This is a genomic window from Muricauda sp. MAR_2010_75 (assembly GCF_000745185.1).
Classification (GTDB): Bacteria; Bacteroidota; Bacteroidia; order Flavobacteriales; family Flavobacteriaceae; genus Flagellimonas.
This window is the reverse complement of the sequence record NZ_JQNJ01000001.1, coordinates 1,286,545-1,517,230: the sequence shown is the minus strand read 5'-3', so window position 1 is coordinate 1,517,230 and position 230,686 is coordinate 1,286,545. Positions and strand designations below refer to the sequence as shown.

The following is a 230,686-nucleotide window of genomic DNA, read 5'->3' as shown; positions in this document are numbered from 1 at the left end:
GCACCGCAGAGGTAAAAAAGGTCTCGGCTCTGTTCAAAAGGCAAGGTACTATCGGCACCTATGGGATAGATATCATTGGAATTGAACACGGCTATACTTTTTGGCTTCATCTGTGCCGTGAATTTTTTGCGATTTTTTACAAACAGATTACTGTCTATGGGAGAATATTTCATATGAATAATTTGGTTGGCCCAAATGTAGGTAATTGTGTTCCCCAAGACAAATTCATACCTTCCCTGTTCAAAGAAAAATACATGCAGCTCAACCTAAGCATTCCCGCCCTATTGTTCCCTGCCATTTCCCTTACCATGTTGGCCTATAATGCCCGTTATTTGGCTATTGCAGCTCTTATTCGGCAGTTGCACAAACAGTTTGAGGAAACCTCGGCGCAGCCTTTAAAAGAACAAATTCATCAGCTACGCAAACGGTTGGGAATCATTAAGAACATGCAGGCCACGGCCATCATCAGTTTTTTGTTGGCCGCCATTACCATGTTTCTCATTTATGTGGAACTGGATATTTGGGCCAATGTCATTTTTGGAATCAGTTTGGTGTTCTTGGTCATCTCATTGGTCCTTTCACTTTTGGAAGTGCAGCTCTCCACCAAGGCCTTGGGCATACAACTTAAAAATATGGAAAAATGAAATCCCCAAAAATTGTTGACCTAACCCAAACAGAACTAGTGGGCCTTCGCATACAGACCTCGACCGCAAAAAATGAAACCCGCTCGTTATGGGAGCGTTTTCAAAAAATGTTGATCACGTTAAAAGTTTCCAAGGAGATTGAAAAGTATTCTGTTCAAGTTTTTGATATGGATACCACAACTTCGAAAATGAATCCCCATACTGAATTTGAAAAATGGGCGGCCATTGCATCCAAACATTTTTCCGAAGTCCCCGAAGCCATGGAAACCATAACCGTTTCAGGAAAATATGCAGTTTTTATGCATAAGGGCCTACCAAGCAATTTTCCAAAAACTGCTGCTTTTATTTTTGGGGAATGGATGCCAAAATCAGGGTTCAGTGTTGACCAAAGACCCCATTTTGAAATTATGCCTGTTGGATATAGCCCTTTCGACAGCACTGCCGAAGAGGAAGTTTGGGTCCCCATAAAATAAAGCAATTTTCGGGTCAATTTTTTCATGGGATTTGTGTAGTTTGGCCTAGTAAATTCCAATACATCAACCAGTTACCATTCACACATTTGAAACCGCAGCAATTATGAAATCTGACCGCAAAAACCGAATCAAATCCATTGACATGCTACGTGGTGTTGTCATGGTCATCATGGCACTAGACCATGTTCGTGATTATTTTCATGCCGATGCCTATCTGTTCGACCCAGCAGATATTTCGCAAACCAACGTTCCCTTGTTTTGGACTCGTTTTGTGACGCATTTTTGCGCTCCAGTCTTTGTTTTTCTTGCTGGAACCTCTGCTTTTTTTGTGGGTCAACGGCTGGATAAAAAATCATTGTCCGTTTGGCTGCTGAAACGTGGACTTTGGTTGGTAATAGCCGAACTAACGGTGATAAAATTGGCTTGGATGTTTAAGTTGGATTATTCCACCATACTCCTGCAGGTGATCTGGGTGTTGGGCATCAGCATGATTTTCTTGGCCGGATTTATACACCTCCCCAAAAAGTTGATGATCGGGCTTGCTTTGGTAGTGATTTTTGGTCATAATCTATTGGACCCAATTGCGCCTACAGATTCGGTTGCCTCAGGTTTTTGGACTTTTTTGCATGTGTTTAATATTGTGGATATGGGCAGCTTTCAAGTTTTTGTTGGGTATCCCATAATTCCATGGATTTTTGTGATGCCCTTGGGGTATTATTTTGGAGAATTGTACAAACCTACGTATGATTCAAAACTCAGAATAAAAAGGTTATTCCAATTGGGGTTGGGATTGACCGTACTGTTTTTTGTCATCAGAACCCTGAACATATATGGTGATCCGTATGCATGGGCCCAACAGAATTCTCTTGGCATGACCATTGCTTCGTACTTTAACGTCACTAAATATCCTCCATCGTTGCTCTATCTGTTGATTACTTTGGGACCCTCCTTAATTTTCCTCGCCATGGTGGAAAATGTGCAAAATCGATGGGCCGAAAAATTAGTGATCATTGGTCGCGTTCCCATGTTTTTTTACATTGTTCATATCTATGTTATCCATGCGTTGGCCGTTGTCGCTGCCATTGCAACCGGATTTAGCTTCTCAGATATGGTCATCGACTTATGGGTAACACTTCAACCGCAACTTAGGGGCTACGGTTTTGGATTGTGGGTGGTCTACCTCATTTGGATTTTGCTGACCTCGGCACTGTTCCCTCTTTGCAAATGGTACAATACCTACAAAACCGCAAACCGGCAAAAGTGGTGGTTGAGTTATCTCTAGTTAATATCCCTTCTTATTAATTTGCAAATTGCATCAGGCCCCGTCAATTGAAATGGCCAATACACTAGTGCAGCTCGGGTGTTCATAAAGTTTTGTTTCTATCATAAACGGATTCCTTAATTTTAAGGGCTGTGATAAAGTGTTTGTTCGCCATGAAAAAGACGGTCAAGGAAATTGATTATTTTAAGAACATCCGGGAAATACGGGAGTGTGATTTTGGTGTGTTCTATTTTTTTGATGGATTGGTTATTTCCGAAATCAAAGAAGGGGTGGTCTTCAACTGGACCATGGCCAAAAAAATTATCAATATTGCCTATGAAATCCTTGGTAAGGACAACCCTATCGCTTACATTTCCAACCGAATTCACAACTACTCTGTAATCCCAACAGATTGGCTGAAATTCTACAAGAACAGGCACCAACTCGAATTTTACTCTGTTGTTGCCTACAACAAAGGCGGGTTGTCCAGCATTGTGCTGGAAAAAATGTTCTTCAAGGACAACATTCGGCAATTCTCCGATCTTGAGAATGCCATTAAGTGGAGTCTATCAAAAATTGATGAGAAAAAAGCAGGGTTAACGCCCTATGTGGAATAGCGCATCCCCTTGGTTTACCACGGCTTGATGGTTAACGCAGATGACGTGTCCATCATAAGGTGCCTTTACTTTTTTGTTCTTTTTGGTAAATGTATCCGTGGTCAGTCCCAAAACCTGACCTTTGTTCACAGCCTCGCCGTTGCCCACTTGCGGAATAAACATTCCAGCTCGTGGTGCCCGAATCCAACGAGTGGATTCCAGATGAATAGATGGTTCTTGCTTTACCTTTTTTCCTTTTGATACCATCCCCAAAAATTGAAACACATTTTCCACCCCACGCATCCCTATGGCTATGGCATTTTCATCAAAGCGCATACTCTCCCCTGACTCATAGACCATGGTAGGAATTCCCATTTTATACGTGGCCTTCCGAAAAGAACCAGTTATCAATTTCGAGGCAAAATAAAATGGGGCATTGAATGCTTTGGCCAAGGCTTCACTTTGGGCATCTCCTGAGGTATACCTTGCCTGTGGATGATTGTGCCGTTGGCTTCCTCCCGTATGCAGGTCTATGCCAAAATCGACTTGGGGTAAAATCTGTTCGGTGTAGGTATGGGCAATCCGACTGGCCAATGATCCTGTCTTCCGCCCCGGAAAACTCCGGTTTACATCCTTCCCGTCTGGCACATCCCTAGAAAAATGGATAAATCCGAATATGTTTAGAATCGGTACTACAATCACGGCTCCCTTTTTTATGGCGAATTTGTTTTCTTGAAGCATCCTTCGTAAAGTCTCCACACCATTGATCTCATCGCCATGCAATCCCGCTTGGACCAAAACGGTTGGCCCCGCCCTTTTGCCATTGAATACATGCACGGGAATATCTATCAAAGTACCGGTTGGAAGTCGCGCAATGTTCAATTGCAACAGTTTATTTTCTCCCGGAGCAATGGTTTCACCATTTATGGTCAGCGTCTTATTTTCGTTTTCTGCGCCCATTCTTTTCTACAAACTGAATAATATGTTTGGCAACATTTACATTGGTTGCAGCTTCAATTCCTTTTAAACCCGGTGAAGCATTGACCTCTATCAGCAAAGGTCCTTTTTTGGAGCGGATAAGGTCCACCCCAGCCACTCCAAGCCCCAAGTGCTTGGTGGCATTTATTGCGATGAATTTCTCTTTTGGAGTCAATTTTACCGCTTCTGTCTCCGCACCGCGATGTACATTGGACCTGAAGTCATCCATATGGCTGGTCCGCTTCATGCTGGCCACCACTTTGTTGCCCACCACAATAATCCGAAGGTCCTCGCCATGGGCCTCTTCAATATATTCCTGTAGCAGAATACTGGTGTTCATATTGTATAAGGTATCGATAATGGATTTTGCCGATTTCTTGCTCTCGGCCAACATCACCCCTTTGCCTTGGGTACCTTCCTGTAATTTTATGATGACCGGTCCTCCTCCCAAAAGTTTGATCTGGTCTTCAACATTATGGGGATTGATGGAAAACACGGTTTCCGGTATGGGAATTCCCTTTCTGGCCATAATCTGCAACGTCCGAACTTTATTCCGAGCCCGGGTAATTCCCAATGACCTGGCCGTACTAAAGATATGGTTCATCTCAAATTGCTTGACAATGGCTGCGCCATGTCTTGTGACCGTAGTGCCAATTCGAGGAATAATGGCATCAAACTCATCGGTGATGTCTTCATCATCCAAATAAATTTGGGGCTTGTCCGCACCCAACTTTACAGAGCATTTTGTGTGGTCGATCATTTCAATATAATGCCCCGCCTCCTGTGCTTCTTGAGCTATCCTTCTTGTGGAATGTACATTGAGGCTTACGGATAAAATGGCAATGTCCATGGCATTAGGTTGGTTAAAATCTTCTGTAATATCGGTCAAAAATCCTAGAATAGATTCCTTCCCTACTAATTTTGAAATGAATAGTCTCCGCAAATCAATGTAACAAAACCTTTTCATTGATTTAATTTCGCACAAGCTTAAAATCAGTCTAAATAACTGGTTTTACGATGTTGAAAGCTTGTTAAAAACTTAACCGTACCGTAAATTTGTCAGAAAACCAGCACTAATGAGTGGATTGATAAAATCTTCAATTGCCCGCAAAGTGGTAATGGCGCTTTCGGGTCTTTTTTTGGTTGTTTTTCTCACACAACATTTTACCATTAATATTACTTCGGTCATAGATCCGGAAACTTTTAACTCTTGGTCCCATTTTATGGGATACAACCCTTTGGTACAATTTGTACTGCAGCCTATTTTGATTGCGGGCGTAATCATCCATTTTGTAATGGGTTTTGCGCTTGAAATTCAGAACAAAAAAGCCAGGGGAGGCAGTTATGTAAAGTACAAGGGCAGTGCCAATGCACCTTGGGTTTCCCGAAACATGATCTATTCCGGATTGGTGGTGCTTGCTTTCTTGGTATTGCACTTCTACGATTTCTGGGTACATGAGATGGCCTACAAATACATTGAGGTTTCCCCGGAAGATCCCACCCGATACTACCACGAAACCGTAGAAAAGTTTGAGCCGTTCTGGAGAACCATTCTTTACGTAGTGGCTTTTGTATTGTTGGCTCTTCACCTATGGCATGGGTTTGCTTCCTCGTTCCAAAGTATGGGATGGAACAACAAATACACGCCTGCCGTAAAGACATTCACTAAAATATTTTCGGTGGTCATTCCTTTGGGCTTTGCATTCATCGCCCTGTATCACCACTTTAACCCAATAACACATTAAGTATGGGCATATTGGATTCAAAAGTTCCATCTGGGCCACTGGCCGATAAATGGACCAAACATAAAAATGACATAAATCTTGTTAACCCTGCAAACAAAAGGAACATCGATATTATTGTTGTGGGAACAGGATTGGCAGGCGGTGCTGCCGCTGCAACTCTGGCCGAGTTGGGGTACAACGTAAAGACTTTCTGCTACCAGGATTCTCCACGTAGGGCGCACTCCATTGCTGCCCAAGGAGGTATCAATGCAGCCAAGAATTATCAAGGGGATGGTGACAGTAACTATCGTCTGTTCTACGATACCATAAAAGGAGGTGACTACCGCTCGCGTGAAGCCAATGTATACCGCTTGGCCGAAGTATCTGGAAATATCATTGACCAATGTGTGGCTCAAGGCGTTCCTTTTGCTCGAGAATATGGGGGCATGTTGGACAACCGTTCCTTCGGTGGGGTTTTGGTTTCAAGAACCTTCTACGCCAAAGGGCAGACCGGACAGCAATTGTTGTTGGGGGCCTACGCCGCTATGAACCGACAAATCAATCGAGGTAAGATTCAATCGTTTACCCGTCATGAAATGATGGATTTGGTTCTGGTGGATGGCAAAGCTCGTGGAATTATAGCCCGTGATTTGGTAACTGGTGAAATTGAACGACATAGTGGTCATGCTGTTGTGTTGGCCACAGGAGGTTATGGAAATGTGTTCTTCCTCTCCACAAATGCCATGGGAAGCAATGTAATGGCCGCTTGGCGGGCGCACCGTAAGGGGGCCTTCTTTGCTAACCCTTGTTTTACGCAAATCCACCCAACATGTATTCCCGTGTCCGGTGAGCATCAATCAAAATTGACTTTGATGTCCGAATCCCTTCGGAATGATGGACGTATTTGGGTACCAAAGAAAATGGAAGATGCCGTTGCCATTCGGGAAGGCAAATTGAAGCCAACAGAGATTGCCGAAGAAGATAGAGATTACTATTTGGAGCGAAGATACCCAGCGTTTGGTAACCTAGTGCCTCGTGATGTGGCCTCAAGAGCTGCCAAGGAACGTTGCGATGCCGGATTTGGGGTAAACAAAACAGGTGAAGCTGTTTATTTGGATTTCGCATCGGCGATTAAGCGATATGGAAAAGAAAAAGCCTTGACCTCCGGTATTAAAAATCCAGACGAAGCTACCATTATAAAATTGGGTGAAGAAGTTATCGAGGCTAAATACGGCAACCTCTTCCAGATGTATGAAAAAATTGTAGATCAAAATCCATATAAAACCCCAATGATGATCTATCCTGCGGTACATTATACCATGGGAGGTCTTTGGGTGGATTATAACCTGCAAACTACTATCCCCGGATGTTATGCGGCTGGTGAAGCCAACTTTAGCGACCATGGGGCCAACCGTTTGGGTGCTTCGGCCTTGATGCAAGGTCTGGCTGATGGTTACTTTGTACTACCGTACACTATCGGGGATTATTTGTCCCATGATATCCGTACCGGAAAAATCCCGACGGATTCCGAAGCATTTGATGAAGCTGAAAAGCAAGTCTGTGAACGCATGGAGAAACTGATGTCCGGCACCGGAATCCACTCCGTGGATTACTATCACAAAAAGTTGGGCAAGATCATGTGGAACAAGTGCGGTATGGCCCGAAATGCAAAAGAGCTTGAAGAAGCCATCAAGGAAATTGCAGCGCTTCGTAAAGATTTCTGGGAAAATGTAAAAGTTCCGGGAACCATCGATTCCAAAAATCAAGAATTGGAAAAAGCGGGACGCGTGGCCGACTTCTTGGAACTGGGTGAACTGTTCGCCAAAGATGCTTTGCACCGAAACGAATCGTGTGGGGGTCACTTCCGCGAAGAGTACCAGACCGAGGAAGGGGAGGCACTCCGAGATGACAAGAACTTTAAATATGTGGCCGCTTGGGAATACAAGGGCGAGCCCAAAGATGCCAAGTTGCACAAAGAGGATTTGGTGTATGAGAATATTGAATTAAAAACAAGGAGTTATAAATAGTTAAAAGTTGATGGTTGATGGAAAACCCATCAACGAACAACAAACAACGAACAACTACATAACTATGAAATTATATCTAAAAATATGGCGTCAAAAAGACGCATCTTCACCAGGTAAAATAGTTGATTATACCCTTGACGGTGTAGAAGGTGATATGTCTTTCTTGGAAATGCTGGATATCCTAAATGAAGAGTTGGTTTCCAAAGGAGAAGAGCCCGTGGAATTTGACCATGACTGTAGAGAGGGTATCTGCGGGACCTGTTCCTTGCAAATCAACGGAGAACCGCACGGCCCAGACCGATTGGTAACTACCTGCCAATTGCACATGCGTAAATTCAATGACGGCGATACGATTGTCATTGAGCCATTTAAAGCCAAGGCATTCCCGGTCATCAAAGATTTAATCGTGGACCGAAGCGCTTTTGAGAGAATTCAACAAGCTGGCGGTTATATTTCTGTGAACACTTCCGGAAACACTGTGGATGCCAATGCCATTCCCATTAACAAACACGACGCGGACGAAGCTATGGACGCCGCTACCTGCATTGGTTGTGGGGCTTGTGTAGCCGCTTGTAAAAACGCCAGTGCCATGTTGTTCACCTCAGCCAAAGTTTCGCAGTTTGCGTTGTTGCCACAAGGTAGAATTGAGGCGGTGGAGCGCGTTCAAAATATGGTCCGTCAAATGGACTTGGAAGGTTTTGGAAATTGTACCAACACCGGTGCTTGCGAAGTGGAGTGTCCTAAAGGCATTTCATTGACCAACATTGCCCGAATGAATCGTGAATATCTATCTGCTTCGTTGAAGGGATAGACACCATAACATTTCAATATATAAAACCCAAATTCCAATTGGAATTTGGGTTTTTTGTTGCTTTGGATATTGTCAGGTCGAGCGCAGTCGAGACCTCATTGCGCTTCAACTACGCTCAGCGCCCAAAAAAGCATTAGTGTAAATTCGTGATATTCGTGTCAAACAATCTTGTTGTCCACTAATAGATTCTTCGCTTTGCTCAGAATGATATTCTAACAGTTTACTTTTCATTGAAAACCTTCGTATATTCCCATATGCCCAAAAAATACAAGAAAGAGCGCATCCAAGTCCCTCGGTTCAATGAGGAGAGTGGATTTTATACCACCCCTGAGCGCTCCAAGATCATGGGCAAGATCCGGGGGAAGAACACCAAACCCGAATTGGCTTTTAGGAAAGCACTTTGGCAAGCTGGATATCGGTATCGTATCGATTACAAGAAACTCATTGGGAAGCCGGACATCGCCCTGAAAAAATATAAGACCGTGATCTTTATTGATGGAGAGTTCTGGCATGGGTACAATTGGGAGGAACGAAAGCACAAAATCAAAAGCAACCGCGAATTCTGGATCCCTAAAATTGAACGTAACATCCAGCGGGACGAGGAGGTGAACGAAGCATTGGAAAAAATGGGCTATACCGTGTTTCGATTTTGGGAAACCGAAGTGAAAAAAGATTTGGAACGTTGCTTGCAAAAAGTACTGAAAGTATTAAAAGAACATCAGGCCGATGATTGAACCAACATCTAAACTGCCACAGGTAGGCACAACCATTTTTACAACCATTAATCAACTGGCCCGTGCCCATAATGCCATAAATCTATCCCAGGGATTTCCCAATTTTGATCCAGACCCAGAGCTTCTTGAGTTGGTAAGTGAGGCTTTTAAAAAAGGGCATAATCAATATGCCCCCATGCAAGGGGTGCTTTCCCTTCGGGAAGCCATATCTGAGAAAATTGAGCGTTTGTATGGCCACTATTATCACCCCGAATCTGAAATCACCATTACAGCCGGGGCAACTCAGGCTATTTTTACCACCATTGCTGCTTTTATTCGGCCAGAAGATGAGGTCATCGTCATAGAACCCGCCTTTGATTGCTACGAACCGGCCATTTCCCTTTTTGGAGCCAAAAGTATTCCGTTGCCACTAGAGGGAAACGATTTTAAGATGAATTGGAGTGCCTTCAGGTCAACGATAAGCCCAAAGACCAAAATGGTCATCATCAACACGCCGCATAATCCTACGGGCACCATTTGGTCTGAAAATGATATGCTCCAGCTTCAAGAAATTTTAAGGGATACCAATATCATCTTATTGAGCGATGAGGTGTATGAGCATATCGTTTTTGATGGAGAGCTGCATGAGAGCGTGGCTAAATATCCAGATTTGGCGGCTCGAAGTGTCATCTGCTCTTCGTTTGGAAAAACATTTCATGCCACGGGTTGGAAAGTGGGGTATTGCGTGGCCCCAAAACCCTTGATGCTGGAATTCCAAAAAGTACATCAGTTCAATGTGTTTTCAGTGAACCATGCGATGCAGATTGCATTAGCTGAATATTTAAAAAATCCACAGCATTACGTAAACCTCGGTGGTTTTTATCAGGAGAAAAGGGATGTCTTTTTAAATACGATAAAAGGCTCCCGATTCAAAATGGTTCCTTCGGCTGGCACGTATTTTCAATTATTGGATTATTCGGATATCACGAACGAAAAAGATACAGTCTTTGCGGAACGATTGATAAAGGAGCATAAGCTTGCGAGCATTCCGGTCTCTGTATTTTGCAAAGCAGATTATGACAAGAAATTCCTGCGGTTTTGCTTTGCGAAGACCAACGACGTTTTGGAAAAAGCTTCGGAAATCTTGAATTCAATTTGAGTATTGAATGGCTACAGTTGCTTTTTCACAATCCTGAAAACCTGAAGCACATCGTCTAAGGGCAACTCAAAATCCTGGAACTCCGGAGAGGTGTTCAAATTATGGCATAGTAGCACAGTTTTTTCCTTGGAATACCCTGTAAGCTGCTTACAGATGATTCGGTCCTTGCAGACCAAGATATAAGATTTGTCCCAAAGGGTTTCATCATCCTTTGTAAAGGATTCCTTCTTAAGGCCCAATCCCAAGACAAATGCTTTGTTGGGAATGGCATTGAGGCTGTCATCATTCATGGAATCACCGGAAACCTCAAAAATGCGATGGGGTTCCTTCGCTAAAAAATCAATTACAAATGCAGATTGAAAGGGTATCCTACCCTGCTGCTTTTCCAAGCTTTCAATATATTTTTTATGCCATTCTACCATCACCAAGGGTGCCATCACCAAATATTTTCCATGATCCAAAGGATAAAAAACACTGCCATGTTTGGTAAAGGGTTGCTTCTTGGTATAGGATTCGCCCAAATCGTTCACCTCTTGCAGATAGAGTTCCGCAATGGTCATATCAAAAAAATTGGCAATCTTGGTGAGATTTTTAATGGGAATGTTAGCGTTCTTGCGCTCGTAAAGCTGAATGGTACGGAGGCTGACCCCAATTTCTTTACCCAATTTAGATTGGCTGATATTTTTTTTACGCCTTAACTGTTTAATTATATACATATATTCAGTATATTGTGTAATATTGTTACGCAATATGCACTAGCCGCAGCGATTCCGCCACTTTTCTGTAATTGGGTTACAAGCCAAATATAGAAAATAGGATGAGACCCCAGTAAAATAATTAGTAATCCTCTAAACTATTGAGATGGGATCTATTAAAAATCTAGGGTTGGTCATCAAAAGTGATGATATCTTTTCAAAAGAAGATTACGGCAAACCAATCAGTGAACGGCTTTCCGAAACTTTGCGACGAAATGTATCCAAAGACGATTATGCCAACATTGCTATTCGCTGCAGCATTAGCTTTTCAACCATTCGCGATGTGGTGTACCGAACCAACAGCCTTACCAAGGCCAATGCACAGGCTATTTCGTTATTGATTCATGCCGCTTTTGAAAACTCTATTGCCTACAAGTTGCGTTCGGAAGGTGATATTTTATTTTTGGAAAGCTTTTTAAAGGTCTAACCGAAGAAGCCAGTCCGTCTGTTTGTCTGTGCCAATATAGTAAGGGTGCTCCCCAAACTTTTGGAAGCCATGCCTTTGGTAAAAACGAATGGCCTTGGGGTTGTGTTCCCACACCCCCAACCATAAGTATTCTTTGTTGTGTTTTTTACCAAGATCCAAAATTTCATTGAGCATTTTGGCCCCCACCTTTTTCCCTTGGTATTCCTGTTTCACATAAATCCGCTCCAACTCCACAGCATTTTTGTCATGGACATCGGTTTGGGCGGCACCAATATTCAACTTAAAGTATCCTACCAAGGTTTCACCATCAAACACAAAATAGAAAATGGAATTGGGGTTCTTCAGTTCTTTTTCCAAACTTTCAGGACTGAACGCCTTTTGAATGTAGTCTTGGAAATCATCGGGATTATTATCCTTTTCAAAAGCAGCTGCAAAAGTATCTTTGGATATTTTCACCAACTCATCCAAATCAGAAGTTTGACACTCCCTAAAATTGAGGCCCATGATTACTTTTCCTCAAATTTATTCCAAAAAAAAGAGCCTAACAAAGTGTCGGCTCTAAGATTTTCAGGGGGAATATATGTTGGTCTAAAGCATAAAAAGCTTCTTAATCAATAACATAAATCCTGTGAAGAAATCGTTTCGGTACACTTGAACATTTTCGTCCATTGTGGTGTGGTTTAATTTGGCTGCCATGGTATAGTTTTATTAGGTGTTAATTTGGGTAAAAAATTCGATATAACCAAATATAAACTCGATGATCGGTAATTTAAAACTAATGTTGTGTAATGGTTTTATTTTGTTGTAAAAAAACGGTTGGTATTTGCTAAATCTTCATTTCGGGGATTTCTCCATCCACAACCAAGCTTCCTTCAGTGGCTTTCCGAATCTCTTCCACAGGTACTCCTGGTGCTCGTTCGAGAAGTTTAAAACCTTTGGAAGTCACTTCCAAAACGGCTAGGTTTGTCACTATCTTTTTTACACAGCCTACACCAGTTAGTGGAAGCGTACACCGTTTTAGCAATTTGGACTCCCCCGCTCTATTGGTATGCATCATGGCCACGATTATGTTCTCTGCGGATGCCACTAAATCCATAGCTCCTCCCATTCCCTTGACCATTTTGCCGGGAATCTTCCAATTGGCAATATCCCCATTTTCTGCCACTTCCATTGCCCCTAAAATGGTAAGGTCCACATGTTGTCCGCGAATCATGGAAAAGCTCAAGGCCGAGTCAAAAAAAGAAGCTCCCGGTAAGGTGGTGATGGTCTGTTTTCCGGCATTGATGATATCCGCATCTTCTTCCCCTTCAAAAGGAAAAGGCCCCATACCAAGCACCCCATTTTCACTTTGAAACTCCACACTAATATCATCACGAACAAAATTGGCCACCAAAGTTGGAATGCCAATGCCCAAATTGACGTAGTATCCATCCTTGACCTCTTTTGCAATCCGTTTTGCGATTCCGTTTTTATCCAGCATAACTATGATCTTTGTCTAACGGTTCGTTGTTCAATTCGTTTCTCGTATTTCTCCCCCTGAAAAATGCGCTGCACAAATATGCCGGGGATATGGATCTCATTCGGATCCAGACTTCCGGCAGGAAGGAGTTCCTCCACCTCAGCCACCGTAATCTTGGCGGCGCCGCACATACAGGGGTTAAAATTGCGAGCTGTTCCCTTGAAAATCAGATTCCCTGCCTCATCCCCTTTCCAGGCCTTCACAAAGGAGAAGTCAGCCTTGAAAGCTGGTTCCAGTACATACATTTTACCATCAAACTCTCGGGTTTCTTTTCCTTCGGCCACCTCGGTGCCATAGCCCGCCGGCGTATAAAAGGCAGGGAAACCAGCTTGGGCCGCCCTACATTTTTCAGCCAAGGTGCCTTGGGGAGTCAGTTCCACTTCCAGTTCACCACTCAACATTTGGCGTTCAAATTCATCGTTCTCACCCACGTAGGAGGATACCATTTTTTTAATCTGATGTTTTTGCAAAAGCAGGCCGAGGCCAAAATCGTCCACTCCTGCATTATTTGAGATACAGGTGATGTCCTTGATTCCCAATCTGACCAATTCCGAAATGGCGTTTTCAGGGATTCCGCAAAGGCCAAATCCACCCAGCATGAAGGTCATTCCATCGGCAACGCCTTCCAAGGCCTCTGATACATCTGAAACTGTTTTGTTAATCATATAGTGCTTTTTTCCTATTGTTTGAAAATACGATTAAAATAAAAAAGCCCCAAGACATTTTGTGCTTGGGGCTGCTATTTTTTAGGTTATAAGTAGTTAAAAATCGATGTCTTCCAAATCATCCTCCGTATCCAGGTCATCTTCCTCTTCTTGGGTTTGTTTGGAGCAATCTATATTGATGGTCATTTCTTCTGGCTCTTCAAAGGCATCTTTGGAAACGCCCAGTTCTTCATTGGCATAGTTCTTTTTCATATACAAGGCCCAAATTGGCAACGCCATGGATGCGCCTTGACCGTAGGTGAGGTTTGAAAAGTGAATGGACCGCTCCTCGCCCCCTACCCAAACTCCGGTCACCAAATTGGGCACCATTCCCATGAACCAACCGTCACTTTGGTTTTGGGTGGTTCCTGTCTTTCCAGCTATGGGGTTGGTAAGCTCATATGGATATCCAGTGATGATTTCTTTATACACAGTTTGTTCTTTAGCGAAGGTGTGTCTAAGCCTTCCCCCTGAACCGTACTGGGTGACTCCTTCCATGAGATTGACCATGGCATAGGCGACGTCTTTGCTCAAGACATCTTTGGTTTCTGGGGTGTACTCGTAGAGTACGGTTCCATTTTTATCCTCAATTCGGGTTACCATCACGGGTTTCACATATACGCCTTGGTTGGCAAAAGTACCATAGGCCCCTACCATTTCGTAGACATTGAAGTCATGGGTTCCCAAAGCAATGGACGGCACTTCAGGGATGTTTTTGTTTAGTCCCATGCTCTTGGCAATGGAAACCACAGATCCCGGCCCTACTTTGTCTATTAGCTGGGCGGTAATGGTATTCACCGAGTTGGCCAACGCTTTCTTTAGGGTAAGATTTTCCCCAGAGTATTTTCCATCGGAATTTTTAGGACACCACGCTTCCATATTGCCATGTTTGCCTGGTTCAATACAGTATTGGTTGTCTGGAAGGGTGTAGCAAGGTGAATAGCGTAATTGATCAATGGCTGCCGCATAAACAAAAGGCTTAAAAGTTGAACCTGCCTGCCGTGCCCCTTGGTAAACTTGATCATATTGAAAATGTTTATAATCAATTCCCCCGACCCATGCTTTTACGTGCCCTGTTTGAGGCTCCATGGACATCATGGCCGTTCGCAAGAAGGTCTTGTAATAGCGTATGGAATCCATTGGGGTCATTATAGTATCCTTTTCAAAGGAATCACTATCCCAATCAAAGACGGTCATTTCTGTCTTTTTGTGGAAAGTTGCTTGTATATCCTTCTCGGACATACCCTCCCGCTTTAGGTAACGCCATCTTGGGGATGCTTTCATGGCCCTATCCATAATGGTATCTACGGCTCCTTTTGACAAGTCCAAAAATGGCGTTGTTGGATTACGTTCTGGGGTGTTCTGGTGAAAGAATTCCGCCTGAAGATTTTTCATGTGTTCCTGCACGGCTTCTTCAGCGTTGCGCTGCATTCTGGAATCGACAGTGGTGTAGACTTTCAAACCATCCAGATAGATGTTCCATTTTTCGCCATCTGGCTTTGGATTTTCATTTACCCAACCGTTCAACCAGCGCTGAAGATACATCCTAAAATAGGTGGCCAATCCTTCCCGGTGCGATTCTGGGTTGAAATTGATGTTCATTTTTAGAGCCTGCAAAGAATCTTTTTCCTCCTCAGTGATATAATCATACTTGGCCATTTGACCCAAAACAGTGTTTCTTCGGCTAAGCACGAGTTCTTCACGCCGAATGGGATTATACAGGGATGAGTTCTTCAACATCCCTACCAAAACGGCTGACTCCTCCGTTCTTAGTTCATAGGGTTCTTTTCCAAAATAAATCCTGGAAGCGGAACGGATACCGTCAGCCGCATAACCAAAATCATAGATGTTAAGGTACATGGCTATGATTTCCTCTTTGGTATAGTTTCGTTCCAAACGCGTGGCAATGACCCATTCCTTTATTTTTTGGGTAACAGCTTCCATAAGGTTTCTGGAACGCACCCCAACAAAAAGTTGACGGGAAAGTTGTTGTGAAATGGTACTTGCCCCTCCTTTGGTCCCCAAAAATAGAATTGCCCGCAAAGTACCGCGTGCATCTATGCCAGAATGATCGTAATACCTAGCATCTTCCGTAGCAACAAGGGCATCGACCAAATTTTGTGGTAAGGTGTCGTAATCAACCCAGGTTCTGTTGTCATCCAAATAGAGTTTCCCCAAAGTTTCACCATCTGAGGAAATAAACTCCGTGGCCAAGTTGGTCTCGGGGTTTTCCAAACGTTCAAAGGTTGGCATTTCTCCAAATGCTCCCCATGATGCCAATAGAAAAATGAACATGACCACCAAAACGCCGGACCCAAAAAGTATCCAGAACCACTTAATAAATTTAAAATATCCCTGCTGCTGTTTCTTTTGAGCCTTCTTTGCCATTGCTTTTATTGGGTACTTTTTTCTATTTGCAAACCAACATCTGTAATGCCGTCCAGAATATGAACGCCTTCCACACTGCCATTCTTGCGCATGGCATGGGAAATATTCATCTTATATACGCCAGAATCTGGAAAAACGACGTTTTCCCGGAACCAAAGTTTGTTCTCCTTAACACTTCCAAGGCCCTTTCCCAACCATTGGCCCGAAGGTTCGGTCATTCTGTACTCCAATGTATCTTTTATAGTATTGCCACTTGGAGATTCCAATTCCGTAATCAAAAAAAGATTGCTGAAGGGGAAGGTATCATCGTTTCGTATGTTGATGAACAAGTTGTGGGGAGTGATGGAATCCATCCCAGAAAACTCAAAGTGGACTACCTTGTCCACTTCCCATTTCCCATCTTTCAAAGGTTCATATTCTGAAAAGACCATCTTGTCATTGCAGGACCAGAACAGAGCCAATATTAGGAGGGAAAGTAGGCTATTTTGCATTTGATGATGCTTTAGATTTAGGCTTTCTGCGCTTCTTGTTATTTCTTCGTTTCTTTTTCTTGGGCCTATCAAATCGGGTGAGGCTATCCTGACCCACTACATTTTCAAAGGCCATTTTTTCATCGCTTACATTGTCCTCGGCATATTCTTCAAGACTGGCAATCTTTTCATTTTTCTTGTTGAGCTCCAAAATCTCAAGCACTTGTTCCTTGTGCAGAGCATGCCATGTGGCGGGATCATCTTTATAGGAAAACCAAAGTGTCTCTTTAAAAATATCCGCTTTTTGGCAAAAGGCCAATCCTTTTTTGGTCAACAATTTGCTGTCTTGTGGAGGGAAATCTTTCAATGCCTCCAAATACATGTCCAGTTCATAGTTGAGGCAACATTTGAGCTTACCGCACTGACCTGCCAATTTCTGCGGATTCAATGCCAATTGTTGATATCTTGCGGAGGCTGTACTCACCGATCTAAAGTCGGTTAACCAGGTGGAGCAACACAATTCCCTTCCGCAGGAGCCAATGCCCCCTAACCGCTGCGCTTCTTGACGATAGCCTATCTGTCGCATTTCAATACGGATCCCAAAGGCTTTGGCCATGTCTTTGATCAACTGCCTAAAGTCCACGCGATCTTCTGCGGTGTAGTAAAATGTGGCTTTGGAACCATCACCCTGAAATTCCACATCGCTAAGTTTCATTTCAAGTCGGAGAGAGATGGCTATTTCCCGGGAACGCTTCTTAATTTCCTCTTCTCTATCCCGGCATTTTTGCCAAACATCAATGTCACGCTGTGTGGCCTTTCTGTAAATCTTTGGAATGGAATTGTCGTCCGGCGCTACTTTTTTTCGTTTCATCTGCACCCGAACCAACTCTCCTGTGAGGGTTACCATGCCCACATCGTGACCGGATTTTGCCTGGGTGGCCACAACATCGCCTATGGACAAGGGAAGATTGTCCACATTTCTGTAAAATTCCTTTCTACTATTCTTGAAACGTACCTCAACGCAATCAAAGGGTTTTTGACCGTTGGGCAACGACATATTGGAAAGCCAATCGAAGACCGTTAGCTTGTTACAACCATCAGTGCCGCAAGTCCCATTGTTCTTGCAACCACGCGGTTGTCCATCCTTGCCGGTTGAACAACTGCTACACGCCATATTTAATATCTTGATTTAAGGAAGTATAGGATAACATCCTTAAATAGGGTTCATAAAAATTACTAATTGTAAATATAGTATAATTTATGGGGGTATTGAAATGCTATTTCTTGTATTTCAAAACCGGGGAACGCCCTTTTTTAAAAATCTTGTTGCTGACCACCTTTCCCTTGCGCAACTTTTTTTGTTCTTCATAGGGCAGTGCATGGATTTCCTTACATTCCACAGAGCAGCAATTGTCCATAGCAGCGGCACATTCATCACACTGGATAAACAACAAATGGCATGCTTCATTGGCACAGTTGACATGGGTGTCGCAAGGTTTTCCGCATTGATGGCAGTGGGCGATGACATCTTCTGAAATACGCTCTCCTCGCCTGTGGTCAAAAACAAAGTTTTTCCCCAAAAACTTGTTCTCTAGCTTCTTGTCCTGTACTTGGCGGGTATATTCTATGATGCCCCCTTCCAATTGGTATACATTTTTAAACCCTTTGTGCTTGTAGTAGGCGCTTGCCTTTTCACAACGGATTCCACCGGTACAGTACATGACCAATTTTTTATCCTCTTTGTGTTCGGCCAAATCTTGCTCAATAACGTCCAATGAATCCCGGAAGGTGTCCACATCTGGAGTAATGGCATTTTTAAAATGGCCTATCTCGCTTTCGTAATGGTTTCTCATGTCTACCAACACGGTATCAGGATCTTCAATCAGTTCGTTGAACTGTTCGGCCCCTACATGGATACCTTTGTTGGTGACATCAAAGGTGTGGTCATTGAGGCCATCGGCCACAATTTTATCACGAACTTTAACCTTCAATTTCAAGAAGGATTTATTGTCCTGCTCTATGGCGATGTTCAACCGAACATTTTCCAAAAAGGAGATACTGTCCAAATGGGCCTTAAAATCCGTGAAGTTTTCGGCTGGTACTGAGAGTTGTGCGTTGATTCCTTCATGGGCCACATAAATTCGACCCAAAACCTCCATTTGGTCCCAAGCAATAAAAAGATGATTTCTCAGAATCTGGGGGTTTCCAATGTGTGCATATTTATAGAAAGAGATGGTAAGCCGATCTTTTCCGGCTTCCTCAATAAGCTTTTCCCTTTCCTTTGCACTTAATGTATTGTACAGTTGCATGCTATACCAATAGTTAAGATTAAAGAATGGTTTATTGTAAAATCTGGTGCAAAGATAAAAATTCCTGATAGGTAAAAAGAAAAAGGGCCTCTATTAACTAGAAGCCCTTTAAAACCACCTTAAACTTTTTCACAGCTATATTTTCTCCCCTACCTTGATCGAGCTGAAGTCAGCTCTATGGATATTGAGTTAGTACCCCTTAGATTCAATTCGTACAAAAAGGTTGCGTGGCTTTTGTCGTATGTGGAAAGAAATGGTAATTTAGCCTTCCTAATATCGAGAACCATGAGCAACGAAAAAGAAGCAAAATTAAAAGCCCTCAAACTAACGCTGGATAAACTGGATAAGACCTACGGTAAAGGTGCCGTCATGAAAATGGGCGATAGTGTAGTGGAAGATGTTGAGGCAATACCTTCTGGATCGTTGGGATTGGACATTGCCCTTGGTGTGGGTGGATACCCTCGTGGACGGGTCATTGAAATTTATGGTCCAGAGTCATCCGGTAAGACCACATTGACCTTGCATGCCATTGCCGAGGCACAAAAAGCAGGGGGTATTGCTGCCTTTATTGATGCAGAACACGCTTTTGACCGTTTCTACGCCAAAAAATTGGGCGTGGATATTGATAACCTCATCATATCTCAGCCAGACCACGGTGAACAGGCCTTGGAGATTACAGAGAACTTGATTCGCTCTGGAGCCATTGACATTGTTATTGTGGATTCTGTTGCTGCCCTTACGCCAAAAAGTGAGATCGAAGGCGAAATGGGAGATTCCAAAATGGGTCTCCATGCACGTTTAATGTCGCAGGCCCTCAGAAAATTGACCTCAACCATCAGTAAGACCAAGTGTACCGTAATTTTCATTAACCAATTGCGTGAAAAAATAGGGGTGATGTTCGGCAATCCCGAAACCACTACGGGTGGAAACGCCCTTAAATTTTATGCGTCTGTTCGGTTAGATATCAGAAGGTCAACTCAAATTAAAGACACTGAAGGTGATGTGCAAGGAAACAAGACGCGCGTAAAGGTGGTGAAGAACAAAGTTGCGCCTCCGTTCAGAACAGCAGAATTTGATATAATGTATGGCGAGGGAATCTCTAAAATTGGGGAAATCCTGGACTTGGGCGTTGCCTATGAGATTGTAAAGAAAAGTGGTTCGTGGTTCAGTTATGGAGACACCAAGCTGGGGCAGGGAAGAGACGCCGTAAAAGCATTGTTAATGGACAATCCTGAACTTTCCGAAGAATTGGAAGGCAAGATCAAAGAAGCCATTTCCGCAGTTAAAGCATAAGTTGGCCCTATTTTTTTGGGGTTTAACTTTTGCTTGTGAAAATCCTACGCAACCCTTGTCTATACTGCTCATCTAGGGATAAAAAAGGATTTTTATGGTAAGAAAATTGTTGATGCCCTTGATTTTTCTAGTGGCAGCTTTATGGCTCAGTTCATGTGAACTGGATGATGACACCCCAAATTTTTACTTTACTTCATTGGATGTTGTGGATGTTGATATGCCCGAATCCTTTGAGCTCAACGAAATCTACGACATAGATGTCACCTACAGAAGGATGGATGGTTGTACCTATTTTGAAGGCTTCGATGTTGTAAAAACAGGAGAGACCGATCGTGAAGTGGTTGTGGTTGGATCCAGATTAACAGATGAGGACCTAGCGTGCACCCAAGCGGTTGAAGAAGTTGTTGCAACCATGCAGTTCCATGTAATCTTTACTGGGGAATATCATTTTAGGTTTTATGCTGGGGAAAATGAAAATGATGAACCTATCTACTTGGAATATGATGTTCCTGTGGTAGGCGAGGCAAGTACAAACTAAACACATCAATACTCCAAAATTGACCAACATTTGGATCTTGAAGAGCTGATACATAAATGTAAAAAAGGAGAACGGCAGGCACAAGCTGAACTATACCGGAAATATTCCGGTATTCTTTTCGGTATGTGTCTCAAGTATTCCAAAAATAAAACTGAGGCGGAGGACAATCTCCATGACAGTTTTATGACCATTTTCAGCAAGATAGACCAATATGGCTTTCAAGGTTCCTTTGAGGGTTGGATCAAGCGGATTACCGTAAATACCGTACTGCAGAAGTACCGAAAAGAACAGCACCTCAATGTAGTTTCAGAAAATATTGGTGAAGAAACTGATGTGGATGCCGAGGGGACGGACATAAGCCTGTCCACCCTTTTGGGATATATTCAAGAGTTGCCGAACAAGTATAGACTTACCTTCAACCTTTATGTGTTGGACGGGTATAGTCACAAGGAGATAAGTGAGATGTTGGGGACATCCACGGGAACCTCAAAGTCGAATCTGGCCCGTGCCAAAATGATCTTGAGGGAAAAAATAGAAAAGGAAAAAATAAACATTGCTTAAAGAGCTTAACGATGGGGAAAAAGAATTTAGAGCAATTGTTCAGGGAGACCTTTGAAGGGTTTCAGGAAGTTCCAGATGATAAGGTCTGGGATTCCATTGAGGCTTCCTTGAACAAGAAGAAACAGAAAAAACGCTTGGTTCCACTTTGGTGGCGACTGGGTGGAGTAGCCGCGGTATTGGCTGTTTTGTTGTACATCATCAATCCCTTTGAAAATGCACAACAACAAAACGAAATCATTGTCACCGATGCGGAGACCAATGTAGAGCAAGAACAGACCAACCAAGAAAATCAAGCTGTTGACCCTTCTTCCATTACAAATGGCACAGAAAGCTTGGTTGAAACATCTTCTGAAACAGAGGGAAGGGAAAACCAAGATGAGCAGGGTTCCATCAACTCCAACCAAAGTCTTAACTCCAATCAACAACAAGTGGCCAACAACGATGTGATGGAAAAAAGCGGGATCAAAAAACAAGATGCTATTTCTCCTTCTCAAAACACAGAAGGGGCAGCAATTGTGGCCATGTCTGATAACAAAATGGAAGAGAAATCCATCGAATCCGATAAGCGGAAAGAAAATCTTGCAAATGCCATTTCCAATAACAACCAGGGGATTGCCAATGAAGATTCCCTTGACAAAGCAGCTCAGAGCGAAGCATTTCAAAAAGTGATGGAGCAGCAAAAAGAAGAGGCTGTGGCCACAAATGAAGAAAAAGAAGAGGATAACGGTGGCAAGTCCATTTTTGATGCCATTAAGGAGCAGGAAGAGGAAGAAATCATCACGGACAATGTTTCTTCTGGCAAATGGTCGGTTGGTCCATCGGTGGCTCCGGTATATACAAGTGCCTCCGGAAAAGGTTCACCAATCCACTCAGATTTTGCCTCGAACTCCAAATCAGGAAACCTGAATTTAAGCTACGGTCTTTCGGTGGCTTATGAAATTGGAAAAAAGCTGAAGATACGCTCAGGAGTGCACCGGGTAAATTATGGTTACGACACCAATGATGTGCTATTTTCTTCCTCGGCAAGATCTGGGTCCAGTGATAAATTGGCCAATATCAATTATAGTCAAAAGGCTGAGACACTCGTTGTACAAAGTAAGAACAGTCTCCCAAGCAACATTCCTACCGATGCGTTCTTAGAGCTCTCCTCCAATGAAATTCCCGTTTTGGATGGAAAAATGGTGCAGCAATTGGGCTATATAGAAGTACCGGTAGAACTGAACTATGCGCTCATTGACAGAAAATTCGGTGTTGACCTCATCGGAGGAATGAGTTCTCTTTTCCTTGTGGACAATTCCGTTTTGGTAGAGTCTGAAGGTTTAGTGACCGAGGTGGGCGAGGCCACCAATGCTAACGATGTAAACTTTAGTGCCAATTTTGGAATGGGACTCAATTACGACTTCTCTCCCAAAGTACAGCTTAGTGTAGAGCCGGTTTTTAAATATCAAATGAATACATTTTCTAAAACTGCAGGTGAATTTCAACCCTTTTCCATTGGAATATATAGCGGTGTAAGTTTTAAGTTTTAGGAACTAAAGATGTTGGTTAGGAAGATTGCCCCTTTAGGCAATCAGATTAGCGCCCTGTTCTATTGACGGGGCGTTATCTTTTTAAAGGCGTAATGCCCAAACACCAAGTTAAGTGTGCTATTTTAAAAATTTAGTACTTTGCCTTTCAATAGTAAACCCAATTATTTGAAAAACAATCAGTTCGAGGATATTCTCATTTACTTCTCAAAATCATTGTTGGGAAAAGAAGACGAGGGTGAAATATTATGGGACCTTGCCAAAAACTGCATTTCAAAATTGGGTTTTGTGGATTGCGTGATCTACCTCATTGACCATGACAACAACCTACTCATCCAAAAAGCGGCCTATGGCCCTAAAAACCCAAAGGACCAAACGCTGTATAAACCTGTTGAAATTTCTATCGGGGAAGGAATAACCGGCCATGTAGCAAAAACCGGTGTGGCGGAAATTGTAAATGACACTTCCACAGACTCAAGATACATAGAGGATGATGAGGTACGGCTCTCGGAAATCTGTGTGCCCATCATCTATGAAAGCACTATTTATGGTGTTATCGATTGTGAGCACCCCAACACCAATTTTTTTAACTCCCATCACTTGAAAATGCTTTCGGCCATTGCATCTATCTCTGCCATAAAAATAAAAAGCGTACGGGCCACAAAAGCGCTGTTGGATGAACAAAGCAGACTCTACACCATAAAGGAAGAAATGTTGGAGTTGAAGCTTAAAGCCCTGAACTCACAAATGAACCCACATTTTGTGTTCAACGCGCTGAACGCCATTCAATATTTTGTTGCTTCTGAGGACAAAAGGGTGGCCTTGGACTACTTGTCCACCTTCAGCAAACTTATACGGTTTTATTTGAAGCAAATAGAGCATGATACCGTTGTGCTGGCTGATGAAATAGAAATGCTGCATGGATATCTTAAGCTCCAAAAACTTCGGTACGATGGTTCCTTTGAATATGCCATCCATACAGAACCTAGCCCAGAACAGATGACCGATGCCGTTATTCCTTCCTTTATAATCCAGACCCTCTTTGAGAACATTATAGAGAAGGCCATGTCAAACATTGAAAAAGGACATGTTTTTAATGTAACGTTCACCGTTTCGGAAAACAACGTTGCTTTAAAGGTTCTCCATCAGTGTCCAAGTACTGGATTACACATTGCCAACCAACCCGAATATAGGGAGGGAATTTTAAAGTGGCAGGATCATGTGCGTCTTCTGAATACCGTGAAGGACTACCATATATCCAGTGATGTTTCCATTACGGATAACAATGAACAATATGAGAGCATTATCTCCATAAAACTGCCCAACCTTAACCCGTAAGCTCATTTAGGATCACCTCCCTTACCTCCTCTCGAAGCGTTGATTTTTCTTCCTCGCCAAGAATTCCCGTTTCAATAAAACGATGCACTTTGGCCCGTATCCTTCCAGGTCCCCCACTCAAAAAAGTAAATGAAAATCGTTTTTTGTTGTCATGAAAAGTAATGGGCACTACGGGAATCTTATGGGCAATGGCCATTTTAAAGGCCCCGTCTTTGAACTCATCCAAAACAACGTGCTCTTCGGGTACACCACCTTCAGGAAATATGCAAATGCTCAACCCTTGGTTCAACCTTCGTTGGGCCCGCCGGTATACTCCGGTTCTGCTTTTAATATTATCCCTATCCACCATAATACAAACCCGTTTGTAGAAAAATCCGAAAATGGGAATTTTTACCAGTTCTTTTTTTCCCACAAACACAAAAGGGTTCTTGCTCACCAGAAGCATCAGCATAATATCCAACATACTGGCATGGTTGGCCACCAACATATAGCTTTTGCCTTTTTCCATGTGTTGTTCCCTTTCAATTTTTGGAAAACACCCCATACCGTACAAAATGAGTCTGGCCCAAAAATTCCTTGCCAACCAGAAAAATTGGGGGTAGGTATGCTCCGAAAGGGTCAGCAACAACAAAATGGGAAAAAACAAAAAAATGGGAACTGCAACCAAAATATAGAACCACACCCTATACAATACATACCCTACATTTCTGATTGCTACGCGCATACTCCAAAAGTAGAATTTTTGAATATCTTTATAAGACTAACCATTTAAAACTTAGAATATGGGTATTTTGTATGCGTTATTGATTGGCGCTCTTGCTGGATGGCTTGCGGGCAAAATTATGAAAGGGGGCGGTTTTGGCCTTCTTTTGAATATTATTTTAGGAATTGTTGGGGGCGTTGTGGGCAATTGGCTCTTTGGTGCGCTTGGCATCCATATTGGATCAGGGGTTATTGGCCACCTCATTACTGGGGTCATTGGTGCCGTGGTAATTCTTTTTATTGCTGGCCTCTTTAAAAAATGAGTTTGATAAAAATCCAATTATAAGCGGCCAAGGCCGCTTTTTTTATATGCCCGGGATGCGTACTTTTACGGGCAAAAATAAAGCATGGCCCGAATTCTGACCGGAATCCAAAGTACAGGAACACCCCACTTGGGAAATATTTTGGGAGCAATTAAACCTGCCATTGAAATGGCGCAAGACCCCAAAAACGATTCGTTTCTTTTTATTGCGGATATGCATTCGCTCACACAGATTAAAGATGGGGAGTTATTGCGAAACAATACGTACGCCATTGCTTCCGCATGGCTGGCCTTTGGATTGGATATCGACAAAACTGTTTTTTACCGCCAGAGCGATGTTCCACAAACCGCTGAGCTGGCTTGGTACCTCAGTTGCTTTTTCCCTTACCAACGTTTGACCTTGGCCCACTCTTTTAAGGACAAGGCAGACCGGTTGGAAGATGTCAATGCCGGATTGTTCACCTACCCCATGCTCATGGCCGCAGATATTTTGCTGTACGATGCGGATATTGTTCCCGTAGGGAAAGATCAGTTGCAACACTTGGAAATGACCCGCGATGTGGCCGCCCGTTTCCATAATCAAATGGGGGAAACCTTTGTAATGCCCGAGGCCAAAGTGCATGAACAGACCATGTATGTTCCCGGAACCGATGGTGAGAAAATGAGCAAGAGCCGGGGTAACCTCATCAACTTGTTCCAACCCGATAAAAAATTGCGCAAACAGATTATGGGCATTGTTACGGACAGTACACCCATGGAGGAACCCAAAGACCCAAGCACCGACAATGTGTTTGCCTTATATAAATTACTGGCTTCCCAAGAGCAGATTGAAGAAATGAGCGCCAACTACTTGGCTGGGAATTACGGATACGGCCACGCCAAACAGGCGTTGTACGAGCTTATTTTGGAAAAATACGAGGAGCCCCGCGAAAAATTTGATTATTACATGAACCACCTCAACGAAGTGGATGAGGCCCTTGCCGTTGGTGCTGAAAAAGCCAAAAAAGTGGCCAATGGTGTTTTGGAACGTGTGCGGGAGAAGTTGGGGTATTAATTGCTCATTGTTTATTGTTCATTGTTCATTGTTCATTGTTTAAATCGCTTCAAATAGTTTGCCGGGCAATGGACGGATCACACCCTTCATTTCCATGCCCAACAATGTGGAAGAGGTTTTAAAAATGGGCAAATTACACGCCAAAGCCACGGTGTCCAGTAGTTGTTTTCCGTTCAATTGCAGGTAGGAGTAGATTGACTGTTCTGTTTCATCCAACTCGATGAACAGCTGCTTTTGCACCGAAGATTCCTCCTTTTTTTCCTCCAAATCCCATCCCAAAAGATACACCAGCTCTGCTGCCGAGGTCAATAGATGGGCTTTTTGCCGTTTTATCAGGTCATTACACCCCTTGCTGAACTTATCCGAGTATCTCCCCGGTACGGCAAACACTTCTCTATTATACCCATTGGCTAAATCTGCGGTGACCAAGCTGCCTCCTTTTTCTGCAGATTCCACTACCAAGGTTGCCTCACTCATTCCAGCTATAATCCGATTGCGTTTTAGGAAGTTCTCCCGATCAGGGTTGCTGGAACTCCAAAACTCGGAGATGAAACCTCCCTTTTGTTCCATCTTGGGAATGAATTTTTTGTGAGTCTTTGGATAGATTTGATTCAAGCCATGGGCCAAGCAGGCAATGGTTTGTAATCCATGATCCATAGCCGCTTTTTGAATTGCGATATCCACCCCATAGGCAAATCCACTTACAATAATGGGGTCCAGTGGGGCAATCTCCTCAATAAAGGCTTCGCAAAAGGAAGAACCATAGTTGGTAATGTTCCGGGTACCCACCACACTGATGATTCTTTTTTGGTTCAAATTGATGTTTCCTCGCTGAAACAATAAAATTGGGGCATCCTTACAATGCTTCAGGAAGGCCGGATAGTCGTCATTCATAAAATAGGACAGGGCGATGTCTTCTTTGCATATAAATTGATATTCCGCTTCGGCCTCATCCAAATAGGCCGTATCAAAAAGACCATTCAAAGTGAATGTCCCAATCCCTTCAATTTTTAGCAGGTGTTGCTTTTTTTCCTCAAAAACAGCAATTGGACTGCCACAATGCGCAATTAATTTTTTGGCAGTAACATCGCCAATATTTGGGATGGCCTGCAAGCGCAGCGCCGCAATAATTTCAGGTTCAGTCATTTGATTTGGGCGTCAAAGTTGTCCACAAAATACAGATTTTCAAATGTTAATAAAAAGTTATCCTGCTTATTTTGTGCTCTTGCTTTTTTTATAATATTTGTGGCTATGCGGATTGACTCCTACATCGAAAAACTCCTGTTTGAATACAACTGTGTCGTGGTCCCCGGTTTTGGGGCTTTTTTGGCGCATGGAAAATCCGCTGAAATCAATACGGCCACCAACACCCTGATTCCTCCATCCAAGTTAATTTCCTTCAATGCCCAATTGTCCAAAAATGATGGGCTATTGGTATCGCATATTGCAAAGGAAAAAAAGTTGGGATATGAGGAACTGCTTCAAGAAGTGGAAAATGTTGCTGAGGAATGGAACAAAAAATTGCATCAAGGCGAGAACTTGGAACTTTTTGGAGTTGGGAGGCTTTGGCTCAATCGTGAACAACGCATTCAATTTGAGCCCGAGAACAGAATCAATTATTTGACTTCGTCATTTGGACTATCCTCATTTTCGGCAACGCCCATTCAACGTGAAGTATTGAAGGAAGAGGTTGAGGAATTGGAAGAAAAGATTCCGTTCATCATCACTCCGGAAAAACGCGAGGAGACTTCGTTTAGACCATGGTTAAAATATGCTGCCATTTTCCTTTTGGCCATTTCTTTGGGTGTAACTTCATACCGAACTTACGGTGATCTTCAACAAAAAGAGGTGGCCGCACAACAAGATGCCCAACAAGAGGTGTCCCGATTGATTCAGGAAGCCACTTTCTTTGAAAGTGCCCCTTTGGAGCTTCCGGCCATCAACATCAATGTCAGTAAAAAACAATTGGGCAAACACCATGTTATTGCGGGTGCTTACCGAATGGAAGAAAATGCTGAAAAACGGGTGAATCAACTCAAGGAAAAAGGGTATAGTGCTTTTTATTTGGGCGTCAACAAATACGGACTTCACCAAGTGGCCTATGATAGTTTTGAGGACCCCAAAGATGCATTGGTTTTCTTGAGAAAGGTAAAAGCCACAGAATCACGCGATGCGTGGTTGCTTTCCGAGAAATAAGCCTTCTTTTCTTTAAAACGATTCCCTACTTCAATATCTTTGCGCAAAATCACATGGTATGCGCGCTAAAACTCCCAATGAATCACGCACGGTAATGACCGATTTGGTATTGCCCAGCGAGACCAACCCCTTGAACAATCTTTTTGGAGGGGAACTCTTGGCCCGAATGGACCGGGCTGCCAGTATTTCGGCCCGTAGACATAGCCGAAGGATTACGGTAACCGCTTCAGTGAACCATGTGGCCTTTAATCGCGCTGTACCACTGGGAAGTGTGGTGACCGTGGAAGCGGCTGTTTCACGCGCGTTTAAAACCTCCATGGAAATTTTTATTGATGTTTGGATCGAGGATCGTTTTACTGGAGAGCGAACCAAGGCCAATGAGGCCATTTACACCTTTGTGGCGGTAGATGATACCGGAAAACCCACCGAAGTCCCTCCTTTGGAGCCTGAGACCGATTTGGAAAAGGAACGTTATGCCGCTGCATTACGGCGCAAGCAATTGAGTTTGGTACTTGCCGGGAAAATGAGGCCTTCCGATGCCACGGAGCTTAAGGCATTATTTACTTCATAAATTTTAAAAATCGAAATTGTTGGGGTCGGGGCCAAATCGTTTGCCACGATCCAAGCTGTCCAATAGTTTCACATCTTCCACACTGAGTTCAAAATCGAAAAGGTCGGCGTTGGCAATAATGCGGTTTTTATTGGACGATTTTGGAATAGTGACCACTCCTTTTTGAAGGTCCCATCGCAAAACAATTTGTGCAATGGTCTTGTTATACTTGGCCGCTAAATCCTTCATGATGTCCAAGTCGAAAATATTGCCCTGCATGAGCGGGGACCAGGCTTCGTATTGAATCCCTTTTTCTGTACAAAAATCAATAAGGTCTTGTTGCACCAAGTACGGATGGAATTCCATCTGGTTCACCATTGGCACAATTTCGGCCAAGGTCAATAAGTCTTCCAAATGATGCTGTAAAAAGTTGCTGACGCCAATGGCGCGAATCCTTTTTTCTTTATACAATTTCTCTAATGCCTTCCAGGTTTCTTTAGAAAACTCTTCCTTGGGCCAATGTATCAGGTACAGGTCGAGATAATCGGTGCCTAAACGCTTAAGGCTTTCATCAAAAGCCTTTAACGTATTCTCATAGCCTTGTTCCGAATTCCAAACCTTGGACACCAAAAAAACATCCTCTCGGTCCACATCGCTTTCTTTGATGCCGGTACCTACACCGTTTTCATTATGGTAAAATGAGGCGGTATCAATGTGCCGATATCCATGGTTCAGGGCATCCTTTACCGCGTTGATGACCTCACGTCCATCTTCAGATAAATAAACCCCTAACCCCAAATAGGGCATCTGGACCCCGTTGTGCAATTCAAACGTTCCTTGTAGGTTGGTAATTTTCTTCATGTGTTACAATTGATATATCCAATCCTCCGGATTGAGTCGATTGGAATCTTGATACAAATAAAATTTCAATTTTGTGCTGCCATCAGACCGATTGGTATAAATATCGCCCAACACCTCCTTTGCGGCCACTTTATCCCCCTTCTTTACATATAAGGTAGATAGATTATAGTAGGTGCTGATATAATTTCCGTGTTTTACGGTTACGCCCTTGCTTCCTCCGGGAACGGAGATTATGGCTATGACCTCTCCCTCAAAAATAGCCCTGGCTTTACTGCCCTTGTCGGTGGTAATGGTAACACCGTTATTTTGATGTTTGATGCCCGGATAAAGCTTGTCGGCATATATGCCATAGCCTTGACTTTTTATGCCCTTTTCCACTGGCCAAATAAGTCTTCCTTTATTGGCTGAAAAGTTATCCGCCACCAATTTGGCCTCCGGGGTCAAGGCAAACCTTGCGCTACTGGCATTGCTATTCCCAGAACTTTTGTTGGAACTGGCTATGGCGCTTCGTATCAAGCGCTCGATCTCTCTTTCAATCCTGCGGGCCTCCTTTTGTTTTTCGGCTATGGCGGCGGTATATTTTGCTTCGTTCTGCCGAATACTTCTCAAAAGGTCCCGTTGTGATTCCACTTCCTTTGAAAGTTCTTCCTTGGCCTTGGTGTTTTCAGCCACAAGTTGGTCTTTTTGTTTACGCTGCTCAACCAAATCCTTATTTAATTGAGCAAGCTCTTCGGTTTTTTTGATGATGCCCTCTCCCTGTTTCTTTCTATGTTTGGCATATTGTTGCATGTATTGCAACCGCTTAAACGCTTGGAAGAAATTTTCAGCAGACAACAAGAACATCAGCCTATTGCTCTGGGATTTATTCTGATAGGTTTTTTGAATAAGGTTGGCATAATCCTCTTTCAAAATTTTTAGGTCTTCCCGAAGTTTGCTGATGTTTCTGATATTGACATTGATTTGTCGGTTCAGCAGATTGGATTGTTGATTGGTGACGCGAATCAGCTCTTGACGGACATTGATTTTATTGTCCAGCGCCTCCATTTGATCCAAAATGGTACCTTTTTCCTTGCGTTCGGCAAAGAGCAGTCTATTTATTTCCTTGATTTCTTCCTGTAACCGTTCCCGTTTTGCCTCAAGTGCCTTTTGTTCGCTGGTCTGAGCGTATCCAGAAAATGAAATAAAAAATGTAAAAATCAGATAGTAAAGACAATATGGGATTTTATTTCTCATATTACTTTAATGTAATTTTGTCAAACCCCTTAGGTACTCTGTAGGGAAAACTCATGGATTTGTTCAATTCCAAGTTGCGAAAACTGAGGTCAATGGTTGTTAGCTCTCCTTTGTCCTCTGCCAAAATCTTAATTTCATTTGGAAGTACGTTCCCAGAAATATTCTGATAAGTATATTTTGCTTGAAGTTGTCGCAGACTATCGGGTTGTGAAATTTGTTGGGCGGCAATCTTAAAATTTTTGGGTTCCACTTGAAATAGAATTTTGAACAAATCCCTGGCCTTTTTGGGTTTTAGTTGGTAGTTGCCTTCGGCCACCGATGAGGTGAACCTTTCCTTTCTTAGATCAAGAACTGCATTCCCTAAGAGTAAGTTTTGAACCTTTTCAAAATCGAGATCGGTTCCCAAAACATGGCTCAAATAACTAAAGTCGCCATCAAAATATTCATTTTGAAGCTTGTTATAAAACGATACTTTGTTTGGTGTGATATGCGCCTTTACCATTCCCAACGGAGCACTCATCCAAATCACCTTGTCTTTTTCCATCCGAAAACTGACATTTACCCCTTGGCTTTCATCCCCGTTCGCATAGTCAATCTTAATGCGGCCACTCAAGGTTTTGAAATTGGGTTGGTTGGTATAGTGATTGTCAATAATGTTTTTGGCAGACATACGGGAATCCACTTCTCCGCCAGTAACCGTTTTTGTGCTCTTACATGCACCAAGTATGAGCACTGACATAATCATCAATGCCCACAACCGATACTTTCCTAAACGTCTCAACACAATCTTCATAATCCCGGTTTAATCTTGTTCAAATATTCATTTGCCTTGGATGTATTTCCAATACTTGTGTATGCTTTGGCCAATTCATTGTATATTTTGTTGGCCAATTGATCATCGTCCAAAAGGTAATCCAACCCGCTTTCCAAAACCTCAATGGCCTTGTTTGCGTTTGAGGTATTGTTCAGCGCTGCTCCATAGGCATAATAAAAATAGGGTTGCAGTGGATAGGAATCCAATGCCTCTTTAGAAACAGTCAATGCTTGCCCAAAGTCCTGTCCAGACAAAAGTTGTTCTATCTGTGAGCGATATTGGGACGTAGGGTCATCTGTTTCTTTTGGCCTGTTTGCAGTTGCTATTACTTTTTCTTCCTTTTTAACTTGAAGGGAATCATTGATTTTTGAGGTCAACTCTTCTGTGAACTTGGAGCTGCCCAACCCTTCCAAGACCTTAAGGGCATCTGCGTATTTTCTCATTCTAAAATAGCCCAAGGCGAGGTTTTGTTGCAACTTCTGATTGGAAAATGGGATATCCTGCTTAACCGATGCCAACGGGCTTCCTTCTTTTTCCAGTACATGGAGTAGGTTGTCTAAATACCAAAAATCGGTTGGTTCTGCGTTGAGGGCCTTAACGGCATATTCTTGGGCTAATATATGTTGTTGATCCAATGAATAGGCTTTGGCCAATTCATAATCCACTACACTGTTGGATGGGTCCAATTGCTTGCACTTCAACAATAAATCAATGGCCCGATCATAGTTTTGAATGCCTTTTTGCTTTAGGGCCTCAAAAAAGTTTTCTTGAAATTCATCGGTATATTCTTCAAGATACACCTCTGCGCTTTCTTGATCTTCTTGGGCAAAGAAAGTTCTCCATGTCAGCACGGACACAGTCAAACATAGCCAAAGAAGAAATTTTCCTTTCATACCATCTCAAACATCATACATCAAAAAACAGTCCATTATTCCAAAACGGAATAATCCCCAATGCTAATAGTTTCAAAATTACCATTAAAAACAACATGATTGCCAATCATGGCATTATCCAAATTGGCATTGTAAATTTTGCTGTTACTCTGAATTAGACTGTTTTTAATGGTTGAATTCTCTAAAACTGTATTTGCCCCCACCGAAACATAGGGCCCAACAGTTGTGTTTTTGATGACCACATTATCCCCAATAAAACAAGGCTCAATAATATTGGCATTCTCTTGTTTCACAGAAGAAGAAATCAAATTTTCGCCATCTTTTTCCAAAAAATTCAGCATTCTTTGGTTGGTCTCTACCGTTACAGTCTTATTTCCACAGTCCATCCATTCATCCACTTTGCCAGGAACAAATTTCATGCCCTTTTCCATCATGCGCTTTATGCCATCATTAATCTGATATTCCCCTCCATGGGTGATCTCATTGTCCAAGACATGTTGCAGTTCATTTTTAAGAATGCCAACATCTTTAAAATAGTAGATGCCTATCACGGCCAAATCTGAAACAAATTCCTTTGGTTTTTCCACGAGTTCCACAATCTGGTTCTGTTCGCTTAATTTTACCACACCGTACGCTTCCGGATTATCTACTTGCTTCACCCAAATAACACTATCTGCGCTCTTGTCCAAATCAAAATCAGCTCGAATCAATGTGTCGGCATAAGCAATTACCGCCGGTCCGCTCAAAGACTCTTTGGCGCTCATAATGGCATGTCCTGTCCCCAAAGGTTGGTCTTGCCTGTATATAGAGCCCTTTGCTCCAAGTTCCTCTGCCAATTGCATTAAACTTTCCACAACATCATCTCCAAAAAAAGCTGGGTCACCTAGAATAAAGGCGACTTCCTCTATGGGTTCTCCCAAAACTTTGGCAATGTCACTTACCAATCTGTGAACAATGGGCTTACCAGCAACCGGGATCAATGGTTTTGGAACGGTTAGGGTGTGTGGTCGTAATCGGGAGCCTCTTCCCGCCATGGGGACGATTATTTTCATGTGTTCTTTTTAGTATAACGTAGTAAGTGTTTGTTTTTATTGTGTTCCGGTACTGCCAAATCCTCCGGCGCCCCTATCGGTTTCTGAAAGGGATTCCACTTCCTCCCATTCGGCCCGCTCGTGTTTGGCTATGACCATTTGGGCAATGCGCTCACCGTTTTCAACAGTAAATTCCTCGGATGAAAGGTTCACTAGAATCACACCTACCTCTCCGCGATAGTCTGCATCAATGGTGCCAGGTGCATTGAGGACCGAGATTCCCTTTTTTGCGGCAAGACCACTACGTGGTCTAATCTGCGCCTCATACCCCACTGGAAGCTCCATATAGATTCCCGTGGGAACAATGGCCCTTTCCAAGGGTTTTAATACAATGGGTGAATCAATATTCGCCCTAAGGTCCATGCCTGCAGAGGCCAATGTCTCGTAATGGGGCAGTTTATGCCTAGACTTGTTGATGATTTTAATCTTCACGCTTTAAAAATATGCTTCTTAAATTAGCTCCTTCCATTCTGTAAACCAATCCCAAAAATAACAAAAGAAGTAGGCTGCCCGCTATTAAATTTCTATTAAAAACGTAGAAGGATAGTGCTGAAAAGAGAATTGAAACGGAAAGGTAAAAGGTTATCTTCCGCATATTGTAGGGTACCGGGTAATATCTTCTTCCGAAGAAATAGGACAAGAGCATCATACTACCATAAGCGGCCAATGTGGCCAGGGCGGAAGCCATATACCCAATCTTGGGAATTAGCCCAACATTGATAACAAGGGTAATCAGCGCCCCAATGGATGAAATATAGGCCCCAAATTTGGTTTGATCGGTTACTTTGTACCAAACAGACAGGTTATGATAAATGCCAAGGCAAAAACTTCCTAAAAGAATAATAGGGACAACCTCAAGTGCTTCCCAATAAATAGGGTTCCGAATTAAAAGTTTGCCCAAAAGATCGATGTAGGCCACAACGACCAAAAGGATAATGCTGCCCAAAATCACAAAATAATTGGTAATCTGTGCATAGGTTTTTTGTGGTTTTTCAGTTTTGGCATGACTAAAGAAGAAGGGTTCAACACCCATCCGAAAGGCTGTTCCAAATAACGTCATGAACAGTGCCAATTTGTAGCAGGCCCCATACTTTCCTACTTCTGCCTCAGCAGTGTCCGGTGGTAATATCTCAGTCAGTAAAATCTTATCCAACACTTCATTTACGGTAAATGCTATTCCAGCAACCATTACAGGTCCAGCGTATTTCATCATCTGTTTCCAAAGAATGGAGTCGAACAGATAGGGAACCTTAAAATAGCTGGGGAGCAAAATCAACAGGGTAATGCCGCTGGCGATAACATTTGAAATCAACACATAATGAATTTCCCAGTTTTCCTTATACATGGCATGAAAGAATCCGGACTGGTTTTCTAGGACCATTTTGGGCAAAACAAGCAGGAAAAAGATATTGAAGGCCAAATTTATGGCTACATTGATGGTTTTTAGCACCGCATATTTCATGGGTTTTTCCTGTGCCCTCAACAAGGCAAAGGGAACAATGACCAAGGCATCCAAAACCAAGATAAACGTGGTGAACTTGATGTAATCCACATTGATATTGGTCACTTGGGACAACCATTGTTTTACGGACAATGCAATGATCAAAAACAAAAGGGACGAGGCCAAAAGGGAAATCAACGAAGTGGATATTATCTTTTTTTTGTCCTCGGATTTATGATAGAACCTAAAAAAAGCAGTTTCCATACCATAGGCCAAAAAAACATTGAAGATGGCGATCCATGCATAAATGTTGGTATACTGTCCATAACCTGCCGCGTTTTCAAAAACTGAGGTATACAGCGGTAGCAGAAAAAAGGAAATGACCCTCGGCAACACCGTGGCCAGTCCATAAATAAAAGTCTGTTTAAAAAGCCTTTTTAGTGGATTCAATAGGTGTGTTCTCTTTAATAACCTTTACTAAGTGACCACAAGTTACATAAAACGCTTTAGTCCAAATACAATAAAAGATTGGAAGACAAAAAAAGCCGCTTAATAAGCGGCTTTATATATTTGATATTTTAGTAACTCTAGTTGTTCAATGCCTCGGCACCACCAACAATCTCAAGAATTTCATTAGTGATGGCTGCTTGACGGGCTTTGTTGTACGTCAATTTTAATTCATCCCTGAGTTCAGCCGCGTTGTCCGTTGCTTTGTGCATGGCGGTCATACGGGCACCGTGCTCGCTGGCAAATGAATCCCGGATAGCTTTGAACAATTGGGTCTTCAATGATTTCGGAATCAATTGCTCTACAATCTCTGCCTTTGAAGGCTCAAAAATGTAATCGGAAACACTGGAACCATTTTCCTCAGAAATGGCAATGGGCAAGAACTGCTCGGTCATCACAATTTGAGTGGCAGCGTTTTTGAACTTGTTGTATACCAAATCGATTCGGTCATACTTACCTTCGGTGAATTGGTCCATCAAAAACTGGCCAATCTCGGCTACATTGTCAAAGGTTAAATCATCAAAAACACTGCTATGATTGGCTATGATGGTATGCTTTTTACGAAGGATATCGTTGGCTTTCTTTCCAATGGTCACAAAATCCACCTGCTTTCCAGCGTAGGTTTGAGCTACCAAAGTTCGGCTCTGTTTAATGATGTTGGAATTAAATGCTCCACACAAACCTCGATTGGAGGTTATGGCCACAACCAATACTTTATTTGCGGGTCTATTGTCCGTAAATGCACTACCGGCATCCCCATCCAAACTAGCACTTAGTCCTTGCAACAACTCAGTAAGTTTGTCAGAATAAGGGCGCATGGCCGTGATGGCATCTTGGGCCTTCTTCAACTTGGCAGCAGAAACCATTTTCATGGCACTGGTAATCTGCATCGTTGAAGAGATGGATGTAATCCTATTCCGTATTTCCTTTAGGTTCGCCATATTTTTCTAGTATCTAGATATTAGTATTGAGGTTTGAGCGATTTGCTACAGTCATCTCAATACTTTGTACTGAATACTCAATACTAACTTCTATATTTCCCTGACAGATCTTTACAAACAGCGGTCAATGTATCGGTAACCTCATCGGTCAATTTTCCAGCCTTTAAGCTATCCAATACGTCTCTGTGTTTTGCGTTCAAGAACTCCAAGTAATCTCTTTCAAACTCTTTTACCTTATCCACAGGAACATCACGCAACAAGTTCTTGGAACCTGCAAAGATGATGGCCACCTGGTCTTCAACGGTGAACGGATCGTTCTGACCTTGTTTCAAGATTTCCACGTTTCTACGTCCTTTTTCAATGACATTCAAGGTAGCGGCATCCAAATCGGAACCGAACTTGGCAAAAGCTTCCAATTCACGGAACTGGGCTTGGTCCAATTTCAAGGTACCGGCCACTTTCTTCATAGATTTTATCTGCGCGGAACCACCCACACGGGATACGGAGATACCCACGTTAATCGCAGGACGAACCCCTTGGTTGAACAAATCTTGCTCCAAGAATATCTGACCATCGGTAATGGAAATTACGTTGGTTGGGATATACGCTGATACGTCACCTGCTTGAGTTTCAATAATAGGCAATGCTGTCAATGAACCTCCCCCTTTTACCATTGGTTTCAACACCTCTGGAAGGTCGTTCATGTTTTTTGCAATCTCATCATCCCCAATCACTTTTGCAGCACGCTCCAACAATCTTGAGTGCAGGTAGAAAACGTCACCAGGGTAAGCTTCACGTCCTGGAGGTCTACGCAACAACAAGGATACTTCACGATAGGCAACCGCTTGTTTTGACAAATCATCATAGATGATCAAAGCAGGACGACCTGTATCCCTGAAGTACTCCCCAATCGCTGCACCAGCAAAAGGCGCATATACCTGCATAGGAGCAGGGTCAGATGCGTTGGCCGCCACGATAGTGGTGTACGCCAAAGCTCCCCTGTCTTCCAACGTCTTGGCAATGGCAGCAACCGTAGATGCTTTCTGACCAACGGCTACGTAAATACAGTAAACGGGTTCACCCGCATCGTAAAATTCTTTCTGGTTCAAGATGGTATCGATACAAACGGTGGTTTTACCTGTTTGTTTATCACCAATAACCAACTCCCGTTGTCCACGACCTACTGGAATCATGGCGTCTATCGCCTTGATACCGGTCTGCAAAGGTTCGTTTACAGGTTGTCTAAAAATTACACCAGGAGCTTTGCGCTCCAAGGGCATTTCATAGGTTTCGCCAGCGATAGGTCCTTTGCCATCGATAGGGTTACCCAAGGTATCCACCACACGGCCAACAATTCCTTCACCCACTTTAATGGATGCGATACGTTGTGTTCTTTTTACGGTAGCTCCTTCCACAATTTCCTTGGTTGGACCCAACAAAACCACACCTACGTTATCTTCCTCAAGGTTAAGAACGATACCTTCCATGCCACCATCAAACTCCACAAGCTCCCCGTACTGGGCATTGGAAAGTCCGTAAACACGGGCAATACCATCCCCCACTTGCAATACGGTACCTACTTCATCCAAAGAAGCGGTAGCCTCAAAACCTGATAACTGTTTTTTCAAAATTGCTGATACCTCAGCGGCTTTTACTCCTGCCATTTTTATAGACTATTTGTAAATTCTCTTTTTAAACTGTTCAATTTGTTTGCGATGCTGGCATCATACTGTAAATCGCCAACGCGCAATACAAATCCACCAATAATGCTTTCGTCAATCTTGTTCTCTATAGTAACCTTGTTTCCGGTGATTTTGTTCACTTCGGCCAATATTTTCTTTTCCAAATCAGCGGTCAAAGGGACAGCTGTGGTTACGAAGGCCACATCTTCACCTTTTAATTTTTCATGAAGAATGATGTATTTAAAGGCCACTTCCTGCAATATGGCTATACGCTTGTTGCTTACCAATGTAGCGATAAGTCCCTTTGTGATCTCGGAGGAGTCCTTGAAAATTTCAAGCAATGCATTTTTCTTTACCACATTATTTACAATGGGACTCTCCAAAAGTTTTTCCAACTCGCTACTTTCAGAAATTGTCACTGAAATATCCCGCATATCTTTTTCCACGGCTTCCGCCGCTTTCTTTTCGATAGCGAAATCCAAGGTTGCTTTTGCGTAGCGTATGGCTGCCCTGTTTTGGTTCATATTCTTTAGGTTATTGGGTTAATGGTGAAAGGCTAATGTTGAAACTATGCTACAACCACGCCTTAGCAAACCAATACCTTTTGTTTTAGTTCAATTTGATGTCGCCCAACATATCATCCACCAACTTCTGTTGTTTCTTCTTGTCGGACAATTCTTCTTTGATGACTTTTTCCGCGATTTCCAAAGAAAGGTTGGCCACTTGTGCCTTTATCTCCGAAACGGCAGCTTTCTTTTCACTTTCGATGGTGGCTTGGGCCTGCTTGATCATTTTATTACCTTCAACTTTGGCCTGCTCCTTGGCTTCGGAAACAATACTTTCTTTGATTTCACGGGCTTCCTTCAACAACGCATCGCGCTCCGCTCTGGCCTCTTTCAACAATTTTTCGCTATCGGCAGTAACATTCTGCATTTCCTTTTTGGCAGCATCGGCGGCATCCAAAGCATTTTTAATGCCTTCTTCCCGATCATTAACCGCCTTAAGGATAGGTTTCCATGCAAATTTGTACAACAGGAACAACAACAATCCGAACAACACGGTTTGCCAAAAAAACAGTCCCAACGAAAACTCTTCCAATAACTTTTCCATATCTATGCTTTATTCTTGTACTTTTTAAACTATTAATGAAGCAAAAGTTGCAACCAACCGTTACAACTTTTGCTCTGGGTTTTTTGATTACACTGCAAAAAGAGCAGCAAAACCAATACCTTCAATCAACGCTGCTGCAATCAACATCGCTGTTTGGATTTTTCCGTAAGCTTCAGGCTGACGAGCGATGGCTTCCATTGCGGAACCACCAATTTTACCGATACCGATACCTGCACCGATTACAACCAAACCTGCACCTACCATTACTGGAACTTCCATATCTATCTAGTTTAAAAATTAAAAATTCAACTTACTTGATTCCTGCTTCCCTTCGACTACGCTCAGGGAACAGCGGGAACGACATATCCTATAGATGCACCAACTCTGGGTCATCTTCATGACCTTCTGCATGATGGTCCTCGGAGGCAAATCCGAAGTACAACGCACTCAACATGGTGAAAATATAGGCTTGTAGCAAGGCTACCAATACTTCTATCAATGAAATGGCAAAGGCCAGTCCAAAGGACAATGGGCTTCCGATCCAACTTTTAAAAATGAACATCAACCCGATCAAGCTCATCAATACAATGTGGCCTGCCTGCATGTTTGCGTACAAACGGATGAGCAGTGAGAATGGCTTGATGAACAATCCCAAAATCTCAATAGGAACAAGAATAATATACAAAGGTATCTTGGCGTACCAAGGCATGGAGTCGCCAAGTGGATTGAACTGGTGCATCCAGTAATCCTTTGTTCCAGTGAAGTTGGTCAATAAAAAGGTCATCAAGGCCAATGCAAAGGTAATGGCGATGTTTCCTGTAACGTTAATCCCTAGTGGGGTTAGGCCGAACATGTTCAAGAACCATATAAAGAAGAAGATGGTCAACAGGTACGGCATGTATTTTTTGTATTTCTTTTCACCGATATTGGGTCTGGCAATATCGTCCCTAACATATAATATAATAGGTTCAAAAAAGCGACCCGCCCCAGTTGGAATACCGTTGTTCTTGGCATAGGATTTGGCCAAACTGGTGAACAACCACAACATCAGCAAACCTGTAACAATAATCATTACCACATTTTTGGTGATGGAAAAGTCCAACGGTTTTACGTTGGTAGGATGGTGCTCTTCATCATAATTGATGGTGCCCTCGGCATCGGTTTTGTAAATTTTTCCGTGGTACAGCTTGTAATAGTTGCCGTCCACTTCGGCCACGGTTTCCCCGTGATGGAATTTTGAGGAGGAGAAAACCTTTAATCCGTCATCTATTAAAATTACGGGCAAAGGAAAACCAACATATTTGTGCTCACCGTTTTCCGCTGTGTAGGAGAATAAGGAAAAGTCGTGAGAATCCTTAAGGTGATGGGAAATGTACTCCTTAATTTCAGTCTTTAGGTCCTTGCCGTGTTCTTCAGTTTCGTGTTCCTGTTCTTTGGCAAAACTGAACTGGGCCAACAATAGTGTTCCGACAAGAATTAATCTCGTAAAAAAAGTCTTTCGCATTTCGCTCAAAATATCGGTCTCTCAAAATCGGTGCAAATGTAAGCCATTCTTCTAAAAAGAAAAAAGCTTTCAAACTTTTATTTTTGAGGATTTTGAGTCGCCTAATCTTCAGAGGATTCCTCCAAAATTTTAAGCATTCTGGAGGCATAAAAAGTCTCCAAAAAAAGGGCGATGGCGTACGGGACAAAAAAAGCAGCGAATTCTTGGCCAGACATGTCCCCATCACTAATGTAAGTGGGGTAGAAAAAGATGAAGAAAAACACAAACTTCACCAAACTTCCGGCCATGAACAAAAACCCAATTTGGTTCTTCAAGCGTTCCCTAAAACGGAATAGCAATCCAAAAATGATCACGGCCAAAATGGCATTGATCACATAGGAGCGCACAATTAAATTACCATAAAGTGGAAGTCCCTTCCTGGACAAGACAAACAAATGCCCTGCAAAAGCAAGAATCAACAACAGCAGAAGAAGGAGAAGAAACTGGGCGAACAGGTTGCGTTTTAACATCAATATTTAATACGTTTTAACTGTTGCAAAACTAGCCAAATAGAAATTGCCACTCCCAATAAAGTGGCAATTACCGTAAAAATATTCTTTTCGTTTTGATATTCGGCGTCCAACCATTTTCCGCCTTGGACGGACAAATAAATAATGGCCCCCATTTCAAAGCCTATGCCTGTTAGGATCGCCGCATTTCTGAAGGTGTTCTTTTTTTTAGGAGGCTTTTGCTGGCTCATTGCTTTTGGTAGACTCCAATTTTGGCGCCGGTGAAGACGACGAAGTGGTTGGGGTTGCGCCCTTGCCCATGGTACAGGCCGCATTAAAGGTAGCTCCCGGCTCTACCGCCAATTTGGCCACAGTTACCGTGCCTTCAATAATGGCAGAGGCTTTCAAGGAAAGCAAGTCCTTTACGTTGAGCTCTCCATTAAATTTTCCTTCGATATCGGCATTTACACATTCCACCTTTCCGTTGATGTAGCCATCTTTTCCAATGACCACTTTACCAGATGTTTTTACATTGCCTTCCAGTTTGCCGTCGATTCTAAAATCGGCCTCGGAAGTAATGTCTCCTTTTATCTTCGTGTTCTTTTCAATTCTGTTGGGTTGTCCGCCAAGTTCATTCATAGGTCTGGGTTTTTTGTTGTCAGAAAACATTGTGTTCTAGGGTTTTGGGGTTAAAATATGTTCTTTGTATGATTCTAAATTCTTGTGGACTTGAACAATTTTATAGTTCTCCGATAAAACTACAAAATTCTCATCTTTAATACGGTAGTCCCTATTGTTTTTAATAAGCTCTGCAAAGCCCAAGGCAAAATCCTTAGATCGAAATCCATGCACCACCACAAATTCATCTTCCAAATTATAGATGTCCTTGGAAACAACATTTTTATAGTTAAGCTCTTTAATGGCGTCTTCCAATCGCTTCTTTAAGATTAACGCTTTTTCGTCGTCCCTTATTTTAAATGGGAAGACCACCTTCCAGTTCGAGGTTCCTGTAGAACCCGTTTCTGGTGAGAAATCCTTGTTTTCCAACTTGGGCAATTGCTCTTCTACAATTTGCTCCGCTTTTTTCCCTTCGGGATTGTTGGGATAAGTAAGGGCCACGTAGTTCAAAGCTTCCTTAAACTGTTCAAACCCTTGTAGGCGACCAATGGCATTGGCTTTCAGCATTTCAAACTTGGGCACAATGGGGTCACCGGTAAATTTGTTGATATATTCCTCAGAAAACGTAATGACCCTAAGGTACTCCTGCTGTTCGTATAATTTGAACAATGCCGCATATCGTGCATCAGGGCTATCGGTATTTCCTGCCAAAACTGCTTGTGGATTTAAAAGAATTTCCGCGTAACGGGTATCTGGATGGTTGTTGATGATATCCTGTTTCATGTTCTGCGCCAAAGGACTACCACTTTCCTCATAAATCTTGTACAGATTATATTTTGAGGGAAGAATCAAACGCTCCTCAGGATTGGAAGCCAAAACCCTTTCCAATTTGGCAGCTGCCAAAAGGTTGTCCTTAAATTTTTCTTTATAGATCAATCCCAATTGATAGTTGGCAAAGTTCCGCTCCGTCCATAGACTATCAATCACGGATGCATCCGTAGGGATTTGACCCAAATAGTACTCCACCGAATATTTTTGGTCTTCGGTGAGGTTTTGAGTCGATGGGTCATTTCCCGCCACTTGGTCACCAGTTGCCTCTGACACCAATGTCCTGGATTTGTTGCTCCATCGCCAATCATCTTCCAAGGTACGGTCGCCCCATCGGGTTCTAAAGTCATTTTTACCATATCCCAAACTGGTGATGTTATAGAAATAAAACTTGCCCTGATTTTCTTTGCCTCCCTTACTGTTGGCAAATGTGGCAAAACCAGCCGCTGCTTGCTGCTGTTTTTTGGCTTCCTCTTCCTCGGCCTTGCGCTTTAATTCTGCAATGTAATCCTCAAAATAGGCCTTTCGTTCCGCTTCGGGCATCTGGTAAACGGTAATGACGCTATCGGTGTACTGGACAATGTCCTCATATTTGATGACATCTTCCAGATTGTCCAATTTCTTTTTTATGTCCCGGTGTTTTCTGGTGTTTTCGGCAAGATTGGTCAAGGTGCTGTCATAATAGGCCCCTGCCGTTTTGTATTCATCCTCATCAAAATAATAATCGGCCAAGCTTTGATAATTCAGGGCATTCAGTTTCCGTTCGTTCTGGGTTGCTCTGAGCGATTTGTTATAATAGGCCAAGGCCAAACTATCTTCCTCGTTGGCTAGATGGAACTGCGCCACTTCACGATAAATCTTATCCAAAAATGGTCGGTTTTCCCGATTTTCCTCCAAATCGGTCAGATATTCCAATAGTTCCTCCTCGTTGGCATCGGTAATCTCTGTATTCCGAATTTTCTGCAAGTGGGCATTGATCATGTAGACCCGTGGCGATTTTCGATTAAGGTCGATGACTTTATCAAAAGCATAATTAGCACTGTCTTTATGCCCCAATTGGTTGAACAATTGTCCAATGATGAAGAGGTATCTTCCTTTTTCAGGATTTTTCTTGGTGTAGGCCTGGGCGATCTTTAATTTTTGAATGGCGGTATCCGGTGCATTTAGGTTGATGTAGCACTGAGCCAAAACGGCATTCGCATCTGCATATTCCTGATCTTTTAGCGATTCATATTTGAACAAACGCTTCAGGTTCTTGATGGCCACTTCAGGGTTGTCCAAACGCATATTGGTTTTTTCACGCCAAATGGTGGCCTCGTTCAGTTTATCGCTCTCCACATATTTTCTAAGGATATAATTGAAGGATTCCAATGCAGGAATATAGCGTTGGTCAAAGTAACGTGCCTTTCCCAACAGGAGAAAAGCTTCATCGGTTTGAGGATTCCGTTCCTCATCCTTAATGTCCATACTGTGCTTTTGGATGGCCTTGGTGGCCTTTTCCTCAGCAATAATAAAGTTGGGGTTGTTATCCTCAGAATCGAGCTTCACCTCATCGGTCACTTCCAAGCGCTCCACGGGTAGGATTTCCCAGTAATCGTCCCTATAACTATTGTTGAGTTCTTCCCTGCCCTGTTCAAAAGCAATGTTACCATTGTACAAAGTATTGTACTTGGTATTCAGTGCATGCCAGTTCCGGTTGATGAACTTGTCCTTTTTGGTAGAGCAAGAATTAAAGAGCAGCCCTCCCAGAACCATGGTGACGATAAGTGTATTACGAAGCTTCAAAATTATCGATAATCGTGTGTAACCTTAACTGAAAAAAACACAGATTATTATAAGCCTCATCGATAAAATACAAGTTTTTTTATTTGCCTGATAATTGGGGAACCCACATTTTAATCACCAGGAGTTGGGGCCCTGATATTCCAGTTGTGCCCGGTTGTATTTGGTTTTGTAAGCCACGGGCGATAATCCCGCGTATTTTTTAAACACAGTACGGAACGCCTTTTGGTCCGCATAGCCAACCTGATACATTATCTCGTTCACATTTTGTTGGGTGGTTTCCAGACTGCGTTTGGCCGCTTCTATCTTCACCCGTTGAATGTATTCCAATGGGGTGTTCTGGGTGGCTTTTTTAAATCGCCGAACAAAATTTCTATTGCTGATCGCAAATTTTTGGGCCAACTCCTCCACCGATATTTTGTCGTTCACGTTGTCCTCGATAAAAGTTTGCGCTGCCTTGATGGCCGTGTCGTCATGTTCCTTTTGGCCTTGAAAAATCACGAACTGGTTTTGGTCTTCGCGATCTATTTCAATTTCAAAAAATTTGGAAATGTAAATCGCCACTTCGCGGCCACAGTATTTTTCAATAAGGTGGATCATGAGGTTCAAAAAAGAATACGCACCACCGCTGGTGTAAATACCGTCTTCCTCGGTGACAATTTTGTTGGAGACCAGATTCACCTGGGGGTACATCCGTTTGAACAACTCCATGGCCGCCCAATGGGTAGAGCACTGTCTGCCGTCCACCAGACCTGTGCGGGCCAGCACAAAAGCACCCAAACACATACTGGCCACCTCTGCATTGTTTCGGTTTCTTTGACTAATAATCCAATCCACGTAGGGTTGATTCAATTTTAGTTCCTCGATCAACTTGTCCGTACGTAAAGCTGGAATCAGGATAAGATCTGTCTTCTCTACTTCAACAATGGTTTTATCACAATGAATGCTGAACAGTCCATTGTACAAGGATTGGTCGCCATCCAAGCCCACCAAATGAATGTCAAAAAAGTCATCGTTTCTCACCCCTGTGCTCTGTAAAAAACGATTGGCGGCCGACAAAATCTTGAACGGACCCACCACACTGCTTAAAATAGCATTACCCTTGGGCACCAAAATACTTACATGTTTCATAACCATGGATTTACATGTACTAAATGTAGTGGATATCCGTGGCAGAAACAACCCTTTAAAGTGTCGTATTTGCCCTTAGGGCTGTGTTGTAAGCTTTTGTAGTTTCGTCTTAATTCCCGGATATTGAAAAATTCAACCCACAACCCGTAACCGAAATAAGTTTATTCATTAATCAAAAAAACAAGAACAACATGAGCACACAAGAAGTTGCAGAAAAACTGGTCGCCCTATGCCGAGAGGGCAAACACGCAGAAGCCTACGAACTATATGCGAAAGATGCCGTTAGCTTGGAAATGCCCGGAATGCCCAATGAAGTAACCGAAGGCTTGGACAACATTTTACAAGGTTTCAAACAATGGATGGACGGTATCCAAGAAACCCATGGCGGTACCGTAGGTGATCCTGTTGTTGCGGGCAATCATTTTGCGGTGGCCATGACCAGCGATGTTACCTTTAAGGATGGCAACCGGATGAACATGGAGGAAGTTGCCCTCTACCAAGTGCAGGATGGAAAAATCAAAAAGGTGTCGTTCCATTACGATACTTCGGCCATGTGCTAACAGGATTCAAAAAACGATCATGTCTGGAGGCTGTCTAAAAAGCTAGTTATCTGTCAGGTTGAGCGCAGTCGAAACCCATTGATTACCAACATGCTTTAGGTTCTCGACTGCGCTCGAACTGGCAAATTCAAACTTTTGTTGCTTTTTAGACAGCCTCTTTTTATCCCCCAAAAAAAGCTTCCAATTCCTTTAAGGTCTCGGTTGAAGTTTTGATATCCTTCACGATTTCTCCCTTGTTAAGCACCACAATGCGCTCACAAACTTCGGTGACATGAATTAAATCATGGCTGGAAACCAATACGGTAACACCCTCTTTGGCAGCCAAATCCTTAATGATGGCTTTTAATCGTATTTGGGTTGTTGGGTCCAAATTGGCAAAAGGTTCATCCAAGATCACCACTTCAGGGCTCCCAATAAAACTGGCCACGATGCCCACTTTTTTTTGATTTCCTTTGGAAAGATCTCTGAGGTATTTTTTCTGGCCCAAAATCTCGCCGTGGAAAAAATCTTCGTAATTGGACAAAAGCGCATCCACATCGGCTTTGTTCCTACCTCTTAATTCCCCGATGAAGTAGAAATACTCCTCAGGAGTAAGATACCCTATCAAAAAAGTCTCATCAATAAATGCAGAAGTAAACGGTTTCCACGCTTCACTTTGGTCCACTTGTACCCCATTATTTATGATGTGCCCCGTAGTGGGTTGAATCAAATCCAACAACAAACTGAATAAGGTGGTCTTTCCCGCACCATTATTGCCTACCAGCCCAAAGCTTTGCGCTTTGGGAATCTCCAAATGATCAATATTCAGAACTGTTTGCGTATAGGTTTTGGTTAAATTTTCCGCTGTAATCATACTATTTTTGTTTGTAGGCCAATAAAGTTTTGTATTTCTCTTTTTTGTAAATGCCTTCTATTATTTTAAAGGCTTTGTTTTTAAACACAAAGCCGAGTAATCCAACTAAGGCCACACAGAGGTATCCAACCAGTGGACTGACCAAAAGATGGCCCGCAGCATAAATGATAATGGGCAAAACCATTTTAGGCAAAGTCAAGAGTAGTGTCTTTGCATTGAAAGCCTGTTTGTCCCCAAAGGCTTTTTTATTTGACGTGAGGTCTATGGGCGTTTTCACATAGGCACCGCCCCAAAGCACCAAATAACTGTTGATGCCAATATTATAAATGGCCCCAACCAATACGGCGGCGTAGGCTTCCCATCCAAAGTAGATATAGAAGGAAGCTAAAATGGTGGAGATTATCGTAGCAATGATTACCAAATACCATTTTGAGGTGAGGTATTCTTTATATTGAATGTTCTGACTCATCATCAATGGATAATAGCTGCTGTCCCAACTGGGCACATACTGCCCAAAGCTGAAAAGGAATCCCCCAGTGACAAAAATCCCGGCGAAGATGCTCCAAAACGGACCTTCATAAACTTCAAGGGCACCAGTAAAAAAGAGCAGTCCATAAAAAATAAAAAAGAAGCCTGCAATTACTGCCGTTCTGGATCTCTTGTTACGTTTGATGAGTTTGATGTCGTTCTTTAAGAAAGTGCCCAGGTTCCCAAAACGGTTCAACCAATCAAGATTTTCTGTTTTGGCCTCAGCTTGTTTGGTAGCCAGACCACCATCCAAATACATGTGCTTTTTAAAATAGGAATAGGCCAAAAAATAGAGCCCAATCATTAAGAGCCATGGTACTATTGCCGTCCAGGGTACATCAAAGAATACGTCAAAAATAGGCTGGGTGAATAGTGTAATATCAAACCACTGATAATATTGTGAAATACCGGCCATCAAAAACAGTCCCGCTAGAACATAAAAGACACTGTCTTTGTTGTTGACCATAACATTGATGAAGTTGTTGACGAAAATTAGGGCCATAAAGCCCAGATGCCATCCTATTACCGAGACAACGGAATAGCCTTCCATGAGCAAAACCACACTAAAGGGCACAAAGAAAAATGCGTGCATAATGTTAAAAAAGGAAACCACCGTTTTCCCAAGGGAGTAGTTTACCACTTTGCTTTTTTTAATGGGCAAATACAGCAATGGTTTTATATTGGTCACAGGCATTTTTTGGAGCATGTACCGTAGCACAAGATCAAAGGCCAAATAGTAAATCATGTATTGGTTCACGATTCGCAATGGATCACCAATTCCGGCTTTCTTTATCATAAAATAGGAGCCAAAGCCCATCCCCAGAAAAACAAGGATAAAATAGAGCGCCCCAATTCCCATTAAGATTTTGATCCAAATCTCGGTCTTAAAAGATGCCGCCCTAAAAAAAGATTTCCATTGAAGGCCAAGGAAACGTTTGAACATGGTTGGTAGTTTTCTTGTTAGTGTGCAAAGTATGCTATTTGTTACAATGCTCATCCTTTTTGTAAAAATGAGGGAAAAAATAAGGGTAATCCTTAGTTTTGCAGCAAAATTGTATTCATGAGCGATTCCCATGCGTTAAAAATCTCCGCCGTAGATCGATTGACTCCAAATGCGGTGGCACTTACCTTTGATGTTCCCAACGAGTTTGCGGACACTTACAAGTTTAAGGCTGGCCAGTACATTACCATAAAACACCCATTGAACGGGAATGAACTCCGGAGGGCCTATTCCATTTCCTCAGCTCCTTCTTCTGGACAGTTGACCGTGGGCATAAAGAAAATGCCGGGTGGTACATTTTCGGTTTTTGCCAATGAAAACCTTAAAGCTGGAGATGTCTTGGAGGTGATGCGTCCTGAAGGACGTTTTGTTTTTGACAAAACTTCGGACAAAAAGAGTGTGGCTGCTTTTGCCGCGGGAAGTGGCATTACTCCGATAATGAGTATTGCCGAAACTGTTTTGGAAAGCAATCCCGAAAATACCTTTGTGTTGGTTTTTGGGAACCAAAACCCCGAAGAAACCATGTATTTTCAGAAAATACAGGCACTTAAAGAGAAATATTCCGAACGGTTTTTTGTGCAATATGTCTACAGCAGGGCACATGAGGAGGATGCCCTTTTTGGACGAATTGAGCGTTCCACTGTAAACTTTGTCATCAAAAACAAATTCAAAGAGACCCCATTTGATGCCTTTTATCTCTGTGGCCCTGAAGAAATGATCCATGCTGTGTCAGACACCCTCAAGGAAAATGGTGTCTCCGGGGATAAAATCCATTTTGAACTCTTCACCAGTTCTGATGAGGAAGATGAAATGGCCGAAAACTTGGAAGGAAAAACCAAGGTCGAGGTAATTTTGGATGATGAAACCTTCTCTTTGGTAATGGACCGAAAACGAGTGGTGCTCGATGCGGTGCTCGATGAGGACATAGACGCACCTTATTCTTGTCAAGGTGGTGTTTGCAGTACTTGCATTGCCCGTGTCAAGGAAGGAAAGGCCGAGATGGCCAAAAATCAAATCTTGACCGATGGTGAAGTGGCCGAAGGGCTGATCCTAACCTGTCAGGCGCACCCGTTGACCCCAACTTTAAAAGTAGATTATGATGATGTTTAGTCTTTAGAAGCCAGTAGTTTTTCAATAGCCCTGCTACCGTGTTCGTAACCTATGGAAAAGGCATTTTCTATACCTTTTTTATCCAATACGCCGATTTTATCGAGCTCTTTGGGTTCTATATGCAAGTGACATTGCCCCAACTTTCCTTTGTTGGAAGCATAAATCATGAGATTGGTTACCCTACCCGCCAATTGTAGCGAGTTCCGAAGGTCGGTTTTTTGCACTTTGGCCGCAATGGAAACGTTGCTTCCAATGAGAAAATCCACTTTATCCTCCAGATATTCCTTTGGAAAGTTGTTCATAATCCCGCCATCTGCATAGAGAATCCCTTCAATCTCTACGGGACTGAAAACGGGTGTCAATGCAGCAGAGGCCAATAAAGGCAGAATCAATTCACCTTGGTTGAAGACCTTTTCCTCCCCACTCAACAAATCCGTGGCCACCACATACAAGGGTTTGCTCAAACTTTCGAAAGAGTTATTAGGAAAATAGCCTTTAAAAATGCTGAAATAACGCTCCGTATCAATAAAACCTGGTTTGTTGATGGCAAAAAAACTGTACTGGAACAAGGGTGTCTTTCGGAAGAAGTCCAGCATACTCTCCACCGAGTTTCCATTGGCATACAGGGCGCCTACCAAAGCACCTACACTGGAACCAGACACCATTTGGGCCTCCAAGTCGTGCTCTCGCATGGCCTTGATCAAACCAATATGGGCCATTCCACGAACACCCCCACCCGAAAGCACCAGACCAATGGATTTATCTTCAAACATTTTTGATTGGCAAAACAATGATGCACAAAGGTATAGCATTGCGTTGTGGATGGCATTGTCCTGCATCATGATTTCGATTAAAAAATCATTATTTCTATAGCCTGATTTGATTTAATAAATGACAGATTTACCGACTAGGCAGTCGGTACAATTCAAAAATGGCCCTTGTTGCTGTCTTTTGTCGAATTCATTCAAAGCTTAATCGAGGAACTGTAAACATCTCATTTTCAAAACCGACTGACGGGTCTGAATGTTAAAATGGGAGCTACGCCCCAAAATCTGTAATTTAAATAGGTGTGTTCCGACCAAAATCAATAGTAATAATTGTTGTATGTTTAGGATAAACATCGAATAATTGCACCGAAAGCCAATTAATGATACCGCTATTTTAGTGTTCGCAAATTCTGCGAACCGGGATAGCCATATCAAAAAAATCGGGGTCGATACTTCACTTTTTAATGCTTTAAATGCACACACCCTTAAAATTGTGAAGGCCGCAAGTTTGCCCTATTTTCATTTCACGGAACGGGAACAATACGGTGAAACTTTTGGAGAGCGTTTTGCCCATGCCATTCAATCTGTTTTTGATGAAGGCTTTGCCAACATCATCGCCATTGGAAATGACAGTCCGCAATTGAAGACGCAACATCTTTTGGAAACCCATCAACAACTTCAAAATGGTAAAACGGTTTTAGGCCCGGCAGTGGATGGTGGATTTTATTTGTTGGGGCTGCATGTTTCCAACTTTCATCAAGATTCTTTTAAGTTGCTTCCCTGGCAAGAAACTATATTGTTCAATGCCACGCAGCATTATTTTGAATCATTGGGGTGCACGGTTTCTTCATTAAACCGATTGATCGACATTGATTCGGCCAGTGACATCAAGCGTCTATCCAACCACATCACAACTTTGGTTGACGGTTGGCTCTCGCTTTTTTCCAAATTGATACATCAGACGATAGCTTTTCTTGAAGTTGGTAAGACGACCCAGAAAAATATATTCCTTTTCATCCCCTTTAATAAGGGTTCGCCTGTTTTGTTTACCTAATAACCCTGCCAAGTGCGGGTACTTGGCCCTCCTTTTTTATTCTATAATTCCGACATGAAATTCCCTTACTGGCTCATGTCGATAATCCACTAAAAAACAGAACATGGCAAACTCATATTACGACCCAGCTGACTTAAGAAAATTTGGTTCCATAACAGAATGGAGTGAAGAACTCGGCAACAAATTTTTTGACTATTATGGTAAGGTTTTCGAAGAAGGTGCACTAAGTGCTCGGGAGAAATCATTGATTGCGCTTGCGGTGGCCCATGTAGTGAAGTGCCCTTATTGTATTGATGCTTACACTAAAGATGGCCTCCAACGGGGCATTACCAAAGAGGAAATGATGGAAGCCGTACACGCCGGTGCCGCCATTGAGGGTGGTGCCACGCTGGTGCACGGTGTGCAGATGATGAACAAATACAACAAACTCTCCATGTAATAACTGGAGATCGCTTCGCTGTCAGATGTTAGAAGGTTTTCAAAACACTTTTAGAACTTAAAAATGGGACAAAGCATATTATCAGATATGAAAAAGGCGGCCAAAAAGTCGCTAAAAGCTCGGGAAAATGAACTCGCCAATACCAATAGGCAGTTGGAAATCCTGAACGGTGAGCTGTTTGCAAATGGAGAGCTCCCCTACTTCAAGGATAAGATTGCGAAAACGGGACAATTTCCATTAAAACCAAAGACATTGGAAATCCTGCAGATCAATGTGGGGTATATGTGCAACCAAGTCTGCGAACACTGCCATGTGGATGCTGGTCCAGACCGAAAGGAAATCATGACCCGGGAGACCATGGAACAGTGTTTGGAGGTCATTCGGAATACGGGAGCCCACACCTTGGACCTTACAGGTGGCGCTCCAGAAATGAATCCCAACTTTCGGTGGTTTGTGGAAGAAGCAGCCAAAGCGGGTATTCAGGATTTTATTGTGCGTTCCAATTTGACCATCATCCGTGCCAACAAAAAATACCACGACCTACCCGAATTCTTTAAAAAGCATAATGTGCACGTGGTTTCGTCCATGCCGCATTACACTCGGGGCAAAACGGACAAGCAACGTGGCGATGGGGTTTTTGATAAATCCATACAAGCCTTGCAAGATTTGAACGCGGTGGGGTATGGAAGGCCTGATAGCAGCTTGCGGTTGGATTTGGTCTATAATCCCTCTGGGGCCTTTTTGCCGGGCGACCAAGCAGCCATGGAGCACGACTTTAAAAAAGCGTTGAAGGAAGATTTCAATATTGAATTCCATAATCTGTTTGCGATTACCAATCTGCCCATTTCGCGCTTTTTGGATTATTTAATTGCTTCGGACAATTATGAGGATTATATGTATGCGCTGGTGGAGGCCTATAACCCTACCGCAGTAGAAAATGTGATGTGTACCAATACCATTTCCGTAAGTTGGGATGGCTGGTTGTATGATTGCGACTTTAACCAAATGCTTGACCTAAAGGTGGCCAGCAAGGTAAAACACATCAAAGATTACAACGAAGACCTGTTGAATGACAGGGAGATTGTGATTTCACAACATTGTTATGGGTGTACTGCAGGAGCAGGTAGTAGTTGCCAAGGGACGGTGGCTTAATATAGGAAAGAGTTTTACCGCTAATTCTACTTGTACAATTTACATTCAATTTCAGGACCCCTTGGGATAACCAAAAGCGAGTGTACGCCACGTTGTAGCATATCTTCGCAAAACTTTTCCGCATTCTCCAGCACTTGGAATGGTTGTAATTTTTCGGTATCTGTTTCAAAGAACACCAAGTTGCAGTGCTCATCATCATAAAAGTCAAAGCCATAGTCCACAAATATCTTGTCCCGCATTCTTTCTCTTTTTCTAATAGTTGAAGCCAGTTTTGGGTCAATCTTATCGAGGAATGCATCGGGTGTGCGTCTTGCCAGATATTCCGGAGAGAATTCAGTATTGGTTACGGGCTTATCAAATTTAGCGTCGATAAAAGCCAAACAATCGTCTTTACTGTTCAATGCATCAATAGTTGTGTTATTGATTACCGGTACAGTATCGTAATTTGCGGCCAATTGACTTGGCTTATTGGCGAAGTACAGGGCCACAAAGGAATCAAGGCTCTTGGCCACTTTTTCCTTCTCATAATCGGTTCCCTCACCTATGATATACACGGGGAAATTTTCCTTTTCCTCGTCAAGATAAACCCCCAATACCGTTGGACCACATTCATCATGTAATGTCTCTGAAATTAATGGAACAAAGTTTGTTCTGAAATGCTCTTGCACCTCATCAGAACACCCCCCGTAGAATAACTCAGCCAAATCCTCTTCAGGATTGTCTGGGTATTCCTCAATATCCACCTCATCTGGAGAAATGGTGTAGTACTCAAATGTAATTGGTTCAACATAAGGTGCATCACCTAAAATTCTGATTTTCAGAGGAGACATTTTTTTATAACGTTCACTGTTTTGAAAAAAGGCTTCAATTGGTTTTGGGTATTTGCCTTGCTCACTCATTTTACGGTTTTTTGTAATTGTTTACTTGTGACAAAGTACCCCAACCGTACCTCTATCTCGAAGAAAATTGATCAATACCCTATTTCATCTAGCCAGTCCATCATCCGATCTGATAAAACTTCTATAGTCGTTTCATCTTACTTGTTTATTTGATGGTCAAAAATACCCTCTTGACCGACCCACAAGTCGGTTTGCGTTTTGGGATTTTTGTGTTTTATCGGTTTTTGAACACTTCACCGATTTTTCAGGGAAGTACATCTTGAATTCTTTGGGTTGACCCATTTCCGTAGAATCTTTGTCACAGACCAAACAGTCTAAACCCAAATCTTATGGAAATGACCCTTAAACGAAGGGAGACCATGCACCGCTTATGTGGTAAAGGTCTCGAAATCTTCAACGAAAAAGGCTATTACAACACCAGTTTGGATGATATCCTCCAAGAATTGTCCCTATCTAAAGGTGCTTTTTACCATCACTTTAAATCCAAGGAAGACTACTTTATCAATATTGTGCAGAACCTTATTGTGCAAAAAGTCTACGCGCTTTTAATAGAGCCGTTGGACACCGATGAGAATCCGCTCCCCGTAATTGTGGAAAGTTTGGAAAACGCCTTGGAGCCCGGCAAAAAAAATGAAATGGCCTATGGCTTTATGCTAAACGATTTCTTGACTGAGTTCAATAAGCGTAATGAAGAAATATCGGGTTACCTAAAAAATATCCTGAGTGTTTGGGAAGTAAACTTGGTTGCTGTGTTGAAACGGGGGAAAGTGGATGGCCATATTGCCCGCCATGTGGATTGTGAGGGGGCTGCCACTTATATCATCGCCTCATACTTGGGTATGCGTTCCTTGATGACCGATAGCTCCAATCGCCAATTGAAATACCAGTACATTCAACAGTTAAAGCAATACTTCAAGTCGATTTCGGCAACCCTTGCTCTTGCTTAGCCTTCCAAAATTTTGGTAAGCTTTTCCAAGACTTGTTGGGGTTGAATGGTTTTCATGGCTGATTCGTATCCTGAAGGCACTTTATTCCCATAAATTGAAGTTGGAATCAGTGGGTATTTTTCCCGATCAGCCAATACCGCGTTTTCATCGGGTTGATGAAAAGGATAAAATCCGGCATACGGATGGGTAACGCCCCATAAGGTCACCACCGGAATGCCATAATTGGCCGCCAAATGGGCATTACCGCTGTCCATGGAAAGCATCACGTCCAAATTGGAAATCAGTTGCAGTTCTTCAGAAAGATTGAGCTTTCCGGCCATGCACAAGGCATTTTCATACTTCTTTGATAACTCCTTCAACACTTCTACTTCCTTGGCTCCGCCGCCAAATAGCAGTATTTTATACTTGTCGGTATCATTTAGGGTCTTGATTACCTCTTCCATAGATTCCAGCGGATACATTTTACCTTCGTGGGCCGCAAAAGGGGCAATCCCTATCCATTTTTTGGTGTCTTGCTGCACCAAGCCCAACACTTTTTCTGAAAGTTGCTCTCGATCTAAGGGTATGGCATTGGACAAATTAATGGGAAAACCGAGTTTGGCAAACACATCGGCATAACGTTGATGGGTGGTTTTAAGTTGCTTGAAAATTTTGTTCTTGGAGCGGGTAAGTGCCTTTTTTTCCTTGCGCCCCTTATCAATCTGAACAAAAGGAGTCCCATCAAGGGCAAAATACTTTTTCAGCACCCTGCTGCGAAGCACATTGTGGAGGTCGGCCACCGCATCAAATTGCATGGGTTTCAACTCCTTTTTGTAGAGCCGCCATAATCCCATAAGACCCTTGTGCCTCTTCTTTACATCTGCCTCAATTACATCTGCCCTTTCCAAGCCCTCAAAGATGGGGCTGAAATGCTTTTTGGTGAGCACTGTAAGTTGTACGTCGGGATATTTTTTGAGCAAAGTGCCCAGAATGGGAACAGTCATGGCCACATCACCCATTGCGGACAAGCGGATGATAAGGATTTGGGTGTATTTACCCTTTTTGTCCACGAAGTACGGGATTAAGTTCGTCGTCGTTGTACATTTTCATCTGTTTGTAGACTTTCATGTACTTGTTCCCCGCCTCAATATCCGTCAACAATTGGTCTATGGCTGTGGAAAGGTCCTTTCTTTGCTCCAAAAGCACCGATAGCTTCTCACTACATTTTTTAATATGCTCTGGCGAGGCATCGGTACGGTTCACCTCCTCTTGCATGTGGTAAATTTTCAAGGCCAAAATAGAGAGTCGGTCTATGGCCCACGCTGGGCTTTCGGTATTGATGGTAGCGTTGTCCTTGACCTCAACGGCTTTGTATTTATCCAAAAAATAGCCGTCAATATACTCCACCAAATCCGTACGGTCTTGATTGCTGGCATCGATTTTTCGTTTCAGGTCCAAAGCAGCTACCGGGTCAATATCCGGGTCGCGGATAATGTCCTCATAATGCCATTGAACGGTATCAATCCAATTTTTACGGTACAGCAAATGCTCCACTTTATCCTTTGGATACGGGTTGGAAAATTCTTGGTATACATCGTCCTTAATGTGATAGGTGTCTATACTTTCCTGAAATATGTTGAAGGCAAATTCGCTGAACATTGCTATACGTTTTGGGCAAAGATATTGCTTTATGATTTATCGATTGATCTGTATGATAAAAAGCAAGAGGGGAACTGCAATGCATAGCCCCAAGAACAATTCTTGCAACTTTGTTCTTTTAATGCCCTCCAAATAATTGGCCATAAAAACAGCAGCTGGGAAAAAAGTGAACAGAAGAGGAGAAGCACCCGCGGGACTGAAAAGGGCCAGTGCCACGCCAAGGATAAAAATAAATAGCACGATTCGCAACAACACCAACTTTCCTCCCCCCATGTTGCGGACCCTCACAAAAACAATTATCATGAGCAATAGCATCAACAACATATAGATCATTGTTTTTATATTGATGACCTGATTCAACGTTTCTGTCTTAAGCAATCCTATTGAAAATATATAGTGTTCGGCAAAAAAATTCGTTGCCCCTGTAAGCCTAAGTGTGGCAAACGTTATCATAAAAACCGTGGCAATTCCCAGAAAAGGCACCAACCAGTTTTTAAAGTTTTTCCTGTCATACACATTGATGACCGCAAAAACCAATAATAAAAAGACAAGTGACCAATCGTAAAAAAGGCTGGCTATGCCAATTAAAAAGGAAGCATCAAAAATCTTGTGTTTTACAAATCTGATGGATTTAACGGCCAACAATCGCCAAAAGGCCAAAAGCAGAAAAATGTTGGTAAAAATGACATTTTTGTTGAACAAAGTTTCGGAGAAGGCCACCAACAAGAGCACAAAAAACAGCATGGCGTAGGAGTTGAAATCGGTCACCTTCTCTGTCCGTACAATTTGGTTGATAATAAACAAAGCCAAAAGCAAGACTGCAAAAGCCAACAGTTCAAGAAGTATGAATTGGGTTACAACTTGTGCTCCGAAACCAAAAAAAGCGTTGATGGAATAGAAAAGAAACAAAAAAACGCCAAGGACAATGTAATTTATGGGTTTTGTTTTTCCGAAAAAGCTTGAAATCATCCTTTCTTTTGCTACTTTTGTAAAGTAAATATAGCCAAGATGAGCAAGTTTTTTTACGGTATAGAAGACTTATTTGTAAACTACCTTTTTGCCCCCTACGATTTTTTCCGTTTTATGGAAAGCTGGTGGGCCTCCAACACCCTAAATTGGATTTTCTTTGTCATTGGTTTGGTGGCATCTGTATACTGGATGAACCAATTGAAAATTTTCAATGACAATGGTGAAGAGGACAAGAGCATCAGCTCCCACTCTTATCTATAGGTCAAACCCGAGATCCTTTCTGTAGTACATCCCATCAAAATGTAGCTTTTCCATATTTTGATAGGATTTTTGCAGGGCTTCCCTAAAGTCTTTTCCAAAGGAAGTGACGGCTATGACCCGACCTCCATTGGTCACTACTTTTCCATTTGAAAGTTTTGTTCCTGCATGGAACACCAGGGAGTCCTCAATGTTTTCGGCACCAGTGATTTCCTTTCCTTTTTCATAGGCCTCTGGGTAGCCCCCTGAAACAGCCATCACGGTAGTTGCCGCCCTTTCATCAATTTCAAGGTTGATTTGGTCCAGCGTACCATTCGCCATCGCAAGAAGCACCTCGACCAAATCACTTTTCAGGCGTGGTATGACTACTTCTGTTTCCGGATCGCCCATACGAACATTGTATTCGATCACTTTAGGGTTGTCCCCAACTTTTATCAACCCGATAAAGATAAAGCCAACATAGGGAAGCTTATCTTTTTTAAGGCCTTCTACCGTTGGCTTTACAATCTGACGTTCTATCTTGTCCATAAAGCTGGAATCGGCAAATGGAACGGGGGAAATGGCCCCCATGCCCCCAGTATTGAGTCCGGTATCTCCCTCACCAATCCGTTTGTAGTCCTTTGCGGTGGGAAGGATTTTGTAGTTGGTGCCGTCTGTAAGCACAAAACAGCTCAATTCAATACCATCCAAAAACTCTTCAATGACCACTGTGGTACTGGCATTCCCGAATTTTGAATCGACCAGCATGGATTTTAATTCGGACTTGGCCTCTTCCAAATCCTGAAGAATCAGCACCCCTTTTCCAGCGGCCAATCCATCCGCTTTGAGTACATAGGGTGGATTTAAGGACTCCAAAAAGGCATAGCCTTCTTCCAAGGTTTTGGCTGTAAAACTTTCATAGGCGGCTGTAGGAATATTGTGCCGCATCATGAACTCTTTGGCAAATTCTTTACTACCTTCTAAAGCGGCGGCGGCTTTCTGTGGGCCAATAACTGGAATATACTTGAGTTCGGCATCATTCAGGAAAAAATCATGAACTCCATTAACCAAAGGGTCTTCAGGTCCTATAACTACTAAATCAATATTTTCCTTGAGTACCAGTTGCTTGATAGCGGGAAAATCATTGACCCCCACCTCAACATTTGTGGCAATTTGTGAAGTTCCTGCATTGCCTGGGGCTACAAACAGATTTTTTGTTTTAGGGCTTTGTGAGATTTTAAGGGCTATGGCATGTTCGCGACCGCCAGAACCCAGGACCAAAATGTTCATGAATAAAAATTTTGGCAAAAATACACTGTTTGGATGCCCCTTTAAAATGAAAATTACTTTTTATTTCGGGCAGAGAAATCGCGGTGTTCTGTTTTTTCGAGCTCTTCCTTGGTTAGTCCTTTAAAAAACTCAAATGTTTTTCGCATTCCCTCTTCGCGTCCAACTTTAGGTTCCCAGCCTAAAATTTCCCTTGCCTTAGTAATGTCTGGCTGACGTTGCATGGGGTCATCTTTTGGTAATGGCTTATACACAATTTTTTGGTCCGTTCCTGTAAGCTTGATAATCTCTTCGGCAAAATCTTTAATGGTGATTTCATTCGGGTTACCAATGTTCACCGGAAGAGTATAATCGCTCATCAACAAACGGTAGATGCCTTCAATTTCATCATCCACAAAACAGAAAGAACGGGTTTGTGAACCATCTCCAAACACGGTCAAGTCCTCACCACGAAGTGCCTGTCCCATAAAAGCGGGAATCACACGACCATCATTCAGCCGCATTCGGGGTCCATAGGTATTGAATATCCGAACAATCCGTGTATCTAGTCCATGGAATCGGTGGTAGGCCATGGTTATGGATTCTTGAAAGCGTTTGGCTTCGTCATACACCCCTCTTGGCCCAATGGTATTTACATTACCGTAGTACTCCTCTGTTTGCGGGTGTACTAGAGGGTCTCCATATATTTCGGAAGTGGAGGCGATCATAAAACGGGCATTCTTTTCTTTGGCCAAGCCCAATAAATTATGAGTTCCCAAAGCGCCCACTTTAAGCGTTTGAATTGGAATTTTAAGATAATCGATAGGACTAGCCGGCGAAGCAAAATGAAGGATATAATCCAGTACCCCCGGAACATGGACAAAATTCGTTACATCGTGATGGTAGAACGTAAATCGTTCCAATGGGAACAAGTGCTCTATGTTTTTTAGGTCTCCGGTGATAAGGTTATCCATTGCAATGACATGATGTCCTTCTGCAATGAACCTGTCACAAAGGTGGGAGCCCAAAAAACCAGCTGCCCCGGTGATAAGGATTCTTTTCATTTATTTTTGATATAAATTGTTGTCTTCAAGCAAAACAAACATAGGCCATATAGATCCAGACCGAAAACTTTTCTGGTCAACCTACACTATATTCTCGACTCAATACGCTTTTTCCTCTCCCTTGAACACATTGAAAACAGTCTGGAGCATTATTTTAAGGTCCAAAAAAATGGACCAGTTCTCGATATAGAAAATATCGAATTTAATTCGGTTTTGAATATCCGAGTCGGTCTCAATTTCCCCTCTGTAGCCTCTAATTTGTGCCAATCCGGTTATGCCGGGCTTTACAAAATGACGAACCATATATTTGTCCACACTTGCAGCATATTCACTGGTGTGCTTTACCATATGGGGTCTGGGGCCCACCACCGACATGGTGCCGAACAGCACATTATAGAATTGAGGAAGCTCATCTATACTGGTACTTCTTAGGAATCTTCCTATTTTGGTGATTCGCATGTCGTTTTTTGTGGCCTGTATGTCGTCTGCATTTTTGTTGGGAGCCATGGAGCGAAATTTATAACAATAGAATTCCCTGTTGTCAATGCCGTTTCTGGTCTGTCTAAAAAACACTGGTCCCTTGGATTCAAGCGTGATCAGTATGGCCAAAATAGGGGTTAACCAAGACAATAATCCAACTATTACAGTCAAGGAAAAGACAACATCAAAGCTTCGTTTAATGAATGCGTTTATGGGATTGTCCATAGGGATATCCCTTAAAGAAAGTACAGGGATATAGTCATAATATTCAAATTTGAGCTTTTTGGCAAAGATGTTTTTGTTGTCTGGAATGAATTTGAGGGTTTTTAAATTGTTATCGGCAAAGTTGATGAACTGGGTAAGTTCATCATTTTTAAGCTCTGAAACGGAACAATAAATCTCATCAATATTATTTTTCAGAATAAATGAAAAGCATTCTTCAATGACGAACCGATCTTTTTTAGGACAAAACTGTTTCTTAAACTCATAACCATATTCGTCTCGATTTTTAAAGACATTTATTAGTTGGTCTGTTTTCCTGTTCTTTCCTATGACTACCACTCTTCTAATATTACCCTTGAATTTTTCCCTATACTCCATCATTACAACATAGGTTATGAACTTAATCCCGGATATTGCCACCAAAGCAATAAAGAAATATTGGGCCAACGCAAAGCGGCTCATATAGGGTTGCTTAAAAAAGCCGATGAAGGCGTATAAAAGAAAAAAGAAAAAAATGAACTGGGTAAAAATCTTTCTTAGTAAAAAAGGAACTTTGGTGAACCTATGGATTTTATAAAAATCATTTTTTAAGGACAATACAACCCAGCACAGTGTAATATATGCATGGAACAAAATAGGTTCGTTTATGTTTATAGGGAGAAAGTAAACAAAAAGGTTAATCACCAACACATCTATTATCAAAGACATCGGCTTGATTAAATCAGAATACTTGGTGAACCTAAAAAACATTGTGGATTAAAATAGAAATAGTGTTGCGATCAAAAGTATTAAAATTTAACACGCTCCCTTAAGACCAATAGAATAAATTTGGTGTTACCGACCAAATATCTTTTCCACATTCTTTGGGGTTCTTGAAGAAATCTATAAAACCATTCAAGGCCTGTTTTCTGCATCCAAACCGGTGCTCTTTTAACTTTTCCAGCCACTACGTCAAAGCTTCCCCCAACGCCCATGATCAAGTTTACATTAACCAATAAATCGCGATGCTCATATAAGAATTTTTCCTTTTTTGGTGAACTGATAGCAACAAATAAAAGTTGAGCCCCACTTTGTGAAATCTGTTCTGCTATTTGTTCCTCTTCATTCTTTTTAAAATATCCATTCCTATATCCTGCAATTATTCCTTGTCCGTATTCTTTGGCATACCTTTCTACAACAGTTTTCACTATGTCTTCAGTGGCTCCTAAGAAAAATATCTTATAGTTGTTTTTACTGGACAACTTTACCAAACTTTCCATTAAATCAATTCCTGCAACTCTTTCTTTCAAAGGTGTTCCCAATAGTTTGGATGCCCATACAACCGCCTGTCCATCGGCATTAATCAAATGGCTGTTAACAACACTTTCCTTAAGTAAAGCATCGCTCTGCATGGCCACAACTTTTCCTGCATTCACAACAACATGGTGTAATTGCTCTCCTTGTTCTATGGCATTATTTATAACCTCTAAGGTTTCTGCCATGGTAAGGTTATCAATCGGAATACCGAGAAATTGTATTCTATTCACTAAAATGTTTTATAGTTATGTTCTTTGTACGTTTCCTTAAGAAACTTTTCCATTTGTTTTAGAGAGTAAGATGAGAAAGCCTTGGGATGACCAATAATTACAAAATTATCAGTATCGGTTGTATTAATTTTATAGGTCTTAAAAGCCTTTTTTATTAAAAAAGCCTTTAATCCATCCATGGAAACCACACTATGGCTATGACTTATAAGAAGTTTAAAAACATTCTTTTTGGCCATAGGAATTGCGCTCCCATCTCCAAATGCCAAATGCCTCTTTTGTTTTAGGAGCTTAACCAAAATAAATCTCCAAAAGAAAATAGGTGACACTCTATATGAGCTTATGGGTATCTCCACAAATTCCCCATTATCATCTTCCTCAGTGACATCATTGGAAAACCTGTAAAACGTTTTGAATTCGGGAACAGAAGAAAAATCAAATCTTTGGTTTTCAGAAAGATAATACCCTTTAGGATAAACGGAACTGTCAATAAGCACCCCATTGTTTTTGAGGGCCTCTTTGATATGATGAAACGGTTGCGCACTCCAACCTCCGGCACGATAGGCTTTTGGAGGTTTCCCGGTTATCTTTTTCAATATCTTAGTATATCTGGTTACAATATCGTGTACCTCATTTTTGCTAAAGTCATATAATCGGTACCTTGTGGTATTATGTTTCCATTTGGTGCCATCAAAACAGGAGTCCTCCCAATGCGGATGAATATGAAGCTCGATCCCATGTCCTTGCGCTGATAATTTTTGTATTTGACCAACAATTTTGTCATAGTCTTTTCTTAAGATTGGATGCTCTCCCATTTGTTTTTCCAAGGCCAACAAATATCCCGAATCAACGAAGCAAACAAATTTGATGTTAAGAGGGTCTGCAATCTTTAACAATTTCTCTGTGGGCTCAATGATGCACTTGTCTACACTGCCACTTTTTGGTCCAAAAAATAGTTCATAATCCAAAGTGATATAGATGTTCATTCTTTTTCCAATCTTTTTGGATTGACTCCACACAAAAACAATGTTGCAAAAACAGCAAAGAACTCAATTCCTTTTATCCTTACCAGCATTGACTCTGTAACATTGGCCAATATGAACGCAAAAAATATGAGTGAGAACAGATAATCTCTCCTGTACATGGACAATAACAATAAAAAACCCAATGAGCAGACATATACAAATCCCCCTATGGCGCCATTTCGGCTCAATAGCTCTAAAAACTGATTGTGTGCATTCAAATCGTTTCTGGCTGCTTCATCAAAACCAAAGTCGATATATTTTTGGTTCCTCATCTCTTCTATTTTTGCAAAACCAACTCCCATAAAAGGATTTTCCTTAAATATCTGATAGGAGGCGTCCCAACGCTCAAAACGTTTGTCGTCCACAATGGCTTCTTTGGTAAACAAGCGTTGTTTTAAATAACTGCTACCTATTTTATTGAAGACGACCAAACACAATATCAAGCCCAATAAAATAAATATGGATTGAAATCTATATTTTGCAATTCTCATCAGCAAAAAATACCCAACAAGTACCAATAACATAAGCAAAGCCACCCTGCTGGCCAATTGGAACAAACCTATTAGCAAAAATAGTATAGTTGCATATCTAAGGTAAGGTCTGTCTCCTTTGTGATGGATTAAAAATATTATTGCAGTCACGATAAAAACGCCTAGGTATGTTGGGTGAATATCTGCTATATTGGTAAATCGATGATTAACATGTCTCCATCGAAAGAAATAGTGTAAGGGTTCATTTCTGGTTACCATTTCATAAATCACATTGCCATAACAAATAATTAAAGTGGCCAGAGACCCCCAAACAAGGGCCATAAAGATTTGTTTCCTTCTTTCGCTGTACTTGTCCTTTTCGCCCATTATTACAAATGGAACCAAAATAAAGGACCAATACCTTTCCAAATATTTAAATCCCTCCCATAATTCAGCACCATAAAATGAGCCAAATACAGCCAAAATGAAGAAGGAAAATACCGGCCATGATTTCCAAAAATTTGAAATGTCCCAGGATTTATAATCAAAAATTAGCGAAGCAAGTCCCAATAAAACAAAGATGCCAAGAAAAATATTGTTCAATCGCATGAACATTGGCAATGTAAATACGGTCAAATAAAGTGCCCAAAATCTAAGTTCCAATACTTTTTTCAAATCTTATAATTGTTAATGAGCATAAAAGGCAAAAGAGCGAGATAATAAACTATTTGTCGTCCCCGGTTAATATTTGTCTTCCATTTAAAATCGGGGCTGATGTGGATCTTCTTTTCACTTTTCATTCGGTTACCCCCGATTATATGTGGCACTTCCAAGAACTCCGGTAAAGTTACCTTTTTCTCTTCCCCCAAAAAAACATGTTTGTTAATCCTTTCGAGTTCCATTCTGGGGTTGTCCACAAAATCTTCATATTTGACCTTAACTACCTTTCGATCCATCCAACACACCAATTGTCCAAAAAAATTGATTAGCCCATAGTACAAGATTGTAGATATGGGAAGTTTGGGTGTCTGTACCTTCTTGTTAAAAGAATTTATAACCCCCCTTATATCCCTTACAACATAAATGCCCCTAATATTGAGATTTTTACTCTTTGACAGCAACAAATAGCGGCCAATATATTTAGAAGAATCCAACAGTACCTTCTTGGGACTCTGTTTCGAAATGTTCTGAAAAATATTTTCCTGTGTCCCTAGATAGACCTGATTGGGCTTTTTGGTAAAAAGCAGCTTAGGTATGTTCTTGTGGTTTTCACATTTTTCACAATATTCCAGTCCTTCAATAGTTGATTGGGGCAAAGCTTGCTGGATTTCTTTCCAAAATGGGCATGCTTGGAGTTTTTCCCCACAGGAACATGCCTTTTCTCCGTTTAAATAGTCTTTAAATTGGTGCATTTCACCAAGGGTGACCACATCCTCGTTGGTATTAAGGATAGTTGCCAATAGCGTTGTGCCGCTTCGGCCGGCTCCCAAAAGATATATTAGGGTTGTTTCTATAATGAACTATTTACGGTTAGGATAATTTGTCTAGGAAGCATTGAAAATCAAATTCCATTTTTTCCATAAACATATCTGGGAGAGGATGATAAATATTTACTTCCTCAAAAGTATCGCCTATAATAAGATTGTCAAAAAGAACTCTTTGTGTATTACTGTCATCAAAGTATCGATTCATTTTCACATTCAACTTGTTTTTTACTTTCTAGTGCCAATGGTTTTCGCTGGGACCCCACCAACTATAGCGTAATCGGGCACATCTTTGGTTACTACTGCCCCTGCCGCAACTATGACATGGTTGCCAATGTTACACCCTGCAGTAATAATTACATTGGCCCCCAACCATACATCATTGCCAATGGTGGTTACATAATAATTTTTTCCTTGTTTTTGAATTGGCAGGTCCAGTCTATCATATTTATGGTTTCTGGAGTATATTTTAACATCGGGTCCCATAATCACATTGTTGCCAATATGAACATTTGCTTGCACCATACATCGTGTTCCCAGTTCTGAAAAACCGCCCAAGGTTGCATTGGGAGAAATTTCAGCACCACTCTTCACTCTAGGTTTTTCCCCGCATTTTTTTAGATAAAACCCTACCATCTTGCTCCTGATCCAAGGAAAAAACAAGGCATAAGGTCTATAATCCTCAGGAGTGTTTCTAAAGAAAATCAAATACAATAGATAAACAAGCTTTTTCATTGATTTAGGGGCCGTTTAAACAAGCTCATGATAAATCTTCAATATTTCAGAACACACATTTGACAGCGAAGCATCCCTAAAAGATTCTGAAGCACCTACTTGAAGTTTACCATATTCTTCTTGCCCCAAGTCATGGAGCTCATTAAACTTTTTTACCAAGGTCTCAGCGTCTTCCAAGGGTACCATATATCCATTTTTCCCAACTGTTACTTGCTCTTTAAAGTTGTCTATGTCTGATGTCAATACAGGCACATGGCAAAAAAAGGCCTCCGTTGTTGCCGTAGCAAACCCCTCGGCCCTGGACATAAGCAGGAAAAACCTAGATTGATTGAGCAACGTGCGCAACATAGGCTGGGTTTGGTTCTCCTTTATTGTAATATTATAATCATTTTGAAGTTTCACAAGTTGGTTTTTGTATTCCCCCGATCCACAGAAACAAAATTTAATATTTGAACCTTTAGGCAGCTTTTTTATGGCTTCTATTACTGTATCTATTCCTTTTCTATGGATAAAAGAGCCTACAGAAATAAAATCATACACTTTCTGTGTTTCTTTTTCGTGGTAAAAAATTGTTGAATCCACACCACAAGGAAGGATTTTTATCTTATTTAGGTTTAGCTTCTTCTGTACCTGGTCAGCCATGGTTTTCCCAACGGGTATTGAATAATCCACACTTTTAGCAATACGTTGAAAAAAAGCTTTGTTCTTTTCATTTACTTGGGAGTTGATATCCCTTCCAAGAAAGGTTACCACTATTTTTGTGTTAGGGTTCAATTTCTTTTTAACCCATGCCAAAAGAATCAACGGAAAAAAATAATGGACATGAACAACATCGTACCGCTTAAAAAAATATGGTATAAACCTGAAAAATGCACCAACATATTTAAAAACACTACCCACTGAAGACGTAAAGCTTCTTTTCATGTAAAATATATCCAGCTTGTCGGCTGGACCAATTTGCTTTTGAAGCTCCTCAAATTGATTTTTAACAAAGATCCCCGCATAAGCTTTCTCTTTGCTAGGATACATATTTGAAACGAATAAAATTTTCATTGACTTTTAAGATAGATATTAAACCAAAAACAAATATTAATGCGAGGGTAGTATTCATTAACAAACTACGCACAATTAAGTTTAGAATAAAGCTTGTTAATAGAAGAATAAAAAATCTTTTTTCCAACCCCTGTTTTTTAACCGCGGAAAACACATAATAAATAAGGGTTGAGAAAATGAGAACTCCCAAAAAACCAAACTCTCCCAATATTGAGGCCAGATTACTATCATACACTCCGAACATATTTACAAAAAAGAAGCGATGGCCAACCCCATAATTGTCATATACAATACTCCCTTCAGAAAAAATGGTCCCAAAGGTACCCGATCCAGTCCCAATGGGAAAATAATCTAGGCTTATTAGTCCCCCCAAGTGCAACATAATCCCTCTAATATAGCTTCCCTCCAAATCAAAGCCATGAACGAAGTTTTGATAAGTCTTTTCAGCAAAGTCTGAGAAGAATAACAGACCAATCAGTGAAAATGCCATAAACGCCAGCAACCCTTTCATTCCCAAGCTTTTTATCAGATTTCCTCCATAAAGTAGCAGAAACGACAGGGGAATAATGAAAATTGATGTCCTAGTGCCTAGAATTAAAAATAGCAAGGCAAAAAGAACAGAAACAATCAAAACCTTTTGATGTTGTTGCTTTAGGAAATAACTCAATAATATTCTCAAATAGAATAGCAAATAAAAAAAAGCTAGAAAATTTGTCTTGAAAAAACCCCCGTGTCTTAAAGCCCCGTTCCTCGTCTCCATGGGAATACCAAAAAAATCATAAAACTTAAACTTAAGAACTATGCTCATGAGTACTCCCAACAACGAGCCATAGAATAAAAGTTTTAAGGTTTTTTCAATTCCATTTGTATAAGCATCCTTTCTAAAAAAGAAATAATAGAAGAAAAAAAAGAACTTTAAATGGATAAGGTTTTGAAATACAATATCCATTAAATTCCTATTTAGTCCAAATATTAAGGAAATCAGTGTTAGGTATATGAAAGAAACATACACAGTAGATTCCTTTAAAAGAACCCTGTTTTTTAAAGTAGCCCTGATTGCTCCATTAAATATGATAAATAACAACAATACCTCGTCTACATAACTTAAGAAACCAACATCAATAAATTTGTTGACAAAATTCATTAAAGGATACTCCCAAAAAACAAAAAAAGCCAAAAAGAGCACAACACTATGTTCAATATGGGAGTAGCTTAATCTCAAGGGAATAGTTTTAAGATAATGTTCAAGTTCATCAAAATTTGCCAAAATCACTAGCCGCAATCACGCAGAATAAAAGCCGTATACGTTTTACCAAGAACCTTCAATATCCACATATTTTTTAACCTTTTCCATGTCGTTTTCAAGTATTCTTCTATACTTTTCATCAAGGTCAAGGTTTATACTATCGTTACGAGTGGTTGTGTTTAGATTTTTTATAGCTCTTCTAAGCTTTACACGTGTTCCAGGATCAAACAATTTTCTTGCTGAAGCCCTAAATATGTTGTCTTTCGTTTTGTCAAACATCAGCTTGTTCAAATACTTGAACCTTACCGCTCCAGTCTTGTTTGCATTGTGGAAATTTAATTCCAGGTTTTCGCTGACGCCCAAAAACGAAAACACTTCCTTTGTTGCTTCAACCGAAGATTTGGTGACATTTTCAAAGAGCATCACTTTAATGTTTTTCTCTGGAAACAAGGAATATAAGTAGTCAAGCTTATCTCCATACAAACTTCTTTCCATATATTCCGAATCACTTTCGATAGCTTTATTGATATCATTATGTTTCTCCAATGATATTTGATTTAAAAACTTAAACGCAGATTTTAGTCTTTCCTCCGGTTTTCTTAAAAGAAGTATGATTCTAGCTTCCGGATTATACTCCTTGATTCTAATTAGGCCCTGTTTATCTTCAACATAGTCAACGCATCCGGTAATTACTATTTTTTGATTGTCGTATGAAGTAAATTGCTTTTCAATAAATTCAAAGCCCTTATTGAACAGTTCATCATTGCTAAAAAAAGGATAGTCTTTCAGATAAAGTTCCCCACAAACATCAGGGTGTTGAATAAGCCACTCGTACAAAGATGTTGTAGCCCCTTTTTGTACTCCAATAATAAATGTGTTTATCTTCATTTGAATGGATTGTAGATCAATAAAATATCGTGCTTCTTTTGTATAATAAAAACCCCCGCTAAATTCCAAAAAGACATACCTACGATACTGCTTATGGCCGCTCCGTAAATTCCATATGTGGGAATCAGTAAAAAGTTAAGAGTCAAATTAATGAGAAACGCTATCAAGATAAGGTTTTGGAATGTTTTTTGCTGTCCTGTCATTTGAAAAACAACTCCTACAGGACCACAGATGGTATTTGTAAGCTGTCCTACACAAAGAATGACCAGCAGCGTTGACCCACCTAAAAATTCTTCTCCAAATAATAATAAAATGGGGTCTCTGAACAAAATCAAAACCAACATCAAGCCTATTGAAAAGTAAAAATTAATCTTTACCACCGTTTGTAAGAGCTTGTTAAATGTTTCTTGGTCTCCAGTATAGTATGACTTCGCAATTTTTGGTGCCAAAATACTGTTCATGGATTGAAGTGAGAATCCTATAACCGCAACAAGTTTTAACACCACATGGTATATTCCTACATTGGAAGCTACATCAAAAACTCCTAAAAAAATTGTGTCGGTCCATCCTAACAATAAAATAAGGGCGGATGAAAACATAAGTGGGGCTGAATCGACTATATAGCTCTTAGTTTCCAAATCACCTTTCTCTGATTGTATGCTTTTAAGTCGTCTATAAACCAAAATGTAAGAGGCCAAAGCAAGAACGGCCATTCCTATTGTATGGGAAAGGATAGGTACAGCAATGCCTCTTTCATCCATTCCAAAATAGAAGGTCAATAAAAGTATAAGGCCAAAAATGAACCTGCCAGCATTGGTCAAGAAAGAATGCCACTTGGTATCCTTCATCCCCCTTAAGACAGCTGAATTAATCAGTGTAAATGTCCAAAGTGGGATAGAAAGAAATCCCATGGTTACATAGTCCAAATTTTCAATTCCCAGTAAGCTTCCGAACTGCCTTTTTAGAGCAAAACCCACAATGGTCATGATTAATGAAATCAAACCAGATATAAGGATGGATTTTTTATAGTAGTATTTTGCCTCACCAAAACTTTTTGAAGAAAACATTTTAACCAGATTAATGTCAAAACCCAGTCTTGGTATTATTGAACCTATCAAAAAAATTGAAAATGACATTGCCACATAACCGTTGACGGTAGCACCAAATAAATTGGATATAATCAGCACAAAAATATATCCTGACAAAAACCCAAAAGACTTGATGATGAAAAAAGAAGCACTTTTAAACAGTAGTTCCTTTACATCGTTGTTCTCTCCTAATAGTCTAGATAGCATTCTGCCCGTCTAATATAAATGCGTTATTGTCAAAACAGCTTTTCTTAATGAAACATTGATTATGTCTTTTTCAAAATCCCAATATAATTTATTGATTGTCGCATCTATACTTGTTCATTCTTTACCGGAAATCTTCAACATTCAATGCCAAAGTCTGTAAAGACCCCTCCTTAATCATATTAATGGTTTAGAATTGACTGGATTATCAAATAATCAGACGTATTCGTGCCTTGAATCCTGATGTTTCATTTATTACCTTCTAAAAAAAATCAAACCACCATCCCGGCCGCCACCGTCTCGTTGGTTGCGTCGTCCACCAAAATAATGCTTCCTGTAGTTCGGTTCTCGCGATACGGGTCTATCATCAAAGGTTTTGTGGTTCTGATACGCACTTTGCAAATATCGTTCATTGACATGTCTGTATCATCGGTGCTTCTGTTTAAGGTGTTGATATCAATTTTATACAGCACTTCATTGATCATGGCCTTCTGCTCGTTCGAGGTATGCTTTATGGTATATTTTGCCCTAGGTTTTGCTGGGCTGTTATTCAACCAACAAAGCATCACTTCAATATCTTGTTGCGCCTTGGGTTTGTTATTGGAGCGAACAATCATATCCCCCCTACTGATATCTATATCGTCTTCCAAGGTTATGGAAACGGACATGGGTGCGAATGCCTCTTCAACTTCACCAGAAAATGTGTCAATGGATTTGATTTTTGATACAAAACCAGAGGGCATCACGGTAACCTCATCGCCTTTTCGCAGTACGCCACTTGCCACCCGTCCTGCATAACCGCGATAATCCCTGAATTCTTCGCTTTGGGGCCTTAAAACGGTCTGAACCGGGAATCGGGCATCCACCTTATTGGTATCACTACTAATGTGCATGGTTTCCAACGTATGCAGCAGAGGAGCGCCTTGGTACCAATCCATGTTTTCTGATCTGTTCACCACATTGTCTCCCAACAAAGCACTAATCGGAATAAACCGCACATCTTTTACCAATAATTTGGATGAAAACTCCTCGAATTGCGCTATAACTTTGTTATAGGCCTCTTCCGAAAAATCCACCAAATCCATTTTGTTGATACACACAATTACGTGCGGTATCTGCAACAATGATGCAATAAATGCGTGTCTTTTGGTCTGTTCAATGACCCCGTGTCTAGCATCCACCAAAATAATGGCCGCATTGGCCGTTGAAGCTCCAGTAACCATGTTTCGGGTATATTGTATATGCCCAGGAGTATCAGCAATAATGAACTTCCGTTTTGGAGTGGTGAAATAGCGATAGGCCACATCAATGGTGATACCTTGTTCTCTTTCATCACGAAGACCATCGGTGAATAGCGCCAAATCTACGCCTTCATGACCCTTCTTCTTACTGGTGGTTTCAATGGCTTCCAATTGGTCTTCAAAAATTGACTTGGAATCGTATAGCAGTCTTCCAATGAGGGTACTTTTCCCATCGTCCACACTTCCCGCTGTTGTAAATCGTAAAAGTTGATTGTTGTCCAACATATCTTTTTCTAAAAATATCCTTGTTTCTTTCTGTCTTCCATTGCAGTTTCCGAGCGTTTGTCGTCACTGCGGTTTCCTCGCTCCGTTTGTCTCATGGCCGATACCTCTTGTGCTATCTTTTCAACGGTATCTGCATCTGATTCTATTCCTCCGGTAATAGTGATATCCCCAAGGGTTCTGAACCGTATTTTTTTGGTGACCACCTCTTCGCCCTCGTCCAATTTCAGGAATTCAGAATTGGGAATCCAGGAATTGCTTCTCCAAACTACTTCTCTTTCATGAGCGAAATACAGAGATGGTATCTGGATGTTTTCTCGATTGATGTAGTTCCAGACATCCATTTCGGTCCAGTTACTGATCGGGAAAACCCGAAAATGCTCTCCTTCAAAATGTTTTCCGTTGAAGATGTTCCACAATTCTGGGCGTTGGTTCTTGGGGTCCCATTGGCCAAAGTCGTCCCGGTGTGAAAAGAAACGTTCCTTGGCACGGGCCTTTTCCTCATCTCTTCTTCCGCCACCAATGGCACAATCTACTTTGTTGGATTCAATGGCGTCCAAAAGCGTAGTGATTTGAAGGGCATTTCTTGTAGCGTTCTTTCCTTTTTCTTCCGCCACTCTTCCTTGGTCTATGGATTCTTGTACAGAACCAACAATGAGCCGAACGCCCAAGTTTTCAATAAGGTCGTCCCTAAACTTTATGGTTTCTGGAAAGTTATGTCCGGTGTCCACGTGCATCAATGCAAAAGGTATTTTGCTGGGATAAAATGCTTTTCGGGCCAAGTGGGTGACCACAATGGAATCTTTCCCTCCTGAAAACAGAATCACAGGGTTTTGAAATTGAGCCCAAACTTCCCTCAGCACAAAAATGGCCTCGGACTCCAGCTCGTCTAAATAGTTCAAATAATACTTACTCATTACAATTGTAATTTGGGTCGAATCAATTCATATATTTTGTTCACTGCTTCTTCAACAGATTCTTTTTCTGTAAGAACAATATCTGGATGCAAAGGTACTTCATACGGGCTTGATATGCCCGTCATATCCTTTATTTCACCTTTTCTTGCTTTTTTATACAGTCCTTTAACATCTCTCCGCTCACATTCTTCCAAACTGGTATTGACAAAAACCTCCACATAGTTTTCTTTGCCAACGGTCTCTTTGATTTGGTTTCGATCCTTTTCAAAAGGTGCCACAAATGCTGCCAAGACCACAAGCCCCGCATCAACAAACAAATTGGCCACTTCGCCAATCCTTCTGTTGTTTTCTGAACGATCTTCAGGGGAGAAACTTAAATCCTTATTTATTCCCTTTCTAACATTATCGCCATCTAGCGTGTAGGTTTTAATGTTTTCTTCAACCAACTTTTGTTCAAGGCCATTGGCAATGGTGGATTTTCCAGAACCGGATAACCCAGTAAAGAAAATCAAGAAAGACTTATGACCATTGGCCTTTCTTCTTTCTTTCATCCCAATTTTATAGTCATGCCTTATGATGTTCTCTTCCATTTCTTTGCACGATTTCTTTTATCCAATCCGTAATTAATTCTATACCATGCTCTTTCGTGGTAGTAATACAAAATCATTTTGGTGATGACCTCGGCAAAACCAATCTTTAATCCTGTAAAAGGGTTTCCAGATATGATCCAAGATAGTATGATAGTATCCAATGTTCCTAGGGCCCGCCAAGTAACCGTTTTTAAAATGTGCCTCCGCCTACTGTCTCCTATCCCTATTTTAACCCATGCCCTTTCATGGAAGTAATACAGGGTCATTTTGGTGATGACCTCGGCAAAACCAATCTTTAGTCCCGTAAATGGGTTTCCAGTGATGGCCCAAGACAACAAAATAGTGTCCAAGGTACCCACCAACCGCCAGGTAATGGTTTTGGCCAAATGCCTTTTATAGGATACCTCTTTAGCCATCTAGTGAACCAAGAAATAAGGGTTCAACAAATTTTCCTTGTTATAGGATAGTTCTTGATCTGTTTCCCATTGGGTTACTTTCAGGCCCACTGCACTACAGATGGCATGGCCAGCCCCTGTGTCCCATTCCATGGTTGGGGCTATCCTTGGATAAACGTCTGCCTTTCCTTCTGCCACAAGACAGAATTTTAATGAGCTTCCCTTGGAAACAATTTCCACTTCATCGTGTTTTTGTTTCAAATCCTCAATAAATTTTTCCGTTTGTTCGTTCATATGAGATCTACTGCCTACTACCTTAATAAGTTCTTTGTTTTGATTTCCGCTCAAATGCAATTGGTTTTCTTTTGAAAAAAGGGTGTTGGTTCCATCTTCGTTTTTCAAAACATCTTTGAAGGCTGCCTTAGCTTGAACATTTGCATAGTACAACTCCTTGGTTACCGGTACATAAATCACCCCTAAAATAGGCGTTCCATCTTGGATCAAGGCAATATTAACGGTGAACTCCCCATTTCTTTTGATGAACTCCTTTGTGCCATCCAAAGGGTCTACCAACCAACATAGGTCCCAATTTTTTCTTTCTGCATAATCCAGCATTCTGTTTTCTTCACTGATTATGGGAATACTTGTCTTTTGCAAATAGGACATTATGACCTTGTTGGATTCCTTGTCGGCCTTGGTTAAAGGTGAATTATCTTCTTTGATTTCGGTCTCGAAATCTGGAGAGGCATAGATTTCCATGATGGCCTTTCCTGCGTCAATAGATGCTTGAACTGCCAGAGAAATGTGTTGATCTAAATCTGTTGAGGTCAATTTATATTGTTTTTTATTCGTGTTTTAATATTGTTTGGCACATTCAGGTTTTTTTCAAAAAACATCAAATACCTAGAATCTATTTCTTCTGATCCCATTTCTTTATTACTTTTTAATTATCCCACAAAAATCAAGTACCAATTTGTCTTCATTGATGTTTAAGGCTTTAAACTCATCATGAGCCACTAAAAAAGCAATGATGTCAGCCTTTTTAGCGGCCTCTCTATAATCTGTAAGTTTAAAAACCTTATGTTCTTCAATATTGGGTTCTACAATGAAATATTCTTCATCATTGGCATCTTGCAAAACCTTTTGTGCTATATATTTGGCAGGAGATTCCCTTAAATCATCAATGTTGGGCTTAAAAGCCAGTCCCATCAATGCAATTTTTGGTTTTCTGCCATGTTTCAATTGGAATTCCAGTTTGACGTTTTTGATTTTTTCTGCGCACCAAAAGGATTTATAATTGTTTATTTCCCTCGCCTTACCAATGATTTGTGATTCCATCGGATAATCTGAAACGATAAAGTAGGGGTCTACTGCAATGCAATGCCCCCCTACACCACAGCCTGGCTGTAATATGTTGACTCTGGGGTGCTTATTTGCCAATTCTATTAGTTCCCAAACATTAATATCTGCTTTGTCACAGATCAGTGACAATTCATTTGCAAAGGCTATCTGTACATCTCTTGATGAATTCTCTACCAGTTTACACATTTCTGCGGTACGGGCATTGGTCTTATGCAGACTTCCCTTCACATACCGTGAATAAAAGTCAGTAGCCTTTTCTGTGGATTCATCATCAATTCCGCCTATAACACGATCATTGTTTACCAACTCGTACATTACATTTCCAGGCAATACTCTTTCGGGACAATAGGCTATATAGATTTTATCCCTGAGCTCTGGCCTTTCTTGATAAATGTATTCGCGCATTTTTTCGGTTGTCCCTATTGGCGAGGTAGATTCAATAATATATAGATCTCCTTCCTTTAAAAACGGTAAAACTGATTTTGTGGCAGCTTGTACAAATGATATATCCGGTTCATTTTTTCCTTTGAACGGTGTAGGTACCACAATTATAAACGTGTCTGCAGAAACTGGCTTAGTCCCAGCTTCTAAGTACCCTGACTCAACGGCTTTGGAAACAGCCAAATCAAGTTCAGGTTCCACAATATGAATTTTACCAGCATTAATGGTCTTAACCACTTCTGGATTAATATCAACTCCAAACACCTTAGTTTTTTTCTGTGCTACCAATGCTGCTGTAGGTAGGCCAATATAGCCCAATCCCACCATTACCACCGAAGGGTCGTTCATTTTTGATTTCTTATATGTTCTACAATTCTTTTACACGCATTACCGTCACCATAAGGATTATGCAGCTTTTTCATTTTATCATAAGCCTTCTTATCATCCATTAGTTTTGAGGCTTCGGATACAATCAAATCCTTGTTTGTACCGACTAAAAGTACGGTTCCAGCTTCTACCGCTTCTGGTCTTTCCGTTGTATCTCTCATCACTAAAACCGGCTTTCCCAAACTTGGCGCCTCTTCTTGTACCCCTCCACTATCTGTTATAATTAAATAGGATTGATTCATGAGCCATACAAAAGATGGATACGATAATGGGGGTATTAGTTTTATATTTGGGATATCTCCAAGAATCTTATAAACGGGTGCTTGGACCTTTGGATTAAGGTGAACAGGGTATACTATTTGAGCATCACTATACTTGATTGAAAGCTCTTTTAGTGCTTCACAGATGTTCAGAAAGCCTTGGCCATGATTCTCTCTACGGTGGCCCGTTACCAAAATCAGTTTTTTATTCGGATCCAACATTTGAGATAGTTTACTTATTTCTGGATCTTTATACGTTTCAGTCCTGACTTTTGCAACACTCATGTGTAGCGCATCTATTACTGTGTTGCCTGTAACCACAATTGAATCGGAGACTTTGTTTTCCTTTAACAGATTACCTTTTGAAGTCTCTGTTGGTGCAAAATGTATGTCACTCACCACTCCCGTTACACACCGATTCATTTCCTCTGGAAAAGGAGATTTTTTATTAAATGTTCTTAGTCCTGCTTCAACGTGGCAGACCTTTGAACCAGAATAAAATGAGGCTATGCTAGCCGCCATGGTGGTGGTGGTATCGCCATGTACATATACATAATCTGGCTGAAAATCTTCTAAAACCGATTTTAAACCTAGGATAATATCTGCCGTTAAACCATAAAGATTCTGGTTTGGCTTCATAAGGTTAAGGTCATAGTCCGGTATTATATCAAAAAATGAAATGACCTGATCTAACATTTCCCGGTGTTGGGCCGTTATACACACTTTAGTGTCAAACTCATCCGAATGCTTATCAAACTGTTTTACCAGAGGAGCCATTTTTATAGCTTCAGGTCGAGTTCCAAAAACTATAAGGTTTTTTTTCTTTTTCAAAAAATATCTTTTTACCGTTCAATTAACATTTTACTTTTATCATACATTTTGGTGGCCTTTATGAATCCTATTGTTTTAAATATATATTCCAGTCTTGTGCCTTTTCATCTCTTTCTGATAGCAAGATTTCTCCAAAATCCTTTTCCCAATCAATCTCCAAAATAGGGTCATTGTATCTAATGCTCCCCTCCGCTTCTTTATTGTAATAATTGTCACATTTGTACAGAACTTTTGCTGACTCGCTCAAGGTTAAAAAACCATGTGCCATTCCCCTTGGAATAAAGAGCTGTTTGTTGTTCTCATCACTCAGTTCCATTGATATGTGCTGACCAAAAGTGGGGGAATCTTGGCGCAAATCTACCACAACATCTTGAATTCTTCCCTGTAACACCGAAATCAATTTGGCTTGGGCGTGTTCTCCCTCCTGAAAATGCAACCCCCTGAGCACCCCTTTTTTTGAGTAGGAAACATTGTCTTGTACAAAGGTCACTTCACCACCCACAGCTTCACAAAAATCCTTATGGTTGTGATTTTCATAAAAATAGCCCCTGTCATCCTCAAACACGGTGGGTTCCAAAACAAAACATCCCTTTAGTTTGGTTTCCGTTGCTTTAATCATATCTCTTGATTCAGAATGCCTAAAAGTCTTTTTCCATATCCACTTTTCTTTAGTGGTTGGGCCAATTGTATAAACTGTTCTTTGGTTATGTAACCCATTTCATAAGCGGCTACTTCTATGGAACCTATGATGGTGTCCTGCCTTTCCTCCAATACCTCTACAAATTGTGAGGCCTGCATCAGGGCTTGGAACGTACCTGTATCCAACCATGCTGTACCCCTGTCCAAAATACTGACATTGAGCTTGCCCTGCTTCAGATAGGCTTTGTTCACATCGGTGATTTCCAATTCACCCCGAGCACTAGGTTGTATGCTTTTGGCAATTCCAATCACATTGTTATCATAAAAATAAATGCCCGGCACCACAAAGTTGGATTTTGGTTCCTTTGGTTTCTCTTCAATACTGATGGCCTTTCCTTCCTCATTGAACTCAACCACTCCATATCGTTGTGGATCATTTACCCTGTAGGCATAGATTACCCCTCCATCTGGGTCGTTATTCGCTTGTAACAAATTGGATAGCCCAGTTCCATAAAAGATATTATCCCCCAAAATAAGAGCCACTTTGTCTGCACCAATAAAACCTTCCCCTATGATAAAAGCTTCTGCCAGCCCATTGGGTGATTCTTGAACAGCATAGGAAAAGGAGCAGCCGTACTTTTGCCCATCTCCCAAAAGTTCCCGGAATAAAGGCAAATCCTTTGGGGTGGAAATAATCAAGATTTCCTTGATTCCGGCATACATTAGGGTAGACAATGGATAATAAATCATTGGCTTGTCGTAAATGGGCATCAACTGCTTGCTCACTGAAAGGGTGAGTGGGTGCAATCTACTGCCGGTTCCGCCTGCCAAAATGATTCCCTTCATTATGCGTTATTCTTGATACTGTTTTTTATAATACTCCAAATAATCCCCTGAGGTAACATGCCCAAGCCAATCCTTATTCTCAAAATACCAATCTATAGTCTGCTCAAGTCCTTCTTCAAAAGTTACTGATGGTTCCCAACCCAGTTCCTTATTAATTTTGGAAGCATCAATGGCATATCTTAAATCATGCCCCGGACGATCTTTTACAAAGGTTATCAGTTTTTCCGATGTTCCTTCCGCTCTGTTGAGTTTTTTGTCCATTAGCCGACATAACAGTCGGGTCAAATCTATGTTCTTCCATTCATTAAAACCGCCAATGTTGTAGGTCTCTCCCTTTTTTCCTTGATGAAATACCAAATCAATGGCCTCCGCATGATCTTTTACATACAACCAATCACGGGTATAATTTCCATCGCCATATACGGGCAACGGCTTATTTTGTATGATATTGTGAATGAAAAGGGGAATCAATTTCTCTGGGAATTGATTGGGTCCATAGTTGTTGGAGCAATTGGAGATGATATATGGTAATTTATAGGTTTCACCATACGCCCGCACAAAGTGGTCTGAACTTGCCTTTGAAGCTGAATAGGGGGAGTTTGGATTATACGGTGTGTTTTCCTTAAAAAGCCCCTTTTCTCCCAGACTTCCGTACACTTCATCTGTGCTTATATGATAAAACAGGAAGTTTGGATTGTTCTTGGCCAACTCCAATGAAGCGTTCAACAAGTTAACCGTCCCCAAAACATTGGTTCGTACAAAAGACAGTGGGTCTGAAATGGAACGGTCCACATGGGATTCTGCCGCCAAATGGATCACGCCATCAAACTTATTTCTAGAGAATAGGTCATTGATAAAGTCGGTGTCTGTAATATCCCCCTTTACAAAAGAATAGTTAGCTGTATTCTGAACATCTTTCAGGTTTTCCAAATTCCCAGCATATGTCAAAGCATCAAGGTTAACGATTTTGTAGTTACTGTACTGGGCAACAAATCGTCTAACCACATGAGAGCCTATAAAACCTGCTCCTCCTGTAATTAAAATGCTCTTGGGAATATTCTTTTCCATGGAAGCTTCCTTAAAATCTTAATTTTCTCCTTTAAACGCTAAGAAAGAACACTATTTTTTGGTCGCTTTGCGAAAGTACGATAATTCGAGTCCAAAACAAGGTTGACTTTCCCCTTCAGACCTTTTTCTTCCAGTATGTACTGGGCAAATTCATACCATGTCATGGGTTTTCCATCTGTAAAATGATACACCCCAAATGGCTTTTTTCCCAGTACGATTTCCTCCAAAATAAAGCTTGCCAATGTTTCGGTGTTGGTTGGGCAACCTTTTTGAGCGTCGGTGATATGCAAACCCTTTCCAGCCAAGGCCTTTTTCACGATTGTTCGATAGAAATTATGGCCATACTTTTTACTGTACAACCAAGATGTCCTGATGATGTGATGATTGGGTAAAATCTGCTGAATAAATTTTTCTCCGGCAAGTTTGGACCTTCCGTATTCATTGATCGGATTGGGCTGGTCTTCCACAGTATATGGAGTTTCTTTTTCCCCATCAAACACATAATCTGTAGAAATATGTATCAGCGTGGCTTTATGTGCTTTGCAAATGGCCGCCAAGTTTTTTGCCCCTTCTGCATTCACCTTAAAGGCTTCTTCAGGATGTTTTTCGGCTTGTTCCACATTGGTATATGCGGCGCAATTGATACAGAAATCATACTTTCCTTTTTGAAAGATTTTCTCCAGCTCTTTTAGTTTGGTGATGTCCAGTTCTTCAGATGCCTTGAAATCAAAGGAACCATCTAGAAAATTCTCGGCCTGTTCCTGTAATGTTAATCCAAGTTGACCCGTGGAACCAGTTACCAAAATTTTGATCATCACATTCCTTTTCGTTGTAATCCCAAGGCATTTCTACTTCCCATTAGAGCCAAATAGATCCATTCTTTTTTGACCTTATTTTTGATTATAGGTCTTTAGGTATTTGTTGAGCTGAAGTAAGCCCAATACCCCCAATACCAAAGCCAGCAACAATATGGGAAGCTTAAACTTATAACTGTTCCATACTCCCTTTTGTTCCACCCCTCTTGTGGGGAAATCACTGATAATGTTGATAATCGTGGATTTATTGGCCCGTTCTTTGTTCAACGCGACCAATTTTTCTTTCAGTACATCTTTCTCCTGCACCAAGGCCAGTTCCCTGTTTTGCGAATCTCCACCCTCCGCCATATTTATACTGGTGCCCTGCATGGGCTTGTCCGCTTCTTTTACCAGCACCGTCCTGTACAGACTTTGCAAGGAGTCAATTTCAACAAGCTGTTGCTTGTAAATTTCTTCCTGTAAGCTAAGGTTCTCATCATTGATTCTTTTCTGTAGTTTGAAATAATCGTTCACAGAAATAGAGTTGATGATGGCAGGCTGCATTTTTTTGGCCACCCTATTGTCCGTACTGATGACTGAAATTTGGTGGAACCTGGCATCCAAGGAGTTAAAGTTTTCCAAGTAGTTCTCAAAATCAATGGTCCTCACCGTGGTTGTGTCCAATTCCCGAATAAACTCATCGAACAATTTAATCTTTTGGTTCTCATCCGAATACGAATCCGCATAGATTTCCTTTACCGTAGCCGCCTCGTGTTCCGTTATGTTCAATGCCGTTGCCAAAGCAACAGAATCCTGTGCCTGTGCCAAATCATTATAGAATGAAATGTTGTTGTAAAGCTGCTGGACACTGTTGAAGTTGGGCTCCACCACCATTTTGGAAACATACTTTTCCGGAACGATGTTGTCCAAAATATAACCGCCCACCCCGCCTAAAACAATCGCAGTTACAAGGATGATGAAGTTTTTTTGAACAAAGAGCAGGAAGAGCATCAAAATATGGAAGATCCCTTTAAAGATGTTTCCTATAAAATTGAAGAATTTTTGGAATCCCCTTCCAATCATCTGGAACAACTGTCCCAAGTCTATTTCATCTGAAGAATTCTGATGTACTGGTTGGTCTGCCATATATTTATGTATTGAATATCTGTTTTAAAATTCGGTCCGTGATCAAATAGGTGGGTTTTACCCCGGTTGTTCCCAAGCCTCCCGATGCCAATGTGCTTCCTGTTTCCAAAGGGTTGTCCGAAGCATAGTAGGCATATCTCACTTTAACATCCTTTTTAATGCTCTTCCGTATCTTGGAAGCGGATTGGATTGCTTTTTGGTAATGCACCCCTTCCATTTCCAGTCCTATGACATTCCAGGTCGACTCGTAAAAAAACTTCAAAATGTCCTTGTTCTGTAACGAGGTTCCCAAAACGGTCACCATAGTGCCTTCCAAAACTTTTAGGCCATGGCCTTCAAAATCCGAAGCACATAGCTCATTATGGAATGGGTAATTATCTGCCGTACCTTCAAAAATATGGGCCGATGGAATCATCAAATCCCCTTTGCCCCCTTCCAAAATACCCGCTTTGCCCATAATTGACAAAGATTCTACGTTCAAAAAGCGTTTTTCATCATCTCCCTCCAAAGGCTTCAACAGCTCATCAATGGTCTCATAGGCCTGTTCCCCAAAGGCATAGTCCATAACAAATATAACGGGTTTTTCCTCGTCTTTGATTCCTTTGGGCAGATCATAGCAGCAAGCATCCTTTCCAAGTTTGGCCGTATCAAAAATCTGAACATCAATATTGGCTCCGGAAGCATCATCCAAAAATAGCATCCCGTTTTTTTCCGCAGTCGTTCGTACCTTTTCGTGAAGGTTGTTATTGATGGTGGCACTCAATGTCTCAAAGATTTCCAAAGAATCGGCATTGGGGAATTCCTTTGCCAACGCTTTTCGGGCAAACAAAGAGTTCATGACACTGTGCATATTGGCACTGATGATGTGGATGGGCCGGTGTAATAGGCCGTGCTCCTCAAGGGTTTTCTTGATCATATCAGCCCAGCGTTCGCCATGAATATGATGACCCAAACGTTCGCGCAACAACGGGCTAAAGGTTATGGTACGCTTGTTCCCTGTAGTTTCTTCTTCAATGGCCAGTTTGCCCAACCAATAGATTACGTTCAAAAAGCGGTCTGGATCTTTAGGCTTCTTGAGCTTTTTATGGATGTCTACCACCTCATCAAAAGTTCTGCTTAGAATATTGGCGGTATGGATCAAGGCAATTTCCCTTTCGCTTTCTTTTTTCTCGGTGAGTTGAACAAATCGTTCCAGTTTGTCCCAATCGTGAATAGTGGCATTGCCATCCTCCACCAAGACGCGTTTGCAGATTTTTCCAGATTCAATGAACAAAAAGGTAAGGTGGGTGAGAATGTCATAAATGTCACTCCTGCCCCGCGTGATCTCAATGTTCATCTGAACGTCATCAATCCGGTAACAATTGCGCCTTCGTTTTGGTGGAATAATGGGTTTTAAATGTGATTTGGAAAAGCCCTCATCAGAGGTTAGATTGATAAAACGGCATTCCTCAATACCTTCCGGCAATCGTTCCAGCACATAGATCAACCCGTTCAATTCTGATTTGTCCTCTGCTATTGTGCCATAGATTTCTGGCCGTAACAACAAAAGTGCGCTTCGCAGCGCGTTGCCAGAAACTCCTGATGGTTTGTAGAATCCACGATTGAGCAGATGGCGCATGGTAATGTACAAGCGCTCAATGGCATTGGTAGATTCTTGTGCCCTAGTGGTTTGTTTTACTTCAGTTGCCATCATACAATGGAGCAAAAATACATGAATTCCTACGAAAGTTGAGCTGTTCTTTTCAATCTAAATTTTGAAAGGTTGAAGTCCTTCGGCCACTTTCCGGTCATTGGCCAGTCTTTGCACCTTGTTCTGTCCGCCCAGTTTGCCAATGGTCTTCATATAATCTTGAAAGCCCCCAGATTTGATTGGGGTTATTTTTAGGGGTTGAAGAATGTTCCCGGCAATCAAATCGTAATAATAGCTGTTCTGCTTTTGCATACTTTCTTCAATGGTTTGGGAAAATTTGAGTGGTTCGGAAGGTTCCCTTTCAAACTCAATGAACCATTCGTGGTATGGCAACTCTCCATCCTCCGGGTTGGTCTGTGGCGCTACGGTAAACTCGTTCACTACAGCATCGGTTTGTTCCACAGCCAATTTTAGAGCTTCTTCCACTTCTTTGGCGATTACGTGCTCCCCAAAGGCTGAGATGAAATGTTTTATCCGCCCAGAAACAATGACCCTGTAAGGACTCTTTGAAACAAACCGAATGGTATCTCCCAAATTATAGGCCCAGAGCCCGGCATTGGTGGAAATGATCATAGCGTAATCCACATTCAGTTCCACATCAGCGATGGTGAGACGTTTTGGGTTTTCGGAAAAGAACTCATCGGCCTTAATGAACTCGTAGAAAATACCAGCATCCAAAAGCAACAACATGCCTTTTTCCTTTTGCGAATCTTGATAGGCAAAAAACCCTTCGCTGGCAGGAAAGAGTTCAATGCTGTCCACTTTTCTTCCTATCAAGTTTTCAAACTTGGCCCGGTAGGGTTCATAATTGACCCCTCCGTAGATGAACAGTTGAAATTCCTTGAAGAGCTCCCCAACTTTTTTCCCGGATTTGGCGTTGAGCTTCTCAAAATACATCTGCACCCAGGAAGGTATCCCCGCAATGACCGTCATGTTCTCATTTTCGGTCTCTTCCACAATGGCATCCACCTTGGTTTCCCAGTCTTCAATACAATTGGTCTCCCAACTAGGCAAACGGTTCTTTTGTAAATAATTGGGAACGTAATGGGCGGAAATCCCGGAAAGTCGACCCAATTTGATGCCATTTTTCTCTTCTAAAATGGGACTTCCCTGGAGAAAAATCATCTTTCCATCCACAAAATCAGCATTACCTGTTTCATGGATGTAATTTAAAATGGCATTTCGTGATGCCTCAACCTGATTTTTAATGGATGCCTTGGTAATGGGAATATACTTTGCCCCCGATGTGGTCCCCGATGTTTTGGCAAAATAAATGGGCTTTCCGGGCCAAAGAACATCTGGCTGGCCATCAATAATATTCTGGATGTAAGTTCTTAATTCCTCATAATCCCTTACAGGAACCTTTTTGGCAAAATCATGATGCGATGCTATACTTTCAAAATCATGGTCCTTACCAAATTGGGTTTTAGCCGCTTTGGAAATCAGTTCTTTAAAGACCTTTTCTTGGGTTTGAAGAGGATTTTTGACCCATTTCTGATTTTTTTGGGCTATTCTCTTGGCAAAAATCTTTGCTGCAAACGATTTTAACGACATTTAGTTGAAGTCAATATAATTCTGGGGATCTACAGGTTTTCCCTTTCTCCAAAGTTCAAAATGTAGGTGTGGGCCTGTAGTAAGTTCCCCTGTGTTTCCTATAGAGGCTATCACCTCTCCCGCTTTTACCAAATCGCCTTGGGATTTGCTCAATGATCCATTGTGCTTATAAACCGAAGTTAGCCCCTCTTGGTGCTCAATAATGATGACATAGCCCGTTTCCGAAGTCCACTCTGCAAAAAGCACGGTTCCATCCCCAATTGATTTTACCGGAGTGTCTTTGGGCGCCACCAAATCCACGGCATAATGTTTGGTTTTGGCATCGAACCCTTGCACCAAGGTGCCATTGATGGGCGAAAAGAGCAAGGTGCCCATATTTTCAATGTTCCGCTCAAAGAGGTTATACTTGTCTTCCAGTTCCACTTCCTCCCTCAGGAGCAAATCCTCCCGAATGGGCGTTAGGTCTACCGTGGAAGGATCTAATTTATACTGGTCAAAAAGTGAATCTCTATTTACTTGATTGTTCTCAATATCTCCACGGAGTACAAGTCTAACATTGTCTAAATACCTATTGGTATAATTTAAGACGGTCACCAAGGAGTCCGTTTTGTAGGTAAGTTCCGTGGCCTGCCGCTTCAACTTGGTTGATGAGTACCCTGGAATATATTCCCGCAAAGGGGTAAATGCAATGATCAAGGTGGTTACCCCAATCAGAACTATGATAAAAAGGGTTCCCGTCACAAAAACATTGAGTCTATTGAGTTTAAAGGAAATCTTTTCCTCAAAGGTGCTTTCATTTAGAATGACCAAGCGATACTTGTGCAGTAGCTTGCGCTTTATCTCTTTTCTTTTCTTTCGGTCCTTCGCCATAATGAACAAAGATAATCTTCCATTTTAATATTGATGTTAAGCTTTTTAAAATACCTAACATCTTGTTTGAGTGTTCAAAACAATTCTATATGCTAATTTTCGTTAATCCCGTGGACACTTACAGTTCTTTTTAGTACTTTTACCCTTCTAATTAAAGGTTTTGACGTTATGATTGCTCAAAATATGTTTCTTGGTATGATTGGCCCATGGCAGATTGTACTTATTGTGGTTATTGTTCTTTTACTTTTCGGAGGCAAAAAGATTCCTGAATTGATGAGAGGACTTGGTAGCGGTATCAAAGAATTTAAAGATGCCTCTAAAGAAGAGGAAAAATTGGAAGGCGGCAACGAGTCAAAGTCCTAGTTTTTCCATTTTTGGTCGTGTAAGTCCCTTTAGAAAGCCTTATAACCAAAGGGCTTTTCGATAAAGAACCACATTTTTTTAACCTACACGCCAGAAATCTTCCCTTTCACAACAAAAAATTACCATCCCCTTTATCTTATCCTATTTTAGCTGTTGAAACTGACGTTAAGCTCTCTTTGCTTAGCCTCCAAGTAATCAATAGCTGATTATTTGTGCAGAAGGAGTGGTAATGAAAAAACCGATCTTGCTTTTTTTTATGTTGATAGCCCTTGGAATCCAATCCCAAGAGGTCACTTTTTTGCAATATCAGGACAATGATATTTCTTCTTCTACCCAAAACAACGCAAATACGGCTCCACAGAGCGATTTGGTGAAACACCTGGATGGTCTTAGCGACAAAAAACTTATTCAGTACGTTCGAAAAAAAGGAGTGGCCGCCAAACTCATCAAAAAAGGGGACGAGTACTTTGACCAAATGTGGTACGCCGAAGCGGCGCGTATATATGACATTGTCCTTGAAAAAAGCAACGAAAAACATACCTTCGAGCTTTTGGCCAAAGCCGGTGACTCGCATTACTACAGCGGAAATTTGGAAAAATCCTATAAATGGTACCACGAGCTCAACCAGACTTTTCCCGAACAAATCACAGAAGATCGCTTTTTTAAGTATACCCATACCCTAAAGGGTACTGGCAAATACCGTCGGGCCGCCCAACTTACCAAATTATTCCGTCAAAAAAGGGAGGAGCCCCTAAACGAACTGGAAAACGTTGCTCCGCCCACATGGAAAAGTACAGCCTTGGTTGAGATAAAAAACTTGGCCATTAACTCCACATATTCAGATTTTGCCCCAATGTTCCACAAAGATTCCGAAGTGGTCTTTGCTTCGGCCCAAGATTCATCGTTCTTGACCACAAGGCGCTATCGGTGGACCAACCAGCCTTTTTTAGATCTTTATGTGGCCAAGACCAAAGACGATAGTGGGGATTTATTTGGCGCCAAGAAATTCTCGAGAAAAATCAACACAAAATACCACGAGGCCTCCGTTGCCTTTTCCCCCGATCAAAAGACCATATACTTTACCCGAAACAATTATGGCAAAAGGTTAAAACGGGGAAAAAACGGAATCAACCACCTGAAAATTTACCAATCCAAATTAATTGATGGCGAATGGGCCGATGCTGTTGAGGTTCCATTTAATAGCGAAAACTATTCAACAGGGCATCCTTCCATAAGTCCAGATGGCAAAAAGATGTACTTCGTCTCCGATAAACCGGGAGGTTACGGTGAAACGGACATCTATGTAGTGGATATTTTGGAAAATGGAGCGTTTTCCGAACCAAAAAACTTGGGGAGAGGCATCAACACCAACGGCAAGGAAATGTTTCCCTACATCACGGAAAATACACTTTATTTCTCTTCCAATAGGGCTATGGGTTTTGGTGGTCTGGACGTTTATAAAGCCGATTACGACAACGACACCTTTGGGATAGTGTATAATCTTGGCGAGCCCATTAATGGTAGTAGGGATGATTTCTCCTACATTGTGGACAGTTCTGGCAAAAAAGGCTATTTCGCTTCCAATAGAAAAGGGGGCAAGGGCGATGATGATATTTATTCCTTTATCGCTATAGAAAACCACAATGCCATTTCCGGCACAATCAAGGATGCCACCTCCGGGGAGGTGCTAGAGGGCGCCCAAGTGGTCCTGTACAACAAAGACAAGCTTCTTTTGGCCGAAGTGAATACCGATGCTGATGGAAACTATCGTTTTGAAGGTCTCGAATCAAAATCGGATTACCTGCTCAAAATCTCAAAGAAAGGCTATTTTGAAAACAATTCGGACATACGTACAAAGGACAACATAGCTATTGAGGAAAATCAGTCCTTACAGCCGCTCAAGGAAATCATTGATGAAGAGAAGAAGATCGTGAGTTTGGAGCCCGATGCCATTTATTTTGATTTTGACCGTTTTGCCATTAAACCAAGAGCCGCCCAAGAGCTGGACAAATTAGTGGCCGTGCTTAATGAATATGAGGACATGATCATTAAGATTGAATCCCATACCGATGCAATCGGCAGTAAGACCTATAACAAATACCTCTCGGACAAGCGCGCCAAATCCACTAGGGACTATCTTATTTCCCAGGGCATTGACCCATCACGAATTGCCAGCGCCATTGGATATGGGGAAGAACGTTTGCTAAACAATTGTGCAGACGGCCATAGATGTCCTCCGGACAAACATCAGGAAAACCGCCGCTCCGAGTTTATCATCGTGTCACAATAAGAACCAAGCCCCTTCCAAGGGGTTTTTTTGTGCTTTCATTCTCCCTTTGTGCATTTCATCGATAATTCAAACAGCTGAACCGTTCACTACAATGAACCATATATCGATGAAAGAAGTGCCTTTATGGAAACCTATATTTTCAGAATAGCTTTTGTCCTTGTTTTGGTGCTTTTTGTCCTATTGTTTTTACTCTCCTTACCCAAAACCCAACCTTTGTATTGTCTTTAAATCTTAAAAACTGACTTATGAAAAAACTTTTACTTGTTAAAGAAATCTATCTTGAAGGATTTCGCAACTTAGGACATATTATTCTAGAGAAATACTTTAAAATATTTGCTTGGTTTAGCTTTGTCATGTTCTTCATTGTGCTCTACGCCTTTGTGTACAGAATAGCTACCGGCTTCGCATTTGACTAACGCCCCAAATACATAAGTATTTAAAGAACAAAAAAGCCCGGATATCCGGGCTTTTTTGCTTAGGTCCATGTGTCTTCTTAATCCGCTGCTGTTGTATTAAAATCTACGGTTCGCAAGATGGCTTCAAGCTCAAACATATAGTCTCTTTTTTCGGCTGATGGTGCAAAGGTGAACCCTTCCAAAACCATCTTTCTGTTATGCTCCTCATCGTTGATGATGTAGGTTAAAAATGGCCCAGCCATCGGGTATCCCTGAATATCCCAAATCCCCCTGACCTCCGCAGCTTTTTTTCCTCCAATTTCTGTGGGGAAAACATAGGGCGCAAAAGCCATTTCAGTTTTCATATATGTGTTCTCATAAGGACCGGGAACGTATTTCTTTCCAATGGAATCACGCATTTTTACAATATCCTCCACAAAGGTGGAATCGTTGGAAAAGCTGTTTTCTGGCATTTCATACGCAATGATGTTCATGGTCCCTTTTGGAATCTGAATGTCCATCCATACAAACTTGTTGTCCCGCTTGCCCACTTTATACAATGATGGAACCTTCATGCTTATGCCAAACTCTTCTTCCAAAGCCTTGTCCTTGTTCAGTGAACGTTCAAATCGTTTTTGGGCCTCGGCTATTTCCATTTGTTTGAACGCCTCAATGGCTTTCGGTGCCAGAGAATCCAGATTCCGGTTCAACACCTCGTGGGTTTGTCCAGTGACCACCGCCACCTTTTGGGGTTTTGAATATGCGTCTGTTTTAATGTGTGCCAATGAGGAGGAATCTTGTTCCACGTATAAAACTGACCGGGAATAGGTTGTTGTGCCCTTAAATACTTTTGGAGGAACTTGTACAATGGTGAAAATGGGTTCGGGTTGTGGGAGACCCAAGACCTGCGCCGCAAAATGCTCCCTAATGTTATCGCCAACATCACTTTGCCATAGCTCGGTGTCCATTACTACCATTAATGAGTTAACACCTCCTGTGGATGGTGGCAGAAATCTTTGTTTCGGTCCTGAATCCTTACAAGACCATAGTACCATTACCAAAATGGCACTACATAGTGTTCCAAATTTTTTCATATCGAGTTAAATTTACGAAGAACAATCGCACAATTTAAGTTTTGTGCCCGGTTTTAGGTTATTGCTGCTAAGACCGTTCCATTCTCGTAAATTTTCAATGGAAACTCCAGGATATTTTCTGGAAATCGTCCAGAGTGAATCGCCAGGTTGTACTGTATGCGTTTTGGAGTTGCTTGCCACCGCCCCAGAGGCTGACTTTGAAGTGCTCGATTTAGCCACAGATTTTTCTGGGATATAAGGCTTTCTCGGGAAAATGGTCAACCGTTGTCCAATACGTAGATTATTGCTCCGCAATCCGTTCCACATTTTAATCTGGCTTACGCCCACGCCGTAACGTTCCGCTATTTTACCCAAATAATCCCCGCTCTTTACTTTGTAACGAATTTGGTCTTGGGCCGTTATCATCTGAGGTAATGGTTTTTCCAAAGAATCCATTTCCTTTTTCACATAAGCATAAATCTGCTCCTCATTGGCCACAAACTTTCCAATTTTGGCCTTTGGTAAACGAAGGGCATAATCCTTTCCTTTCACTTTGGGGATGACATTCAATTTGTAGGCGGGGTTCAACATCTCCAATTCTTCGGTGCTGATATCGACCAACTTGGCTATTTGATCAAAGGTGATGAGGTTTTTAACATGAACGGTATCCGTTTCAAAATAAGGCCTGTCCGCCTTTTTGTATTGAAGTCCATGTTCTTCGGCATATTCAAAAATGTACATCGTGGCCAAAAATGCGGGAAGATAGCCTGCAGTTTCACGTGGAAGAAATGGGCGAATGTTCCAATAATTTTCATATCCTCCAGACCTTCGGATGGCTTTGTTCACATTTCCCGGACCTGAATTGTAGGCTGCCAAGGCCAGATCCCAATCGTTGAAAATTTCATACAATTTGGAAAGGTATTTGCTGGCCGCTTTTGTTGCCAAAATAGGGTCGTGGCGTTCATCCACATAACTGCTCACGTCCAATCCGTACATTTTTCCCGTACTGTACATAAACTGCCAAAGTCCTTTGGCGCCCACCCTTGATCTTGCCCTTGGATTCAAGGCCGATTCAATAATAGCCAAATATTTAATTTCAAGGGGGATATCATGGTTGTCCAATTCCTGTTCAAACAATGGAAAATAGAATTGGCTGGCGGTCATCATCCGTTGCATTAAATCTCTTCTTCGGGTCAAGAAGGATTTGATCACACTCTCCAAAGAAGGATTGTAGGTGATATTGAACGGGGTCTTTTCATCCATCCGGGCCAAACGGGCCTTTAAGGTATCTGTGGGTAAATCCACAACAATGATGGAGTCATTCTCAGAACTATTCTGAATTTCAAGCAGCATATCACTGAACAACTGTGCGCTACTGTGAAGCTCTTTCAACCAAAGACTATCATACCGATGTGCCTCTTCCAAATCCAACAATTGAAACTCCCCATTTTTGTTGGTCTGCAATTCTATGGGCCTGCCATCAATACTAACGCTTGTAATACTGATTTCCCTGGTTTCATCTGTTTGTAGCAAAGTGGAATCCTGGTCTGCCAATTGAATGGAATCAATTTCTTGGGCAGTCGCCATTGAGGCTACAAAAAGAAGCGCTGCGCAGACAGCTGTGTTCAATTTTTGGTTCATTTGGACAAGGTTTGGTTTTTGGGGCAAACTAAAATGGCGTTTTTTTCTGAAATAATAAAATTTCGGGTGTAAAACGTGTTGAATTTTAACTCCTTCCCCAATAATCCATAACGTATAAACTAGTCCAATATTGCAGCGATTCCCGGCAGGGTTCTACCTTCAAGGCTTTCCAACATGGCACCTCCTCCGGTGGACACATAACTTACCTTGTCCTCAAAGCCAAATTGCTTCACTGCGGCCACGGAATCTCCACCGCCCACAAGGGAAAATGCACCATCTTGGGTGGCTTCATCAATATAATTCCCTACGGCGATGGTTCCATTGGCAAAGTTTTCCATTTCAAAAACACCTACCGGGCCGTTCCACAAAATGGTCTTGGAGGCCAAAATAACCTGTTTGAAAATCTCCAGGGTTTTTGGTCCGGCGTCCAAACCTTGCCATCCATCAGGGATTTTGTCCACATCCACAAATTGGGTGTTGGCGTTGTTGTCGAAATCATCGGCGGCCAAAACATCAACAGGCAGGTACACTTTTACATTTTTGGCTTCGGCATGTTTTAGGATATCCAAAGCCAAGTCCATTTTATCATCTTCACAAATGGAATCCCCAACTTTGCCGCCTTTTGCTTTAACGAAAGTATAGGTCATACCCCCACCAATGATGAGATTGTCCACCTTATCCAAAATGTTCTCAATAATGGTAATTTTGGAAGACACTTTTGCTCCTCCCAAAATAGCCGTAATGGGTTTCTCCCCTGTCTGCATTACCTTGGCAATGGCGTCAATTTCTTTGGCCAGCAGATACCCGAAGCACTTATTGTTCGGGAAAAATTGGGCCACAATGGTGGTTGAGGCATGAGCACGGTGAGCAGTTCCAAAGGCATCGTTCACATAAATATCACCGTGTTTGGCCAAAGCTTCAGAAAAAGCTTTATCACCAGCTTCTTCCTCATTATGAAACCGAAGGTTTTCCAACAGAAGCACCTCACCATCTTCCAGTTTCGCAACGGCATCATCGGCAACTTTTCCCACACAATCCTCGGCAAATTTTACTTCCACTCCTATGATTTCAGAAACGGTTTCAACAATATGGGAAAGGGACATATCTGGGTTGACCTTTCCTTTTGGTCTTCCCAAATGGCTCATCAGAACAGCAGAACCACCATCTTCCAAAACTTTTAAAATAGTGGGTTTGGCCGCTTCAATCCTACTGGTGTCCGTGACATTGAAATCACCGTCCAGAGGAACGTTGAAATCAACACGGATCAATGCTTTCTTCCCTTCAAAATTGTAATCGTCTATCGTCTTCATGCAGTGTGTCTTTATAAGAAGCTCAAAAGTAAAGATTTCCTGTCTTTTGGTCTTGTTACATGGGTTATATTTTTGACGTTTTCCAAAAAAATCGTCACAAAGACGGGCGAGCTAAAAAATGTATCTTTGGCTTATGCTGTACAAAAATGTTTTAGGGCTGGAACATATCAAAAACCATTTGGTGACCACCGCCAACTCGGGCAGGGTGGCACATGCCCAATTGTTTGTGGGGCCCGAAGGTTCTGGGGTGCTCCCCATGGCCTTGGCCTATGCACAATATTTGTTGTGCGGCAACACCGGTGGCGAAAACGAGGGTGAAAATACCGTTTGCAATACCAAATGCAATTCGTTGACGCACCCTGATCTGCATTTTGCGTTTCCGGTTTCCAATTCGGATAAGGTGAAGTCGCATGCGGTGAGCGACCACTATCTGGAAGAATGGCGACAATTTGTAAAAGAGCAGCCCTATGGTAATCTTTTTGATTGGTATCGACACATTGGCATAGAAAAAAAACAAGGGCAGATAGGGGTGGACGAAGCCCAGGATATGGTAAAAAAGTTGTCCTTAAAATCCTATGAAGGGGGCTATAAGGTGCTCATCCTTTGGATGGCCGAAAAAATGAACCTTTCTGCTGCGAATAAACTCTTGAAACTGATTGAAGAACCACCACAAAAAACGGTTCTGCTTTTGCTGGCTGAAGAAGAGGAGCAAATCATCAACACCATTCGTTCCCGATGCCAGATTTTACACTTTCCGCCTTTGACCGAACAGGTGATTACGGACGAGCTGGTCAACAGGGGTGCAAGCGCAAGTGTGGCACACAACATAGCGCAGGAGGCCAATGGCAACTTCAACAAGGCTTTGGATTTGATGAACAAGGATTCCGAGGATTTGGTGTTTGAACGTTGGTTTGTGCAGTGGGTCCGTAGCGCTTTTAAAGCGAAAGGCAACAAAGGGGCCATTCAGGAATTGATTTTATGGAGCGATGAGGTGGCCAAAACGGGCCGGGAGGTGCAAAAGCAGTTTTTAAACTACTGCCTTACCTTGATGCGCCAAGCACTGCTGCTCAATTACAAAGCCCACAATCTGGTCTATACCAAAGTTCATGTGGAAGGTTTTGACCTGAACAAGTTTGCGCCTTTTGTGCACGAAAACAATATTTTGGATATTGTGGAAGAGTTGGAAAAGGCCATTTTTCACGTGGAACGTAACGGTAATTCCAAGATTATCTTTACGGATCTATCGATTAAACTTACAAGGCTTTTGCATACCAAAGCAGCCTAAAAATATACTGGACTATGGAAAATTTATTATCAAATGCCACAGAAATTCTGCTACTGGCTTTTTTGACCATCACCTTTTTACAGAGCGGCATTGATAAGGTCTTGGATTGGAAAGGCAATTTGGAGTGGCTCAGTGGCCATTTTTCCAAGACTCCATTTAAGGGAAGCGTGCCCGTTTTGTTGGGAATTGTGCTGGTTATGGAAATCATGTCCGGGGTTCTTTCTGCGGTGGGGATTGTTCAGTTTGTGGTGGAAGGTGAAAGCTCCATTGGTTTTTTTGGGGCCATTCTTGCCGCCCTTACGCTTTTAATGCTCCTTTTGGGTCAACGTGTGGCTAAAGATTATGTTGGGGCCCAAACCATTGTTGTATATCTTATTCCTACTGTGTTCTTGGTCTATTTAATGCAATAATTGCTAAACTTATTAGTAGAAACACTGTTTTATGGCAACAACACCCTTTGTATATATTTGGGAATACGTAGTTAAGAAGGAATATCTGGAAGAATTCAAGAACGTGTACGGTTCAACGGGCGATTGGGTTCAATTATTCCAAAAAGCTGATGGATATATTCTAACCGAGCTTCATCAAGATGCTTCAAATCCACTGCGGTTTGTAACGGTTGACTTTTGGAATTCAATATCAGATAGGGACAATTTCCGAAATCAATTTGCAAAGGAGTTCACCGCTATTGATAAACATTGTGAAAATTTTACGGAAGAAGAAAGGTTTATTGGTGACTTTAATTGCGATACCAATCGATTTGTAATGTAGGCTACTACAGGAAAACGTACATAAATCCGTTAACCTTAAAATCAATTTTGGAAGAAATCAAACACTATTTTGAGGAACATTTCGGGATTTCTTCTCCTGATTGGGATATCTTTTCCTCCAAATTGACCCAACATTGCTTTCCAAAGAAATCCATTCTGCTCTCCCAAGGAGAAACGGAGAACCATCTTTCCTTTATATCAAAAGGAATTGTACGCCAATATGTTCCTCTGGCGGATGGCGAACTTACCTTCGGTTTTGCTTTTAGTAGATCATTTATAAGTGCATACGATTCATTTATATCACAAATGCCTTCCAATTATGCGGTGGAAACCATTACCGAGACTGTACTGTGGCAGTTGACCTATAATGATCTTCAGGAGGTGTACAATACTTCACAGGTGGGTGATCGTATTGGGAGAAAAGCCAGTGAGGAACTCTTTTTAAAAAAGTGCAAACGAGAACTTTCCCTGCTTTTGGATACGGCGGAGGAACGGTATCTAAAATTGTTCACGGAGCGTCCAGAGTTGATTCGTGAAATTCCATTGAAATATATTGCTTCCTACATTGGTGTCACGCCTCAGGCATTGAGCCGTATCCGAAAACGGATTTCTTAACCCAGGTTCATTGTTTGCAATGCCTCAATTGAAGAGCTTTGCCCAAAAAGCAAAGTAATGAAGCCCTTTTTTGTTCTGGTTGTTGTTTTTATAGTTTGCGCCCTGCTATTGAAATTGGTGGCGGGTCAGGTTAACTATCGTCTTTCCGCCCAAATAGCCATGGCTTGCATGTTGGTCTTTACCGCCATTGGACATTTTGCTTTTGCAGAGGGGATGAGCACTATGCTACCTGATTTTTTTCCCATGAAGAAAGAACTTGTATTAATTACAGGTCTGGTGGAAATTGCTTTGGGAGTTGGATTGGTTCTTCCGCAATATAAATATGCCTCTGCCTGGATGTTGATCGTGTTTTTTATCCTTGTCCTGCCAATAAACATAAGATCTGCTATTGGGCACATCAATTATCAAACTGGAGCGTTAGATGGCCCCGGGATATCCTACCTTTGGTTTAGGGTTCCCTTGCAATTGTTTTTTGTGCTTTGGGTGTATTTCTCAACCATATTTGGGAAATAAAAAACCCACTCTTTTTGAGTGGGCTTTTGTACATTGTTTTGAGCTTACTTCTCGTACTTGTCGTTCAATATCTTTAGAATTACATCTGTGAGGTTTTGGGCTTCCTCTCCATACAGCACGGCACCACCATCTCCGCCACCCAAAATATAAGTGTAGCCATTTGCCTTGCCGTATTCCTGGATTTCTTTTTTTACCTTTTTCACCAAGGTGTCCATTTCAGATTGACTGGTCTGTTGCAATTGTTGTTCTTCTTGTTGCAATTGCTGACCGATAAACTGGCCGCGTTGCTGCAATTGCCCATATTCTTCCTGGGCATTCTGTTGGGACATTCTTTCTGCCTTGGTCTGGAAGGCCTGTAGCTCCATTTGGAACGCTTGTGAAATACTGTCCCTCCTTTTGGTCATGGCGTCTGCCTTGGTCTTGAAGCGGGCTTCCACATCAATTTTCTCTTGATAGCCGTCCAGCAACTTTACACTGTCCACATATCCAATCTTATTCTGCTGACATGCCATTGCAATCAGGGCAATAGCGAGTACCATAAATTTTTTCATGTTTGTCTTTTTACTGATGCGCAAAAATAGGAAAGCTTTTGGAATGCGGGCCATTATCTTTTTGTGAACTGAAAAAAGTAAAAACCGCCACCATTGCGATAAACTATTCTTTCTGGCCTTTATAATTGATGTTATCTATTCTATTGGCTTTCAGAAACAGGGCTCTACGAGCGTTTCTTTTTCCCAAAAGGGCTTTGTGCTACTTGATGGCATTAAATTGAATGGCGACGAGATAAAGCCCTATTTCCTTCGTTTTAGAACATAAATCAAGGAAGAATACTCTTTGGTGAAGATTCCTTTAAGGTTGGACCACAATCCGACAAAAAAAGCAGTGATCAAATACAATTTATTCCCTTTGTATTTTTCGGAGAGCATGGAAACATAAAACGCATCAAACCACATAGGCCGAATTGAAACAACTTCCATTTTATGTTTATCAAAAAGTTTGGCTATGGCTGTTCTGGAAAAATGCCACAGGTGTCTGGGCACATCGTATCCTGCCCAATGACTTCCATAATGTTTGGCATCATACGACTTGAAATTAGGAACAGCAACAATCAATGTCCCGTCATCTTTCAACAAGGAAACTATTCTATTGATCTGTTCCTCCAAATTGGGAAGATGTTCCAAAACGTGCCAAAGGGTGATTACCTGAAACTTTTGATTTATTATGTCTTGCAATTCCGCTTTCAATTCCACTCCTTTACCTGCTGCAAGTTCCCTTGCCTTAGCATTGGGTTCTACACCCACCACATAAAACCCCACTTTCCGGGCGCTCAGCAGAAAATCCCCGGTTCCAGCTCCGATATCCAATAAAGATTCAGAGCTATCTAATTGACTTTCAATTAGTTGAATCTTATTTGAAAGGTTTTTTCGCTTTACGGCCTGATAGAGTTTATCTGTAAAGGATTCTTTGGCATCTGTATGTGAAATGTATTCTTCACTTTCATAATAGGGTGATGAGTCTTCCGGTTGTGGCCGTGTCGCCAACATGTCCAAAACATCATCTTGCCATAATTCAAAAGATTCACCCGAAACAGAATAGTCTTTAGTTTTTAAATACAACTTCATTATAATTGTGTGTGACCAAGTATTCGCTTTTCTGGTTTCGAAGATAGGGTAAAACTACATCCCTTGAAATAATACATTTCCCCAAACAACCCATTTGTCATATTCTTGATGAAGTGAGCCAAAGTTTGAAATCAAATTGCTGAATAGACCAAAAAGTGTTGATTTGAATTACGTTCCACGTGGAACAAAAAAGTAATTTATCTACCTAAATAGACCAAAAGAACACTAATATCAGAAGGAGAAACACCACTAATTCGTGATGCCTGGGATATGGTTACGGGGCGGATGGATTCCAACTTCTCGCGTGCTTCAAAAGAAAGGGATTTGAGCTTGGCATAATCAAAACCATCTGGAATTCGAACACCTTCCAAGCGCTGAAGTTTATCTGCATTGTTCTTCTCCTTTTCAATGTAACCTGAATACTTCACCTCTATTTCGGCTTGTTCCATCACTTCAGAATTCAGCTCATTTTCTTCCACAAACTCCGAAACTGAGTTTAACTGAAGCATGTGATCCATGGTTACTTTTGGCCGTGAAAAGACCTTGAAAAGTTTATCGGATTGACGAACTGTTGCCGAATCCAAAGACTCTAAAATAGGATTGATTTCTTCTGGATCAAAACTTGTCTTTCTAAAAAATGAAACAAAACTCTCGGCCTTTTCCTGTTTCTTCTCCATTCTACGCATACGTTCTTCCTTGGCCAAACCAATGGCATAACCTTTCGGTGTAAGTCGTAAATCTGCATTGTCTTGACGAAGCAGGGTTCTATATTCAGCCCTTGAAGTAAACATACGGTATGGCTCCTCGGTTCCTTTGGTAATTAAATCATCAATTAAAACCCCAATATAAGCCTCATCCCTTCTCAGCACAAAAGGTTCCTTTTCATTGATTTTTAAATGAGCGTTGATACCCGCCATTAATCCTTGGGAGGCAGCTTCTTCGTATCCTGTGGTCCCATTGATTTGACCGGCAAAATATAGGTTGTTGACCAATTTGGTTTCGAGGGTATGCTTTAATTGTGTAGGTGGAAAATAATCGTATTCGATGGCATAGCCTGGTCTAAAAAATTTGACGTTTTCAAATCCTTTTACAGATTTTAAAGCCCTGTATTGAACATCCTCCGGTAAAGAGGTTGAGAATCCATTTACGTAAACTTCAACGGTGTGCCAGCCCTCTGGTTCCACAAAAATTTGGTGCGAATCCTTATCCGCAAAACGGTTTATTTTATCCTCAATTGATGGGCAATAGCGCGGCCCAATACTTTTAATTCTCCCATTGAACATCGGTGAACGATCAAAACCTTCGCGCAATAAATCATGAACCAAAGCACTTGTGTGGGTCATATGGCAGTCACGCTGAGTTGTCAAAACTGGGGTCTGCAAATAAGAAAACTTTTCGGGTTTGGCGTCACCGGGTTGTGGAATCATAACAGAATAGTCCAAAGACCTCCCATCAACTCGTGGTGGTGTACCGGTCTTCATCCTGCCGCTATCAAAACCAAAATCAACCAACTGTTCGGTGATTCCAGTAGCGGCTTTTTCCCCTGCTCTACCTCCTCCAAATTGTTTTTCTCCGATATGGATCAAGCCATTCAAAAAAGTGCCATTTGTTAAAACAACAGCCTTTGACCTAATATCAATGCCAAGAGAAGTTCGTACTCCAACAACCTTGTCACCTTCAACCAACAACCCGGAAACCATTTCCTGATAAAAATCCGCATTGGGTGTATTCTCCAAAGCCAACCGCCATTCCTCAGCAAAACGCATACGATCATTCTGTGCCCTTGGGCTCCACATGGCAGGTCCCTTTGACTTGTTGAGCATCTTAAACTGAATGGCTGACTTGTCGGTAATGATTCCGCTATATCCTCCAAGTGCATCAATCTCACGAACTATTTGCCCTTTGGCTATTCCGCCCATAGCAGGATTACAGGACATCTGTCCAATGGTCTGCAGGTTCATTGTAACCAACAGTGTTTTTGAGCCCATGTTTGCCGCTGCGGCAGTTGCCTCCGCGCCAGCATGGCCTCCTCCAACTACAATAACATCATATTCCTTTTCAAACATTGCTATGGTTCCACGTGGAACATTTTAATTTTTTCTTCCTCTTTTGTGCGCATCACTTCCTTCTGTGCGTTTGATTTATCTCCATACCCCATCAGGTGCAAAACACCGTGGCTCATCACCCTTAACAGTTCGTTTTTAAAATCAACCCCAAAGGTTTCAGCGTTCTCCTTAACCCGTTCCGATGAAATAAAAATGTCACCCGAAATGGTCTTCCCGTTTGAATAATCAAACGTAATAATATCTGTAAAGGTGTCATGATTTAGGTACTGCTTATTGAGCTGCAAAAGAAATTCATCAGAACAAAAAACATAGTCTAACTGCCCCAACTGATACTCCTCTGAATCTAAAATTCTACTAATCCAATCGGAGTAATTGGCTGTGTCCTTTAATACCAAATCAGACTTAAAATGAAACTCAATCATTTTTAAAATACACCTTAACCCTACGCTCGTAATTTTGCCGCAAAGGTAGTGCTTGTCTATTTAATATTTCAATGTCGTTCTGGTAATCTTTTAAGAGCTCAGGACGCGTAGTAATAGGATTGGTAAAATTGGTCTTATTGGCGTTGCTCTCCCTTTCCTTCTTTTTACCTTGTTCCAAGGTCGCATTCTCTAATTTCATCAACTCATGTTGAATGGTATTGGCCTTGCTCTTCGTTCTTTCCGTAATTCCGTTCTCCAGTAAATCGTTCTCAAAGTCCTCCATTTGTTTGAGCAATTTTTTGGCTAGATCCCCATCTTGCTTGTTGATCATATCCTGCAACTGCTGTTCCAACTTCTGTCGTAAAAACTGTTGTTCCTTATAGATTTCATATATCTCATTCAGTCCCATTTCATCCTGACCAATTCCTTGATTACCAGTTGAGCCATTTTGCTCTCCACTGTTCCCCTCACCTTGCTTGCCACTTTGTTGGCCTTGTTGGCCATTATCCCCTTGTTGCTGTCCATCTCCTTTTTGTTCACCCTCGCCTTTTGAAGATTTACCCTGCTCACCAGAACCCTGCATCTTTTCCTGAATACCCTGCTGGCCTTTTATGATGTCCGGAAGTTGAAAATCCGAGCCTTGTCCACTTCCCTGACCGGCCTTCATGTTCTGTTGCATATTGTCCAAGATATTGGCAAGGAAATCAGCAAGTGCATTAGTGGCATTAATAACATACTGCTGGTACGACGCCCCTTGGTAAATTTGATTTTCTGCGATACTCTCCAGAGACTTGTCAATGTTATAGTACACCTCCGTAATCTGTTCATTAACAAATTCTGAAACCTCTACCCTACGAAGGGATAAGGCAAACAAACTGTCATCAACATGTTCAAACAACCTCCGCAATTCATTTTGATCACGGACGGTTTTGGAGAATTGGGAAATGTCAACATCAGCACTTTCAATCTTATCAAAAAGGTTTTCCTGCTTGAACGAAAATGTTACCAAATTATCCAAGATTTGCCTAAGCATTTCAGCATCCTCAGTGTCCTCTGAACCACCTCCACCCATGGCCCCCTGCTGAAGTGCTTCGCTCATCTCCTGCATTTTTTGCGCCGCTGATTTTTGTTTTTGGGTGATCTTATTACCAGATTGCATACGTTCCTGACTATCCGAAGATTGGTCATTTCCTTGGTGTTTATTTATCTCCTCCAAAGCCTCTTTCTGGTCATTCTTTACATCCTCAGCTTGCGACTTGGATACATCCATATTCATGGGCTTTTGAAGATTGTTATTATCCTTTAATAGTTCCTCTAAGTCTTTGGACAGCTCCTCAAAACTTTCATTAAGTTTTTCTTGTTCATCATTAGAGAACTTTTGACCAATATCCAATTTTGATAAGATGTCTTGCCTTTCAGCTAATTTTTCGAGCTCCTTTGACAAATGTGAAGCTTTCTCTGTTACGTAATATCTTTTGGTCAGCTCCAAAAGTTGCTCCAAATTTCTCGTATTCTTACTTTGGTTTTTGCCCAGTTCTTCCAACTTTTGTTGTAGTTCTTCTTTATTGATTTTATCCGATAACTCATTCAACTCTTTAAGAAGCCTTTCATTCTTTCTGGCTTCCAATTCTTGTCGCTCCAAACGCTCTTGCAACATCTTCTTAAACTCACTGTCCTCCTTATGATCCTTACCCAAGCTCTCCTTTAAATCCTTGCTGAACTTTTCCATCATCTGCTCTTGCCGCTCTTGCTTTTGCAAATAATCTTTAATCTGATTTTTATCTTCAAAAGTCAATGCCCGTTCTTCCTTTTGAAGGTTATTGATCTTGGACAACGCTTCCTTCTGACTTTTATACTCTTCAAGGGACTGGTTCATTTTGGACAAAGTACTGTTTTGAAATTCTAAGTCTCTATCCTTCAATTGATTATCGTCATAAAGTGTAGCATTGAAGGTCTCGCTTTTAGTAACCTTTCCTCCTCTAACACCATCATTATCAACAACTTCAAAGTATAATTTGTAGTTTTTGCCCTCCTTCAACCGAAGTCCGGAAGGAAATGTATAATAGAACTGGTACACATTACTGTGGGGGTCCTCCAAGGATATTCGCTGAATCTTCTGGGCATCATCCGATGGATAGCAAACCAATCTGATCTGACTAATGCCATAATCATCCGCCGCTTGACCTGTATAAAACGATTGATTTGGGTTCAAGGAATCCAAAACTTGGTTTACCTGAACCGTGGCCCTGGCATCTTTAACCACATCGATGCCATAGGTCAATCGTTCAAAATCGGAGACATGTTGGTTGGACGTACTCAGTTCATACACAAAATCATTGAACAATCTTTGGACATGGGTAAATTGATTTCCATTCCTTTCAAAAACAAAACTTGTGTCCGCAGCGTTCATTCTGATGCCGTCCACGCTAGTACCTTCAATCAGCCAACTCAATCGCGTGCCTTCGGGCACAATAGCATTTCCAGTACCGGTAACCACTTCAGAAGGTCTATTGAGATATGTTGGATAATTCAATTTCATTTGAAAATCGACCAATGCAGGGGTGCTATAACTCTTTATAAAATAGCTCCGCGAATTCCATCCATTCGCTGTAAGATAAAACGAGCTTTCAGCAACCGGTGCCTCAAATGTGTAACTATATACATCACCTTGCTGCTTCAATAGAAGCTCTTCCCCATTAACAACCATGTAGACGCTTTCAGGCTTAATGCTGCCCTCAGTGGCAACGGTAATGGTCAACGCCTCACTATCCAAAACTTCCAACTTATCATTCAATACACGAAACGTGAAAGGAGCGGGACGCTCATAGGCCATGTCATAATTGACCACCCTTTTATGGGAATTAAAAAAAGAAGCGATATTCCCAGAAATCCATATAAAACCCAATAAGCCCAAAGGAATCAACACAAACTTGGCATACTTATAACTATCCTTAAAATTGATGGCTTCTACAAAAGGGACCGGACCAAGGCCATTGGCGCGTTGCTCAATACTGGCCAGCAATAAGTCCGACTTTTTAGGGTTCTCTGAAAGTTCAAGCAAGTTGAGCAGTCTGTCATCCACTTCGGGAAAGTGCTTTCCGATGAGCAAAGAAGCTTCACGATTATCAATACCCTTTCGCAATCGAAACAAATACGACAACGGAACGGCTATAAACTGGTAGAGCAAAAAAAGTTCTACAACAATAAACAACAAAAACAAGGTCAGACGCCATCCGTTACTGAGCCAAAGTAAATATTCCAAGGACATGACCGCCATCCAAAACAATAATCCCAGGGTTACAAAAAGCAAGCTTCCCTTGATCAATTGCTTGGTGTAGTACTTCCTGGTGAAGCGTTCCAACTTGTTTAAAATGTCCTGATAACTGCCCAAAACAAGTAATTTTTACCACCAAGATACCCGATACAAGGGAATTCATCTGAAAATTTTTGTTAAACCTTAACTATCAGTCCATTCACCAATTGGAAAACATGAACAGAATCCCTTTTCAAAATCATAACAGGCAGTGTATCTTTGCGCCTCAAGCGCATGAACCATGAGTGACACTGTTCGGGTACGATTTGCCCCCAGCCCCACCGGGCCTTTACATATTGGCGGTCTAAGAACCGCTCTTTTCAACTACCTGTTTGCCAAAAAACACAAGGGTGATTTTATCCTTCGTATTGAGGACACCGATCAAAACCGTTATGTTGATGGTGCCGAGCAATACATTATTGAAGCATTGAATTGGTGTGGGATTCCTTTTGATGAAGGCCCAGGAAAAGAAGGCAATTTTGGTCCATACCGACAAAGCGAGCGCAAAAATCTCTATAAAGATTATGCGTTGGAACTCATTGAAAAAGGGAAAGCGTATTATGCTTTTGATACGGCAGAGCGATTGGATTTCCATAGAAAAGACCATGAGGCAAAGGGAAAGACCTTCATCTATAATTGGCATAACCGATTGAAGCTTTCCAATTCGTTGTCCCTAACTCATGAAGAAGTAAAGATCAAATTGGATGCAGGTGAAGAATATGTGATTCGCTTCAAATCACCACAAGACCAAGAACTGGTATTGAATGATATCATCCGTGGTGAAATTAAAATAGATACCAACGTTTTGGATGATAAAGTTTTGTTCAAAAGCGATGGTATGCCCACCTATCACTTGGCCAACATCGTGGACGATCACCTGATGCAGATTACGCATGTAATTCGGGGTGAGGAATGGTTGCCCTCTTTGGCTTTACACCAACTTTTGTATGATGCCTTTGGGTGGCAAGCACCACAATTTGCCCACTTACCCTTGATCATGAAACCGGTTGGAAAAGGAAAATTGAGCAAGCGTGATGGAGAAAAAGGGGGCTTTCCGGTTTTTCCCTTATCTTGGAACGAATCCGAAGGCTACCGAGAAGCTGGTTTTTTCCCAGAAACTGTGGTGAATTTCTTAGCGCTTTTGGGGTGGAACCCCGGAACGGAACAAGAAATATTTTCCCTGGAAGAGTTGATCAATGCTTTTGGCCTGGAACGCGTGAACAAATCAGGTGCGCGGTTTGACCCAGAAAAGAACAATTGGTATAATCAACAGTGGCTACAACGAAAAAACGATGTAGCGCTTGCTGAATTGTTTATACAGCAATTATCATCCAAATCCGTCGATGCCACAAAAGACTACGTCACCAAAGTCGTTTCCTTGATTAAGGAACGGGCAAGTTTTGTTTCCGACTTTTGGGATTTGGGCAATTACTTTTTTGAAAGTCCAACCTCATATAACGAAAAGGCCGTTAAAAAACAATGGAAAGAAGATACCCCCGAAATCATGGGCGAAGTCGTTTCCATTTTGGAAGGGATTACGGATTTCACTTCTTCAAACATTGAAACCATTGTCAAAGATTGGATTGGCAAAAAAGAACTTTCCTTCGGAAAAGTGATGCCTCCATTCCGGCTGGTCATTGTGGGTGACATGAAAGGGCCCCATTTATTCGATATCTTGGAGCTTATCGGAAAAGAAGAAAGCATTCAGCGCATCAAAAATGCGATTTCCGCACTTGCCAATTGACGAATATGTAACAAAACTTGACGGTTGCCTACCTATATGTTAGAGAGTTTCGTAATTTCCATTTCTAACATAAAATCTAAAGGCCATGGGCAACTATTTATTCATCCCGATTCTTTTTATAGGGCTTATTATTCTTTTTAAGTTCTTTTTTATTGTAAAGCAACAGACCGCGGTTCTTATAGAACGGTTCGGTAGATTTCAAAGCATCCGTAACTCGGGGCTACAGATGAAAATTCCCATTGTGGACCGAATTGCCGGAAGGCTAAGTCTAAAAATCCAACAGTTGGACGTTATTGTTGAGACCAAGACCTTGGATGATGTTTTTGTAAAACTAAAAGTTTCCGTGCAATACGTGGTCATCAAAGAAAAGGTCTACGAGGCCTTTTATAAACTGGAATATCCCCATGACCAAATTACCTCTTATGTGTTTGATGTGGTCCGTGCCGAAGTCCCAAAAATGAAGTTGGACGATGTCTTTGTAAAAAAAGATGATATTGCCATCGCGGTAAAAACGGAATTGCAGGATGCCATGCTGGATTACGGGTATGACATCATAAAAACTCTAGTGACCGATATCGACCCTGATGCCCAAGTGAAAGCCGCCATGAACCGAATTAATGCGTCAGAACGTGAAAAGATTGCGGCCCAATTTGAAGGCGACGCCGCAAGAATCCTAATCGTGGAAAAAGCAAAGGCTGAAGCGGAAAGCAAAAGACTGCAAGGTCAGGGTATTGCCGATCAGCGTAGAGAAATTGCCCGAGGTCTGGAAGAATCGGTAGAAGTATTGAATAAGGTTGGAATAAATTCGCAAGAAGCTTCTGCTTTAATTGTGGTTACCCAACATTATGATACCCTTCAGGCCATTGGTGAGGAAACTAATACCAATTTAATATTGTTACCCAATTCTCCACAAGCAGGAAGCGATATGCTAAACAACATGGTGGCGTCCTTTACGGCAAGCAACCAAATTGGAGAAGCCATGAAACAACATAACAAAAAGAAAGAAGAATAATTAATGTCGACTGCGCCTGTCTGCTGACAAAGGCAGGCTCGATGTAACTCTAGCTAAAAAAAGGGAGCAAATTTGCTCCCTTTTCCATTTCTATACTGAAATTTCTTACTTAAAAATCTTTGGATGGCCCAAATCACCACTTCACGGCGAAATCCTTGATTGAACGGTTTGTGGTGAAAGATCGCAAATGAATCCTTAGAATTGGATGGCCCTTTTACAAAAGCCCATTAAAACGCCTTAAAACAAGCCATTTTTAATAAATAAACCGAATGGTTTTGGCGCTCTGGAATAAGAAAAACTTATACTAGTTTTTTTGTTCCAATTTGGCCCAAGTGTCCCTCAAAGTAACTGTTCGATTAAAAATGGGATTGTCGGGTGTTGAATTCTTATCCACATTAAAATATCCCAATCGTTGAAACTGAAATTGATCACCTGGGTGAACCTCTTTTAAACTTGGCTCCAAATACCCCGTAACCTTTTCCAAAGAATCTGGGTTAACGAAATCCATAAAATCCTTGTCCTTATGTCCATCAGGGGTAGGGTCATTAAAAAGACGGTCGTATAACCGAACTTCTGCGGTCACGGCGTGAGGAATTGAAATCCAATGCAAAGTACCTTTCACTTTACGCAAGCTCTCCTCCGTTCCTGATCCACTTTTACTTTTTGGATCATATGTACATTGCACTTCCACAACAGTACCATCAGCATTTTTGGTGCAACTATCTGCCTTAATGATGAATCCATTTTTTAAACGAACTTCGCCACCTAATTTTAATCGAAAAAATTTACGGTTGGCTTCCTCTCTAAAATCTTCTTGCTCAATGTAAAGCTCCCTGGAAAATGGTACTTGTCTGCTACCGGCTGATTCATCCTCCGGATTGTTCTCAGCTTCAAGCCATTCCTCTTTTCCTTCTTCATAATTGGTAATGACCAACTTTAATGGATTAAGGACTGCCATCACCCGAGGTGCAATTTTGTTCAAATGCTCACGCACATGGAATTCTAACAAGGAAACATCAACCACATTTTCACGCTTGGCTATACCAATGGTATCTGCAAAATTCTTAATGGATTCCGGGGTATATCCCCTTCTACGCAAACCGGAAATAGTGGGCATTCTCGGGTCGTCCCAGCCTTCAACAACACCTTTTTCCACTAACTGGAGCAGTTTTCGCTTGCTCACTACCGTATGACTGAGGTTTCTTCGGGCAAATTCTCTTTGTTTTGGGCGTAATTTATTCTCTGATACCAATTGGTCTAAAAACCAATCATACAGTTCTCTATGTGGTAAAAACTCCAGTGTACACAAGGAGTGGGAGACTTGTTCTATATAATCGCTTTCCCCATGGGTCCAATCATACATTGGATAAATACACCAATCGGTATTTGTGCGATGGTGCGCTTTATGAAGAATCCGGTACATTACAGGATCACGCATTAACATATTGGGAGCTGCCATATCGATTTTGGCTCGGAGCACATGGGCGCCTTCCTTGAACTCCCCATTCTTCATACCCTCGAACAACTTCAAATTCTCTTCAACAGAGCGGTCTCGATATGGGCTTTCCGTTCCAGGTTCGGTTGGAGTCCCCTTTTGATCGGCTATTTCCTCTGAAGTTTGACTGTCCACATACGCCTTTCCTTGCTTGATCAGCGCAACGGCCCAATCATACAACTGCTGAAAGTAATCTGATGCATAACACTCCGTATCCCACTCATAACCAAGCCAGGACACGTCGTTCTTTATTGCTTCCACATACTCTTTTTCCTCCTTTGCCGGGTTGGTATCATCAAATCGAAGGTTTACCGGGGCGTTGTATCGCAAACCCAATCCAAAATTCAAGCAAATAGAACTTGCATGGCCAATGTGAAGATACCCGTTAGGCTCAGGGGGAAACCGAAAACGAAGTTCATCCCTTTTGTATCCATTTCGCAAGTCATCTTCAATGATGTGCTCTATAAAGTTCAATGATTTAGCTTCTTCCGCCATATCCAAATTTTGAAGCGCAAATGTAGTAAAAACCAGTGTTCATAGCTATTATTCCCCACTTGGTGTATACAAAGAAAGCCATTTCACAACACTTTTGGTGCCACCTACAACAATATCTTTCCTTTCGACGAAAATAAAATCATATTTGTTATTAGAAAGCTATATGAAAAAGTGGCGCCAGAACAGCGCTGCAACGAACTAACGAAATTAAGGGGCACAAACTAACGGGCAAAACATTGCCCTCAACCTCTTAAAACTAACGCTGATGAAAAAAAGTAGTTCAACGTATGGCATTCTAGTTCTGGCCATGGCCATGATGCTGATGGGCACCTCCTCTTTGGTGGCCCAAGTGCTCAACAAACCTACTGCCGCGGACAATCCCAACTTGGCCGGAAACTCGGCCTGGACCGCAGCATGTGCCTCAAGCAATTTCAACGAATACTTTGTGAACTTTACTTGGAGTCCCCCCTTGGTAGACTCCAACAACGAGTTCATTCTGGAGCTTTCTGATTCTTACGGAAACTTTGGCTCTCCAAGGGAATTGGCCCGTGTATCTGACAAAAATACCATTTTTGATTTCGAATTTGAGTTTGCGCTTCCTGATGATATCCGTGGCGAAGGCTACAAATTTAGGGTTAGAAGTACCAGTCCGGCTAAAACCAGTCCAGCTTCTGACGCTTATTCCATGTACTATATTGATTACAATTTACCATTGCTCATCAGTGAAAATGGGAGTGGAAGCATTCCTGCTGGAGGAGTAATACAAATCTGTGATGGTGGTTCGGTCACCCTGAAGCCACACAATATTCCCAATGCAAACACATATCAATACAACTGGTACAGAAGCGGCACGCTTTTGCCACAAAAAACAGAAAGTATCACAGTTTCAACCCCAGGCATGTATTATGTGGAGTTGGATTATGGTTCTGTATGTTCTGGTTCTGCCAATACCCTTTCCAATACCATTGAAATAAGCAATGGTAGCAGTTTGGGCATTGCCATCAATGGAGATAGCGACGTAGAGCTTTGTCCCGGTGATTCGTATACGCTGGAAGCCAATATTACAGGTATGGGCCTAACCTATACGTGGTATAAAGATGGAAACATAATAAGCGGGCCAACTTTAGAAGCGTCCACCCTTGCCATAAACACAGGGGTAGATGGATTTGAAGGGAGTTACGAAGTTCAAATTGGAGGTGCTTCAGCCTGTGCAGAGCGTTCATCAGCGGTCGTTCTTAGAAGCGCAGGTTCTTTTGAGGTATCTAGACAGAATGCTGAAAATATTGTGCTATTGCCCTCTCAAACCAAAACACTTTCTGTAAGTACTACGGCAACTGCTCCTGCCTACCAGTGGTATAAAGATGGTACACCCATAACTGATGCTACAAGTAGTTCTTTGGTAATCAACTCAATAGGTGAATATTATACAGAAGTAACCGACAACGGAGGAAGTTGTGCTTCAGGGCCTAAAGCCTCAGAAACCACAACTATTGTTTCTCCTGATTCCTTTGAGTTGGAGATTGAATTTATTGGAGCGTATTCTGATTGTGAAAACACCGATGCTACCATAAGCCTTTCTGCTGTTAATGCCGTTAGCGATAACGGTGCAAAGACCGATGTTACCTCAGAACTGGAATCAGCATTTACCTATCAATGGAAACTGGATGGTGCCACCATAAGTGATGAAACCTCAAAGACTATTACGGTATCCAATCACGAAAAGAATGGTGCGTACAAATTGGACGGAACTTTGGATGGCTTTAACGCTACATCCAACACCTTGAATGTAAAGCTAACCTCCAACCAAAACTTAAGCATCTCCGCCAACGGAACTGTTCTTTGTGAAGGTGGCGAGGCCATCACATTAACAAGTTCACAAGATTTATCTGATCAAACCTTTGAATGGAAAAAAGACGGTCAGATTATAGACACCTCATCAGAAAGCTTTAGCGTAAATGAAATAGGTGTATATCAATTGGTTATACGTACCAACGATTGCCCAATGGTCTCCAATGAAGTTACCATCCGGGCATTCGACGAGTCTTTGCTTGTTCTGGATAAGCCTAAGGACCTTATTATTATAGAAGGTGAAACCGAAACCATTACCGCCAGCGGTGCGGATTCCTACAAATGGTATGATGCAAATAATAATCTTATAGCCACACAAGATTCCTATGGCTTCCAAGAGGAAGGCCAATATCTGCTTGTGGCCAGCTTTGGCAGCTGTACGGTAAGTCGCGTTATCACGGTTACCTACAGGGATATGTTCGCGATTCCCAACGTAGTTACTGCCAATGGCGACGGAATAAATGACCTATGGGTGCTGCCAAATACATACTCCAGAGACCAGAATGTACTTGTTACCATCTTTAATGAAAGAGGGGAACAAGTGTTCAGTCAAACCGCGTATGCAAATAATTGGCCGCAATCCACCATGGCGTTCAACAAACCCAGTATGATCTTCTATTACAAGATCTCACGGGGAGGAAAAGCCCTGAAGCAGGGCACCATAACTGTTATTAAATAGCGATGCAGACCAAAAAACCGATACTATTACTTACATCTTTCTTGCTACTTTTTTTCTCCGCGACAATGGTTCACGGACAGGAAGAAGATCCCTTTGTACCCTATAACATTCCTTCGCAGAACTTGTTGAAGTTCAATAGATTTTTATTGAACCCAACGTTTTCAACGGTTCGTGAAGACAAGTCCTATATCAATTTGTTTCATAGAAACCAATCGGTATCTTTTGATGACAACAACCAAGTATATTTCTTGAGTTATAGTGGTAGGGTAAGTGATAGGAGCGGTGTCGGTTTAAGCTTGTTTACCAACCGTGAAGGGCTTTTTAACAACTTTGGTGTGCACGCTAACTACGCCTACGGAGTACGTTTGGGCGAGGAGAGTACGTTCACCTTTGGAGCCAACTTTTCCTATTATCAAAGTGCCTTTAACCAAGATAGGGCCAATGCCGTTGAGGACGACCCTTTCTTGAATACTTTGGAAAGTAGTTCCTTGGTTAGTTTTCAACCCGGATTTAACTTCTCCTTTGGGAAGTTTGACATTGGTGGTTTTGCCGAAAACCTTTTTGACTACAACCTGAAAACCAGTGAATCAGTAACCGATTTTGCTGAGAAAACTTATTCGGGTCACCTACAATATACCCATCAGTTTGAAAACGGGGCGGGCATCATGGAACAAGCTCGGCTAATGCCCCTGGCCCGTGTGCGAAAAGTAGGGGATGAAAATCTGGTTCTAGGTGGAAATCTTATCCTGGATCTGCCAAAATTGGGCTGGATACAAGCCGGATACGACGACTTCTATGGAGCTTCAGCCGGTTTGGGTTTCAATTTGAACAAAAACCTATCCTTGGGATATACCGTTGAAAAAGGCTTGTCCAACAACTTTGAAAATTTTGGGGTAAGCCATGAAATTTCCTTGGCCTACTCCTTTACACCCAACCTTACCGAAGACCGCGTAATGCTGGAACAAGAGGGCGAAGAGCTTGTGGAAAACGAAGATGTTCCCCAAGACAGCCTCAACATAACAGAAAAAGATCTTGAAATCGCAGAACTCAAAGAAAAATTGGCCGAAAACGATGCCATTTTGGATGAACTTCTCATGCGCCAAGATTCCATTGAAACCACTCGAAGACAAGACTTGGAGAAAAGATTTGAGACGGTCATGAAAATGGTTCGCCGTGAAACCCGTGGTGAAGATCCACAGTTGGAAGAAAAGGCCAAAGAAGTCTACTTTGCCAATATGGACAGTGCTGATTTGGTCACAACAAAGAAGCAGCCTTTAGCCAACCATGGTTTGTCCAACACCACAGCCGCTAAAAAGGTCATTCGTTTAAATGACGATGGTGCCAAGAGCAGAGTGGCCAGCACCTCTGGTGTCAAAAAAGACAAAACAATTCGGGCCAAAAGAACTTCAAAGACCCATTTTAAATCCCATGCCATTCCAAATGTAACAAGTGGCCACTACCTAATTGCCAATGTGTTCAGGAATGAAGACAATGCAACCGCTTTTGTGGAAAAGTTACAATCCCAAGGTATTGATGCCGGGTACTTTACCAATCCCAAAAATGGCCTCAATTATGTGTACTTGGATGGCTACAAGGAGAAAAAAGAGGCCCTGAACGCCTATCATTCCAATTTGAACGGATCCTATCAAGGTGATGCTTGGGTAATGAACGTAAACGATGGAAACCAAGGATTTGGTGGATTTAGCTCCACAGCCGATACCCAGGATTCAAAATATGATGATAATGTGCTACACAAGAATGTGGCCAAAACAATGCTGGGCAAATCAAAAGCATCCTACAAAACCTACAAAATAGGTGGTATAGGTTCAGGTTATTACATCATAGCCAATGTTTTTGAAAGCTCATCAAGTGCCAACCGCTTTGTAAAAGAATTGAACGCAAAAGGGCTGAATGCCAGCTACTTCATAAATCCAGAGGACAATTACAGATACGTATACCTCAAAAAACATGAAACCTGGAACAATGCCCTAACCTCATACTACTCCAAACTAAATGCCTCGTATGATGACGAAATGTGGATCCTACGAGTAAAACCGAACTACAATAGCTAACCATGACCAAACATTTATATAAAATATTGCTGTTCCTTGGGATGGCGCTCATCCCTTGGGTGGGTACCTCTCAGGTCAAGAACACCTTTGATGTCCGCTATGAAAACGAGCTTAGGGGAGATCTTACGTTCATCGCCAATAATATTGTAAACCGGGACTCGTCGGGAAGCGACCCCGAAGACCCCTATAATGTAACAGGTTCAAGCTCATCTTATAACGATAACTTGAACATGCAATACATAGATATTGATAGTGATCCCAGCACATTCAGTTCCAGTAGTGCTACCTTGACCATACCTGATTCTGATTGTTCCTTGATTCGCTATGCTGGTTTGTACTGGTCTGCCGTATATCGTGATTCCAACAGAAGTACTGATTTTAACCAAATAAAATTTCAAGTGCCGGGAGCCTCCTACGTAGACCTTACTGCTGATGAAATTCTATTTGATGGTGAAGGTGATTCAGATTTTGGAAATTATGCCCCGTATGCTTGTTATAAAGACGTAACCTCCATATTAACCGGATTGGCCAACCCAGATGGGGAGTATTTTGTGGCCAATGTTAGAGCCAGCTCTGGAGACAATGTACAAGGTGGGGTTTCAGGAGGATGGTCCTTGGTTGTGGTCTATGAAAATCCAACATTTCCAGGAAAATTCATTACAACTTTTGATGGATATGCCGGTGTAAAATCAGGAGAGACCGTAGACATTCCTTTCAGTGGTTTTACCACATTGCCCGCACCTTTTCCGGTACGTGCCAAATTGGGTGTGGCCACTTTGGAGGGAGACAATAGAATCACAGGTGATGGACTTGCCATTCGCGCTGATAGCAATGCCTCTTTTACCTCCCTTGGAAACACGGTAAATCCTACCAACAACTTTTTCAATAGTAACATTACCATTGAGGACAACATTATTACCTCTAGGAATCCCAACAGTATAAATACCTTGGGTTGGGACGTGGATTTGTTCACTATACCAAACCCCAATCAGACGGTTATCCCAAACAGTGAGACCGGGGCCACTTTAAGAGCATCCTCTACTCAAGATAAATATGATATTTTCTTTACATCCCTGGATGTAGAAATCATAGAGCCCAACATTGAGCTTACCAAAACCGTTGAGGACATTGCCGGAAACGACATTACAGGACAAGGGGTGAACTTAGGGCAATATTTAGACTATGTACTCTCCTTTGAAAATGTAGGTAATGACGATGCTACCGGAGTGGATCCATCCAGTTCGGATCCTTTTCAAAGATACTATACCATACGAGACATTCTGCCCATTAATGTAACCTTGGATGAAAGCAGTATTACCATGCCTGCAGGAGCCACCTACTCCTATGATCCAGCCACACGAACTATTTTGTTCAGTATTCCAGATGGTTTGGTAGAGGAAGGAGATCCCATGGCCGCCATCCGTATGCGAGTACAAGTGGCAGAAAACTGTTTTGACTTTATTGACGCTTGTACCGACATTATACAAAACTTGGCTTATTCCACGTATAGCGGGGTCATTAACAATGCACAAATAACGGACGACCCCAGTGTGTCCGAATTTGATGGTTGTGGATTCCCAACACCAGGAGCCACCAACTTTTTGCTGGATGACCTAAGTGCTTGTAATTTTAGCAGAACGGTTCAACTTTGCGGCACCAATGTGCTTTTGGACGCTGGTGACAACTTTGACAGCTATACATGGTATCGCGATGAAAACGGGAACAATCAAATAGATATAGGTACAGATACCGTTATTACTGATGCTGATGCCGATAACGATCCGAGCACCATTTTGGTAACCGAAGTAGGAACCTACCTAGTAGACAAGCAAGTAGCTGATCCCTGTAAGGATTTTATGGAAATCATCACCGTAGAACTATTTGGAAGCGTACAATCCAACCCCATTACGGCCTTGATCAATGATACTTCAAACACCATTGATGGAGAAATTGTGGTTTGTCCCAATGATGGTAGTGAACTCCCTGAAATCTTTTTGTGCGGACTCAACGACACCGAGCTGATCCAAGTAAACATTCCAGATGCCCAGAGCATTGTTTGGGAGCAATTGGACGAAGCCAGTTGTGCTGCTGCCACCCAAGACTGCGCCAATACCAATAGCGGTTGTACTTGGAATACTGTGGATACAGGAAACGACTTTACCGCTTCAGATTCAGGTCAATATCGATTGGTCATTAATTACCAAAATGGATGTTTCAGTAGGTTCTATTTCAACATCTACAAAAACCCATTGGACCCCCAATATACCTCGGAAGACATTATTTGTGACACGGATGGAAACATCACCGTGACCAATATGCCTGCCAGTTATGAGTACAGACTTATAGATCAATCCACTGGGAATGTATTGTTTCCATATCAAACAAGTCCAAGTTTTAACATTGCCAATAATGGTGCCTATACCGTTGAAATGAGACAACAAGGTGTTACCGATGGATGCGTATTTATCTTGGACAACATTGGTATTCTTAGAAGAGATTTTCAAGTTGACATTACTCCCAAAGAAATTGATTGTAACGGCTTAGGAGAAATAGCAATATCTGTATTGAATGTTGAGCCCCAATACTATTATGAGGTTTCACAAGGGGGCACAGTAGTTGACACCTATGGACCCTCAACGGACAACAATTATACCTTTGAAAACCTAAATGACGGCACTTACGATGTATCTGTTTCCACAGATGACGGTTGTATTTATAACGAACAAGTTGTTATTGAAGATTTAGACGACCTTGTTCTTACGGCTAGGGTTTCGCAGCATATTACTTGTAAAGAAGGTAACATTTTGATGGAGTCCACAGGTGGAAAAACACCGCACGTTTATGCCATCTGGTCCTTTGTTGATGATAACGGGGTTTCACAGATTTCATATCCTACAGTAAACGATATTCCTGCTTCAGCCTATCAAACCAGTCAAATCTTCGATATTTATGATCCAGGAGACTACACCTTTGTGGTAGTAGATCGAAACAACTGCTATGATATTTCAAACACAGTTACCATTGAATTTAGACCTGCCGCCGAGTACAATGCAACTTCGGTTAACGATGTGCTATGTAACGGGGAGGCCTCTGGGTCCATACAGTTCAACCTAGTGGATGACAATGGGTATCAACTTACATATTATTTGTTCGATGCCACTGGCTTTGATGAAGACAACTATAACTTGGCTGATGCCATAGCCACCAATGCCTCTGGTTATTTCCCTGGGTTGACCAATGGCGATTATGTGGTTGTCATTAACCAAAGAAAAGGTAGCGCTTCCTGTGATTATTTTGAGTATAGCAGCATTTCAGCTCCCGCTATGGCCATTTCTGGTACAGCGGTCTTGGTCCAGGACTATACCTGTTTGCAGGATGGTGTCATTGAGGCCCAAAATGTTACTGGGGGCACCGCTCCTTACGAATATAGTATTGATGGTGTGAACTTTGTAAGCGGCCCAGGAGCGGAAACTTTCTCCGGATTGACCGACGGCACTTATACGATTACCGTTCGGGATGCCAACGGATGTACTTTCGATACAAACCCAATTACGATTGACCCATTGGATCCACCAACGGATTTAACCTTTACGGCCACAAATCCAAGCTGCCCTACATTCATTTCTGATGTAACCGCAACCGTGGTTGGAGGAAATGCCCCTTTTGTTTTTGAAATCATTGCACCATCAGCAATCGCAGCTACCTCAACCTCTGGGGGTTCTGCGGATTTTGATGGATTGGCTCCCGACACATACATATTTAGGGTAACAGATGACAAAGGTTGTACCTATGATGAATCCTTCACCATAGATCCTGTTACGGAAATCGCCGTTGTGGGACAACTTGTGGGCAACATTACCTGCTTTGGTGCCGCTGACGGCGAATTGCTTTATACCGTAAGCAACTTTAACACTGATTATGACTACTCCGTAACCGGTCCAGCAACATTCTCTGGAACCGCTCAGACCAATGGCACAATTTCCTTAAGCGGATTGGCTGAAGGAACCTATACCATTACGGTTACCGATAATTTTACCAACTGTACCGATACTGCCAATGTAACCATCAACGCGCCGCCTTCAGCGCTAACGGCTACGGCATCGGTTACACAACCAACTTGTCCTACTGATGGATCTGTGACCATTACTGCTTCTGGTGGATGGGGAAGTTATACTTATGAAATCACCGCAGGTCCAGTTGGGTTTGTTCTTCCGCCTGCTCAAACCAATGGCCTGTTCAACAACTTGACCATTGGCGGAACCTATGCGTATACTGTAACCGATGCTAACGGATGCGTCTTTACAGACACTTTTGACATTATAGAGGCCGTTGCTCCCGTATTGGCCATAGTGCCCAATGATATTTGTTACGATGATGCTGTTGGTCTAACATTAACAGCCAACGTTACTTCGGGTGGAGATGGTAATTATGAATATAGCCTAAACGGTGGTCCGTTTGGAGCTAGCAATGTGTTTACTGGACTAGGGCCAGGGTCTTACACCATCCAAGTTCGGGATGGAAACACCTGCGTGGATTCTGCATCCATTACTATTGATCCTGAGTTGAGCGTTGTGGCTTCTGCTCCAAACATTACAGCCTGTACAACCGACACGGACATTAACATCTCCGCTGCTGGTGGTGATGGGAACTATGTTTATGCCGTTGTTGCTGATGGCGTTACTCCAAATGCAGGGGATTTTTCAACCACAAATCCAGTTACTGTAACTGGTGCTGGAGATTATGATGTATATGTCCGCGACAATGGTGGTGCAGCTGGATTCTGTGAGGCAACCTACGATATTACCATTACCCAAGATCCCCCATTGGCCATTTCCGTAGCTGACACAGGAATTTTGTGTAGTGGAGAGGCTCAGGCCACCATCACAATTACTGCGTCCGGTGGTGAGGCACCCTATCAGTACAGTATCAACAACGGAACTACTTATCAAACCTCAAATACGTTCGTAAACCAAGCTGCGGGCAGTTACAACATCCGTGTAAGGGATGCCAACAACTGTATCGTTAATGAAATATATACCATAACCGAACCTTTGACTCTTTCTGCATCTGCCGCTGTTACGCAATTGGCAGAGTGTAATCCTGGATTGGGTGCCGAGGTTAGAATTACCAACGCTATTGGAGGAACTGCTCCTTATGAATACAGTTTTGATGGCGGAACCAATTATGGAGCAAACTCCATAGGTTATTTGTTGCCAGGAACCCACACCGTTTACATCAGGGATGCGAACCTTTGTACCTATCCCATGACAGTAACCATTGACCCGGTTCCAACGCCACCAAACGTTACACCATCCATTGATTACGAATGTGATGGGGAAGGTACCATTACCATGACGCCAGATAGTCCTAATTTTGACTATACCTACGCTTTGGATGGAACTCTAAATTCGCCCGCAGATAACAATGTGTTCAATAATGTTGCCGTTGGAAATCATACAGTAACTGTAAACTATACCAGTAATTCCGCACCAAGCCCAAGTGTACTGTTGTTGGAAAATTTTGGAATTGGACCCAATACCAGCATTACTGAAATTGATCCTGCCTATTGCTACGAACCTCAAGATGGAAGTGCCAGTCTTTGCGGTTTTGGCACCGATACACATATCCAAGATGGGGAATATTCTGTTACTCAAAATATTGTAAACCCCTACGGAACATGGCTGAGTCCAAATGATCATTCTGGAATGGCGGGGGGCAGGTTTTTGGCCATAAATGTTGGTGGTGTTGCAGGAGTGGGTGGAATTGTATATCAAAAAACTAATGTAGAGGTTATTCCGAATAGGGATATTACGGTATCATTATTTGCCTTCAATCTATTGCGAAATGGAACCAGTGGTGGTGATCCCTCCATTGAGATTCAATTAGTAGATGGTGGAGGAAGCATTATTGCCAGCACAACGACTGGAAGCATCCCAAAAAATAACGGAGCAAACGATTGGCAAAGCTATTCTGTAAGCCTAAATCCAGGAGCGAATTCCAATCTTGATATTGTTATCCGAACCAATTCCGCCGTTACAGGTGGTAATGATATCGCCATTGATGATATTGAGGCGTTCCAAACTCCTGAAGTATGTTCCGGTACATTGACTGTTGATGTAAACATTGAGGACGGCCATGCTTTTGATGCTGGAATTACGGCCTTTACAAACTTAACCTGTAACAGTGCTGCAGACGGCTCCATAACCTTTGAAATTGAAAATTTTGATGCCATAAACGGTTTTGAGTACCAAGTCAATGGAGCAGGAGGCTTTATAACTTCAACCTCAAGCCCTGTTACCCTATCGGGTCTTGCTGCTGGCTCCTATACTATTGAGGTGAGGGATGTTTTGGACAATTCTTGTTCCGTTATCTTGAACCAGATACTTACAGAGCCCAACGCTTTGGTAACAACCGCTTCGGTAACCAATGTAATGACCTGTAGTAATGGTGGTGCCACTATTACAGCTTCGGCTTCGGGAGGAACACCCGCTTACGAATACCAATTGGAAGATAGTGTGGGCGGTGTACTAACGGCGTACCAAACATCCAATGTTTTCTCAGGATTGGCTCCTGGAGATTATATTGTTCGTGCAAGGGACACCAACCTTTGTGAAGATGCCACAGATGCGGTCATTACCGTTGTGCCTCCCGCTACCATAACTTTTACCACCACACCAACGGCGTGTTACAGTGGAAATAACGATGGTACCATTCAAGTGGATGTTACGGATGGTAATGGCGATTATCAATTTAGTTTGAACGGTGGTCCTTGGATTACGCCAAGCCCAGCCACCTCTACAACGCATACATTTTCTAATCTAGCCGCAGGAACATACACCATAGATGTACGCGATGGGTTTGGTTGTACTGGAATTCAACAAACCGTAACCATCAACCCAGAATTAACAGCGTCTGCCTTCCTGAACAGCGATCTGACCTGTTTGGTCGATGCCACTATTACCATCAGTGCTTCTGGTGGGTCAGGAACATACTCCTATGAGTGGTCCAACGATGGTGGGACTTCGTACAATACCTCTGGATTTACTGGAAATGTGTTTTCAACCAATACAGATGGAACTTATCAGTTCCGAGTAACGGATACCACTGCACCGATAGCTTGTACCACCGTTACCAACAGTATTGTGGTGACGCCAGCTGTGCCTCCCGTTATTAGCAATGTTATCCCAACAGATATCCTTTGTAATGGTGAAAGCACAGGTTCATTGGATGTTGTTATAGATACCTCTGTTGGGGTCCCTCCATACACAATTAATGTGGTTGAAACCAGTGGTCCAACTAACTACGGAACACAAACTACTGGATTGCCCGCTGGTTCTTATGAAGTAACGGTTACCGATGACAAGGGTTGTGTTTCTGCACCTTTCCCTGTGGTAATTGCTCAACCGGACCCAATAACCTATACCACATCAGATGTTCCTATTACTTGTGATTCCATGTCCGGTGTTACCAATCCTGGCTCCATTACTGTTTCGGGTGTTTCCGGAGGAACTGCAGAATACACCTATGTCCTTACGGCTAATAATGGGATTGCTCCGCAGACCTATACCACTACATCAGGTGCCAGAGACCATACCTTTACCGTTTTGGAATTTGGTATTTATCAAATAGATGTTGTAGATGCCAACGGATGTGCTTCCTATACCACTGAAATAATAGCATCACCTCCTGATGACCTTGACATTGACGTGAGTACCGCCACTGCAGATTGTGTGTCTGGGGGAACGGCAATTGTAACCGTTGGTGCCGCAGTGGGGAGTGGAAATTACGAATTTGCCATTCTGGAAACCTATTCTGCTCCATACTCCAGCAGCTACCAAGCTCCTGATGCTCCTGGAGGCGATACCGCCACCTTTACAGGATTGACCCCGGGCATTACCTATACTTTTGTGGTCTTTGACCTTAACACCAACTGTTATTATTTTGAAGAGGCAGCAGCGCCAATCAACACGCCTTCTACAATGACGGCTACCTTGGATGCTGTAAACAATGTAAGCTGTACTGGTTCCGCTGATGGTAATATCTCATTCACCTTCACTGGGTTTGATGCTGCAGCAACAGACGTTCAATACGAAATATTCAACAGGCAGTCCAACCTTACCACAGGTTATTCGGGAACTGCATCTGTAAACCCACCAACCTCAGTAACAGTCAACAATTTTGCAACATTGCCTCCAGGAGAATATTACTTGTTGTTGTCCGAAGTTGGCGGCCCAAACAATGGATGCTCCGTTAATGGTGGGGAGTTTACCATCCGTGAATCCGTAAACGCTCTGGATTTGGATGTGGCCAGTCCAACAAATGATAACTGTAACCCCAATGCAGGTGTTATTACTGCTGCAGGTAGATATGGTACAGCGCCTTACCAATATCAGTACTTATTGGATACAGATCCGGCACCTACGGCTGCCAGTGCAGGTTGGACCAGCAATACTACCGCAAACGTGGAAGCTGGTGATTACATGGTATATGTAATGGATGCGTATGGGTGTATCTTCCAAAGACCTATCACGGTTGATGAAGATCCAAGACCAGAGATTACCTTGGCCATAGTGGATGAATGTGTTGATGAGGGATTGTTTGAAGTTCTCATCACACTCGATAACTCTGGTGTGGCTTCGGCTCCTTTCCAAATAAGTATAAATGGGTCGGCATATCAAAACTTTACCTTCAATGGCAGTAACCAATACACCGTTTCCGGTTTAAGTTCAGGTGCGGGTCAAACCATAGCCATAAGAGATTTAAACGGTTGTGCCGATACCGATACATTTGATATCCACCCTCCACTGGAATTTAACGTGATTCAAACAGTTGCCCTAGACTGTGAGCCTGGTGCAGCAGCCAATGCAGAAATTGAAATCGAGGTCATTTCTGGTTCTGGAAACTATGAATTTATTATAGATGGGCCCGGGGCCAATGATCAAGCAAGAACAGCTCTTCTTACCAACCCATTCACGTGGACGGGTGCTGCAGCCGCAGGAAGCTATGACGTTACTGTATTTGATGTGGGCACTACGCCTCCAAACTGCTCAAATACCATTACTATAGATGTTCCTGACGCTCCCCTGCCCAGCTTTACCGAAATCCATACCGATGTCACCTGTAATGGGGCTAATGATGGTAGTATTACACTCATTGAGACCGATACAGGAATAAATCCGTTGACCTATACACTGACACCTATGCCAGCTGGGGCTGTATTGAACGGAAATACGTTTGAAAACCTTCCTGCCGGTACGTATAGTGTTCGTGGGGTTGGGGACAACAGCTGTTTTGTGGATATTTTCAATATCACCATTACCGAGCCAGACCCTATTGCCAATGTAAATACCAGTGTAGTTGAGTTTGCATGTACCGCTGGAAACAATATGAACAATGCCACAATTACTGTGGATACCGGTTCCATAACCGGGGGAAGTGGTACTTATGTGATTTACGAATTCATTGAAGAGGATGACCCCAATACGGTTGCTGTTGAAGCTCCAGTAGTGGTACAATCAGGTAATAACCCGGTTTATATTGAAACGGATATGGCCGGTGGTGTCTACACCATTAATGTCTATGACGATAATGGTTGTATGGGGACCACCACGGAAACCATTGCACCTTTTGACGAATTGTTGTCTGCCAGTGTAACCGTGGATGCCGTTGCTACCTGTATTACCGGTGAAGACATTACCATCACCGCAACAGGATCCATTACCAATTCAACTACAGACCCAGCAAACTACGAGTTTAGAATATTGCCTGCTGGTGTTTTCCAAGCTTCTGGAAGCTTCACTGGATTGAGCGTAGGCACCCATAACTTTGAAGTAAGAAACACTGTAACCGGTTGTATCATTGGTGTATCGCATACCGTTGCCGATCCCGAAGTATTGGAGTTGGATATCGTGAGCACCACCAACATTACCTGTTTTGGTGCAACGGATGGTGAGGTAGAACTAAATCTAGTTGATGCCTCAAGCATCACCTATGCCAGTGCAACCAGCTACACCTTATACTACGATATCAACAATACGCCTGTCAACTTAGCCGATGATGTTACCACCACAGGTTCTGATGCCGATGGTAGCTTTACCATTACAGGGCTTGCTGCCGGAACATATTACATTGAAGTCACCGATACCAACCCTCCTGGTTCTGCATGTGTCTATGCTGAATCATTTACCATTGCTGGTCCTGCTGCGCCTATCGCAGGAACCACCCAGGTTACCCCAATAACCTGTGTTGGAAATGATGGTGTCATTGAAATTATCAATGTAACAGGAGGCTGGGGAGGTTACAACTATTATATTGGAACTTCTGCGCCAACCGGACCCGGTGATTATGTGGCAAGTCCAAATTTTGCTTCCCTTGTTCCAGGAACCTATGAAGCTTGGGTCATCGACTCAAGTGGTTGTGAGCAAATGATTCAGGATAATATTGTGTTGGTAGACCCAACTCCAATTACGGCCACACTTCAAGTAAATGTTGAAAACTGTACCAATCTTCAAGGTGAAATTGAGGTTGTAGGCACAGCTGGTGGACAAGGAAGCAATTATACCTACCAACTTATCCGAAATGGAAGTAATGTTGGTTCACCACAGACCAATCCTGTTTTCTCTGGATTGGGTGCGGGCTCTTATGAAGTATTGATTGCCGATCAATGGACCTGTACCACAACGGTAGGCCCCGTTGTGCTCTTGGATGCCATGACGGCCACAACAACTGTCGTAAAACCCATAGACTGTACTGTGGATCCCGGAGGAAGAATTACCGTGAATGTAAGCGGAGGTTCATCTAACCTCACCTTTGATGTAGTTTATCCCGATGGATTTACAACCGACACTAATGCTACGGGTATCTTCACAGGACTTACACAACCAGGTGTTTATACCTTCACCGTTACGGATAATGATACTGGAACACCATGTACCGTAACCGTTACACAAGAACTGGATGATAGGGTCATTCCTATTATCGATGATGTTGTGCCCGACCATGTAAACTGTTTTGGTGGTTCTGATGCTAGTTTGACCGTGGTTTTGGACCCTACTACTGTGGTAGACCCTGTATATACTTATGAGCTTTATGAAATGTCTGATTTGGTTACACCATATCGTTTTGCACAAAGTAGTGCCATATTTGATAATCTTCCTGCTGGGGATTACCGCGTTCGTGTGATTTCTTCAAGAGCTTGTGAGGATTTCTTTGACGCTACGGTTACCGAACCTACGGTATTGACAGCGACTGCTTCAGCCACAGACTTCTTATGTAATCCGAACAATTCGGTGAACACTTCAACAATCACCGTTTCACCAACTGGAGGTACGGCGGATTATGTGTACAGTTTGAACAACATCAACTTCCAGACTTCCAATACATTCCCTATCATCGATACTGGGTTAGATCAGAATATTACGGTTTACGTTAGAGATGCCAACGGCTGTACCACAACCGCTTCTGTAGTAATTCCGACCATCAACACATTTACGGTTGATGTAACCCAGAATGTGGCGATTAGCTGTGTTAATCCAGAGGAAGTGTTGTTAACTGTTTCTGATAACGGAGATTTGTCCAATAGCTACACTTTTGAATTGTTACCGATTGGTAATCCTTATGGATCTGCTCCAGTGGTGTTGACCAATACCACCGCAACTTTTGAGTTGATTGCCCCAGGTACGTATACCTTTAGGGTTACGGATGATGCTACGGGCTGTTATGTGACCACAGCTCCGTACACCATCGCACCATATAACTTAATCGATGTGGTGGCCACAGCCACCGCTCCTGCCATTTGTTTTGGTGGGGCCGGTACCCTTGAAATCAATGTGTCTGGGTATACTGGAGCCTATGATTATGAGGTGTTCAGTTCCAATGGTACTACAACTGGTATTACGGGAAGCGCCAATACTTCTACAAACCCATTGTCCATCACAGACCCTGTTTTGGTGGGTGGCAATTACTTTGTAAGGGTATCTGAAACGGGTTATCCAGAGTGTGTTGAGGACTCCAACACCATAACCATCATTTCACCAAGTGCAGAATTGGAAGTGATCCCACAAGAATTGGCAAACGTTACCTGTACCAGTGACCAAGGAGAATTATTGGTGAGCCCTACCGGAGGATACGCCCCGTATGATATTGTTGTAACCAATACCACAACCTCACAAGTATATACTAGGAACGATGTGTATAGCTATCTGTTTGGTGGATTGTCCGCTGGTGTTTTTGATGTTCAAATTACTGATGCCAATGGATGTGTCATCAATGAGCCTATTACTTTGATTCAACCTGATCCGATAACTGCCGATATTGCCGCTTCAACAACCATGTTAACCTGTTATGGAGACGAAAATGCGTCTGTTTCGGCTATAAATGTTATTGGCGGTGAAGGTGTGTATGAATATCAATTGAACATCTACGACCCAACAGGTACAACCATTTTGTTCACAACGGGAGAACAATCTTCGGATACGTTCAACAATTTGGGTGCTGGAATTTACAGCATCACAGTAACCGATGGTTGGAGTTGCGATGTGGAAACGCCACAAGTGACCATTACCGAACCTACGGACGTTGCTGCTTCATTGATACAAGTGAGCGCCATGACCTGTAACAATCTTGCTGAAATCCAATTGACGGCCACTGGAGGAACTGCTCCGTATGAGTACAGTACAGATGGTATTTCCTATTCCGCCATGAGCGGAGGCGACACCCACACTTTTAATGTAGGTGCTGGAGTATACCAATACTATGTGCGTGATGCATTTGGTTGTGAGGCACAAATCTCCAATCAAGTAAGTGTGGACATGATTCCGCCATTGACCATCAACATAGATGACTCTGCGGCCTTTATCAACTGTATGGGTGAATCAACGGCCACTATTAGGGCACAAGCTACAGGTGGATTGGGTAATTATCAATATGAGCTATTTGGTGACGCTGCACTTTCCAATCTGATAAATGGTCCGCAATCCAGTGGGATTTTCAACAACTTACCTGCTGGAAGCTACTATGTACGTGTTATCAGCCAAGATTGTGAAGAGGTCTCTCCTGAGATTATAATTGTAGACCCTGCTCCATTGCAAGTTGATGAGGAGAGCTTTACCAATGTTACCTGTGCGGGTATGAACGATGGTACCATCACCGTTGAGGTTTCAGGAGGAACAGGTGAGATTTTCTACGCCATTTCACCAAACCTTGATCAGTTTGATACCGACAATACCTTTGAAGACTTGGCTCCTGGTGTTTATGACGTAATCGCTCAGGATAGAAATGGTTGCTTTATAACCTTCCAGTTCGAAATTGTTCAACCAGAACCAGTAGTGGCCGAGGCGATCAACATTATGCACGAAGTATGCTTTAACAGTGCAGATGGATCGTTTGAGCTTCAAATCTCTGGAGGAACCGCTCCTTATGAGACTGCCTTGAATTCAAATGCTGATGCTGACTTTGTACCAAATCAAACCATGTTCCAAGATTTGCCAGCAGGAACCCATGTGGTATTTGTTCGTGACGCCCAAGGATGTGAGACCAATGTTTTTGTAGAGATAGAACCTGGTGTTAACCTAAATGCCACCGTAACGCCCATGTATGAGTGTACCGGAAACATTCCTGAAAATTATCTGGATATAGTCTTTGAAGACCCAACGGTTGAAGCAGATGTATTGTATGCTTTGGATTCAACCGATCCCGCAGATATGCAATTGTCATCAGACTTTACCAATATGACTCCAGGTGATCACTATATCACCATAGCACATGCCAATGGTTGTATGACCACTTATGATTTCACCATAGAGGGATATGAGCCTTTGACCTTGGTGCTGGAAAACAATAACATCAACCAAATCACTGCCATTGCAAACGGTGGTGTAGAGGACTATACGTTCTATTTTAATGATTACAACAACGGAACGAACAACATTTTCTACATCAATAGAACGGATACATACACAGTAACGGTCATAGATCAGAATGGATGTGAGGCAACAGCAGAGATATACATGGAGTTCATTGACATTGAAATGCCAAACTTCTTTACACCTGATGGAGATGGCCTCAACGATATGTGGATTCCCGAGAATATTGAGGGCTTCCCTGATGTACTAATTATTATTTACGATCGTTATGGTAGAGTAGTGGAACGAATGACCGTAGACACCGCTGGGTGGGATGGTGATTATGATGGCAAGCCCCTTCCAACCGGTGATTACTGGTACGTGGTACGCCTAAATGGTGAGTTGGATGACCGGGAATTTGTGGGCCACTTTACCCTTTATCGATAATAACATAACCTACTTGAACCACAATGTTTAAAAAAGCATACATCTTAATCCTTTTGGTCTTGTTGGCCGTGGGAGTCAAGGGTCAGGAGTTGACCCTGCCACAACACTCCCAATATAATGCTGACAACCCGTTCCTAATATCCCCAACATATGCTGGAATTGGTGACCATATTAAGGTACGCTTAAATGGACTCACACAATGGGTAGGTATTGAAGATGCACCAGATACCCAAACCTTGGCAGCCGATGCCAGGATTGGAAACCGCTCAGGTTTGGGTATGTTTCTATACAATGACAGTAATGGATTTACCAAGCAAAGAGGTGCCCGTGTTTCCTTTGCGCACCATTTGACCATAGATCGTTATGTTGATCAATTCTTATCCTTTGGTATTTCCTATAATTTTAATCAATTCCGTATTGATACTGAAAATTTTACGGAAAGCAACGGTGAACTTCCAGTAGATGATAAGGCCACTACCAACCATAATTTTGATGTGGGCATATTGTACCGCAAGAATAGTTTCTATTTTAGTCTTAACGCGGCCAATATTTTACCTAAAAACCTAGAGAGTTTTAACCCTATCTTTGAACCCAACACCCTAAGAAACTACTATATCTATACGGGTTATTCCATTAAGAAAAACAAGAACAGCAAATTTGAGTTGGAGCCATCCGTTTTTTTTCAATGGTTCGAAAGTGACAATCGTTCTGTTACCGACTTGAATGCCAAATTCCGTTTTTACGATTTCGAGGATTACTATTACGTTGGTTTAACGTATCGTTTCTTGAATGATCCCAGTCAACCGTTGACCCCTCTTTATCTGTCTCCCATGGCGGGTATAAAGAAAAACAATCTATACTTTGGATATTCCTACCAAATATTGACCAATGAAATATCAGGGTATAATATTGGTACACATGTGGTCACTATTGGAATGGATCTCTTCCAAGGAATAAGCAACTGTAGATGTATGTATTGATTTCGTTGGTTTTATCCTATTTTTGCCCTGTTTAAACCAGAGGTGTGGGAAAGATTAGGGTAAACAACATTAGGATACATTCCAATCACGGGTGTTTAAAGGAAGAAATGCTCATAGGAAGCGATTATAGGGTGGACTTGGAAATTTCTGCCGATCTTTCCTTACCTGCAGCATCCGATAAGCTTAGCGAAACCGTAGATTACGTTCATTTGAACAATATTGTAAAAGAGGAAATGGCCATACGCTCCAATCTTTTGGAACATGTTGCCAAACGCATCATTGACCGTATTTTTTTTGAAATACAAGAAGTTTCAAAAGTTGGGGTAGAAGTTTCAAAAATTAATCCGCCCATTGGTGGGGATGTGGAAAGCGTGACCGTTGTTTTGGAAGGTGAAAGGCCCAAATAATCGTTTGGGTAACCTAAAAAAAGTAGTACATTTGCTCTCCTAAACGGCATCGTGGCCGAGTGGCTAGGCACAGCTCTGCAAAAGCTTGTACAGCGGTTCGAATCCGCTCGATGCCTCTAAAACCCAGCAGAAATTTGTTGGGTTTTTTTATTGATTGATGTGTTCTATCCGTTCGATTTCTTTTTGGATGTTGAACTCATCCTTGGGTAGAAATCCTTTAGTGATCAAGACAATTCCACAGATGATCAGAACAATTCCAAGCCCCTTTTTAATAAGAATAATCCGTTCTTTGGTCAAATATCTTTTTAACTGCTTAGCAAGCAGAATCTTAATTAAATCCGTAGAAAAATAAACAATCAGTACTGTAGAGAAAAAGACCATCATCCGGTTGGGATTGTTATCCAAACTGGGTCCCACCACAATAAGAAGGCCCAACCAAAAAGCCAGTACACCAATATTGATAAAGTTCAACAAAAAACCTTTAAACATAAGTGCAAGATAATTGCCCTTCTTGGCTTTTAGCCTTGCTTTTCTTCCATCCTTTTTCACAAAGAGCACAATGCCATAGATCAATAGAATCATTCCCCCAAAAACAAAAAGACCGGGTTGATTGCTCAGGTTTTCCAATAATTGGAAACTACTGAAATAGGCGATGAGCAGAAACACAATATCAGCAATGATCACCCCTATATCCAAACTTACCCCTGCCCTGAATCCTTTTGTTGCACTTGTTTCCAAGAGTACAAAAAAGACAGGCCCGATCATAAAACTCAGTAAAAATCCTAATGGTATGGCTGCCTGGATATCATCAATCATGTTGCTTATTCCACTCTTTTAATTTTTCCACCGAACACGGTACTTTCATCCATTTTCTTTGGGTCGCCATAGACCAGTACCTCACCTCCCGCCTTTACGTTGGCTTTTACATAATCGGTTGCGTAAATTTCAGCATTGCCCCCTGCATTGACGGAGATGGTCGTAAATTTTGTTTTAAATGTTCTTCCATTGTAAGCGCCCCCTGTGTTAATGATAACATCCTGATTATTGGAAAATCCGGCGGCCATAATTTCTCCTCCTGAAACTGATTTGATCAAGAGTTGATCTACTTGACAGTTGATTTCCATTTTAGCACCTTCCTGTGCTTTCAGTTCCAATACATCCTGTACATAGGTTTCATCCGATGAAATACGCGCATCCTCATTTACATCAATTACCTTCAGGGTTTCGGTGTGGTACAAATCAACATACGTTCTGTACCCACTGAACATCTTGTCAATCTGCATTCTTATTTTTAGCACACCATCGTTATTTACAATGGCCACTTTTTCAGTATTTGCTCCAGTAATGACCGCCTTATTTTCATTCGACTTTATCAAATTTATGGACAAACCATCAAAAGCCTTTACCTCTGTATAACTTTCAAGGTTTTGTGTTAATTCCCCTTGGGCCGTGACCAACTGTAAAAAAAAGCCCAACAATACCGTTGCGTAGGTTTTCATACTATAAAAATTTGGTTCTCAATAGGATAACAAATTTTATTCCAAAATAGTATCATTCCTTCTTACCAATCAACGAAAAGTCCAAATGTCTTTTGATCAAATCGGAATCTTTTACCATTACATATACTTCATCTCCCAATTGATATACTTTTTTTCTCCGTTCACCAACAATGGCATATTGGCGTTCATCAAATACGTAGTAATCATCTTTAATATCCCGAATCCTGACCATTCCCTCACATTTATTTTCAATGATTTCCACATAAATGCCCCATTCGGTCACTCCAGAAATCACGCCCAAAAACTCTTGGTCCTTATGGTCTTCCATAAACTTGATCTGCATGTACTTGACCGAATCCCGTTCTGCATTGGCTGCCAACAGTTCCATGTCTGAGGAATGTTTACATTTTTCTTCATAAATGGCCTCTTTGGGTGGTTTACCGCCATCCAAATAATGCTGCAGTAACCTATGGACCATGACATCCGGATATCTACGGATGGGCGAGGTAAAATGGGTGTAGTACTCAAATCCCAAACCATAATGACCAATATTATCCGTAGTATATATGGCCTTGCTCATACTACGTATGGCCAAAGTATCCACTAAATTCTGTTCCTTCTTACCTTTTACATCCTCCAACAACTGGTTTAGGGAGCTGTTGATACTCTTTCTATCCCTTAGATTAATACTATGTCCAAAACGAGAAATAACGCCGTTCAAGGCCAGTAATTTCTCTTCATCCGGCTCATCATGTACCCGATAGACAAAGGTTTTTTTCTTCCTCCCGATAAATTCCGCCACTTTTCGGTTGGCCAGCAGCATAAATTCCTCAATCAGTTTATTGGCATCCTTTGATTCTTTGAAGTACACGCTTTCCGGTTCATTCTTTTCATTGAGGTTGAAACGTACTTCGATCTTATCAAAAGAAATGGCTCCAGCATCCATGCGTGCCTTTCGCATAATCTTGGCCAATTCATCAAACTTAAGGATGGCATCTTTAACCTCATTGGAAACTGTATAGGCATTCCCTCGTATTGAAATATCTTTTGGAATGTTGGCCTGTTTTGTTTCAATAATATGTTGCGCCTCTTCATAGGCAAAACGCTCATTGGAATTAATCGCGGTCCTACCAAACCATTGATTGACCAATTTGGCCTTGTCATCCATTTCAAAAATGGCAGAAAAGGTATATTTCTCCTCATTGGGTCGAAGGGAACAGGCATTATTGGACAATACTTCGGGAAGCATGGGCACCACCCGGTCCACCAAATACACCGATGTGGCCCGATCAAAGGCCTCATCTTCCAAAATGGTATCTGGCATTACATAATGGGAAACATCCGCAATATGAATCCCAATTTCATAATTCCCATTCTCCAATTGTTGAAAGGATAGGGCATCATCAAAATCTTTGGCGTCTTTGGGATCTATGGTAAAAGTGAGGACATCCCGCATATCCCTTCTCTTGGCAATCTCCGATTCTTTGATCGAAGTATCCAAGGTTTGGGCAAATTGTTCCACTTCAAGGGGAAACTCATACGGAAGACCGTACTCTGCCAAAATAGAATGTATTTCGGTATCATGTTCGCCTGGTTTTCCCAGTACCTCGATCACTTCACCATAAGGCGAATCTCTATCATCTGGCCAATCGCCAAGTTGTACCAATACCTTATCTCCATCATTTGCCTTTTTCAGCTTTTCAAGGGGGATGAAAATATCTGTATACATTTTTTGGTCCGTAGGCCGAACAAAAGCAAAAGTCTTTTGTTTGTCCACAATGCCCACATAAGAGGATTTTCGTCGCTCTAAAACCTTTGAAACTTCACCTTCCGGTCGTTTTCCATTTCGTTTGGGCTTTAAAAAAACCTCTACCATGTCTCCGTGGAACGCTTTGTTCATTCGGTTGAAAGGAACAAAAATATCATCATCCTTGTCTTCCACCACTACATAAGCATTGCCACTGGTGGTCATATCCACTTTTCCGGTAAAATAGGTATGTAGGCTCGGTTTCTTCTTATACTTTCCCCGTTCCTCTTCCACAATTCTATCGTTGGCCTTCAACTGTCCCAGACGTTTGATCAAATCGTTTCTATCTTGGGTATCGGTAATGCCTAATTGTGCGGCTATTTGCTTGTAGTTAAAGCTTTGTGACGGTTCTTTTTCAAGAACTGTAAAAATGCCCTTGGTAATCTCATTCTTCCGCTGACTCCTGTTCCTCTTCTTTTTCTTTGACATTTACGTCCTTATTTTTTTGAAAAATACAAATTAAAATTCTTGACCTACCAAGAAAGGTAAAGTAATCCTTATCACAAGGCGTTTTATCAACAATTATTATAATATCATCTTTTCTTTCTTTTAAAATTTAAAAAAATGATGATGATGATGGACTGTTGAAATGTGGAATAATTTTTACGTTAATTTCTTGCTTTGAACAGTTGAAGTTTTTTGTTCACAATTTTTCACATCATAAAAACTATAAAAATCAACTGATTGCATTTGTTATGAACTGATTTTAATAACCGTTTTCAACATAAATTTATTGAAAACTTAAGGTTGATTTAATGTTAACTATTCGTGTTTTTTGTTCCCATTGGGTTGATTAATTTTTAAAGAATTATCAGATTAACATTAAGAAATTATTGTACTGCATTTATTTTTATGAAAATCAAAATTTAATTACACTTAGTTTTCTTAAAAAGATCAACAAAACAGGAAAAATGATAATGTGTTGTTCTACAAATACATGCAAAGATTGGTTGTTTTTTATCAACATGCCCACTCAAAAAGAATCGTACCTTTGTAATCTATCACATTAATACAAAAACCATGAAGATTGCCATAGGAAACGATCATGCTGGAACCGATTACAAGTTGGCCATAATAGGGCTTTTAAAATCAAAAGGAATAGAAGTTATAAATTATGGTACCGATGGTACCGATAGTGTGGATTACCCCGACTTTGTTCATCCTGTGGCCAAAGATGTGGAAGAGGGCAAAGTGGACTTGGGCATCGTTATCTGCGGAAGTGGAAATGGCGCCACCATGACCATCAACAAACACCAAAAAGTACGTGGTGCCCTTTGCTGGAACAAAGAAATTACAGAATTGGCCCGAGAACATAACAATGCCAACATCTTAAGTCTCCCAGCCCGCTTTATTGCGCTTCCCCAAGCGTTGGATATGGTAGAAACTTTTTTGAATACCGAATTTCAAGGAGGTAGGCACGAAAGAAGAATAGAAAAAATACCCTGCAGTTAAACCAAGCAAATGGGTCATCACCATCACCACAATCATGGCCATTCGCATGCGCACAATGATTTAAAGGGAAGGAATCTTCTTATTTCTATCCTTTTGAACATTGCCATAACCGTATCGCAGGTCATAGGTGGACTTATTTCAGGGAGTTTGGCCCTTTTGTCGGACGCGCTCCATAATTTTAGTGATGTACTTTCGCTGATCATTAGCTATGTAGCCACCATTTTTGGGAAGAAAAAAGCATCCAGTCTTAAAACTTTTGGGTACAAGCGGGCAGAAATCATGGCAGCTTTTGTAAATGCCGCGACCTTGGTGGTGGTGGCTATTTTTTTGATGAAAGAAGCTGTGGAACGTCTCTATGATCCCCAAGTGATTGAATCCAATTTGGTGATTTGGCTTTCTTTATTGGGAATTTTGGCCAATGGGTTCAGTGTGCTTTTGTTGAAAAAAGATTCAGAGAGCAACATGAACATGAAATCGGCCTACCTGCATCTGTTAACGGATATGATGGCATCTGTGGCGGTCTTGATTGGGGGTATTTTGATGAAGTTTTTTCAAGTGTATTGGGTAGACGCCATATTGACCATGTTGATTGGCATTTATTTAATCTACATGGGGTATGATTTATTGAAAGAATCCACAAAAGTGTTAATGCTCTTCACGCCAAAATCCATAGTTATACAAGATATTGTAGAATCTATTTGTACCATAGAGCTCGTTAAGAACGTACACCATGTTCATATTTGGCAACTTAATGAAGATGAGGTTCACATGGAGGCCCATATCGACTTTAAAGAGGACATTAAACTATCTGAGTTTGATACCATTTTGGAGAAAATAGAAGAACACGTTTACCACAAACACGGCATTAATCATGTTAACATTCAACCCGAGTTTGACAAATGTGATTCCAAACAGGTAATAGTTCAGGATTGATGGAGGCTGTTATAAAAACATTCGATGAACTTTCCACGGAAGAATTATACCAAATACTCCGGTTGCGCAGCGAGGTCTTTGTGGTGGAACAAAATTGCGTGTACCAGGATATAGACAATAAGGACCAAAAAGCCCTTCATGTTTTGGGACTGAAAAATGGAGGACTTGTCGCGTACACCCGAATGTTCAGACCGGGGGATTATTTTGAAAATGGTAGCATTGGAAGGGTAGTGGTTGCCAACAATCAGCGAAAATATGGGTATGGTAAACAGATTATGCAAGTTTCCCTTGCTGCATTGGCACAACGATTTCCTAAAACCTCCATTGAAATTTCCGCACAGAAATATCTCCTAAAATTCTATACAGAAATGGGATTTATCGCCTTTGGTGAGGAATATTTGGAGGATGGCATTCCCCATGTTCGGATGTTGTATAAATAATCAAACCAACCTTTTAGCAACGCCAACCGCAATTAAATAATCCAATTTTAAGATCAGATTTATAGGCTTTTCCGCCTTGTTTTGGGTGGAAAAAAACAGATACCCCTCGTGCCATGGATGTAGTTTTTCGAGTCCCATTTTACCATGATACCCTTTATGCTGAAGAACAATTTCCTGAAAGCGTTTTTGGGTCAAGTGTAAAGAGGTCAAGTGTTGTATCAATTTTTCCCGGTTCACAAAAGTGATGTTGCAAGCAGTAAAACTGTCTTCCTCATCCGAAAAAATACTGGTCACCAAGGCGTAAAAATGAGTCTTTTTGGAAGCATCGAACAGCCAACCTTGTTTTTGAGTGTGGTCTTTTTCGTAGAAAAGTTCAAAAGCAAATGTGGGGAGATTTTCGTTGATATAATCCAGTTGGGCTTTTTCATCCACAAAATAGGTTGTGCCCGTTTTTTTATCCGTTAGGATAACATCAATACCCAAAAACTGTTGTTCCAAATCATGGATGCGCTCAAAAGAATACTGCTTTAAATGTTTTAGGTAATAAAAATCCAATAATGGGGCTAAACGTTGTTCTTTGGATAGGTCAGCTTTGAAATTGCTTTTCAACTTGGGATATTTTTTGGAACAGGGCAGAACCAATCTGTTCCACAACACCCACAACCAAGGCATTTCCCATAAAAAATGCCCGTTTGGCATCCGGGATTCCTTCTAGCAACGTGTGATTGTCCGGAAACATGTTCAACCGTTCCAATTCAACAGGAGAAAGTCTTCGCAGTCCCTTTTTTGTTTGGACCACGTGCTTAAACCGAGAAGGGGATTTACCTCCTTCTCCGGTTATAATGGTTCTGGAAGGTTGATCAAGCGCATCCGGAAATACCATACTGCCCTCACTATACTTATATTCAAAACCAGCTTTGGTTCTGCGGATTTCTTTTTTGGCGCCCTTTAAATATTCCCATTTTGCAAGGTCGCTGTCATTAATGTATAGATTTGGATCAGCCGAACCGTTTTCTAAAATATCGGAAAGAACGGTAGGATTTCCGTCATACGATGGAGTTGTTTTTAGGGTGGAAATCGACCCATCTATGCAAATTCCAGAGTTTAAAAACGGAGAAAGTTCTTTTTCGGTATTAAAATGATTGGAAAGTGCCACCAAGTCCTCATCCAAATCAAAAGAAACTACAGTATGAGCCTTCTTTTCAACAGGAAAAGCGTTGGAAATTACCCCATCATGTAAAATCCAATCGGTAGGGCTGGAATTTTTAAGGGACTTAAAAAGTTCGGTAGACTCATGATACGCCATGAAAAAAACGCGCCTTCGGCGCTGAGGCATTCCATACTCGGCCGCATTGATTACACGCCATTCCACAGCATAACCCAAATCAGACAAACTACGGAGCATAACAGCAAAATCCCGCCCACGTTGGGTAGAAGGCGATTTTAATAACCGGTCCACATTTTCCAAAAACAGGTATTTGGGTTTGTTTTTCTTTTCCGAAAGAATCCGGTGAATGGACCACCAGAGCACGCCTTTTTTACCTAAAAGTCCCTTGGAATTTTTTAAGGAAGTGGCCACGGAATAATCCTGACAGGGAAAACCGCCCACCAAAACATCATGGTCTGGAATGTCGTCTGTTTTTACATTCTCAATGTTGGTGTTGGAATGGTTTTTTGAACCAAAACGGGCTTCGTACACCAATGAGGCATGTTGCATTTTGGTAGCGGGCTCCCACTGGTTGCTCCACACTACGGAGTAGTGTCCTGTTTTTTCCAAACCCAATCGAAAACCACCTACACCGGCAAAAAGTTCACAGACCTTAAGTTGTTGCATATCCAAAAATAGGATTTATTCTATTTTGTTTCGATTGGAATCATACAGACCCACCAAAACACTGTTCCCTTTTTCATCTACCCTAACACCCCCATATTTGGCATCTGCATACTTTTCGTCTTCACCCTCCTGAAAGAAATAGGATTCCGCACCAATTTGAATCCTGTTCCATTCGCCAATGGTATATTCAATGAGATATTCATTTTCGTTTTTCGGAGCATTCTTTTTTTGATAGCGTCTTCGTTGCGCAACTCCATCCGAATCCAAAGTAACCACACAATAGCCGCGTTTGGGGATTTCATTCCCTACAACTTCATCTGAAATCTCATAGTTCAGTCGCATATAATCCCCCTGCATTAAAGATCGGGGATCCACAGGAGCCAGCTCAAGGAGAATCAAATGCCCTTCAGCCATAATTTTCTCTTTTTGAACAATGGAATAGTTGAACAGGCCCAAAAAGAGAATTAGATTGAGTAAAATAACGTAGCCACTATAGGTTTTCATTGGATTTCAGTTTTTTGGTTAGGAAGACATAGAAAAAAAGAAACACCAATCCCGAAGAAAATAGAATGATGGATTTGGTCAGCAAGGTGAAATTGAGGTCAAAATAGTATAGAATCACAAAACACACCAACGCAATGATTCCAATGGACAAGCCTGTTTTATAGTTGACCCTGAAGCTTAACATTACAATGAGCAGCGCACCCGAAATAGCAGGCGCAAACAATGTAGGCAATAGGGTAAGTGCACTAAAAAGATATACCCACAGTTTTGTTTGTGGGGATGTAACCTTAAATGTTTTTAGAAGCAGATAGACCACATACAGCAAAATGAAGATTATGACCAAGGAAGACATCCAAAAATAGGATTGGGACATGTCAAAGAACCCATGTTTGGCGGTGGCTACAAGCCCAAACAACAAAGAAAACACCAGCCCAATACGCAGGGAGTCGTACCGTTTCACCAATTTTAGATCTGAGGTAAGAATGCTTGATTCGTTCAAGAAGACATAGGTGAGGGCCAAAGCATGTAGGTTGATGTACAGATGGATTAGGCTGTGCATATCATTGGAAATGATCAAGGTTAAAATTGCTGAGCTTGCAATTAAAACCGAAAAGAAGGATAAAATGGGATTTTTGACCAGTAACAACGTGAAAAACGCCATGGCCATCACCAAAAGTGTGATAACATCCTCATTAATGTCAAAGGCGAACAGCCCAATAATAAAAAGAATCATACCGAGAATATAGAGAGAGACGCCAAAGGTGTCAATAATGAGTTTGTCATATTGTTTGACAAGCATAATCGATACACTAACAAGACCAATACCTACCATCAGCATTGCAGCTTCTGATTTATATATCTCCAATAACAATAGAAAGCCCAAAAAAGCAATGGAAGCCAAGATGCCTCCAAAAATGGAGAGCGCTTTTATAATAAAACTGGATTTTCCCTCATCCCTTCTTTCATATTCTTTTAGAATGGCAGATTCATCATACTTAAAAGAGTCGCCTTCAAGCACTTTGATGCTTTTTATATGCCGCTGTATGTCCTCTATTTTTCCCATTTCTTTTGATAGTTCAATAAGATTTTAATCAACAGGGTAATGCTTGTCACAATAAAAATTCCAATGGCAAAGAGCATACTGGCTTCCTCTGAAAAATTTATCATTGCGGCGCTAAGTATAATGATGACACTAAAAGGAATAATGGATAGATAAAACAGGCTTTTCGTTTTTAAACCGTACCAAATCCCAATACCGTAAAACAGTACTGCAACTCCAAGCAGAGCCTTAAATGAGGGTTCCGGCTCGTTAAATATTCCTGAGGAAACACCAATTGTGGAATATGCCACTGTAGCCAAAGCGATGAGTTGCACAAACCATGAGGGAAAGGACTTTAGTTTAAAAATTTTTGGCAAGCCTAGAAAAGCCAAAAGCAAAAGCCCGTTCATGGAAAAAAGGAGAGTATACACGAACATTTCGGACCATTCATAGGCCGCTTGTTCGGCATAAAGGAAAAGTACGGTGTTCAGTAAAGCAACAAAAAGTGTCCAAAGTGGCGCAAAGTTGGAAAATAGGACCCAAACGGTGATAAATAAGGTCCAACCTAGAAAAAAATCATACGCATCTGCCCCAGTTTGATACACTTGCCCAAAAACGGCATACAGGACCCCGACCAGAATGGATGCCGCCAAAAGCAACATTTTTCTAATAAGGGGTTTTGTCTTTGCGAAGAGAGCTACCAAAATCAGCAAAACAACAAGGAACTCAATCAGTCCAAGTTTTACATACTTGTGAAGGTCGGCCCAATTATAGGCGAAGAAAAATACAATTCCGGCTGCGGTAAAAGAAACACCCAAAGCCAATAGCAGGAGCTGTAGGAATCTTTGCCAGGAAGGAACATCATTATAAATGTTTTCTTCCAAAGTGCTCTGCACCCCAGTTTCAGACCAATTACTGTGGTTGCAGAGTATCTGTATGTCTTGGCGATCAATTTTTGGCATGTGGCATGTAGTCTTTTAACAATATACAATGGAAATCAAAACAAATCCTTACAAAACCCAACAATAAAGAATATTGAAAATAGAAGAAAGAAAAACAAAATCATTCGGTTTCCATAAACCGAAAAATCCTGTTTTTGTAAATTTTCGGCCAAACGGGAAATATGGGAATCTCTGGGGAGATACATGATTTCCAGTTCGTGCATGTCCGGTAATCCAACAATTTCCAACTTTCCCACCACTTTTTTATCGCTTCCCTCAATGATTTGCCCTTTTTGGTCTGGGTACGTATAAATAAATTTCACTACTGGATTATCGTTAATAAGGGTGCCCGTATCCTTATATTCCTTAACCGTTGCTGTAACGCCCAAGCCATAATACAACAAATCCCAATTTTGGGATTTGGATTTCTTGGAGGCCAACAGGCCCAAACGGTTTAAAAGAAAACACAGAAACAACAAAACCAGAACAACAAAAATCAAAGACCCATCGCCTATAGAGGAAATGGAAAAAACAGCTTCATAATGGTTAGGGGAGGCACTTATCCTTGAAATGGCCTCGCCCATAAGAAAATAGCATCCAGCAACAAAGGCTATGGTCAAAATACTGTAAAAGAGTATGTGCAGCATTGAAATATGATATTCGCCGGTCTCGGGAAAAATGGGATTGCCCGGTTTTCTTCCTGAATTCAACAAGATTCGCATGGTGCTATCCTTTTTGAATCGATTTAAATGGGGTTGTTTATCCACGAACCTGATTTTACGCTGTATGGGATATCCTGAAAAATTTTCAAAAAGAATATCGAGTTCCAATAGTGGAAATTTTCCATTTTGGAGGACATTCACCGAAAGTATGGTGGCATCCTTTGCCGGAACTGAGCTGTTTTTTTGAGACTTCCACAGTGTAAGGGGACGAATAAAGCAAAACCGCATCAATTTATAGAGCCAAAAGAGTAGGACGAGACTCAATAGAATCAGGGTGATAACGGTGTAGGTCATGAGCTAAATTTTCAGAAAAATAACGAACCGCAAAATGTATTTACCCTGCTATTTGACCATTGTAGCGTATGGTTTGATAAAGATGCTTCCTTAGTTGGCGTTTGGATAGAGTATTTCCAAAAAACGATTTAAATTGTCAAGTTGATTTTCATTCAAATTTGGTTCGAGATTGTTTTTTTTGGAATAAGCACGCGCAAAAAGCTCGAACTTTACCCGATATACCATTTTCTGCATTTCAACATCACCCTTTTCTTGCAGGTTGTCCAGCTTTCCAAGCTCCTTTTCCCACCAAATGAAGTTGGGGTCATCACCCGAGTCAAAGTCTTTTGAAAATTGGGACCTTAGTTTTTGGGTCCATTTTCCCTCTGTGGACATAGCGGCTTTTAGGGCCTTTTTTTGTGATTTGAATTCTTTGGATTTTTGCAGAACCTGGTATTCTTGCTCAAGCGAATCCAAGTGAATCAATCCCTCATAATCCTTTAATAAACGAATATATTGCTCTTCTAGAAGCAGAAGTTCGTTTTGGGCATCAAGATTACGTAACCATTGGCAATCGGCATTAAAATGAGCTTGGATTTCTTCGAGATTTATCGGGGTTTCTTTTTTGAGCTTTTGAAGGTATAGCCAATCAAATGCCCGAGTAATTTGATGAGGCGGAGGCCATGCGTGTTTGTCATCAAAAGTAAAAAGTGTACTGTTGAAATTGATACTGTTGAGATACGTTTTACCCAAATTCATCTCACTATAGTTCATATCCCTATAACCACAAAGGCCCACGTAGGCAAAATCATGGGTTGAAGGGGTATGTTCTGGCAGGCCCGAAAATCCTGCCCCACAGGCCACTACTCCAGCAAACTGATTGGTCAATGAAGCTATGGCGGCAGCCAAACGGGAGCCTCCAGAAAACCCAGATGCATATATTTCGTCCTCTTTTATGTTGAACCGTGAAAAAACCTCCTTGAATAGACGGTTGGCTACGTCAAAATTTCGTTCATAAGGTCCATTTCTGGAGTTATTGGAGCATACTAAAATAAGTCTATATTTTTCTGAGGCATCAATAAAAGGATGTATACCTATTGTACCACGGGCAGCTGGCTCAAAAATAAATACAATGGAACTTGGCAGGTTATCAGAAAAGGATTTTGGAAGGTAAAGAGCAAAAGATTCGCTAGGTACTCCTGTTATGACAATAGAATCATGAATGGTGCCTTTTTCCAGTTTAGCTTGTGCTTTTACCGAGGTAAAGTTTATTGTAAAAAGCGCCAGAAAAAGGTAAAAAAGCCGCATGGCCTACTTCAAGATTTCGTCGTACTTGGTTTTGTTCTTCAACAGTTCTGTTGCGGCCAAAATGGCCTCATCATGATTGAGATAATATTTGTAAAGTCCGTCGCGATAAAAATAGCGGGTGATGATTTCATCTTCCAGCCCCTTCTTTATTTCATCCTTATACGTATCCAAAGCAGTAATTTTCCCTCGATTTACGGCCAATAACAAATCCTTGTATTTTTCTTGTACTGCAGGCCCCAAGAGGGCATCGTCCGTGTTGATGGATTCTTCCAACAACTCCTCTGTCTTGGTTTGAAAGGTGAAGTTTTGTTCCCGGACATAATTTTTAAAAGTGTTGTAGTCCGCATCTGAAAAGGAAAAATCATCAATACGTTCAAAATTGTGATCGTAGTAGAAATCTGTGGCAAAATCAAAAACAATATTGTTCTCTTGTAGCGAATTGATAAGGGAGTTGGTTTTTAGGGAATTGATGACCACATCTGGCATTACACCGCCCCCGTCCCAGACCTTACGGCCATTTTTGGTGGTGAATTCATGGAAATCTGTATTGCGAACGGCATTGCCCTCTTCGTCCCGGTTCCAATAATCCAAAGACTGAATGCATCTTCCAGAAGGCGTATAATAGCGTGAGATGGTTACTTTCAATTGTGTTCCATAAGTGAGTTTTAAAGGACGCTGTACCAATCCTTTTCCAAAGCTCCGGGCCCCCATGACCACTGCACGGTCTAAATCCTGCAAGCCTCCGGAAACAATTTCACTGGCAGAGGCACTTTTTCCATCTACCAAAACCACGAGCGGAATATCCAAATCCTCGGGTTGGTTTTTGGTCTTGTATTCTTGGTTGAATTTTTTGACCTTGGATTTTGTGGTAACGATCAACTCGCCTTTGGGAACGAATAAATTGGTCACATTGATAGCTTCGGAAAGAAGTCCTCCAGGATTTCCCCGTAGATCAAGGACCAGTTTTTCCGCACCTTGACCTTTTAGATTCTGAATGGCAGATTTTGTTTGATCTGATGCTTTTCGGTTAAACCGGGAAAGTACAATGTACCCGGTTTTTTCATCGATCATGTCATAAAAAGGAACGGCATCCACTTCGACCCCTTCGCGGATAATGTTGGCGGTCTTGGTTTCCCCCTGCCTTATGTAGGTTACGGTGACCGAAGTATTGTTGGCACCTTTCAGCAATTCACCTGCATCATCATCAAAATCAGAAACTTTGGTATCGCCAATTTTTATGATTTCGTCCCCAGCTTTCAATCCTGCCTTGTCGGCGGCATACCCTTTGTAAGGCTCTACGATGAGCAATTTGCTTTCATAAGAGCGAACTAAAGCCCCTATTCCGGAATACTCCCCCGCATTGTTGATTCTGTAGGTTTCCACATCTTGCTCGTTCAAAAAACGGGTATAGGGGTCAAGCTCGTCCAGCATGCTTTTGATGGCAGAATCCATGAGCTCTGCGGGATTGGTCTCATCCACATAATTCATGTTCAATTCCTTGAAGAGCGTAGTGAAAATTTCAATTTGCTTTGCAATCTCAAAGAAATCACTTTTAATACTGAAACTACTTGCCCCAATTAAAACGGCAACGGCCAAAATGGGGATGACAACCTGTTTTTTAATCAATTTTTTCATGGGATTCTTTTTTTAGGAAGCCTTCCATAAGTTGCTTCATAGCACTTTCTATATCAGCGTAAACGGGCATCTTATTACCAAGGTATAAAATTAAGAACGCAAAGTTGCCCTCTATGTTGTTAAAAATAAGGGCTTTGTTAAGTCGATAGGCTTCACGTAAAAGTCGTTTTATGCGATTGCGGTCAACGGCATTTTTAAATTTTTTCTTTGGAGCCACCACGCCCACCTTAATTTTGGAACCATCATCAAAGTTTGTGTTGAGATAGATCAACTTCAAAGGAAAATGGGAAACGCTTTTACCTTCTGCAAAAAGAGCCTCAAAAAGCACTTTGCTCTTGAGTTTTTCTTTTTTTGGGTAGCGGGTTATGGAGGACATTACTGTCAAGGAATAGTTTTGAAACCTAAGGATTAGACTGGTATATATTGTTCTCCCCGTCCACATCGGCCATGAGTTGGGAGGGGTCTATTACAATGGCCGTTACATTTTCCATGGGCATATCTATGGTAAATTCATAGGAAGGATTTGCCCAAGGCCAATCTTCCAACTCGGTTCTGTCCAAATTGGTATATGGATTCGATTTTTCCCCATACATCATCCGTAATGGAATATAGTACGTGCTTTGGGTACCATCGGCACCCACCACCAAAATATCCAGGGGCATTGGCATTTCCCCAATTCGCTCAAGGCTTACTTTGGTTTTGTCACCATCAGCAATAACATTTTGTATGCCATAATCTATGGTGTTTGTGGTCTTGGTCCAATCGGTGAGATACCAATCCAAATGCATACCGGAAACTTTTTCGGCAGTACGGATAACATCATTGGGCACTGGGTGCTTGAACTTGAAATCTTCAAAATATGTTCTAATGGTTTCCATCAGCTTGTCCTGGCCGATAACATACCCCAATTGCGACAAAAATATGGCTCCCTTGCTATAGGCCGAGATGCCATAGGCGAAATTGGTGGTATAACGGTCCGCATGCGTGGTCTGGGGTTTTTCCAGACCCGAGTTTACCAAAGCGTAGTAGCCTTTGTAGGAACCTTCGAACGGATTTTGCTTGTTCTGTTCCATAATTTCATTCATGCAAAGACTGCTGATGAAGGTGGTGAAACCCTCATCCATCCATTCATGCTCGGATTCGTTGGTCGCCAAAACATGTTGAAACCAGGAATGCGCCATTTCGTGTACCATGACCCCAACCAAACTACTGAATTCACGGTTACCGGTAACCAGGGTGCTCATGGCATATTCCATGCCGCCATCACCTCCCTGTACCACGGAGTATTGCTCATACGGGTATTTTCCAATGTTTTTGCTGAAAAAGCGCATGGCCTCTTCTGTTTTGGGCTGCAATTTTTTCCAGTTTTCAATGATTTCTGGGTTGTTCTTGTAATAAAAATGAAGGGTCGGTCCGTCTTCCATTTCTACCGTATCATGAATATATTCTGGATCCGCGGCCCACATAAAATCGTGCACATTTGGGGCCACAAAATGCCAAGTAAGGGTCTTGCCCTTGGTTTTTACCACGGTTCCGGGAGTTTCATACCCATGACCAATCTCTTGGGGATTCTGCAAATAACCGGTTCCACCAACCGTGTAATCCTTATCTAAAGTGAGTTTTACATCAAAATTACCCCACACGCCGTGAAACTCGCGGGCAATGTACGGATTGGGATGCCAACCTTCATAATCGTATTCGGAAAGCTTGGGGTACCATTGGCTCATGGAAAGGGCCACACCTTCACTACTATTTCTTCCAGAACGGCGAATCTGTAACGGAACTTGCCCTTTAAAGGTCATTTCCAAGGTTGTTTTACCGCCGGAGGGAACGGGTTTGGCCAAATCCACCACCAAAATGGTCCCTTCTTCTTTAAATGATACGGCTTGTCCGTCTTGCGTAAGCGTTTCCGCATGTAGATAGCCCATTTCACTTTCGGAAAGGGTGGAAATTCTACTCACTCCGTTTTCCATCATTCGATTATCGGGGTCCTTTATGTTCTGTAACCGAATGTCCATCTCGCTTCCCGGTTGAAAGGCGTTGTAGTACAGATGGTAAAAAACTCTATCCAAAACATCAGGTGAGTTATTGGTGTAGACCAGTTTTTGTGTTCCGGTATATTGATAGGTTTTTACATCCATGTTAACATCCATGGTATAATCCACATGTTGCTGCCAATACGAATTGTTCTGTGCGATAAGAAGGGAAATTCCCGATACTGTGGTAAAAAAGAATGATAATAAACGCTTCATATTTTATTTTGAATTGCTGTTCAAGGTCATTCTGCCTTTTGAAATATTATCTGCCAAAAGTAGGGCATTATAGGCATTGACCATTTTTCCTGATTTTGAGATTTTATCAAAGGTTGTGGGTTTGGTTTCATCGCCCGCCACAATAACGGAGGCTTTTGAATACAATCCAGATTGCATAATAATATTTTTTACCTGGGGAGCAGATAAATCTGGATAATAAGACCGGATCAAGGCCGATACACCAGCAACTGCCGGGGCCGCCATGGAGGTACCACCTTGAAAATCATAATCGTTGTTGGGAAGGGTGGAATAGATATCATCCCCTGGCGCAAAGACATCCACATTTTGTTTGCCGTAGTTGGAAAAAGTGGCCACCATATCAGAGCCATAGCTGCTTGTTAGCGCGCCCACAGTAATAAGGTTATCAGCAAACTCATCGGTCTGGCCCAATTTGGCATCATTGGGATAATTTGGGTTCTCCGGGTCGTCCAAATCATGGCCGTCGTTTCCTGCAGCATGAACAATCAATACATCCTTGGAAGCCGCATATTTGATGGCATCGTACACCCATTCGGCTTCTGGTGAAAATGCCTTTCCAAAGCTACAGTTAATGATTTTTGCCCCATTATCCACAGCATATCGTATGCCCAAAGCAATGTCTTTGTCGTATTCATCACCGTTGGGCACGGCACGAACACTCATAATTTCCACATTTTGGGCCACACCTTTCATCCCAATGCCATTGTTGCGCTCTGCTGCAATGATTCCCGCTACGTGGGTGCCGTGACTTTCTGAATCTACCTGATTTTTAGGGTTTCCGTTTCCGTAGGGAACATCGGTAATATCATAGGGGTCATCACCAACCGGGGCTCTACCATTAAAATCTTTGTTGAGGTTGTAGTTGACCTGATCAGCGAAATAGGTAATGCCCTCTTTAAGTTCGGCCAAAACACTGGGAATGTCATCACCATAGGTGAACATCTGTGTCAGCACCGCAACACTTTGCTCCATAATAGGTGTTTTGGGCTCAATGGATTTTAAGTCTTCCTTGGTATAGGTTTCCTTGCCCAGTTCTTCTTTAACCGCGGCATCGGCACCTTTTACCACTTGATAAATTTGCTCGTATTGTTGTTTGTTTTGAAGTGCCTCGGGGTATTCCTTGTCCAGCAATAATCTAGCTTGGGCCCTTTCAGATGCATCACCAATGTTCAAGCGAAGCATTCGTACATATTCCAACTGTTCGTTGTAGGAATCACCCAAAAAATTGTACCCGTGAATATCATCCACATAACCATTGCCATCATCATCCTTTCCATTATTTGGAATTTCATCTTTGTTGGTCCAGAGTACGCCGTCCAAATCCTCGTGCTCCAAATCAATTCCAGAATCCACCACGGCCACAATAACGGTCTTTCCCTTTTTGTTTTTGATGATTTCCTTGTAGGCCCTATCCACACTCATGCCAGGAATGGTATCCATGATAAGGTCGGCATGGCCCCAGTTTTTTTTCTCCGTTTCGGTAAGATCGGTGATTTTTAAAGGTACCGTGTCAATATTTTCAACCGGGGTGGAAACCAAAGAGGTGGCCCCACAGCCCATAAGGAACAGTGAAGCGGAAAGGGATAGGATAGATAGTTTGCTATATGTGCGATTCATAAAAAAATGTATAGAATGTAAAACTTTATTGCGTGTTGAATATTTCGTTAAAAGAGAATGTTTCGTCCAATCGCACCCCTTTTTCGGTATGTTTTAGGGTGCAGAGTTGGTTGTGGGCATCGTGCTCAAAAAACAGAAGCCAATCCTTGTCTGCAGCCTTATTAAGGAATGTTGCTTTTTCTTCCATGGTGAGCAAGGGCCTAGTGTCGTATCCCATAACATAAGGCAATGGAATATGACCAACCGTTGGAATTAAATCGGCCACAAAAACCACGGTTTTACCTTTATAGGTTAGGTGCGGGAGCATTTGCTTGTCCGTATGTCCGTTCACAAAGTGGATTCCAAAATCCAATTCGGAATTCCCAATAAAAGCATCTTTGTTTTGCTGCACAAAATGAAGCTGTCCGCTTTCTTGCATGGGCAACAAATTTTCCTTTAGAAAAGAGGCTTTCTCCCGAGGGTTTGGTTCGGTGGCCCACTCCCAATGGTCCTTATTGCTCCAAAACCTGCCATTTTTAAAAGCGGGCTCGTAGCCTGTTCGGTCCTTGTTCCATTGAATGCTCCCCCCGCAATGGTCAAAATGGAGATGGGTCAAAAAAACATCGGTGATATCATCTCTGTGAAACCCAAGTTGCCCCAAAGAGCCATCCAAGGAATGATTTCCCCATAGATAGTAGTAACCAAAGAATTTTTCGGATTGTTTGTTGCCAAGACCGTTGTCTATCAAAATAAGCCGGTCCCCGTCCTCAATCAGGAGACATCGGGCACCCAAATCGATCATATTGTTGGCATCTGCCGGATTCGTGCGATTCCATATAGATTTTGGCACCACACCGAACATGGCCCCACCATCCAACTTAAAATTTCCAGTCTCTACAGGATAAATTGTCATTTAGAAAGCAAATGGCATGCAAAATAAGAAAAGCACAATGCAAATGGCTAAAAAATAGGAATTTATTGGCCGTATTTTAACAAAATTATTCAAAGGAAACCTAAGTTCGGGGCCTCTGGCTATTCATAAAGAAAAACTCCGTTTTTGGGATTGGGCCCAATCTAAAAGAAAAACTGTAAATTTCAACAAAACTTGAACAATGCTGGAACTTGCGGGAATCATTATTCTTGGCATTATCGCGCAATGGGTAGCATGGCGATTTAAATTGCCTGCCATTTTACCATTGATATTGATCGGTCTTTTAGTAGGACCTATATCTACGCTGTACACCGATGATGGCTCAAAACTTATTGAACCCATTTGGAACGGAGAGAAAGGATTGTTTCCCGGGGAAGGCCTTTACTATTTTGTGTCACTGGCCATCAGCGTAATCCTATTTGAAGGCGGTCTTACCTTAAAACGTGCCGAAATATCCAATGTAGGCCCTGTAATTACCAAGTTAATAACCATAGGAACAGTAGTCACCTTTTTTGGAGCTGGTGTTGCGGCCCATTATATTTTTGGGCTTTCATGGCAGATATCCTTCCTATTTTCAGGATTGATCATAGTTACGGGACCTACGGTGATCACGCCCATTTTAAGGAACATCCCTTTAAAAAAAGATGTCTCCACCGTATTAAAGTGGGAAGGGATTCTAATAGATCCCATTGGCGCATTGGTGGCGGTATTGGTATTTGAGTTCATCAGTGTTGGAGAAGGGCAGGCTTTCACACAAACCGCGCTCATTGAATTTGGAAAAATTCTACTTTTTGGGACCACCTTTGGATTTACGTTTGCCCATGCACTGGCCTTTGCCATAAAACGCGATTTTATACCGCATTATTTGTTGAATGTGGTATCGCTTTCCACTGTACTTCTGGTTTATGTGGAGTCGGATTTATTTGCACACGAATCTGGTCTTTTGGCCGTAGTGGTCATGGGAATGGTTTTGGGCAACATGAACCTGCCAAATATTAAGGAACTGCTATACTTCAAGGAATCCCTGAGTGTATTGTTGATATCTATTCTGTTCATTCTTTTGGCGGCCAACATCAATATCGCTGATATGGAGCTGATATACAATTGGGACACCGTGGCTCTGTTTGCTGTTATTGTGTTTATCATTAGGCCGCTGGGAGTGTTTTTGAGCGCCCATGGCTCCAATTTAAAGTTCAATGAAAAGCTCTTTATCGGGTGGGTCGGACCTAGGGGTATTGTTGCTGCTGGTATCGCTTCACTCTTTGGATCTAAATTGATTTTAAGGGGAGAGCCCGGGGCTGAATATATTACCCCCTTGGTCTTTATGATCGTGCTGGGAACCGTATTGTTGAATGCCACCACAGCCCGGATTTTTGCAAAATTGGTGGGTGTTTTCCTGAAAAAGTCCGAGGGTATTTTGATTATTGGCGCATCCAAGCTTTCGCGATTGATCGCAAATTATTTACGAAAGAACAACAGGCATGTGGTGTTGATAGATAATAACCAAACCAATGTGGACAAGGCCAAAAAGTTGGGATTGGAAGCCATTACGGCCAACATTTTTTCGGATACTTTGGCCGATAACATTGAGCTGAATGATATGGGTTATCTGATGGCACTTACAGGAAACTCGGACATCAACAAATTTGCTATTGATAAATTTCAAAAGCAGTTTGGAGAGAACGGTGCGTTCCGATTGGTGAACACCGAAGAGGTAAATGATCCCCAGAACAACCCGAAGGAAGGGCTCTTTTCACATACGGATGATTTCATTAAACTAATGGACACGGTTCGAAAATACCCCGCCATCCATGAGATTGATCTAAAGGACAAAGAGCATTACGATACACTTATAGATAAAAGCCAAGAGGAAGGCGATATCATCCCCGTTTTTACCAAACATCCTAATGGAAGTATAGAAATCATTCCTGCCAATAGTAAGGATTTTGAGCCTAAGGGTGAAGGCTTCAAACTCGTTTATTTAGGAAAACGGTTCTCAACTGAGAAAGAACCTTCTTAAGAATTTCATTTGTACATCAAATGAATCGGGGCAATCATCAATTTGCATTGCCTCCAATACCTGCTGAATACTATTTTCGAGGGAATTACCAACTTGGATCATCAAATGAGAACGTATTTCCTGTCAGGAACAACGGTTGTAATTTTCTTAGTCATTCAACTTGAGGACCGCCATAAACGCTTGCTGCGGAATTTCCACATTGCCCACTTGGCGCATCCGCTTTTTCCCTTTCTTCTGTTTTTCCAACAATTTTCGCTTTCGCGAAATATCCCCACCATAACATTTGGCCGTTACATCCTTCCTCAGGGCCTTGATGGTTTCCCTAGAAATGATTTTGGAGCCAATGGCGGCCTGTATCGGAATATCAAACTGTTGTCTGGGGATGAGTTCCTTCAATTTTTCGCACATGCGTTTACCAATGTTGTGCGCATTATCAAAATGAACCAATGCGGATAAGGCGTCCACAGGCTGGGCGTTCAAGAGGATATCCACTCGGACCAGTTTGGACACTCGCATTCCTATTGGGGAATAATCAAAAGAGGCGTATCCTTTTGAAATGGTTTTCAATCGGTCGTAAAAATCAAAAACGATTTCAGCCAAGGGCATATCAAAAATAAGCTCAACCCGCTCTGTTGTCAAATAGGTCTGGTTAACGATCTGACCCCGTTTTTCAATACAGAGCGACATCACATTTCCCACAAAATCAGATTTGGTGATGATGGTGGCCTTTATATATGGTTCCTCGACTCGGTCCAAAGTGGAAGGGTCGGGCAAATCGGATGGATTATTGACAATGACCGGGGTTTCCGTGTCCTTGGTAGTAAAAGCGTGATAGCTTACGTTGGGTACGGTGGTGATAACCGTCATATCAAACTCACGCTCCAAGCGTTCTTGGATAATTTCCATGTGGAGCATTCCCAAAAACCCGCATCGGAACCCAAAGCCCAAAGCAGCACTGCTTTCCGGCGTAAAGACCAAAGAGGCATCATTGAGCTGTAATTTTTCCATGGAAGAACGGAGTTCCTCAAAGTCTTCGGTATCCACAGGATAGATTCCTGCAAAGACCATGGGTTTTACATCTTCAAAGCCTCCAATTGGATTTTTTGTTGGGTCAACTGCATCGGTAATGGTGTCTCCCACCTTTACTTCCCGGGCATCTTTGATTCCCGTGATCAAGTAACCCACATCTCCTGCAGATATTTTGTTTTTAGGAAGTTGTCTGAGTTTTAAAGTGCCTATTTCATCCGCATAATAGGATTTTCCAGTGGCGACAAATTTTATCTTTTGTCCTTTTGTGATTTCACCGTTGATAACCCTAAAATAGGTCTCAACCCCCCGGAATGGATTATAGACTGAATCAAAAACCAAGGCTTGTAAGGGCTCATCCACGTTTCCTTTTGGAGCAGGGATACGCTCAATAATAGCGGTGAGGATGTCTTGAATACCAATTCCGGTTTTGGCACTGGCGGGAATGACATCTTCGGGCTTACAACCCAACAGGTCAACAATATCATCGGTTACTTCTTCGGGATTGGCGCTGGGTAAATCCACTTTGTTCAGCACAGGGATGATTTCCAAGTCGTTCTCCAAGGCCAAATACAGATTGGAAATGGTTTGCGCCTGAATGCTTTGGGCAGCATCAACCACCAAAAGGGCACCTTCACAGGCCGCAATGGAGCGGGACACCTCATAGGAAAAGTCCACGTGGCCGGGAGTGTCAATCAAATTTAGGATGTAGGTCTCTCCTTCATGCACATATTCCATTTGTATGGCATGACTCTTTATAGTAATACCACGTTCGCGCTCCAAGTCCATGTTGTCCAACAACTGATCTTGTTTTTCCCGTTCGGTGACTGAGCCGGTAAAATCCAATAATCGGTCTGCCAACGTACTTTTTCCGTGGTCTATATGCGCAATAATGCAAAAATTCCTAATCTTCTCCATATCAACAGATGCTCAATACAAATGGGCTGCTAAGCAACTGCAAATATAGTTGTTTTAAATACCTGAGAATGGTTTTTTGCAAATAAGAAAACAGGCCAAGCAACGCTCTAAAATATTTTCTTAGATTTGACGCTCAACCCCAACTTAAATGAAAAACCTCACCTATATTGTTTTATTGGTGTTTGTTATGGTCAACCACGTAAGTGGTCAGACCTATCAGATTACGGGAAAGGTGGTTGATGAACAAGATCAAATTATTCCTTTCGCCAATATCTTGCTTTTGCAGGCGTCCGACACTACTTTTGTAAAGGGCACTTCTGCAGATGACAATGGTTTTTTTGCCCTTACCGAAGTAGAGCCCGATCTTTATCTTTTGCAAGCCAGCTATGTTGGGAGAGGCTCAGAACCCAGAGCTTTGGATATTCGCCAAGATGTTTCCCTTGGAGCACTGTTAATTCCTTTAGAGACGAATGAGCTGGACGAGGTGGTTGTAACCGCGCAACGCCCCAAGCTGCAAAGGCTACCAGACAGACTGGTCTTTTCAGTTGAAAACACGATAGTTTCACAAGGAACAACATGGGATATCCTGAGAAGCACTCCAGGGGTTATCGTAAATGATGATAGGTTGTTGGTCAGGGGGGAAGGTGCAAGGGTATATCTGAACGGAAGAGCGGTACAATTGTCCGGCCAAGAAGTGCAAGATCTGTTACAGGGTCTTTCTGGGGTGAACATAAAATCGGTTGAGGTGATGATCAACCCACCCGCCCAGTATGATGCCGAAGGAGGACCTATTCTTAATATCATCACAAGCAAGAACATTATTCCAGGGTACAAGGGAAGCATCAATGGAACGTATACCCAAGCGGTGTTTCCCAAATTTAGTTTGGGAACCAGTCATTACTACAAAACGGACAAGCTCAACCTCTTTGCCAACTACTCCTTCAATCCCCAAAAAGAAATAAGAAAAACAGAAAAAGGAATCAATTTTATGGATGATGCCAATTCGGTTTATTCGCGATGGGATACACGGTATAATCAGATTAAAAGCACCCAATCCCATGCCGGAAGCTTTATCATGGACTATGACTTGGATGATAACAACAGCATAAACCTCACGTCCAGCTTGCTGTTCAACCCTGATCAAGAGCAACAAACGCGATTGAACAACGACATACGGAATGCCCAATATCAATTGGACTCCACCTTTACCACCTTGAACAATACCTCTATGGACAATACCAATTTGGCAGTTGACCTGAGTTATGTGCATAAGTTGAAAAAACCTGGGGCCCGATTGAGTTTTAATGGCCATTATACCAACTACAATGAACGGTCTTTTCAGAACTTGGCGTCCAATTATTTTGATTCCAGTGGGAGTTTTTTACGGGATTTTGGCTTTGATTCCGATTCGCAACAGGACATTCAGATTTATACCGGACAGGTGGATTTTTCCACACCTATGGGAAATGCTTCCATTGAAACCGGGGCCAAGGTTTCTTCCATAGCTTCCGAGAGCAATGTGGATTTTTTCAACTTTAATGGCACCAGTAATACTGTAGATTCATCCTTATCTGATGACTTTACCTATGATGAAAATGTATATGCCGCCTATTTCAGTTATGTAAAAAACTGGGAAAAATGGTCCATGAAAATGGGATTGCGGGGAGAACTCACCCAAGCAGAAGGGGTGTCCTTGACCTTGAACGAAACCAATACCCAAAATTTTTTTGAACCTTTTCCCTCCCTGTATCTTTTGTATTCGCCATCGGACAAGCACAGCTTTTCCTTTGATTACGGTAGAAATGTAGACCGGCCCAAATACAATGACCTTAACCCATTCCGGTTTTTCTTCAATGAGAACGATTACGAAGAGGGCAACCCAAGGCTGAGGCCCAGCTTCAGCAACAATTTTAACCTCAACTATACCTTTAACAGTGAATATTTTTTCGATGTGTATTATCGGGATAACGGAGCCAACATCGCCTATTTGGTCTTTCAGGACAATGACAACCAAACGTTGGTGGAGCTTAAGCAAAATGTACTGGAAAGCACATCATATGGCCTGGACTTTACTTTGAGCAAAACCATTATGCCCTCATGGTTTTTGTATGCCTACACTTCACTTTTTCACGAAGAGGAAATCTTCTTGGCGGTTGAAAGCGGAAATGTGGAATACACCAATGAAGTGGATGGGGTCTATGGCTATTTGGCCAATTATTTAACGCTCTCCAAAGATGGAAGCCTAACCGGCGAGGTTACCATGACCTATATTTCCAATTTTTTGTTTGGTTCATACATTTCTGATGAGCAGTTGAACCTTACTCTGGGATTGCGAAAATCATTGTTCAACAACAGGGCCGTTGTTTCCATTGCCGCAGAGGACCTTTTGTACAAATGGATTCCTACGTATACTTCAGCGTATCTAAATCAGGATAATTTTTATCGGAGACGAGCGGAAACCCAGTTTGTCCGAGTAGGGTTTACCTATAATTTTGGAAACTTTAGGTTACAGGACAACCAACGTGCCATCGACAAAAAAGAGCGAGATCGACTAGAATCCCAAGAGTAATGTCTTGATTATCGGGTATTTTGTACTTTTGCAATCCAAAAAAATAAAAGAATTGCCAAAAATTAGAAACATAGAACTTCCTGATTTTCCATTGTTGCTAGCGCCAATGGAAGATGTGAGTGACCCTCCTTTTCGCGCTTTGTGCAAGGAGCAGGGGGCAGATGTGGTATATACGGAGTTCATTTCTTCCGAAGGATTGATCAGGGATGCCGCTAAAAGTGTTATCAAACTGGACATTTATGAAAAGGAGCGCCCGGTGGGCATCCAGATTTTTGGTGCGGAGTTGGATTCCATGTTGCAGGCAGTGGACATCGTTGAAAAATCCAATCCGGATATCATCGATATTAATTTTGGCTGTCCCGTAAAAAAAGTGGTGTGTAAAAATGCAGGGGCAGGGATTCTTCGCGATATTCCTTTGATGGTAAAACTAACGGAGGAAATGGTAAAGCGAACCAAATTGCCCGTTACCGTAAAAACGCGATTGGGCTGGGATTCCAATTCCATAAAGATTGTAGAGGTCGCAGAGCGATTGCAGGATGTGGGGATTGAGGCTATATCAATACATGGACGCACACGGGTACAGATGTACAAGGGCGAAGCCGATTGGGGACCCATTGCGGAAGTAAAGAACAACCCCAGAATGCATATCCCCGTTTTTGGCAATGGCGATGTGGATACACCGGAAGCTGCAGTAAAAATGCGGGATGAATATGGCTTGGACGGTGCCATGATTGGGCGTGCCAGCATTGGAAACCCCTGGTTTTTTAAGGAAGTAAAGCACTATTTTAAAACCGGGCAACACTTAAACCCTCCCACCATGGAAGAGCGTGTGGAAGCTGCAAGGCGCCATTTACAGATGGCCATTGATTGGAAGGGCGAAAAATTAGGGGTTTTTGAAACCCGAAGACATTACACCAACTACTTTAAGGGGATTCCCCACTTTAAGGAATACCGTATGAAAATGGTCACCAGCGACGACGCTCCAGATGTTTTCGCTGCTTTTGATGAGGTGTTGGAAAAGTTTGGGGATTACCAGTTTGCTTAATCCATAATCAACTTTTTGGTAATTCGGCTGCTCGCAATTTTGGACGAGACAAAGCCCAATACCACAATGGTGGCCAAAACCAACAGTACATTCATAACATTAAATTCTACGGGATAGGCCAAGGAAGGAGTAATCTTCAACCAGCCAAAGAACAATTGTGAAGCAATCAACAAAGAACCGATCAAAACTCCAATAAATCCGCCCAAAGAAGTGACCAAAAGCCCTTGGATAAAGTAAATCCTGCGCAATTCCTTGAGGGTTGTTCCCAAACTGAACAGTGTTTTTGAGTTTTGTTGCTTGTCCAAAATCATCATGATGATGGCCCCCACGACATTAAAAAGTGCGATGATCAACACTAAGGTAAAAATGAGATACGTGGCCAAATTCTCGGTTTTCAGCATGCGGTGCAGGGTACTGTTCTGTTCTTGGCGGGTCAGCACAAAAACCTTATCGCCTAAAATGGTTTTGATGGAATTTTTTACCTCATCAATAGCGGCTTCACCATTCAATTTAAAATTAATGCCTGAAATTTCAGTGCTGTCCCGTTCCAACAATTCCTGAACCAAAGGGAGTTGGGCAAACACATATTTTTTATCCAGATTTTCCTCAACCGCATACACCCCACTCAACACCAAAGAGAGTTGGTTGTAGGGCTTGGAAGCATTAAGCCCCTGTGGGGCCAGTGATCCCTTACCGGGTTTGGGCACTAAAACAGTCATGGGGTTTCGGTAATTGTCAATGGGAACTCCAAGCTGGTTATAAATGCCAATGCCCATGACGCCATTATATTCCATCTCGCCCCAATTGCCAAAATAGAGGGTGCTGTCCACACCAGTTACCGATCTATAATTTCCATCTATCCCCTTAATATAGGCGATGCAGCTTTTTTCCTTGAAGGTGAGATAGGCCCGTTCTTCCAGTTCTTTGGAATAATTGGCAAGGCCTGGAACGGTTTCTAGCTCTTTTTCTTCATCAGTGTTGATGGAAAAGTACTTTCCTGTGGCAGGTAAAGCCTTTAAGTCGGGATCGAAGGTATTTGAAAAAGAGAGACTAAAGGTTTTTAGTCCAGCGAAAGCGGAAAGTACAATGAACAAGGCCGCGGACCCGATGACAATCACCAAAAAAGTGATAAAATTAATGATGTTTACCGCATTTTGGTTGCTCTTTGAGCGCAGATAACGTTTAGCGATATACAGCGGAAAGTTCAAAATCAGGATTTCTTTCGTTTATCAAGCAAATCTCGATTCTCAATAGGATTTTCATCGCCTTTGAGTGATTTTTCAATCTTGTCAATATATTCCAGGGAATCGTCCAGGTAAAAATTAAGTTCCGGAACTCGTCGCAATTGGTGTTTGGTACGCTGGGCCAAGTCATACCGAATGGCCACCTGATTGGCTTTGATACCATCCAACAATTCTTTGGCATTTTTATTGGGAAAGATGCTCACGTATACTTTGGCAATGGATAAGTCTGTGGTAACAGAAACTTTTGAAACAGAAATTAAAGTTCCTTTAAGCCCACCATCTGTAGCGGCTCTTTGCAGGATATCTGCCAAATCCTTCTGAATGATTCCCGCTATTTTCTTTTGCCTTTGTGTTTCTTCCATACTGCAAAAATAAGGGAAATACTGACTAACCTCATGATATGGTACCTTTACACCGTATAATTTTGGAAATTGAATACTATTTTCAACCAAAAAACCTAATCATGGACAAGATTGAACACATCGGCATTGCTGTGAAGAATTTGGAAGCATCGAACAGTTTGTTTGCCAAACTTTTGGGTGTTCCACACTATAAAACAGAAGAAGTGGAATCGGAAGGCGTAAAGACCTCTTTTTTTAAGTCGGGTCCCAATAAGATGGAGCTTTTGGAAGCCACGATCCCAGAAAGTCCCATTGCCAAGTTTTTGGAAAAGAAAGGAGAGGGCATCCACCACATTGCTTTTGCTGTGGATGACATTGTTGCTGAAATCAGCCGTTTGAAGAGTGAGGGTTTTGCGATTTTGAACGAAACCCCTAAAAAAGGGGCAGATAATAAATTGGTGGCCTTCTTGCATCCCAAGGACACCAACGGGGTGTTGGTAGAGCTTTGTCAGGAAATAAAAGCGGAGTAGCAGCGTTAAAACCTTGCGGTAAAGCAAAATAAACACTAATATTGCATCCGCAAAAATTGCGGGTCCTATAGCTCAGCTGGTTAGAGCACCTGACTCATAATCAGGGGGTCCCTGGTTCGAGCCCAGGTGGGACCACGGAAAACCCTTCTAAGTCATTGATTTAGAAGGGTTTGTTTTTTGACAGGGGGCATATTAGGGGGCAAAATCTAGGATGAACTTTTTTCTAGTCTGTCTTTCCACTTTTTCCAATTGGGCATTTTCTCTGATAAAAGATTATAGAATTCCTTTTTATGATTTGGAATTACCATGTGGCAAAACTCATGAATTAGTACATATTCAACGCATTTTGCAGGGGCCTTAATAACTTCTGGGTTGATTTTGATATTGTCTTTGGTATTGCAGCTTCCCCATCGCTTGGGCATTCGTTTTAGTTCAATTTTTGGTTTTTCAAATTTGTATTCCTTAAACTGAGAATATACATTGTCTGCAATTTCTTTTACTTTTTTGTCCGCATGTAAATAATACCAATAAGCCAAAACTTTTCTGACATGATCTAGACCTTCTTTTTTTATTGTTACAAGAAGTTTTCCATGTTTGAGTTTCACATCATTTTTATCTCCTTTAATAACCTTCAAAAGATAACCCTTGCCTAAATAAAAATGTGTTTCTCCTGAAACATATTTACGTTCGGGTGTTCTTGGTAAAAACTGCTCAAAAAAAGCCTGTTGTTTAACTATCCACCTACCTTTTTTTTCAACATGCTTTTTTATGTCTTTTACCGAAATATTATCTGGTGCAAATACTACTATTGAAGAATCTGGATGAACTTCAATTGTAAGCGTCTTTCTTTTAGATTGTTTTAGTTCAAAAAATAACTCTTTTGAACCATAATTGGTCAAATGCATCAATAGTTATGTTTAGCAACTTTTAAACATTTGAGAAGAATACCATCAATTTCATCAAAGGTGATTTCAAGCCCTAATTTTTTTCGATTTTCAATTAGGTAATCTTCAATGTCGTTTTCCATTTTTCTTTGAACATCCAGATTTCTTTTCCAATCCCTAATGATAGAACCTTCAACAAGTCTCGAAATACTCAACCCCATATTTGCCAGTTGATCATTTAGTCTTTCTAAGGTTTCTGTATCATGATTTTTTGACAAAACTTCATTTACTGCCCCGTAAAAGGCCCTAGCTTTTGGGTCAGACTGTAAAATTGTGGGAATTCCTTTTTGCACACCATTGACCAAGTTGTTTTTTATATTTAGTATTGACTGGAGATATTCCGATTCTTGAATTCGCCCAGCTTGGAACTCTGAAATTGTTTTTTCTATCAACTCAGAGAATTTTTTATAAAAGGCTTCATCCTCTTCCATTTTTTCAGAGATAACCTTTTTCATTTGATGTGCGATAAAATCAGCCTTAGAAGCGGGGGTTTTTCCATATGTTTCAAGGGCTTCCTCAACTTTGTCCTTTTCAAAAATGTTTAGGTCTGTGGTGAGGAGTTCAACGCTTTCAACGTCAATATAACTATCAAGAAGTTTCTTTACACGAGGTTCATATTCTTTATAGGAAATTGCCTCTGCATAGCGTAATTGAACTGAAATTCGAAGACTTTGGAACTTTTTGAGCTCACTTTTATAGAATACAATTTCTGCATCGGAAAATGTTATATATAATTCGTCAGAGGCTAAGGCTGTTTGAAGTGTACGGGCAAATATGGAAACCCTGTCATAAAATTCATCCCTTATGTCTTTGGCAGATATATGACGTTCTAAGGTCTCAATATCATTCTTGTTATAAACGCCTTTAAAAACATCCCAAACATTGGCATGTGTAACAGGAACCTTGGCTATGACCTCTCCAATATCGGTAACCGCATTGGTCAGGTCTTCTTCATCAAAATCTTCCAATGCACTATATTCTGTTAAGGCTTCATCCAGTTTACCAAGAACACCGATATAATCAATAATATGGCCGTGTTCTTTGCCATTAAACAATCTATTAACCCGGGCAATTGCCTGTAACAGATTATGGGCTTTCAACGGCTTTGCTAGATACAATACAGTATTCCTCGGAGCATCAAAACCTGTCAATAGTTTACTTACTACAATGATTATTTCAACTTCTTTAGAATCGTCATTGAATTTTTCGATGACCCAATTTTCATAAGTTTCTTGGTCACGATATTTTTCCAATAACTGATTCCAATAGGCAACGGCCTCGCTACTACTCTCGCTCCAAACATCTTCATTATCCTTTCTGTCATCCTTAGGAGTAAAAACTACCTTTGTATTTATGTTTAAACTGGCATCAGTCTGCGATTCAAAATACTTTTGATATTTGATTGCAGTATCGATTTTAGGAACAGCTAATTGGGCCTTAAAACCTGTGCCCTGCCAGTTCTGCACAAAATGCTTTGATATATCGTATGCAATTTCCTCTATGACATGGTCGGCTTCATAGATTTTTGAAATGGAAGAAAATTTTCTTTTTAGGTCTTTTTGAGCTTCTTCACTTAACGGGGCAGAAAGACGTTCAAAGCCTTTGTCTATTTGAGCTTTGTTTATAGTTAATTTTGCGGATCTACCTTCGTATAAAAGAGGTAGAACGGCCCCGTCTTTCACTGCTTGGTCTATGGTATACTTATGGATAAAGCCTCCAAATTTTTTGGATGTACTTTTTTCAGATTTCATCAGAGGGGTTCCAGTGAATCCAATGTAGGCCGCATTTGGAACGATTCTCTTCATGTTTGCATGGGCCAGACCGTATTGGCTTCGATGGCTTTCGTCAACCAGAACGAATATATTTTGCGATGTGTCCTTAAATGATTTTTTAGTGGCTACTTTGAATTTATCAATTATAGTGGTTATGATTTCATTACTTCTATCTTGAAGTATCTCAACCAAATCATTTCCGCTTTTGGCCTTTTTTACGCTCTTCCCACAATTGACGAAGGTTTTGAAAATTTGTTTGTCAAGATTGATTCTATCGGTAACCACAATAACCCTTGGCGATTCAATTGAAGGTTCCAAGGCCAGTGCTTTTGAGAGCATGACCATTGTCAACGATTTTCCGCTCCCCGTGGTATGCCAAATAACTCCCCCTTTTCTATTACCTTCTTTGTCCTTTTGCTTAATACGGGTCAGTGTTTCCTGAACGGCAAAATATTGCTGGTACCGACAAACCTTTTTGTGAGGCCCATCGTAAACGATGTACTTGTAGACGATGTCAAGTAACCTGTTTGGATTACAAAGGGCATAAATACTTTTATCCTGTTCTGTTGCCAATCTATTTTCCGGAAGCGTGCTATTTGTCGTTTTTGACAATAACTTGGATACTTCCTTTTCAACGTTTTCTTTCCAAACCGACCAGAATTTGGCAGGAGTTCCCGTGACGGCATATTTCACCTCATTGGGCTGAACTGCGAGTAAGAGTTGCGCATAATAAAACAGCTTGGGAATGCCTGTTTTGGGCTTTTGGTTTCGGATATTTTGGGAAATACCTTCTTCTAATGATTCGTTTTTATCCCGCCGTTTGTTTTCGATGACTACAAAAGGGATTCCGTTTACAAATAGCACCAGGTCCGGACGTCGCTTCCCTTTTAATCCTTCAATCTCAAATTCATCTGTTACATGAAAAACATTGTTACCCGGTTTTTTCCAATCAATATAATTTATGGTATAAGCCTTGCGGTCACCCTGAACGGTTTCATTAAAACTTTTTCCCAAGGTCAATAAATCGTAAACACGTTCATTGGTTTGCACCAATCCTTCATAAGGAACATTTTTTAAAGCGTTTATTGCTCCCTGAATACTTCCTCTTGAGAATTTATAGGACTCCCTTTTATATTCAAAACTATTAATGGCGTGAAGCCTCTCCTCCAAAATATCATCCAATAATACATTTGAGAACATTTCTCCTCTAGCTTTAAAAGCTTCATCGGGAGAAATGTATTGCCACCCTATTTTTTTTAATAGGGACAATGCGGGCAATTGTGAATCTTGATATTCTTTATAGTTTATGTTCATTTTTACCAATGGTTTAGTGCGTACTGAACCCCTCTATGTACAGTGCCTATAGAGAGTTGCAGTTGAAACAATCCATTTTGGGGAATTGAAATATTTTTTGGGGAATAGAAAAGTATATTCATCCTTTTTATATTTTTTATTCAAAATCACTATAACACCTTGTTTATAGGTTGTTTCAATGGATTATCTGTAAAAGCACTTTTAACTACTTCATTAATTTTAAGATCTTCTTTAGGTAATTCAATTCTTGTTTTAGGGAATTGATCTATACTTTAATCTAGAATAGCTTTAATATCATTTGGATCTTTAATTCCTCGTATAAGTCTATAATAAGTACCACTACCAGCTCCCTCCTTGGTAATTACTTTATCAATTAATTTGTCTATTAAATATCTAACCTGGTCCCTATTTAGATCTTTATCAAAAACTGAAATGAAATCTCCCATCTTTGCCTTGTCTTGGTGTTTGAACACTTCCAAAACCCTTTCCAGATCGATTATTCTAAACCCTCCTATTTCCGGACTTTGATTTTTAAGAGAATAATATTCTTCAGAAAGAACATATCTATCACTGGCATTACCCCCTGTTTTTGTAACATTACCGTGTTCATATAAGCCATGTAGGACACTCTCTTCGACCAATTCCGACTTTCCTTCTTTTACATGGAACAATCCTATGACCTCATAGGTGCCCATTTTGTTATGTTCATCCCTTGCGCTTTGTACTCCTTCTATAAAAGCTGCAAAAGCCTTGTCTTCAACTTCGCCATGTATGGTCAGCTCTACTTGAAACATATCCGTTTTAGAGTAGTCCGGTTCAGGTTTTCCTTCTGAAAGGGTAATCCTATATATTTTGTCCACTCCTTGTCCTGAACGTTCAACCAGACCTGTTTTTTGTAGTATGTCCGTCAATAAACGACTCCTGGGAACGCTACTAACCTTTATAAGATTTTCAAGGGTAACCCCTTTTGGAAAACCTCCGGCATTTAATATGGTAATACGGTCTGGAAACTGCTTAATGACCGTCTCACTTTGAATGGAATAATCCCTGTGCGCAATGGCATTGAGTACCGATTCTCGTATCACTTCCTCATTGAAATAGGGAAGGTCAAATTTATAAGGGCCTTCATCAATTTTATTTTCCCTGTTACGAGCGTTCAGATGATTCCAAATCTTATCGATGGCCACAAACAATGGTTCCAAAAACACTTCCCGTTTATCAAAATGGATTTGATTAGGCGATTGCCTAAACTCTATATTGACTTGTGCGTTGGGCAAATATTTTTTTAAAGCCTCGTTTTTGCCCAACAAAATCAAGGATGCATAGGTAAGTCCTTCGGTAGTGCCTAGGCTCAGGTCATTCAAAACTTGTTCGGTAGGTAATTTTTCAAATGCAGGGTTGTTCTGTTTACGGGCGTATTTCTCCTTTAAGATAGTTATGGCTTCTTCATCCAGGTCTCCCATTGATAACCCTTTGCATATTAGGGCCGAAAAGTCCGGTTCTTGTTCCGATAAAATTTTAAATACTTCTTCATCTGACATATTTCGTAGACTATCCCCTGTTCTCATTAGGGGTACGCCTTCAAATTTCAAGGTTCGTCCAAGAGGTCTAGATGGAATTTCGGTTACTACTACCCGATTTTCATTTTCGTCGAATAGCTCTTCAATATGTACACGAATACCCAAATGCGCATAAACGGCATCTTCCAATGCCCCAATTTTCCCCTCAGCAAAATCACTGCCCACCACGGTATGTGGTACTTTATCTGCCATTCCCAAAACCAGATGTCCGCCACCTTCATTGGCCAATGCCACTATATAACCCAGATAGCATTTTCTCCTATCTTTTTGTTCGGTATGGCTACCACCGTTCCAAGGAAAATTGGTTCGAGCTTCTTTAAACTCGACCCTGTTCTCTGATTCCTTTAGTTTTTGTAATTCTGTAATGGTCATAGCTCATTTGTTTCCAGAAATCTGACTTTTCCATTATTCCATTCAATGATTGTTTCGTAATTAAAACTTTCACTGTCATAATAATGAATTTTAATTCTAAAATAAGTTTTTGTAGGGTGAGCAGCGGTATTACCTGATAATTGTATGTATCCGTCTTTTTTTATTGGAATATCCTGATCCCACTCTTGAAGCCAAAAAGCACCCTCTCCTTCAAGAGTTTCAAATCCTTTATAGAAAGCGATTTCACCTCGATTATCCAATTTAATGTGGATTGTCTGATCCGTGCCATTATAACCGCTTCCATTGCTCCATAAATGTGGTTTAACGGTCATTCGCACTCTTTTTTCAAATAATTTGTTCAACTTAATCAATTCGTTTATTTGATTTTGTTGCCCCTCAATTTGTTGTTGTTGAAGATTGATACGTTGTTGCTGCTCTTCGTCTTTTTTGAAAAGTTTCTTTATTGAAGATACACTCGATAACATTGCAATAACCGCAGCAACTGCCGCAATCCAAAGCCCCCAGTATTCAATCCCACTTAAAGGTTCTTGTTTAGTGTAAACAACAATTTCATTATCTGGTAAAATAAGGTGTTGCTTAAGGTCCAGTGAAATGGTATCATTTAAAGTGATAACCGTATCGGCAACAATCCCCGATTGTGTATTTTTAAGAATAGCAATATTGTCTTGCATTTTATTTGGCTTCTTCTTTAATTCTTTTATGAGGTTTGAATGGATGCTCCCATTTTCCAGTGATTAAATAAAGTTCGTAAAAAACAAACCATTCTAAGGTCCAAGGTATGATGGTGTCGAATAAATGATGCTTTCTGAAATCCCAGTAAAAATTATCGGTTTCTGAATGGTATAAACAAAGGCTGTTGTCCTTTGGAAACATATGTATATCATCATTATATTCAATAGCTGGATTAACCACTAAAACCTTGGGACTGTTGATTCCATCATATAGTATTTCAATTTCATATTCCCTTGACATTTCGGTGGGTTTGACAATGCCTTTACACTTAAGGTGGTTTTTGTTTATTGAGCATTTTAAAAACTCATAATTAGCTTCAATGGTTTTTTTCTCCCTTGAGAGGATGAATCTAGTATAGGGATTAATTTCCCTACCGTTGAATCTATTACGATGATATTTACTGCCCGCCATAGTTGGTATGGGGTTTGTTTTTCACCCCCGTGTTATCTGTTGAAATTCTTCCGGTACTATCAGAAAATGCGTTATCGCTTAAAACTGCAGCCGAAATAGCCCTTAAAGAAGCTTCTTTTGCATCGACATCTTCGTCGGCACCCAATGGAAATTTGTCGCCTAAGTGTTTCCTCCAGAGTTTGCTTGCCCTTAGTTGGTTGGGTTCGTCATCAACAGCTTTTTTGGCGTCTTGTATAAAATCATCGAGATTGTTCAGGAAATTAGATTTTCTCGTTGCATCATAATTCTCGAAAAGGTCATCATAAGGGGTAGCAGGTACAATGCATTCAAATTTGCCATCTAACGTTTTTTGAATTTTGATTAAAGTATCCTTCAATGCCACATCATCCCTTTCATTGGGTTGAAGGTTTTCTGCACCGAGAATGGTCATTGCCAACCCACTAGGCATTTTGTTGCGCTTGTGGTCTCCCCATCCTTTCAGGTGTTTTACGATTCTTTTGAGTTGTTCATTTTTCTTTTTTTCCTTTTTGTACCATTCCACAACATCTTTCGGGTCGCTTTCTTCAAACCCTTCGTTTTTTATGGTCAAAGAAGGATGTTCATCGCCATCAGGGAAAATATAGACAGGAAAATCTATATGATAATCTGCCTTGTAAATAACCCTGAGACATTTCGATCTATGTTCTACAGGGGTACTAGTGGCTCCATCAAGCGCGTCTTTAACCCATTTTTGCAGTGTGGTTGCTGTTACATCTGCTTCACGTTTAAAATAAACCCCATCGTCCAAATCACATTCTTCATCCTTTGTCAAAATAGTGGTCCCCATTTTATAGGACCCTTGAATATAGAACTCTGGTTCGTATTCGGGATGATTCTTTTTAAAATGGTTCCGAATCCTATCCCTAAGGGTTTCCTTTGAACTTTTAAGTCTCTTTTTCTTTTCGCTAGGTATTTTTAGATTTTCATTGTAATCCAAAAACAATTTATTACAGTTTGCCATGGTTTCTTTTTTTTGTTCTTATTTTTTAGGTTGTAGTCAAGTTGCTGACACAAAATGTGTCCAGCACATATTTTCCTTCATATTGAAAAATTCGAGCCGATTTTTCGACAAGTTTATTTAGTTTATTTGGGTCCGTATCGTCCATCTCCACTTTGAAATTATGGTTGAATTCTAGATCTACTCTTTTATAGATGAAATCATCATTAAACCGATGCAACAATTCAACCGAATTATGCACGAGCTGGGCTTGACTTTGCATGAACATTTCTATAATCCTTTTTTTCGCAAGCCAGTAAAGTACGGGCCATATCTTCTTTTTCTTTGCTTCCTCGTACTTGTATTGTCCTGTGCCTAGGGATAACAATTTTATATTTTCCAATTTCTGCTCCAACCTTGTGGTTGCCTCAATAATCCCTAACATACTTGGGTTGTTAGCATATACTCCTCCATCAACTTTATTGGAAAAGTCTTCAATAGTGCCTGAATCTATTCGGGTGAATTGGTTCGAGTAGGCGTTAAAATAGGTTGGTGCCGCAGAAGTTGCCATTGCGACCATATACATTGGAACGTGTTTGTCTATAATTAAATCCGATGTGTGAGGAGTCTTTAGAACTTGGGTGCTACCATCTACAAGGCTGTAGGTTGGAATTAACAATCTTGTGCGTTTTAGGGCATCCGCTATTCTAGGATGGTCATCCGTGTCATGGTTCTGTTTAAAAATGTCTTTTAGAAGACCCTCTAATGGTTTATTATCATAAAAAGGCCTCTTAATAATATTCCAGTTTTTTGAGCCAAATATTTTCTTTGCATTTTCTTGGTATAGCTTCAGGACTTCTTTGGCAGGAATACCCAAGGATAAAGCCAGGGCTATGATTCCCCCAGTAGACGTTCCGCAAATAAGGTCAAAATGTTTGTGAATGTTACCCGGTCCAATTTCTTCCTCTAAACATGTAAGAAACTTAGCAGGGAAAACGCCCTTGATCCCACCGCCATCAATAGATAATATTTTAAAAGGTTTCTCAGCTTCCATATTACTTAAACTTTTACACGTATTTCACCGGTCAACAACTTTTGCATTAGACCCTGTTTTTGTTTTTCTAGATTTTTTAAATGTTCTTTTAGCAAGGTTATTTCTTGGTCGGCTGAAGAAAGGACTGAAGCTATTTTATTTTGTTCTTCTTGAGAAGGTAGATGTATATGGCAATGACCTATTTCCCCTAGATTAATTTTTTTTGGAAATGCTACATGTATTGTCCTTTTGAATAACTCTTTTTGAAAAAAAGTAGATTGGATAAACTGTTCTAAGAATTCAGGTTTTATCCTTTTGCTTTTCTTAATTAAAGAAAGACTCACATAGAATGAAGCTCGAACATCCCAGTTCAATAGTTTTGGGGTTCCAATATCTCCGATTCTTGTCATTAAAATATCTCCTTTTTCCAACACAACTCGCTCATTTTCTTTTTCAAAAACGGATTCGGATATGTACTTGGTTTTTTGAAAATCATCATTGGAAACATTTTCTACGCTATAAAACGGTATTCCTCTAGCTACATATTTAGGCGTTGAATGGGTTCCGTCATATATCTCTGTTAATTCTCCAAGTTTAAATTTGTCCCACTCCCCATCAAATCCCTTAAACCGCTTCTTCCCCGTCAACAACTGTTGCATCAAACCCTTTTTAAGCTTTTGTTTTTGTGAAATGAGGGCTTCTTGTTTGGCAATGGCCTTGTCCCAGGTGGCCAATATTTTGGCTATTTTTTGTTGTTCGGGGAGGGGTGGGAGTACAATATTGAACTTTTGAATATTGGTTTTCGAAATGCCATAGACCTTACTGCCCGTGGCAATTACCTTAAGTTGTTTTTTTACGTTCGGGTTTTTAAAAATATAGGCCCTAAAACCTATGGCAGTCAAGCCTTTTTTGTCCCTTAAGGCAAATGTGTGCAAACCACTTATGGCTTTGTTGTCTTCTAGGTTTACCAATTCAATAGCCGTGCCGATACCTTCGTAATCTTCCGAGGCATCAGCAATGACAACATCCCCGTTCTTTAGATACTGAATGTTTTTTGGCAATACTATGTCATTGTTCAGTCTTGGTATTTCATCTATAGATTTAAAATCTAAAATCGGCTCATTGTAAGTAGCATGTATATCTCCGTAATGAATATAAAAGACTTTGTTATCCTCTTCGTAATTTAACTGATTTCTTGAATACGAGGTGGTGGTCAAGAAGTCAAAAACATCATTTATAGATTGGGTTGTCCAGCCCTTTGGCATATGCCCTAATTTGGATTTTTTATGTTTTGCCATTATTTGCATTATAATCCCAGTTCTTTTAGATAGCCGTTCATTTCGGCCCTAACATCCAACAACTCCTTTTCCAAGCTATCTATCTCTTCTTGTACCGCGGCAATATCAACAGGTTCTTCGTCCTCAAAGGTGTCCACATACCTGGGTATGTTCAGGTTGTAGTCATTATCCGCTATATCCTTTGGTTCAACTATCTCACTATACTTGTCAATCACCTTAAAATTTTTGTAAGTGTCCACGATTTTGGCAATGTCCTGTTCCCTAAGGGTATTCTGTTTTTTGCCGTCTTGATAATCCTTACTGGCATCAATAAACAGCACTCGATTGTCTTTTTTGGCCTTGTTGAATACCAAAATGGCTGCTGGAATCCCCGTACCGTAGAAAAGGTTTTGTGGCAGGCCAATAACGGCCTCCAATAAATTTTCCTCGATCAGCTTTTGGCGAATCTTGCCTTCGGCACTTCCTCTAAATAGCACCCCATGGGGTACAATCACTCCTACTTTTCCCGTTGGCAAGGTGGTTTCGATCATATGCAGGATAAAGGCATAGTCGCCTTTAGATTTAGGGGGCACTCCTCTTAAAAAACGCTTATATCTATCGGCCTCCGCATTTTCGTATCCCCATTTGTCCAAGCTAAAAGGTGGGTTGGCCACTACCACATCAAACTTCATCAATGAACCCCCTTCAATTAACTGTGGGTTGTTAATAGTATCACACCATTCAATCTGTGCGGAATCCATACCGTGTAAAAAGCAGTTCATTTTACTAAGTGCCCAGGTGTCTCCATTGCTTTCCTGACCGTAAAGGGCAAAATTGTGAGTAGGTTTACCCTCTTTATCTGTTGCTTCTTCGGCTACTTTTATTAATAGGGAGGCAGAGCCACAGGTTGGGTCGCAAATTCTGGCACCCTCTTCTGGGGCCATCAATTTCGCCAAAAGGCCGGAAACCTCTTTTGGAGTAAAAAATTCCCCACCTTTCTTACCTGCCCCAGAGGCGAACCGTTCCAAGAGGTACATATAGGCTTCGCCAAGAATATCCTGTTTATCATCCCACAATGAGGGTCTAAAGTCTAGCTCTGGCTTGGCAAAATCATTAATTAAGTTCTTTAACCTTCGATTTCTGTCCTTGGTTTGCCCTAGTTTATCAGAGTTGAAACTGATGTTACGAAAAACCCCATCTAATTTTTCAAGGTTTTTTTCTTCTATCTGAGCCAATACCTTGTCAATCTTCTCCCCAATGTCACTATCGTTCTTGTGTTCGTTTAAGTAATCGAAGGTGCAGTTTTCGGGTAGTACAAAACGCTCGCGATTTAACTTCCTTTGAATTAACTCTTCATTGTCGCCGTATTGTTCTTTGTAAGCTTGGTAGGTATCTTTCCAAACGTCGCTCAGGTATTTGATGAACATAAAAACCAGAATGTAGTTTTTGTATTCAGAAGAATCGAACGCGCCTCTAAATGTGTCACAAGCATTCCAAAGCGTTTGGTTGATTTGTTCTTGGGTTGGCCTTTTTATATCGTTCATTTTGAAATGGATTTAAGTAGTTGTTGTTGGGTTTCTATATTTTTTAACTCAGTTATTCTATGGTAGATATTCTGCTCCTTGTTGTTAAGCTCGGCAATCTTTGCGATCAACATTTGTTTCTCAATTGTAGGAAGTTCAATGGGCATCTGTTCCACGGTAGATTTATTGATATTGGGCACGTAGGTGCCCATTTCATTTGTCTTTAAATAAGTCTGAATTTTTTTCTGGTTGATATACCAAGCGATATACGGTGGGTAGGCCACCGATTTATCTACCCGTATGACGAACAGGGAAGATGAGGCAATGGATGGGAAATCATCCTTTTTGTAAAACGAAAGGGCGTAATTGTTGCTCCCTTTGGAGATGAACAATATATCGCCGGAGTTAAGAATGTACTTTTTTTTAATCTTGGTTCCGTCAACAGTATAACAATCCTCGCCAATGGAGGTATAGTTGTTTTCAAAATCTTTAAGTTGAATAACCCTTATGTTACCATTAGGGTCGTTCTTGATTTTTTCCCTAAAGGAAAAACCGGAGGAGACACTTTTTGAAATCGTTTTTAATGGAACTTTTTTTAACATTGCCTAAAATTGCATAATATCTTTGATGCAAATTTAGCGAATAAAAATTTTTAATTCCAAAAATATTTTACATAAAAACTATGATGTAAAAAAATCAAAGTACTTTATAAATATAAAATATTGAAAATCAATTACTTGAGTTAGTTATTTTTCATCCATTTTTCGTATTCTTTTCTAATCTTTGGGTTATCGTCAAAAAATTTAATAAGGAATTGCTGATTTTCCTGAATACCCAATTGGTAAGCATCCCTCTTATTTTGCTCCAAATTAGAGGCTTGTAGATAGATGTAAAAGATAGCCCCCAGAGCAAATGTCCAAGTGACCATAAAGGTAATCACTGCCCATTTCGGATAGATTTTAGCTTGTTCTAGGTTTCGTTCCAACCGGTCTAGATACTGTTCTCGTCTTTCTGTTTCATGCCTGCCAAGTTCTTCCAATTGTGAGATTAAACCCTTAATTGGTGATAAATCGAATTTTATCCGAAGAGATTCGGCCCTTTCCATTTGGTCGCTTAATTGTTGTACGTTCTTATCAAAGTCGGTCAGCTCGTTTACCAATAGTTGTGTGATGGTTTCAAGTTTGTTCATATCACTTTAAATTTAAATGCCCATTCCAATGTCGATGGATTTTTTGATTGCCCTTTTAACCAAGGATGCCAAGAGTTTTTCAGGAACCGGCACCACTTTGTCGAAAAGCTTGATGGTATTATTTGGAGAAACGATTTTCTGAGGGGCGTTGTACCGTGTCAATTCCCTACCAATACCGGCCATGGACATATTCCGGTTGATTTCACTGCCTTTAAAGCTATGCCATTGGAATTCGAACCGAAAGCCTTGGAGCTGCCCCTGTCTATTGATACTCGGTTTGACCTCGACACCATTGGCCTTCAGACCTTCCATATATTGTTGGTAGTTTTCAGGTTTTTGATATTTCAAGGTCAGTTCGTGCCTTCGTTTGATTTCATTGCGAAGTTCTAGGGTATTAAATTCGCGCTCCATTTGCACTTGCCTTACGGTGGTCAATTGCATGGTCTGCGCTACTTTTTCGGCGGCTTTCTGACTGCGTTTGCCAACAAAGCTATCATTGTATGCTTCTCCTTTGAAGTCGATACGGTTGACGTACAAATGGATGTGGGTGTGTTCCTTGTCACGGTGCACAAAGGCAATGGCCTGTCGTTCCCCGAGCTTCATTCTTTCCATGAATGCCCTGGCAATCCTTTCCAGATCCTTCTTCTTTAATCGTTGGCCATCATTTATGGTCGGGCTCAACACAAAGGAAAGGGTATTGCGTTCACAGACATGGTTCATTTCTTGTATTCGTTGGAACTCTTCGGTTACTTCTCTGGGGTTTTCACCCACCAAGTGTTGCCGAAAAACTACTTCGGCATTTTTCTCCTGGTTCCAACCATATCCCATGGAGGCCCGGGTATGGGAAATTGATTTGCCCTTGCCTATCACTTGCCAAACTTTTTTAGATGTTCCTTGATTTGCTTGGCAGTATCGTAGACCATTTCGGTCAGTTTCGGACTCTTTTTCCGGAACATGTTCCCAATCGATTTAAAGTTGTTGTGGTACTTGGCCAGCATTTGATAAATTTCGATTTCCTCGTCTGACAATCGTTCCACGGTGGTTTGTTCCATGGCCGCTCTCCTTAGGAATTCACTTAATGTCAGCCCACATAGCTTCGCCTTTGCCATCAATAGTTTTTTCTCGTAGGTGGTACAGCGGAATTTTACCAATTCTTTTTTCCCCTTAAAACACTTCTTTTTTTCCCGGCGACCATCGGGAGCGGGCGAGATTGTGTCCACAGACACACATCTCGAATTCTTATCAGAATTACGTTTTGGTTTTCCGGATGCATCAAGAGCAACCAACTCGGAAAGTTCGACGGGGTTATATTTTTTATGGATAGTATCGCTGGGCATCGGCTATCAATTTTTCGTTTATATCCTTGAAACCGGCAAAGCATTTTCTTTTATCCACGGCCCTTGGATATGTCCTTGTAAGAAATTGTGTCCATTTCTCGCCGGCTTCATCATTGTCCAGGGCAAGATAAATACCATCATATTTTTCTATAATGGGGCTAATTTTGGGTGCAAAAGCCAATGAGTTTAGAACCAACATATCCGAATCCACAAACCATTTAGGTCGAATGACCAATAGGGACAGAAAATCGAACAAGCCCTCGACAACGGTAACGTTTTGTTTTTTGTTACCAATAAGGGTGGTAGCCTTTGGGGAGCAACAGAGTTTTTGGAATTTGTTCCGAAGTTCCCATCCACCCTTATCGTTCTGTAAACCAAGTGCGAAATATTTTTTGGAGTTCAGGATAAAATGGACTTGTTTCAAATATCCATGAGCAAGGGTAGGGGGTATTTTCCTTTCTGTGAGATAATCAAATAGGGCCGGATGCCGAATCGGAAGCACTTGGGTTATTTCAAGCTTCGGGGATCCCTTTATAACGGGTTGCTGTTGAAAGGAAAAAGAACAATGATTGTCGCTAAAAAATTCCAGAGTCTCCTTTACGGAAATCTGTTTCAATTTGCAGATCAGGTCGATTACATTGCCCCCGATACCTTCACCGTGGTCGTACCATCGGTTGAGGGTTTTGGACACCTTAAAAGAGGCTTGGGTTTCCGACCGGAACGGACTTGGAAACCAAGCTTCTTTTTCCGATTGTTTACTGGGAAAGTGCCCCAACGTTGCGAGCGTTTGGACGATGCAAACGTTGCGGGCTTTTTCACAGGTTATTCTTTTTTCTTTCATAAGCTTCTCTATATTATTTTTTTGATGATTTGATGAACATTATTTAGAATGACCAATATTTAATATGGTTCCCGAATTCATCAATTTTTCATCACTTCATCAAAAGGGTTTTTTTTAATCTTTTTTCTGTCATCACTATTTATTTTGATGACCAAATGATGAAAATATGATGACAGCATAAGGCCTATGTTTGCCGAGTTTGTGCTAATCTGTCATCATTTCATCAAAATTCTTCAGCAAAAAATCCTTATTAATGGAAAAATACCTTCCTTTGGCATCCTCAGTATTGATTTCACCATTCGCCCAGATGGTTATCTTTTGATAGCTATTCGAGTTTTTCTGGTTGTCCAGCTTCCAATCTTTTTTTAATAACCTCCTTAGTTGGGTTAAATCGGTTTTAACTCTGGTTTTATTTAGCATGTGCAGGGCATCGATGGGACAGAGGTCAATACTTTCCATTTCAAATTTTTCCATGGCACTCAATAAGAGGCTGGCCAATTCCTTTTCTACGCGGTTACGGTTGTTGTTGACCAGTTTTTTAAGGGCTGGTGTGTAAAGCTCAGCTGGTGTAAACCACATACGCGTTTTTTGTTTCGAGACTAATTTTCTTTGGGAGAGGAAGTGCAGGAACCCTGGTATTTCTTCTATGAGCATTTCTAAGAAATCGGTCTGCTCTTTTTTTAAGGGGGCTATTTTTCGAACCCAGAACCTGGTTTCATTTGCATCGATTTTTATGAAACTGTCTTCATTGTTACTACATAGAATAAATTTTCCGAAAAACTCAACTTCTCTTTTATCCTTTCCTTTTGCTTCAAGCTTATTGCGATTGGTTGTGCTTAAGTATTTGATTCGTTCAGTGAGTTCCTCTTTATTAAAGAGCACTTCATCAATGCAGATAAGTAGTTTGTTCGCCCAATCTGAATTGAATTGACTACCGAAACTATCATTGGTCAAATACGTTAGGTTATTCTCAAATATTTCTTTGAGCCATTTTAGGAAGGTACTTTTTCCAGTATTTCTTTCTGTTGAAACCAAACAAAGGATAGGTAGTATTTGTGTCGGTTTTTTATATAGTAATTGCAAAAAGTCAAGTCCTAGCTCCTTTTGTTTTCCAAATATATGCTCCATAAACATCAAGGAATTCTGAATTTCTTTGTACTCAAGTGTGTGTGATAGGGGTGAATAGATGTTATAAAAGCCATGGTGTTCCCTTTTAAAATCAATATGGTTTGGAATACAGGTAAAACCATCATATTTGGGCACCTTGCTTAAATAATCCTTACCATGATCCTGTTTTATCGCATGTTCGCTCCAAGTAACCAATTGCTCATTAAAATGGCCGGATATTGTTGGCACTCGAACGATTTTATAGAATGAAGTACCAGACCTCAAATATGGTATGTCCTGATTCATTGAAATCTTTATTTAGATGTTGGCCTTCTCAGGTGTGGGTTTCTTTTGGCGTATTCCAAAAGCTCTTTTTTGGAATAAAAGGGCGAATCACCAATTTGGTAATAGGGAATTTTGTTTTGCTTTTTCCACTTGATTAGGCATTGTTCAGATTTGCCAAGAAAATGGGCAGCTTCTTTTTGGGTTAACCGGTCTTCTTCTGAAAGAAGCGGTGATTCCGATACAAGGGATGTTTTTTGGAGTCTTTTTATAACAAGCTCAATGGTGTTTTCCAAGTCTTTCTTGGTAAAACCATATAGAATAGGGTTTGACATAGTTAAGCGATTAAATGTGAAACTTAGATTTTCACAGCTAAACTATGTTCGATAAAGCACCAAATTGACTTACCAACTACTCTTGGTAAGTTTTATGCCTCAATTACTTATCGCTTCGTTGAGAAACGGAAAACATTAATTATAAGGGAGGTAAATCTTTGTCTATGGCAGTGTTAATTTTTCGGAGGGTATCTGGGTGAAGGGATTTCCTATGCTTGTACGTTTCCGAAAAGTTGCGGCGAATTGTTTCTGATGAAAGCAAACAATTTTCAACTAGAATCTCTACAATTTCAGCAAGCTTAGAATCGGTGTTAAATTCCTTTCCAAGGATTACTTTCCGGTCCATTAAAAAGCGTAGAAATGCAATGAATTCTTTGGTTTCATCATCCGTTAAGTCTATGCTATATGGAGTGAAAATGTTTTGACAGTTGTATCTTTCTTTCTCATATGTACTAAATCCAGTGAAAAAAGCCACAAAACGAACAGCTTTGAACCCGTTCAAATTTTCTTCGCCATAACTGTGCATTATCTTGACAAATTGCTCTTGTGTTATCCTTGGATTTAACAGAATTCGATACCTCAAATTAATATTATGGATTTCCTTATTTACCTTGTTAATATCCACTTTAAGTCCCTTCGCATCAAGTTGAACCCCATTATCAGTAATGTTAATGTTAGTGATTATTGCCTGTTTTACACCATCGATATTGTTCAATATTGATGGTATGGAGGCATACTTTGAGGCTATGAAGAAAGCTCTTTCAAAGGGTGTTTTATAGTTCAAATGGTCTCGAATCCACCCTGATTTTTTACGCTTGTTTGATACTTCATTTACAAATCTGGGAAAGTCCAATTCTGAAATAAAGCTCGTTTTGAATGTTGTTGAATTTAGCTCTTCCAAAAGTATGCGTTGCCATTTGGGACTATTCTCAAATTGCTTTGCAAATTTCTTGAGGTTCAAATCCTTCGAAAGGATTGATTCTAAAACGTATTGATGGAATAGTCTTTGGTCCTTTTCTCCAAAAAGCTTGAAGGATGCAGTGTAAAAATTAGAATACTTGATGAATTCAAAAGTCTTGGAAATTCTTTTAAGTGCTTTTGGATAAAAGACACCCACTGCTATGAATGTTGCGATAAAAACAAGTGCTTGTACTTTTTCAATTGTCATTTGACTTGATGTAAGTCCATCATAATCGTCAATGATCATGCTAATAAATATTCCAAAGGAAATAGCAGGAAAGAATAATAGTAGTGTATATCTATTGTGGAAAATTGATTTGAAAATGAAGTAGTTGTAATATAGTTTCATAATGGCTTAGTTTAAGGTGGCACTTATTTTATTCCAAGTATTCTCCATTTCCTTCTGTTTAAAACTTTCGGAAACATCAACGTAGCGCTTAAATGAACGTTCATCGCTGTGGTTAGAGATTTCTTTTATAACAGCTTCCTTCATGCCGAGCATTAGGCTAAGGGTAATGAAGGTTTTTCTTGCTGTATGACTTGTAATCAATTTGTATTTGGGCAATGTAATATCGACTCTTTTTTGACCTATGTACCTGGTGGTCGTTGTAGGTGTAATTATATTGGCTCTCTTGCAACATGTCTTAATATGTTCGTTGACCTTTTGATTGGAATAAGCCGGAAGAGGCTCATATATGGAGTCTTTGTACTTTTCTAGTATGGCCTTTGCATAAATGTTCAAAGGAATTGTCTGGTCGATTTTACGTGTTTTAACCACGTTAATTTTGATGTGGTTATCATAGATGTTCGAGGATGATAAATGTTTAATGTCGCTGTATCTAAGTCCTGTGAAGCAGCCAAAACAATAAAAGTCCCGGATCATATCAAGTTTTTTGGAATGGAATTTAAAGTTGTAAAGGCGCATCAATTCTTCTTGGGTCAAATAAATCACCTCAATACGGTCTTCGGTTCTTTTGAATTTCTTGAATTCTAGATTTTGATGGTAACCTCTTTCAAAAGACCAATTCATAAAGGTTTTAACAATGGCGACAAGTTTTCCAAAGTAGTTGTTCAGTGTGTCCCGTTCTTCAAAGCAGTAGTCCCGGAATTTTTCATAGAACTCCATATTTATAGTATCAAAATGGAGTGGATATGAGGTATAAGTCTGGAACTGCCTTAAAAATCCTTTTACTGTCTTATACTTTTTGATAGTCCCAAGAGCTTTTGTCGTCCTTCCGGACTCAATAAATTCCGAAAAGCTTTCAAAGAATTGTGGGGCAAGCGAATTTTCACCAAATGTCTTATCATTAAGCTTCTGCTCAAAAAGATCTTTTGAAGGATTCCTTTGGTTTAAGTGAAAATACCGGAATATAGAATGAACCTTATCTGAAAAGTCATCCAATATTTGATTGTACTCAATGTGATAGTTGTATGGTTCTCCTTTTGAGTTGGGCCGGATTCGTTCCTTTTTCCAATGTTTAGGCAGTACTTTAACACCGTTGATATTTTTCCGAAACCGTTCCCCATTAAAAGTGACCACCGCCCTAATTGGTAGAGTTCCATCCTTATTCTGCTTGTCTTTTCTAATAGTAAAAGTTAATTGCATTTAATGTAGTTTAATCTAATATGGATTTATATGGACTAATGTACGTTTAAAGGGGGGCAAAATAGGGGGCAAATAACACCATATAAAATGATAAAATCTGCTAAACAGAATTCACCTAACACCTTACGTGCTATAAGTTAAGCAATTATATTACATGAAAAACCATGAAGCTAAAAAATAGGTCCAGGTGGGACCACTTTTAAAACCCGTAACAATTTAAAGATTAGATTGCTGCGGGTTTTTCGTTGTGGTTATGGGAAAGCTCTAATAACATGACCTACGTAGTTGTAAACCCTCAACAAAGCCCTATTTTGGGAACTTCAACACGGTTCTACACAACACTAATCAGAAGGGTCCATTTTTCTCTGGAGCAATGCTCGGTCTCGAAACTCCGAAGGCGATACACCCACCAGACGTTTAAAATTTTTGTAAAACGAAACCTTATTGTTGAAGCCAGAATCAAGGGCAATGGCCAAGAGCTTATCATTATTTTTGGGATCTGATAACAGTTTCTTCGCATGGTCCACTCTTTTTGTGTTAACCAAATCAGAGAAGCTTTCTCCATAGTTTTCATTAATGGACCTGGAGACCTTGTTTACCGGAATTTTCAGTATTCCGGCCAGTTCTGCTATTTTAATGTTCTTTAAATATAGCTTTTGGTTGGAAAGCAGTGCATCTATTTCATTGAAGAGCGCAATAGATTCATCAGAACTCATTTCTACGGACGCATATTTTGGCCTTTGCCCATCGTTGGAAAATAGCTCCTTGAAGCCCATAAAATGGGAGGATTGTGTTGCTCCAAAAAAAATATAATAGTACAACACAAAAAGAAACCCCAATAGCTCTACATAGAATATGTAGTAATTTATGGGGCGCATCCCATCGATCAATCGAACCACAAGTTCAACGACATCTATGACAGTTATTCCTATCAATGTGAAAAGTACAATTCGAATCCACCGAATGGTCAACTTTTGACTTTCTAGTTCGGTAGCTGTTTTCAGTTTGACCCTCTCTTTGAAGTACAAATAGGAATAAATGAAATAGGCCGCTGTAATAATGGAATCGCAGATTTCGAGTGTCTGAAACCGCTGGATAAAGAAAACCAAAATCCAAAAAAGTAATGGAGGAATAAAATAAACTCGATTTTTTTTGAAATCTAACTTTCCACCCTCTTTCAACAAGAGGCTTTTGGTATACAAAAGAAGAATGGGGCCAAACCAAATACCAACAAGTAGGGTAAGTCTATATACATCTAGCCCTAGAAACTGAAAACCCTTAATGAAAACCAAAACGAATTGAAGGGACAATATGAAAAAGAAAGTGGCCAATAGGCGGTTACTGACCCTTCTTCCCCGGGATGTGAAAAACAGGAATATGGAAAAAGGGAGGCACTGGCTTAGCAAGAGTATAAGTAAGGTTTTCGCATAAAAATCCATGATCAAGCCATTAACCGTATGTCAACATTACTGAATTTATAGAAGAAATGAAAGTTGGTTTTGTGGTCGTCATGGTTTTTGGTGATAAACGCAGCAAAAAGTAAATCAGGAGCTTTCAGGGCTAATGCTGTGAAAAGAAACAAGTAGTTCATCTATATCCAGTATTGGTTGAAGCTATTTTCCGGCATGTACTACCTCTGATTCATTTTAAGGGCTAAAAAGCAACGGTTCACCCCAGCGAGAATCAGGTTTCGTTTTTGCAATAGTGAGGGATTAAAAGAGTATTACTAAATTGAATGTCAAAAACCAATAAAGATGAATAACCAACCCAAGCCATTTTACATAAATCGAAGAAACTTTTTAAAAGGATCCACCGCAGCCTTAGCCTTATCATCATTTGGTGCCTACGGGTTGGATATAATGTATTCGGAGAAAAAATGGAATGTTGGCCTTATCGGCTGTGGATGGTACGGCAAAAGTGATTTGTTAAAGCTGATTCAAGTGGCCAATGTGGAAGTGGTTTCCCTATGTGATGTGGACCGCAACTATTTGGAAGAAACCGCAAAACTCGTTTCTGAAAGACAGAAATCGGGCAGAAAACCGCGTTTGTATAAAGATTATCGCAAAATGTTGGCCGAAAAGGATTTGGACATTGTGCTGATTGGTTCTCCAGACCATTGGCACGCCCTTCAGGCCATTGAAGCCATGGAATCCGGGGCGCATTTGTATTTGCAAAAACCCATAAGTCTTGATGTTTTGGAGGGCGAAGCTATTTTGGCCACCGCCCGAAGATTGGGAAAAAAGGTCCAAGTGGGAACCCAGCGCAGAAGCACGCCACATTTGGTTGAAGGCAAAAAAAACATTATTGAGGCCGGACTATTGGGCAACATATCCCATGTGGACATTTGCTGCTATTACCACATGCGATGGAATGCCAATCCACCAGTTCAAGAAGTGCCAGATTATTTTGATTACGACCTTTGGTCCGGCCCCGCTCCTTTGAGACCTTTTGTGGGTCTGCCCCACCGAACCTGGCGTGCTTTTATGGAATACGGAAATGGAATTGTGGGCGATATGTGTGTTCACATGTTGGATACGGTGCGTTGGATGCTTGATCTAGGATGGCCCAAGAAAGTAAGCTCCACTGGGGGAATTTACGTGCAGAAGGATTCCATAGCCAATATTTCTGATACCCAAACCGCCATATTTGAATTTGATGGGCTCAATTGCATTTGGCAGCACCGCAGTTGGGGCACCCCACCCGATCCCGAATATCCATGGGCCTTTTTTATTTATGGGGAAAAGGGAACCTTGAAGGGAAGTGTACACAAATACGAGTTTATTCCAAATGATGGCGGCAAAATCATTAAAAAAGAGGCGGTTTACGAGCGTAAACAATTTCCAGAGGATTTAAAGGAAAAGGACATCGAACTGCATACCGCTCCGGCAACTCGGGCACACATGTTGGATTTATTGGATTCCATTGAAAACGACACACTGCCCGTGGCCGATGTGGAACAAGGCCATATTTCCACCGCAAGCTGTATCATGGCCAATCTTGCAATGGATTTGGAACGCCCCTTGATCTACAACCCTCAACAAAGAATCATTGTTGATGACCCCGAGGCAACAGCATTGTTAAAACGCCAATATCGGGGAGCGTGGCAGCATCCTTCGGAAACCATATTGTAATTTTTTGATTTAAAATTGCGACTGGAGATTTAATTCACAGCCCATAGATTTACTTTACTCCTCAGGATTCCGTAATTTCCAACGAAATTCTAACTCATTCAAAAAATGATTCCAAAAATTGTAAACCTCAAAACGTTGCTGTTCTCCGCAGCGATGTTTTTGGCCCTCACCTCGTTGGCCATAGCGCAAAGTGTTCCATCTCCCAAGGAGGTGTACGGATTCAGTGTTGGCGACGATTACCAATTAGCAGATTACACTCAAATTGAAGATTATCTTACAAAACTCGACAATGCTTCCAGTCGTGTTAAAAAAATTGAGATTGGCGAAACGGTTCTGGGTCGCAAAATGTACCTACTGTTTATTTCTTCTGAGGAAAATTTGGCGCAATTGGATAAATGGAAAGACATCAGTACTAAATTGGCCAGAGTTCAAGTTGAAGATGGCGAAGCAGCCAAACTTGCTCAAGAGGGGAAAGCCATTGTTTGGATAGATGGTGGAATGCACTCCACCGAGTTGGCCCATGGCCAAATGACTTCAGAGCTGGCCTATACGCTGGCCACTTCGGAAACTCCAGAAATGCAAAAAGTGCGGGAAAATGTTATCACCCTTTTAATGCCCGTGATGAATCCTGATGGATTGGACATTGTGGTGGATTGGTATCGAAAAAACCGTGATACGCCTTATGAAACGTCAAGGCCTCCCATACTCTACCATTATTATATGGGACACGACAATAATCGGGATTGGTTTATGAACACCATGCCAGAAACCTATAATGTCACCAAAGTCTTGTACAACGAATGGTATCCACAGATTGTGTACAACCATCACCAATCATCACCTTCCTGGACCAAGATTTCCATTCCTCCGTATGCGGATCCGGTCAACCCGAAGATTCATCCAGCCGTAACCGCAGGAGTTAGTGAAGTAGGTTCGGCCATGTCCAAACGCTTTTCGTTGGAAAATATGCCGGGAGCCATTGCCGATAACTTCTATACCATGTTCTGGAATGGTGGAGGTAGAACCGTGCCCTACTATCACAATATGATCGGCATCCTTACCGAAACGGGCCACACCTCCCCAACCCCTAGATTCTACGATCCTGAAAAACTTCCAAAAACCGTGGCTGGAGGTACGCCTACCGATGGAACCGACATCATGTACCCCGACCCCTGGAAAGGGGGCGAATCCCATTTTAGGGATGCGGTGGATTATATGCTCACAGCAACTTGGGCCGTTTTGGATTTGGCAGCGGACAGAAAGAGCAATTACCTCTATAATATTTACAAAATGGGAGCTTCGGCCATTGAAAAAGCCAAGACCGAAGGTCCTTTTGCCTACGTGATAGGCAAAGACCAGTGGGATTCTTTTGAAGCTGTCAATTTGGTAAACGTGTTGTTGCAAGGCGGAATTGAAATTGAAAAGGCAACAAAGGATTTTACCATTGGCGACACTAAACACGAAAAAGGCTCCTATGTGATTTATGGCGGTCAGGCATTTCGACCTTATTTGTTGGACTTGATGGAAAAGCAGGACTATCCAACCCGTTTCCAATACCCAGGCGGGCCTCCGGACACCCCTTATGATTTAGCGGGATGGACTTTACCCTTGCAAATGGGTGTGGATGTTGCTAAAATTAAAGAGCCTTTTGATGTCTCAACAGAAAAGGTTACTGGAAAAGTTGAATATTATGAAGGAGGCCTCAACCGCAACGGCTCATATGGATACGCGCTGAATGTAAATACCAATGCCTCAGTTGCCGCTACCAACAAAATTTTAAAAGCCGGAGGTACGGCTTATAAAGCCATGACCGAATTCAAAGCGGGAAAAGTTTCTTTTCCTGCGGGATCATTTGTGGTTACTGGAGATAAGGCCTTGATGGAGTCTCTAGCGGATGAATATGGTTTGGAATTTGCTGGTTTGATGGCCAAACCAGAGGTTCAGTTGACCAAGCTTCATTTACCCAAAGTGGGGCTCTATAAATCTTGGGTGGCCAATATGGATGAGGGTTGGACCCGCTTCGTGATGGATGAGTATGCGTTTGATACCGATACCCTTCACGATGCGGACATTAAAACGGTGGATTTGTCCAAGTATGATGCCATTATCTTGCCATCCCAAGAAGCAAAATCCATTTTGCATGGACATACGCCCTTGGAAATGCCCGAAAAATTTACAGGAGGTGTTGGATTGGACGGTTCTCTAGCCCTGAGCAATTACGTAAAGCAAGGAGGGACTTTGCTGGCCTTTGATGCCGCCAGCGATTTTGTCATAGAACAGTTTGGCCTTCCATTAAAAGATGCTGTTGAAGGGGTGGATAGCAAAGATTTCTTCATTCCAGGCTCTTTGATCAAAACCGGAATTGACACTACCAACCCATTGGCCTTTGGTATGAAAGATACCGTATCCGTATCCTTTAACAAGAGCAGGGCTTTCATCATAGATAAGCAGAGCAAGGAAGGTGAAGGCGGTAAAGAAGATATTAAAGATGCACCTAAACCCGAAGTTGAGGTCATTGCCACCTATGCGGAAAAGAACCTTTTGATGAGCGGTTGGGCTATGGGTGAAAACAAGTATATCGCCAAAAAGCCTGCAATGGTCAAAGCGAAATACGGCAAAGGGGCCGTAATACTGTTTGCTTTTAGACCGCAGTTCCGTGCGCAACCCCGAGGAACTTATAAGTTGATTTTTAATGCGATTTACGAAGGGGCTTCGGAATAAATCAGAAAAAAAAAGTATAACCCATAGATAAAACCCATCAATTTGATGGGTTTTTATTTTTCTATTCCTGAAAAATAAAATCAACCGCCATTTGTGCATGAAGGTCTGTAGTGGCCAAGATGGGTATATCAACTTCATTTTGTTTTATAAGTAAAGGCAATTCAGTACATCCCAAAATAATACCTTCGACACCTTTTGTTTTAAGCTCTTCTATTTGCTCCAGAAAAAATGCTTTGGCCGCGTCAGAGAAAATTCCTTGGGTCAGTTCGGTGGACACATAGTGATGGGCTTTTGGAATAGCATCCATTTCAGGGATAATAGTTTCAATAGCGTAGTTTGTTTTAAGCACTTTGGGAATAAAGGCACCCGTCATAGTGGGACGGTTCCCTAGAAGCCCGAGCTTTTGTAGCCTTACCCCTTTTAGGACATCGCTAAATTCATAAAATTATCATTAATGTTGTCTGTTTCGGGGAAGAATTCTTCCCCGAAACGTTTCTTGTATTCCCTGGGCGGCATATCCCCGATGGATGAATGGGGATGCCTTGTATTGTAATCCTCCATCCATTTTTGGGTCAGTGCCCTTACTTGGTGGAGGTCGTTGAACCAATAGGCATCGAGCACATCCTCCCTGTAAAACCTGTTCAGGCGTTCCATATATCCGTTCTGCATGGGCTTGCCGGGCTGGATGAACTGCAGCTCGACACGTTTGGCCTTGCACCATTGTGATAGGGCCTTGGATATGAACTCCGGACCGTTGTCGCAGCGTATGGTCTTTGGCAGGCCTATTTCCTCCTCCAGTTGTGATAAGGTCTCCACTACCCTTATCGCCGGATAGTTCAGCCCCACGTCCATGGCCAGTGCCTCCCGGTTGCAGTCGTCCATCACATTGAACACCCTTATCTTCCTTCCATCGGACAGCACATCGGCCATAAAGTCCATGCTCCAGACCTCGTTGAGCTCCATCGGGGCCCCCAGTGGGTTCTTTGTCCTTGCAGGAAGCCTCTTCTTGTGCTTCCTCCTGAGTTTTAGGTTCATGGACCTGTAGACCCTCAACACCCGTTTCCTGTTCCAGTTGCGGCCTTCGCGACGCAAACGCTTGTAATACACCTCGAATCCCCTTGTCGGCAGCTCTTCGGCCAGCCTGGAAAGGGCATCGACGACCTCGGTGTCGTCCCTCCTGCTATGGTAGTACCACATCGACCGGGCAAGGTCCAGTACCCCACAGGAACGCGATACACATACAGAATAGGCCTCCTGGAGATATTTGGCGCGCTGCTTCTTGTCGGAAGGCCCTAGAACTTTTTTGACAGTACGTCCTTGAGCATACGGATGTCAAGACTGGCATCGGCGTACATCTGCTTGAGTTTGCGGTTCTCCTCCTCGAGTTCCTTCAAGCGCTTCATATGCGCAACTTCCATGCCCCCGTACTTCTTCCTCCAATAATAAAAAGTGCTGGTGTCAATCCCCATCTCACGGGATATGTCACCCACCTTGCGGCCCTGTTCGTTCTCTTTCAGTGCCTTGATGATCTGGCTCTCGGTAAACTTGCTTTTTTTCATGTGACAGTTAAAATTTAAAGTTAGAAAATCTGAATTTTAAACTGTCCTATTTTTAGGGAAGGCTACATTTTTAGGGAAGGCTACATAACTATGGCCAAAGCTCCTGCCTCTTGAAGTTTCCGCGAGGTCTCTAAATACTTTGTATTTATTTTTTCCTTGTTTTGTTCCCGCATTAATTCAATATTAATGCTGTGGATGATCAAGGGTGGATTGGCATGTTCACCAATGATCTTGGCTGCCATTTGATTGATAAGTCTGTAATATTCAATGGTGGAATGCCATGAGGTTCCACCGATCATTCCCAAAGTTTTCATAGGGCATTTTTTTGACCTGACTAATGGGGTAAAGATTTAGAATAAATTATAGAAATACTATGACGAAAAACAGGAAATAGGTTTATTCCTTTTCTATTATTTGAAAAGAATGGCAATGGCACCAATAGCGGTCACAATTAGAATAAAGCGCTTGTAATTTTTTTCATTGATTTTCTTCACGATGACCACTCCAAGAAAAAGTCCCACCAAAATGGCAGGCAGTAACCTAAGGTTGATCATGAGGCTTTCCACAGTAACCGTTTTCCAAACGAAGATGTGAAAGGGAAGCTTAAAGGTATTGGTGATGAAAAATAACCAAGCCGCGGTGCCCACAAATTCGTTTTTGGGCAATCGCATCCCTAAAAAGAAAATATTGGTGAAGGCCCCCGCCAAATTCCCGATCATGGTGCAAATTCCCGCCATGATGCCCATAGACCCCGCAAACAGCCAATGGGTGGGAACGTGTTCCGTTTTTCGTCGGTCCCACCAGTACAGCATCCCCAAACTGATGAAAATAACCGTGACCATGCCCCATTTGAATTCTTTTTCAGGGAGGTCTTTCCCAACTAGCACTCCAACGAGGATACCCAATATCATCCAAGGAAGAAACCTAATTATATATTTCCATTGGGTGTGCCTATTGTAATAGATAACCGCAAAGATGTCTCCAACGATCAATAAGGGAACAAACAAACCAGTTGAAGCCTTGGAGCCAAAAGCCAAGGCCATCAACGTTACATTGAAAATGGACATACCTTTCAAACCTGCTTTTGATATTCCCAAAAGAAAAGTTGCCGTGGCTGCCAAGACCCAAGAGGCGATTGAAATTTGGGAGATAGAGGATAGGTCCATTCCGTTTATTGGTTAAGAACAAAAGTAACCTAAAAAGATGTCTTTGGAAGGGCTATCAGCTCCGCAATTCCATCAGTCGAGCCACATACTTGCCCACCACATCAAACTCAAGGTTCACCACAGTACCCACTTTATAGGTATGAAACCGAGTGTGTTTGTAGGTATACGGTATAATGGCCACACTGAAGCTATCCTTTTTGGAATCGACCACGGTAAGGCTTACGCCATCTACTGTAATGGAACCTTTTTCAATGGTAATATTGTTCAATTTGGAATCATATTGAAAAGTGAAAAACCAACTTCCATCTTTTTCCGCAATGGAAATACAAACAGCGGTTTGGTCCACATGACCCTGTACAATATGGCCATCCAAACGAGCTCCCAATAGCATGGCGCGCTCCAAATTCACGACATCTCCTACCTTCAAAGTACCCAAACTGGTCTTGTTCAAGGTCTCTTCAATAGCGGTCACGGTGTAGGAGCCACCTTCAATGGACACCACAGTGAGGCACACCCCATTGTGGGACACACTCTGGTCTATTTTCAATTCTTGGGCGATATTGGAAGAAACCGTAATGTGCAGATTCCCACCTTCTTTTTCGAGCTTTTCAACTTTCCCCAAAGTCTCTATTATACCTGTGAACATGAATGTTATTAATTGACTAGCTTTGTAGTGCAAAAGTAGCTATATCAGTATTGATTCTATGAAAGAAACGCCAAAAATAAAGCTCGGGATTTCCATTGGGGACCTAAACGGCATAGGGTGCGAAGTGGCACTCAAGACTTTTGAAGATGCCAGAATGTTGGATTTCTGTACCCCGGTCATTTTTGCATCGAACAAGACCATTTCCCAACAAAAGGGAGATTTGGGAATCGACATAACCTTTAATGGAGTGCGGGACGCATCCCAAGCGTTGGATGGAAAGGTTAATATTGTAAATGTATGGAAGGAAGTCCCCAACATTGAATACGGAAAAGCTACCGAAGAAGGCGGAAAATATGCTATTAAATCCCTTAGGGCTGCGGTAGCCGCCTTGAAGGAGGAAAAGATTGATGTGCTGGTTACGGCCCCCATCAATAAGAACAATGTGCAGGCCGATGATTTTAAGTTTCCGGGCCATACCGATTTTTTGGCCCAAGAACTGCAAGGCGAAAGCCTGATGTTCATGGTCGCTGATACCCTTCGGGTAGGACTGTTGACGGATCATATCGCCGTAAAAGATGTAGCCCAAGCCATAACCCCGAAATTGATTCGGCATAAAGTGGCGACCATGGAAAAGTCGCTCAAAATGGATTTTGGAATACGTAGACCTAAAATTGCACTATTGGGTATTAATCCGCATAGTGGGGATAATGGAACCATTGGCGAGGAAGACGATAAGATTATGAAACCGGTCATTCAAGAATTGTTCAACAAAGGAACCTTGGTGTATGGTCCTTATTCTGCGGATAGTTTCTTTGGCTCTAATACCCATAACAATTTCGATGCGGTTTTGGCGGCCTACCATGATCAAGGCCTAATTCCATTTAAAACCCTTTCCTTTGGAAAAGGCGTGAATTATACCGCAGGATTGGAACGGATTCGCACTTCACCGGACCATGGTACCGCCTATGAAATTGCAGGAAAAGGAAAAGCAGATGAAAGTTCCTTTAAAGAAGCGGTTTTCATGGCAATTAAAGTCTTTAAGAACCGTTCAGAATATATAGAATTGAATAAAAATCCATTGCAAAAACAAAAGACCAAACGCGCTAGTTAAAAACTTGTACTTGGATTTGATATTTGTTAGCTTTGGAATTGCAGTTTTGCAAATAAGTAGTATCTTTGCACCCGCCTTTACGGGCTGGTACACAAACCCTAAGTGTAGAAACGATGAAGCTGAAGGAGTTTTTTATCCCTTTTTCAGGATTGAAAGTGGGGAAACATGAATTTGTGTACAAGATTGACAATTCGTTCTTTGAATCTTTTGAATACCAAGAATTTAATGGAGCTGAGCTCCTAGTGACCGCCATATTGGACAAAATGAGCACTATGATGGAACTGGGAGTCAAGGCGAGGGGTACGGTAAATGTGGACTGTGATCTAACAGGGGAGCCTTTTGATCAACCCATCAGTTCAGAGTTGCATTTGGTGATCAAGTTTGGGGAAGAATACAATGATGAGGACGATGAGATCTTGATCATTCCCCATGGAGAACATCAGTTCAACATTGCACAATACATCTACGAGATGTTGGTGCTGGCCGTTCCACAAAAGCGGGTACACCCAGGTGTGCTTGACGGAACATTGAAATCCGATATCTTGGACAAGCTGGAAGAATTGCAGCCAAAAGAGAACAAAGGAGCATCAGAAAAAACAGATCCCAGATGGGACGATTTAAAAAAGTTACTAACGGACAAATAGGTTTATAATGGCACATCCTAAAAGAAAAACATCAAAAACCAGAAGGGACAAAAGAAGAACCCACTACAAAGCTGTGGCCCCTACCATTGCCAAGGATTCAGCAACCGGTGAAATGCACTTGTACCACAGAGCTCATTGGCACGAAGGTAAATTGTACTACAGAGGCCAAGTTTTAATTGACAAGACCGAAGAAGAGACTGCGGCCTAACCGCAACCTTCTCATAATAAACCAACTCCCGTTATGCTGCAACGGGAGTTTTTTTATGGGCCCATATTCTGATTTAAAAACGAACCCTTTTTGACGAAAAAGTCATATAAAATGACTAATTTTCACCGCTTTTGGGTCAAATTTCAATGTTTTTGACAAAAAAAGAGACGCTAAAATGAAGAAAACAACAGCAGCAATCACAGCTGTAGGTGGATACGTTCCAGATTTCGTTCTGTCCAACAAAGTGCTGGAAACCATGGTAGATACCAATGACGAATGGATTACTACCAGAACAGGAATCAAGGAACGAAGGATTTTAAAAAAAGAAAACGCCGGAACATCATACATGGCCATTAGGGCGGCCGAAGATTTGATCCAAAAAAGCGGGGTAGACCCTTCCGAAATAGATTTTGTGTTAGTGGCCACGGCCACCCCAGACCTTCCGGTGGCATCAACCGCTGCTTATGTAGCCTCAGAAATTGGTGCTGTAAATGCTTTTGCCTACGATTTGCAGGCGGCATGCTCCAGTTTTTTGTACGGAATGTCCACAGCGGCCAGTTATATTGAATCTGGAAGATATAAGAAAGTGTTGGTGATTGGTGCCGATAAAATGTCATCCATCATTGATTATACCGATCGTACAACCTGCATCATTTTTGGTGATGGTGCCGGGGCCGTTCTTTTTGAGCCCAATGAGGAAGGGTTGGGATTGCAGGATGAGTACTTGCGGTCCGACGGTGTTGGGCGGCAGTTTTTAAAAATTGATGCTGGAGGTTCCATTCTTCCGGCTTCAGAAGAAACGGTAAAGAACAAACAACATTATGTATATCAAGACGGCAAGTCTGTTTTCAAGTTCGCCGTTTCCAATATGGCCGATGTCTCTGCACTGATCATGGAACGGAACAACCTTACCCATGAAGATGTGCAGTGGTTGGTACCGCATCAGGCCAATAAACGTATAATTGATGCCACGGCAAACCGAATGGGAGTGGCCCCTGAAAAGGTGATGATCAACATAGATCGGTACGGAAATACCACATCCGCCACATTGCCCCTGTTGTTGTTTGATTACGAAAAACAACTGAAAAAGGGGGATAATTTAATTTTTGCCGCCTTTGGCGGAGGGTTTACATGGGGTTCCATTTATTTAAAATGGGCCTATAATTCAAAATAGCACACTACTAACTAAATTATATTCCATGGACATTAAGGAAATTCAAAGTTTGATCAAGTTTGTCGCCAAATCGGGCGCCAGCGAGGTGAAATTGGAGATGGAAGACCTCAAGATCACTATCCGAACGGGCAGCACCAGTTCTAGCTCACCAGAAACAACGATTGTACAGCAAATACCTGTTCCCCAGGCTCAGTCTGCACCTCCGGCAACCCAAACACCTGCCGCCCAAGCACCTGAAGCAACCAAGACAGACTCCGCATCAAAATCCGATGACTCCAAGTACATCACAATAAAATCACCCATCATAGGAACATTCTATAGAAAACCATCTCCAGACAAACCACCGTTTGTTGAAGTAGGTTCCACTGTGAGCCAAGGTGATGTGCTTTGTGTGATCGAAGCGATGAAACTTTTCAACGATATTGAATCTGAAGTTTCTGGTAAAATCGTAAAAGTTTTGGTTGAAGATTCTTCTCCAGTTGAATTTGACCAACCTTTGTTTTTGGTAGACCCATCATAGATAATTTTAAATGCTAAATTTTAAGTGACTAATTGCTAGTTGTTTAAAACCATTTAAAATTTAGAATCCAGATTTTAAAATTGTATTCTATGTTTAAAAAGATATTAATTGCAAATAGGGGCGAGATTGCGCTTCGCATTATACGTACCTGTAAGGAAATGGGCATCAAAACGGTGGCCGTCTATTCCAAAGCCGATGAGGAAAGCCTTCATGTGCGGTTTGCGGACGAGGCTGTTTGTATTGGTCCGGCACCAAGTCAGGAATCCTATTTAAAGATACCCAACATCATCGCTGCGGCAGAGATTACCAATGCCGATGGAATTCACCCAGGCTATGGATTTCTTTCCGAAAACGCCAAATTTTCCAAGATTTGTGCAGAGCACGATATTAAGTTCATTGGTGCTTCGGGTGAGCAGATTGAAAAAATGGGAGACAAGGCAACGGCCAAGGAAACCATGAAAAAAGCAGGTGTACCCACGGTTCCCGGTTCGGATGGTTTGTTGAAAGATGTGGACCATGCCAGGAAAGAAGCCAAAAAAATGGGATATCCCGTGATGATCAAGGCTACTGCAGGTGGTGGTGGAAAAGGAATGCGTGCCATTTGGTCCGAGGAGGAAATGGAAAAGAATTTTGAAAGCGCTGTCAAAGAGGCCACTGCGGCATTTGGCAATGGTGGAATGTACATGGAAAAACTCATTGAAGAGCCCAGACATATTGAAATCCAAGTGGTTGGAGACCAATATGGGAAGGCTTGCCACCTGTCCGAAAGAGACTGCTCCGTACAGCGTAGACACCAAAAATTGACTGAGGAGACCCCATCGCCGTTTATGACGGATTCCCTACGGGAAGATATGGGTAATGCAGCTGTAAAAGCGGCTGAATATATAAAATATGAAGGCGCAGGAACTGTGGAGTTTCTGGTGGATAAACACCGAAACTTCTACTTTATGGAAATGAACACCCGTATTCAGGTGGAGCATCCCATTACCGAACAGGTTGTGGATTATGATTTGATCCGTGAGCAGATTTTAGTGGCCGGAGGTGTGCCCATTTCAGGAAAGAATTACTATCCAAAATTGCACTCCATTGAATGCCGAATCAATGCGGAAGATCCGTATAACGATTTTAGGCCTTCTCCCGGAAAAATAACAACATTGCATACACCAGGAGGCCACGGGGTTCGTTTGGACACGCACGTGTACAGTGGTTACATGATCCCGCCAAACTATGACTCGATGATCGCGAAGTTGATCACCACCGCCCAAACCAGGGAGGAGGCCATCAACAAAATGCGAAGGGCACTGGATGAGTTTGTGATTGAAGGCGTAAAGACCACAATTCCGTTCCACAGACAATTAATGGACCACCCAGATTATTTGGCGGGGAATTACACCACCAAATTCATGGAAGGGTTTAAAATGGATCCTAAATATCAAGATTAATATCGACCCCGATGAAAATCGGGGTTTTTTGTGCTATGGAGCTAAGCTATTGGGAATATAAAACCTGGCTGTCCCAAGTGGACTTCACCGTAATCGGAAGTGGCCTGGTGGGCCTCAATTGTGCACTTCGGCTTAAGGAAAAACATCCCAAAAGCAAGATTTTGGTATTGGAAAAAGGGAGTCTTCCACAGGGAGCGAGCACCAAAAATGCGGGATTTGCTTGCTTTGGCAGCATTTCTGAACTGGTTTCCGACCTTAACTCCCATTCTGAAGAAGAAGTGGTTCAATTGGTTCAAAAAAGATATGAAGGCATTCAGTTATTGCGAAAGCTTTTGGGAGATACAGCCATCGGTTTTGAACAACATGGAGGCCATGAGCTGTTTTTAAAAGACGGCCCAAAATTGTTTGAGGCTTGTTTGAGTCGGATGGATGAATTAAACAAACTGTTGCGTCCTGTTTTTGGGGATGTTCCTTTTGTAAAAACGGGCAATATCTTTGGCTTTGGGAAGATTCAAGAGCAGTACATCACCCACCAATTTGAAGGGCAGTTGGACACCGGCAAGATGATGAAGGCGTTGCTTCAAAAATGTTTTGAGGCCCAAATCCCTATCCTAAATGGAGTAGAAGTCAAGGAAATTCAGGAAGCTGGAGATAAAGCCCATATCATTGTAGATGGTTTTGGATTTGATTCAAAGCAAGTGTTTGTAGCGACCAATGGATTTGCCTCAAAACTACTTAAACAGGAAACAGTGAAACCAGCCAGGGCGCAAGTTTTGGTAACTCAACCCATCAAAAACCTGAACATAAAAGGCACCTTTCATTTTAATGAAGGGTTCTATTATTTCAGAAATATTGATGACCGCATTCTATTCGGGGGCGGTCGGAACCTTGATATGAAAGGGGAAGAAACCATGGAATTTGGGGAGACCGAAATCATTCAAAATTCCTTGGAAAAACTGCTCAACGAGGTGATTTTACCCAATCAAAATATTGAAATTGACAGAAGATGGAGCGGCATTATGGGGGTGGGCACGCAAAAATCACCCATTGTCAAACAACTTTCCGATTCTGTGTATTGCGGTGTTCGCCTTGGCGGAATGGGTGTTGCCTTGGGCAGTTTGGTGGGCAGGGAACTTGCAGATTTGGCCAAATAAGCTCAAATTCAAGTTCAAGACCAAGCCCAAAAATATTGATACTTGAGTTTGCACTTGAACTTGATGCTTGAGTTTGATTAAATCATTCGTCCATCCAATAAGTTAATGATTCGAGAACCATATTCTGCATTCTTTTCGGAGTGCGTTACTTGAATAATAGTTACCCCTTCGTCATTTAACTCTTTGAACAACTCCATAATTTCCTCACCTTGTTTGGAATTTAAATTTCCGGTGGGCTCGTCTGCCAAAATGAGTTTGGGATTTGATATCAAGGCACGCGCAACTCCCACCAATTGTTGTTGTCCGCCACTCAATTGTGCTGGGAAAAGGTCTTTTTTGCCCACGATGTTGAATCGGTCAAGCATATCAGCAACCATAGCTTTACGTTCAGTGCCCTTGAGTTTTTTGTAGAGCAAGGGCATTTCCAGATTTTCCTTTACCGTGAGTTCGTCCAACAAGTGATAGGATTGGAACACAAAACCAATATATTCCTTATAGAGGTTTGCCCGGTATTTCTCTTTGAGGGAATGTACAGGTTCATCCAAAAATTGGTATTCGCCCTCATCAAACGTATCCAACATGCCAATGACATTGAGCAAAGTGGATTTTCCAGAACCCGAAGGTCCCATTACGGAGATGAATTCACCTTCCTGTACTTCAAGATTGATGTCCTTCAAAAGAAAGACACGTTGGCCCCCAGAGTTGACCCATTTAAAAAGGTTGTTGAGTTGTAGTAGCATGTTTTTATTTATTCTGTTCTTAGACTTTTTACCGGATTGGATCGTGCCGCTTTTATGGCCTGAAAACTTACGGTGACCACGGTAATCAATAAAGCACCAATCATGGCCAAGGCAAAAATCCACCATTTTAAAATTACACGATAGGGATATTCCTGTAACCAACCGTTCATCACATAATAGGCAATGGGAACGGCGATAAAACAGGAAATAATGATGAGTTTTAAAAAGTCTTTGGACAACATGTTCCATACGTTGAACACTGTGGCGCCGAGCACTTTTCGCACTCCAATTTCCTTGGTGCGTTGTTCGGCAACAAAAGAGGTAAGTCCAAAAAGTCCCAAACAACTGATCAATATGGCCAAAGCGGTGAAAATGCCCGATAGTGTTCCAATTCGCTCCTCCGCAGCAAATTTTTCGCCATATTCCTCATCCACAAAGTCATAATGGAAGGGAACATCAGGAAAATGCGCTTTAAAGACGCGCTCAACAATGGCCAAATTTTGACTTGCACTTTGTTTTGGGTTGAGTCGAAGATTATAGTATGAGGCATTATCGTGCTTATCAAAGGCATAAATGGCTTGTTTTACGGGCTCGTAAGGGGACTGGGCAATCATATCTTCAACCACGCCAATAACCTTAAGCGGCCCACCCGGATTTTCCTCGTCGGAATCCCTGAACAACATCCCAACAGGATTTTCTATGCCCAGGTATTTTACCGCAGTCTCGTTGAGCAATATGGCACTGGAATCTGAAGGAAATTCCCTAGAAAAATCTCGTCCCGCAACAATTTTTAAGTTAAGGGATTTCGCATATTCCGGGGAGACCTCTGTCCATGCAAAATCTTCCTGAAAGCCATCGGGCTTACCCTCCCAAGTCCAACCACTTCTGTTGGACCAAATGTTTGTAGTGGGACTGCTGGAAGAGGACATTTCCACAACAGCACCAGAATTTAGGAACTCATTGCGCATTAGGTCATATTTCCCATAAAACTCTGGGCTCATGGTCGGTAGTTGTACCAACCCTTCCTTATCATACCCCACAGGGCGGTTTTTGGCATAATTGATTTGCTGCATTACAATGACGGTGCCGATAATAAAGGCGACTGAAACCGTAAACTGCAGCACAACCAATACTTTCCGGGCCAGCCCCGAATGTTTACCTGCCTGAAAAGTACCTTTTAACACATCAACAGGTCTAAAAGAAGAAAGGTACAGCGCGGGGTAACTTCCGGCCATAACAGCGGTTATCAGGATAAATAAGATGGAAACTCCCCAAAAACCAAGTTTTGACCATGGAAACTCCATTTCTTTCCGGGCCAACTCGTTAAATCCATTCAAGGACAATACCACAATGAAGAGGGCAATGACAAAAGCAAAAAGAACCACCAAAAACGATTCTCCTAAAAACTGGTTGATCAACTGCCTTCTTTGGGATCCTATTGATTTTCTGATCCCTACTTCCTTGGCCCTTTTTTCCGATCTGGCCGTACTGAGGTTCATAAAGTTGATGCACGCCAAGAGCAGCACAAAGATGCCTATTACCCCAAAAAGCCATACATATTTTATTCTTCCTCCAACTTGTTTTCCATTTTCAAAACGATTGCGCAAATACCAGTCTTCCATGGGCAATAGAAGAAGTTGGGGATTGAATTCAACCGTGTCTTCGTTCAAGTTCTTTTTCACATCTTTAATGGCCGACGTAACACTCTCCATAGAGGTGTTGTCCGCAATTTGAACAAACATTTGAAAGGAATTGTTGCCCCATTGCGTCTCTGCATTTTTAATCCATTCATTTACGGCAACATATTTATCCCATGGCATTAAAAAGTCCAAATCCCTAAATGAAGTGTTGAATGGAATGTCTTCATAAACCGCAGTGACCATCATATCGTATTGCCCATTGATCTTAACAGATTTTCCAATAGGGTCCTCATTACCAAACAGGGCATTTGCTGTTGAAGCGGAAAGCATAATGGAACTGATTTCCCGAAGCCCATCTTTTTCTCCTTTTAGGATTTTAAGTTCCAACATTTCTGGAGCTTCACGTTGCGTAAAGTTCCCATTTCTGGAGATACTGACATCCTTATATTTTAAATATTGGGAGTTGTTCCATGATGCCATCACCAAATGCTCAAAATTGTCCATATAAGTATCGCGAAAGGCTTTTTCCAAAGGGCGGGGGATAGCAGGACCGGTTCCTGTTTGCCCATTAAAGGTCTGCGACTGGTAGATCTGGGCAATTTTACTTTTGTTGGAGAAATAATTATTGTGCGATAACTCATCCTGTATCCACAACCCAATAATCAAGGCCACGGCCATTCCCAAAGCCAATCCACCAACGTTGATGATGGTATATGCCTTGTTCTTGGTAAGGTTTCTCCAAGCTATTTTTAAATAATTCTTTATCATGATGGTTTGTTTTGATACTGAAACAAGTTCAGCGCATGTTGATTTATTCTGCTCGTAAACTTTTAATTGGGCTGGCCAATGCGGCTTTTATAGCTTGATAACTGACGGTCAAAAAAGCGATGCACAATGCCAATATTCCGGCCAGAAAAAAGATAGACCATGAAATATCGATGCGATAGGCGAAGTCTTCCAACCATCGGTCCATCATATACCAGCCAATGGGCACAGCTATTAGAATGGAAATCAAGATCAATTTCATGAAATCCATGGTCAATAGCTGGTAAATACTTTTAAAAGGCGCTCCCAACACCTGTCGAATGCTGATTTCCTTTTTTCGTTGCTCACCCAAGAAAGCGGACAGCGCAAAAAGGCCCAGGCATGCCACTAGAATGGCAAATAGGGCAAAACTGTTGAATATTTTTCCCATTCGCTGTACATCATCATGCATAAGCGCGAATTCTTGGTCCAAAAATGTATATTCAAAAGCTTGATTGGGCACAAATTCCTGCCATACCGTTTCAATATTGCCAATGGCCCTATTGGTTTGGCCGGCATTTAGTTTAACCGCAACCGTGCCAGGGCTATTGCCTATCACCAACGAGAGTGCTGCTATATCTTCTTTCAGGTTCTTAAAATGGAAATCCTCAAGGACACCAATAATTGTCCAATCCTGACCGTTATTAATGCGTTTTCCGATCGGATCTTCATAGCCAAGCTCTTTTGCCATGGTAGCATTGATCACGATGGCCGAGGAGTCTGTGGCAAAATCTTTTGAAAACCCTCTTCCCTCTTTAATTTGGAGCCCAAGGGTTTTTATATAATCAAAATCAACCCTCCATATTTGGGCGGGCACCGTTTTATTTTGAGCCCCTGCCCCGACCATTCCAAAGGTGTTTCCATTTCGTTTTGTGCCATCCACGGGGAGGTAATCGCTAATGGAAACTTCTTTCACTTCCGATATTCCAAGAAGCCTGTCCTTAAATGTTTGTGAATTGTTTTTTAGAAGATCGGTTCCTTTTATAAGGACGACCTGTTCCTTGTTAAAGCCCAATTTTTTATCTAAAATGAAATTCATTTGTTTATAGATGATTAGGGTCCCAATAATCAAAACGATGGAAGTTGTAAACTGAAAAACAACGAGACCACTTCGTAGTTTCCCACTTTTGCTCCCTGTGCTCAGAGACCCTTTTAGCACATTGGCAGGTTTAAATGCTGACAGGTAAAAGGCTGGATAAAGGCCGGCAATAGATCCGATGACCAGAGATGCAAATAGCAGTATGGGGATAAACCACCAAAGGTTCCAAGGCATTACGATATCTTTCGCCGCAATGGTATTAAAGTTGGGCAACAAAGCCCAAGCTAACAACACTCCAATGATGAAAGAGATTAGGCTGAATATGATGGATTCTATCAAAAACTGATTCACCAAATTACTTCTGAAGGCCCCAACGGTTTTTCTAAGCCCCACCTCCTTTGCCCGGTTTGCTGATTTTGCTGTGGACAAGTTGATGAAATTTATGGCGGCCAATACAAGAACAAAAATGGCAATGGCGGCAAACAACCAGATAAACCGGATATCGCCATGCTTTAAACGATCTCCCATTTTTATATCTGATTTTAAGTGTATGTCCGTAACTGGCTGCAGTTTGTATTCCAAGGTCTTGAACACTTCCATAAACTCTTCTCCCATACCTCTTTCCATACTTGCTGGAATAAAATATTCCTCTAGGATGGCCCTCATCTTCTTTTCCAAACTTGGAATATTGGTGTTTTCACCCACCAGTAAATAGGTAAAGTAGTTGGTGGTTGTCCAACTCGTGTTGGTATCTTCAATGGCCAAAAGAAAGTCAAAATTGAGGTGGGATTTTTGCGAAGGATCTTCCTTTATGACACCTGTTACGGTATAGGGTTTGGTGGAATCATCGTCAAGAAACATGGTTTGGCCCACGGCATTGCCATTTGGGAAATACTTTTTGGCTTTTGATGCCGTCAACACAATACTTCCGGGGTTGACCAAGACCTGTTCTGGGTTTCCTTCTTCCAGATCATATTCCAAGATTTCAAAAACAGGTTGGTCAGCATAGATGAAGCCTTCTTCAAAATTATTTTGAAAGGTTCCTTCTGGTCGCAATGCCCTTCTTCCAGCGCCAAAGAGCTCACTGGTATTTACCTTGCCAGCTTTTTCAATTTCGGGATATTTGGCTTGCAATGTTTCGGCGAAAAGACGTTGAAAATGAACGCTTTTCAACACCTCACCATCCATTACGCCCTGCATGACCACTCGGTAGATTCGGTCTTTGTTTTTATAATGGTTGTCATAGCTCAATTCATTCCCAATAAAAAGGGCGATCAACAGACAGGCGGCTACACCAATGGCAAAGCCACCAATTTTAATGGTGGTGAAAAGTTTGTCCTTTTTGATGTTTCGCCAAGCTATTCGTATATGGTTCTTTAACATGGTTCTCGTTTTTGATGATGATTTATTCTGTGCGTAAACTTTTTACAGGACTTACCATGGCCGCTCTCAATGCCTGATAACCAATGGTCACCGAAGCCACAAGAATAGTGAGCAACCCTGCGAATGCAAATACCGCCCACCCAATATCTATTCGATACGCAAATTGCTGAAGCCACCCTTTCATAAGATACCAAGCAATGGGAGATGCAATAAAAATGGAAAGCAAAACAAGTTTGATAAAATCAAGAAAAAGCAGTTTCAAAATCCCCACAACGGATGACCCTAAAACCTTTCGCACCCCTATTTCTTTAATTCGCATTTGGTTGTTGAAGGCCGCCAACCCAAACAAGCCAAGACATGAGATAAAAATGGCAAGAATGGCAAAGTACTTGGAGAGGGTCAAAATCCGTTGTTCAGAAAAATATTGTGCGTTGAACACCTGATCCTGAAAAGAGAAATTAAAATTGTACCCTGGATTATAGGTAGTGTAAAACTGTTTGATTTTTGCTAATGTTTTAGTCTCAGAACCTGGTTTAATCCGCACCATGCCCAAAAGCAGATTGTTGGGAGAATATTGAAAAACTACTGGCGAAATGGGCTCCATAATGGATGCGGTGTGGAAATCCTTCATCACACCCAAAATGGTCTTGTCCTCTCCCCAAAGATTTACTTTGTAGCCTACAGGATTTTCCAACCCCATTAAGCGTATGGCCTCTTCGTTGAAAATAAGATAGGATTCCGGCGACCCCAAATCTTGGGTGAACGAGGAGCCTTCGGCCATTTCTATTTTTAGGGTCTGCATTAAATTTTCATCTATATCCCTAATGATGAAATCAATTTCGGCATCTTCAGGTTTACCGGGCCAATAGATACCATAGGTGGAAGAACCTCCATCTTCCCGAACAATGCTTTGACTTAATCCGCCAACTTCTTCAACACCATCAATTTTCTTTATTTCATCGAATAAGAATGGGATATTTTCATAGGCTTTTCCCTCCAAATCAAATTGGACGATGTGGTCTTTTTGATAGCCAATGGGCTTGTTGAGTGCAAATTCCAATTGATTATTGATGATCAAAACCGCGATGATCAAAACCAAGGACGCCATAAATTGAAAGACCACTAAGCCCTTACGTGTCAATAATTCACTGCCTTGACTTTTAAACGTACCTTTCAATGTTGCCAATGGGCTGAAACCTGACAAATAGAATGCGGGATAGCTGCCCGATATTAAACCGGTGACAAGAGCAGCCAATACCAGAGCGGGGATATTCTGAAGGATCAAGGATAGATCAAGTTCTTTTTCGGTAATATGATTGAAAGCGGGAATCAGCAACAAAATCATTACAATGGCCACCAGAAAGGATAAAAAGGTCAGGAAGATTGACTCGCTCAAAAATTGAACTACCAAAGTTTTTTTGGTGCTTCCAACCGTCTTTTTAACACCTATTTCCTTAAACCTTTTGGTAACTCGGGCCGTGGAAAGATTCATGAAGTTGATGCACGCAATCAACAAAACCAGAATGGCAATGAACGAGAAGAGCCTAACATAGGTGATTTTCCCCCCAGTTTGAACACCATCTTCGTAATTTCCTTTTAGATAAGCATCGGAAAATTGCCTTGTGAACAGGCTAAATTTGTTGTTTTTATTATAATTGTCCACAAACCGCTCAATTTTTTTGTCGAAAGCCGTTTTGTCAATATTGGGCTTAAGAAGCAGATAGGTTTGTGGTCCGGTATTGTACCATTCTTTTCCGTTGGTCCAGATATCTTCTATTAGTTTCTGCTTGGTGGCCACAAAGTTGAACTTCATGGTAGATTTTTTGGGAACATCCTCAAAAACCCCTGTTATTTTTCCGCTTTGCTCTTTTCCAAAAAAGCTGTATTTCAACTCTTGGTTTATAGCTTTATCCACTGACCCAAAAAGTTTCAGGGCAAAATTTTCCGAGATTACAATAGCCGCTTTGTCTTGGAGCACTTGATTCACTGAACCTCTCAGGAGTGGAAAGGAAAAAACATCAAAAAACGCATCACTTGCAAAAAGGCCTTCTGTTTTAAATGTATTTTCTTCATTGGCGAAGGTGATTCCCATTCCTTCTTTTTCCAGATTCATCACCGTAACGGCATGATTAACTTCGGGTAAATCCTTTTCCATGGCTTCGGACAGAGGGCCTTGGGTTCCTTCATGAATTCGGACCATTCCATTTTCTTTACTCTTCATCAATATTTGATACAGATTGGCATCATTTTCATGGAATCTGTCGACCGTCATTTCATCATTCACCCAGAAAAAAATCAAAAACGCGCATGCCAAACCTGTGGAAAGGCCAAGAATGTTTATTAGGGAGAATAAGGGGTTTCTTTTAAGATTCCGCCAAGCTATTCGCAAATGTGTCTTTATCATGATGGTCCGTTTTTGATGTTATTCCGTTCTAAGGCTTTTCACAGGATTTGTAAGAGCGGATTTTACCGCTTGAAATCCAATGGTAAGCAGAGTTACCAGCATGGCCAGTGCACTGGCCAATGCAAAAGTCCAAATAGGGAAATTGATATGATAGGCAAACTTGCCAAGCCATTCGTCCATAAATAAGTAGGCGAGAGGTGCTGATATGATTGCGGCGATTATAATGAGCTTCAAGAAATCTGTTGATATCAACACAATAATATTGTTGATGGTTGCCCCAAGTACTTTCCGGATACCTATTTCTTTCTTCCGTTGTTTGGCCATGAATGTGGCGAGCCCAAACAAACCTAGACAGGATAAGAGAATGGCTATAAATGCAAAATATTTGGCCAAGGTACCGGTTAAAGTCTCTGTTCTGTAGTTGGCAGCATATTCTTCATCCAAAAACTCATAGTGTAAGGGCATATCCGGAATGACATTTTCAAAAACAAGTTGTACTGAAGCCAGGGCCTGTTCAATTCTTGATTCGTCCAACTTAACAAACAGTGCTCCTGCGTCATTGGGATCCAGTAAGAAAATGGTCGGTTGAATGGATTGGTACAGCGAACGATTATGGAAGTCTTTGAGCACCCCGATAATTTGGCGCTGGGACCCCCATAGTTGAACGGTTTTCCCAATTGGGTTATCTCCCAGCCCCATGATTCTGGCACCGGTTTCGTTGACCACTACATTTAGGGTATCTTGAGACCCTTCCCGATAGTAATTGCCCGCTTTAAGGGGAATATTGAAGGTGTTTGGAAAATTATGTGCGGTCCAAAGCAAAGCGAACTCAAGATTTTCTTGGTCCTTGGTTTTGCCCGGCCAACTGACCCCACTACTGGAATACGGCGTCTTCAAGGGAGAAGGCCCTGCAAGGGTGACATCCTCGATGCCCTCGGATTTTAATAACTCTGAGCGCAAAACCCCATATTTTTCGGTAAGGACTTCATCCTGATGGATGGCAATCATATGGTCTTTTGTGATACCGAGGTCTTTCTCATTTACATATTTAATTTGCTTTTGTATGATCAAAGCAGAGATGATCAATACTATGGCCAGGGAGAATTGTAGAATAACGAGTCCTTTTCGCAGCGACACGGTGTTCTTGCCTTCATGAACAACCCCTTTTAAAGCACTTATGGGGCGAAAGGATGAAACCACCAATGATGGATATGCTCCGGATAATAGGGTGGTAAATACGAACACCCCGAAAACTGTAAGGAGCAAATAAGGCTGGGTAAAATCAATCGCTAATTCTTTGCCGGTCAGCGTGTTGACAGATGGCAACAGTAGATACGCAAAGGAAAGGCCCACCAGAAATGAAATGCTGGTAACGAATGCAGTTTCGGTAAAAAACTGACTGATGAGCATCTTCTTTTTGGCTCCCACCACTTTTCTTACCCCGATTTCGCTGGATCGATTGGTGGCATAAGCAGTGGATAGATTTATGAAATTTATACAGGAGATGATCAACAATAAGATGGCAGCAACGGCAAAAATGCGCACATATTCAATTCTACCACCGGACACTTGAGCCTTATCATCAAACTGATTGTGTAGATAGTTATCTGAGAATTTTTGGAAGAAGATGCCCTCTTTTATTTCACCTTCAATATTCGACTGGAACAGGTCGTTTACCTTTTGCTCAACCAAGGCCGCATCGGCTCCCTTTTTAAGCACAAATACCCCCTGCATGATATTATTCCCCCATTCATTCATCCACTCATTTTGGCTTAGAAAATGCTCAAAGCCGCAGTAAAAATCATTTTGTATGGATGATTGGGAAGGAAAGTCCTTATAAACAGCTGCTACTGCATAATCTCCATTATCGTAGATATGTATGGGGCCACCCAATGCCTTTTGGGGCCAATCCTCCCCCCAAAGTCTTTTGGCTAATCGCTCGGAAATGGCCAAAGCCTCAGGCTTATTGTCCAAATCGTCTATGTTTCCGGCCAGCACAGGAAAGGAAAATGAGTGGAAAAGGGCCGAATTTGCAAAGGCACCTTTTGCTCTAAATTGGGTGTCCCCAAAACGCAGGTTATCCTCAAAAGTGTGTCCAAGGGTTACGTAGTCTTCAACTTCGGGGAACAGTTCTTTTGCGGTTTCCAGCATTGGGTAAGCAACATTGGGATATACGTCTAAAACTCCTTTTTCCAAAGGAATTGTTCGCATGGCAAAAAAGAGCTGATCATCTTTTTCATGGAATTTGTCCATGCCATACTCATCAAAAACCCAAAGTAACATGAGAAAGGATACTGCAATGGCGATGGAAAGACCTATGGTATTGATGGAAAAATAGACCTTGTTCCTCATCAAGGTCCTCCAGGCAATCTTCATATAATTCTTAATCATGACAATGTGTTTTTGATACTGAAACAAGATCAGCACATATTGGGTTATTCCGTTCTAAGGCTCTTCACGGGATTTACCACAGCCGCCTTAATGCTTTGGTATCCTACGGTCAACACAGCAACTCCAACAGCTAAAACTGCGGCCAAAACAAATACCCACCAGCCGATTTCAATGCGGTATGAAAAATCTTCCAGCCATTTGTTCATGATAAACCAACCAATGGGCATTGAAATAAGAATGGCAACACCCACCATTTTAAGGAAATCCGTTGTTAACCTGAAGGTGATTTGGCCCACGGTGGCCCCAAGAACCTTGCGAACCCCAATTTCTTTGGTGCGCTTTTGTGCATTGAAAGCGGCTAGCCCAAAGAGGCCCAAACAAGCAATTAATATGGACAGGATGGTGAAGACCACAAATATTTTCCCCAAACGTTGCTCGGCCTCATAAGTGGTATTGAAGGAATCGTCCATGAAATTATAGGTAAAGGGTTGTCCGGGGGCAAACTTGTCCCAGATACCTTCAATGCTTGACAGGGTAGCGGAAAAATCCCCTGGATTTAATTTTACGGCAAGCTGTCCAGAAGTTCTGGCAAAAAATAGGCCCAGTGATCCAATGTCTTCGCGCAAGGACTCGTAATGAAAATTCTTGACCACACCGATTATGGTGTTGAATTCTGGGTTTTCCACTTCTGTATCCTGAGAGACTCGCATCCCCAAGGCTTCCTCAGGCCCCACACCAAGAACTTTTAGAGTAGCTTCATTTACAATTACTGCTGTTGAATCCGTTGGAAAATCTGTATTGAAGTTGCGCCCGGCAATCAAATCCATGTTCATTGTGGGGATATAGTCTTCATCAACATACCAAGTTTGCATTTGAAGGGCATCTTCCTGATTTCTGGACCCTTCAGGAAAGAACGAACTGTTGGAGCGCGAAGAGGGAGTTGGGAAAAAATAACTCAATGTTGCGCTTTCCACTTGGCTGAGCTTAACAATCTCGTCCTTAAAGCTTTGCGTTTGATCCCCAACGGCAAAAACATCGTCAACAAGCACAATCTGGTCTTTGGTAAACCCAAGATCTTTACTTTGTATAAACTGTAGCTGTTGATAAACAACTATGGTACCCACAATCAAGAAAACAGAAATGGCAAATTGGAATACCACCAGCGCATTTCTAATGCCTCCTCCTCCCAAATCACCATGTGTGCCCCCTTTCAAGGTTTTAACAGGCATAAAGCGGGATAAAAAGAAAGCGGGGTAGCTGCCCGAAAAGAGCCCGAGCAATAGGGTTGCCACAAAGAGTATTCCCCAGAAAACCGGGCTCGAATACGGCAAAGAAATGGATTTTCCGGCGAGTTCATTGAAAAGAGGAAGCACCAATAGGGTGATGATCAAGGCCACTGCCAATGAAATGAAGGAAATCAACCCTGATTCTATGAGAAATTGTCGTATCAAATCTAATTTTTTAGATCCAAGCGTCTTTCTTACCCCTACTTCTTTTGCCCTTTTTAGGGATTGTGCAGTGGAGAGGTTCATGAAGTTGACGCTGGCCAAGACAATTAGGAACAAACCAATGAAAGCAAGGATGTACACATTCTGTATGCTGCTGTTGGCACTCATTTCAGCATCGCGATGGGAATACAGATGAATATCGGTTAATGGTTGGGTGTAGAAGTTAACATAGTTCCCAGATGCAATAAAAGATTCTTTGGTCATTCCAGGGAAATATTGCTGCGCCCACGGAAATATGTAATCATCCACAATACCGTTTAATGGTTCCTGAAAATCTTCAACATTGGCAGAGGGAATCAACTTAACAAAGGTGAAGTAATTGTTGCTTCCCCAATTTGGATCCTGGGAATCGGCATAGCCGGACATTGCCATAAAAACGGAATGCTCCCTTAAAAAAGAATTCTTTGGCAAATCGTCTATGACCCCTGTTACGGTGTAGGTATCTGTATTGTTCAACAACATACTTTGTCCCAAGGCGTTTTGCACGCCAAAGTGTTTTTCTGCAGCCGTTTTGGTGAGAACCAGGGTATTGGGTTCAGTAAGGGCTGTTTTTTTGTCCCCCACCAATAGTTTTACTCCAAAAAAGTCGAAAAAAGTGGAGTCTACAAAGGTTATCCGAAGTTCCTTGGTATTGGTTTCGGTGCCTGTTTTTCGAAGAAGCAAACTCCCTCGATCCCTAAAGCGAACTGTTGATTCAACTTGGGGGAAATCTCTTTGCATAGTAGCGGCCATGGGCGCGGCAGCTTCTGCCGATTTCATTTCGGCACCCCCAAACTTAATATCACTATCAATTCTGTAAATGCGATCGACATCGGCAAACATTTTGTCATAGCTCAATTCATCATGAATGAACAAAGCGATCAATATTCCCCCGGCAATACCAATGGCAAGGCCGAAGGTGTTGAGGAACGTAAAAAAGGGTTGCTTTTTTAAACTCCTCCAAGCTATTTTAATGTTGTTTTTGAACATGTTAGCACATTTATTTTTTCGTTATTCGGTTCGAAGGCTTTTAATGGGGTTGGCAACCGCGGCCCTTACACTTTGGTAGCCCACGGATAGTATAGAGATGACAATGGCCAAAAGTGACGCCAGCACAAAGACACTCCAATCAATTTCAATGTGGTATGAAAAATCTTCCAACCACCGTTCCATGGCGTACCATCCCAAAGGCAATGACACCAATATGGCAACACTAACAAGCTTTAGAAAATCCAAAGTAAGTGTATATGTGATTTGAGCAACATTGGCCCCCAGTACTTTTCTGACACCAATTTCCTTGGTTCTCTTTTCAGCATTAAAAAGGGCAAGTCCAAATAGACCAAGACAGGCAATCAATATGGAAAGGATGGTGAAAATAATGAAAATACGGCCCAGACGCTGTTCTGTCTGGTAGGTGTCGTTGAACGAATCTTCCATAAAGTAATAGTTGAAGGGTTCTCCGGGAACAATCTCGTTCCAGATTCGTTCTATGCTGGAGACGGCATTTGAAAAATTCTCGGCCTCTATCTTAACAGCCATAGACCGAGCTCCATCTTCCAAATGAAGACTAAGGGCGTCTATATTCTCACGTAGCGAGTCAAAATGGAAATTTTTGACCACCCCAACAATGGTAAAGAACTCTGGGCTTTCTTCGCCCATGTCAGGGGTAAACTGTTTGCCGATGGCTTCTTTTGGGGATAGTCCCATAATGGCAAGGGCTGACTCATTGACAATTATGGCAGAGGAATCTGTGCCAAATTGAGAATCAAAATTTCGTCCTGCCAATAGCTCAAAATCCATAGTGGGCAAATAATCGTGGTCTACGCCCCAACGTTGCATGCTCACCGCGTTTTCCTGTTGGGTAGCACCATCTTCGGGGGCAAAGGTGCTATCTCCACGGTCGGATGGAGTGGGAAAAAAACTGCTTAGACTGGCATTTTCAACAAAGGCCAGTTGTTTTACTTCTTCCTTAAAGGTTTCTACCCTGTTGCCCGCCGTGTACACATCATCTATGATAAGAACCTGGTCTTTGGAATACCCCAAGTCCTTGTTCTGTATATAGTTGAGCTGCTGGTAGACCACTATGGTGCTTACAATGAGAAACACGGAAATGATAAATTGAAAGATTACCAACATGTTTCGAATTCTACCTCCACCTACACTGGTCTTCCCAGAACCCTTAAGGACTTTTATAGGCCTGAACTTAGACATGAAGAAGGCAGGATAGCTTCCAGAAGACAAGGCCAATATAACTGTGGAAAGCAGCACAGCCGACCAAAAGCCCCAACTGAAATACGGAATGGAAATGTCCTTGTTGGCCAAATTATTGAAGAATGGCATGGAGACAGCGGCAATAACGATGGCCAAGATGAGTGATAGAAAGGAAATTACTCCAGACTCTATCATGAACTGCCGAATGAGCTCTCCCTTTTTGGATCCCATGGCTTTTCGCACCCCTACTTCTTTTGCCCTTTTTAAGGAATTTGCCGTGGAAAGATTCATAAAGTTGACACTTGCCAATACAATGAGAAATAGGGCAATGAAGGAAAGAATATAAATGCTTTGGATATCATTGTTGGTACTTATTTCCTCCCCCCTGTGTGAGCGTAAATGAATGTTTGTCATAGGAATGGTACTATAAACAACATAATTGCCTGCGGCAATCAATTGTTCTTCGGTAATACCTGGCAGGTACTGTTGTATCCCAGGAATCATATATTTTCCCAAAAAGGCACGCAATGGGGCCTGTATGTCTTCTACATTTGCAGACGGAATGAGTTTAATGTAGGTTTGATAGTTGTTGCTGCCCCAATTGACTATTTGGGCATCTTCAAAACCCGCCATGGAGAGAAATACAGAATAGTCCCTTAAAAAGGAATTATGGGGAAAATCGGGAATTACACCCGCAACGGTATAGTTCTCTGTATTATTTAAAACAACCGTTTGCCCTACAGCACTTTCAACACCAAAGTGTTTTTTCGCTGCAGTTTCTGTCAATACTAAGGTGTTAGGTCGTGTTAGGGCTGTTTCTGAATCTCCGGAAAGTAGAGGTATTCCAAACATACCAAAGAAAGAGGAATCCACAAAAGTGGCCTCTTCCTCTTTTACATTGGTTTGTGCATCAGTTTTTCGGATGAGCATGCTGCCCCGAGTCCGGAACCGCGTGACCATCTCCACTTCATCAAAGTCATTTTTTATGGTTTCTGCCATTGGAGCTGGTGTAACAGCAAAATTCCGAACTTCACCACCAAATTTTATATCAACATTGACTCGGTGAATACGGTCGGCATCGGGAAACATTGTATCATAGCTCAATTCGTCATAAATGTATAGGCAGATTAAGAGTGCCCCAGCCATACCCATGGCTAAACCAAAAGTGTTGAGGAAGGTAAAAAAGGGCTGTTTTTTAAGATTTCTCCAAGCTATTTTAATGTTGTTTCTGAACATGTTGGCACATTTTATTTTTTCGTTATTCGGTTCGAAGGCTTTTCACGGGATTGGCCATCGCAACTTTTAAGGTTTGATAACTTATGGTGATAAGTGTAATGATCATGATGGCCATAATGGCAATGGCAAAGACCCACCAATGTATTTGGGTTCTGTAGGTATAGCCTTGGAGCCATAGTTCCATAAAATACCATGCAATAGGGGTGGCCACTAGACCTGCAATCACAATCAGTCTAAAGAAATCCACTGTAAAAAGAGCCAGAATATTTGCGATGTTGCTTCCCAACACCTTTCGTATTCCAATTTCCTTGGTACGTTGGCCTACAAAGAATAAAATGAGCCCATAAAGTCCTAAGCAACCGATTAAAATGGCCAATGCCGAAAAAACTTTGGACAGGGAAAGGTAGCGCTGCTCGGTCTCATATTGTTCGGCAACCCTTTCGTCCAAAAAGCGAGGCTCATAGATGTAACCTTGGAAAGCATTAGACCAGTGTTCCCCAATTTGGTTCAGCACATGTCTTATATTTTGCCCACTCGTCTTTATGGCAATTTCATCAAACCAACGTGTTTGATTAGCAATGAAAATGGGGCTTATCTCTTCTGTAAAGTCGTTGTCATGAAAGTCCTTGACCACGCCCACTATGGTGGCATTAATATAACCACCATTGGCCGTAATTTGTTTTCCCAACAGTTCTTCTGGGGTGGCAACACCCAATTTCTCACCCAGTTTTTCATTCACGACCACCTCGGCAATAGAATCAGAATTGTTCTCAAAATAGTTCCTTCCAGCCACAAGGGGTATGTCAAAGGTGTTCAGGTAATTTACATCCGCCAGTTTGGCTTGAATACTGAATTCTTCAAATTCGGGTCGGTTGTGATATTTAATACTGGTCCCCCAATTGTTAACGGCACCACCTGGGCTGGTCAAACAGGCTGAAACTTTGGTGACCCCTGGAATTTGGGAAATCCGGTCTTTTAAACTATTGAGCTGAACCTTATCCAACTCTTTTGGGATGCCCACCATAACTATGGATTCCTTATCAAAGCCCAAATCAGAATTGACCGCATAATCTATTTGGTTTGATATGATCAAGGTCGCGGCAATCAAGGTTATGGAAATGGCAAATTGGGTCACAACAAGAACTTTTCGTGTAGTGCTTCCTCCCGTATCGTTATGCTTTAATTTTCCTTTCAAGGCCAAAACAGGGACGATTCGCGACATTAAAATGCCAGGATAACTTCCCGATAAAAATGAAACCACAGCCAGAACAACAAATAGAAAAACAAAAAAGCGGTAATTCAACAAGCTATATATGGATAGATTCAATTCAAAAAGATTGTTGAATGATGGAAGGAACAAAACTGCTAGAACCACACCAATGCCAATAGCAAACAGGCTAATAACAAAGGTTTCCGAAAGAAACTGCCAAAACAGATGTTGTTTAAAACTTCCCAGCACCTTTCTAATGCCAATTTCCTTTGAGCGATAAAAGGCCTGTGCTGTGGAAATATTAATAAAGTTGATACAAGCCACAGCGATCAGAAAAAGCCCGATAATCGCAAAAATCCAAAGTACAGCCGGGTTGATTCCACCATAGTTTGGGTTAAAATGAATATCGGATAGAGGCTGGAGCTTATATACATGCTTGTTTTTGCTCTCTGGGCGATGTTTTTTTGGAAGCTCGGCCAAAACCTCTTCAATTTCGGCAATATTTTGATTGGGATACAACAATGCAAAACATTGCAAATCGGAAGAAATGCCACCCCAGGTTTCCTGTGCGGTAAAGTCATTGAATTTTTCCAAGGTAACATAAGAGATAAAGATCTCTTCAGGAACAACGGAAGTCTTCGGTGTGTTTTTTAGAACACCAATGACCTCAATGGTCTCCTTATTGTCGAACAAGAAGGTTTTTCCGAGGGGATTCCCGTCGCCATACATTTTATGCGCCATGCTCTCACTGATATAAGCCGTATTCGGCTCCTCCAAGGAACGGGCACTTAAATTTCCCAATATGGGGACAGTCATAATTTCAAAGAAATCGGGTTCCGCAAAAACCGCATCTTCTTTGAATGATTTACCGGCTGTGCCTTCACCCACATTGAGTTGGTAATTTTCCCAAGAAACCACCTTTGCCACCTTTTCCGCGTAGTTGTAATCCTCCCGAAATACCTTGGCAAAAGCGGGAGGCACGCTGGCTTCATAGTCGATATAATCCCTTTGCTCTTCTGTGACCACTCGGTAGATTAGGTCACTGTTTTCATGGAAATTGTCAAAGGAAAAGTGATATGTCAAAAACAAATAGATTAAAACACTACTGCCAAAGCCAATGGCCAATCCCAGTATGTTTATGGCCGTGAACACCTTTCTTTTGGTAAGATTTCGCCAAGCTATTTTAATGTTGTTTTTGAACACGATGATTGTTTTATGATTGCGATTGATGAATAAACTCCTAAATCATGGCTCCCATGGGTTTGTTTTGGCTTTCGGTCACAATTTGCCCATCAAAAAGGTTGATGACCCTATGGGCATAATGCGAATCGTGATCGGAGTGCGTCACCATAACAATGGTTGTCCCCTCTTGGTTGAGCTCTGTCAACAAGTTCATGACCTCAATCCCGTTTTTGGAATCCAAATTCCCCGTAGGCTCATCCGCCAAAATCAACTTTGGGTTGGTGACAACAGCTCGCGCAATGGCCACACGCTGTTGCTGCCCTCCTGAAAGTTGTTGGGGAAAATGCTTTTCCCTGTGCGCCATCTTCATACGCTCAAGAACTGCATTCACCTTTTCCCGGCGTTCCGACTTGCTCATTTTTAAATAGATTAAGGGAAGCTCCACATTTTCATAAACCGTAAGCTCGTCAATAAGGTTGAAACTTTGGAAGACAAAACCCAAATTGCCTTTTCGCAATTGGGTGCGCTGACTTTCTTTTAAACCTTCAACCTTGTGACCGGCAAACTGATAACCCCCTTCGGTGGGATTGTCCAACATTCCAATAATATTGAGCAAAGTGGACTTTCCACATCCGGATGGCCCCATGATGGCGACAAACTCTCCCTCGGCCACTTTAAGGTTTACGCCGTTGAGGGCAAGGGTTTCCACTTCTTCGGTTCGGAAGCTTTTCTTTAGGTTTTGTATTTGTATCATTTTCTAATGGTTGTTTTAGCTGTTATTATATAGACTTGACATATTCCTTTACTGTTACGTTTCCGGGCTATTTTAACACAATTCGTTCGGCAGCGCCAAAGCTGTCATAGTTGCTGGTAATCACTTGTTCACCCGGTTGAAGCCCTTCAAGGACCTCATAATATCTTGAGTTCTGTTTGCCCAACCTAACGTTCCGTTTTAGGGCCTCATTCCCATTGGGGTCGACCACAAAGACCCATTGCCCACCGGTACTTTGAAAGAAACCGCCTTTGGGCAAGAGCAGGGCATCACTGGATTCGCCCAACTGTAACCGGATGCTATAGCTCTGTCCAGCTCGAATGGTCTCGGGCTTTTCATCTGTAAAAACAAGGTCGACCTTAAAGCGGCCATTCCTCACTTCGGGATATACTTTGCGCAATCGAAGGGTGTACTCTTTTTCATTGCGTTCCAAGATAGCTGAAAGGTCACGTTTGACACGATCAATATAGTGTTCATCTATTTCGGCCTCGATTTTAAAATCGGTGAGCACATTAATTTGCCCAATACGCTCTCCCTGTGAAATGCTCTGGCCTATTTCAGCATCCAAAAACCCCAATTGTCCATCCGCAGGCGCTCTTACGTTCAAGTGGTCCAATCGTTCATAAACCATTGAAAGTGTTTTTTGCATACGGTCCAAATCAGCATCCAATCCGGTCAATGAGGTCTTTCGCAATTCATCATCCTGCTCGGTCTGTAGCTTTACAATTTCATATTGTTTCTTGGCCAGTTCATAGTTTTCCTTAGAAAGAAGATAGGTTTCTTTGGAAATCAATTCGTCTTCATACAATTCTTGGTTCTGCTCGAAGTTTCGTTTTAATCGCTGTAAATCATATTCGGCAGTGGCCAAGTTTCTTCTGCCTTCAACCTGTCTGGAATCAAAGGTGAGCTTTGTGGACCGAAGGTCGTTCTGCTTCAATGCCAAATTACTTTCACTGGCCAGAATCTGCTCGTAGAGCGCCATGTTTTCAAGCTTCAGGATGATATCACCCTTCTTTACCATGGAGCCTTCCTCAATCAATTTTTCAGAAACCCGTCCCCCTTCGTAGGCATCCATATAAATGGTGGCAATGGGCGCCACATTTCCGTTTATGGTGATGTAGTCATCAAACTTACCAGCACTTACCTCTGCAATGGAAAGCCGCTCTTTTTCTGTTCTATAAGTGGATATTGAACTACCAAAAAGGAGCTTCCATCCCAAGAATAAAAGCAATGCTCCCAATGCGATGTAACCGTAATGTTTTGGTTTAAGTCCTTTCTTTTTCTCTAATTGTATATCCATGGTATGCTTTAGTTGATATTAAAAATGGGCAGGCCGCTGTAAAAATCTATGGTACTCTTGTTCACCCGCAACCGCAGGCCTACTTGTAAATTCTCGTTTTGTGCTACGCCATATAAATTCTTGGCCTGAAAAAGGTCCAAGGCATTAATGAGCCCTTTTTCGTAACGTTTTTGGGCGATGGTAAAGGCCAATTCTTGGGCCTGTACCCTTTTGTTGCTCTGATCCAACTCTACAAGCAATGAATTATGGGTTTGCACGAGTTGTTGTATAAGTTGAAATAATTCCTGCTCTTGGATTTCCAGATTGTTCTTAGCTTGGAGGTAGGCAATTTTTTGTTGCTTTACCCTTGAGTGGTTGGCCCATCCATTACTTATGGGAATGCTCAATTCGGCCCCAACAAACTTTGAGGTGTTGTCCTTAAACTGTGTTCGAAATGGAATAATGTTACCATCATCATCGGTATTGGTCTCAAAGTAACTGGTACCATACCCAGCAACCAAAGACAGCGAAGGAAATAGCCCACCCCGGGTGGCCTGCATTTGTTTTTTGGCGGCACTGACGCGATATTCTTGCGATTTCACCAGTGGCACAAATCCCCGAGCGGTCTCATAAAGTGAATCTACTGAAACACTTTCGGTTGTCTCTTCGGGAAGCGCTTGCAAGCTTTCTTGCAGCACAATGTCATCCACTCCGGTTAGATTCATTTCTTGGAGAAGGATAAGCTTGGCATTGGCGAGCAAGTTCTGGTTTTGGGTTACCAAAAGTTTATCGCCCAACAGATTGGATTCTGCTTCGTATAAATCCGCTCCGGCCATAATGCCCAGTTCCACTTGTTTGTTCACCAAATCGTAATTGGCTTGTGAGATTTCCTGTTGTTCCAAGGAATTGGCAACAAGCCCTTCATAGAATTTGATATCGTAATAAGCACTCATCACCCGAAAGGCCAACAGAAATTTTTCCTGAAGGATGTCCTCTTGGGTGGCTTTGTAGATAAACTTGGAGGCTTTTATGGAATTCAATTTTTGGAAGCCCCTGAACAAATCCAAATTGGCATTCAACGAGTAATTGTTACTGAAGAATTCCGTGTTTACATAATCGTTGGTGTTGGGATCCGCGGACCTACCATATCTAATCCGGTAATCCGTATACCCATTTACCGAAGGCAAAAGGTCGCGAACGGACTGTCGATAACTCTCCTTACTGGAATCCTTGTTGTATGCCGTATTCTTTACCTGAAGGTTGTGTTCTATGGCATAGGCCACACACTCATCCAACGTCCAAGTTTCCTGCGAAAATGCAAGGACCGAGATAAAGAACAACGAAATTGTAATGTATGTTTTTAGGTTCATAATGTATTCCTGTGCCAAAATAGTGGCTATTCTTATGCCAAAAACATAGTATGTTGATAATCAGAAAATTAATAGCTTGTAAATGTCAAACGCAAAGAACGGGTGTAAAATTTTTGTACAAAAAACGTCCAATTATTTTACACTTTAAATAATCGTATTGCCCCAATTTGTAGCTTTAGGTAGAATATCAAGTACGGCAAAATGATAGATGCCAAGATTTTAGTCATAGATGATAACAAAAGCGTTCTGAGCGCTCTGGAAATTTTGTTGCAGTTTGAATACAAAAGTGTTCAGAGTCTGTTTAATCCCAATCAGATTTCCTCTTTTCCCAATATGCAGGACATTGATATTGTGCTGTTGGACATGAATTTTTCCGCTGGGGTGAACACGGGTAACGAAGGCTTGTTTTGGTTGAATGAGATCAAAAAGAAATCACCCCATACCTCGGTTATTATGATGACCGCCTACGGCGCAGTGGATTTGGCGGTGACCGCCTTGAAACAGGGCGCTACTGATTTTGTGCTGAAACCATGGAACAACGAACGGTTAATGACCACGGTGCGTTCAGCGTATGAGCTGCGAAAGTCCAAACTGGAAATTCACAATTTAAAAAAGAAAGAGAACAACCTGAAACAGGTCATCAATGAGGACAAGAACTTTATCATTGGTCAATCCAAAGCGCTTAGCTCTGTGCTGAATTTGGTCGCCAAAGTGGCCAAAACCGATGTCAATGTGTTGATCACAGGTGAAAACGGTACAGGGAAAGAACTCATTGCCCGGGAATTGCACCGATTGTCTTCCCGAAAAAATGAGGTATTCATCAATGTGGACATGGGCTCCATTGCCGAAAATTTATTTGAAAGTGAATTGTTTGGTCACGTGAAAGGCTCCTTCACCGATGCAAAGGAAGATCGTGCAGGCAAGTTTGAGGCGGCCCACCAAGGCACTTTGTTTTTGGATGAAATAGGAAATCTTTCCCTCCAAATGCAGGCCAAGTTGCTTTCATCCATTCAAAACCGGTCGGTGGTCCGGGTGGGATCTAACAAGCCCGTCAATGTTGATATTCGATTGATTTGTGCCACGAACTGCAACTTGGAACAAATGGTGGTGGATGGACTTTTCCGAGAGGATTTATTGTATCGCATCAATACCATTCATATTGAAGTGCCTCCTTTGCGCGAGCGGGATGATGACATTTTGGTGTTGGCAGACTTCTTCCTAAAACGGTTTGCCCACAAATATGACAAACCGGGTTTGCGCATTAACAATGTGGCCCAAGAAAAATTAATGGAATATGCATGGCCCGGAAATATTCGGGAATTGCAGCATACTATGGAAAGGGCGGTTATCCTTTCGGATGGGAATGTGCTAAAACCTACCGATTTTTTACTCCATGCCAAGCCCATGCAGTCTTTTGGAGATGAGCCCAAGACCCTGAATGAAATGGAGCAGCAAATGATTTCCCGGGCTTTGGACCAGCATGATGGAAATTACAGCGCTGCCGCAGACCAATTGGGAATCTCCAGACAGACCCTCTATAATAAATTGAAGAAAAAGAACGAATAATGGCCAGCCGACATTTCTATATTCAGCTTCTCATTAGGGTGCTTTTAATTACGCTGACGGCCATGTTACTTGCTTTTTCGGTGGCATACCAATGGTATATTAGCCTATTTTTTTCACTGATTGCCTTGGTCGGTCAAGTGTATTCGCTCATCGTATTCATCAACCGCACCAACCGGAAGATTGCCTATTTTTTTGATGCCATCCGCAACGAGGATTTTACCCTTCGGTTTCCGGAACGGGTTTCCATAAAGTCCTTCGAGGAGCTCAACCATAGTCTAAATCGGGTGAATGGCCTTATCCAGGAAGTACATATGCAGTTGCAAATCAGGGAGCAGTACTATCAAGAAATTTTGAAGCAGGCCAGTATCGGCATTATGACCTACAACGAAAAGGGGCATATTCTGTTTTCCAACCCTACTTTGGAAAAATTGTTGGACCACAGCCCATTGAATCACATAAAACAGCTCAATCAGGTGGATGGAAATCTCTATAAAATTTTTGAATCGTTCGAACCCTTTGAGCGAAAGCTTTTTCAATTGTCGAATGAGCGCGAGCAAACCCAATTGGCCATTAAATCCACACCGTTGACCTTGGACGGAAAATCACTTTTGTTGGTGGTAGTGCAGGACATCCACAAAGAATTGGATGAAAAGGAAACAGAATCGTGGGTGCGATTGATTCGGGTTTTGACCCACGAGATCATGAATACCATAACGCCAATTGCCTCCATTTCAGATTCCATCATCAAGTATTATAGGAATAATGGAAAAATTGTCCCGATGGAAGAATTGGAGGAAAGTCAAATAAAAAATACATTGAAAGGATTGGAGGTCATTAAGGAACAGGGCGGTGACCTCATGGATTTTGTGCAATCTTACCGAAGTCTGTTACATGTGCCCGAACCCAACAAATCGATTGTAAGTGCCAAGGAACTTTTAGGTAAAATCGATGTTTTGATGTCCGCCCGGTTACATGATGGACAAACGGAATTTTCGGTGGAATACCATCCCGAGGATTTGGAATTGTTTGTTGATGAAAAACTAATTTCCCAAGTGTTGATCAATTTGGGCAAAAATGCACTACAAGCTGTCAGCGCTGTGGAAAAGGGCAGGGTTATTATGATAGCCGGAATTGAAGCCAACGGTAAAAAATATATCGAGATTCGAGATAACGGAACAGGAATTCCAGCCGATATGATTGACGAAATTTTTGTGCCTTTCTTCACCACAAAAAGTGAGGGAACCGGAATTGGACTCAGTCTTTCCAAGCGGGTGATGCAGTTGCACGGAGGAGGCATACAAGTTCATTCCATACCCAACAAAGAAACTGTTTTTAGGCTTACATTTGCTTGATGTATTCCAAACTAAAATGGGCAAGAAAGAGGAACTTTTACAATTTTGCTGGGACCAAATGAATATACGGTCTCAACGCTTAAAACAAGCCAGTGAAGCACTACAGGAATCACTGGATTCTGAAACCAAAAACTCCACAGGCGATAAACACGAAACAGGTAGGGCCATGGTACAGTTGGAACAGGAAAAACTGGCACAGCAAGTCCAAGAATTGGACCGGGTGAAAGGGGTTCTCAAAAAAATTGATATCACCAAAAAATCAACCAAAATTGGTTTGGGAAGTATGGTGAGCACCAGTTTGGCCAACTATTTTATCAGTATTTCCTGCGGAACCTTCGCTGTTGATGGCAAAACCTTTTATTGCATTTCCATGGAATCGCCCATTGCAAAATTGTTGATGGGAAAAGAGGCAGGGGAAGGTTTTGTTTTTAATGGGGCTTCACATTCAGTGTCGGAGGTGGTTTAAAATTCAACCTATTTGATGCGGATTATCGTCCGCGCTTTTTTCAGATAAATATTGTTCTTTTGGTTAAAGCAACCCAAATCATTAACCATGAAGAATATCGATACGGCTTTTTTGAAAAATTTAGAGCTTTTGACCAAAGAACACTTCCAAACCTTGCAACCAAAAAAAGTGGGTTTTGGTGCGGGGCACTTTCATGTAAAAGGCTATCAAGACCTGCTATTTCATGTTGAGGCGATGATCAATGTCTGCGTTTTGGCCTTGGGAAATCCTAATGCAGAAGAGCATAAGAATATTAGGGAACCCCATGTGCACGTTCAGACCGTGTTGGAAGTGGCCGCCCAACTTATCCCGTTTGAGGAAGCTGAACTTTTGGATGAAATGCGCGAACTTATTCATAAGATTGAGGATGGGCAGGAGGAATAACCTTACCCCACATCCGGCGGTTTGCGGTTCGCCTTCTTCTCGGCAGTTTTCTTTTTGGTTTTCAAGCGTTTTTCAATAGAAGATTTGGTGGGTTTTGTGGGCTTTCGTTTTTTGGGAACGGTAAGGGCTTTTTTCAGCACCTCAAAAAACCGTTTGATCACCAAGTCCTTGTTTTTGTGCTGACTTCGAGCCTCATCACATTGCAAAATCAAGACACCCTCATTGGTAAGTCGAGTCTTTAGTTTTTGGAGGAGGCGTTCTTTTTCCATATCGGAAAGTCCTTCCGAAGCCGGTACGTCAAAAGACAGTTCCACTTTAGAGGAAACCTTGTTCACATTTTGCCCACCCGCTCCGCTACTTCGAACAGCCTTAAATTGTAATTCGCTATGTACTTGCTGCTTGTTCACTTTGAAGACGCCTGTTGATGGTCTTCAAAGATACATTAAGGAAAATAGTACCACCTATCTTCTGTTTTTTTGTAGTGTTGAAGTACAACGGTGTTCCATCTTCAGCCTTTCCAAGATTAAGATAATGACTTCCTTTAAAAAATGAATTTGATAATTCCACTTTCATTCCAGAGCTTTTGGACAACTTAAATTCATGTGGGTAAACCAAAACAGATTTATCGATTTGGGAATAGGATTTCAGCAGCTTGATCGGGACCTTACTGACCTCTCCGAACAGGCTGGCGGTATAATGATTAGGCGGGTTGTTATAAAGCTTTTTTGTTTTTTGATTCGCAATGATTTTGCCTTTCTGTAAAATCAAGGTTCGTTGTGCATACGGAAGCACATCACTGGGATCATGACTGGCTGTGAGGACAGTAACCCCCTTGTTTTTTAGATGAACAAAGAGATTTTTTCGCAGGGAGTTTCGTTTAAAATTGTCGATATGCCCAAAAGGCTCATCCAATAAAAGCACTTCGGGTTGTTGTGCCAAGACCCGGGCAAGGGCCACCCGCTGTTGTTGTCCTCCGCTGAGGTTTTTCACCTTGGTTTTTGCAAAGGTTTCCATTTCAATCAGTGCTAAAAGTTCATCTATTCGCTCTTGATGGGTTTCTCGCTCAAAAACCGACAAATGTTGCCCAATACTTTCCTCAACGGTGGTATAGGGCATCAAATCGAAATCTTGGGAAAGGTATTTCATGTAGGGTTCGCCTGGCACCAGATTGAAATTGGGTCCCAACGCCTGTTTTTCGCCCCAAAAAATGGAACCGTCTTCCACGTGCAAAATCCCATAAATGATTTTCAAAAGGGTGCTTTTTCCAGAACCACTCTCACCCATCAGGGCCACATGTTCACCGGGAGCCACTTCAAAGGCAATATCCTCTAAAATGGGTCGGGATTTATACTGAAAAGAAGGAATATGAACTTTGAGCATATGGATAATGAGAAATCATGTAAATTTTGTCAACCTGAACTTGTTTCAGGTTCCCATAAAGTGTTGTTTTTGAATGTAAAAGATTCTGAAATCAGTTCAGAATGACGATTTAAGTTAATTTTAGTGACCTCTGACAATTCGCTAATCCTTAAACTCTTTAAGCACGGCCTGATTGGGCAACGCATCGTACCCCATATTGTAAAACGTAAACCCAAAAATATCGGCATATTGCTCTATGGTCTTGCTTACGGGGGTACCTGCTCCGTGTCCGGCATTGGTCTCAATTCGAATTAATGTTGGATTCGGGCCCGCTTGTTTTTCCTGAAGTTCCGCGGCAAACTTAAAACTATGTGCCGGAACTACCCGGTCATCATGGTCGCCCGTGGTTACCAAAGTGGCCGGGTACTCCGTGCCCTCCTTTACATTATGCACCGGAGAATATCCCCTAAGGTAATTGAACATTTCTTCATTATCTTCCGAGGTTCCATAATCGTAAGCCCAACCTGCACCGGCTGTGAATGTGTGGTAGCGGAGCATGTCCATAACACCTACAGCAGGAAGTGCTACTTGGATTAAATCGGGTCGCTGGGTCATAGTGGCCCCCACCAAAAGTCCACCGTTGGACCCACCCCGAATGGCTAAATATTCTTTGGAAGTGTACTTGTTTTCAATGAGATATTCAGCTGCCGCGATGAAATCATCAAAAACATTCTGCTTTTGAAGTTTGGTCCCCGCCAAGTGCCATTTTTTTCCATATTCACCTCCGCCCCTAAGGTTGGGAACCGCGTACACGCCACCTTGTTCCATCCAAACGGCATTGACAATACTGAACGATGGGGTCAGGCTAATATTGAAACCTCCATAGCCATAAAGGATGGTAGGGTTTTTCCCATTGAGCTCCAATCCTTTTTTATAGGTAATGATCATGGGCACTTTGGTACCATCCTTTGAGGTGTAGAAAATCTGTTTGGATTCATAATCCTCTGGATTAAAATCGATTTGGGGTTTCCAGTATTGTTCGTAGTCGCCCGTTTCCACGTTGTATTTGTACAAAGAGCCTGGGGTATTGTAATTGGTAAAAGAGAAATAGAATTCCTTGTCTTCTTTTTTGCCACCGAAACCGCCGGCACTTCCCACACCGGGCAATTTTACCTCACGGACCAGATTGCCTTCGTAATCATATTGCAAGACTTTAGAGATGGCATCTACCATATATTCGGCAAATAAATAGCCGCCGCCCGTTCCAATGGTAAGTACGTTTTCTGTTTCAGGAATAAGGTCTTTCCAGTTTTCCGGGGTTGGGTTGGAAGCATCGACCACCACCACTTTTTTATTTGGAGCATTTCGGTCGGTAACCAAAAACAACTTCGACCCTTCGTTGTCAATAACATTGGTGTCGGAATCTGTATCATCCAAAATAGTGACCAACTCTGGATTATCTTGGCTCAAATCCATCAGAAATAATTTGTTGCCTGAAGTAGAAATGGAAGCGCTAATGAAGAGGTATTTTTCATCTTCGGAAACCGAGCCCCAAACATAGCGATGCTTTTGTTCAGGGATATCACCAAAAATCACGGTATCCTCGGATTGGGGTGTGCCCAATTTGTGGTAGTACAATTTATGCTGGTCCGTTTTTGCAGAAAGTTCACTTCCCTCTGGTTTGTCATAGCTGGAATAAAAAAAACCGTCATTGCCTTTCCATGAAATGCCGCTAAACTTGATATCTACCAAGGTATCTTCCACAATTTCTCGGGTCTCCGCGTCCATAACAATGGCCTTACGCCAATCGCTGCCCCCTTCAGAAATCAAATACCCTACTTTGGAACCATCTTTGGTAAAGTTAAGTCCCATCAAAGATGTAGTACCATCTTCCGAAAAGGTGTTGGGGTCCAAGAATACTTCAGCTTCGCCACCTTCCTTCTTCCGATACACAACATATTGATTCTGAAGCCCATTGTTCTTGTAAAAATAGGTGTAATCGCCTTCCTTGAACGGGGAACCTATTTTTTCATAGTTCCAAAGTTTCTCAAGTCGATTTTTCAGGTCTTCGCGAAAGGGGATTTTTTCCAAATACCCAAAAGTGGCCGTATTTTGTTGCTTGACCCATGCCTCGGTTTCAGCACTTCGGTCATCTTCAAGCCAACGATACGGGTCAGGAACTTCCGTTCCAAAATAATTATCTACAGTGTCAACTTTTTGGGTAGGAGGATAATTCACGGTAATGGGGTCTCTCTTAGGCGTGGTTTGACATGCAGTAAATATAACCACAACAGTCAATACACATACGGTTCTCATTTTTATCAGATTGATTCCGATAAAAATACCATAAAAACTGACAATGGCGATATGCCAAAAAGGCTTTAACGTATTTTATGAAATTGCTTCGGAAGCGTTGGGAACCAAATGATTCTCCACCAAATATTCCGCAATCTGCACGGCATTGGTAGCGGCCCCTTTACGAAGGTTATCCGCCACAATCCACATGTTCAATGTATTGGGATTGGTTTCATCCCTACGGATTCTGCCCACGAAAACCTCATCCTTGCCATTCGCATGGATTGGCATGGGGTAGGTATTGGTTTCGGGATTATCCTGAACCACTACGCCCGGGGTTTCACTGAGTAGTTTTCGTACTTCGGCCAAGTCAAAATCATTGTGGAACTCCACATTCACGGATTCCGAGTGTCCACCGGCTGTAGGGATTCGAACCGCGGTGGCGGTTACCGAAAACGTACGATCATCCAATATTTTTTGGGGCTCGCGAGCCAGTTTCATTTCTTCTTTGGTGTAGCCATTTTCCAAGAACACATCGCAATGGGGCAATGCATTTCGGTTGATGGGATACGGATAGGCCATCTCACCTTCCACTCCAGCAGCCTCATTTTCCATTTGTTGCACTGCTTTTACCCCTGTCCCAGAAACGGATTGATAGGTAGACACGATGACACGCCTCATTTTGTATTTTTTGTGCAGCGGATTCAACGCCATCACCAATTGAATGGTGGAGCAGTTGGGGTTGGCTATGATTTTATCGGATGCAGTCAATTCGCTGGCATTGATTTCGGGCACCACCAATTTTTTGGCAGGATCCATTCGCCATGCGGAAGAGTTATCGATGACCGTGGTGCCCACCTCGGCAAATTTTGGCGCCCACTCTAAAGACGTGTCACCGCCTGCGGAGAAGATGGCAATATCTGGCTGGGCCGCAACGGCATCTTCCAGACCGATAACGGTATATTCTTCGTTTTTATAGGTAAGTTTTTTGCCCATGGAGCGCTCCGAGGCAACCAACAACAATTCGGTAATGGGGAAGTTGCGTTCTTCCAATACGTTCAACATGACCTCGCCAACCATTCCGGTGGCACCAACAACTGCTACTTTCATCGTTATAAAATTTCTTGGGACAAAGGTACGCCAGTCTGTGACTTAAACAAGCATTTACACAATCAATCATCAAAAAATAACAAAATGTTATAAATAAAACAACCATCAACATGTCAGCGAAACACATTGATGGTTTTTAAAGGATTATTGTGGTGTAGCGGGATGCTGAACTTTATTCAGCACCTACGTTTTATTTCTTCAACAAATCCCGAATTTCAGCCAGAAGCTCTTCCTGCGTTGGTCCTTTTGGTGCTTCTGGAGCAGGCTCTTCTTTTTTCTTCATCTTGTTCACTGCTTTTACAATCATGAACATGACAAAAGCCACAATTAGGAAGTCGATAACGTTGGTAAGAAATGCCCCGTAGAGTACGGCTATTTCCCCAACGGTTTCTCCTGCATCGTTCACGGTTCCTTCGGTTATGACATATTTCAAATCGTTGAAATCTGATTTGAACAATAGGCCAATCAACGGAGATACAATTCCTCCGGTAAATGAGGAAACCACTTTGTTGAAAGCGGCACCCATGACGAAACCTACGGCGATATCCACCAGGTTTCCTTTCATGGCAAAGTCCTTAAATTCCTTTATAAATCCCATGTATAGTTAAGGTTTTTGGTTAATATGGAAACAAAATACTCAAAATTGGGATTAGTTTGGAGAAAAAAGCTAAAATTCAATCTTCTATGATTTCCCTTTTCACCCGTTGTGAGATGGCCGTAAGGATTTCATAGGAGATGGTCTGGGCCCCAGCCGCAAAATCCTCCGCAGATTTATTCGGTCCGAATACAATGGCTTCATTACCCTCTTCGCAATCAATACCAGTGACATCTACCATGATCATATCCATGCACACATTCCCGATGATGGGAGCTTTTTTACCATGTATAAGCACACTGGCCTTTCCGTTGCCATATTGGCGACCAATGCCATCGGCATGACCCAAGGGGAGGGTGGCAGTTTTTCTGGAACCTTTTGATGTAAAAGCTCTATTATAGCCTACGGTTTCATTGGCTTCAATATGATGGATTTGCGAAATGATGGTCTTTAGCGAGGCAACAGGTTTCAGTTGGGAATCAACTTCGGCATCATTGCCATAGCCATACAGTCCGATGCCGCTACGAACCATTTCAAATTGCGCTTCAGGATAATTGAGAATGCCTGAAGTGTTGAGCATATGCCGGATGGGAACATATCCTAATTTTTTAATGAAATTTTTACTGATTTTTTTGAAAGTATTGATTTGGTCCAGACTGAAAGGTTTCTCCTCCAAATCTTCGGAAGCGGCTAAATGGGAAAACAGTGAAGCCACTTTGACCTCCTGACTATCCTTCAACTTGTCAGCAACAAAATCAACATCAGCCTCATTAAAACCCAAACGATTCAGGCCTGTATTGAACTTGATATGTACTGGATATGCTTTCTGATTTTTTGCTTTCGCAACCTCCAAAAACTCAACGAGAATCTTACGAGAATATAAGCTGGGCTCCAAGCATCGATCTATGATCTCATCAAAATTAGCTGGTAGCGGGTGCAACACCAAAATGGGGGTTTTGATTACAGCATCTCGTAACAGAGACCCTTCTTTGGCATAGGCGACCGCCAAGTAATCTACGCCCAGCTGTTCCATTTTTTGGGCAACGGAAATCATGTCGCTGCCATAGGCAAATGCCTTTACCACCGCCAAAAATTTAGTTTTCGGAGCTATTTTGGAACGTAAATACCTGTAATTATGCTCTAGTGCCGTCAGGTCTATTTGCAAAGTGGTCTCACCAATCTTACCCATCGGCATTTTTCTTTTTTGGATCCACTTCTTCAGCTTGTACATCCATTTGTCTAACTTTTTCCCGTAGCATGGCCTTAAAAAAAGCAGCTCGGCTCAAAGGTTCATATTCCTCGGTCTCGCCCAAAAGCACAAGCTTGTCGTTGCTGGATTTTCGAAAACTGTAGTTGGCCAGATTCCCAGTCCGGGTGCAAACGGCATGTACTTTGGTCACATATTCGGCCGTGGCCATAAGGGCGGGCATAGGACCGAAAGGGTTGCCCTTAAAGTCCATGTCCAGTCCGGCGACCACTACGCGCACTCCACGGTTGGCCAAGTCGTTGCAGACGGTAACTATTTCATCATCAAAGAATTGGGCTTCATCAATCCCCACCACATCACAGTCATCGGCCAGTAAACGGATGTTAGCGGCTGCAGGAACGGGCGTGGAACGAATTTCATTGGAATCGTGAGAGACCACCATATCCTCGTGGTACCGGGTATCCACAATGGGTTTGAAAATTTCAACCTTTTGCTTGGCAAATTGGGCCCGTTTAAGTCTTCGAATAAGCTCTTCGGTCTTTCCAGAAAACATGGAGCCGCAGATAACCTCTATCCATCCAAACTGCTCCTTAGGGTTGACCGTGTTTTCGAGAAACATACCGTATTTTTGAAAGAAATTGAGTGATTTTTCGTTGTATAGAAAACGAAACACAAAGCTACTAAAAAAATGCACCTACGGCATTTGGGTTAAAATTTAACCTTTTGTTCGCAAGGGAAAGCATAAAATGATTATATTTTTATAATAAAGAAGATTAGCTATGATACGGAAGTTAAGGGAAGAATTGATAAAGCTCTCCACCGAGATCATTACCGCAAGGGAAGATCAGGATTTGGCGGAGTTGTACGATAAGGCACGAAGAATTTATGAGAAATTGGCGGTGCTCAAATTCATTGATGAGAAATTGAGTGATGTTGAGGTCGATGTTTCCAAAAATGTGATCGCTTCACGTTTTGAGAAGGTGGCCAATGCCGTTTTGAGCGGAAACATTTCAGTTCCGGAAAGCAACCCTCACGAAGAAGACATTATGACGCCAGGTATGGAGACCATAAAAGACATGGTTTCTGAAATGCCCACCGAAACGGCACTGGAACAGGTGTTTGCTGAGTTTGTGGCCAAGCCAGACCTTATGAAAAACGATAAGGAAAATGTTGGCGTTGCCGAGAAAGTTGAAAAATCGGAACAGAAAAGCAAGTCAAAATCCTTGAATGATAGGTTTGTCAAAGACCTTCAAATTGGATTAAATGACAAGCTGGCCTTTGTAAAGCACCTCTTCAATGGCAACATGGAGGACTATACCCGGGTATTGTCCCAGTTAAATACCATTGAGACGGAGGAGCGCTCCATTGCCTTTATCACCAACATGGTAAAACCCGAGTACAATAATTGGGAAGGCAAAGAGGAATATGAAAACCGTTTGATGGCGCTGATTGAGCGTCGATTTGCTTAAATCAATAACATTCCAATCACTTTTTAGAAGGAAGACCGTAACTTAGGTCCATGGGAAAACTATATTTGGTTCCGACCCCAATTGGAAACCTTGAGGATATTACACTTCGGGCCATAAAGGTCTTGAAGGAAGTGGATTTGGTCTTGGCCGAAGACACCCGTACCAGCGGAAAATTGCTCAAGCATTTTGAAATCAATACGCCGCTACAGAGCCATCACATGCACAATGAACACAAACAGCTTGATGCTTTGGTGAACAAATTGAAGGGAGAAACGACCATTGCCCTTATTTCGGATGCGGGGACACCAGCCATTTCCGATCCTGGTTTTTTATTGACCCGCGCTTGTGTGGAAAATGGAATTGCCGTGGAATGCCTTCCAGGAGCTACAGCATTTGTCCCGGCTTTGGTGAACAGTGGACTGCCCAACGACCGTTTTGTATTTGAAGGATTTTTACCCTTAAAAAAAGGGCGCCAAACCCGACTGGAACAGCTGGCTGAAGAATCCCGCACCTTGGTTTTTTATGAATCCCCTCATAAACTGCTAAAAACCTTGGCCCAATTTGTGGAGTATTTTGGAGTGGACAGACCTGTTTCCGTATCCCGTGAACTCACCAAGCTGTACGAGGAAACCGTGAGGGGAACGCTATCTGAGGTACTGGAGCATTTTACTAACCATCCGCCCAAAGGAGAATTCGTTATTGTGGTGGGCGGGAAAAAATAAGCTGTTAGCAAAGACAAAGTTTCCCGACCCATTAAATATGGACCAACTGCTTACCCAAATAAGAAACTGCTCGCATTGCACAGAACATTTGCCATTGGGACCCAGACCTATAGTGGCGGCCCATCCGGAATCTAAAATAGCCATCATTGGACAAGCTCCCGGCACCAAAGTGCACCAAACCGGAGTGCCTTGGGATGACCCTAGTGGGAAACAACTACGGAAATGGTTGGGCGTTACGGATAAGCAGTTTTATGATGAGCGTCTGTTTGCCTTAATTCCTATGGGTTTCTGCTATCCGGGGAAAGGAAAATCAGGGGATTTACCTCCTAGACCTGAATGTGCACCCTTATGGCACGATCCTTTATTCCAGGATATGCCAAATCTAAAATTGACCATCCTTATCGGCCAGTACGCACAGCGTTATTATTTGGGAGATGCCATGAAAAAAAACCTTACTGAGACTGTTCGGAACCATAAAAGCTACTTGCCCAACTATGTAGTGCTGCCCCACCCATCTCCTAGAAATCGGTTTTGGTTGAGCAAAAATCCGTGGTTTGAAGAAGAGGTTTTGCCAGAATTGCAGGAAAAGGTTTTGGGGAGGCTTACGTCTCACATCTAAATCTAGTATCTAGACCCATCATGCTTCCCCTTTTCCCAGCCGTGTTTTCCCAAATACTGATTGGCGCTTTCCACAGCCCCGGTTTCAATGGAAGTTCCCATGGAATCATTCCAACGGTTGAGATATCCGAATAGGGAAATCACCCCCAACATTTCCACAATTTCACCTTCATTCCAATGTTGATACAGTCGCTCCTTGATTTCGGCATTCACCGCATTGGGTACTTGAGAAGCCACCAGAGAAAAATCGAGTGCAGCTCGTTCCGCTTCTGAAAAAGCAGAATGGGTTCGGTACTCCCAAATATTGTTTAATTGTTCCTGTTCTGCGCCGTATCGTTCCGCTGCCCTAATGGCATGGGCCTGACAATACCGGCATCCCGTTGCATTGCTGCTCACCCAGGCAATCATTCGTTTTAAGGCCGAGGTAACTCGCCCCTCATTGGCCATGACTGCCTTATTGAGGTTAATAAACGCCTTTGAAATGGCAGGGCGGTGCTGCATGGTCAACACGGAGTTTGGACAAAAACCAAGGGTTTCATTGAAAAATTCAGCCAACTGTTGGGTTTCTGGATCGTGATTGGGGTCAAGGGAAGTTACTAAGGCCATAAGTGCGATTTTAAATCGTATTTTTGATATACTACAAGAAACAAAAATTTGATTGTATGACAAATCACATTACCACCAAATGGTTGGGCGAAATGGCCTTTGAAAGCAATAATCCTTCTGGACATACCGTAAGAATTGATGCAGGACCAGAAAGTGGAGGTTCAGGCGCTGGATTGCGACCCAAAGCCTTGATGCTTTCGGCACTGGCTGGATGCTCGGGATTGGATGTTGCTTCGTTGATAAAGAAAATGAAACTGGAGGTAGATGATTTTTCCATTGAAACCATTGCCAACCTTACCGAAGAACATCCCAAATATTATGACTCGGTAACTGTGGAGTACCACTTCATGGGTTCAAATCTCAAGGAGGACAAATTGCAAAAAGCGGTGGATCTATCCGTAGAAAAATATTGTGGTGTTATGGAAATGTTCAGACAGTTTGCTAAGTTGGAGATCAAGATTCTGTATCACCATAAATAGGTATCAAGTACAAAATTCAAGCTCAAGCTCAGGAACAAGCATAAAGTTTTAATACAAAACTCAAATTCAGGTAAATCGTTTATATTTATTGGGTCAACCTCAAAATCATATCAAAATGGTTTATGACACAGAAAAAGTTTGATTTAGAGGAAAGGTTTGTTGATTTGGCAGCCAGTATTGCTTCCTTTTGCCAAGATTTATCCAACGATTTTACAGGTCAATATTACGGAAATCAATTGCTTCGCTCTGCAGGTGGAGCCGCTTTGAATTTTGGTGAGGCCCAAGGAACAAATACAGATAAAGATTATGTACACAGGGCCACCATATCATTAAGGGAATTGAAAGAATCAAGGGTAAACCTAAATATTTTGAATAGAATAGAGTATGGTAACAAAGAATTGCGAATAAGTTTACTGGATGAAGTTGAACAATTGATCAAAATCACTGCTACAATAATCAAAAACAAGAAGTAATTCCAAATTTTATCTTGAGCTTGAATTTTACACTTGAACTTTAAGAACAATGCGTTGGACCCTAAAACCCAAACCTACACAAGAAGCCATCAGCCAACTTTCAAAGGAATTGAATGTTGATGATTTAGTGGCACACTTGCTCCTGCAACGGGGCATTCATAATTATGACGAGGCCAAACTTTTTTTCCGGCCAGAACTGGACCATCTGCACGATCCTTTTTTAATGAAAGACATGCAAAAGGCGGTGGAGCGGATTGAACAAGCCATCAAAAATCAGGAAAACATATTGGTGTATGGCGATTATGATGTGGATGGAACCACCTCCGTGGCTTTGGTGGCTTCGTTCTTGCAGGACAGCTATCCCAATGTGGCCACCTATATCCCGGATAGGTACGAAGAAGGATATGGCGTTTCTTTTCAAGGCATCGATTTTGCTGAGGATAATGACATCTCCTTGATCATTGCTTTGGACTGTGGAATCAAGGCCATTGATAAAGTAACATATGCTGCGAAGAAGGGCATCGATTTTATCATTTGCGATCACCACAGACCTGGCAATAAACTTCCTGAAGCTGTTGCCATTCTCGACCCAAAACAAGAAGATTGTGCATATCCCTACAAAGAGCTCTGTGGATGTGGGGTTGGATTCAAATTGATTCAAGCACTGGCCTCACGAGAGGGAAAAACTGTGGAAGACCTCATTCCCTATTTGGATTTGGTGGCAACGGCCATTGCGGCAGACATCGTACCTATCACTGGAGAAAACCGCATTTTGGCGCATTTTGGCCTACAGGTCATCAATGCAAGTCCCAGAATTGGGATTCAGGCTTTAATTGATCAAGTCAAAAAGAGGACTCTAACCATCACGGATATAGTTTTTATCATTGCCCCACGAATCAATGCTGCAGGGCGGATGAAACATGGCCAGCATGCTGTGGTATTGCTCACAGAAACCAATTTCAGTAGGGCCCAAGAGTATGCGCAAGAGATTGAGTCCTTCAATGCGGAGCGAAGAAACTTAGATCAAGAAACTACGGAAGCAGCCTTGTTACAGATTCAAGAAAACGCTGAAGAAAATCGGTTCACTTCGGTAGTGTATAATGAAAATTGGCATAAAGGGGTCATTGGTATTGTCGCCTCACGTCTTACCGAAACCTATTACAGACCAACTTTGGTCTTTACCAAAAGCGGGGATAAGTTATCCGCTTCGGCCCGATCTGTAAAAGGGTTTGATATTTATAACGCCTTGGAAGGTTGTTCCGATTGTATTGAGCAATTTGGCGGACATATGTACGCGGCGGGGCTTACCCTTTTGGAAGAACAATACCAAACCTTCAAACAACAATTTGAAAAAGTGGTATCAGAGACCATCGACCCCCATTTATTGCAACCTGAAATTTCTATTGATGCCCAGTTGGAACTCAATCAAATCACCCCAAAATTAATGCGCATTTTAAAACAGTTTGCTCCTTTTGGCCCGGGCAACATGACGCCAGTTTTTATGGCCGAAGGTTTACAGGACACCGGCTACGCAAGAGGTGTAGGTGAGGATGAAAAACACTTGAAGGCATCCGTCACGCAGAAGGGTTCTGCCCCCATTGGGGCCATTGGCTTTAATTTGGGAAATAAATTGGGTCTGGTTGCGAATAAGAATCTTTTTGATGCCGTATTTTCGTTGGACGAAAATGAATGGAACGGAACGGTGAGCCTTCAACTGAAATTAAGAGACATTCGCTAGACATTTATGGACCCATACGCTGCACTCCGCTATAGGGAGTTCAACATTTTTTTACTGGTACGTTTTGCCATGGTCTTTGCTTGGTCCATGCAATTCATTGTTATTGAGTGGCAGGTGTATTCTTTAACCAAGGATCCATTGTCATTGGGAATTATTGGACTTATGGAGGTTATTCCCGCAGTTGGTATGGCCTTGTTTGC

At 41.8% G+C, this 230,686-nt stretch carries 202 protein-coding genes, 2 tRNA genes and 1 pseudogene (2 of these 205 running past the window's edge); 70 read left to right on the top strand and 135 right to left on the bottom strand.

The features are described 5' to 3' along the window. Nucleotides 1–173 carry the 5' end (the start) of an aminopeptidase P family protein gene (locus tag FG28_RS06795; RefSeq protein ID WP_036381131.1) on the bottom strand. Its footprint begins 1,120 nt before the window's first position, so the window shows 173 of its 1,293 coding nt (coding positions 1–173); the start codon lies at nucleotides 171–173; its stop codon lies off the left edge, out of view. Nucleotides 174–254: 81 nt separating this feature from the next. Between FG28_RS06795 and FG28_RS06790 the strand changes: the two genes are divergently transcribed. The 4 genes from FG28_RS06790 to FG28_RS06775 all read left to right on the top strand — a co-directional run bounded on the left by FG28_RS06790 (nucleotide 255) and on the right by FG28_RS06775 (nucleotide 2,995). Then, nucleotides 255–644: a DUF2721 domain-containing protein gene (locus tag FG28_RS06790; RefSeq protein WP_036386246.1), complete on the top strand. Its 390-nt coding sequence runs from the start codon at nucleotides 255–257 to the stop codon at nucleotides 642–644. Then, nucleotides 641–1,117 carry a GyrI-like domain-containing protein gene (locus FG28_RS06785; protein WP_036381129.1) on the top strand — a complete coding sequence of 159 codons (477 nt, stop codon included), beginning with the start codon at nucleotides 641–643 and terminating at the stop codon, nucleotides 1,115–1,117. The genes FG28_RS06790 and FG28_RS06785 overlap by 4 nt, the downstream gene beginning before the upstream one ends. A 103-nt stretch (nucleotides 1,118–1,220) precedes the next feature. Beyond that, nucleotides 1,221–2,399 (top strand): DUF1624 domain-containing protein, encoded by a 1,179-nt coding sequence (locus tag FG28_RS06780; RefSeq protein WP_036381126.1) that lies wholly within the window; start codon nucleotides 1,221–1,223, stop codon nucleotides 2,397–2,399. Nucleotides 2,400–2,551: 152 nt separating this feature from the next. Next, nucleotides 2,552–2,995 (top strand): hypothetical protein, encoded by a 444-nt coding sequence (locus FG28_RS06775; RefSeq protein ID WP_036381124.1) that lies wholly within the window; start codon nucleotides 2,552–2,554, stop codon nucleotides 2,993–2,995. Here FG28_RS06775 and FG28_RS06770 read toward each other — a convergent pair. Continuing rightward, nucleotides 2,975–3,934: a succinylglutamate desuccinylase/aspartoacylase family protein gene (locus tag FG28_RS06770; protein WP_036381122.1), complete on the bottom strand. Its 960-nt coding sequence runs from the start codon at nucleotides 3,932–3,934 to the stop codon at nucleotides 2,975–2,977. The genes FG28_RS06775 and FG28_RS06770 overlap by 21 nt on opposite strands. After that, nucleotides 3,912–4,919 carry a RimK family alpha-L-glutamate ligase gene (locus FG28_RS06765; RefSeq protein ID WP_231562604.1) on the bottom strand — a complete coding sequence of 336 codons (1,008 nt, stop codon included), beginning with the start codon at nucleotides 4,917–4,919 and terminating at the stop codon, nucleotides 3,912–3,914. The genes FG28_RS06770 and FG28_RS06765 overlap by 23 nt, the downstream gene beginning before the upstream one ends. Nucleotides 4,920–5,028: 109 nt before the next feature. Here FG28_RS06765 and FG28_RS06760 point away from each other — a divergent pair, with 109 nt between their 5' ends. From FG28_RS06760 to FG28_RS06740, 5 genes are all read left to right on the top strand, one after another. Continuing rightward, entirely contained in the window at nucleotides 5,029–5,697 is a 669-nt protein-coding gene (locus FG28_RS06760) for a succinate dehydrogenase cytochrome b subunit (RefSeq protein ID WP_036381120.1), read from the top strand. A gap of 2 nt (nucleotides 5,698–5,699) precedes the next feature. Continuing rightward, nucleotides 5,700–7,703: a fumarate reductase/succinate dehydrogenase flavoprotein subunit gene (locus FG28_RS06755; protein WP_036381118.1), complete on the top strand. Its 2,004-nt coding sequence runs from the start codon at nucleotides 5,700–5,702 to the stop codon at nucleotides 7,701–7,703. A 64-nt stretch (nucleotides 7,704–7,767) separates the two neighbouring features. Continuing rightward, the gene (locus FG28_RS06750) at nucleotides 7,768–8,514 is read left to right on the top strand and encodes a succinate dehydrogenase/fumarate reductase iron-sulfur subunit (RefSeq protein WP_036386242.1); all 747 of its coding nucleotides are present in this window, start codon (nucleotides 7,768–7,770) and stop codon (nucleotides 8,512–8,514) included. Between the two features lie 230 nt (nucleotides 8,515–8,744). Continuing rightward, nucleotides 8,745–9,248, top strand: a complete 504-nt coding sequence (locus FG28_RS06745; RefSeq protein ID WP_316930853.1) for a very short patch repair endonuclease — start codon at nucleotides 8,745–8,747, stop codon at nucleotides 9,246–9,248. Further along, nucleotides 9,241–10,386 carry a methionine aminotransferase gene (locus FG28_RS06740; RefSeq protein ID WP_036381113.1) on the top strand — a complete coding sequence of 382 codons (1,146 nt, stop codon included), beginning with the start codon at nucleotides 9,241–9,243 and terminating at the stop codon, nucleotides 10,384–10,386. Before FG28_RS06745 ends, FG28_RS06740 begins: the two co-directional genes overlap by 8 nt. Nucleotides 10,387–10,397: 11 nt before the next feature. Here FG28_RS06740 and FG28_RS06735 read toward each other — a convergent pair whose 3' ends face one another. Then, on the bottom strand, nucleotides 10,398–11,102 hold the full coding sequence (locus FG28_RS06735; RefSeq protein ID WP_036381110.1) for a helix-turn-helix domain-containing protein: 705 nt from the start codon (nucleotides 11,100–11,102) through the stop codon (nucleotides 10,398–10,400). Between the two features lie 145 nt (nucleotides 11,103–11,247). Here FG28_RS06735 and FG28_RS06730 point away from each other — a divergent pair, with 145 nt between their 5' ends. After that, on the top strand, nucleotides 11,248–11,568 hold the full coding sequence (locus FG28_RS06730; protein WP_036381108.1) for a hypothetical protein: 321 nt from the start codon (nucleotides 11,248–11,250) through the stop codon (nucleotides 11,566–11,568). Here the strand turns inward: FG28_RS06730 and FG28_RS06725 are convergent. The 7 genes from FG28_RS06725 to FG28_RS06695 all read right to left on the bottom strand — a co-directional run bounded on the left by FG28_RS06725 (nucleotide 11,557) and on the right by FG28_RS06695 (nucleotide 18,958). After that, nucleotides 11,557–12,072 carry a GNAT family N-acetyltransferase gene (locus tag FG28_RS06725; RefSeq protein ID WP_036381105.1) on the bottom strand — a complete coding sequence of 172 codons (516 nt, stop codon included), beginning with the start codon at nucleotides 12,070–12,072 and terminating at the stop codon, nucleotides 11,557–11,559. The two genes, FG28_RS06730 and FG28_RS06725, sit on opposite strands and share 12 nt — an antisense overlap. A gap of 322 nt (nucleotides 12,073–12,394) precedes the next feature. After that, the gene (locus FG28_RS06720; protein ID WP_036381102.1) at nucleotides 12,395–13,048 is read right to left on the bottom strand and encodes a 3-oxoacid CoA-transferase subunit B; all 654 of its coding nucleotides are present in this window, start codon (nucleotides 13,046–13,048) and stop codon (nucleotides 12,395–12,397) included. Nucleotides 13,049–13,050: 2 nt separating this feature from the next. Next, complete coding sequence (locus FG28_RS06715; protein WP_036381099.1) at nucleotides 13,051–13,752, bottom strand: CoA transferase subunit A; 702 nt, start codon at nucleotides 13,750–13,752, stop codon at nucleotides 13,051–13,053. A gap of 96 nt (nucleotides 13,753–13,848) precedes the next feature. Then, nucleotides 13,849–16,179, bottom strand: a complete 2,331-nt coding sequence (locus FG28_RS06710) for a penicillin-binding protein 1A (RefSeq protein ID WP_036381096.1) — start codon at nucleotides 16,177–16,179, stop codon at nucleotides 13,849–13,851. 5 nt (nucleotides 16,180–16,184) lie between these two features. After that, on the bottom strand, nucleotides 16,185–16,670 hold the full coding sequence (locus FG28_RS06705; RefSeq protein ID WP_036381093.1) for a gliding motility lipoprotein GldH: 486 nt from the start codon (nucleotides 16,668–16,670) through the stop codon (nucleotides 16,185–16,187). Beyond that, the gene (locus FG28_RS06700; protein ID WP_036381090.1) at nucleotides 16,660–17,823 is read right to left on the bottom strand and encodes a regulatory iron-sulfur-containing complex subunit RicT; all 1,164 of its coding nucleotides are present in this window, start codon (nucleotides 17,821–17,823) and stop codon (nucleotides 16,660–16,662) included. Before FG28_RS06700 ends, FG28_RS06705 begins: the two co-directional genes overlap by 11 nt. A gap of 103 nt (nucleotides 17,824–17,926) precedes the next feature. Continuing rightward, nucleotides 17,927–18,958, bottom strand: coding sequence for a rhodanese-related sulfurtransferase (locus tag FG28_RS06695; RefSeq protein WP_036381087.1), 1,032 nt, complete (start codon nucleotides 18,956–18,958; stop codon nucleotides 17,927–17,929). A 285-nt stretch (nucleotides 18,959–19,243) separates the two neighbouring features. Here FG28_RS06695 and recA point away from each other — a divergent pair, with 285 nt between their 5' ends. The 5 genes from recA to FG28_RS06670 all read left to right on the top strand — a co-directional run bounded on the left by recA (nucleotide 19,244) and on the right by FG28_RS06670 (nucleotide 24,214). Next, on the top strand, nucleotides 19,244–20,251 hold the full coding sequence (recA, locus tag FG28_RS06690; RefSeq protein ID WP_036386240.1) for a recombinase RecA: 1,008 nt from the start codon (nucleotides 19,244–19,246) through the stop codon (nucleotides 20,249–20,251). A gap of 94 nt (nucleotides 20,252–20,345) precedes the next feature. After that, nucleotides 20,346–20,789, top strand: coding sequence for a hypothetical protein (locus FG28_RS06685; RefSeq protein WP_036381084.1), 444 nt, complete (start codon nucleotides 20,346–20,348; stop codon nucleotides 20,787–20,789). Nucleotides 20,790–20,819: 30 nt separating this feature from the next. Next, entirely contained in the window at nucleotides 20,820–21,350 is a 531-nt protein-coding gene (locus FG28_RS06680; protein ID WP_036381080.1) for an RNA polymerase sigma factor, read from the top strand. Between the two features lie 11 nt (nucleotides 21,351–21,361). Then, on the top strand, nucleotides 21,362–22,879 hold the full coding sequence (locus FG28_RS20010; protein WP_051947203.1) for an outer membrane beta-barrel protein: 1,518 nt from the start codon (nucleotides 21,362–21,364) through the stop codon (nucleotides 22,877–22,879). Between the two features lie 165 nt (nucleotides 22,880–23,044). Next, nucleotides 23,045–24,214: a histidine kinase gene (locus FG28_RS06670; protein WP_231562603.1), complete on the top strand. Its 1,170-nt coding sequence runs from the start codon at nucleotides 23,045–23,047 to the stop codon at nucleotides 24,212–24,214. Here the strand turns inward: FG28_RS06670 and FG28_RS06665 are convergent. Then, on the bottom strand, nucleotides 24,204–24,938 hold the full coding sequence (locus FG28_RS06665) for a 1-acyl-sn-glycerol-3-phosphate acyltransferase (RefSeq protein ID WP_036381076.1): 735 nt from the start codon (nucleotides 24,936–24,938) through the stop codon (nucleotides 24,204–24,206). The two genes, FG28_RS06670 and FG28_RS06665, sit on opposite strands and share 11 nt — an antisense overlap. 58 nt (nucleotides 24,939–24,996) lie before the next feature. Between FG28_RS06665 and FG28_RS06660 the strand changes: the two genes are divergently transcribed. Continuing rightward, nucleotides 24,997–25,239, top strand: a complete 243-nt coding sequence (locus tag FG28_RS06660) for a GlsB/YeaQ/YmgE family stress response membrane protein (protein WP_036381073.1) — start codon at nucleotides 24,997–24,999, stop codon at nucleotides 25,237–25,239. 84 nt (nucleotides 25,240–25,323) lie between these two features. After that, on the top strand, nucleotides 25,324–26,292 hold the full coding sequence (gene trpS, locus FG28_RS06655) for a tryptophan--tRNA ligase (RefSeq protein WP_036381071.1): 969 nt from the start codon (nucleotides 25,324–25,326) through the stop codon (nucleotides 26,290–26,292). A gap of 39 nt (nucleotides 26,293–26,331) precedes the next feature. On the opposite strand, the gene dprA is transcribed toward trpS, so the two are convergent. Next, entirely contained in the window at nucleotides 26,332–27,438 is a 1,107-nt protein-coding gene (gene dprA / locus FG28_RS06650; protein WP_036381069.1) for a DNA-processing protein DprA, read from the bottom strand. A 105-nt stretch (nucleotides 27,439–27,543) separates the two neighbouring features. On the opposite strand from dprA, the gene FG28_RS06645 reads away from it, so the two are divergent. Together FG28_RS06645 and FG28_RS06640 are read left to right on the top strand one after the other, a co-directional pair. After that, on the top strand, nucleotides 27,544–28,488 hold the full coding sequence (locus tag FG28_RS06645) for an SPOR domain-containing protein (RefSeq protein WP_036381067.1): 945 nt from the start codon (nucleotides 27,544–27,546) through the stop codon (nucleotides 28,486–28,488). A 58-nt stretch (nucleotides 28,489–28,546) separates the two neighbouring features. Beyond that, a complete protein-coding gene (locus FG28_RS06640) occupies nucleotides 28,547–29,059 on the top strand; it encodes an acyl-CoA thioesterase (protein WP_036381065.1) in 513 nt (170 codons plus the stop codon). A gap of 3 nt (nucleotides 29,060–29,062) precedes the next feature. On the opposite strand, the gene FG28_RS06635 is transcribed toward FG28_RS06640, so the two are convergent. The 18 genes from FG28_RS06635 to FG28_RS06550 all read right to left on the bottom strand — a co-directional run bounded on the left by FG28_RS06635 (nucleotide 29,063) and on the right by FG28_RS06550 (nucleotide 45,962). Further along, nucleotides 29,063–29,899 carry an aldo/keto reductase gene (locus FG28_RS06635; protein WP_036381063.1) on the bottom strand — a complete coding sequence of 279 codons (837 nt, stop codon included), beginning with the start codon at nucleotides 29,897–29,899 and terminating at the stop codon, nucleotides 29,063–29,065. 3 nt (nucleotides 29,900–29,902) lie between these two features. Beyond that, entirely contained in the window at nucleotides 29,903–31,132 is a 1,230-nt protein-coding gene (locus FG28_RS06630) for a murein hydrolase activator EnvC (RefSeq protein WP_036381060.1), read from the bottom strand. A gap of 1 nt (nucleotide 31,133) precedes the next feature. Then, complete coding sequence (locus FG28_RS06625; RefSeq protein WP_036381058.1) at nucleotides 31,134–31,925, bottom strand: DUF4292 domain-containing protein; 792 nt, start codon at nucleotides 31,923–31,925, stop codon at nucleotides 31,134–31,136. Beyond that, nucleotides 31,922–32,797, bottom strand: a complete 876-nt coding sequence (locus tag FG28_RS06620; RefSeq protein ID WP_156102219.1) for a lipopolysaccharide assembly protein LapB — start codon at nucleotides 32,795–32,797, stop codon at nucleotides 31,922–31,924. The genes FG28_RS06625 and FG28_RS06620 overlap by 4 nt, the downstream gene beginning before the upstream one ends. Nucleotides 32,798–32,874: 77 nt before the next feature. Beyond that, a complete protein-coding gene (locus tag FG28_RS06615; protein ID WP_036381053.1) occupies nucleotides 32,875–33,891 on the bottom strand; it encodes a sugar phosphate nucleotidyltransferase in 1,017 nt (338 codons plus the stop codon). 36 nt (nucleotides 33,892–33,927) lie between these two features. Continuing rightward, nucleotides 33,928–34,362, bottom strand: coding sequence for a dUTP diphosphatase (gene dut, locus FG28_RS06610; RefSeq protein WP_036381050.1), 435 nt, complete (start codon nucleotides 34,360–34,362; stop codon nucleotides 33,928–33,930). Continuing rightward, complete coding sequence (locus FG28_RS06605; protein ID WP_036381047.1) at nucleotides 34,352–35,821, bottom strand: lipopolysaccharide biosynthesis protein; 1,470 nt, start codon at nucleotides 35,819–35,821, stop codon at nucleotides 34,352–34,354. The genes dut and FG28_RS06605 overlap by 11 nt, the downstream gene beginning before the upstream one ends. 137 nt (nucleotides 35,822–35,958) lie before the next feature. Then, a complete protein-coding gene (gene atpG, locus FG28_RS06600) occupies nucleotides 35,959–36,819 on the bottom strand; it encodes an ATP synthase F1 subunit gamma (RefSeq protein ID WP_036381045.1) in 861 nt (286 codons plus the stop codon). Between the two features lie 83 nt (nucleotides 36,820–36,902). Next, the gene (gene atpA / locus FG28_RS06595) at nucleotides 36,903–38,483 is read right to left on the bottom strand and encodes a F0F1 ATP synthase subunit alpha (protein WP_036381043.1); all 1,581 of its coding nucleotides are present in this window, start codon (nucleotides 38,481–38,483) and stop codon (nucleotides 36,903–36,905) included. A 2-nt stretch (nucleotides 38,484–38,485) separates the two neighbouring features. Further along, a complete protein-coding gene (gene atpH, locus FG28_RS06590; RefSeq protein ID WP_036381040.1) occupies nucleotides 38,486–39,025 on the bottom strand; it encodes an ATP synthase F1 subunit delta in 540 nt (179 codons plus the stop codon). A gap of 85 nt (nucleotides 39,026–39,110) precedes the next feature. Next, complete coding sequence (locus tag FG28_RS06585) at nucleotides 39,111–39,611, bottom strand: F0F1 ATP synthase subunit B (RefSeq protein WP_036381039.1); 501 nt, start codon at nucleotides 39,609–39,611, stop codon at nucleotides 39,111–39,113. An 87-nt stretch (nucleotides 39,612–39,698) separates the two neighbouring features. After that, entirely contained in the window at nucleotides 39,699–39,890 is a 192-nt protein-coding gene (atpE, locus tag FG28_RS06580; RefSeq protein ID WP_036381035.1) for an ATP synthase F0 subunit C, read from the bottom strand. An 88-nt stretch (nucleotides 39,891–39,978) separates the two neighbouring features. Then, the gene (gene atpB, locus FG28_RS06575; protein WP_036381034.1) at nucleotides 39,979–41,115 is read right to left on the bottom strand and encodes a F0F1 ATP synthase subunit A; all 1,137 of its coding nucleotides are present in this window, start codon (nucleotides 41,113–41,115) and stop codon (nucleotides 39,979–39,981) included. A 101-nt stretch (nucleotides 41,116–41,216) separates the two neighbouring features. Next, nucleotides 41,217–41,624, bottom strand: coding sequence for a DUF6168 family protein (locus FG28_RS06570; protein ID WP_036381031.1), 408 nt, complete (start codon nucleotides 41,622–41,624; stop codon nucleotides 41,217–41,219). Then, entirely contained in the window at nucleotides 41,624–41,854 is a 231-nt protein-coding gene (locus FG28_RS06565) for an AtpZ/AtpI family protein (protein ID WP_036381029.1), read from the bottom strand. Before FG28_RS06565 ends, FG28_RS06570 begins: the two co-directional genes overlap by 1 nt. Continuing rightward, complete coding sequence (locus tag FG28_RS06560) at nucleotides 41,832–42,272, bottom strand: polymer-forming cytoskeletal protein (RefSeq protein WP_036381026.1); 441 nt, start codon at nucleotides 42,270–42,272, stop codon at nucleotides 41,832–41,834. The genes FG28_RS06565 and FG28_RS06560 overlap by 23 nt, the downstream gene beginning before the upstream one ends. Before the next feature lie 6 nt (nucleotides 42,273–42,278). Beyond that, complete coding sequence (locus tag FG28_RS06555) at nucleotides 42,279–44,804, bottom strand: hypothetical protein (RefSeq protein ID WP_051947201.1); 2,526 nt, start codon at nucleotides 44,802–44,804, stop codon at nucleotides 42,279–42,281. Between the two features lie 144 nt (nucleotides 44,805–44,948). Next, nucleotides 44,949–45,962 (bottom strand): GlxA family transcriptional regulator, encoded by a 1,014-nt coding sequence (locus tag FG28_RS06550; RefSeq protein ID WP_036381021.1) that lies wholly within the window; start codon nucleotides 45,960–45,962, stop codon nucleotides 44,949–44,951. A gap of 191 nt (nucleotides 45,963–46,153) precedes the next feature. Between FG28_RS06550 and FG28_RS06545 the strand changes: the two genes are divergently transcribed. Beyond that, a complete protein-coding gene (locus FG28_RS06545; protein ID WP_036381019.1) occupies nucleotides 46,154–46,522 on the top strand; it encodes a nuclear transport factor 2 family protein in 369 nt (122 codons plus the stop codon). A 160-nt stretch (nucleotides 46,523–46,682) separates the two neighbouring features. On the opposite strand, the gene FG28_RS06540 is transcribed toward FG28_RS06545, so the two are convergent. Together FG28_RS06540 and FG28_RS06535 are read right to left on the bottom strand one after the other, a co-directional pair. After that, nucleotides 46,683–47,375, bottom strand: coding sequence for an ABC transporter ATP-binding protein (locus FG28_RS06540; protein WP_036381016.1), 693 nt, complete (start codon nucleotides 47,373–47,375; stop codon nucleotides 46,683–46,685). Between the two features lies 1 nt (nucleotide 47,376). Then, nucleotides 47,377–48,846 (bottom strand): DUF5687 family protein, encoded by a 1,470-nt coding sequence (locus tag FG28_RS06535; protein WP_036381013.1) that lies wholly within the window; start codon nucleotides 48,844–48,846, stop codon nucleotides 47,377–47,379. Nucleotides 48,847–48,963: 117 nt separating this feature from the next. Here FG28_RS06535 and FG28_RS06530 point away from each other — a divergent pair, with 117 nt between their 5' ends. Further along, entirely contained in the window at nucleotides 48,964–50,013 is a 1,050-nt protein-coding gene (locus FG28_RS06530) for a ferredoxin--NADP reductase (protein ID WP_036381011.1), read from the top strand. Here the strand turns inward: FG28_RS06530 and FG28_RS06525 are convergent. Continuing rightward, on the bottom strand, nucleotides 50,010–50,786 hold the full coding sequence (locus FG28_RS06525) for a patatin-like phospholipase family protein (RefSeq protein ID WP_036381008.1): 777 nt from the start codon (nucleotides 50,784–50,786) through the stop codon (nucleotides 50,010–50,012). The genes FG28_RS06530 and FG28_RS06525 overlap by 4 nt on opposite strands. A gap of 355 nt (nucleotides 50,787–51,141) precedes the next feature. Here FG28_RS06525 and FG28_RS06520 point away from each other — a divergent pair, with 355 nt between their 5' ends. The 3 genes from FG28_RS06520 to arsS all read left to right on the top strand — a co-directional run bounded on the left by FG28_RS06520 (nucleotide 51,142) and on the right by arsS (nucleotide 53,425). After that, nucleotides 51,142–51,834, top strand: coding sequence for a DUF2064 domain-containing protein (locus tag FG28_RS06520; protein ID WP_051947200.1), 693 nt, complete (start codon nucleotides 51,142–51,144; stop codon nucleotides 51,832–51,834). 103 nt (nucleotides 51,835–51,937) lie between these two features. Next, the gene (locus FG28_RS06515; protein WP_036381006.1) at nucleotides 51,938–52,273 is read left to right on the top strand and encodes an arsenosugar biosynthesis-associated peroxidase-like protein; all 336 of its coding nucleotides are present in this window, start codon (nucleotides 51,938–51,940) and stop codon (nucleotides 52,271–52,273) included. Between the two features lie 63 nt (nucleotides 52,274–52,336). Further along, nucleotides 52,337–53,425 (top strand): arsenosugar biosynthesis radical SAM (seleno)protein ArsS, encoded by a 1,089-nt coding sequence (gene arsS / locus FG28_RS06510; RefSeq protein ID WP_197062558.1) that lies wholly within the window; start codon nucleotides 52,337–52,339, stop codon nucleotides 53,423–53,425. A 26-nt stretch (nucleotides 53,426–53,451) separates the two neighbouring features. On the opposite strand, the gene FG28_RS06505 is transcribed toward arsS, so the two are convergent. Further along, nucleotides 53,452–54,324, bottom strand: coding sequence for a hypothetical protein (locus tag FG28_RS06505; RefSeq protein WP_036381002.1), 873 nt, complete (start codon nucleotides 54,322–54,324; stop codon nucleotides 53,452–53,454). A gap of 329 nt (nucleotides 54,325–54,653) precedes the next feature. Between FG28_RS06505 and FG28_RS06500 the strand changes: the two genes are divergently transcribed. Then, nucleotides 54,654–55,271: a TetR/AcrR family transcriptional regulator gene (locus FG28_RS06500; protein ID WP_036380999.1), complete on the top strand. Its 618-nt coding sequence runs from the start codon at nucleotides 54,654–54,656 to the stop codon at nucleotides 55,269–55,271. Here the strand turns inward: FG28_RS06500 and FG28_RS06495 are convergent. Genes FG28_RS06495 through FG28_RS06485 form a run of 3 tightly spaced genes read right to left on the bottom strand, consistent with a single transcriptional unit; the run spans nucleotide 55,268 to nucleotide 57,878 of the window. Next, nucleotides 55,268–56,320 (bottom strand): glycosyltransferase family 9 protein, encoded by a 1,053-nt coding sequence (locus FG28_RS06495; RefSeq protein WP_036380997.1) that lies wholly within the window; start codon nucleotides 56,318–56,320, stop codon nucleotides 55,268–55,270. The genes FG28_RS06500 and FG28_RS06495 overlap by 4 nt on opposite strands. Beyond that, a complete protein-coding gene (locus FG28_RS06490; RefSeq protein WP_036380995.1) occupies nucleotides 56,304–56,909 on the bottom strand; it encodes a DUF4254 domain-containing protein in 606 nt (201 codons plus the stop codon). Before FG28_RS06490 ends, FG28_RS06495 begins: the two co-directional genes overlap by 17 nt. A gap of 36 nt (nucleotides 56,910–56,945) precedes the next feature. Then, nucleotides 56,946–57,878 (bottom strand): DUF6427 family protein, encoded by a 933-nt coding sequence (locus FG28_RS06485; protein ID WP_036380993.1) that lies wholly within the window; start codon nucleotides 57,876–57,878, stop codon nucleotides 56,946–56,948. 39 nt (nucleotides 57,879–57,917) lie between these two features. On the opposite strand from FG28_RS06485, the gene FG28_RS06480 reads away from it, so the two are divergent. Further along, on the top strand, nucleotides 57,918–58,139 hold the full coding sequence (locus tag FG28_RS06480) for a hypothetical protein (RefSeq protein ID WP_036380990.1): 222 nt from the start codon (nucleotides 57,918–57,920) through the stop codon (nucleotides 58,137–58,139). Here the strand turns inward: FG28_RS06480 and purD are convergent. The 27 genes from purD to FG28_RS06345 all read right to left on the bottom strand — a co-directional run bounded on the left by purD (nucleotide 58,134) and on the right by FG28_RS06345 (nucleotide 86,176). Beyond that, nucleotides 58,134–59,405 (bottom strand): phosphoribosylamine--glycine ligase, encoded by a 1,272-nt coding sequence (purD, locus tag FG28_RS06475; RefSeq protein WP_036380987.1) that lies wholly within the window; start codon nucleotides 59,403–59,405, stop codon nucleotides 58,134–58,136. The two genes, FG28_RS06480 and purD, sit on opposite strands and share 6 nt — an antisense overlap. 53 nt (nucleotides 59,406–59,458) lie before the next feature. Continuing rightward, nucleotides 59,459–60,445, bottom strand: coding sequence for a UDP-glucuronic acid decarboxylase family protein (locus tag FG28_RS06470; RefSeq protein ID WP_036380984.1), 987 nt, complete (start codon nucleotides 60,443–60,445; stop codon nucleotides 59,459–59,461). 99 nt (nucleotides 60,446–60,544) lie between these two features. Then, the gene (locus tag FG28_RS06465; protein WP_316930852.1) at nucleotides 60,545–61,855 is read right to left on the bottom strand and encodes an undecaprenyl-phosphate glucose phosphotransferase; all 1,311 of its coding nucleotides are present in this window, start codon (nucleotides 61,853–61,855) and stop codon (nucleotides 60,545–60,547) included. Nucleotides 61,856–61,935: 80 nt separating this feature from the next. After that, nucleotides 61,936–62,673, bottom strand: coding sequence for a WecB/TagA/CpsF family glycosyltransferase (locus tag FG28_RS06460; protein WP_036380978.1), 738 nt, complete (start codon nucleotides 62,671–62,673; stop codon nucleotides 61,936–61,938). Beyond that, nucleotides 62,673–63,656, bottom strand: a complete 984-nt coding sequence (locus FG28_RS06455) for a hypothetical protein (RefSeq protein ID WP_036380975.1) — start codon at nucleotides 63,654–63,656, stop codon at nucleotides 62,673–62,675. Before FG28_RS06455 ends, FG28_RS06460 begins: the two co-directional genes overlap by 1 nt. Continuing rightward, on the bottom strand, nucleotides 63,653–64,840 hold the full coding sequence (locus tag FG28_RS06450; protein WP_036380972.1) for an O-antigen ligase: 1,188 nt from the start codon (nucleotides 64,838–64,840) through the stop codon (nucleotides 63,653–63,655). The genes FG28_RS06455 and FG28_RS06450 overlap by 4 nt, the downstream gene beginning before the upstream one ends. Further along, on the bottom strand, nucleotides 64,837–65,655 hold the full coding sequence (locus FG28_RS06445) for a sulfotransferase (protein WP_197062557.1): 819 nt from the start codon (nucleotides 65,653–65,655) through the stop codon (nucleotides 64,837–64,839). Before FG28_RS06445 ends, FG28_RS06450 begins: the two co-directional genes overlap by 4 nt. 222 nt (nucleotides 65,656–65,877) lie before the next feature. Beyond that, nucleotides 65,878–66,384 (bottom strand): DapH/DapD/GlmU-related protein, encoded by a 507-nt coding sequence (locus FG28_RS06440; RefSeq protein ID WP_036380966.1) that lies wholly within the window; start codon nucleotides 66,382–66,384, stop codon nucleotides 65,878–65,880. Between the two features lie 15 nt (nucleotides 66,385–66,399). Further along, nucleotides 66,400–67,413: a glycosyltransferase family 4 protein gene (locus tag FG28_RS06435; protein WP_197062556.1), complete on the bottom strand. Its 1,014-nt coding sequence runs from the start codon at nucleotides 67,411–67,413 to the stop codon at nucleotides 66,400–66,402. Further along, a complete protein-coding gene (locus FG28_RS20585; RefSeq protein ID WP_156102218.1) occupies nucleotides 67,403–67,948 on the bottom strand; it encodes a hypothetical protein in 546 nt (181 codons plus the stop codon). The genes FG28_RS06435 and FG28_RS20585 overlap by 11 nt, the downstream gene beginning before the upstream one ends. Before the next feature lie 798 nt (nucleotides 67,949–68,746). Then, entirely contained in the window at nucleotides 68,747–69,571 is an 825-nt protein-coding gene (locus FG28_RS06425) for a sulfotransferase domain-containing protein (RefSeq protein ID WP_036380958.1), read from the bottom strand. Then, nucleotides 69,568–70,866, bottom strand: a complete 1,299-nt coding sequence (locus tag FG28_RS06420; protein WP_036380955.1) for a flippase — start codon at nucleotides 70,864–70,866, stop codon at nucleotides 69,568–69,570. Before FG28_RS06420 ends, FG28_RS06425 begins: the two co-directional genes overlap by 4 nt. Before the next feature lie 269 nt (nucleotides 70,867–71,135). Next, nucleotides 71,136–72,389, bottom strand: a complete 1,254-nt coding sequence (gene cysN, locus FG28_RS06415) for a sulfate adenylyltransferase subunit CysN (RefSeq protein WP_036380953.1) — start codon at nucleotides 72,387–72,389, stop codon at nucleotides 71,136–71,138. Nucleotides 72,390–72,397: 8 nt separating this feature from the next. Then, nucleotides 72,398–73,303 carry a sulfate adenylyltransferase subunit CysD gene (gene cysD / locus FG28_RS06410; RefSeq protein ID WP_036380950.1) on the bottom strand — a complete coding sequence of 302 codons (906 nt, stop codon included), beginning with the start codon at nucleotides 73,301–73,303 and terminating at the stop codon, nucleotides 72,398–72,400. Beyond that, nucleotides 73,303–73,893: an adenylyl-sulfate kinase gene (gene cysC / locus FG28_RS06405; RefSeq protein ID WP_036380947.1), complete on the bottom strand. Its 591-nt coding sequence runs from the start codon at nucleotides 73,891–73,893 to the stop codon at nucleotides 73,303–73,305. The genes cysD and cysC overlap by 1 nt, the downstream gene beginning before the upstream one ends. Then, nucleotides 73,875–74,309 (bottom strand): DUF2061 domain-containing protein, encoded by a 435-nt coding sequence (locus FG28_RS06400; protein ID WP_036380944.1) that lies wholly within the window; start codon nucleotides 74,307–74,309, stop codon nucleotides 73,875–73,877. Before FG28_RS06400 ends, cysC begins: the two co-directional genes overlap by 19 nt. Then, a complete protein-coding gene (gene cysQ, locus FG28_RS06395; protein WP_036380942.1) occupies nucleotides 74,310–75,119 on the bottom strand; it encodes a 3'(2'),5'-bisphosphate nucleotidase CysQ in 810 nt (269 codons plus the stop codon). Between the two features lie 105 nt (nucleotides 75,120–75,224). Beyond that, nucleotides 75,225–76,439 (bottom strand): UDP-N-acetyl-D-mannosamine dehydrogenase, encoded by a 1,215-nt coding sequence (wecC, locus tag FG28_RS06390; protein WP_036380939.1) that lies wholly within the window; start codon nucleotides 76,437–76,439, stop codon nucleotides 75,225–75,227. Next, nucleotides 76,436–77,515, bottom strand: coding sequence for a non-hydrolyzing UDP-N-acetylglucosamine 2-epimerase (gene wecB / locus FG28_RS06385; protein ID WP_051947578.1), 1,080 nt, complete (start codon nucleotides 77,513–77,515; stop codon nucleotides 76,436–76,438). The genes wecC and wecB overlap by 4 nt, the downstream gene beginning before the upstream one ends. A gap of 121 nt (nucleotides 77,516–77,636) precedes the next feature. Then, nucleotides 77,637–78,185, bottom strand: coding sequence for a dTDP-4-dehydrorhamnose 3,5-epimerase (gene rfbC, locus FG28_RS06380; protein ID WP_036386233.1), 549 nt, complete (start codon nucleotides 78,183–78,185; stop codon nucleotides 77,637–77,639). Further along, a complete protein-coding gene (gene rfbA / locus FG28_RS06375; RefSeq protein WP_036380933.1) occupies nucleotides 78,185–79,054 on the bottom strand; it encodes a glucose-1-phosphate thymidylyltransferase RfbA in 870 nt (289 codons plus the stop codon). Before rfbA ends, rfbC begins: the two co-directional genes overlap by 1 nt. A 6-nt stretch (nucleotides 79,055–79,060) precedes the next feature. Continuing rightward, nucleotides 79,061–80,122, bottom strand: a complete 1,062-nt coding sequence (gene rfbB / locus FG28_RS06370) for a dTDP-glucose 4,6-dehydratase (RefSeq protein WP_036380930.1) — start codon at nucleotides 80,120–80,122, stop codon at nucleotides 79,061–79,063. A 38-nt stretch (nucleotides 80,123–80,160) separates the two neighbouring features. Next, a complete protein-coding gene (gene rfbD / locus FG28_RS06365) occupies nucleotides 80,161–80,937 on the bottom strand; it encodes a dTDP-4-dehydrorhamnose reductase (RefSeq protein ID WP_081894239.1) in 777 nt (258 codons plus the stop codon). A gap of 75 nt (nucleotides 80,938–81,012) precedes the next feature. Then, on the bottom strand, nucleotides 81,013–82,062 hold the full coding sequence (locus tag FG28_RS06360) for a hypothetical protein (protein ID WP_036380927.1): 1,050 nt from the start codon (nucleotides 82,060–82,062) through the stop codon (nucleotides 81,013–81,015). A 4-nt stretch (nucleotides 82,063–82,066) separates the two neighbouring features. Continuing rightward, entirely contained in the window at nucleotides 82,067–83,755 is a 1,689-nt protein-coding gene (locus FG28_RS06355) for a DUF6909 family protein (protein WP_036380924.1), read from the bottom strand. A gap of 54 nt (nucleotides 83,756–83,809) precedes the next feature. Continuing rightward, nucleotides 83,810–85,306 (bottom strand): GH3 auxin-responsive promoter family protein, encoded by a 1,497-nt coding sequence (locus tag FG28_RS06350; protein WP_036380921.1) that lies wholly within the window; start codon nucleotides 85,304–85,306, stop codon nucleotides 83,810–83,812. Further along, nucleotides 85,307–86,176 (bottom strand): M23 family metallopeptidase, encoded by an 870-nt coding sequence (locus tag FG28_RS06345; protein WP_036380918.1) that lies wholly within the window; start codon nucleotides 86,174–86,176, stop codon nucleotides 85,307–85,309. A 168-nt stretch (nucleotides 86,177–86,344) separates the two neighbouring features. Between FG28_RS06345 and tatA the strand changes: the two genes are divergently transcribed. The 3 genes from tatA to FG28_RS21085 all read left to right on the top strand — a co-directional run bounded on the left by tatA (nucleotide 86,345) and on the right by FG28_RS21085 (nucleotide 89,245). Further along, on the top strand, nucleotides 86,345–86,539 hold the full coding sequence (gene tatA / locus FG28_RS06340) for a twin-arginine translocase TatA/TatE family subunit (RefSeq protein ID WP_036380915.1): 195 nt from the start codon (nucleotides 86,345–86,347) through the stop codon (nucleotides 86,537–86,539). 229 nt (nucleotides 86,540–86,768) lie between these two features. Further along, nucleotides 86,769–88,829 carry an OmpA family protein gene (locus FG28_RS06335; protein WP_036380912.1) on the top strand — a complete coding sequence of 687 codons (2,061 nt, stop codon included), beginning with the start codon at nucleotides 86,769–86,771 and terminating at the stop codon, nucleotides 88,827–88,829. 245 nt (nucleotides 88,830–89,074) lie between these two features. Next, complete coding sequence (locus FG28_RS21085; RefSeq protein ID WP_316930851.1) at nucleotides 89,075–89,245, top strand: DUF6747 family protein; 171 nt, start codon at nucleotides 89,075–89,077, stop codon at nucleotides 89,243–89,245. A gap of 77 nt (nucleotides 89,246–89,322) precedes the next feature. On the opposite strand, the gene FG28_RS06330 is transcribed toward FG28_RS21085, so the two are convergent. The 3 genes from FG28_RS06330 to FG28_RS06320 all read right to left on the bottom strand — a co-directional run bounded on the left by FG28_RS06330 (nucleotide 89,323) and on the right by FG28_RS06320 (nucleotide 93,248). Continuing rightward, complete coding sequence (locus FG28_RS06330; RefSeq protein WP_036380909.1) at nucleotides 89,323–90,318, bottom strand: DUF4837 family protein; 996 nt, start codon at nucleotides 90,316–90,318, stop codon at nucleotides 89,323–89,325. Nucleotides 90,319–90,330: 12 nt separating this feature from the next. Then, nucleotides 90,331–91,938 carry a lytic transglycosylase domain-containing protein gene (locus tag FG28_RS06325; RefSeq protein WP_036380905.1) on the bottom strand — a complete coding sequence of 536 codons (1,608 nt, stop codon included), beginning with the start codon at nucleotides 91,936–91,938 and terminating at the stop codon, nucleotides 90,331–90,333. Nucleotides 91,939–92,057: 119 nt separating this feature from the next. Then, entirely contained in the window at nucleotides 92,058–93,248 is a 1,191-nt protein-coding gene (locus FG28_RS06320) for a phosphoglycerate kinase (protein ID WP_036380902.1), read from the bottom strand. A 133-nt stretch (nucleotides 93,249–93,381) separates the two neighbouring features. On the opposite strand from FG28_RS06320, the gene FG28_RS06315 reads away from it, so the two are divergent. From FG28_RS06315 to FG28_RS06295, 5 genes are read left to right on the top strand one after another with little or no spacing between them, the layout of a single operon-like run. Then, a complete protein-coding gene (locus tag FG28_RS06315) occupies nucleotides 93,382–94,533 on the top strand; it encodes a DNA polymerase III subunit delta' (protein WP_036380900.1) in 1,152 nt (383 codons plus the stop codon). Nucleotides 94,534–94,547: 14 nt separating this feature from the next. Continuing rightward, nucleotides 94,548–94,943: a hypothetical protein gene (locus FG28_RS06310; RefSeq protein WP_036380899.1), complete on the top strand. Its 396-nt coding sequence runs from the start codon at nucleotides 94,548–94,550 to the stop codon at nucleotides 94,941–94,943. A gap of 31 nt (nucleotides 94,944–94,974) precedes the next feature. Then, nucleotides 94,975–95,304 carry an antibiotic biosynthesis monooxygenase gene (locus tag FG28_RS06305; RefSeq protein WP_036380897.1) on the top strand — a complete coding sequence of 110 codons (330 nt, stop codon included), beginning with the start codon at nucleotides 94,975–94,977 and terminating at the stop codon, nucleotides 95,302–95,304. A gap of 47 nt (nucleotides 95,305–95,351) precedes the next feature. Next, a complete protein-coding gene (locus tag FG28_RS06300) occupies nucleotides 95,352–95,918 on the top strand; it encodes a Crp/Fnr family transcriptional regulator (RefSeq protein WP_036380894.1) in 567 nt (188 codons plus the stop codon). 57 nt (nucleotides 95,919–95,975) lie between these two features. Next, entirely contained in the window at nucleotides 95,976–96,431 is a 456-nt protein-coding gene (locus FG28_RS06295; RefSeq protein WP_036380891.1) for a membrane protein, read from the top strand. 44 nt (nucleotides 96,432–96,475) lie between these two features. Here the strand turns inward: FG28_RS06295 and FG28_RS06290 are convergent, their stop codons facing one another. The 5 genes from FG28_RS06290 to FG28_RS06270 all read right to left on the bottom strand — a co-directional run bounded on the left by FG28_RS06290 (nucleotide 96,476) and on the right by FG28_RS06270 (nucleotide 103,932). Further along, entirely contained in the window at nucleotides 96,476–96,982 is a 507-nt protein-coding gene (locus FG28_RS06290; RefSeq protein ID WP_036386230.1) for an OmpH family outer membrane protein, read from the bottom strand. Between the two features lie 240 nt (nucleotides 96,983–97,222). Then, on the bottom strand, nucleotides 97,223–98,053 hold the full coding sequence (locus tag FG28_RS06285) for a class I SAM-dependent methyltransferase (protein WP_036380890.1): 831 nt from the start codon (nucleotides 98,051–98,053) through the stop codon (nucleotides 97,223–97,225). Nucleotides 98,054–98,250: 197 nt separating this feature from the next. Further along, complete coding sequence (mnmG, locus tag FG28_RS06280; protein ID WP_036380887.1) at nucleotides 98,251–100,119, bottom strand: tRNA uridine-5-carboxymethylaminomethyl(34) synthesis enzyme MnmG; 1,869 nt, start codon at nucleotides 100,117–100,119, stop codon at nucleotides 98,251–98,253. 2 nt (nucleotides 100,120–100,121) lie between these two features. Further along, entirely contained in the window at nucleotides 100,122–100,541 is a 420-nt protein-coding gene (gene ybeY / locus FG28_RS06275; RefSeq protein WP_036380885.1) for an rRNA maturation RNase YbeY, read from the bottom strand. Next, entirely contained in the window at nucleotides 100,534–103,932 is a 3,399-nt protein-coding gene (locus FG28_RS06270) for a hypothetical protein (RefSeq protein WP_036380883.1), read from the bottom strand. Before FG28_RS06270 ends, ybeY begins: the two co-directional genes overlap by 8 nt. A 163-nt stretch (nucleotides 103,933–104,095) precedes the next feature. Between FG28_RS06270 and gltX the strand changes: the two genes are divergently transcribed. Together gltX and FG28_RS06260 are read left to right on the top strand one after the other, a co-directional pair. Then, the gene (gene gltX / locus FG28_RS06265; RefSeq protein ID WP_036380881.1) at nucleotides 104,096–105,598 is read left to right on the top strand and encodes a glutamate--tRNA ligase; all 1,503 of its coding nucleotides are present in this window, start codon (nucleotides 104,096–104,098) and stop codon (nucleotides 105,596–105,598) included. 85 nt (nucleotides 105,599–105,683) lie between these two features. Next, entirely contained in the window at nucleotides 105,684–106,610 is a 927-nt protein-coding gene (locus FG28_RS06260) for an SPFH domain-containing protein (protein ID WP_036380880.1), read from the top strand. A gap of 304 nt (nucleotides 106,611–106,914) precedes the next feature. Here the strand turns inward: FG28_RS06260 and FG28_RS06255 are convergent, their stop codons facing one another. Then, the gene (locus FG28_RS06255; RefSeq protein ID WP_036380878.1) at nucleotides 106,915–108,600 is read right to left on the bottom strand and encodes a glutamine--tRNA ligase/YqeY domain fusion protein; all 1,686 of its coding nucleotides are present in this window, start codon (nucleotides 108,598–108,600) and stop codon (nucleotides 106,915–106,917) included. 265 nt (nucleotides 108,601–108,865) lie between these two features. On the opposite strand from FG28_RS06255, the gene FG28_RS06250 reads away from it, so the two are divergent. From FG28_RS06250 to FG28_RS06225, 6 genes are all read left to right on the top strand, one after another. Then, a complete protein-coding gene (locus tag FG28_RS06250) occupies nucleotides 108,866–111,127 on the top strand; it encodes a gliding motility-associated C-terminal domain-containing protein (RefSeq protein ID WP_036380876.1) in 2,262 nt (753 codons plus the stop codon). Nucleotides 111,128–111,129: 2 nt separating this feature from the next. Beyond that, complete coding sequence (locus FG28_RS06245) at nucleotides 111,130–113,199, top strand: PorP/SprF family type IX secretion system membrane protein (RefSeq protein ID WP_036380873.1); 2,070 nt, start codon at nucleotides 111,130–111,132, stop codon at nucleotides 113,197–113,199. Between the two features lie 2 nt (nucleotides 113,200–113,201). Next, on the top strand, nucleotides 113,202–127,487 hold the full coding sequence (locus FG28_RS06240; RefSeq protein ID WP_081894237.1) for a T9SS type B sorting domain-containing protein: 14,286 nt from the start codon (nucleotides 113,202–113,204) through the stop codon (nucleotides 127,485–127,487). A 23-nt stretch (nucleotides 127,488–127,510) separates the two neighbouring features. Next, the gene (locus FG28_RS06235) at nucleotides 127,511–128,467 is read left to right on the top strand and encodes a type IX secretion system membrane protein PorP/SprF (protein ID WP_036380871.1); all 957 of its coding nucleotides are present in this window, start codon (nucleotides 127,511–127,513) and stop codon (nucleotides 128,465–128,467) included. A 44-nt stretch (nucleotides 128,468–128,511) separates the two neighbouring features. After that, the gene (gene folB / locus FG28_RS06230; protein WP_036380868.1) at nucleotides 128,512–128,874 is read left to right on the top strand and encodes a dihydroneopterin aldolase; all 363 of its coding nucleotides are present in this window, start codon (nucleotides 128,512–128,514) and stop codon (nucleotides 128,872–128,874) included. Between the two features lie 45 nt (nucleotides 128,875–128,919). Next, a tRNA-Cys gene (locus FG28_RS06225) sits at nucleotides 128,920–128,990 on the top strand. A 31-nt stretch (nucleotides 128,991–129,021) separates the two neighbouring features. Here the strand turns inward: FG28_RS06225 and FG28_RS06220 are convergent. The 3 genes from FG28_RS06220 to rnr are packed head-to-tail and all read right to left on the bottom strand — an operon-like array spanning nucleotide 129,022 to nucleotide 132,609. After that, a complete protein-coding gene (locus FG28_RS06220) occupies nucleotides 129,022–129,690 on the bottom strand; it encodes a LysE family translocator (RefSeq protein ID WP_036380866.1) in 669 nt (222 codons plus the stop codon). 5 nt (nucleotides 129,691–129,695) lie between these two features. After that, on the bottom strand, nucleotides 129,696–130,373 hold the full coding sequence (locus FG28_RS06215; protein ID WP_036380864.1) for a head GIN domain-containing protein: 678 nt from the start codon (nucleotides 130,371–130,373) through the stop codon (nucleotides 129,696–129,698). A gap of 52 nt (nucleotides 130,374–130,425) precedes the next feature. Then, the gene (gene rnr, locus FG28_RS06210) at nucleotides 130,426–132,609 is read right to left on the bottom strand and encodes a ribonuclease R (RefSeq protein ID WP_036380861.1); all 2,184 of its coding nucleotides are present in this window, start codon (nucleotides 132,607–132,609) and stop codon (nucleotides 130,426–130,428) included. A 591-nt stretch (nucleotides 132,610–133,200) separates the two neighbouring features. Here rnr and FG28_RS06205 point away from each other — a divergent pair. From FG28_RS06205 to FG28_RS06195, 3 genes are read left to right on the top strand one after another with little or no spacing between them, the layout of a single operon-like run. Further along, nucleotides 133,201–133,632, top strand: coding sequence for an RpiB/LacA/LacB family sugar-phosphate isomerase (locus tag FG28_RS06205; RefSeq protein ID WP_036380859.1), 432 nt, complete (start codon nucleotides 133,201–133,203; stop codon nucleotides 133,630–133,632). Between the two features lie 9 nt (nucleotides 133,633–133,641). Next, nucleotides 133,642–134,565 carry a cation diffusion facilitator family transporter gene (locus FG28_RS06200; RefSeq protein ID WP_036380857.1) on the top strand — a complete coding sequence of 308 codons (924 nt, stop codon included), beginning with the start codon at nucleotides 133,642–133,644 and terminating at the stop codon, nucleotides 134,563–134,565. Continuing rightward, nucleotides 134,565–135,005 carry a GNAT family N-acetyltransferase gene (locus tag FG28_RS06195; protein ID WP_036386225.1) on the top strand — a complete coding sequence of 147 codons (441 nt, stop codon included), beginning with the start codon at nucleotides 134,565–134,567 and terminating at the stop codon, nucleotides 135,003–135,005. The genes FG28_RS06200 and FG28_RS06195 overlap by 1 nt, the downstream gene beginning before the upstream one ends. On the opposite strand, the gene FG28_RS06190 is transcribed toward FG28_RS06195, so the two are convergent. The 12 genes from FG28_RS06190 to FG28_RS06135 all read right to left on the bottom strand — a co-directional run bounded on the left by FG28_RS06190 (nucleotide 135,006) and on the right by FG28_RS06135 (nucleotide 148,061). Next, complete coding sequence (locus FG28_RS06190) at nucleotides 135,006–135,614, bottom strand: hypothetical protein (RefSeq protein ID WP_036386223.1); 609 nt, start codon at nucleotides 135,612–135,614, stop codon at nucleotides 135,006–135,008. Then, complete coding sequence (gene dcm / locus FG28_RS06185; RefSeq protein WP_036380854.1) at nucleotides 135,592–136,839, bottom strand: DNA (cytosine-5-)-methyltransferase; 1,248 nt, start codon at nucleotides 136,837–136,839, stop codon at nucleotides 135,592–135,594. Before dcm ends, FG28_RS06190 begins: the two co-directional genes overlap by 23 nt. A gap of 15 nt (nucleotides 136,840–136,854) precedes the next feature. After that, nucleotides 136,855–137,343 carry a GDYXXLXY domain-containing protein gene (locus tag FG28_RS06180; RefSeq protein WP_036380851.1) on the bottom strand — a complete coding sequence of 163 codons (489 nt, stop codon included), beginning with the start codon at nucleotides 137,341–137,343 and terminating at the stop codon, nucleotides 136,855–136,857. Next, complete coding sequence (locus tag FG28_RS06175) at nucleotides 137,330–138,406, bottom strand: DUF4401 domain-containing protein (protein ID WP_036380848.1); 1,077 nt, start codon at nucleotides 138,404–138,406, stop codon at nucleotides 137,330–137,332. Before FG28_RS06175 ends, FG28_RS06180 begins: the two co-directional genes overlap by 14 nt. After that, nucleotides 138,394–139,344: a DUF2157 domain-containing protein gene (locus FG28_RS06170; protein WP_051947197.1), complete on the bottom strand. Its 951-nt coding sequence runs from the start codon at nucleotides 139,342–139,344 to the stop codon at nucleotides 138,394–138,396. The genes FG28_RS06175 and FG28_RS06170 overlap by 13 nt, the downstream gene beginning before the upstream one ends. 35 nt (nucleotides 139,345–139,379) lie before the next feature. Next, on the bottom strand, nucleotides 139,380–140,339 hold the full coding sequence (locus tag FG28_RS06165; RefSeq protein WP_156102217.1) for a hypothetical protein: 960 nt from the start codon (nucleotides 140,337–140,339) through the stop codon (nucleotides 139,380–139,382). 90 nt (nucleotides 140,340–140,429) lie between these two features. Next, nucleotides 140,430–141,626, bottom strand: a complete 1,197-nt coding sequence (locus FG28_RS06160; protein WP_036380842.1) for a hypothetical protein — start codon at nucleotides 141,624–141,626, stop codon at nucleotides 140,430–140,432. Between the two features lie 3 nt (nucleotides 141,627–141,629). Beyond that, on the bottom strand, nucleotides 141,630–143,261 hold the full coding sequence (locus tag FG28_RS06155) for a S41 family peptidase (protein WP_036380840.1): 1,632 nt from the start codon (nucleotides 143,259–143,261) through the stop codon (nucleotides 141,630–141,632). After that, a complete protein-coding gene (rnpA, locus tag FG28_RS06150; protein ID WP_036380838.1) occupies nucleotides 143,245–143,637 on the bottom strand; it encodes a ribonuclease P protein component in 393 nt (130 codons plus the stop codon). The genes FG28_RS06155 and rnpA overlap by 17 nt, the downstream gene beginning before the upstream one ends. Nucleotides 143,638–143,662: 25 nt before the next feature. Further along, nucleotides 143,663–145,513, bottom strand: coding sequence for a M1 family metallopeptidase (locus FG28_RS06145; protein ID WP_036380836.1), 1,851 nt, complete (start codon nucleotides 145,511–145,513; stop codon nucleotides 143,663–143,665). Nucleotides 145,514–145,516: 3 nt separating this feature from the next. After that, nucleotides 145,517–147,169 carry a S8 family peptidase gene (locus FG28_RS06140; RefSeq protein WP_036380834.1) on the bottom strand — a complete coding sequence of 551 codons (1,653 nt, stop codon included), beginning with the start codon at nucleotides 147,167–147,169 and terminating at the stop codon, nucleotides 145,517–145,519. 25 nt (nucleotides 147,170–147,194) lie between these two features. Further along, nucleotides 147,195–148,061, bottom strand: a complete 867-nt coding sequence (locus tag FG28_RS06135) for an MBL fold metallo-hydrolase (RefSeq protein WP_036380832.1) — start codon at nucleotides 148,059–148,061, stop codon at nucleotides 147,195–147,197. Between the two features lie 199 nt (nucleotides 148,062–148,260). Here FG28_RS06135 and FG28_RS06130 point away from each other — a divergent pair, with 199 nt between their 5' ends. Then, nucleotides 148,261–150,099: a sodium:proton antiporter gene (locus tag FG28_RS06130; protein ID WP_036380830.1), complete on the top strand. Its 1,839-nt coding sequence runs from the start codon at nucleotides 148,261–148,263 to the stop codon at nucleotides 150,097–150,099. A 147-nt stretch (nucleotides 150,100–150,246) separates the two neighbouring features. Here FG28_RS06130 and lepA read toward each other — a convergent pair whose 3' ends face one another. Next, nucleotides 150,247–152,043: a translation elongation factor 4 gene (lepA, locus tag FG28_RS06125; RefSeq protein WP_036380828.1), complete on the bottom strand. Its 1,797-nt coding sequence runs from the start codon at nucleotides 152,041–152,043 to the stop codon at nucleotides 150,247–150,249. Nucleotides 152,044–152,191: 148 nt separating this feature from the next. Between lepA and FG28_RS06120 the strand changes: the two genes are divergently transcribed. Beyond that, on the top strand, nucleotides 152,192–154,612 hold the full coding sequence (locus FG28_RS06120; protein WP_036380826.1) for an outer membrane beta-barrel family protein: 2,421 nt from the start codon (nucleotides 152,192–152,194) through the stop codon (nucleotides 154,610–154,612). Between the two features lie 52 nt (nucleotides 154,613–154,664). Beyond that, nucleotides 154,665–155,657, top strand: coding sequence for a tRNA dihydrouridine synthase DusB (gene dusB, locus FG28_RS06115; RefSeq protein WP_036386220.1), 993 nt, complete (start codon nucleotides 154,665–154,667; stop codon nucleotides 155,655–155,657). Here dusB and FG28_RS06110 read toward each other — a convergent pair. Beyond that, on the bottom strand, nucleotides 155,654–156,865 hold the full coding sequence (locus FG28_RS06110; protein WP_036380823.1) for an ABC transporter permease: 1,212 nt from the start codon (nucleotides 156,863–156,865) through the stop codon (nucleotides 155,654–155,656). The two genes, dusB and FG28_RS06110, sit on opposite strands and share 4 nt — an antisense overlap. Nucleotides 156,866–156,867: 2 nt before the next feature. Continuing rightward, a complete protein-coding gene (gene rbfA / locus FG28_RS06105) occupies nucleotides 156,868–157,263 on the bottom strand; it encodes a 30S ribosome-binding factor RbfA (protein ID WP_036380820.1) in 396 nt (131 codons plus the stop codon). Between the two features lie 101 nt (nucleotides 157,264–157,364). Here rbfA and mce point away from each other — a divergent pair, with 101 nt between their 5' ends. Beyond that, the gene (gene mce / locus FG28_RS06100) at nucleotides 157,365–157,772 is read left to right on the top strand and encodes a methylmalonyl-CoA epimerase (RefSeq protein WP_036386218.1); all 408 of its coding nucleotides are present in this window, start codon (nucleotides 157,365–157,367) and stop codon (nucleotides 157,770–157,772) included. Between the two features lie 61 nt (nucleotides 157,773–157,833). Then, nucleotides 157,834–157,907, top strand: a tRNA-Ile gene (locus tag FG28_RS06095). A 71-nt stretch (nucleotides 157,908–157,978) separates the two neighbouring features. Here FG28_RS06095 and FG28_RS06090 read toward each other — a convergent pair. The 19 genes from FG28_RS06090 to FG28_RS06000 all read right to left on the bottom strand — a co-directional run bounded on the left by FG28_RS06090 (nucleotide 157,979) and on the right by FG28_RS06000 (nucleotide 178,565). Further along, on the bottom strand, nucleotides 157,979–158,677 hold the full coding sequence (locus FG28_RS06090; protein ID WP_036380817.1) for a M48 family metallopeptidase: 699 nt from the start codon (nucleotides 158,675–158,677) through the stop codon (nucleotides 157,979–157,981). Further along, the gene (locus tag FG28_RS06085; RefSeq protein WP_036380814.1) at nucleotides 158,677–161,802 is read right to left on the bottom strand and encodes a type I restriction endonuclease subunit R; all 3,126 of its coding nucleotides are present in this window, start codon (nucleotides 161,800–161,802) and stop codon (nucleotides 158,677–158,679) included. Before FG28_RS06085 ends, FG28_RS06090 begins: the two co-directional genes overlap by 1 nt. 272 nt (nucleotides 161,803–162,074) lie before the next feature. Beyond that, nucleotides 162,075–163,754, bottom strand: a complete 1,680-nt coding sequence (locus tag FG28_RS06080; protein WP_051947196.1) for an ATP-binding protein — start codon at nucleotides 163,752–163,754, stop codon at nucleotides 162,075–162,077. Next, the gene (locus FG28_RS06075) at nucleotides 163,751–164,446 is read right to left on the bottom strand and encodes a hypothetical protein (RefSeq protein WP_036380811.1); all 696 of its coding nucleotides are present in this window, start codon (nucleotides 164,444–164,446) and stop codon (nucleotides 163,751–163,753) included. The genes FG28_RS06080 and FG28_RS06075 overlap by 4 nt, the downstream gene beginning before the upstream one ends. A 1-nt stretch (nucleotide 164,447) precedes the next feature. Continuing rightward, a complete protein-coding gene (locus tag FG28_RS20580) occupies nucleotides 164,448–164,918 on the bottom strand; it encodes a hypothetical protein (RefSeq protein ID WP_156102216.1) in 471 nt (156 codons plus the stop codon). Further along, nucleotides 164,905–165,918 carry a cyclic GMP-AMP synthase DncV-like nucleotidyltransferase gene (locus tag FG28_RS06065; RefSeq protein WP_036380808.1) on the bottom strand — a complete coding sequence of 338 codons (1,014 nt, stop codon included), beginning with the start codon at nucleotides 165,916–165,918 and terminating at the stop codon, nucleotides 164,905–164,907. Before FG28_RS06065 ends, FG28_RS20580 begins: the two co-directional genes overlap by 14 nt. A gap of 25 nt (nucleotides 165,919–165,943) precedes the next feature. Further along, the gene (locus FG28_RS06060; protein WP_051947194.1) at nucleotides 165,944–166,948 is read right to left on the bottom strand and encodes a CBASS cGAMP-activated phospholipase; all 1,005 of its coding nucleotides are present in this window, start codon (nucleotides 166,946–166,948) and stop codon (nucleotides 165,944–165,946) included. A 5-nt stretch (nucleotides 166,949–166,953) separates the two neighbouring features. Beyond that, a complete protein-coding gene (locus FG28_RS20000; protein WP_197062555.1) occupies nucleotides 166,954–168,225 on the bottom strand; it encodes a restriction endonuclease subunit S in 1,272 nt (423 codons plus the stop codon). Between the two features lie 8 nt (nucleotides 168,226–168,233). Next, complete coding sequence (locus FG28_RS06050) at nucleotides 168,234–169,748, bottom strand: type I restriction-modification system subunit M (protein WP_036380805.1); 1,515 nt, start codon at nucleotides 169,746–169,748, stop codon at nucleotides 168,234–168,236. Then, entirely contained in the window at nucleotides 169,745–170,329 is a 585-nt protein-coding gene (locus FG28_RS06045; RefSeq protein ID WP_036380802.1) for a restriction endonuclease subunit S, read from the bottom strand. Before FG28_RS06045 ends, FG28_RS06050 begins: the two co-directional genes overlap by 4 nt. 140 nt (nucleotides 170,330–170,469) lie before the next feature. Beyond that, a complete protein-coding gene (locus FG28_RS06040) occupies nucleotides 170,470–170,916 on the bottom strand; it encodes a DUF6730 family protein (protein WP_036380799.1) in 447 nt (148 codons plus the stop codon). Nucleotides 170,917–170,928: 12 nt separating this feature from the next. Then, nucleotides 170,929–171,786: a relaxase/mobilization nuclease domain-containing protein gene (locus FG28_RS06035; RefSeq protein WP_036380796.1), complete on the bottom strand. Its 858-nt coding sequence runs from the start codon at nucleotides 171,784–171,786 to the stop codon at nucleotides 170,929–170,931. After that, the gene (gene mbpA / locus FG28_RS20925) at nucleotides 171,783–172,253 is read right to left on the bottom strand and encodes a mobilization protein MbpA (RefSeq protein ID WP_231562602.1); all 471 of its coding nucleotides are present in this window, start codon (nucleotides 172,251–172,253) and stop codon (nucleotides 171,783–171,785) included. The genes FG28_RS06035 and mbpA overlap by 4 nt, the downstream gene beginning before the upstream one ends. After that, nucleotides 172,231–173,094: a toprim domain-containing protein gene (locus tag FG28_RS06025; RefSeq protein ID WP_036380793.1), complete on the bottom strand. Its 864-nt coding sequence runs from the start codon at nucleotides 173,092–173,094 to the stop codon at nucleotides 172,231–172,233. The genes mbpA and FG28_RS06025 overlap by 23 nt, the downstream gene beginning before the upstream one ends. A gap of 204 nt (nucleotides 173,095–173,298) precedes the next feature. Beyond that, nucleotides 173,299–174,507, bottom strand: a complete 1,209-nt coding sequence (locus FG28_RS06020) for a primase-helicase family protein (RefSeq protein ID WP_036380791.1) — start codon at nucleotides 174,505–174,507, stop codon at nucleotides 173,299–173,301. A gap of 8 nt (nucleotides 174,508–174,515) precedes the next feature. Next, nucleotides 174,516–174,818: a helix-turn-helix domain-containing protein gene (locus tag FG28_RS06015; RefSeq protein ID WP_036380788.1), complete on the bottom strand. Its 303-nt coding sequence runs from the start codon at nucleotides 174,816–174,818 to the stop codon at nucleotides 174,516–174,518. Between the two features lie 139 nt (nucleotides 174,819–174,957). Beyond that, nucleotides 174,958–176,127, bottom strand: coding sequence for a hypothetical protein (locus FG28_RS06010; RefSeq protein ID WP_156102215.1), 1,170 nt, complete (start codon nucleotides 176,125–176,127; stop codon nucleotides 174,958–174,960). A gap of 6 nt (nucleotides 176,128–176,133) precedes the next feature. Further along, a complete protein-coding gene (locus FG28_RS06005; RefSeq protein ID WP_036380782.1) occupies nucleotides 176,134–177,384 on the bottom strand; it encodes a site-specific integrase in 1,251 nt (416 codons plus the stop codon). A gap of 341 nt (nucleotides 177,385–177,725) precedes the next feature. Next, the gene (locus FG28_RS06000) at nucleotides 177,726–178,565 is read right to left on the bottom strand and encodes an AraC family transcriptional regulator (RefSeq protein ID WP_197062554.1); all 840 of its coding nucleotides are present in this window, start codon (nucleotides 178,563–178,565) and stop codon (nucleotides 177,726–177,728) included. A gap of 573 nt (nucleotides 178,566–179,138) precedes the next feature. Between FG28_RS06000 and FG28_RS05995 the strand changes: the two genes are divergently transcribed. Both FG28_RS05995 and FG28_RS05990 read left to right on the top strand, forming a co-directional pair. Continuing rightward, nucleotides 179,139–180,515 (top strand): Gfo/Idh/MocA family oxidoreductase, encoded by a 1,377-nt coding sequence (locus FG28_RS05995; RefSeq protein ID WP_036380776.1) that lies wholly within the window; start codon nucleotides 179,139–179,141, stop codon nucleotides 180,513–180,515. Between the two features lie 105 nt (nucleotides 180,516–180,620). Beyond that, complete coding sequence (locus FG28_RS05990; RefSeq protein ID WP_036380773.1) at nucleotides 180,621–183,236, top strand: M14 metallopeptidase family protein; 2,616 nt, start codon at nucleotides 180,621–180,623, stop codon at nucleotides 183,234–183,236. Nucleotides 183,237–183,297: 61 nt separating this feature from the next. Here FG28_RS05990 and FG28_RS05985 read toward each other — a convergent pair. The 5 genes and pseudogenes from FG28_RS05985 to FG28_RS05960 form a co-directional block, all read right to left on the bottom strand. Then, nucleotides 183,298–183,633, bottom strand: a pseudogene (locus FG28_RS05985) (aspartate/glutamate racemase family protein); the annotation flags it as partial. A 23-nt stretch (nucleotides 183,634–183,656) separates the two neighbouring features. Next, nucleotides 183,657–184,795, bottom strand: a protein-coding gene (locus tag FG28_RS05980; RefSeq protein ID WP_231562584.1) for an IS3 family transposase whose coding sequence is annotated in 2 segments (ribosomal slippage) — nucleotides 183,657–184,534 and nucleotides 184,534–184,795 — 1,140 coding nt in all. Because the reading frame shifts where the segments join, the coding sequence is not laid out codon by codon here. 80 nt (nucleotides 184,796–184,875) lie between these two features. Beyond that, nucleotides 184,876–185,109: an aspartate/glutamate racemase family protein gene (locus FG28_RS05970; RefSeq protein WP_036380770.1), complete on the bottom strand. Its 234-nt coding sequence runs from the start codon at nucleotides 185,107–185,109 to the stop codon at nucleotides 184,876–184,878. Nucleotides 185,110–185,205: 96 nt separating this feature from the next. Next, nucleotides 185,206–185,961 carry a sulfite exporter TauE/SafE family protein gene (locus tag FG28_RS05965; protein WP_036380767.1) on the bottom strand — a complete coding sequence of 252 codons (756 nt, stop codon included), beginning with the start codon at nucleotides 185,959–185,961 and terminating at the stop codon, nucleotides 185,206–185,208. A 55-nt stretch (nucleotides 185,962–186,016) separates the two neighbouring features. After that, nucleotides 186,017–186,607 (bottom strand): riboflavin synthase, encoded by a 591-nt coding sequence (locus tag FG28_RS05960; RefSeq protein ID WP_036380764.1) that lies wholly within the window; start codon nucleotides 186,605–186,607, stop codon nucleotides 186,017–186,019. 58 nt (nucleotides 186,608–186,665) lie between these two features. On the opposite strand from FG28_RS05960, the gene pdxA reads away from it, so the two are divergent. From pdxA to FG28_RS05925, 7 genes are all read left to right on the top strand, one after another. Continuing rightward, complete coding sequence (pdxA, locus tag FG28_RS05955) at nucleotides 186,666–187,718, top strand: 4-hydroxythreonine-4-phosphate dehydrogenase PdxA (protein ID WP_036380761.1); 1,053 nt, start codon at nucleotides 186,666–186,668, stop codon at nucleotides 187,716–187,718. Nucleotides 187,719–187,831: 113 nt separating this feature from the next. After that, nucleotides 187,832–188,362, top strand: coding sequence for a DUF177 domain-containing protein (locus FG28_RS05950; protein WP_036380759.1), 531 nt, complete (start codon nucleotides 187,832–187,834; stop codon nucleotides 188,360–188,362). Between the two features lie 7 nt (nucleotides 188,363–188,369). Next, entirely contained in the window at nucleotides 188,370–188,570 is a 201-nt protein-coding gene (rpmF, locus tag FG28_RS05945) for a 50S ribosomal protein L32 (RefSeq protein WP_036380757.1), read from the top strand. A gap of 175 nt (nucleotides 188,571–188,745) precedes the next feature. Beyond that, a complete protein-coding gene (locus FG28_RS05940; protein WP_036380755.1) occupies nucleotides 188,746–189,744 on the top strand; it encodes a beta-ketoacyl-ACP synthase III in 999 nt (332 codons plus the stop codon). A 25-nt stretch (nucleotides 189,745–189,769) separates the two neighbouring features. Continuing rightward, nucleotides 189,770–190,264 (top strand): acetyl-CoA carboxylase biotin carboxyl carrier protein, encoded by a 495-nt coding sequence (accB, locus tag FG28_RS05935; RefSeq protein ID WP_036380753.1) that lies wholly within the window; start codon nucleotides 189,770–189,772, stop codon nucleotides 190,262–190,264. Between the two features lie 89 nt (nucleotides 190,265–190,353). Beyond that, on the top strand, nucleotides 190,354–191,706 hold the full coding sequence (gene accC, locus FG28_RS05930) for an acetyl-CoA carboxylase biotin carboxylase subunit (RefSeq protein ID WP_036380751.1): 1,353 nt from the start codon (nucleotides 190,354–190,356) through the stop codon (nucleotides 191,704–191,706). A 35-nt stretch (nucleotides 191,707–191,741) separates the two neighbouring features. Further along, complete coding sequence (locus FG28_RS05925; RefSeq protein ID WP_036380749.1) at nucleotides 191,742–192,860, top strand: FAD-binding oxidoreductase; 1,119 nt, start codon at nucleotides 191,742–191,744, stop codon at nucleotides 192,858–192,860. 77 nt (nucleotides 192,861–192,937) lie between these two features. Here FG28_RS05925 and FG28_RS05920 read toward each other — a convergent pair whose 3' ends face one another. The 11 genes from FG28_RS05920 to FG28_RS05870 all read right to left on the bottom strand — a co-directional run bounded on the left by FG28_RS05920 (nucleotide 192,938) and on the right by FG28_RS05870 (nucleotide 214,008). Next, nucleotides 192,938–193,600, bottom strand: a complete 663-nt coding sequence (locus FG28_RS05920) for an ABC transporter ATP-binding protein (protein ID WP_036380747.1) — start codon at nucleotides 193,598–193,600, stop codon at nucleotides 192,938–192,940. 8 nt (nucleotides 193,601–193,608) lie between these two features. Further along, the gene (locus FG28_RS05915; RefSeq protein ID WP_036380745.1) at nucleotides 193,609–196,008 is read right to left on the bottom strand and encodes an ABC transporter permease; all 2,400 of its coding nucleotides are present in this window, start codon (nucleotides 196,006–196,008) and stop codon (nucleotides 193,609–193,611) included. 43 nt (nucleotides 196,009–196,051) lie between these two features. Then, complete coding sequence (locus FG28_RS05910) at nucleotides 196,052–198,466, bottom strand: ABC transporter permease (RefSeq protein ID WP_036380743.1); 2,415 nt, start codon at nucleotides 198,464–198,466, stop codon at nucleotides 196,052–196,054. Between the two features lie 22 nt (nucleotides 198,467–198,488). Beyond that, on the bottom strand, nucleotides 198,489–200,870 hold the full coding sequence (locus FG28_RS05905; RefSeq protein ID WP_036380741.1) for an ABC transporter permease: 2,382 nt from the start codon (nucleotides 200,868–200,870) through the stop codon (nucleotides 198,489–198,491). An 18-nt stretch (nucleotides 200,871–200,888) separates the two neighbouring features. Beyond that, the gene (locus FG28_RS05900) at nucleotides 200,889–203,261 is read right to left on the bottom strand and encodes an FtsX-like permease family protein (protein ID WP_081894235.1); all 2,373 of its coding nucleotides are present in this window, start codon (nucleotides 203,259–203,261) and stop codon (nucleotides 200,889–200,891) included. A gap of 44 nt (nucleotides 203,262–203,305) precedes the next feature. Continuing rightward, nucleotides 203,306–205,738: an ABC transporter permease gene (locus FG28_RS05895; protein ID WP_036380737.1), complete on the bottom strand. Its 2,433-nt coding sequence runs from the start codon at nucleotides 205,736–205,738 to the stop codon at nucleotides 203,306–203,308. 21 nt (nucleotides 205,739–205,759) lie between these two features. Then, entirely contained in the window at nucleotides 205,760–208,195 is a 2,436-nt protein-coding gene (locus FG28_RS05890; protein WP_036380735.1) for an ABC transporter permease, read from the bottom strand. 22 nt (nucleotides 208,196–208,217) lie between these two features. Beyond that, complete coding sequence (locus tag FG28_RS05885; protein WP_036380733.1) at nucleotides 208,218–210,608, bottom strand: ABC transporter permease; 2,391 nt, start codon at nucleotides 210,606–210,608, stop codon at nucleotides 208,218–208,220. Between the two features lie 37 nt (nucleotides 210,609–210,645). Continuing rightward, the gene (locus tag FG28_RS05880) at nucleotides 210,646–211,341 is read right to left on the bottom strand and encodes an ABC transporter ATP-binding protein (protein WP_036380731.1); all 696 of its coding nucleotides are present in this window, start codon (nucleotides 211,339–211,341) and stop codon (nucleotides 210,646–210,648) included. Between the two features lie 67 nt (nucleotides 211,342–211,408). Next, nucleotides 211,409–212,659, bottom strand: coding sequence for an efflux RND transporter periplasmic adaptor subunit (locus tag FG28_RS05875; protein WP_036380729.1), 1,251 nt, complete (start codon nucleotides 212,657–212,659; stop codon nucleotides 211,409–211,411). Nucleotides 212,660–212,667: 8 nt separating this feature from the next. After that, the gene (locus FG28_RS05870) at nucleotides 212,668–214,008 is read right to left on the bottom strand and encodes a TolC family protein (protein WP_036380727.1); all 1,341 of its coding nucleotides are present in this window, start codon (nucleotides 214,006–214,008) and stop codon (nucleotides 212,668–212,670) included. Nucleotides 214,009–214,209: 201 nt separating this feature from the next. Here FG28_RS05870 and FG28_RS05865 point away from each other — a divergent pair, with 201 nt between their 5' ends. From FG28_RS05865 to FG28_RS05850, 4 genes are all read left to right on the top strand, one after another. Next, nucleotides 214,210–215,574 (top strand): sigma-54 dependent transcriptional regulator, encoded by a 1,365-nt coding sequence (locus FG28_RS05865; protein ID WP_036380725.1) that lies wholly within the window; start codon nucleotides 214,210–214,212, stop codon nucleotides 215,572–215,574. Next, nucleotides 215,574–216,926 (top strand): PAS domain-containing sensor histidine kinase, encoded by a 1,353-nt coding sequence (locus FG28_RS05860; RefSeq protein ID WP_036380723.1) that lies wholly within the window; start codon nucleotides 215,574–215,576, stop codon nucleotides 216,924–216,926. Before FG28_RS05865 ends, FG28_RS05860 begins: the two co-directional genes overlap by 1 nt. 58 nt (nucleotides 216,927–216,984) lie before the next feature. Continuing rightward, the gene (locus FG28_RS05855) at nucleotides 216,985–217,392 is read left to right on the top strand and encodes a 3-oxoacyl-ACP synthase (RefSeq protein ID WP_231562601.1); all 408 of its coding nucleotides are present in this window, start codon (nucleotides 216,985–216,987) and stop codon (nucleotides 217,390–217,392) included. A gap of 87 nt (nucleotides 217,393–217,479) precedes the next feature. Continuing rightward, on the top strand, nucleotides 217,480–217,815 hold the full coding sequence (locus FG28_RS05850; protein WP_036380719.1) for a hypothetical protein: 336 nt from the start codon (nucleotides 217,480–217,482) through the stop codon (nucleotides 217,813–217,815). 2 nt (nucleotides 217,816–217,817) lie between these two features. Here FG28_RS05850 and arfB read toward each other — a convergent pair whose 3' ends face one another. The 7 genes from arfB to FG28_RS05815 all read right to left on the bottom strand — a co-directional run bounded on the left by arfB (nucleotide 217,818) and on the right by FG28_RS05815 (nucleotide 225,000). Then, nucleotides 217,818–218,222 (bottom strand): alternative ribosome rescue aminoacyl-tRNA hydrolase ArfB, encoded by a 405-nt coding sequence (arfB, locus tag FG28_RS05845; protein ID WP_036380717.1) that lies wholly within the window; start codon nucleotides 218,220–218,222, stop codon nucleotides 217,818–217,820. After that, complete coding sequence (locus FG28_RS05840; RefSeq protein ID WP_036380715.1) at nucleotides 218,200–219,195, bottom strand: sulfate/molybdate ABC transporter ATP-binding protein; 996 nt, start codon at nucleotides 219,193–219,195, stop codon at nucleotides 218,200–218,202. The genes arfB and FG28_RS05840 overlap by 23 nt, the downstream gene beginning before the upstream one ends. A gap of 141 nt (nucleotides 219,196–219,336) precedes the next feature. Next, entirely contained in the window at nucleotides 219,337–221,490 is a 2,154-nt protein-coding gene (locus FG28_RS05835; RefSeq protein ID WP_036380713.1) for a prolyl oligopeptidase family protein, read from the bottom strand. Nucleotides 221,491–221,565: 75 nt separating this feature from the next. After that, entirely contained in the window at nucleotides 221,566–222,579 is a 1,014-nt protein-coding gene (locus tag FG28_RS05830; RefSeq protein ID WP_036380711.1) for an aspartate-semialdehyde dehydrogenase, read from the bottom strand. A 190-nt stretch (nucleotides 222,580–222,769) separates the two neighbouring features. Beyond that, nucleotides 222,770–223,177 (bottom strand): large-conductance mechanosensitive channel protein MscL, encoded by a 408-nt coding sequence (gene mscL / locus FG28_RS05825; protein WP_036380709.1) that lies wholly within the window; start codon nucleotides 223,175–223,177, stop codon nucleotides 222,770–222,772. Nucleotides 223,178–223,253: 76 nt separating this feature from the next. Continuing rightward, complete coding sequence (alr, locus tag FG28_RS05820) at nucleotides 223,254–224,363, bottom strand: alanine racemase (protein WP_036386207.1); 1,110 nt, start codon at nucleotides 224,361–224,363, stop codon at nucleotides 223,254–223,256. After that, complete coding sequence (locus tag FG28_RS05815) at nucleotides 224,356–225,000, bottom strand: thymidine kinase (RefSeq protein WP_036386206.1); 645 nt, start codon at nucleotides 224,998–225,000, stop codon at nucleotides 224,356–224,358. The genes alr and FG28_RS05815 overlap by 8 nt, the downstream gene beginning before the upstream one ends. 160 nt (nucleotides 225,001–225,160) lie before the next feature. Between FG28_RS05815 and FG28_RS05810 the strand changes: the two genes are divergently transcribed. The 3 genes from FG28_RS05810 to FG28_RS05800 are packed head-to-tail and all read left to right on the top strand — an operon-like array spanning nucleotide 225,161 to nucleotide 227,191. Next, a complete protein-coding gene (locus FG28_RS05810; protein ID WP_036380706.1) occupies nucleotides 225,161–225,850 on the top strand; it encodes a hypothetical protein in 690 nt (229 codons plus the stop codon). Nucleotides 225,851–225,900: 50 nt separating this feature from the next. Then, complete coding sequence (gene rsmI, locus FG28_RS05805; protein WP_036380704.1) at nucleotides 225,901–226,572, top strand: 16S rRNA (cytidine(1402)-2'-O)-methyltransferase; 672 nt, start codon at nucleotides 225,901–225,903, stop codon at nucleotides 226,570–226,572. Nucleotides 226,573–226,609: 37 nt separating this feature from the next. Continuing rightward, a complete protein-coding gene (locus FG28_RS05800) occupies nucleotides 226,610–227,191 on the top strand; it encodes a uracil-DNA glycosylase family protein (RefSeq protein WP_036386204.1) in 582 nt (193 codons plus the stop codon). Between the two features lie 2 nt (nucleotides 227,192–227,193). Here FG28_RS05800 and FG28_RS05795 read toward each other — a convergent pair whose 3' ends face one another. Continuing rightward, nucleotides 227,194–227,796, bottom strand: coding sequence for a carboxymuconolactone decarboxylase family protein (locus tag FG28_RS05795; RefSeq protein WP_036380702.1), 603 nt, complete (start codon nucleotides 227,794–227,796; stop codon nucleotides 227,194–227,196). 56 nt (nucleotides 227,797–227,852) lie between these two features. Between FG28_RS05795 and FG28_RS05790 the strand changes: the two genes are divergently transcribed. The 4 genes from FG28_RS05790 to FG28_RS05775 all read left to right on the top strand — a co-directional run. After that, nucleotides 227,853–228,275: an OsmC family protein gene (locus FG28_RS05790; protein WP_036380700.1), complete on the top strand. Its 423-nt coding sequence runs from the start codon at nucleotides 227,853–227,855 to the stop codon at nucleotides 228,273–228,275. A 122-nt stretch (nucleotides 228,276–228,397) separates the two neighbouring features. Next, complete coding sequence (locus FG28_RS05785; RefSeq protein ID WP_036380698.1) at nucleotides 228,398–228,748, top strand: four helix bundle protein; 351 nt, start codon at nucleotides 228,398–228,400, stop codon at nucleotides 228,746–228,748. A 49-nt stretch (nucleotides 228,749–228,797) separates the two neighbouring features. After that, nucleotides 228,798–230,486, top strand: coding sequence for a single-stranded-DNA-specific exonuclease RecJ (gene recJ / locus FG28_RS05780; RefSeq protein WP_036380696.1), 1,689 nt, complete (start codon nucleotides 228,798–228,800; stop codon nucleotides 230,484–230,486). A gap of 6 nt (nucleotides 230,487–230,492) precedes the next feature. Then, nucleotides 230,493–230,686, top strand: the start of a protein-coding gene (locus tag FG28_RS05775; RefSeq protein WP_036380694.1) for an MFS transporter. The gene runs 1,063 nt beyond the window's last position; only the first 194 of its 1,257 coding nucleotides appear in the window; its start codon is at nucleotides 230,493–230,495; its stop codon lies beyond the right edge, outside the window.

Coding starts and splice junctions, on each gene's coding strand:
- FG28_RS06790 (WP_036386246.1), top strand. CDS start 255: ATGCAGCTCAACCTAAGCATTCCCGCCCTATTGTTCCCTGCCATTTCC.
- FG28_RS06785 (WP_036381129.1), top strand. CDS start 641: ATGAAATCCCCAAAAATTGTTGACCTAACCCAAACAGAACTAGTGGGC.
- FG28_RS06780 (WP_036381126.1), top strand. CDS start 1,221: ATGAAATCTGACCGCAAAAACCGAATCAAATCCATTGACATGCTACGT.
- FG28_RS06775 (WP_036381124.1), top strand. CDS start 2,552: ATGAAAAAGACGGTCAAGGAAATTGATTATTTTAAGAACATCCGGGAA.
- FG28_RS06770 (WP_036381122.1), bottom strand. CDS start 3,934: ATGGGCGCAGAAAACGAAAATAAGACGCTGACCATAAATGGTGAAACC.
- FG28_RS06765 (WP_231562604.1), bottom strand. CDS start 4,919: ATGAAAAGGTTTTGTTACATTGATTTGCGGAGACTATTCATTTCAAAA.
- FG28_RS06760 (WP_036381120.1), top strand. CDS start 5,029: ATGAGTGGATTGATAAAATCTTCAATTGCCCGCAAAGTGGTAATGGCG.
- FG28_RS06755 (WP_036381118.1), top strand. CDS start 5,700: ATGGGCATATTGGATTCAAAAGTTCCATCTGGGCCACTGGCCGATAAA.
- FG28_RS06750 (WP_036386242.1), top strand. CDS start 7,768: ATGAAATTATATCTAAAAATATGGCGTCAAAAAGACGCATCTTCACCA.
- FG28_RS06740 (WP_036381113.1), top strand. CDS start 9,241: ATGATTGAACCAACATCTAAACTGCCACAGGTAGGCACAACCATTTTT.
- FG28_RS06735 (WP_036381110.1), bottom strand. CDS start 11,102: ATGTATATAATTAAACAGTTAAGGCGTAAAAAAAATATCAGCCAATCT.
- FG28_RS06730 (WP_036381108.1), top strand. CDS start 11,248: ATGGGATCTATTAAAAATCTAGGGTTGGTCATCAAAAGTGATGATATC.
- FG28_RS06725 (WP_036381105.1), bottom strand. CDS start 12,072: ATGGGCCTCAATTTTAGGGAGTGTCAAACTTCTGATTTGGATGAGTTG.
- FG28_RS06720 (WP_036381102.1), bottom strand. CDS start 13,048: ATGCTGGATAAAAACGGAATCGCAAAACGGATTGCAAAAGAGGTCAAG.
- FG28_RS06715 (WP_036381099.1), bottom strand. CDS start 13,752: ATGATTAACAAAACAGTTTCAGATGTATCAGAGGCCTTGGAAGGCGTT.
- FG28_RS06710 (WP_036381096.1), bottom strand. CDS start 16,179: ATGGCAAAGAAGGCTCAAAAGAAACAGCAGCAGGGATATTTTAAATTT.
- FG28_RS06705 (WP_036381093.1), bottom strand. CDS start 16,670: ATGCAAAATAGCCTACTTTCCCTCCTAATATTGGCTCTGTTCTGGTCC.
- FG28_RS06700 (WP_036381090.1), bottom strand. CDS start 17,823: ATGGCGTGTAGCAGTTGTTCAACCGGCAAGGATGGACAACCGCGTGGT.
- FG28_RS06695 (WP_036381087.1), bottom strand. CDS start 18,958: ATGCAACTGTACAATACATTAAGTGCAAAGGAAAGGGAAAAGCTTATT.
- recA (WP_036386240.1), top strand. CDS start 19,244: ATGAGCAACGAAAAAGAAGCAAAATTAAAAGCCCTCAAACTAACGCTG.
- FG28_RS06685 (WP_036381084.1), top strand. CDS start 20,346: ATGGTAAGAAAATTGTTGATGCCCTTGATTTTTCTAGTGGCAGCTTTA.
- FG28_RS20010 (WP_051947203.1), top strand. CDS start 21,362: ATGGGGAAAAAGAATTTAGAGCAATTGTTCAGGGAGACCTTTGAAGGG.
- FG28_RS06665 (WP_036381076.1), bottom strand. CDS start 24,938: ATGCGCGTAGCAATCAGAAATGTAGGGTATGTATTGTATAGGGTGTGG.
- FG28_RS06660 (WP_036381073.1), top strand. CDS start 24,997: ATGGGTATTTTGTATGCGTTATTGATTGGCGCTCTTGCTGGATGGCTT.
- trpS (WP_036381071.1), top strand. CDS start 25,324: ATGGCCCGAATTCTGACCGGAATCCAAAGTACAGGAACACCCCACTTG.
- dprA (WP_036381069.1), bottom strand. CDS start 27,438: ATGACTGAACCTGAAATTATTGCGGCGCTGCGCTTGCAGGCCATCCCA.
- FG28_RS06645 (WP_036381067.1), top strand. CDS start 27,544: ATGCGGATTGACTCCTACATCGAAAAACTCCTGTTTGAATACAACTGT.
- FG28_RS06640 (WP_036381065.1), top strand. CDS start 28,547: ATGCGCGCTAAAACTCCCAATGAATCACGCACGGTAATGACCGATTTG.
- FG28_RS06635 (WP_036381063.1), bottom strand. CDS start 29,899: ATGAAGAAAATTACCAACCTACAAGGAACGTTTGAATTGCACAACGGG.
- FG28_RS06630 (WP_036381060.1), bottom strand. CDS start 31,132: ATGAGAAATAAAATCCCATATTGTCTTTACTATCTGATTTTTACATTT.
- FG28_RS06625 (WP_036381058.1), bottom strand. CDS start 31,925: ATGAAGATTGTGTTGAGACGTTTAGGAAAGTATCGGTTGTGGGCATTG.
- FG28_RS06615 (WP_036381053.1), bottom strand. CDS start 33,891: ATGAAAATAATCGTCCCCATGGCGGGAAGAGGCTCCCGATTACGACCA.
- atpG (WP_036381045.1), bottom strand. CDS start 36,819: ATGGCGAACCTAAAGGAAATACGGAATAGGATTACATCCATCTCTTCA.
- atpA (WP_036381043.1), bottom strand. CDS start 38,483: ATGGCAGGAGTAAAAGCCGCTGAGGTATCAGCAATTTTGAAAAAACAG.
- atpH (WP_036381040.1), bottom strand. CDS start 39,025: ATGAACCAAAACAGGGCAGCCATACGCTACGCAAAAGCAACCTTGGAT.
- FG28_RS06585 (WP_036381039.1), bottom strand. CDS start 39,611: ATGGAAAAGTTATTGGAAGAGTTTTCGTTGGGACTGTTTTTTTGGCAA.
- atpE (WP_036381035.1), bottom strand. CDS start 39,890: ATGGAAGTTCCAGTAATGGTAGGTGCAGGTTTGGTTGTAATCGGTGCA.
- atpB (WP_036381034.1), bottom strand. CDS start 41,115: ATGCGAAAGACTTTTTTTACGAGATTAATTCTTGTCGGAACACTATTG.
- FG28_RS06570 (WP_036381031.1), bottom strand. CDS start 41,624: ATGTTAAAACGCAACCTGTTCGCCCAGTTTCTTCTCCTTCTTCTGCTG.
- FG28_RS06565 (WP_036381029.1), bottom strand. CDS start 41,854: ATGAGCCAGCAAAAGCCTCCTAAAAAAAAGAACACCTTCAGAAATGCG.
- FG28_RS06560 (WP_036381026.1), bottom strand. CDS start 42,272: ATGTTTTCTGACAACAAAAAACCCAGACCTATGAATGAACTTGGCGGA.
- FG28_RS06555 (WP_051947201.1), bottom strand. CDS start 44,804: ATGGTTCTGGGAGGGCTGCTCTTTAATTCTTGCTCTACCAAAAAGGAC.
- FG28_RS06550 (WP_036381021.1), bottom strand. CDS start 45,962: ATGAAACATGTAAGTATTTTGGTGCCCAAGGGTAATGCTATTTTAAGC.
- FG28_RS06545 (WP_036381019.1), top strand. CDS start 46,154: ATGAGCACACAAGAAGTTGCAGAAAAACTGGTCGCCCTATGCCGAGAG.
- FG28_RS06540 (WP_036381016.1), bottom strand. CDS start 47,375: ATGATTACAGCGGAAAATTTAACCAAAACCTATACGCAAACAGTTCTG.
- FG28_RS06535 (WP_036381013.1), bottom strand. CDS start 48,846: ATGTTCAAACGTTTCCTTGGCCTTCAATGGAAATCTTTTTTTAGGGCG.
- FG28_RS06530 (WP_036381011.1), top strand. CDS start 48,964: ATGAGCGATTCCCATGCGTTAAAAATCTCCGCCGTAGATCGATTGACT.
- FG28_RS06525 (WP_036381008.1), bottom strand. CDS start 50,786: ATGTTTGAAGATAAATCCATTGGTCTGGTGCTTTCGGGTGGGGGTGTT.
- FG28_RS06515 (WP_036381006.1), top strand. CDS start 51,938: ATGGCAAACTCATATTACGACCCAGCTGACTTAAGAAAATTTGGTTCC.
- arsS (WP_197062558.1), top strand. CDS start 52,337: ATGGGACAAAGCATATTATCAGATATGAAAAAGGCGGCCAAAAAGTCG.
- FG28_RS06505 (WP_036381002.1), bottom strand. CDS start 54,324: ATGAGTGAGCAAGGCAAATACCCAAAACCAATTGAAGCCTTTTTTCAA.
- FG28_RS06500 (WP_036380999.1), top strand. CDS start 54,654: ATGGAAATGACCCTTAAACGAAGGGAGACCATGCACCGCTTATGTGGT.
- FG28_RS06490 (WP_036380995.1), bottom strand. CDS start 56,909: ATGTTCAGCGAATTTGCCTTCAACATATTTCAGGAAAGTATAGACACC.
- FG28_RS06485 (WP_036380993.1), bottom strand. CDS start 57,878: ATGATTTCAAGCTTTTTCGGAAAAACAAAACCCATAAATTACATTGTC.
- FG28_RS06480 (WP_036380990.1), top strand. CDS start 57,918: ATGAGCAAGTTTTTTTACGGTATAGAAGACTTATTTGTAAACTACCTT.
- purD (WP_036380987.1), bottom strand. CDS start 59,405: ATGAACATTTTGGTCCTGGGTTCTGGCGGTCGCGAACATGCCATAGCC.
- FG28_RS06470 (WP_036380984.1), bottom strand. CDS start 60,445: ATGAAAAGAATCCTTATCACCGGGGCAGCTGGTTTTTTGGGCTCCCAC.
- FG28_RS06465 (WP_316930852.1), bottom strand. CDS start 61,855: ATGTCTTTGATAATAGATGTGTTGGTGATTAACCTTTTTGTTTACTTT.
- FG28_RS06455 (WP_036380975.1), bottom strand. CDS start 63,656: ATGAACATCTATATCACTTTGGATTATGAACTATTTTTTGGACCAAAA.
- FG28_RS06440 (WP_036380966.1), bottom strand. CDS start 66,384: ATGAAAAAGCTTGTTTATCTATTGTATTTGATTTTCTTTAGAAACACT.
- FG28_RS06435 (WP_197062556.1), bottom strand. CDS start 67,413: ATGTATCCTAGCAAAGAGAAAGCTTATGCGGGGATCTTTGTTAAAAAT.
- FG28_RS20585 (WP_156102218.1), bottom strand. CDS start 67,948: ATGAAAGGGTTGCTGGCGTTTATGGCATTTTCACTGATTGGTCTGTTA.
- FG28_RS06425 (WP_036380958.1), bottom strand. CDS start 69,571: ATGAAGATAAACACATTTATTATTGGAGTACAAAAAGGGGCTACAACA.
- FG28_RS06420 (WP_036380955.1), bottom strand. CDS start 70,866: ATGCTATCTAGACTATTAGGAGAGAACAACGATGTAAAGGAACTACTG.
- cysN (WP_036380953.1), bottom strand. CDS start 72,389: ATGTTGGACAACAATCAACTTTTACGATTTACAACAGCGGGAAGTGTG.
- cysD (WP_036380950.1), bottom strand. CDS start 73,303: ATGAGTAAGTATTATTTGAACTATTTAGACGAGCTGGAGTCCGAGGCC.
- cysC (WP_036380947.1), bottom strand. CDS start 73,893: ATGGAAGAGAACATCATAAGGCATGACTATAAAATTGGGATGAAAGAA.
- FG28_RS06400 (WP_036380944.1), bottom strand. CDS start 74,309: ATGGCTAAAGAGGTATCCTATAAAAGGCATTTGGCCAAAACCATTACC.
- wecC (WP_036380939.1), bottom strand. CDS start 76,439: ATGAACGACCCTTCGGTGGTAATGGTGGGATTGGGCTATATTGGCCTA.
- wecB (WP_051947578.1), bottom strand. CDS start 77,515: ATGGCTCCTCTGGTAAAACAGTTTGATAAGCATTCGGATGAGTTTGAC.
- rfbA (WP_036380933.1), bottom strand. CDS start 79,054: ATGAAGGGAATCATTTTGGCAGGCGGAACCGGCAGTAGATTGCACCCA.
- rfbB (WP_036380930.1), bottom strand. CDS start 80,122: ATGGAAAAGAATATTCCCAAGAGCATTTTAATTACAGGAGGAGCAGGT.
- rfbD (WP_081894239.1), bottom strand. CDS start 80,937: ATGATCAAAATTTTGGTAACTGGTTCCACGGGTCAACTTGGATTAACA.
- FG28_RS06360 (WP_036380927.1), bottom strand. CDS start 82,062: ATGGCAGACCAACCAGTACATCAGAATTCTTCAGATGAAATAGACTTG.
- FG28_RS06355 (WP_036380924.1), bottom strand. CDS start 83,755: ATGATGGCAACTGAAGTAAAACAAACCACTAGGGCACAAGAATCTACC.
- FG28_RS06350 (WP_036380921.1), bottom strand. CDS start 85,306: ATGTCGTTAAAATCGTTTGCAGCAAAGATTTTTGCCAAGAGAATAGCC.
- FG28_RS06345 (WP_036380918.1), bottom strand. CDS start 86,176: ATGGCGAAGGACCGAAAGAAAAGAAAAGAGATAAAGCGCAAGCTACTG.
- tatA (WP_036380915.1), top strand. CDS start 86,345: ATGATTGCTCAAAATATGTTTCTTGGTATGATTGGCCCATGGCAGATT.
- FG28_RS06335 (WP_036380912.1), top strand. CDS start 86,769: ATGAAAAAACCGATCTTGCTTTTTTTTATGTTGATAGCCCTTGGAATC.
- FG28_RS21085 (WP_316930851.1), top strand. CDS start 89,075: ATGAAAAAACTTTTACTTGTTAAAGAAATCTATCTTGAAGGATTTCGC.
- FG28_RS06330 (WP_036380909.1), bottom strand. CDS start 90,318: ATGAAAAAATTTGGAACACTATGTAGTGCCATTTTGGTAATGGTACTA.
- FG28_RS06325 (WP_036380905.1), bottom strand. CDS start 91,938: ATGAACCAAAAATTGAACACAGCTGTCTGCGCAGCGCTTCTTTTTGTA.
- FG28_RS06320 (WP_036380902.1), bottom strand. CDS start 93,248: ATGAAGACGATAGACGATTACAATTTTGAAGGGAAGAAAGCATTGATC.
- FG28_RS06315 (WP_036380900.1), top strand. CDS start 93,382: ATGCTGTACAAAAATGTTTTAGGGCTGGAACATATCAAAAACCATTTG.
- FG28_RS06310 (WP_036380899.1), top strand. CDS start 94,548: ATGGAAAATTTATTATCAAATGCCACAGAAATTCTGCTACTGGCTTTT.
- FG28_RS06305 (WP_036380897.1), top strand. CDS start 94,975: ATGGCAACAACACCCTTTGTATATATTTGGGAATACGTAGTTAAGAAG.
- FG28_RS06295 (WP_036380891.1), top strand. CDS start 95,976: ATGAAGCCCTTTTTTGTTCTGGTTGTTGTTTTTATAGTTTGCGCCCTG.
- FG28_RS06290 (WP_036386230.1), bottom strand. CDS start 96,982: ATGAAAAAATTTATGGTACTCGCTATTGCCCTGATTGCAATGGCATGT.
- FG28_RS06285 (WP_036380890.1), bottom strand. CDS start 98,053: ATGAAGTTGTATTTAAAAACTAAAGACTATTCTGTTTCGGGTGAATCT.
- mnmG (WP_036380887.1), bottom strand. CDS start 100,119: ATGTTTGAAAAGGAATATGATGTTATTGTAGTTGGAGGAGGCCATGCT.
- ybeY (WP_036380885.1), bottom strand. CDS start 100,541: ATGATTGAGTTTCATTTTAAGTCTGATTTGGTATTAAAGGACACAGCC.
- gltX (WP_036380881.1), top strand. CDS start 104,096: ATGAGTGACACTGTTCGGGTACGATTTGCCCCCAGCCCCACCGGGCCT.
- FG28_RS06260 (WP_036380880.1), top strand. CDS start 105,684: ATGGGCAACTATTTATTCATCCCGATTCTTTTTATAGGGCTTATTATT.
- FG28_RS06255 (WP_036380878.1), bottom strand. CDS start 108,600: ATGGCGGAAGAAGCTAAATCATTGAACTTTATAGAGCACATCATTGAA.
- FG28_RS06250 (WP_036380876.1), top strand. CDS start 108,866: ATGAAAAAAAGTAGTTCAACGTATGGCATTCTAGTTCTGGCCATGGCC.
- FG28_RS06245 (WP_036380873.1), top strand. CDS start 111,130: ATGCAGACCAAAAAACCGATACTATTACTTACATCTTTCTTGCTACTT.
- FG28_RS06240 (WP_081894237.1), top strand. CDS start 113,202: ATGACCAAACATTTATATAAAATATTGCTGTTCCTTGGGATGGCGCTC.
- FG28_RS06235 (WP_036380871.1), top strand. CDS start 127,511: ATGTTTAAAAAAGCATACATCTTAATCCTTTTGGTCTTGTTGGCCGTG.
- FG28_RS06220 (WP_036380866.1), bottom strand. CDS start 129,690: ATGATTGATGATATCCAGGCAGCCATACCATTAGGATTTTTACTGAGT.
- FG28_RS06215 (WP_036380864.1), bottom strand. CDS start 130,373: ATGAAAACCTACGCAACGGTATTGTTGGGCTTTTTTTTACAGTTGGTC.
- rnr (WP_036380861.1), bottom strand. CDS start 132,609: ATGTCAAAGAAAAAGAAGAGGAACAGGAGTCAGCGGAAGAATGAGATT.
- FG28_RS06205 (WP_036380859.1), top strand. CDS start 133,201: ATGAAGATTGCCATAGGAAACGATCATGCTGGAACCGATTACAAGTTG.
- FG28_RS06200 (WP_036380857.1), top strand. CDS start 133,642: ATGGGTCATCACCATCACCACAATCATGGCCATTCGCATGCGCACAAT.
- FG28_RS06195 (WP_036386225.1), top strand. CDS start 134,565: ATGGAGGCTGTTATAAAAACATTCGATGAACTTTCCACGGAAGAATTA.
- dcm (WP_036380854.1), bottom strand. CDS start 136,839: ATGCAACAACTTAAGGTCTGTGAACTTTTTGCCGGTGTAGGTGGTTTT.
- FG28_RS06180 (WP_036380851.1), bottom strand. CDS start 137,343: ATGAAAACCTATAGTGGCTACGTTATTTTACTCAATCTAATTCTCTTT.
- FG28_RS06175 (WP_036380848.1), bottom strand. CDS start 138,406: ATGGGAAAAATAGAGGACATACAGCGGCATATAAAAAGCATCAAAGTG.
- FG28_RS06170 (WP_051947197.1), bottom strand. CDS start 139,344: ATGCCAAAAATTGATCGCCAAGACATACAGATACTCTGCAACCACAGT.
- FG28_RS06165 (WP_156102217.1), bottom strand. CDS start 140,339: ATGACCTACACCGTTATCACCCTGATTCTATTGAGTCTCGTCCTACTC.
- FG28_RS06160 (WP_036380842.1), bottom strand. CDS start 141,626: ATGCGGCTTTTTTACCTTTTTCTGGCGCTTTTTACAATAAACTTTACC.
- FG28_RS06155 (WP_036380840.1), bottom strand. CDS start 143,261: ATGAAAAAATTGATTAAAAAACAGGTTGTCATCCCCATTTTGGCCGTT.
- rnpA (WP_036380838.1), bottom strand. CDS start 143,637: ATGTCCTCCATAACCCGCTACCCAAAAAAAGAAAAACTCAAGAGCAAA.
- FG28_RS06145 (WP_036380836.1), bottom strand. CDS start 145,513: ATGAAGCGTTTATTATCATTCTTTTTTACCACAGTATCGGGAATTTCC.
- FG28_RS06140 (WP_036380834.1), bottom strand. CDS start 147,169: ATGAATCGCACATATAGCAAACTATCTATCCTATCCCTTTCCGCTTCA.
- FG28_RS06135 (WP_036380832.1), bottom strand. CDS start 148,061: ATGACAATTTATCCTGTAGAGACTGGAAATTTTAAGTTGGATGGTGGG.
- FG28_RS06130 (WP_036380830.1), top strand. CDS start 148,261: ATGCTGGAACTTGCGGGAATCATTATTCTTGGCATTATCGCGCAATGG.
- lepA (WP_036380828.1), bottom strand. CDS start 152,043: ATGGAGAAGATTAGGAATTTTTGCATTATTGCGCATATAGACCACGGA.
- FG28_RS06120 (WP_036380826.1), top strand. CDS start 152,192: ATGAAAAACCTCACCTATATTGTTTTATTGGTGTTTGTTATGGTCAAC.
- rbfA (WP_036380820.1), bottom strand. CDS start 157,263: ATGGAAGAAACACAAAGGCAAAAGAAAATAGCGGGAATCATTCAGAAG.
- mce (WP_036386218.1), top strand. CDS start 157,365: ATGGACAAGATTGAACACATCGGCATTGCTGTGAAGAATTTGGAAGCA.
- FG28_RS06090 (WP_036380817.1), bottom strand. CDS start 158,677: ATGCATTTGACCAATTATGGTTCAAAAGAGTTATTTTTTGAACTAAAA.
- FG28_RS06085 (WP_036380814.1), bottom strand. CDS start 161,802: ATGAACATAAACTATAAAGAATATCAAGATTCACAATTGCCCGCATTG.
- FG28_RS06080 (WP_051947196.1), bottom strand. CDS start 163,754: ATGACCATTACAGAATTACAAAAACTAAAGGAATCAGAGAACAGGGTC.
- FG28_RS06075 (WP_036380811.1), bottom strand. CDS start 164,446: ATGCAAGACAATATTGCTATTCTTAAAAATACACAATCGGGGATTGTT.
- FG28_RS20580 (WP_156102216.1), bottom strand. CDS start 164,918: ATGGCGGGCAGTAAATATCATCGTAATAGATTCAACGGTAGGGAAATT.
- FG28_RS06065 (WP_036380808.1), bottom strand. CDS start 165,918: ATGGCAAACTGTAATAAATTGTTTTTGGATTACAATGAAAATCTAAAA.
- FG28_RS06060 (WP_051947194.1), bottom strand. CDS start 166,948: ATGGAAGCTGAGAAACCTTTTAAAATATTATCTATTGATGGCGGTGGG.
- FG28_RS20000 (WP_197062555.1), bottom strand. CDS start 168,225: ATGGCAAAACATAAAAAATCCAAATTAGGGCATATGCCAAAGGGCTGG.
- FG28_RS06050 (WP_036380805.1), bottom strand. CDS start 169,748: ATGAACGATATAAAAAGGCCAACCCAAGAACAAATCAACCAAACGCTT.
- FG28_RS06045 (WP_036380802.1), bottom strand. CDS start 170,329: ATGTTAAAAAAAGTTCCATTAAAAACGATTTCAAAAAGTGTCTCCTCC.
- FG28_RS06040 (WP_036380799.1), bottom strand. CDS start 170,916: ATGAACAAACTTGAAACCATCACACAACTATTGGTAAACGAGCTGACC.
- mbpA (WP_231562602.1), bottom strand. CDS start 172,253: ATGCCCAGCGATACTATCCATAAAAAATATAACCCCGTCGAACTTTCC.
- FG28_RS06025 (WP_036380793.1), bottom strand. CDS start 173,094: ATGAAAGAAAAAAGAATAACCTGTGAAAAAGCCCGCAACGTTTGCATC.
- FG28_RS06020 (WP_036380791.1), bottom strand. CDS start 174,507: ATGAATCAGGACATACCATATTTGAGGTCTGGTACTTCATTCTATAAA.
- FG28_RS06015 (WP_036380788.1), bottom strand. CDS start 174,818: ATGTCAAACCCTATTCTATATGGTTTTACCAAGAAAGACTTGGAAAAC.
- FG28_RS06010 (WP_156102215.1), bottom strand. CDS start 176,127: ATGAAACTATATTACAACTACTTCATTTTCAAATCAATTTTCCACAAT.
- FG28_RS06005 (WP_036380782.1), bottom strand. CDS start 177,384: ATGCAATTAACTTTTACTATTAGAAAAGACAAGCAGAATAAGGATGGA.
- FG28_RS05995 (WP_036380776.1), top strand. CDS start 179,139: ATGAATAACCAACCCAAGCCATTTTACATAAATCGAAGAAACTTTTTA.
- FG28_RS05990 (WP_036380773.1), top strand. CDS start 180,621: ATGATTCCAAAAATTGTAAACCTCAAAACGTTGCTGTTCTCCGCAGCG.
- FG28_RS05970 (WP_036380770.1), bottom strand. CDS start 185,109: ATGAAAACTTTGGGAATGATCGGTGGAACCTCATGGCATTCCACCATT.
- FG28_RS05965 (WP_036380767.1), bottom strand. CDS start 185,961: ATGGACCTATCCTCTATCTCCCAAATTTCAATCGCCTCTTGGGTCTTG.
- FG28_RS05960 (WP_036380764.1), bottom strand. CDS start 186,607: ATGTTCACAGGTATAATAGAGACTTTGGGGAAAGTTGAAAAGCTCGAA.
- pdxA (WP_036380761.1), top strand. CDS start 186,666: ATGAAAGAAACGCCAAAAATAAAGCTCGGGATTTCCATTGGGGACCTA.
- FG28_RS05950 (WP_036380759.1), top strand. CDS start 187,832: ATGAAGCTGAAGGAGTTTTTTATCCCTTTTTCAGGATTGAAAGTGGGG.
- rpmF (WP_036380757.1), top strand. CDS start 188,370: ATGGCACATCCTAAAAGAAAAACATCAAAAACCAGAAGGGACAAAAGA.
- FG28_RS05940 (WP_036380755.1), top strand. CDS start 188,746: ATGAAGAAAACAACAGCAGCAATCACAGCTGTAGGTGGATACGTTCCA.
- accB (WP_036380753.1), top strand. CDS start 189,770: ATGGACATTAAGGAAATTCAAAGTTTGATCAAGTTTGTCGCCAAATCG.
- accC (WP_036380751.1), top strand. CDS start 190,354: ATGTTTAAAAAGATATTAATTGCAAATAGGGGCGAGATTGCGCTTCGC.
- FG28_RS05925 (WP_036380749.1), top strand. CDS start 191,742: ATGGAGCTAAGCTATTGGGAATATAAAACCTGGCTGTCCCAAGTGGAC.
- FG28_RS05920 (WP_036380747.1), bottom strand. CDS start 193,600: ATGCTACTACAACTCAACAACCTTTTTAAATGGGTCAACTCTGGGGGC.
- FG28_RS05915 (WP_036380745.1), bottom strand. CDS start 196,008: ATGATAAAGAATTATTTAAAAATAGCTTGGAGAAACCTTACCAAGAAC.
- FG28_RS05910 (WP_036380743.1), bottom strand. CDS start 198,466: ATGTTAAAGAACCATATACGAATAGCTTGGCGAAACATCAAAAAGGAC.
- FG28_RS05905 (WP_036380741.1), bottom strand. CDS start 200,870: ATGATAAAGACACATTTGCGAATAGCTTGGCGGAATCTTAAAAGAAAC.
- FG28_RS05900 (WP_081894235.1), bottom strand. CDS start 203,261: ATGATTAAGAATTATATGAAGATTGCCTGGAGGACCTTGATGAGGAAC.
- FG28_RS05895 (WP_036380737.1), bottom strand. CDS start 205,738: ATGTTCAAAAACAACATTAAAATAGCTTGGAGGAGTTTAAAAAAGCAA.
- FG28_RS05890 (WP_036380735.1), bottom strand. CDS start 208,195: ATGTTCAGAAACAACATTAAAATAGCTTGGAGAAATCTTAAAAAACAG.
- FG28_RS05880 (WP_036380731.1), bottom strand. CDS start 211,341: ATGATACAAATACAAAACCTAAAGAAAAGCTTCCGAACCGAAGAAGTG.
- FG28_RS05875 (WP_036380729.1), bottom strand. CDS start 212,659: ATGGATATACAATTAGAGAAAAAGAAAGGACTTAAACCAAAACATTAC.
- FG28_RS05870 (WP_036380727.1), bottom strand. CDS start 214,008: ATGAACCTAAAAACATACATTACAATTTCGTTGTTCTTTATCTCGGTC.
- FG28_RS05865 (WP_036380725.1), top strand. CDS start 214,210: ATGATAGATGCCAAGATTTTAGTCATAGATGATAACAAAAGCGTTCTG.
- FG28_RS05860 (WP_036380723.1), top strand. CDS start 215,574: ATGGCCAGCCGACATTTCTATATTCAGCTTCTCATTAGGGTGCTTTTA.
- FG28_RS05855 (WP_231562601.1), top strand. CDS start 216,985: ATGAATATACGGTCTCAACGCTTAAAACAAGCCAGTGAAGCACTACAG.
- FG28_RS05850 (WP_036380719.1), top strand. CDS start 217,480: ATGAAGAATATCGATACGGCTTTTTTGAAAAATTTAGAGCTTTTGACC.
- FG28_RS05840 (WP_036380715.1), bottom strand. CDS start 219,195: ATGCTCAAAGTTCATATTCCTTCTTTTCAGTATAAATCCCGACCCATT.
- FG28_RS05835 (WP_036380713.1), bottom strand. CDS start 221,490: ATGAGAACCGTATGTGTATTGACTGTTGTGGTTATATTTACTGCATGT.
- FG28_RS05830 (WP_036380711.1), bottom strand. CDS start 222,579: ATGAAAGTAGCAGTTGTTGGTGCCACCGGAATGGTTGGCGAGGTCATG.
- mscL (WP_036380709.1), bottom strand. CDS start 223,177: ATGGGATTTATAAAGGAATTTAAGGACTTTGCCATGAAAGGAAACCTG.
- alr (WP_036386207.1), bottom strand. CDS start 224,363: ATGGGTAAGATTGGTGAGACCACTTTGCAAATAGACCTGACGGCACTA.
- FG28_RS05815 (WP_036386206.1), bottom strand. CDS start 225,000: ATGTTTCTCGAAAACACGGTCAACCCTAAGGAGCAGTTTGGATGGATA.
- FG28_RS05810 (WP_036380706.1), top strand. CDS start 225,161: ATGATACGGAAGTTAAGGGAAGAATTGATAAAGCTCTCCACCGAGATC.
- rsmI (WP_036380704.1), top strand. CDS start 225,901: ATGGGAAAACTATATTTGGTTCCGACCCCAATTGGAAACCTTGAGGAT.
- FG28_RS05800 (WP_036386204.1), top strand. CDS start 226,610: ATGGACCAACTGCTTACCCAAATAAGAAACTGCTCGCATTGCACAGAA.
- FG28_RS05795 (WP_036380702.1), bottom strand. CDS start 227,796: ATGGCCTTAGTAACTTCCCTTGACCCCAATCACGATCCAGAAACCCAA.
- FG28_RS05790 (WP_036380700.1), top strand. CDS start 227,853: ATGACAAATCACATTACCACCAAATGGTTGGGCGAAATGGCCTTTGAA.
- FG28_RS05785 (WP_036380698.1), top strand. CDS start 228,398: ATGACACAGAAAAAGTTTGATTTAGAGGAAAGGTTTGTTGATTTGGCA.
- recJ (WP_036380696.1), top strand. CDS start 228,798: ATGCGTTGGACCCTAAAACCCAAACCTACACAAGAAGCCATCAGCCAA.